The organism is Yoonia vestfoldensis SKA53 (genome assembly GCF_000152785.1).
GTDB classification, from domain to species: domain Bacteria; phylum Pseudomonadota; class Alphaproteobacteria; order Rhodobacterales; family Rhodobacteraceae; genus Yoonia; species Yoonia vestfoldensis_A.
Window position 1 is genome coordinate 1419154 of sequence record NZ_CH672414.1, and the last position, 227873, is coordinate 1647026.

The window sequence follows — 227873 nt, forward strand, 5'->3', positions numbered from 1 at the left end:
GCCGCCGATCTCGATCATTTCGCGGTCGTCCATACCGGTGGCCACGACGCCGCCATAGAATGTCTTGATCCGTTCGGCGGTGGTGGCTGGTATCTGCAACCCCATCGAGATGTCGGATGTGACGTTGTCACCGCCCATGCGCACCGAATCCGCATAGATCATGTGCTTTTTCATAAAGACCGAAATTCCCGCAGACCCGCCACCCAGATCGACACAGGCGGCGCCCAGTTCCTGTTCGTCTTCGACCAGCGTGGACATGCCCGACACATAGGCCGAGGATGCCAGCCCCGCGAGTTCCAGATCGCAGCGTTTGATGCAGTAAAAGATATTCTGAACCGCGGCGGCATCGACCGTCAGCATATGCATGTCGGTGGTCAGCTTGTTGCCGATCTGCCCGCGCGGATCAGCCAGCCCCGAGCGGTTATCAAGCGCAAAGTTCACCGGCTGGGCATGCAGCACTTCGCGGCCGGTGCCGTAATCAGGCACATCGCAATTGGCCATGACCTGGCTGATATCCTGTTCGGTCACGGTGCCGCCGGACACGTCCAGTTCACCCGCCAGACCGTAGGACCGTGGACGCGCACCGGACAGGCAGGCGATGACGTGATCGACACGCACATTGGCCATTTTCTGCGCCGCCTGCACCGCTGTGCGGATCGCGCGTTCAGTTTCCTGCATCGCATCGACTTCGCCGTAACGGACACCGCGCGAGCGTGTCGTCGCAGCCCCGATCACCCGGAACTGTGATTGTCCCGCCATCGACCCCACGCCATCGACCGAACGGACCCGTTCCGGCCCATCGAACCGCAGCACAAGGCAGGCGATCTTGGATGTGCCGACATCCAGCACCGCCACAACCCCGCGCTGCATCGCGGCCTTGCGCATTTGCCGCATCGCCCTTTGACTGTCGTAAAGATCGCCCATCAATTGCCCGTCCCAGTTGGTGTTGTCACGCGGCGCAAAGCGGCCGCTGCATCTTCGTTCATGCGCAGGGTGGGACGGTCGGCATTGCGCATATCCACAATGGTCACATCCCGTTCGAGCATGTCCTGCGCCAGATCAAGCGCGATCACGCGGTCAAAAGCCGCCACCGGCCCGTCGCTTGGCAGCAATATCCGCTGGTTGCGATCCAGCACGATATCCCAGCGCCGTTCGCCCATCCACACCAGCCCGCGCACACGGTCGCGCAGCGGCCCAGCGCGGGCGTAAAGATCAAGCGCCTCTTGAATATGTCTTTCGGCCCCGTTGCCCGCGATCAGCGGCAGATCGGGCCGGTTGCCACGTGATACCAATGTGCCCGATTGCACGCCTTCGGTATCAATCAGGCGCAGCACAGGCCCATCGCGCCACAAAGCCACCGGATCACGCGGCGTCACCGCGACCTGCAATACCCCCCCCGGCCCGACCCGCACGCTGGCAGAGCGCACGGCGTCCAACGATTCGATCCGGGCGCGGATCGCCAATAGGTCCAGATCGAACGAGGATTGCGGATAATCCTTTGGCAAAATCGCTGTGATCGCGGGCAGGATCACATCATCTGCGCCGGTCACGGTCACCGATTGCACCATGAATTGCGGGCGTTCCTGAAAACCGCGGACCGCCTGTGCAATCTGCGCCTCCAGCATGGCGCGGTTCTCGGGCTTGGCAAACCATGCCCCCGCGATAATCGAGACCAGCAGCACCGGCAGCCCGATCCGCATCGCGGCGCGCACACCCGGTGTCAGCATCAGCCGCTGATAGCGATAGCCCCATTTCGTGGGGGCAGGATCATGCGGCACATCAGCCATGGCACGGCGGCGGATCAGCGATCGCATGATGCATCCTCGACCAGCCAGCGGCACAATTGGGGAAAGCTGATCCCGACCTTGGCCGCCTGTTCAGGGGCCAAGGATGTGGGCGTCATGCCGGGCTGCGTGTTGGTTTCCAGCAGGATCAACCCGTCAAGGCCCCGGCTTTCGTCCCAGCGAAAATCGGTGCGGCTGATCCCGCGACAGCCCAAGGCGCGATGCGCACGCAGGGCATAATCCATGCAGGCGTCGAAAATCTGCGCCGGAATCTCCGCTGGCACCACATGGCGCGACCCGCCGGGGGCGTATTTGGCGTGATAATCGTACCAGCCATCGGTGATGATATCAGTGACGGTCAGCGCGCGGTCGCCCATCACGGTCGTCGTCAATTCGCGCCCCGGTGCATAGGTTTCCACCATCACCCGCGCGGGCATGTCAGCCGACAATTGCGGCGGTCCATTGGCGGCATCCTGCACGATATAGATCCCAACGCTGGAGCCTTCGTTATAGGGTTTGACCACATAGGGCGGCGGCATGACGTGGCGCGCGCGCACGTCATCGGCATCGGCCAGAATGCTGTCCACAACCGGCAGACCGACCGCGCGGTAGATATCCTTGGTGCGTTCCTTGTCGAGCGTCAGGGCGGATGCCAGTATCCCCGAATGGGTATAGGGAATGCGCAACCATTCCAGCAGGCCTTGCACAGCGCCATCTTCGCCCCAGCGACCATGCAGCGCGTTGAACACGGCATCGGGTGCGATCTGGGTCAAACGCGTGGCAAGGTCGGGGCCGGCGTCGACCTCGATCACGTCACATTCTGCTGCCCGCAAAGCCGCTGCACATTCGCGGCCCGTGCTGAGCGATACCTCGCGCTCAGCCGATGGACCGCCCATCAGAACAACAACTTTCGGGTTTGCCCTGCTCGACATACCCACCGCCTTTTGTGCGGGCCGTTTGCGGCCCGTCATTGGTTTTGCCCCTTTGGGGGCGCCGGTCTTTGCGACCATTAATCCGCGTGCCGCAAACCGACCCGCATAATTTCCCATTCTAGCGTGATCCCTTGGGAATCGTAAACCTTTTTCCGCACCAGCTCGCCCAGATCTTCCAGATCGGCGGCACTTGCCCCACCCGCATTGGTCAGAAAGTTGGGGTGTTTGACGTTCATCACCGCCCCGCCCAGCGTGGCACCGCGCAGACCGGCGGCGTCGATCACGGCCCAAGCCTTCAGTTCATGGGTATCATCGGCGCGACCTGTCGAGGAAAACCCCGCCGGATTGCGAAAGGTCGATCCCGCCGTGCGGTCCTTGGTCGGCTGGGTCGCGTCACGTTTGGCCAGTTGATCGTCCATCCGCGCGGCAAGCGTTGCAGGGTCGCCTGCGGGGGGCGCAAAGGTTGCGGCCAAAATGATCGCGCCTTCAGGCAAGCTGCTGTGGCGATAGCCCAGATGCAGGTCCGCAGCCGGCAGATCGTGCAGGGTACCATCGCGCAGAACCACGCGGACCGATGTCAGCACATCCGCCACATAAGACCCGTAGCAGCCCGCATTCATCCGCACAGCACCGCCAATACTGCCGGGGATGGTGCGCAGGAATGTCAGATCAAGCCCCGCATCCGCCGCGCGGCGCGCGACATGACCGTCCAGCGCCGCAGCCCCCGCCGTGACCATACCGCCGTCGATGGTGATACTATTGAACCCCCGCCCCAGCCGCACAACAACGCCCGGTATCCCGCCATCACGCACGATCAGGTTGCTGCCAACCCCCATCGGGAACACCGGCACCGATGGGTCGAGTGCCGCCAGAAACGCCGCCAGATCTTCTGCATCGGCGGGCTGGAACAACATTTCGGCCAGACCGCCGACGCGCATCCATGTCAGATCGGCCAGCGGCCGCTCCGCCGTCAATGTGCCGCGCACGGGGGGAAGGTTCTGTATCATCGGGTCCATCCTTGTCTGGGGTCTTTTGCGCAAGACCGGCCCAAGATGTAAAGATCAACGAGACCTGCGGTCATCGCGGTTGCGCAACAGCTTGCCCAAAAGCGCGCCCGCCCCGCCGCCCAGGCCCGCAGGCACAACCGCCAACAGCAAGATTGCCATCGCCTGCACGGGGTGGATCCCAAAGGGTTTGGCCGTGGCATAAAGCAAGATCACAGCAACCGCGCCCAACACCGCCAAAACCGACAGGACCGGCCCGAATTTCCCCGCCCGCGCCAACCGGACCTGCACGACAAAAGGCACCAAGGCGCAAAATGTCATGCCCGCGATGATCCACAAACCACCCATCAGCGCATCCGCTTTGCCAACACAAGCGCGCAGGTGGCGATCTGGCGGCAGGTCATGGATCAGCCTTGCAGCCTTGCGGGCAAGCCATTGGCCCAGGTGCTGATCGTGCCTGCGCCAAGACAGACGACCATGTCGCCCGGTTTGGCCTGTTCACGGACCAGACGTTCCAGATCATCCTCGGAATTGACGATGCGCGCGTGGCGGTGGCCATGCCGGATCAGGCCCGCGACCAGATCGGCGTGGCTGGCACCGGCAATCGGGTCTTCGCCTGCGGCATACACCTCGGAAATGCCGACAACATCGGCATCGTTGAAACAGGCGCAGAATTCGTCGAAATGATGCGACAACCGGCTGAACCGGTGTGGTTGATGCACCGCGATCACGCGGCCCGTGGTGGCCTGCCGCGCGGCGCGCAGCACAGCGGCGATTTCCACCGGATGATGGCCGTAATCGTCGATGATCGTGACACCGTTCACTTCGGCAACCTTTGTGAAGCGCCGGTTCACGCCGCCAAAACCGGCCAAGGCGGCGCGGATTTCATCCTTTTTCAGCCCCAGATGCCGCGCCACGGCAACAGCGGCCAGCGCATTGGACACGTTGTGATCGCCGGGCATCGGTAGGCTGCACCCTGCGATCACCTGATCCTCGGATTGCAGGGCGATGTCGAAATGCGCCACACCGGCCTTGTAGGTCAGGTTGATCGCGCGCACATCGGCCTGCGCGTTGAAACCAAATGTCACGACACGGCGGTCGGTGATGCGGCCGACCAGCGCCTGCACTTCGGGGTGGTCGGTGCAACAGACGGCCAATCCGTAAAACGGGATGTTGGAGACGAAATCGTAGAACCCTTTGCGCAGGTTTTCGATTGTTCCCCAATGTTCCATATGTTCGGGGTCGATATTGGTGACGATGGCAATCGTTGCAGGCAGGCGGTTGAAGGTGCCGTCACTTTCGTCGGCTTCAACCACCATCCATTCGCCCTGCCCCATCCGCGCGTTGGACCCGTAAGCATGGATGATCCCGCCATTGATCACTGTGGGGTCAATGCCGCCTTCGTCCAGCAGGGCCGCAACCATCGTGGTCGTCGTCGTCTTGCCATGCGTGCCGGCCACGGCCACATTGGATTTCAGGCGCATCAATTCGGCCAGCATGTCCGCGCGGCGCACCACCGGCAGACCCGTGGCGCGCGCAGCGTCAAGTTCGGGATTACCCGGCTTGATCGCAGAGGAGATCACGACAACCTCGGCCCCTGCCAGATTTTCGGCGCGCTGGCCTTCAAAGATCACCGCCCCCAGTGATTTGAGCCGGTCGGTGATCTTGGTCGCCTTCAGGTCGGAGCCTTGCACACGGTAGCCGTGGTTCAGCAACACCTCGGCGATGCCGGACATGCCGATGCCGCCGATGCCGACGAAATGGATCGGCCCCACATCGAGGGGCAGTTTCGTTGCTGCATTCATCACGGGGGTTCCATCCATCATTTCTTGCGCGCCTCTGCCAGATTTTCAACCAATTGCACAAGCCGGTCGGTGGCGTCCGGCACGCTGCAGGCCACCGCTTTGCGCGCCATATCGGCGGCCATCGCGTCATCCGACAACAGGTTTTGCAGCGCCATCGTCAGGTTGGGCGCATTGAACTGGCCTTCTGTCATCAACAATGCAGCCCCTGCATCGACCAGTTGCTGCGCATTGGCGGTTTGTTCATCGCGCAAAGCAGCCGCAAACGGCACCCAGATCGCGGGCCGCCCGATCACGCTGACATCAGCGACAGTCGATGCGCCCGAGCGCGAGATGACCAATTGCGCCTCGCTCATCCGGGCAGGGATATCGGTGAAAAAGGTCTGCACATCGGCGGAAATGCCCGCCTCGGCATAGAAGGTCGCGACGCGGTCCATATCCTCGGCCCTTGCCTGATGGCTGACGCGGATATTGGCGCGCAGAGGGTCGGGCAAGGCGGCGATCGCGGCAGGCACGACATCGGACATGATCCGCGCGCCTTGCGACCCACCCAGCACCAACAGCGCCATCGGGTAATCCCCCGGCGGGATGTAAGGCGCGCCCGCGCGGTCCAGCACCGATGCGCGGACCGGATTGCCAGTGTGGATGCCGGTCAAACCCGCAGGCAGCACGGTCGGCCAAGTGCCGCAGGCCACCTGATCCACCCGCTGCGCGAACAATTGATTGACGCGCCCCAGGACGCCGTTTTGTTCATGGATCATGCGCGGCACGCGCAAGGCCCAGGCGGCGGTCATCGCCGGAATGGCGGGATAGCCACCAAAACCCACGACAACCGCAGGCCGGTCGCGCAACATCCGCCACTTCGCCGCCACGATGCCAGCGGCAATGCGAAACGGCACCGCGAGTTTTTGCGCCAGACCACCACGGGCGAAAGTCGCACTGCCGACGGTGCTGACCTCGACGGCATCGGGAAAGCCGCTCGTGTACCGCGCGCCGCGCGCATCGGTGGACAGTTTCACGCGCCAGCCGCGCGCCAGCATCGCCTCGGCCAGCGCCTGCGCGGGGAACATATGCCCGCCGGTGCCACCGGCCGCGATGATCAGCAAAGGCGCTTTCATCGGTTGGCCCGGCGCATCAGGATATCGCCAATCTCGCCTTGCGGGCGCGACCGGGTGAAGGCCAGCAACATGCCAATTGCGATGCCACCCGCAATCAGCGACGATCCGCCATAAGACACGAAAGGCAGGGTCATCCCCTTGGCCGGCAACAGCCGCACGGCGACGCCCATGTTGATCATCGCCTGCGCGCCAAAGATACAGGCAAGCCCTGTTCCCGCCAGCCGGATGAACGGATCGCGTTCTTTCATCAGGCGCAACAGCGACCCCACGACGATGGTGGCATAAAGCGCGATGATCACCATGACACAGACCAGCCCGTATTCCTCGGCGGCGACAGCGATGATGAAATCGGTATGCGCATCGGGCAGTGACCATTTCACCTGCCCCTCGCCCACGCCGACGCCGAAAAAGCCCCCTTCGCGGATCGCATTGGTGGCAAAGCCCAGCTGCGTCGTCGGGTCAACGTCAGGCGACAGGAACCCGTCAATCCGGCGGGCGAAATGTTCGGAATTGGCATAAAACAGCGTGCCGGCAAAAAACACCGCTACGGCCAATACGATCAGCAGGGTCATCGGCGCGCCTGCCACGAAATACATCACACCCCATGCGAACATGATCAATGCGGCCTGTCCGAAATCAGGCTGGAACGCCAGCAGCAGGGCGACCATCATTGTCAGGACAAAGGAATAAAGCTTGCCGGGTGGCCCACCCAACTGGGTCGAGGCGGCCAACAGCCACGCGGTCATCACGATAAAGCCGGGCTTGAGAAACTCCGACGGCTGCACCGATGCGAACCCCAGCGAATACCAGCGCGTCGCCCCTTTGCCGAAATCGGTGCCAAAGACCGGCAGCAACAAAAGCGACACAAACGCCCCAAACAACCCCAAGACTGCAAGGCGGCGGACCATCACAGGTGACATCATCGACACGGCGATCATCACGGCAATGGCCGTCCCGCCGAACACCGTCTGACGCATCACATAGTGAAAAGGCTCCAGCCCGTTCTTGGCGGCCAACGGCGGGGATGCGGCAAAGCCAAGCAAAAGCCCGATCCCGAACAGGACCAGCACACAGGACAAGGTCCATTTATCAATCGTCCGCCACCAACGTGGAAGAACCGCGTCCCCGGATTGCACCGGAACCGCACCATAGACCATTTCCGTCATGGATCACCGCCAATTTGCCTCGATCGCCCGTTGTCCGGGTCTGTCGGCATCATAGACCGCATTTGCGTGCGATTCCACTGGAAAACTGCGCTCTTGCACCCGACCGCGATCCGCGCGACATCGCTGTGCATGAAAGTGCAGACATTGATCATTGGTGCCGGTGCCGCAGGCATGATGTGCGCGGCCCACGCAGGGCCGGGCGTGCTGGTCGTGGACCATGCGCGCGCGGCGGGCGAAAAGATCCGCATCTCGGGGGGTGGGCGGTGCAATTTCACCAATCTGCATACAGCAGCAGATAATTTCATCAGCCAGAACAGGCATTTCGCGAAATCCGCGCTGGGGCGCTATACGCAATGGGATTTCATCGCGCTGGTCGATGCGCATCGCATCCCATGGCACGAAAAGACGCTGGGGCAGTTGTTCTGCGATACATCGGCCAAGGATGTCATTGCGATGTTGCGCGCGGAAATGGTGCGCGCGCGCGCAGAGCTGTGGCTTGACACGCAGCTGGGCGAGATTGGCCATGACGGGACCGATTTCACCGTGACGTTGACCCGCAACGGGCGCGATCAGGCCGTGACGGCCCGCAATCTGGTGGTGGCCAGCGGCGGCAAGTCGATCCCTAAAATGGGCGCGACCGGCCTTGGCTATCAGATCGCGGCCCGTTTTGGGCTGCCGCTGGTGACGCCGCGCCCCGGATTGGTCCCGCTCACCTTTTCGGATGAACGGTTCAAGCCGCTGGCAGGCGTGGCGACACCCGCACGGGTCACAGCGGGCGGAGCCGGTTTTGACGAGGCGCTGTTGTTCACCCATCGCGGGCTGTCGGGACCTGCGGTGCTGCAAGCGTCGTCTTACTGGGACGAAGGCGATCCGATCAGCGTGAACCTGACCCCCGGCACCGATCTGCTGGGCGCCTTGCAAGGCCACCGGCACAGCGATCCGCGCAAGGCACTGACCACGATCTTGTCGCTGTATCTACCGGCGCGGCTGGTCGATTATCTGGCCGAAGGGCTGACCTTGACGGGGACAATGGCCGACCAAAGCGATGCGCGGCTTGCCACCATCTGCGCAGCGCTTGCGGATTGGCAGGTCACACCGTCAGGGTCCGAAGGGTACCGGACCGCAGAAGTGACGCTGGGCGGTGTCGATACAGACGCCCTGTCATCGCAGACCATGGCGGCCAAGGCTGTGCCCGGCCTTTATTTCATCGGTGAATGTGTCGATGTCACCGGATGGTTGGGCGGGTATAATTTTCAATGGGCCTGGTCATCTGGATGGGCCGCAGGTCAGGCGATCCGGCAGGGGCAAGGCGGGTCCTGACCCACCCTACGCCGCCTGCGCATTGCCCATCAATCAGACTGACCCGCCACCGCGGCGCCGACGCAGGTGATGAAATCCGCGCCGCGCTGTTCGAAATTGTCATATTGATCGAACGACGCCGCCGCGGGTGCCAGCAGGACAACATCGCCCGGTTCAGCCTCTGCCGCGGCAAGCGCGACAGCGCGGGCCATGGTGGTGCAGACCTCTGTCGGGACGCCGGGCAATTGGCGGGCGAAATCCGCCGCCTCGCGCCCGATGACATAGGCTTTGGCGACCTGCGCCAGATGCGGCAGCAGCCCGTCCAGCCCGCCCTCTTTCTGCAGACCGCCGCATATCCAGCGGATACGCGCAAAGGCCTGCAGCGCCTTGGCCGCGCTGTCCACATTGGTGGCCTTGCTGTCGTTGACGAACCGCACACCGCCGCGGTCCGCGACCAGCTGGCTACGGTGCGGCAGGCCGGGGTAGGATTGCATCGCCGCCTCGATCGCGCGCGGGCCAAGCCCCAATGTGCGGCAGACCGCATAGGCCGCGCAGGCGTTCTGGTGGTTATGCGCGCCGGGCAATCCGGCAATGGCACGCAGGTCAATGGACCCGACCTGCCGGCCATGCCGGTATTCCGACAAAAACCCCTTGCGCGCGAAAACAGACCATGCAGCCTCGGTCAGCTTCTGCCCCGAGGACACCAGCACAACGCGGTCGTCGCCTACCCCTTGGGCCAGCTGGTTGGCCAGATAGCGGCCTTCGTTTTCATCGACACCGATCACCGCGCGGTCCGGCCCGCCTTCGGCAAACAGCCGCCGTTTGGCCGCGAAATAGCCACCGTGTCCTGCATGCCGGTCCAGATGGTCGGGCGACAGGTTGGTCAGCACGGCCACATCGGGCGTCAGCGCACGCGCCAGATCAGTCTGGTAAGAGGACAGTTCCAGCACCACAACCTCGCCATCGCGGGCAGGCGCGATATCCAGCACGCCGCGCCCGATATTGCCCGCCAGCTGCGCAGGTCGCCCGCTTTCGGCCAATATGTGGTGGATCAGCGCAGAGGTAGTGGATTTCCCGTTCGATCCGGTCACGGCCACGACGCGGGGGGTCGTCTCGAACCCGTCCCAATCGTCGGTGGCAAAAGACCGAAAAAACAGCCCGATGTCATTGTCTACCGGCACGCCTGCGGCCCAAGCAGCGGCAATAGCGGGGTGTGGCGCAGGATAAAGATGCGCAATGCCCGGGCTGACGATCAGCGCCGCGACACCGTCATAGGACACCGCTTTGGTCAGGTCGCGCAGCGCATAGCCTGCGGTTTGCGCCAGATCACGCCCTGCTTGCCCGTCATCCCAAACCACGACATGCGCACCGCCCGCCTGCAAGGCCTGCGCCGCGGCACGCCCCGACAGGCCCATGCCCAGCACCGCGACGATCGCTCCGTCATATCCGCGCACCGGGATCATCGGCTCACCGGACCTTCAGCGTGGCAAGACCGACCATCGCAAGGATCAGCGCGATGATCCAGAACCGGATCACGATCTGCGGTTCCGACCAGCCTTGCTTTTCATAATGATGATGGATCGGGGCCATCAAGAACACCCGCTTGCCGGTGCGCTTGTAATACAGCACTTGGATAATGACCGAGAGCGCCTCGACCACGAACAGGCCACCGACGATGGACAGCACGATTTCATGCTTGGTCGCCACCGCAATCGCACCCAGCGCGCCACCCAGCGCCAATGATCCGGTATCGCCCATGAAGACGGCAGCAGGCGGCGCGTTATACCACAAAAACCCCAAACCGCCGCCGATCAACCCCATGGTCAAGATCAGCAATTCACCCGTATCTGGCACATAATGCACATCCAGATATTGCGTGAAATCAACGCGACCGACAGCATAGGCGATAACCCCGAAAGTGCCTGCCGCGATCATCACCGGCATGATCGCCAGACCGTCCAGACCGTCAGTTAGGTTGACCGCATTGGCCGACCCCACGATCACGATCACCGCGAAAGGCACGAACAGGATGCCAAGGTTGATCAGCGTGTCCTTGAAGATCGGCACAGCCAATCGGTTGGTCAGATCGTCGGGATGGTATTGCGCCGCCCAATAGGCCGCAATCGCCGCGATGGTGATGCCCAGCAGGATACGCACCTTGCCCGACACGCCCGATGTCGTCTGTTTGGACACTTTGGCGTAATCATCGGCAAAACCGATAGCGGCAAAGGACAGCGTCACAAACAGCACCATCCAGACGAACGGATTATCGAGCCGCGCCCAGAGCAGCGTGGAAAAAGTCAGCGCCCCCACGATCAGCAAACCGCCCATCGTCGGCGTGCCGGCCTTGGCGAAATGCCCCTCAGGGCCGTCGCTACGGATCGGCTGGCCCTTGCCCTGTTTGCGCCGCAACACGTTGATCAGCGGCCGCCCAAAGATGAACCCAAAGACCAACGCCGTCAAAAAGGCCCCACCGGCACGAAAGGTGATATAGCGAAACAGGTTAAAGACGTCGCCGCCATCCGAAAGTGCCGTCAGCCAGTAAAACATGAGTTGATCCTGTTATTCATCACCGCGGCGATGCCCGAGTTTGCGGATCGCGTCAACGACCAGCGATACCTTGCTGCCTTTTGATCCTTTGACCAGCACAACGTCGCCTGTGTCCACCAGCCGCGTGGCTTGCGCGGCAAGTTCAGCCGCGGTGGCCGCCCATTGCCCGCGTTTGCCCTGCGGCAAAGCCTCCCACAGATGGCGCATCAACGGCCCTGCGCAATGAATCAGGTCAAGCTGCTGCAGATGGGGGTTCTGCGCCATGGCAGCATGCATCGCGACCTCGTCCGTGCCCAGTTCCAGCATATCACCCAGAATGGCGATCTTGCGCCCCTTGACGATCCGCCCGACCCCGTCTTGCGGCTGGCCTGCGGCGATCACCTCCAGCGATGCGGCAAGCGATGTGGGATTGGCGTTGAACGCATCGTCCATCAGGTCAATCGTTTCGAATTCATTGGCCAGATCAAGCTGGATGATCTCACGCGTGCCACGCCCCGCAGGCGGCACCCAAAGTGCCAGATCAAGCGAAGCTGCGACAGGGTCCGCCCCAAGCGCGGCCACCACCGCCAGCACACCCACCGCGTTCAGCCCGAAATGCCGCCCCGGCACTGACAGTTTAAATAGGTAATCATGCCCGGGCGAGGTGGCACCGATCACCGTCACATCCCGCGAGATGCGCAGATCGCTGATCCGCCATGCGCCTGCGGTTTCACCAAACAGCACGATCTGCGCGCCGATATCGCCTGCGCGGTCCTGCAGGATCGCCGTTGTCGCAACATCGCCGTTCAGCACCGCGATCCCGCCCGGTTCCAGCCCGTCGACGATGGTGGCCTTTTCAGCCGCGATCCCCGCAAGGCTTTCGAACGACGCCAGATGCGCTGCTGCCACGGTCGTGACCATCGCCACATGCGGGCGGGCCATGCGCGACAAAGGCGCGATTTCGCCCGGATTGCTCATCCCGATCTCGATCACCGCGAAATCGGCATCGGCAGGCATCCGCGCCAGCGTCAGCGGCACGCCCCAGTGGTTGTTATAAGACGCCTCTGCGGCATGACATTTGCCTTGGCGGCTCAGCACGGTGCGCAGCATTTCCTTGGTCGATGTCTTGCCGACCGATCCGGTGATTGCCGCGATCCGCGCGGTGCTGCGCGCGCGCGCAGCGATGCCCAGCGCCTCCAGCCCTTTCAGCACGTCAGGGACGACCAACAGCGGCGCATCGGATGCGACACCGTCGGGGCGGTGGCTGACAAGTGCGGCAGCAGCCCCTTTTTCCAACGCCATGGCGACGAAATCATGCCCGTCGCGCACATCTTTCAGGGCCACGAACAGATCGCCCGGCTGCAAGGTCCGTGTGTCGATCGACACGCCTGTCGCGACCCAATCGCCTTGTGTAACACCTTGTGTCGCGGCGACGGCCTGATGGGCGGTCCATAGTGCGGTCATATCCGCCCCTCCAAGGCTGCGACGGCGACGCTGGCCTGTTCGACATCGTCAAACGGCATGATCGTATCCCCGATGATCTGCCCGCTTTCATGGCCCTTGCCCGCGATCAGCAGCGCGTCACCCGGTTGCAGCATGTCGATGCCGCGCAGGATCGCCTCGGCGCGGTCGGCGACCTCGGACAGGCTGTCACAACCCTGCGCACCGGCCAGAACGGCGGCACGGATGCTGGCGGGGTCTTCGGAACGGGGGTTGTCGTCGGTGACGATCACGCTGTCGGCAAATTCCGCCGCTGCAGCGCCCATCAGCGGGCGCTTGGTGCTGTCACGGTCGCCGCCTGCCCCGATGATCGCCACGATCCGGCCCATCACATGCGGGCGTAATGCCTTGAGCGCGGTTTCCACGGCATCAGGCGTATGAGCATAATCGACGAATACTGCCGCCCCGTTGGCGCGGGTCGCGGCCAGTTCCATCCGGCCTCGCACGGTGCCAAGTTGCGACAAGGCCGCGAATACGTCCAGCGGATCAGCCCCTGCGGCGATCACCAATCCGGCCGCCAGCAGTACGTTTTCCGCCTGAAACCCGCCGATCAGCGCAAGGCGTGCGTGATGCGGACGCCCCTGCCATGTGAACAGCAGATCCTGCCCTGTCGCATCGAACCGCTGGCCGGTCAGGCGCAGGCGGGCATCATCACTGCGGCCAACGCCGATCACCTCTTGCCCACGCTGGGTGCAGATCGCGGCAACGACCGGCCCCTTGGGATCGTCCAGATTGACGACGGCCACGCCATCCTCGGCCAGCACACGGGTGAAAAGGCCCATCTTGGCCGCGAAATACGACTCGAACGTGCCGTGATAATCCAGATGGTCCTGCGTGAAATTGGTAAAACCCGCCGCCGCCAGCACCACGCCATCAAGGCGGCGCTGGTCCAGCCCGTGCGATGATGCCTCCATCGCGACATGGGTTATCCCGTGGCCTGCGGCCTCGGCCAGCACGCGGTGCAGGGTGATCGGTTCGGGAGTTGTGTGTTTCAGCGGATAGGCCCAGGCACCCTCGACACCGGTGGTGCCAAGGTTGACGCCGGCCAGCCCCATCTCTTCCCAGATCTGGCGGCAAAAGCTGGACACCGATGTCTTGCCATTGGTTCCCGTCACCGCAACAACAATCCCCGGATGCGCCCCGAACCACAGCGAGGCCGTCTGCGCCAGCGTCTGGCGCGGGTCTTCGGCGACGATCACTGCGGCGTCGCTGGCGGCCAGTACATCCGCGGCGATCCGCGCACCGGCAGCATCGGTCAGCACAGCAGCAGCGCCCATGCGCAGCGCATATTGGATGAATTCCGCGCCATGGACCTTTGCCCCCGGCAAGGCGGCGAACAGGCTGCCCTTGATCACATCGCGGCTGTCCACGGCCAGGGATGTGATGGTCGCATCGCGGCCCTGCGCTGCCGTCAGTCCCAGCGCGGTCAATGTCGTCATCACAGGCCCTCTTAGTTCGCGGTCAGTACTATACTGTCAGGGTCGCCCATGTCCATCTGCGGGCGCAGGCCCAGCAAAGGCGCTGTCCGGCGGATGATTTCAGCAGCGACAGGCACAGCGGTCCAGCCTGCGGTGCGGCGCGGCTCGGTGCCGGATGTTTCCACCGGTTCATCCAGCGTGGTGATCAGCACATATTGCGGGTCACTGGCCGGAAACACCGATGCAAAAGTCGCGATGACCTTGTCGTCGTAATAGCCACCACCCGCCGCGCGCGGCTTGTCCGCAGTGCCGGTCTTGCCGCCAACGGCATAGCCTGCGACATCGCCCATAGAGGCTGTGCCCTCGGTCACTGTTGCGCGCAGCATATCGACGACCGATTGGCTGACCGCGGCGCTGATAACGCGCGGGCCGGGTTGCGGGTCTGGATTGCGCAGCAGGGTCGGTGCGACCTTGGTGCCGCCGTTGACCATCGCTGCATAAGCCGCCGCCAGATGCAAAGGCGACGACGACAGGCCGTGGCCGTAGGAAATCGTCATCGTCGAAATCTCGGACCAATTGCTGGGCAACAAGGGAGCGCCGGTCGGCGCTTCGATCAATTCAACAGGTGTTGCCTGCAAAAGCCCAAGCTGGCCAAGGAAATCACGCTGTCTTTCTGCGCCAATCTGCATCGCGATCCGCGCCGTGCCAACATTGGAGGATTTCACGATCACCTTGGTCACGCTGTTCTGCGCCCCGTAGTTGCGGAAATCGCGGATCCGGAAACGCCCCCAAGTCAGCGGGCTGGTGGTATCGACCATCGTGTCGGCGTCTACCAGTCCCAGTTCCATCGCCTGAGCGACGGCAAAGATCTTGAACACCGATCCCAGCTCGTAAACCCCCTGCACCGCGCGGTTGAACAAAGGGCTGTCGGACTGATCGCCGGTGATGGCAACCTGCGGACGGCTGTTGGGGTCGAAATCGGGCAAGGAGGCCATGGCGATAATCTCGCCCGAATGGATATTCATCAAGACAGCTGTGGCACCCTTGGCATTCATCAGCGCCATGCCGCCCGCCAGCACCCGTTCAGTGGCGGCCTGAATCGACAGGTCGATGGATAATTGCAGCGGCGCGCCTTCATTGGCGGGGTCGCGCAGGAAAGGGTCAAACTGGCGCTCGACGCCGGCCACGCCGATCACTTCGGCGCTGGACACGCCTTCGCGGCCATAGCGCGTGCCGCCCAGAATATGCGCGGCCAGCGATCCGTTGGGGTAAAGGCGCATTTCGCGCGGGCCAAACAGCAGACCGGGGCTACCGATGTCATGTACGGCCTGCATCTGTTCGGGGCTCATCTGGCGGCGCAGCCACAAAAAGCGCCGTTCGCCGGTGAAATCAGTCAGCAGCCTGTCGGCATCCATTTCCGGAAAGATCGCCGCCAGCTGCGCCGCTGTGCGCGCGGGGTCGACCATCTGGCGCGGATGCGCATAAAGCGAGAATGTATCAAGGTTTGTGGCCAGCAACCGCCCGTTGCGGTCCACGATATCGGCGCGCTGGCCGATGATCGGGTTGCCTTCGGCGGCCGCGCGCGGCTCTTCTGGGACCGACGAGGCGAGCGTGCCCATCCGCCCGCCGATGACCACAAAGGCGCAAAAGAACATCAGCCCCAGCAAAAGCAACCGGCCTTCGGCACGGCTGCGCGCCTTGTCCTGTGTGGCGGCATGGCGGCGGGCGCGGTTTTCGGCCTCGATCATATCAGGGTTTTCGCCCGTCTCGCGGGCTTTGAGGATACGGGCCAGGGGCCGCAGCGGCGTGCGCATCACAATGGGTCCTCGCCTAGGTCAAGCGTGTCATTGGAGATTTCAATCGGGTCGGTGATCGGCTGGATCGGCGGGATCGGATAGATGATCTGGTCCACATGTCCAAACGCCTCTGGCTGCAAAGACAACAGGCCCAGCCGGTCGAAATTAAGATCCGCCAGATCCGCCAGCCGGTCGGGCCGGTTCAGATAGGCCCATTCCGCGCGCAGCATCTGCAACCGGTCATGCGCAGCACCAATTTCGGTATAAAGCCCGCGCACCTCGCGCACGGCTGCCTGCGTGGTATAGTTTTCCTGATAGGCCCAAAACCCCGAAGCAATGACCGCCAATGCCGCAAACACATAAAGAAAACCCCGCATCAGCGGCCCCCCTTCTTGCGCATCATCGGCATGCCCAGATCCGCCGGATCAAGGCTTTGCGCCGGCGCATCAGTGCGGATCGCCACCCGTAGCTTGGCCGAGCGTGACCGTGGATTTTCGGCCAGTTCCTGTTCGTCCGGCCCGATCGCCTTGCGTTTGTCGATGCGAAAGGCGGGGGTCACCTGCGTGGTTTCCGGCGCATAGCGGTTGGCATTGGCGTTGTTGCCCGAACGCGCCTGCAAGAACCGCTTGGCCATCCGGTCCTCGACCGAATGAAAGGTCACGACGGCCAGTTGCCCGCCCGGTTTCAGCGCGCGTTCGGCGGCCATCAGCCCCATCGCCAATTCACCATATTCATTGTTCACCGCGATCCGCAGCGCCTGAAAGGTGCGGGTGGCGGGATGCGACTGGTTGGGCTTGGCGCGCGGCAGGCAGCTTTCGACGATTTTCGCCAGCTGGCCCGTGGTCGTCAGCGGACGGGCAGCGACAATCGCCTTGGCGATGCGGCGCGACGCGCGTTCTTCACCGTACAGATAGATGATATCGGCCAGTTCGGCCTCCTCTGCGTCATTGCACAGATCAGCCGCCGACAGGCCCGATTGCGACATGCGCATATCCAGCGGCCCGTCACGCATGAACGAAAAGCCGCGTTCGGCCAGATCAAGCTGCATCGAACTGACGCCAAGGTCCAGCACCACGCCATCCAGATCCTGCGCATAGGTATCAAGCTGGGAAAACACGCCTTCCTGCATCACGATGCGGTCGCCATAATCAGCAACCCAACCGGCGGCCATCTGGAACGCCAGCGGATCACGGTCCACCGCGATCACCTTGTGCGCGCCTGCGGCCAGCAGCGCACGGGTATAGCCGCCATTGCCGAATGTACCATCCAGCCAGACCCCCGTCACGGGGCCGACAGCGGCAATCAAAGGCCGGATCAGGACAGGTATATGCGGAGTTTGATCTGCGGCAGCGGACATTTCGGGCCTATCCGTCCAGCAGGATCAGCGGATCATAGCCTTCGGGCTTGTCCGCAAGATAGGCTGTCAGCGTGCTGGACACGTCACTGTCATAGCGGTCGGCCTTCCAGATCTCGAAATGGTCGCCAAGGCCGCTGAAGGTCAATTCACCATCGGTGATGCCCAGTTTCTGGCGCTGCTTGATCGGCATGACAGTGCGCCCATCCTTGTCCACGTCCAGCTTGATCGACTGGCCGATAATCAGGCGCGACAGGATCTGCTTGCGCTCGGACCCGCGCGGCAAAGCGTTGATCTGGTCCACAACCTTGCCAAATTCGGCAACGCTATAGCCCTGAAGCTGATTTTTAAGATGATCACCATAAAGCAGATACATGCGCGGGGTGCGGTCGGGGGTCCATTCGGGGTCACCGGATTCCAGCACGCGACGAAAGTCAGCCGGGATCGACATGCGCCCCTTGCTGTCCACCTTTTGGGTGTGTTCGCCCGTGAAATTCAGTTCCAACGCCCTCTGCCTCACCTTGTCCGTCCGGAACGCGCTTCCGGATGTGAAAACGGCGGATTGTGCTGCTGCCACTGCACAATCCGCCGCCCTCGTCCCATCTCTGGGAAAGTCCGACTGCGCGTGCCACCTGGGGGGATGTCTGCTCGCTCACGCGCCGGATCGTTTTTGAAGTGATGCCGAAGCCTGTATGAAACCTGCTTTTGCCGGTTGGGGTTCTTGATTTGCCCCTTTGAAGTCGTGTCCGTCATCACCGTGCAACACTTCTGCCATCGCGCGAAGCTGTGATCAAGGATTTTTTGGGATTTCATGGAACTTGATGGGCAAACCGTCATCATCCATGGGAATCATTTCGCCGCGTTTTGGACCAATTATGCGCAGATGTTGCGGACGGCGCGAAATGGCACACTATATAAAGCAGTGTCAGGTGTTTTGCGCATGATGCAAAGAAACCGCAGTTCTGCCACCTTTGGCATCAGTTTTGCAGATCATTGCTCGCCTTCATTCACGCAAACCTCATGAAAATGATTCGGATGCGTGATTGATTCCATGAATTCCCGACAACGCGTCAGCTCAGGCGTTTGTACATCACATGCGCCGCCACAAACCCCTGTTCGGGGTGCTGGAACGCGTCGGGAATGGTGCCAATGGTGGCAAAGCCAAGCCGGTGCCACAACTGGACAGCGCCCTGATTGCTGGCGAGCACGAAATTGAACTGCATCGCAAGATAGCCCATAGCGCGCGCCTGATCCTGGCTATGCAGGCACATCTGCGCGGCCAGCCCCTGCCCGCGCGCCGCAGGGGCCACGATATAGCCGCAGTTGCAGATATGCGCACCACCGCCCGGCTGGTTGGTGCGGATATAATAGGTGCCGACCACAACACCATCCAGCACCCCCACATAGGTCGCGGCGGGCTGTTGCATCCAATAGGCGAAAGCGGCGTCCCTGCTGATCGCAGGATCAACGGCATAGGTCGTGCCTGCGCGAAACACATCACGCAGGATCGGCCAAAGCGCGTCGAAATCCGCCGCAACCGCCCGCCGGATCGTGATCACGCCATGCCGCCCGCGATCAGGCGGCGCGCGATGGTGGCATAAGCCTCGGCCATGGGTGACGATCCTGCCGCAATCGGCGTGCCGGCATCGCCCGCCAGCCGCGTATCAAGGTCAATGGGTAAGGCGCCCAGAAACGGCACACCGATCTTGTCAGCCTCGGCCGCCACGCCGCCATGGCCAAAAATATGCGCCTCATGACCACAGCTGGGGCAAATATAGGTGGACATATTTTCGATCAGGCCCAGAATCGGCGTGTTCAGCGTGTTGAACATATCCAGCGCCTTGCGCGCATCCAGCAGCGCCACATCTTGCGGCGTGCTGACCACGATTGCGCCGGTCAGTTCGGTTTTCTGGCACAGCGTCAGCTGCACATCACCGGTGCCCGGCGGCAGATCGACCAGCAACACGTCAAGTTCGCCCCAGGCCACCTGCCCCAGCATTTGCTGGAGCGCGCCCATCAGCATCGGGCCGCGCCAGACGACCGCCTTGTCGGGGTCCATCATCAAGCCGATGGACATCATCGTGACACCATGCGCCTGCAGCGGGATGATCGTCTTGCCATCAGGGCTGCCGGGGCGTTTGTTCACGCCCATCATACGCGGCTGGCTGGGGCCATAGATATCGGCATCCAGCAGACCGACCCGCCGCCCCTGCCGCGCCAGCGCCACGGCAAGGTTGGACGACACGGTGGATTTGCCGACCCCGCCCTTGCCGGACCCGATCGCAAGAATGCGGTCCACACCGCTGACCTTGGCGGGGCCGGCCTGCGGGGTCGGATGGCGGCCGATCTTGAGCGACGGTGGTTCAGCAGGTTTCGGCGCGGGGCCATGGGCCGTCAATATGGCGGCGACGCTGTCAACACCGGGCAAGGCCAGCACGACCTGTTCAGCCGCACGGCGCACACCGTCCAAACGCGTGGCGGCGGCGGGCGTTTCAGCTTCGATCACGAAACTGACCTTGCCTGCGTCGATCGTCAGCGCGCGGACCATGTCACGCCCCACGATATCACCGCCATCGGGCAGCGTGATCCGGGCCAGGGCGGTCATGATGTTTTCTTGGGTTACGGCCATATCGACGGCTCCTTTTCAAATGCGCCTGTTTTTCCGTCAACTTCTGGCACGTTTTGAGCAAGACGCAAGGGCGCAGCCCCACCTGCCTAATTTTGCAACACTCAGATGACATTAGGTCAGCATAACTTATGCATTTTCTGCATAGCAGCATTGACCGATCAGCCATTGTGCAGGTGCAGCATTATCTTACATGATGGACACAAGCGAACGGCGAGCCTGCCGCGACCAGTACAACGAAATGAGTAGTGACATGACAACCTTTAACATCACGCTTCCGACAAGCATCCCATTTTCGGATCGTCTGGCCAGCCTGCGCGCCACGCTGTCCGACAAGATGGCCAAGCGCAAAGTGTTTCAGACCACGCTGAACGAATTGCAGTCCCTGTCCAACCGCGATCTCGCGGACCTGGGCCTGTCGCGCTCTGCGCTGCGGGGCATCGCATTCGAAGCCGCTTACGGCAAGTAATTCAAGAATCGGATCTGCTGCCTCCTCCCTGAAAAGGCAGATCTGACAGACCCCCGCGCTCTACCTCCTCCCGGAGCCAGGGGTCATGATTAAGGCGGCGGCGCCCACCTCCTCCCGGGTGCCGCCGCTTTATGACACAGGTTTCGGAACCGCCCACCTCCTCCCGGGCTGGGACCGATTTTACCGCCGACGGCGCCCACCTCCTCCCGGGCAAAGTTGGCGAGGACGCGCCTTGCTTCTTCTCCTCCCGAGACGCAAGGAGGCGCTGATAAAAGAGAACGGTCATGCCCACTTCCTCCCGGGCATGGCGGTTTTTTTATGCGCGGTTGCAAGGGGCGCTGCCCCCACCCCGGATTAATTCCGGGGTCCCCCCGGAGTATTTTTGGAAATAAGAAGTCGGCGGATCAGGCCCGCGTATCCTTGGGTGATCCCATGACCATATAGCTGGTGATCGCGCGCACATGCGGCACAGTGCCAAGGATATCGGTGTGAAACGCCTTGTAGGCGGGCAGATTTGCGACCTCGACCCGCAGCATGTATTCGAACGCGCCTGCTACGTTGTGACATTCCGTCACCTGATCCGCGCCTTGCATTGCTGCCTCAAAACCCATTTGCGCGGCCTTGGTATGTTCCGACAGCCCCACAGCGACATAGACCACATAGGCCCGGCCCGTCTGAGCAGGATCAAGCCGCGCGCGATAGCCTTTGATGACCCCGCTGCGTTCCAGTTCCTGCACGCGGCGCAGGCAGGCCGAAGGCGACAGCCCGACCTGGTCGGCGAGCTGCAAATTACTGATCCGGCCATCGCGGGACAGAGTGTGCAATATATCGGCGTTAATCTTGTCTATAGTCGTCATATATTGCATTCATAACCTAAGACGACGCAACTTGGCAATTACATTGCGCGATTTACCCACTATTGTTGCGTGATGAGTTATGACATCCTGATCGCCCTTGTGGGCTTTGCCTTTGCCTCGTCTGTCACACCGGGGCCGAATAATGTGATGCTGATGGCATCGGGGGCCAATTACGGGTTGCGGCGGACATTGCCGCATATGCTGGGCATATCGGCCGGTCATGCATTTATGGTGTTCATGGTCGGTGTCGTTCTTTTGGGCGTTTTCCTGACCTATCCTGCATTGAATATCGTGCTGAAAGTCGTCAGCGCCGCCTACATGCTGTGGCTGGCATGGAAAATCGCCAATGCGGTGCCGCCAGAGGCGAAAAAGGTCACGGGCAAGCCGTTTACCTTTTTGCAGGCGGCCGCGTTCCAATGGGTCAACCCAAAGGCCTGGTTCATGGCAATCACCGCGATCAGCGCCTATGCGCCGCAGGACCGCGGGCTGGTCGTGGGGTCGCTGATGGTGGCGGGGGTTTTCGCCACAACCAACCTGCCCGCCGTCACGATCTGGGCCTGGATCGGGGTACAGCTGCGCCGCTGGCTGGGCACGGCGCGCCGGTTGCGCATGTTCAACATCACCATGGCATTGCTGTTGGTGGCGTCATTATGGCCGATGCTTGTGGGTTAGAACGGCACGTCATCGGCGGCATCCGCGCTGACGATGAACCGCGCGACGACATGTTTGGTCCCGGCCTTGTCAAAGGCGATTTCGAGCTTGTCGCCCTCAATCCCCAGCACGTTCCCATAGCCGAATTTCTGGTGGAACACGCGATCATCCACGCTGAAGGCGGAGATCGCAGTCACGTCGATCGTCATGTTGCGCGCCTCGGACGGGACGCCCAAACCGCGCTGTTGGCTGCGGGTCTGCAGCCGCCGCCAGCCTGGCGAATTATAGACATCGGCGTCATGCGCCTTTTGGTGCAGGTCCGACCCCGCAGCCCCCATGATCGCAGGGGACGCACTGGCCGCCATCCCCGCCGCCCCGAACCCGCCGCCATAAAGGCCCGGCGGCGTCAGCACCGCGACATCGCGGCTGGGCAATTCATCGATAAACCGCGACGGCATCTGCGATTGCCACTGGCCGTAAACGCGGCGGTTGGCAGCAAAGGAAATGGTGCAAAGCTCTTCGGCGCGCGTGATGCCGACATAGGCAAGGCGGCGTTCCTCCTCCAGCCCTTTCAGCCCGCTTTCATCCATCGAGCGTTGCGAGGGGAACAGCCCATCCTCCCAGCCTGGCAGGAACACAGAAGGGAATTCCAGCCCCTTTGCCGCGTGCAGGGTCATGATGCTGACCTTTTCGCCCGCTTCCTCGGTCTCGTTATCCATGATCAGGCTGACATGTTCCAAAAACCCTTGCAGATTCTCGAAATTCTCTAGCGCTTTGACCAGTTCCTTGAGGTTTTCGAGCCGCCCGGGTGCCTCGGGCGTTTTGTCGTTCTGCCAGAAACCTGTATAGCCGCTCTCGTCCAGAATAATCTCGGCCAGCGCGACATGGGTATCCGCCTCGGCGCGGAGCTGTGCGTGCCAGCGGTCCAGCCCTGCGACCAGTTCTGTCAGCTCTTTCAACCCCTTGCCACCCAGCAGCCGCCCTTGGCAGACCAGCCGCGCGCCTTCAACCAGCGACACGCGATTGGCACGCGCGGTGCGCTGGATCGTCTGGATCGCCTTGTCGCCCAAGCCCCGCTTGGGCGTGTTCACGATCCGCTCAAACGCCAGATCATCGGCGGGCGATACGGCCAGCCGGAAATAGGCCATCGCATCGCGGATTTCCATCCGCTCATAGAATCGCGGCCCGCCGATCACGCGGTAGGGCAGACCGATGGTCAGAAAGCGGTCCTCGAACGCGCGCATCTGGTGGCTGGCACGCACAAGGATCGCCATACTGTCCAGTCCCAAGGGCGCCATGCCACGGGTGCCGCGTTGGCTCGCCTCGATTTCTTCACCAATCCAGCGCGCCTCTTCCTCGCCGTCCCAATGGCCAATCAGGCGGACCTTTTCACCTTCCTCGACAGAGGTGAACAAGGTCTTGCCCAACCGGCCCTTGTTGGCGGCAATCACGCCTGACGCAGCAGCAAGGATATGCGGGGTAGACCGGTAGTTTTCTTCCAACCGCACCACATGGGCGCCCGGAAAATCCGCCTCGAACCGCAGGATATTGCCGACCTCGGCGCCGCGCCAGCCATAGATCGACTGGTCATCATCGCCCACGCAGCAGATATTCTTGTGCCCCGCCGCCAGCAGGCGCAGCCATAGATACTGGGCGACATTGGTATCTTGATATTCGTCCACCAGAATATAGCGAAACCGCGTTTGGTACTGGCGCAGCACATCGGGGTGTTTTTGGAAGATCGTGACCATATGCAAAAGGATATCGCCGAAATCGACAGCATTCAGGTCGATCAGACGGCGCTGGTAGGCGGCGTAAAGATCCACACCTTTGCCGTCAAAGGCCCCGCTTTCGGCGACAGGCACCTTGTCGGGCGTCAGCGCCTTGTTTTTCCAGCCATCGATGATCCCCGCCAGCATCCGCGGCGGCCAGCGTTTTTCGTCGATATCGGATGCCACGACCAATTGCTTGAGCAACCGCAACTGGTCATCGGTATCAAGGATCGTGAAACTCGATTGCAGCCCCACCAGTTCGGCATGACGACGCAGCAGTTTGGCGCTGACCGAATGAAACGTCCCCAACCATGGCAGACCTTCCACCGCCTCGCCCATCAACGCAGCGATGCGGTGCTTCATTTCGCGCGCGGCTTTGTTGGTAAATGTGACTGCCAACACCTCTTGCGGGCGCGCGGACCGTGTGGCCAGCACATGCGCGATCCGGCTGGTCAGCGCCTTGGTCTTGCCGGTCCCCGCCCCCGCCAGCATCAAGACCGGCCCGTCCAGCGTTTCCACCGCCTGCCGTTGCGCAGGGTTCAGCCCGTCCAGATAGGGCATCGCAGGCCGCGCCATCGCGCGCTGGCTCAACGGAACGGCGGCCGCCTCAAAGGCATCATCTTCGGAATAATCACTCATTCCCCAGACATAGCGCCATCACCGCGCCATGAAAAGCCTTGTTCTACTTCCGTTCCATCCCATCTTCCGAGCAAAAATATCCCCGCCGGAGGCATCGCAGCCATTGCAAATGGCGCGAAATCCACCCTAACGTCGCGGCATGAACGCCCACGCAAAATACCCCGCGATATCCGACCTGAAAACCCGTGCGCGGGGCCGTATCCCGCATTTCGTCTGGGAATATCTTGACAGCGCGACAGGGGTCGAGGCCACGCAAAGGCGCAACCGTACCGCGCTAGATCAGGTGCTGTTGAACCCGTCGATCCTGCATGGCGAATTCGCGCCCGATCTGTCCACCACCCTGCTGGGGCGCGACCATCCGCTGCCGATCGGGATTGCGCCCTTGGGCATGTCGGGGCTGATCTGGCCAGGGGCAGAACAGATGCTGGCGCGCATGGCCGCGCGCGAAAACATCCCTTATACTTTGTCCACCGTGGCCAGCCAGCTGCCAGAGGATGTCGGCCCGCATGCAGGCGATCAGGGCTGGTTCCAGCTTTATCCACCGCGCGATCCGGTGATCCGCGACGATATCTTGAACCGCGCAAAGAGTGCGGGGTTTCACACCCTGGTGCTGACGGTCGATGTGCCCGTCGCCTCGCGGCGCGAACGCCAAACCCGCGGCGGGCTGACGCAGCCGCCGAAACTGACGCCACGGCTGGCGTTACAGGCGGCGCGCTGTCCGGCTTGGCTGCTGGGCATCAGGCAGACCGGCATGCCGCGCCTACGGCTGATGGAAAGCTATAGTCAGGTCAAAGGCTCGCTGCCCTCCAACCAGCACATCGGCTACCTTTTGCGCACCTCGCCGGATTGGGATTATTTCAAGGCCCTGCGCGATGCATGGGATGGCCCTTTGGTGGTCAAGGGCGTGGGCCGCGCCGATGATGCCGCCCGCCTGACCGACGAAGGGGCGGATGCAATCTGGGTCAGCACCCATGCAGGCCGGCAGTTCGACGGCGGTCCCGCCAGTATCGAAACCCTGCCCGCGATCCGTGCTGCCACCCCGCTGCCGGTGATTTTCGATAGCGGCATAGAAGGCGGGCTGGACGTTTTGCGCGCGCTGGCCTTGGGGGCGGATTTCGTGATGCTGGGCCGCGCCTTTCATTATGGCCTTGCCGCGATGGGCGAGGCGGGGGCGGCTCATGTGCTGGATATCCTGCGACAGGACATGATTTCCAACATGGGCCAGCTGGGCGCGCGCAGCCTCAAAGACCTGCCCGCCTGCCTGCGCCAAACCCCTTAACCATCTGGACGTCTCCAGATTTGCCGCTTACCAATGCTGCAACTGCGAAGGGGACGACAATGACCGAATTCAAGAAAATCCTGATTGCTAACCGTGGCGAAATCGCGATCCGCATCATGCGCGCCGCCAACGAGATGGGCAAGAAAACCGTCGCCGTCTTTGCCGAAGAAGATAAACTCGGCCTGCACCGTTTCAAAGCGGACGAGGCTTACCGGATCGGCGAAGGCATGGGGCCGGTCGCGGCCTATCTGTCGATTGACGAAATCATCCGCGTCGCGAAGATGTCCGGCGCGGATGCGATCCACCCCGGATACGGGCTTTTGTCGGAAAACCCCGATTTCGTCGATGCCTGCACATCACACGGGATCACTTTTATCGGCCCCAAAGCGCAAACCATGCGCCAGTTGGGTGACAAGGCCAGCGCGCGCCGTGTGGCGATAGAGGCTGGCGTGCCGGTCATCCCCGCGACAGAAGTGCTGGGCGATGACATGGACCTGATCCGCAAACAGGCGGCCGAGGTGGGCTATCCCCTGATGCTCAAGGCGTCATGGGGCGGTGGCGGGCGCGGGATGCGCCCGATCATGAATGAAAAGGAACTCGAAGAAAAAGTCCGCGAAGGCCGGCGCGAGGCTGAAGCCGCATTCGGCAATGGCGAAGGCTATCTCGAAAAGATGATCATGCGCGCCCGCCATGTCGAGGTGCAGATCCTGGGCGACAGCCATGGCCAGATCTACCATCTGTGGGAACGCGATTGTTCGGTCCAGCGGCGCAATCAAAAGGTGGTGGAACGCGCCCCTGCCCCGTATCTTTCCGAGGTGCAGCGCGAACATATTTGTAATCTGGGCAAGAAAATCTGCGCCCATGTGAATTACGAATGTGCAGGCACGGTCGAATTTCTGATGGATATGGACAGCGGGGATTTCTTTTTCATTGAGGTGAACCCGCGTGTGCAGGTCGAACATACCGTCACCGAAGAAGTCACCGGCATTGACATCGTGCGCGCGCAAATCCTGATTGCCGAGGGCAAATCGCTGGTCGAGGCGACAGGCTGTGCTTCGCAATATGATGTCAAACTTGACGGTCATGCCCTGCAATGCCGCGTAACGACCGAAGACCCGCAAAACAATTTCATCCCCGATTACGGGCGCATCCAGATGTATCGCAGCGCCACGGGGCCGGGCATCCGGCTCGATGGTGGCACGGCCTATTCCGGCGCTGTGATCACGCGCTATTACGACAGTTTGCTAACCAAGGTCACCGCCCGCGCCCCCACGCCTGAAATGGCGATTGCGCGGATGGACCGCGCCTTGCGCGAATTTCGTATCAGGGGGGTATCGACCAATATCGCCTTTGTCGAAAACCTGCTGAAACATCCGACCTTTCTGAACAACGAATATCATACCAAATTCATTGACGAGACGCCGGACCTGTTCAATTTCACCAAGCGCCGCGACCGCGCGACCAAAATCCTGACCTATATCGCGGATATCACCGTCAACGGGCATCCCGAAACCGCAGGTCGTGCGCGCCCCGCCGCAGATATCCGCCTGCCGCGCCCGCCAGTGAAACCCACGAGCAACCTGACACCAGGCACCCGCAACATCCTTGACACCCAAGGGCCAATTGCTGTGGCGCAATGGATGCGCGACCAAAAACAGGTGCTGATCACCGACACGACAATGCGCGACGGGCATCAATCCTTGCTGGCCACGCGGATGCGGTCGATCGACATGATCAACGCCGCCCCCGCCTATGCCGCGAAAATGCACGGCTTGTTCAGCGTTGAATGCTGGGGCGGGGCGACATTTGATGTGGCTTACCGGTTCTTGCAGGAATGTCCGTGGCAGCGGCTGCGCGATATCCGCGCTGCCATGCCCAATATCATGACGCAGATGTTGCTGCGCGCCTCCAACGGCGTGGGCTATACCAATTACCCTGACAATGTCGTGCAAAGCTTTGTCGCGCAGGCGGCGATTTCGGGTGTTGATGTGTTTCGCGTCTTCGACAGCCTGAACTGGGTCGAAAACATGCGCGTCGCGATGGATGCGGTGATCGACGCGAACAAGGTCTGCGAAGGCACGATCTGTTATACCGGCGATTTGCTGGACCCTGCGCGCAGCAAATACGACCTGAAATATTATGTCGCCATGGCAAAGGATCTGGAATCGGCCGGCGCCCATGTGCTGGGGCTGAAGGATATGGCGGGGCTGCTCAAACCCGCCGCGGCCAGCATTCTGATCAAGGCGCTGAAGGACGAGATCGGCCTGCCAGTGCATTTCCACACGCATGACACATCGGGTGCGGCGATTGCCACGGTGCTGGCAGCCGCAGCCGCAGGTGTGGATTGCATCGATGCGGCGATGGATTCCTTTTCGGGCAACACATCGCAACCCACACTGGGCTCGATTGTCGAGGCTTTGCGCGGCACCGACCGCGACACCGGCCTTGATATCGCGGCGATCCGCGAGATCAGCAATTATTTCGAACAGGTCCGCGCACATTACACGGCCTTCGAATCGGGGCTGCAGGCCCCCGCGTCAGAAGTTTACCTGCACGAGATGCCCGGCGGACAGTTTACCAACCTCAAGGCGCAGGCGCGGTCCTTGGGGCTGGAAGACCGCTGGCACGAGGTGGCGCAAACCTATGCCGATGTGAACCAGATGTTCGGCGATATCGTCAAGGTCACGCCATCCTCCAAGGTCGTCGGCGATATGGCACTGATGATGGTCAGCCAGAACCTGACCCGCGCGCAGGTCGAGGACCCGAAAGTCGATGTCTCTTTTCCCGACAGCGTGATCGACATGATGCGCGGCAATCTGGGCCAACCGCCAGGTGGCTGGCCTATGGCGTTGCAGAAAAAGATCCTCAAAGGCGAGGCAGCACAGACCGACCGTCCGGGCAAGGCGCTCGCCCCCGTTGATCTTGCCAAGACCAAGGCGGATTTGCAGGTGAAATTCGAGGATGTGATCATCGATGACGAGGATCTGAACGGATACCTGATGTATCCCAAAGTGTTCATGGATTACACCGCGCGCCACGAAATCTATGGCCCCGTGCGCACCCTTCCGACGCGGACCTTCTTTTACGGGATGGAACCGGGCGAGGAAATCGCCGCCGAAATCGACCCCGGCAAGACCCTCGAAATCCGCATGCAGGCCGTGGCCGACATGAACGAGGATGGCGAGGTCAAGGTGTTCTTCGAACTCAACGGCCAGCCCCGCACGATCAGGGTGATGAACCGTCTTGCCGCCGCCGACAAGGTCCAGCGCCCCAAGGCAGAACTGGGCAACACGGGCCATATCGGCGCCCCGATGCCCGGTGTCGTGGCCAGCGTGGCGGCAGTGGCGGGCAAACAGGTCAAGGCAGGCGATCTGTTGCTGACGATCGAGGCGATGAAGATGGAAACCGGCATCCATGCGGAACGTGACGCCGTGGTCAAGGCCGTGCATGTCCAGCCCGGCAGCCAGATCGACGCCAAGGATCTGCTGGTCGAGCTGGAATAATCTGCCCAAAGGGGCGCAACACCCACTTGCGCCCCGCCCTTGCACTTCTCTTTTCCAAAAATACTCCCGCCGGAGGCCCCCCTGACCAGCTGGCACCCCGCCAAGGCTGTCTGCCGTAGGGCGGGGTTCACCCCGCCACCCCTGTCGCTACCCCAAACACCACAAAAAACACGAGGCTCTGCAATTTTGGCCTTGCGGACCACGCCAAGTATTTGTAATCCACGCCTCACCAACGGATGCGGGCGTAGCTCAGGGGTAGAGCATAACCTTGCCAAGGTTAGGGTCGAGAGTTCGAATCTCTTCGCCCGCTCCAATTGGTTCACTGGCCCAGAGGGCCACTTGCAAAGGCCGCCTTTCAGGGCGGCCTTTTGCGTTACAGATCAGGCAAATGCCTTGATGGCGCCGTCGCGCGGCGGCATCGCTGGGGCATTGAGCACCGGATGCGGGCGCACATCGGCGTAATCGCCCCAGCTGCGCCGCCCATCTGCCACGCTGTCATGTGCAGCGGGCGCGGCAGAAGCGGCGTCATCTTCTGCGCCCCAACAGGCTGCATCATCCTGCGCGATCAGGTCGAGGTCTTCTTCACCCTCGCCCATATCCGCAGCATCGGCAGCAAGCTGACGATCAATACGGCGGGCCACCTCTGCCGCGTTGGCGACGGCAGACAAAAAGATCTGGCTAACCAGCGCCGTCTCTGTCTGCGTGCCGATCAGCGCGTACAGACTGGGGATCAGCCCATAAAGATCATCCATCACCTCACGCCCCTCATCGGTCATGATGATGGTGCTGACATAGGGATTGCGCCGTTCGGCGGACAGGGCCAACGTATGGGTCAGCTGCGTGCCGACCCGCTGATCCATGACCATAAGGTCGATCATTTCGGCATGGATCATTGCCTGGGCAAGGTCGCGGCTGGTCACGCACAGGGTCTGGAACCCATTGCTGGCCAGAATATGGGCTGTTTGCACCGCATCGGCGGCGTCGGCGCGCAAGATCATTGCTTTCATCGGATTCTCCTAACAAGGCTTCATCCCCTCCTGAATGACAGCAAATGCTTAAAACTTGCTGAAAAGCGCTGGCAGGCGCCCTGCGGACTTGGCGGTCGGAGCGGATGCCCTTATAGACAGGGCCAGCACGGCCAAGGGACAGCAGCACATGCGCACAGCCACCATCACCCGCAAGACCGCGGAAACCGACATCACGGTGACCATTAATCTGGATGGTAGCGGCATCTATGACAATGCCACTGGCGTCGGTTTCTTCGACCATATGCTGGATCAATTGGCGCGCCATGCGCTGATCGACATGACAATCCGCGCCAGCGGCGATCTGCATATCGACGATCACCACACGGTCGAGGATGTGGGCATCGCACTTGGCCAGGCGCTGACGCAGGCTCTGGGCGACAAGCGTGGCATCCGGCGTTACGGGTCCTGCCATCTGGCGATGGATGATGCACAGGTGCGCGCAGCGCTCGATCTGTCGGGGCGGCCCTATCTGATCTGCAACCTTGATCTGCCGTTTGGCAAGATCGGCACGTTTGACACAGAACTGGTGCGCGAATTCTTTCAGGCTTTGTCGACGCATGGCGGCATCACGCTGCATATCGACCGGCTGCACGGGTTCAACGCGCATCACATCACCGAAGCCGCATTCAAGGCGGTCGCGCGCGCTTTGCGTGACGCGGTGGAAACCGACCCGCGCAAGGGTGATGCGATCCCTTCTACCAAGGGCAGCTTATGACGACGGCACTCGTCGATTACGACAGCGGCAATCTGCATTCGGCGCAAAAGGCGTTCGAACGGATGGCGGCAGAGGTCGGTGCAGGCCCGATCATCGTCACCGGCGACCCTGATGTCGTGGCCCGCGCCGACCGGATCGTGCTGCCCGGTGACGGGGCCTTTCCGCATTGCCGCAGCCAGCTTTATGCACAATCCGGTCTGGCCGAGGCAATTACCGAGGCGGTGACCCGCCGCGCGGTGCCATTCTTTGGCATCTGCGTGGGAATGCAGATGCTTGCAACCACGGGCCATGAACATGCCGACACCCCAGGTTTTGGCTGGATCGCGGGCGATATCCGCCAGATCACTCCCGCCGATCCCGCGCTAAAAGTACCGCATATGGGCTGGAACGATCTGGTGATCGATACTCCCCATCCGGTGCTGGACGGGATTGCCACTGGCGAACATGCCTATTTCGTCCATTCCTATGCGATGCAGGTCAGCAACCCGGCAGAACGGCTGGCCCATGTCGAATACGGCGGCGATGTCACCGCCATCATCGGGCGCGACAATATCATCGGCACCCAGTTCCACCCCGAGAAAAGCCAGCATGCAGGCCTGCGCATGATCGCCAATTTCCTGAGCTGGAGACCGTAAGCTTGACCATGTGTCACTGGTCCAGACGCGCGATGCTGTTTGGCACAGGTGCTGCACTTGCCGCTTGCGCGCGCGGCGGCACGGAAACGGCAAGCATGGCCGATACCAGCAACATCCCGCTGCATCCCAATGAAACACCTGCATTGCGCGCCCTGATCAACCGATATGCCGATATTCACGAGATCCCCGTGACCTTGCTGCACCGCGTGATCATCCGTGAAAGCACGCATAACCCCGCCGCGCGCAACGGGCCTTATTACGGGTTGATGCAAATCCTGCCCGCCACAGCGCGCAGCATGGGGTTTCGCGGGCAGCCTAACGATTTGCTAGATGCGGAAACAAATCTGAAATTCGCAGGCCGCTATTTGCGCGGCGCATGGCTGTTATCAGACGGAGACGAGCAGACCGCCATACGCTGGTATGCCCGCGGCTATTATTACGAGGCCAAGCGTCGTGGAATGCTGGTGGAAACAGGGCTGCGCCCCGGCCCCACCAGCAGCTAGGCAGGCCTATTCCACCCGCACCCAGTTCTGGCTGGAACATAGCAAGCCGCCCGCCACGCAGCCACGCAGGCGCAAAGCATCGCCATCAACATCCATTTTGCCCAGATAAATCCGGTCATTGGACGGGCGCCAGACCTGCCCTTGATAGCTGGCAGCCCCCGTTGGCACCATGTCGATCACCAATTGCCGGCCCAGGTTTTCAGATTGATATTCACCATCGGCATTAAACGTGCGCGCAATGATGCCGCAAACAGCCGCGCCACAAGGCGCGATTGTGATATAGGCGAAAGCGCCGTCATCGACCTCGGTTTGCCAAGTGCCGATCGCGGCATCCTGCGCGCTGACAGCACCGGCCATGGCAAAGGCCGCGGCGGCGGCAAGGATCAGTTGTTTCATATAGATCTCCTCCCTGAAGATAGGGCAGTTTGATCCGGACCGATTTGCGCAATCAAGTCTGACGTTGGGTCGGGGCTGCTGCGTTGCATTCCCGCGCACGCCATGCATAACGGGCGCGAACATGCGAAAGGTTGCGCCGATGATCCTTTACCCCGCCATCGACCTCAAGGACGGACAGGCCGTGCGGCTGGTGCATGGTGACATGAACCAGACCACCGTGTTCAACGACGACCCTGCCGCACAGGCTCGCGCCTTTGTGGATGCAGGCTGCACATGGCTGCATCTGGTCGACCTGAACGGCGCTTTTGCCGGCACACCGGTGAATGCAGCCCCGGTCGAGGCGATTTTGAAAGCCTGCCCCGTGCCTGCGCAACTGGGCGGCGGCATCCGCGATATGGCAACCATCGAGGCCTGGCTCGACAAGGGCCTCGCGCGGGTGATTCTTGGCACGGTCGCGGTTGAAAACCCCGATCTGGTGCGGCAGGCTGCGCGCGCCTTTCCCGGTCAGGTCGCAGTGGGCCTTGATGCGCGGGGCGGACGCGTCGCCACCCGTGGCTGGGCCGAGGAAACCGATGTCATGGTCACCGATCTGGCCCGCAGCTTTGAAGATGCAGGGATCGCCGCGATCATCTATACCGACATCCTGCGCGACGGCGCGATGAAAGGGCCGAATATCGCGGCCACCGCTGATCTGGCCCGCGCGGTCAGCATCCCGGTCATCGCCTCTGGCGGGGTGTCGTCGCTGGCGGATCTGACCGCGCTGCGCGACACCGGCGTGATCGCGGGTGCCATTTCGGGCCGCGCACTTTATGACGGGGCACTTGATCTGGCACAGGCGCTGCGCATGCTTGCCGAACCCCGCAGCCGGGCCTAAACAGGGCCATGCTCAAGGTCCGCATCATCCCCTGCCTCGACGTCGCCGAAGGGCGCACTGTGAAAGGCGTCAACTTCGTCGATCTGGTCGATGCAGGCGATCCCGTCGCACAGGCAATGGCCTATAACGCGGCAGGCGCGGATGAGTTGGTGTTTCTCGACATCAAGGCAACCCACGAAAACCGTGGCACGATGTTCGATCTGGCCACCCGCACGGCGGAACAATGTTTCATGCCACTGACCATCGGTGGCGGCGTACGCACGCATCACGATGTACGCGACCTGTTGCTGGCGGGGGCCGATAAGGTCAGTTTCAATTCGGCCGCGGTGGCCAACCCCGATGTGGTGGCCGAGGCCGCGATGCGCTTTGGCTCGCAATGTATCGTCGTCGCCATCGACGCCAAAACCGTAGCCTCCGGCAAATGGGAAATCTTTACCCATGGCGGCAGGCGCGCCACCGGCATTGATGCGGTGGAATTTGCCCGCACCGTCGTGGAAAAAGGCGCGGGAGAAATCCTTTTGACCTCGATGGACCGCGATGGGACCAAGGCGGGATTCAACCTGCCGCTGACCCGCGCCATATCAGATGCCGTCGATGTGCCGGTCATCGCCTCGGGTGGGGTCGGCACGCTGGATCACCTTGTCGAAGGGGTGACCATTGGCGGTGCATCCGCCGTGCTGGCCGCTTCGATCTTTCATTTCGGCACCTTCACCATCGCGCAGGCCAAGGCGCATATGGCCGCAGCCGGCATCGCGGTGCGGCCATGACGCTGGATGATCTCGCCGCCCTGATTGCCGCGCGCAAGAATGCCGATCCCGCCAGCAGCTGGACCGCACAATTGCTGGCCAAAGGCCCCGAAAAATGCGCCGAGAAATTCGGTGAAGAAGCCATCGAGGCCATCATCGAAGCCGTCAAAGGCGACCGTGAAAAGCTGACGTCAGAGGCAGCGGATGTGCTTTACCATCTTCTGGTCATGCTGACCGCGCGCGATGTCACATTGGCCGAAGTTGTAGCCGAGCTCGCCCGCCGCCAAGGCACATCAGGTATCGCCGAAAAATCCACCCGCCCTTCCTGATCCACAATTTCTTATTTCCAAAAATACTCATACGCAGGGGTCGCCCCCTGTCAGAGCTTGGAAGAAATAATCCCCGTCGCAAACCCGCCCATGCGCAATTCACCAAACAGGCGCTGGTATTCGATCTTGGGGCAGCGATCCTGCACCACCGTCACACCGCGGGCTTCAGCCTTGGCCGCCGCTTCTGGATGGGTCACACCGATCTGCATCCAGATCGTTTGCAAATCAGGCCAGCGCGCCAGTGCTTCATCGACCAGCGCAGGCACAGCATCGGGTTTGCGAAAAATATCGACCATATCCACATCATGCGGGATATCGACCAAGCTGGCATAAACAGTCTCGCCAAACAGGGTCTGCCCGGCCAGCCCAGGATTGACCGGGATCACGCGAAAGCCCTTTAGGCCGAGATAGCGCGCGACAAAATAGCTCGGGCGCACCGGATTGGCCGACACGCCCACCACGGCGATGGTGCGGCTGCGTTTGAGAATCCTGCGCAGGCTGTCGTCATTGATGATCATGCGGTCACCCTAACCCAAGGTCTGAGAAGAAAAAAGCGCCCAAGGAAACCTTGGGCGCCAGTTATGGAACGAGGGACAGTGCGTTTGGCGCAACCGGTTCCAAAGGCCGCGCCATACTCCACAGATGGTAAGCCATCCCGACAACAAAAGGTTCCCTCAGCAAGACGTGATGAATGCGTGATGGTGTCACTTTCAGTCGAAGACGTCTTCGATGATGTCCCAGATTTCCGAAAACACCTTGCGACCAAAGCTTTTGCCCTTACGCCGCTTTTGCGGTCGGGCGACCTGCTGACGTTCAGGATGGGGCGGGGTATAGGGGCGCTTTTGTGGTTGGGGCGCGGGTGCCTTGGTGGCAGGGAGCATCTTCATCACATGCAGCGGCGCACCACAATTGCTGCAACTCAACTCATGCCGGTTTTGGCCGCGCAACACCAGCGCCGCCCGTGTGCCACAATAGCAGCAGGTCGCGATCTTTGTCCCAGCCATCTGTCACCCCGTCGTCAGCCTCTGGCTGCATATAAGGCGACGGCGGCCGCATTTGAAACGTTGAGCGAGCCGAAATCGGCACTTGCGTCGATGCGGACCAGTATGTCGCAGGTCTCGCGGGTTTTGTCGCGCAGGCCCGGCCCTTCAGCCCCCATGACCAACGCCACGGCGCGGTCGCGCTTGCCTTCGACGGCTTCTTCGATGGTTGTCTCGGCCTCGCCGTCCAGCCCCAGCACCAGATAGCCCATCTGCTGCAATTCCACGATCGAATCGGCCAGATTGCGCACCCGCAGGTAAGGCTGGCGTTCCAGCGCGCCGCTGGCGGTCTTTGCCAGCGCGCCGGTTTCGGGGGCTGCATGGCGCTGCATCGCCACAACGGCGCGCGCGCCGAAGACTTCGGCCGATCGCAGAATCGCACCCACGTTATGGGGGTCGGTCACGCGGTCCAGCAGCACGATGCGCGGCGGCATCGGGCCTTCGCGCAAGGCGACATCCTGCAAACTGCCCCAATCAAGCGGTTTGACCTCCAGCGCGGCCCCCTGATGCACCGATTGCGGATCAAGCGGTGCCGCAAATTTGCGCGGATCGCTGATTTCAGGCTCGATCCCGCCGGTTGCCACCGCATCGCCCAAACGTTCCAGCGCATTGCGCGTCACGATCAGGCGCAGTTTTTCGCGCGCGGGGTTTTCCAGCGCATCACGCACGGCATGCAGGCCGAACAACCAGACGGTTTCCTGCGACGCCACGCGCTTGGCCTGTTCCTTGGCAATCACCCATGTCGGCTTTTTCATTCTGGCACCTGTCCTAGCTTTGACACGCCGATACGCGACATTGCCCGCGCTGTGAAGAGGCCGACGAAAACCCGCGACTTTTGCGGTTGACGGCAATCGGGGCCGCAGGTAATCACCCCCGCAGTGGGCGACAGGCCGCAAGGTGTGGCAGGGGACTGTAACTCCCTCGCGGAGACGCACGCCAGGTTCGATTCCTGGGTCGCCCACCACTCTCCCACTTTTTCCTATTGTGACTGCAGCGCGTTTTCTCTTACGAAAAACCCGGTAAAAAGTGACAGGATTTCGCCCCATGCCGCAGCCGTTCAATATCATGATCGTGGGTCAGGGCGGACGGCTGCAATACGAGGCATTGGTCTTTGTGGCCAGCCTGCGCGCCCATGCGCCGGGGTTTGCAGGGCGGATGATCGTGGCGGAACCGCAGCCGGGGCCGCTGTGGCAAGATGATCCGCGCATGACCCCCGAGATCACGGCGGCGCTGGTGGCATTGGAAGCAGAGGTGGTCCCTTTCACCGCGCAGCATTTCGGGCAAGCCTATCCGCATGGCAACAAGATCGAAGGCTTGCAGGCCCTGCCTGCGGGCGCGCCATTCGTGTTTTTCGACAGCGACACGCTCATCACCGGCGATATCAGCACGGTACCGTTCGATTTCACGCGCCCTGCCGCTTCGATGAACCGGACGGGAACTTGGCCGGTCGAGGACCTGTATTGGCCGGGCTATACCGCAATCTGGCAATCGCTTTATGACAAATTCGGTCTCGATTTCGCCTCTTCACTGGACCTGTCGCAGCCGGATGAATTTTGGGAACGCTATCTTTATTTCAACGCGGGCTGGTTTTACGGGGCCGACCCCGCGCAATTCGGCGCGCTGTTCACCAAATACGCCGTGGCGATCCGCGATGCGCCGCCGCCCGAACTGGTGATCCAGCCGCTTGATCCCTGGCTTGATCAGGTGGCCTTGCCGCTGGTCATCCATGCCTTGAAAGGCGGCAGGCCGGATGCGGCGCTGGCAGGGCTGGACGGTGATCTGACCTGTCATTACCGTCTGCTGCCCCTGCTTTACGCGCGCGGCAGCGATGCCCAGATCGCGGCACTGGAACAGGTCTGCGCGCCCAACAAGATCAAGAAACACCTGCGCCAGCACCCGCCGTTCAAGCGGATGGTCTATCAAGGCCAAGGGCAAAAGGTGCGCGCATTGTTCGACAGGGCCAACCTGCCCCGCCATGAACGCGCAATCCGCAACCAGATCAGGGCGGCAGGATATTGGATGCGCTAGGCTGATCGCCAGCTGTTTTACATCACCGGTCATGGCCATTGCGGCCACAATGTCAGGCGGGTGCAATCACCCAAGCATCACGTGTTTGAGGCGACTGCCCCGCCGCTCAGGCTGCGAAAACACCGCTTTCAGCGGCGAAACCCTTGATCTCGATCGGGTTGCCAGAGGGGTCGCGAAAGAACATCGTCCATTGTTCGCCCGGCTCGCCCTTGAACCGCACCGAAGGGGCAAGGATGAAATCGGTCTGCCGGTCTTCCAGCCGGCCGGCAAGCTGGGTCCAGTCATCCAGCGGCAGCACCACGCCGAAATGCGGCATCGGCACCATGTGATCACCCACTTTTCCGGTCGGCGCATTGGCAAATGGTTCGCCCAGATGCAGGCTCAACTGATGGCCGAAAAAGTCGAAATCGACCCAGGTGTCGGTAGAGCGGCCTTCAATGGCCCCCAGCGCGCCAGTATAGAATGCGCGCGCCTCGTCCAGATCAGTGACGTGATAGGCGAAATGAAATGGTACGGGCATGGGCGGCTCCTTGGGTTCTGCACCCTCGATTTACACATTCTGTACTGCGAAGTCCAAGCCCGAAGTGTCCTGTTGCCGCACAAGTCTTTTCGCGCGGCGCGCTGTTGTTTGCCCACCGTTTTGGCCCTACACCTTTTCCAGTCCATTCACAGGGAGAGAGATGATGACAGACGCCCCCAGCTACGGTTTCGATACATTGCAAGTTCACGCAGGCGCGCGCCCTGATCCCGCGACAGGCGCACGGCAGGTGCCGATCTACCAGACCACCGCCTATGTGTTCCGCGACGCCGAACACGCCGCCGCACTCTTTAACCTGCAAGAGGTCGGATACATCTATTCGCGCCTGACCAACCCCACGGTCGCGGCCTTGCAAGAACGGATCGCCACGCTCGAAGGTGGCGTCGGGGGTGTGTGCTGTTCGTCGGGTCACGCCGCCCAGATCATGGCGCTGTTTCCGCTGATGCAGCCGGGGCGCAATATCGTGGCGTCGAGCCGTCTTTATGGTGGCACGGTCACGCAGTTCAGCCAGACCATCAAACGCTTTGGCTGGTCGGCCAAATTTGTCGATTTCGATGACCACGCCGCTGTCGCCGCCGCCATCGACGATGACACCCGCGCCGTGTTCTGCGAAGCGATTGCCAACCCCGGCGGGCATATCACCGATCTGGACGCGATTTCCGCGATCTCTGATGCGGCGGGCATTCCGCTGATCGTCGACAACACAACGGCAACGCCATATCTGTGCCGCCCTATCGAACATGGCGCGACGCTGGTCGTGCATTCGACGACGAAATACCTGACCGGCAACGGCACCGTCACCGGCGGCTGCATTGTGGACAGTGGCAAATTCGACTGGCGCGCCAATGACAAGTTTCCGTCTCTGTCGCAGCCCGAACCCGCCTATCACGGGCTGACATTCGCGGAAACCTTTGGCCCGCTCGCGTTCACCTTTCACGGCATTGCTATCGGGTTGCGCGATCTGGGCATGACGATGAACCCGCAAGCCGCGCATTACACGCTGATGGGAATCGAAACGCTGTCGCTGCGGATGGACCGGCATGTGCAGAACGCACAGACCATCGCCAAATGGCTGCAGGATGATCCGCGCATTGATTATGTCACCTATGCGGGGCTGGACAGTTCACCCTATGCGCATCTGGTGCCCAAGATCTGCCCCAAAGGCGCGGGTGCCTTGTTCACCATCGCCGTCAAGGGTGGCTATGACGCCTGCGTCAAACTGGTCGATAGCCTAGAGATATTCAGCCATGTGGCTAACCTTGGTGACACACGCTCGCTGGTGATCCATTCAGCCAGCACAACGCACCGGCAGTTGACGCCAGAGCAGCAAAAGGCCGCAGGGGCCGGGCCGAACATCGTGCGCTTGTCCATCGGGATCGAGGATGCCCGCGACCTGATTGCCGATCTGGATCAGGCGCTGGCCAAGGCTGTCGGCTAGGCCTGTCGCAACAGTATCAGCCCGCCCTTGCCCTTGGCTTGGGCGGGTTTTTGCTTTAGGATTTCGGGATCTGCGCAAAGGCGTTCAGATGCGGCCTTCAACCTGCTAGACGCGGTATATGACACCCGATTTCGCCCTTTCGCTTTCGCTTGCAGGCATTGATCTGCTGCAACGTACCGACACTGGATGGCGTCGTGTTGGGACGGCATCGCTGTTGTCGCAAGATATCGCGGCGGACCTTGCCGATCTGCGCAGCAAAGGACAGGCGCTGGCACCTGACGGATTTTGCACCAAGCTTGTGATCCCGATGGAGCAGGTCAAATACCTCGCGCTGGATGGAATCCAGACCACATTGGCCGACATCACGCAGGCGCTGGATGGAACAACGCCTTATGCGCTAGATGCATTGGCGATTGATTTCGAACGCAGCAACGGGCGCACCCATATTGCCGCCGTCGCCCAAGACACCCTGCGCGAGGCAGAAGATTTCGCTGCGGCGCATGGCTTCAACCCCGTCGCCTTTGTCGCGGTGCCGGACCCTGACACTTTTGCGCAGGAAATCTTTTTTGGTCCCACCACGATGGCCGCCCGCAATCTTGGCCCCGGTGTTACCGTGACGCGCGACAGCCTGCCGGTCAGGTTGATCGGCACGCGGATCAAGGCGTATATGCTGGAGCCGCACACAGCTGTCATTCCCTCTGCCGCAGCGTCTGAGCCAGCCCAAGTGACGCCGCTTGACCAGATCATCACCGAATACTACCCCCAGCACAGACCCGCAGCTGTGGTGCCTGCACTGCCGCGCGTGGTCCTGTCTGACGCAGTGCCTGCCGCACCGGACCATCTGGACCGGATCATCGGCGCATATCATGCCCCCACAACCCAGACCGAAGTCCCGATGATCGCCGTGCCTGCGCCCGGATCGACGCGGGCTGTGGTGCTAGGCGGGGTCATGGCGACAGTGTCAACGGCTGCTTTGCGATGGCCCGCCTATCGGGTGTCGGGCGCGATTGCTGCCAGCCTTGCCGCCTTGGGCGTGATCTGGTGGCTGCAATCCGGCCCCATGCCGGTTGACGCCGTGCCGGTTGACGTACCCGTCACTGTCGCCGCACAATCCCAAAGCGGCCCCACAGCGGTGCAGCTCGACATCGCGATCGCGCCACCGGATCAGCAGGCTTTGGCACAAAGGCTGCCCGAAGCCGACACCGCATTTGCCACCAGCCCGCCACCTTTGCCTTTGACGCCAGATGCGGCTGACAGCCCCGGCGGCGCGCCGCAACCTCCACCTGCGCGGGTCATGGCAACAACGCACGTCCTGAGCGCGGATCAGGCGCAAGCCGCCTATGCCGCGACAGGCGTCTGGCAGCGGCCACCGCGTTTTGTCGATCAGCCCTCTGCCACCACGACCCAAGACGTCACTTTGCCAGCCATCGCGGCCGCCCCGATCCCTGTGGCCGCGCCGCGCTTGGCTGATATTGAAACGCTGACGACCGATCTTGCCTTTGTGCCACCAGCGATCCCGCCTGCGGCCGGTACAATCTTCGACATTGACGAAGACGGCTTTGTGCGCGCGACCCCCGAAGGTACGCTGACGCCCGAAGGTGTCGTCGTTTACGCAGGGCTACCGAACGTGCCATTCCGCGTGCGGCCGACCCTGCCCCCCAACACGGACGCCGCATTGGTCGATACCAGCGTCGCAGACATTCTGGCTGATATTGTCGTGATCCCTGGCCCGCCGCCGGTTGTGCCGCCCGTGCGCCCTGCGGCTGTCGAAGACAGGACAGCGGGCGGGGTATCCTTGGCGGGGTTGCAACCGGGTGCCACCGGACAGGATGCAATCGGCGATCTGGCACCGCCCCCCGGTGCGATCCGCCCACGGGTGCGCCCCGCCTTGCCTGCGTCCGCTACGGTGGCCAGCGAGATTGAGGCCGTTCTTGGCGGTATCGCGCTGGCAACGCCGAACCCGAGCGCCACCGCATCGGCCTTAGCGGTGACACGTTCACTGCGTCCGACCAGCCGGCCCAACAATTTCGACCGCGTCGTCGCCGCGGCCCGCAGCCGCCAACAACCCGCGGCAGCGCCATCGCTCGGCGCAATCGCGGCAGCGCCTGCGGCACCGGTACAGACAGCAGCCCCCCCAGCCCCACAGAATTACGAACCCGTACCAGGCGGCGTTGCCCGTGCCGCCACGCAGGATAGCGCGATCCGCCTGCGCGACATCAACCTGATCGGCGTCTATGGGCAACCCAGTGCGCGACGCGCGCTCGTACGGCTCAGCAACGGACAATTTGTCCGCGTGCAGGTCGGCAGTGACCTTGACGGCGGACAAGTGACCGCCATCGGTGAAAACGCGCTGAACTATGTCAAGCGCGGCACCACCTATGCGTTGCAGATCCCGCAAGGTTGAATAGCGTCAGAACCTGCTTTTGTTTTGACGCCTTTAAACGCCGGTCAGGCGTCGCTGACACCGGCCTCGGCGAAAGTGGCCATGCCGGAATGGCAGGCGATCGCCCCTTGCAGGATGGTGATGGCAAGCGCCGCGCCCGAGCCTTCGCCCAGCCGCAGACCCAGCGACAAAAGCGGCTGTTTGCCCAAGGCATCCAGCAGGGTCTGATGCGCGCCTTCGAGGCTCAGATGACCTGCGACGGTATGATCCAGACCGGCGGGATGCAGTTTGTGCAGAACGCCCGCCGCCGCCGAACAGATGAAACCGTCCAAGATAACCGGAATCCGGTGCGCCCGTGCTGCGGCCATCGCACCGGCCATTGCCGCAATCTCGCGCCCGCCAAGACAACGCAACGCCTCCAGCGGGTCAGCCACATCATGCAGGGCCAGCCCCGCATCCACAGCCGCCACCTTGCGCGCAAGGCCCGCATCATCGACGCCGGTGCCGCGCCCGGCCCAATCAGCGCCCGTGCCACCGAATAATGCCGCAGCAAGGGCTGCCGCCGATGTGGTGTTGCCGATCCCCATTTCGCCGGTGACCAGCAGGTCGGCAGCGGGATCAACCGCGCTCCAACCGGTTTGCAAGGCGCTGACCAGTTCGGCTTCGGTCATCGCGGGAGCCTGGGTGAAATCGGCCGTGGGTGTCTCAAGCGACAGTGCATGCACATCCATCCGCGCGCCTGCCGCCTTGGACAATTGATTGATCGCCGCACCACCATGGTCGAAATTGGCGACCATTTGCGCTGTGACCTCGGGCGGAAAGGCCGACACACCCTGCGCACAAATGCCGTGATTGCCGGCAAAGATGATAACCTGCGGCGCGGTGATCGCGGGGCGCGGATTGCCGCGCCAGCCGGCGTACCAGATTGCCAGATCCTCCAACCGGCCCAAGGCGCCTTGCGGTTTGGTCAACTGTCCGTTGCGGTCGGTCGCACCGGCGATTGCACTGGCGTCAGGGGCGGTCAGATCGGCGAAGATCGCGCGGAAATCGGCAAGGGTGGTGAAAGGGGCTGTCATCAGGTCCTCGTTGCGTAACATGTCCTGACTGTCTAACGATCACGTCACAGATGAAAAGAGCCGCAAGGGGCAAACAATTGACCAATCCCGACAATCGCCTTTTTGCCGCCATCGACCTGCCTGCCGCATTGGGCCTTTTGACGCGGCTGCCGGTGCCGGTGGATGGTGCGGCAGCGACCGCGCGGGGCGCTGCGGCGGTCTGGGCCTATCCACTGGCGGGCATGATCGTGGGTGGGATGCAGGCGCTGGCGATGGCGGTGCTGCTCTGGCTCGGCGTACCGGCTGCGATCACGGCGGCGCTGGTGCTGGCGCTGGCGGTCAGCGTGACGGGTGCGATGCACGAGGATGGTCTGGCCGACAGCGTCGATGGTCTATGGGGCGGCTGGGACAAGGCGCGCCGGCTGGCGATTATGAAGGACAGCCATATCGGCACCTATGGCGTGATCGCGCTGGTCCTGACGCTGGTACTGCGCTGGACGGCGCTGGGCATGATCGCGGGCGCGGGGGGCTTTGCGCTGGTGCTGGTCACCGTCGCAGCACTCAGCCGTGCGGCGATGGTGGGCGTCATGGCCACCCTGCCCCATGCCCGCGATGGCGGGCTGAGCCGCGCCGTCGGGCGACCTGCACCGCGTGTGGCTTGGGTCGCTATCGGGATCGGCGCGGGGCTGGCATTGGTGACGGGGTATCTGGGGCTGGTGATTGTGGCGGCAACCGTTGCCGTGCTCTGGGCGATGATCGCGCGGGCCAAGATCGGCGGACAGACAGGTGATATTCTGGGTGGCGCGCAGCAATTTGTCGAGGTCGCCTTGCTGATCGCAGTCGTCTCGGCGCTGGATTAATCCGGCAGCAGGCCACAACGCAGCGCTATGGCGAAACTATCGGTGCCATCATGCCGCCCGATGTCCGTCTGCTGCAGGCGCCCATCGTGTAACCGCGTGGCGATGATCCGTGACCAATCGGCATTCGCGGTGATAATGTCAGGCCCTGGCCCGCAATCGCGGATACCACCGGCAATGTCGGTCTGTCCGATCCGGTGATTGGTCAGCCCGGCGGAACGGGCGATTTCGCGCAAGGACCACGCATCACCCGCCTGACTGATCCGCACCACGACCAGTTCGCGTGCCAGATGCGGGCGGTCGATATAGGCGATTTCGATCGCGCCGTCGCCGTCCAGATCGGCAGCACCCGCCACGGCCAGCCAACGAAACCGCGTGCCAATATGGGGCGCCGCGACAAGCGGCTGCAACGCACCGTCGCGCAGCCCCCAGACCGCCAGTTGCGCGCCAAACGTCTCGTGGCTTTGCACCACGATCACCTCTGCCGCGCCATCGCCGTTCAGATCAACCACGCGGGGGCTGGTATATTCGAAAACCATCGGCGCGGGCCAGCGCGTGGCCAGTTGCCTGCCATCCGCCAATGTGACCTCGAGCGTGTCATGTTCACTGGGCGCGCCAAGCACGCCATGCGGATAGCGGTCGGTCGGGCCGGTCAGCCGCGCATCCGTGATCGTCTGTGCCTGCGCCAAGGCCGGAAAAACCGCCAAGGCCAGCAGGCACAGCCGCATCAGATCTGCTTTTCAGGCATCTGCACCCGCAGACCGTCCAGCGCATCGCTCACCTTGAGCTGGCAGGTCAGGCGCGATTTGACCGGGTCGGGCTGATAGGCGAAATCGAGCATGTCGTCTTCCATCGCGTCTTTGGCGGGCAGTTTGGCCACCCACGCGTCATCGACATAGACATGGCAGGTCGAACAGGCACAGGCGCCGCCGCAATCAGCCTCGATCCCCGGAATACCGTTGTCGCGTGCGCCTTCCATGACTGTCAGGCCATTGGCCACATCGACCACATGTTCCTTGCCGCCATGTTCGACATAAGTGATTTTCGCCATTGTCTTGGGTCCTTTGTAGAATTGATGCGTCGCGCTATTCCTAAATGACCCATTGGGCCGGTGCCAGCGCAAATCCGCCACATGGACAAAGGGCGGCCCATCAGGACCGCCCTTTGCCGCAAGCGATAAGGCCGGTTATTCCTGATCCAGCACCAGCGCCACGAAACGTGGATCGCCCCCGCGCCGCACCAGCATCAGGATCGACGTGCGCCCTGCTTCGGTCGCAAGGTCGATCTGTGCGCGCAGCTCGTCCATCGTGCCGACCGGCTGGCGCGAGGCTTCGGTGATCACATCACCTTCGATCAACCCCTTGGAGGCGGCATCCGAGTCAGGTGCAATGGCGGTGATGACAAGACCCTGATCGACGTTCAGCGAAAATTGTTCCACCAGTTCAGGGCTGACAGGTTCCAGCGTCAGACCCAGCAAAGTGTCGGGTTCGGCGGCAGGCGCCTCTGGTGCGGCGGCGGGAAACGCCACGGCCTCAGATGTTTCGCGCCGGCCAAGCACCACAATCAGCTGTTCCGTTTCGCCATCGCGCAGCACCTGCACGGGGACTTCTTTGCCCACGGGCGAATTGCCGACGATGCGTACTAATTCACGGGTATCCGCGATCTCGACCCCGTCAAAGATCAAGATAACGTCGCCCGACAGCATGCCGGATTCTTCTGCGGGTCCGGCAGGAACATCCGTCACCAGCGCGCCGCGCGCATTGTCCAGCCCGTCGATCGCCGACACCATGTCAGGTGTCACATCCTGAATCCGCACACCCAACCAACCACGGCGGGTTTCGCCGAATTCGATCAGCTGATCGACGACATTCACCACAACGTCGGACGACATGGCAAAACCGATCCCGATAGACCCGCCCGTGGGCGACAGGATCGCCGTGTTCACGCCGATGACCTGACCGTCCATGTTGAACAATGGACCACCCGAATTGCCACGGTTGATCGCCGCATCGGTCTGGATGTAATCGTCATAGGTGCCAGACAGCGCGCGATTGCGCGCAGACACGATCCCGACAGAAACCGAAAAGCCCTGCCCCAGCGGGTTGCCCATCGCCATCACCCAGTCACCGACGCGCGCGCCTTCGGCATTGCTGTCGCCAAAGGCCACGAACGGCAGGTCGGATGCGTCTACTTTCAGGACGGCGATATCGGTGTTGGGGTCAGTGCCGATCAATTCGGCTGGCAATTCGACACCGGAATAGAATTCGATCAGGATCTCATCCGCGCCTTCGATGACGTGGTTATTGGTCACGATGAACCCGTCTGCCGAAATCACAAAGCCCGATCCCAGAGCAGACGACCGCTGCGGCCCACCGCGCGGACCGTTGTTGAAGAAATCCTCGAAAGGTGATCCGTCGGGGACGATACCGCGCGGCATGGTGCGTTCGGCGATCGTTGTGCTGGTCGTGATATTCACCACCGAGGGGCTGACCAGTTCGGCCAGATCGGCAAAGCTGGGCGGGCGGTCCTGCGCAGAAGCGGCCACGGCCTGCATGACAAGGAATGACACTGCCAGCAGGATCGCGCTGGCGCATGCGATCAGGATGCGGCGCATCTGAGAAAGGTCTTTTTGGATAGCGACTGCCTTGGCGTTCACGGGTCATCTCCTCAAGGATGGGCGGGACCATTGTCCTGCAATAATTCTAAGATCAAGTTAGAGCATCCATGAAGCAGTACAATCCCCCTCACCGGCAAGTGATGCAATGCAAAAGGCCGGCCACAAGGGCCGGCCTTTGCGATACTGCACGGGTGCAGCGGATCAGCGCAGGGCTGCTTCATCCTCGACCGGTGGCAGGTTCTGCACGGCAGCCCCCGTGTCGCCATTGCCGGTAGAGCGCAGCGATTCCGCCCCTTGGGCCGACCGCAGGTAATTGAAGAACTCGCTTTCCGGCGACATCACCATCATCGTGTTCCCACCCTGCAAGGCCCGCTGATAGGCGGTCATCGACCGGTAGAATTCAAAGAATTCCGGGTCAGCGCCAAAGGCTGTTGCAAAGATTTCGTTGCGCAGCGCGTCGGCCTCACCCTGAATGACCTGGGCTTCGCGTTCGGCTTCGGACACCAGTTCGATCACGGTTCGGTCGGCCTGTGCCTGAATCCGCTGGGCGGCTTCACGGCCACGGGCGATTTCATCGGCAGCTTCACGTTCGCGTTCGGCCTTCATCCGCTCGTAGGTGGCGTTGAGGTTGGCCTCGGGCAGGTCGGTCCGTTTCAGGCGCACGTCCAGCACCTGAAGACCCAAGGCTTGCGCTTGCGTGATGGCACCATTGCGGATGCGCAGCATCAATGCAGCCCGGTCGATCGACAAGATGTCATTTGACGACACCGAACCCAGGACTTCGCGGGTTTCAGCGCGCAGGATACTGTCCAGACGCTGCGACGCCGCCGCAAGCCCACCGACACCGACAGCGCGGCGGAATTGTTCCACATCCGCGATACGGAACCGTGCAAAGGCATCTACGACCAGACGACGATCATCCGCAGGCGTGACTTCGATCGGGTCCAGATCGCGGCTCAGGATCCGGTCGTCGTATTTCACGACTTCCTGAATCAGCGGGATCTTGAAACCAAGACCGGGTTCTTCCTTGACGCTGACAATCTGGCCGAACTGGAGGACCAGCGCCTTTTCGCGTTCGTCCACGATGAACACCGACGACATTGCGACGCCGATGATGACCACCAATGCGGGAATGAGAAGTGCTGTTTTCCGCATCAGTTGTTACCTCCTGTCGCAGCGGGCGTGCGCCGCATTTCGTTCAGCGGCAGATAAGGCACGACGCCTTGGCTGCCGGCAGCGTTTTCATCCATCATGATGATATCGACATCGCTCAGAACACCTTCGAGTGTTTCCAGATAGATCCGCTTGCGCGTCACATCGGGCGCCTGAACATATTCTGCCAGAATGGCCGAGAACCGGCTGGCTTCACCCAAAGCTTCGTTCACGACACGGGCGCGGTACCCTTCGGCCTGTTCCAGAACCTGTGCCGACTGACCGCGCGCTTCGGCGACGACGCGGTTGGCATAGGCGTCAGCCACGTTCTGCAGACGGTCGCGTTCCTGACGGGCATCCTGCACCTGCCGGAATGCGGCGATCACCGGCTCGGGTGGGTCGGCCTTGTCAAAGTTGACGCGGATCACGTTCACGCCTGAATCAAAACTATCGAGCGACGCTTGAATGGCTTCGCGCAGGCTGTCTGCAATCGCGCCACGGTCACGGTTCAGAATTGGCGCCAGTTCGGATTGCGAAATGATTTCGCGCATCGCAGATTCCGACACCGCCGCAATCGTCTGGGGCGGATCAGTCAGACTGAACAGGTAAAGCTGCGGATCAATGATGTTCCACACGATCTGGAAATCAATGTCGACGATGTTTTCGTCGCCAGTCAGCATCAGGCCGGGATCACGGCGGGTGGCACTTGCGCCCACGTCAATCGTCCGCTCTGTCGACACAGCCAGCACCTCGCGGGTGACAACGGGCCAAGGCGCAAAGTTCAAGCCGGGTTCACCCGTCTTGTAATAGCTGCCCAGGAACAATTCGACAGACCGTTCTTCGGGCCGGACCGTATAGAAAGAGGCAAAAAGCCACAACGCCACGAGCGCCAGAATACCAAGCCCCACGGTGCCGCGTGTCAGTTGCGGTCCTTGACCGCCACTTTCGCCGCCTGGCCCACGCGATCCGCCACGGCCGCCGCCCATCAGGACGCGCAGCTGTTCGCGGCCCTTGTTCACCAATTCATCAATTTCGGGGATGTTGGGACCGTCATTGCCGGGTCTGCGCCCACCGCCACGATTGCGGTCGTCGTCGCCGTTCCCGCCCTTGTTGCCGCCACCGCCCCACGGGCCTCCAGAATTTCCTGCCATCGTTTCCCTATTCTTCCTTTCAACTCGCCCCGCGCGCGGGGTTCTTGTTCGACATGTGTGTCCTGACGGCGCAAATTCAAGCGCGGCGGACAGGGTCCTTCATGGTGACCAGTTCTTCGGCCATGGTCGGATGAACCGCGACCGTGCGGTCAAAGTCCTCTTTTGTGGCACCCATCTTGATCGCAATCGCGGCCAGCTGGATCATTTCGCCCGCGTGATCTGCGACGATATGACAGCCCAGCACCTTACGGGTGGCGCAGCTGACGACCAGCTTCATCATGACACGGTCCGTGCGCCCCGCAAAGGCATGGTTCATCGGCTTGAACGAGGTGCAATAAATCTCGACCGGTTCGATGTCGCGGGCTGCTTCTTCGGTCAGGCCGATGGTGCCCATTTCGGGTTGGGTAAAGATCGCCGAAGGGATCAGATCGTGATCCGGCTTCGTCGGATTGCCCTTGAACACGGTTTCGACGAAAGCCATGGCTTCGCGGATCGCCACTGGCGTCAGCTGCACGCGGTCGGTCACGTCACCAATCGCATAGATCGACGGCACGCCGGTCTGGCTGTAGTCATCGACCACGATTTCGCCGCGCCGCCCGATCTGCACGCCGGCCGCTGCCAGCCCGATATTTTCGGTATTGGGCGCGCGGCCGGTGGCGAACATGACCTGATCAAAAATCGCCTCCTGACCGTTGGTGGCCTTGACCCAGATCCCCTTGGCCGGTTCGCCGGACGGCGCCGAGACAGGCTTGCCCTGTTCGATAGGCGCGGACATGCCGTTGTCTTGCAGGTCGTCGGCGGTGGCGGCGCGCATTTCGACGATATTGGTGCCCAGATGCAGGTTCACGCCTTTTTCGCGCATCCCTTCGGCGACCAGACCGCGGGCTTCGTCGTCAAAGCCACGCAGGATCTGCGCACCGCGATAGAATTGCGTCACCTTCACGCCCAGCCCGTTCAGGATGCCCGCAAATTCCGACGCGATATAGCCGCCGCCGACGATCAGGATCGATTTTGGCAATTCATCGAGCAGGAAAATCTCGTTCGAGGTGATCCCCAACCCGGCCCCCGGAATGTCGGGGACAACAGGGCGGCCGCCGGTGGCGATCAGGATATGTTTTGCCGTCACTGTCCGGCCGGTGGACAAAACCACGGTATGTGCATCGGTGACACTGGCGCGCGCATCGCAGATTTCGACGCCGGAATTGTCCAGCAGCTTGCGATAGATCCCTTCAAGCCGGTCAAGTTCCTTGTGCAGATGGCGACGGAAACGCGGCCAGTCGAACGGGCCATCGGTCACATCCCAGCCATAGGCGCGGGCGTCGTCGAACATTTCGGAATAGCCGGATGCAAAGACCATCAGCTTTTTGGGCACGCAGCCGCGGATGACACAGGTGCCGCCCATGCGGAATTCCTCGGCCAGCGCCACTTTGGCACCGGTGGCCGCCGCCACACGCGCAGCCCGCACCCCGCCCGAGCCGCCGCCGATGACGAAAAGATCATAGTCAAAGTTCATATCTGGTCCTTGGGTCGGTGCAGGCGATTATTTCGCAAGGTCTGCGAACAGATTGTCATCGTCCTGCAGATCGAATTGCACAACATCATTTATGTCGTTGGTGATGTCACGGATTTCAACCTTGCCAGTGCCGTGGCCCACGATCACGACATCACAAATGTCGATAAACAAACCGTTTTCCACCACACCGGGGATCTGGTTCAGCATCATCGCCAGTTGGCGCGGATTGCCGATGCTTTTGAGATGCAGATCAAGGATGAAATTGCCTTCATCCGTGACATAGGGCGCATCGCCCTGCATCCGCTGGATCACGTCACGGCCCAGCACATCGACACCGACCAGCAGCTCCTCGATCAAACCGCGCGTGATCTGCATCCCGAAGGGCAGCACCTCGACCGGCAAGGGAAAGGCCCCCAGCGTCGCCACCGTCTTGGAGGCATCGGCAATCACGATCATCCGGTCGCTGGCGGTCGCCACGATCTTTTCGCGCAGATGCGCGCCACCGCCGCCTTTGATCAGGTTCAGATTGGCGTCATATTCATCGGTCCCGTCGATCGTCAGGTCGAGCCATTTGGCCTGATCCAGGGTAATGATCTCGATCCCCGCAGCGCGCGCCAATTCGGCAGTGCGGTTGGATGTCGGCACGCCCTTGATCTGCAATCCGTGATCGCGCACCATCTCGCCGAGACATTGCACCAGCCATGCTGCGGTAGAGCCGGTCCCCAGACCCACCTTCATGCCCGATTGCACATAATGTGTCGCCTGTTTGGCGGCAACGAATTTGGCCGTATCCATGGGGAACAAGTCGATGGTCATGCGCAGCTCTCCGATTTTGTTGCGCTGCTTATAGGCAGTTTGCCCACAAGGTGCGAGACCACAAATGCCGCACTGACGCAACCCGCAGGGCGGCTGTCGCTTTTGAGGGATGGCCTGCACGGCAAAGCAGGTAGCAAGATCAGGCACCAGTAAGGACGCACCCATGTTCCTGTCCGTCTTCGATATGTTCAAGGTCGGTATCGGCCCGTCATCATCCCATACAATCGGCCCGATGGTTGCCGCGGCACGGTTTCTGGACCATCTGCGCGCCTTGCCGTTCAGCGTCGCGGGGCTACGCGCATCCTTGCATGGATCGCTGGCTTTTACCGGCATCGGCCATGCGACGGATCGCGCGGTGATCCTTGGGCTGGCGGGCATGCGCGCGGATGATTACGACGCAACCCGGGCCGAGGCCGAGCTTGCCCGCATCAAGGCCGACCGCACCATCGCGCCCGACGGTCTGGGCCTGCTGCGGTTCGATCCGTCAGCCGATCTGCGGTTCGATTACGGCCCTGCCCTGCCCGGCCATGCCAACGGGTTAGTCCTGTCAGGCACCGATGCTCAAGGCGACGTGATCACGCAGGTGACCTATTATTCCATCGGCGGCGGTTTTGTTCTGACGGCTGATGAACTGGCCGCAGGGCGCGCTGCCGACACCGGCCCCGCCGTCCCCTATCCGTTCCGCACCGCCGCCGAGATGTTGCAGATGGCCAGCGCCAGCGGGCAAAGCATCGCCGCGATGAAACGCGCCAACGAGTTGACGCGCATGTCCGCCGCCGATCTGGACCGGGGGCTGGCGCGGATCTGGCAGGTGATGAATGCCTGTATCGACCGGGGGCTGGCGACAGATGGCATATTGCCCGGCGGGCTGTTCGTGCGCAGACGCGCCAAGGGGATATATACCGCGCTCATGGCCGAACGCGGGCTGAACATGACCGCGCCCCATACGATCAACGATTACATGTCCACCTATGCCATGGCCGTGAACGAGGAAAACGCCGCCGGTGGGCAGGTCGTGACCGCGCCCACCAACGGCGCTGCCGGTGTTGTCCCTGCGACGATCCGCTATTGGCTGGACCATGTGCCGGGGGCAGCGTCATCCCGCGTGGGGGATTTTCTGCTGACGGCAGCGGCAGTGGGCGGGTTGATCAAGACGAATGCCTCGATCTCGGGCGCGGAATGCGGTTGTCAGGCGGAGGTGGGCAGCGCCGCTGCAATGGCCGCCGCAGGGCTGGCCGCCGTGCTGGGCGGCACGCCCGAACAAGTGGAAAATGCCGCCGAAATCGCGCTTGAACACCATCTTGGGATGACCTGCGATCCGGTCAAGGGGCTGGTGCAGGTGCCCTGCATCGAACGCAACGGGCTGGGCGCGATCAAGGCGGTGTCGGCGGCGTCACTGGCGCTGCGCGGCGATGGCCAGCATCTCGTCGCACTTGATGTCGCGATCGAGACGATGCGTCAGACCGGCGCCGACATGTCCGAGAAATACAAGGAAACGGCGCTGGGTGGGCTGGCCGTGAATGTCCCCAATTGCTAGGCAATCGGGGAGCGCTCCGCGCGGGGATATTGGGGCTCGGAAGATGATGCGTTTCGTGTTCGGCTGATTGTCTTCGCTTTGCGGTCGCGTGACATCACCCAGCGCGCATGCCGCTTGTTATGGCCGCAGCCAAACAGGCCAGCGGCAGCGTGACCAAAAGCGGCCCTTGCGCCGTGATCTGAACGCCCCCCTCCGCCGCCATGTTGGACGCGCTGTTGCGCCCCACCGGATGCAGCGCCCAATCGGTGAACGGCCAAGCCACGCCCGCCGCCGATGCGCGCACATCCCCCAGCGGCATCAGCGACACGCGCGTGCCTGCGGGCAGGTCCAGCATGCTTTTGCCCTGTGGCGCCAGATAGGACACGTCGTCCGCATCCACCAGAAACACGCGCCTGTCGGGCATCCGCGCCATCACGTTGAGCACCGACAGCGCATGGTCCATCCGTCCGCCGGTAAAGCCCAGCGCGATCACAAAGGGTGCGGTCACGCGGGTCAGCGCCTTTTCAAAATCGGTCGTGTCCTGTTCGGGGATATGCCAAAGGCAATCTGCAAAGGCGGCGCGGGCCTGCGTTGAGACACTGTCCAGATCGCCGATCACCGCGATCGGGGCAATCCCGCCTGCCAGCAGATGATCTGCCCCGCCATCGACGCCGACAAAGCCTGCGACATAAGGCGAAACTACGGCAAAGACCGCATCTGCCACCGGCGCGCCGCCGACGAGGCTGATCGCGCTGCTGCTGGAAACAATACTTGGATGCATCATGTTATTTGCCCCAATTCACAAACATTCCCCAAAACGGTCACATTATCCGCCTGAATGACGGACCAGTTTAAGCGTGGCAACCTTTCTGCCCGATTCCGTCAGATTGCGGCAGACCAACCACGAAAGACAGCAGCCATGACCGATCAGACACAGATCCTTGATGTGACCTATGGCATGTTCTCCTGCCGCCTTGAAGGTTTCGACGATAGCGTTGCGACGATGAAGCAGATCGTCAGCTATTTCCACGATCTTGCCGGCCATGAGGCGTTTGTGGGCGACGCTCTGCTGGCACCGGACATGGATGAAGTGTCGCGGGTGGCGGGGGTGTCATCGGGCGGCGATATCGAGGCCGCGATGGCAGGCGGCAAGTTGCGCTTGCGCCTGCGCGACACGCCGGCACAATCCGCCGATGAAGACGCGGCAGATGCAGCATTCGACCAAGAGAGCGTTGCCGCCAAGCTGGACCGGATCCGCAGCGTCGTTGGCCGCGGCCATGTGACTGAAACCACCAATCGCCCCACTGCCGAGCAAGCCGAAGAAGACGGCGTTGCGCCGCAAAGCGGGGTTAACCCGCTGGCCCAACGCCTTGCGGCCCTGGCCAAGCGCAATGCCGAACGCGCCGCGACCCAAGCGGGTGCCCTCCCCCACCTGCAGGACGCGCCCGAAATCATGGATGACGCCAACAGCGCAGATGTTGTCACCGCCTTGCCGTCGGAAAACCAGACATCTGACGAAAGTCTGCATCTGGCCAATCTGGTCGCAGATGACGGGCTTGACCTGCACGCCGAGGTCGCTGAAATCGAACGCGTGATCGAGGATCGCAAGAAGCGGCACGCCTTGTCAGACAACGCCGATGATGCGATCAGCCGGATCCTGTCGCATACCGATGCCGCGCTGAACCAGCCCGAACACCGCCGCCAGCAAGACGCTTTTGCGCAGCTCAAGGCGGCCGTGGCCGCCACCGAGGCCGCACGCCAGCTGGGCGACGATGGCGCCCCTCAGCACCGCCCGAGCGAAGTATACCGCGACGATCTGGATGAATTCGAGACTGTGGAAGACACTGACGATGCGGATATGGTTGCTGATGCCGTCAATCCCAATCCCGACGCGATCAGCGCACCGCGCAGCCCGGCAACCCTGCGCCTTGTCGCGTCCCAGCGCGCGGACATACCCGCCGAACCGGCATCGCAACGCCTGCGCCAGATTGCGGCAAAAGCAACGGATTCGGGGCAGCGCCTGATCAGCTTTGCCGAATTCGCCGCCGATTATGCCGCGACCAGCCTTGAAGACCTGATCGAAGCGGCTGCTGCCTATATCACCTTTTTGCTGGGCGAAGACGATTTCTCGCGGCCACAGGTGATGAAACTGGTTCAAAGCCTGACCCAGACCGAGATTTCACGCGAAGACGGATTGCGCTGTTTCGGGCGACTGTTGCGCCAGAACCGGATTATCAAGTTGGACAACGGCCGTTTTCAGGTGACGGATGGCACAAGGTTCCGCCCCGATGACATGACAGCGCGCGGATGACAAAAGCAAAAGGCGGGGCTGCCCCCGCCTGTTTCATTTATGGTCTGGCGCGTCGGGGTCGGCTTGGCCGATCCCCTTGAACACCCATTTCAGCGGGAACACCCAGGCGATCCCCAGCACGACATAGATCAGCAATTCAATCGCGATGGGAAACCGGCTTGCTTCGGACATGATGGTAACGGCCAACACGATATAGGCGGGCAGGCCCACGACCAGCACGAACAGGGACAGGCGTTTGCGGTTCTTGTAGGTCATGATCCTCAATCAGCGAAAGGGTCGGTCACAAGGATCGTATCCTCGCGCTCTGGTGAGGTAGAAACTAGGGCGACGGGGCAATCGATCAACTCTTCGATCCGGCGGACGTATTTGATCGCCTGTGCGGGCAGATCTGCCCAGGACCGCGCGCCCATGGTGGATTGCGACCAACCTTCGATTTCCTCGTAGATCGGGGTGCAGCGCGCCTGTTGATCGGCAGCGGTGGGCAGATAATCCAACCGCACGCCATCCAGATCATAGCCGACACAGATTTTCAGCACCTCGAACCCGTCCAGCACATCCAGTTTGGTCAGCGCGATACCGTTGATCCCCGATGTGGCACAGGTCTGGCGCAGCAAGCAGGCATCAAACCAGCCGCAGCGGCGTTTGCGCCCTGTCACGGTGCCAAATTCATGGCCGCGCTGGCCAAGGCGTTCGCCATCGGCGTCGTGCAATTCGGTCGGGAACGGCCCTTCGCCGACGCGGGTGGTATAGGCTTTGACAATGCCCAGCACGAAATCAATCGCGCCCGGCCCCATGCCGACGCCTGTCGCCGCCTGCCCTGCGATGACATTGGATGATGTGACATAGGGATAGGTGCCAAAGTCGATATCGAGCAACGCGCCCTGCGCGCCTTCGAACAAGATACGCTTGCCCGCCTTGCGCTGTTCGTTCAGCACCTTCCAGACAGGGGCGGCATAGGCCAGCACCTGCGGCGCGATGGCGCGCAAATCGGCAAGGATTGCCGCGCGGTCGATCGGGTCCAGCCCCAGACCACGGCGTAACGCATCATGATGCGCCAAAGCGCGGTCCAGCCGCAGTTCCAGCGTGGCATCATCGGCCAGATCGGCCACGCGGATCACGCGGCGGCCAACCTTGTCCTCGTAACACGGGCCAATGCCACGGCCCGTTGTGCCGATTTTCGCCATGCCCACATTCGCTTCGCGCGCGCGATCCAATTCGCCGTGGAACGGCAGGATCAGCGGGGTATTTTCCGCCACCATCAATGTGTCCGGCGTGATCGTTACACCCTGGTCGCGCAGAATGCCGATTTCCTTGATCAGATGCCAAGGGTCCAGCACGACGCCATTGCCGATCACGCTGAGCTTGCCGCCCCGCACAATACCCGACGGCAACAGTGACAGTTTATAGACCTTGCCATCAATGACCAGCGTATGGCCCGCATTATGCCCGCCCTGAAAGCGCGCGATCACATCGGCCCGCTCGGACAGCCAGTCCACGATCTTGCCTTTGCCTTCATCGCCCCACTGGGCACCGACGACCACCACATTTGCCATAAAACTGTCCTTTGCTGACCCGATGCCCCCTATAGCGATGCGCGCGCAGGCGCGAAACCGGAAAGTTGCGCCCTGCCGGTTGCAGCGCCCGCCCGCATCATCGCGCGAAAAGACAACAGGGGTTGCGGGAGGCGCTGTCTGCTTTTAGATACGCGCCAGTGCGCAAGCCCTGAAAGGCAAGAAATGGAAAACGTCGTCCTTATCATCCACCTGATCCTGGCGCTCAGCCTGATCGGCACCGTTCTGTTGCAGCGGTCCGAAGGCGGTGGGCTGGGTATGGGCGGCGGTGGCGGCACGGCGAACAGCCGCCCCCCTGCATCTGCGATCAGCAAGTTCACATGGATGCTGGCGGCGGCATTCATCGCCACCTCGATCACGCTGACGCTGATTGCGGCGGGCAATACGGCGGGATTGTCGGTTGCCGACCGTGTCGGCGGGATCAACCTGAACCAGAATGACGTGACGGTGCCGGACCTTGGCGATAGCCTGTTGCCCCCCTCTGCTGCCGAAGAGCCTTTGCTGCCTGCGGGCGACTGACCACAACTGATTGCCGATCTGCAACGGTCGGCAACATGATCTTGCGTCACGAGGTTGCGCAGCAGCGCCGAATCCACTATGGGTCAAATCCCGTGATGATGCGATTTTAACGGGTCGCTTTCCCACTTATTTTAGACTTTTCACGGGGGCTGCCGCCTATGGCACGTTATATTTTCATCACCGGTGGCGTTGTGTCTTCTTTGGGCAAGGGGCTGGCCTCTGCGGCCCTTGGGGCCTTGTTGCAGGCACGCGGCTTTTCTGTCCGGCTGCGCAAGCTTGACCCTTACCTGAACGTCGATCCGGGCACGATGTCACCGTTTGAACATGGCGAGGTTTTCGTCACCGATGATGGGGCCGAAACCGATCTGGACCTTGGGCATTACGAACGCTTTACCGGCGTGCCTGCCCGGCAAACGGATTCGGTTAGTTCCGGGCGCATCTATTCCACCGTGTTGGAAAAGGAACGGCGCGGCGATTATCTGGGCAAGACCATTCAGGTCGTCCCGCATGTCACCAACGAGATCAAGGAATTCCTGAAAATCGGCGAAGACGAGGTCGATTTCATGCTGTGCGAAATCGGCGGCACCGTCGGCGATATCGAGGGCCTGCCGTTTTTCGAGGCGATCCGCCAGTTCGCGCATGACAAGAAACGCGGGCAATGCATTTTCATGCATCTGACCCTGCTGCCTTATCTGGCCGCCAGTGGTGAATTGAAAACCAAGCCGACCCAGCACAGCGTCAAGGAATTGCAATCTATCGGGATCGCGCCCGATATCCTTGTCTGCCGGTCGGAACACCCGATCCCAGAAAAAGAACGCGAAAAGATCGCCCTGTTCTGCAACGTGCGCAAAGAGGCGGTTGTTGCAGCCTATGATCTGAAATCCATCTACGAGGCCCCATTGGCCTATCACGAACAGGGGCTGGATCAGGCGGTGCTGGATGCCTTCGATATCTCGCCTGCGCCCGCGCCGAACCTTGCGATGTGGCATGATGTCTATGACCGCATCCACAACCCCGAAGGCCATGTGAAAATAGCCATCGTCGGCAAATATACCCAGCTGGAAGACGCCTATAAATCCATCGCCGAGGCGCTGACCCATGGCGGCATGGCCAACCGGGTGAAGGTCAAGATCGAATGGGTCGATGCGGAACTGTTCGACCGCGAAGATGCCGCCCCCTATCTGGAAGGTTATCACGCCATTCTGGTCCCCGGCGGCTTTGGCGAACGCGGCACCGAGGGCAAGATCAAGGCCGCGCAATTCGCCCGCGAAAAGAAGGTCCCCTATCTGGGCATCTGTCTGGGCATGCAGATGGCCGTGATCGAGGCAGCGCGCAATGTCGCGGGACTGGCCAAGGCAGGGTCAGAAGAATTCGACCACGAGGCCGGTGGCAAACGGTTTGAGCCTGTGGTCTATCACCTCAAGGAATGGGTGCAGGGCAACCACACCGTCGCGCGCAAGGCCGATGACGACAAGGGCGGCACCATGCGGCTGGGGGCCTATACCGCCAGCCTCAAGCCCGGATCAAAGGTTGCAGATGTCTATGGCAGCACCACGATCGAGGAACGGCATCGGCACCGTTATGAGGTGGACACCAAATACCGCGAGACGCTGGAAAGCGCGGGCCTGCTGTTTTCGGGCATGTCGCCCGATGGCAAGCTGCCCGAGATCGTGGAATGGCAGGACCACCCCTGGTTCATCGGTGTACAGTTCCACCCCGAGCTGAAATCAAAACCCTTTGCCCCGCACCCGCTGTTCGCCGATTTCGTGCGCGCCGCGGTCGAGATGTCGCGGCTGGTCTGACAACGCTGGTGGGTGGGGCTGAAATATTTGTGACAATATTTCAGCCCCCCTCTTAGAACCCGAAGCTGAAGCGCCGCGTGACCATCAGGCTGACACTGGTCTGATCCTTGCTTTGCACGACGGGGCTGTCGGCGGCGTCGCCTTGCAGCTGGTCATAACGCAGGATGCCAAGCACGCCCCAATCGGGTGTCACCTGATACATGACCTCGGCCGCGATGCCGGCGCTGATCACCCCTGCACCTGCATCATAGGCGTCAAAGGCGCTGGCCGTTGCCTCGGCTGCGGTGACGCCGAAATAGGTCTGCGCGTAATCATCGCTGCCCCATAAGAGGCGCGGGCCACCGCGCAGGGACCACGCGTCGTCAGCCCTGTAGACAAGGTCACCACCGAGCTCGGCCACAAAGGCCGCATGTCCACCAAGGCCGTAACGCAATGCGCTAAACACTTGGTATTGCGGGGCAATAAACGTCACTTCGCCGCCAACCTCTAGCGTCGGATCAATATCGCTCAGACCTGTCAGTGCGGCATGGTCACTGGCCGTCCGCGCCCGGACAAACCGCAGCGACCCACCAAGATCAAGGCTGTAAAGCCCGCTCTCACCCAGCGCGATGTCCCCTGCTAAAGTTTCAGCAAACTTCAACCGTCCAGTTACGCCAGTCTCGTTGCTGTCCGCACCGAAATAGGCCGGGGCAGACCTTGCGCCCAAGCCGATAAAAACGTCCGTGCCGTCATTCGTCTGGGCCAGCCCGGACACCGGGAACCCCAGCGCCAAAATCATCAAACAACGCATAACTTTCCTTTCATCCGTCTGGCGCCACCAAATCGCGTCCGGCGCCCAGAGGCAAGTGACTTGGCACCACGGCCGCACAAGGGTAGGCACGCATCAGCCCAATCAAAGGTTTCAGATCATGCTGTCCTATCAACACGGCTATCATGCCGGCAATCTTGCGGATGTCCATAAACATGCGCTGCTGGCGTGGATGCTGGCCTATCTGACGCAAAAGGACAAACCCCTGTCCTATCTGGAAACCCATGCCGGACGCGGGCTTTATGATCTGACCGATGCCGCAGCCCTCAAGACCGGCGAGGCCGCCAAGGGGATCGCTGTTGCCGCCGACTGGTTTGCGCCAGATCATCCGTACAGGACGGTACTGGGACGTATCCGCGCGACATATGGCGCAAACGCCTATCCGGGGTCACCGCTGGTGGCCGCAGAGATGCTGCGCCCGGTTGACAGCATCCATCTGGCCGAATTGCACCCGCAGGAATATGCAGCGCTGGCCACCAATATGGCCCCCTATGGCGGCGTGTTCCGCCAACGCGACGGGTTCGAGATGGCGCTATCGCTCTGCCCGCCCGATCCGCGCCGGGGGCTGATGCTGGTCGATCCCAGTTTCGAGGTCAAAACGGATTACGACACGATCCCGCCCCTGCTGGCCAAGGTGCATCGCAAATGGGGCGTGGGGGTTCTGGTGCTGTGGTATCCGATCCTGACCGATGGCCCGCACCGCCCGATGCTGCGCACCCTACAGGAGGCTTTCCCCGAGGGATTTCGCCACGAAGTCGGCTTTCCCCCCGCCCGTGAAGGGCACCGGATGACAGGCTCTGGCCTGTTCGTGGTGAACCCGCCTTACGGGTTGCAGGACGAAGGCGCGCGCCTGTCAGCGATGTTCCAACAGCAGCTCATGCAGAATTGATGTTTGTTCCGGCGCGAAAACCCACTATGTCGGGCATATGTTTGCAGACCTGATCCGGCGCATGACCGCCCCCGCCCCACAGCCCCTGTCCGACCCCGATGCGCGCTTGGCGCTTGGCGCGCTTTTGGTGCGCATCGCGCGCACGGATGGCCGCTATGATCCATCCGAGAAGGCGCAGATCGACCAGACCCTGATGTCCCGCTATGATCTGGACGAGGCCGAGGCCGCAACCCTGCGCGCCGATTGCGAGCGACTGGAATCAGAGGCCCCCGACACCGTCCGTTTCACCCGCGCGATCAAGGATGCCGTGGCCTATGAACAGCGCCTGTCGGTGATCGAGGCATTGTGGCGTGTTGTCTTGGCCGATGGCCTGCGCGATGTCCATGAAGACAGCATGATGCGGATGACCGTGTCCTTGCTGGGGATCACCGATCAGGACAGCAATGCGGCACGGCTTCGCGTCACGCCGTCGTGATCGCCAGCCTGCCGATGTATCTGCGCCCCGCCAACACGGCGGCGCATTGTGCCCTTTGGGCCTTGATCCGCGACGGTTTGCGCAACCGCGACCTGCCCGCGCCTGATGCGTTGGACGAAGATATCGACTATCAAGCCAGCTGGGCGCATCCTGATCTGGTGCTAGGCCAGATCTGCAATCTGCCCTATCGCGCGCAGTTCCGTGACCGCGTGACGCTGGTTGCAGCGATGGATTACGATCTGCCGGGCTGTGCGCCGGGCTATTACAATTCGGTTTTCATTGTGAACCGCGACAGCCACCTGTCCGATTTGCGCCATTTGCGCGGCAGGCGGATGGCCGCCAGCGCCCTGTTGTCGCAATCAGGCTATGGCGCAGCCCAGCAATGGGGGGCGGATCAGGGGTTTGTGTTTGCCAGCCCTTTGATCACTGGCAGCCATGCCGCCAGCATCAAGGCAGTGGCGACAGGAGCCGCCGATTTTGCCAGTATCGACGCACAGACATGGTGGATGGCGCAGCAGGACGATCCGCTGACCGGACAGGTCAGGGTGATCGGCACCACCCCCGCCAGCCCCTGCATGACGCTGATCACGCGCAAAGAACAAAACCCCGCGCCCTACCTTGCTGCCGTCACTGACGCCATTGCCGCCTTGCCCGAAACACACCGCCAGATGCTGGGGTTGCGCGGCGTTGTGGCGCTGCCGCCTGCGGCCTATGACATCGCTTTGCCGCCCGATCCTTAGGCATCTGCCTCGTGACGTGTGGTTAACCGTTACCAAACCGTTGCAAACGCCGCGAAAAGCGGGCCTAATCGGCGCGGAGTGAAGCAAACGAGCCTGCCAGAAAAGAAGCCTGAGCGTGACCAACAGCGTCCCTGTGATCGAAATTCGTGACCTGCATAAATCCTATGGGTCGCTCGAAGTGTTGAAGGGCGTCGATATTACCGCGCCCGCAGGCCATGTCGTGTCGCTGATCGGATCGTCAGGATCGGGCAAATCCACCTTGCTACGCTGCGCAAACCTGCTGGAAGATAGCCAGCAAGGCGATGTGATCTTTTGTGGTGAGGCTGTGACCTGGAAAGGCACCGGATTGAACCGCCGTCCAGGCGATCACGCGCAGATGATCCGCATCCGCACCAATCTGTCTATGGTGTTCCAGCAGTTCAATCTCTGGGCGCATATGACGATTCTGCAAAACGTGATGGAAGCCCCTGTCACCGTTCTCAAACGCCCCAAGGCCGAGGTCGAGGGCGCGGCGCGCGCCTATCTGGACAAGGTCGGCATCGGCGACAAATGCGATGCCTATCCCGCGCAGCTGTCAGGTGGTCAGCAGCAACGCGCGGCGATTGCACGCGCGCTTTGCATGGAACCCAAGGCGCTGTTGTTCGACGAACCGACCAGCGCGCTGGACCCCGAACTGGAACAAGAGGTGATCCGCGTGATCAAGGATCTGGCCGCCGAGGGCCGCACCATGATCATCGTCACGCATGACATGCGCCTTGCCGCCGATGTCAGCGACCATGTCGTGTTTCTGCATCAGGGCCGCATCGAAGAACAAGGCGCGCCTGACGCGCTTTTTGCCAATCCGACAACGGAAAGACTGCGCGGATTTCTATCCGCAACAGTCGCTTAATCATCAACGGGAGAAGTATGATGAACAAACTGATCGTGACAAGTGTAGCTGCCGCGCTTTTGGGCAGTGCCGCGATGGCGCAAGACGTGGTGCGCCTTGGCACCGAGGGCGCCTATCCTCCGTACAACTTCATCAACGACGCCGGTGAAGTCGACGGGTTCGAGCGGGAACTGGGCGACGAGCTGTGCGCGCGCGCCGAACTGACCTGCACATGGGTCACCAACGACTGGGACAGCATCATCCCAAACCTTGTGTCCGGCAACTATGACGCGATCATCGCCGGCATGTCGATCACCGAGGAACGCAAGGAAGTCATCGACTTTTCAGACCCTTACACACAGCCAGACCCATCCGCGTTTCTGGCCATGGGCGATGTTGATTTTGCGAACGCCGTGATCGCGGCGCAATCCGGCACCATTCAGGCCAGCTATGTCACCGGCATGGCGGGTGCGACATTGCTGGAATTCGCGACACCGGATGAAACCATCTCGGCCGTGCGCAATGGCGAGGCGGATGCCGTTCTGGCCGACAAGGCATTTCTGGAACCGATCGATTCCGAAGGCGGCGATCTGTCCTTTGTCGGTGACGATGTGCTGATCGGTGGTGGCATCGGTCTGGGCGTGCGCCAGTCAGATACCGAGCTGCGCGACACATTCAGCGCCGCGATCCAGTCGATGAAGGATGACGGCAGCCTGAACGCGCTGATCACCAAGTGGCTGCCAGGTTCGGCCACGTTCTAATCGCAAGGCGCCCCGGCCATCGTGCCGGGGCCTCACCCTCAGATAGTGCGGTCCCGCCATTTTCAGCTTTTGCACAGACCCTGCGACATTGGAGACATTCCAATGGTTTGCCTGCTACCTGACAACAGGCAAGCATATGCAGATCTATTCTGCTGTCGGGACGGTGCTTTTGCTACTGGCGCTGACAGCACCTGCGGCGCTGGCCTTTGGCTTTGCCGGTGCGGCCGCCGCGCGCAGTGCCGTGGCTCCGTTGCGCTGGATCGGCAACACCTATATCGCCGTCGTGCGCGGCGTGCCGGATATCGCGTTTTTCCTGTTCTTCGTGATCGCGCTGGATCAGGCGCTCGAATACGTCCGGCACCGGGTCAAATGCCCCGACTGGGAACAGGCTGTCTGGCAAGGCAATGATTTTGTGGTCTGTCAGGCCGCGAAACTGCCTTTGGGCAATGCGGCGCAATGGGTGCATGACACCTATGCCTTTGCGGTTGCGGCATTTACCTTTGCCATAGTGTTCGGCGCTTTCGCCGCCAATGTCCTGTTCGGGGCGATGCGCGCCGTGCCGCGCGGCCAGTTGGAAACCGCCGAAGCCTATGGCATGAGCCAGCGCCAGACCTTCTGGCGGGTGCTGGTGCCGCAGATGTGGGTCTATGCGCTGCCCGGCCTGTCGAACCTGTGGATGGTGCTGATCAAGGCCACGCCGCTGTTGTTCCTGCTGGGGATTCAGGACATCGTCTATTGGGCGCGCGAATTGGGCGGTGCGGCACAGCCCCGCTTCACCGATTACCCGCATCCTGACTGGCGGCAATGGTATTTCCTTGCGCTGCTGGTGTTTTATCTATGCTTCACGAAAGTGTCCGAGATCGTGCTGGACCGGATCATGGCGCGGCTGACATTCGGGCAGGCCACAGCCGCAGGCGAAGCCCAGCGCAAGGCCGCGACATGAGCTGTTGGGAAACAATCCTCGATTACGCCCTGCGCAGTCAGGGGCTAGGCGAGCGGCTGTTGCCGCAGCGTGATTTCACGCTGTGCCAGCAATTCACGCTGATCGGGTCGGGCATGATCTGGAATATCTATTTCGGTCTGGTCGCCCTTTGCACGGGGTTCGTTCTTGCGACCGCTGTCGCGCTTGGCAAGGCATCGCGCAACAGGGTGATCCACAAGGCATCGGCTTGGTTCATCTTTTTGTTCCGTGGCTCGCCTTTGTTCATCCAGTTCTTTTTTGCCTATTTCCTGTTTCTCAGCCTCAAGAATGTGTCGCCGTTCTTTGACCCGTTCACATCTGCTTGGGCCGGCGCGCTGGTCGTGTTGTTTCTGAACACCGCCGCCTATTCGGGCGAGATTTTTTATGGCGCGCTGCAATCTATCCCAAAAGGCGACCTCGAGGCTGCCGACGCCTACGGCCTGTCGGGCTGGGCGCGGTTCCGGCGGATCACCTTTCCCACGATGCTGCGCCTTGGCTGGCCCGCCTATACGAACGAGGCGATATTTTTGTTCCACGCCACGACGCTGGTGTTCTTTTCAGGCTTTCCCGCGATCCAGCAAAAAGGTGATGCGCTGTACTACGCGCGCTATTTCGCGGACAAGACGTTCAACCCTTTTATCCCCTATCCGATACTTGCGGGCTACTTCATCGCGCTGACTTTGGTCGTCATCGGCGTTTTCGGGCTGGTCAACGGCCGGTTGAACCGCCATCTTCCGCAAAACATGCGCGCAAAGCTGCGTTTCAAACCACAGGTAATCAGATGAGCTGGATCGACGACCGCCCCGAGGTCCGCAACGTGCGTTGCGGAGCCGCAGACCTGAACGGTCAGGCAAGGGGCAAGCGGGTGCCGCGCAAATTTGCGGCCAAGCTGGAAGAAGAAGGCACGCGGTTCCCGTTTTCCATCCTCAACCTTGATATCTGGGGCGAGGATGTCGAGGACAGCCCGCTGGTGTTCGAAGCGGGCGATCCCGATGGTGTGCTGATGCCGACCGAACGTGGCTATGTCCCGATGCCATGGCTGAACAGCCCATCCGCGCTGCTGCCGATGTGGATGTTCCACGAAGACGGCACGCCCTTTGCCGGTGATCCACGACAGGCCTTGGCGCGGGTAGTAGAGAAATACCATACGCGCGGGCTGACGCCTGTGGTCGCCACGGAAATGGAATTCTATCTGGTCGATGATAGCGGCGATGGTATCCGCCAGCCCCGGTCGCCGCGATCAGGCAAGCGCCGTCCGGGTGCGGAAATCCTGTCTTTGCGTGCGCTGGATGCGTTCGATATGTTTTTCAACGACCTCTATGACGCTTGCGACGCGATGAACATTCCCGCCGAAGCCGCGATTTCCGAGGTCGGCATGGGCCAGTTCGAGATCAACCTCGAACATGTCTCCGATGCGCTGAAGGCGGCAGATGATGCGTGGCTGTTCAAGATGCTGGTGCGCGGTCTGGCGCGCAACCACGGGATGGCGGCCAGTTTCATGGCCAAACCTTACGAAGAATACGCAGGCTCTGGGCTGCACACGCATTTTTCGGTCGTGGACGCCGAAGGCAACAACCTGATGGCCAATGACACGTTCGAAGGTACGCGGCTGTTGCACAATACGATTGCGGGTTGCCTGAAAGGCATTCCAGATCTGGCGCTGATCTTTGCGCCGCACGGCAATTCCTATGAACGGCTGGTGCCGGAAAGCCATGCCCCCACGGGGGTTTGCTGGGCCTATGACAACCGTACCGCATCTGTGCGGGTGCCGGGCGGTAGCTTCAAGGCGCGCCGCGTTGAACACCGCGTGGCGGGCGGCGATGTGAACCCATATCTGTTCCTTGCCGCTGTGCTTGGGTCGGCCCTGATCGGGATCGAGGATGATCTGACACCGCCACCGCCGATTTCGGGCAATGCCTATGAGCAAGAGATGTTGCAGATCCCCGACACTTGGGCCGCCGCGATCGATGCCTTCGAGAACAGCCGGATCGCACGGCGCATTTTCGACGACACGCTGGTGGACAATTTTGTCATGACCAAGCGGCAAGAGCTGCATTATTTCGCAGAACTCAGCGAAGAACAGCAGTTAGAGCTGTACCTCGATACGGTTTGACGCGTCCCCGCTTGCGGGCATACCTGCGGCAGGGTAGTTTGGCGTTGAAACCCAACACATGGTGAAAACATGAAAATCGGCATCCTGCAAACAGGGCACGCGCCGGACGAATTGCGCCCGACCACTGGTGATTTCAGCGATTTGTTCCAAGGTCTGCTGGGCGGTCACGGGTTTGAATTCACCGTCTACAACGTCGTGGACATGGACTTTCCGGCGGCAATCACCGATTGCGACGGCTGGCTGATTACCGGGTCCAAACATGGCGCCTATGAGGATCACCCGTTCATTCCCCCGCTAGAGGCGATGATCCGCGACATCTATGCCGCTGATATTCCGCTGGTCGGGGTCTGCTTTGGGCACCAGATCATCGCGCAGGCGCTGGGTGGTACGGTCACAAAATTCGATGGCGGCTGGTCGGTGGGGCGACAACGCTATCAGATCAATGGCGCTGACTTTGCGCTGAACGCATGGCATCAGGATCAGGTCGTGGTCCGGCCGAAGGATGCCACAGTCGTCGGCAGCAACGATTTTTGCGCCAATGCCGCACTGGTCTATGGCAACCGGATTTTTACCGTGCAGCCGCATCCCGAATTCGACAAACAGGTCATAGACGGGCTGGTTACTTATCGCGGCCCCGGCAATGTCCCCGATGCGCAGCTCGCACAGGTGCGCAACGATCTGGACAAACCCGTCGATAATGGCCGGCTTGCCACCCAGATCGCGCGATTTTTCAAGGAAAGAGAACTGGCATGAGCTGGACAACGAAAATCCCCGCCGCCGCCACCGCCTATCTTGAAGCCAACCGGCTGGACGAGGTGGAATGCGTGATTGCCGACCTGCCCGGCATTGCCCGCGGCAAGGCTGTGCCTGCGGGCAAATGGGAAAAACAGACGCATTTCCACCTGCCCAATTCGATCTTTTTCCAGACCATCACCGGTGACTGGGGCGAAGCATCCGGCCCTGACGGATTTCTGGAACCCGACATGATCCTGAAACCAGATCTGTCCACAGCGACCGCCGCCCCTTGGGCTGCGGATGGCACCTTGCAGGTGATCCACGACGCCTATGACCAGAAAGGCAAGCCTGTCGCCTTTTCGCCGCGCAACGTGCTGCGCCGTGTGGTCGATCTGTACAAGGCCGAAGGCTGGACCCCTGTTGTCGCGCCAGAAATGGAATTCTATCTGGTCGGGCGCAACATCGACCCCGCCAAGGCGATTGAACCGATGATGGGCCGCACCGGACGCCCTGCCGCCGGACGGCAGGCCTATTCGATGACGGCGGTGGACGATTACGGCCCTGTCATCGACGACATCTATGAATATGCCGAAATCCAGGGGTTCGAGATTGACGGCATCGCGCAGGAAGGCGGCGCTGGCCAGCTGGAAATCAACCTGCGCCACGGCGACCCGATCAAGCTGGCGGATGAGGTGTTTTTCTTCAAACGCCTGATCCGCGAGGCTGCGCTGAAACACGATTGTTTTGCCACCTTCATGGCCAAACCCATCGAAGGTGAACCGGGATCGGCGATGCATGTGCATCATTCGGTTATTGATGCGAAAGGGCGCAATATCTTTACCGGACCGGGCGGCGGGGAAACCGATGCGTTTTTCCATTTTATCGGCGGGTTGCAGGAACATATGCCCAGCGCCATCGCGGTGATCGCGCCCTATGTGAACAGCTATCGCCGCTATGTGCGGGATTCCGCCGCCCCCGTGAACCTTGAATGGGGCCGCGACAACCGCACCACGGGTATCCGTATCCCGATTTCGGACCCCGCCGCGCGGCGCATTGAAAACCGCCTGCCGGGCATGGATTGCAACCCCTATCTGTGCATCGCCGCGTCGCTTGCCTGCGGCTATCTGGGGCTAAAGAACGAAATCCGGCCCGATAAACGCTGGGTCGGTGAAGCCTACGAATCTGAATCCGAGATTGCGGGGTCTTTGTCGGATGCTTTGGACCTGTTCGACGAGGCCAAGGAATTGCGCGCCGTTCTGGGCGAGGATTTCGCGCGGGTCTATTCCATCGTCAAGCGGCTGGAATACAAGGAATTCCTGCAGGTGATCAGCCCGTGGGAACGCGAACATCTGTTGTTGAACGTATGAACCCGCTGTACCGCAACGACCGCCCCGGCCAGATGCCGAAAAGCTGGTATGTCGCAAGCACCGACCTGCCACCCGAACGCCCTGCCCTGTTCGGTGAAACCGTGGCTGATGTCTGCGTAATCGGTGCGGGCTATACCGGCTTGTCGGCGGCATGGCATCTGGCGCAAAAGGGGCTGGATGTCGTTGTGCTGGATGCGCATCGCGCGGGGTTTGGCGCGTCCGGGCGCAACGGCGGGCAGGTTGGCACCGGCTATAACGCGAGCCAACAAAGCCTTGCACGCAAACTGGGTGCGGGCAATGCCACAGCCCTTTGGGCGCTGGCCGAAGAGGCCAAGGCCGATGTGCGCCGGATTTGCGCAGACCACATCCCCGAGGCGCAATACAAGCCCGGCGTCGCGCATGGCTATTATTCCGCTACCGAAGCACGCGATTACGACGCCGATGCCGATTATCTGGCGCAAAGCTATGGCTATGACCAGATCGAGAAACTGCACCCCGATGCGATGCGCGATCTGGTGAAATCGCCGCTATATCAGGGTGGATTGCTTGATATGGGGGCCGGCCATCTGCACCCTTTGCGCTATGCCTTGGGGCTGGCGCGGCTGGCCGAGGCGGCCGGCGCGCGGATCTATGACCGCTCCGAAGTCACCGGCCTTGCCATGGGCGATCCGGCGGTGGTGCAGACCGGCCAAGGCCGCGTGCGCGCGCGCCATGTCATCATGGCGGGCAATGGCTATATGCCCAATATCAACCGCGCGGTGGCGGCCAAGGTGATGCCGATCAATTCGTTCATCTGCGCGACCGAACCTTTGGGCGACCGCGCGCGCGATGTGCTGGCGCGTGATATCGCGGTGGCGGACAGCAAGTTCGTGGTGAATTACTATCGCATGTCCGAGGATAACCGGTTCCTGTTCGGCGGGCGCGAAAGCTATTCCATCGGCTTTCCGCGCGACATCAGCACGGCGCTGATCCAGCGGATGACGACCCTGTTTCCGCAGCTTGACGGCGTGAAGGTCGATTATGTTTGGGGCGGGACGCTGGGTATCACCATGACCCGCCTGCCCGCGATCCAGCGGGTGGCCCCCAATGTGCTGTCAGGCGCGGGATTTTCGGGGCATGGCGTGGCGCTGTCGGGGCTTGCGGGCAAGATCATGGCCGAGGCTGTGGCAGGCCAAGCAGGCCGTTTCGATACGCTTGCGGGGCTGAATGTCCCCAGCTTTCCGGGTGGTCGCGCGTTGCGGGCGCCGCTGCTGACGCTGGCAATGACATGGTACGCGCTGCGCGACCGGCTGGGGGTCTGACCCCTATTTGCCCATCTTGGCCAGCTTTTCCTGCAACGCGGCCAGCTGTGTCTTGATGTCGTCCAGATCATCGCCATCCTTGGCAGGCGCGGTGTTGCCACCAACCAGACCGCCCGTCATCGCCTTGAAAAAAGCCGCCTGCTGGGCGCGCATCGCGTCAAAGCCCGGCATCGCGGTCATCGGATTGGCCTTGGTCATGTTTTCCATCGCCTTGGACTGGCCATCGCGCAGCATCTCGAAACTGGCGGCCAGGAATTGCGGCACGACCGATGCGGCCTGTGTGGTATAGCTGCGCACCAGATCGGTCAGCACATCGACGGGCAGCACGCTTTCGCCGCGGCTTTCGTGTTCTGCGATGATCTGCAGAAGATATTGCCGTGTCAGGTCGTCGCCGGATTTCAGATCGACGATCTGCACCTCGCGGCCTTCACGGATGAACAGCGCGATGTCTTCCAGCGTGACGTAATCGCTGGTTTCCGTGTTATAGAGACGCCGGCTTGCGTAGCGCTTGATAAGCAGTGGTTTATTGGTGTCAGCCAAGACGCGCCCTCCCCTTGGACATGTTGCATTAAAAATAAGCCTAGGCTGCGTCCACAAGAAAGGAAAGCGTTACCTCGAACGAAAAACGGCCCGCGTGATGCGGGCCGTTTTCGGAACAATCCCCAAGGGAGAGGTGGGGTCGTTCGTAATACTTATTTCGCTGCGGTCGCTTTTTTCGCAGCGGCGGTGACTTCGTTCGTCGCTTTCTTGGCAGCGGCGGTCATTTCTTCGGACATGTCCTTGCCAGCGGCCAGAACCAGTTCCATCGTCTGTGTCTGCACCTTTTTCGCGATTTCGGCGAAAGCGGCCATATGCTCGGCTGCGGATTCAGCAGACGCCGATGCGAAATCGGTCATTGCCTTGGCGTAGTCGGTAGGTTCGGTTTTGGCGGATGCCATCGACTGCAGCTTGGTCAGCGTGTCCTGTGCCCATTTTGCGGACAATTCGGTCGACTTGTGCGCCGCATCAATCGCGACAGACGACATTTTCTCGGCCAGAGCAGTCTGGTTCTTGAATGTGTCTTCCATTGCCTTGGTATCGACGGGGAACGCGCCCATCATGTCTTTGAACACGCCGGTGAAATCTTGGGTCTTAGCCATTGGAGTAATCCTTTGTATCTGCGGATCAGCATCCGCTGTTTTCGTATGACACCAATATGCATGCTGCAGTGCAGCATTTCAAGTATTTTTTCTGCGCTGCAGCATGAATTTTTTGTAAAGCGGAAAAGTGCTTTGTTCAGGCTTACTTAGCGGAAACATACGTGCCGGGTGCAGGGGCCAGAACCGGGTGATCGGCCCCCCCCGGCGTGCGGGCAGGCACCGATTTGCCCGATTTTGGCGCCAACCACGCATCCCAGCGCGGCCACCATGACCCGTCATGGCGCACTGCGGACAGGCGCCAATCATCCGCCGTCAATCCCAGTTCGGGGTTGGTGTAATGGCCGTATTTGTTCTTGCTGGGGGGGTTGATGATGCCCGCGATATGACCGGATTCCGACAGGATAAAGGTCTTGTCCTTCGACCCCATCTTTTGCACGCCAGCGTAACTGCTTTTCCACGCGGCAATGTGATCCGTCTCGCAGGCAATCGCGCAGAGCGGGACGGTCACGTCTTTGAGATGAACCATGGTGCCACAAATCTCGAAACCGTCGGTGGCGAAACGGTCGCCCTGACACAGGCCGCGCAGATATTCGACCGACATTTTCGCGGGCAGATTGGTCCCATCGCCGTTCCAGAACAGCAGATCAAAGGCGGGGGGGGCCTTGCCCAGCATATAGCTTTTGATCGCGGGGCCATAGATCAGGTCGTTGGAGCGCAGATAGGAAAAGGTCCGCGACATGAAAAAGGAATCAAGGATGCCGTTCTGCGCCACTTCCGCCTCGATCCCGTCAACGAAATCATCGTCAAGGAACACGCCCACCTCGCCCCGGTCGGAAAAATCGGTCAGCGTGGTGAACAGGGTCGCGGTGTTGACCGACGTATCCTTTCGCTGTTTCATCAGCGCCAGCGTCAGCGAAAGCGTCGTCCCCGCGATGCAATAGCCCACGGCGTTGATCTTTTTGACGCCACAGATTTTCTTGGCCTCGGCGATAGCGGTCAGATATCCGTCCTCGACGTAATCGGACATTGATGTGTCGGCATAGGACGCATCGGGGTTGACCCAGGACACGACGAACACGGTATAGCCCTGATCGACAGCCCATTTGATCAGGCTGTTTTGTGGTTTCAGGTCAAGAATATAGAATTTGTTGATCCATGGCGGAAAGATCAGCAGCGGGATTTCATGGACCGTTTCGGTGCTGGGCGCATATTGGATCAGCTCGAACAGGTGGTTGCGAAACACGACGGACCCCGGCGTGGTCGCCAGATTTTCACCCAGTTTGAACGCCTTTTTATCAGCCAAGGTAACGACCAGATCACCATCATTCGCCTCAAGGTCGGCGATCATGTTTTCAAGCCCCGCGACAAGGCTTTCGCCTTCGGTCTCGGCGGCCAGCGCCAGCGCCTCGGGGTTGGTGGGCAGGAAATTGGTGGGGCTGATCATATCGACCATCTGCTGGCTGAAATAGCGCAGGCGCTTTTTTTCATCCGCGTCCAGGTTGTCGATGTCTTCGACCGCCTGTTGCACGGCGGCGGCATTCATCAGGTATTGCTGCTTGATAAAGTTGAAATAGGGGTTGGTGTCCCAAAGCTCGTGGCTGAAACGGCGATCCTTGGGGGTTTCATCGGTCGGCGGGGTCAGCTTGCCTTGGGCCAACAGATGCTGGGCCTCGACATAATGTTTCACCGACTTGCCCCAGAATGACAGCTGATGTTCGATCAGCTTGGCGGGGTTCTGCATCATCTCGGCCATATAGGCGCTGGCCGCCTTGACATAAAGTTCCTGGCTTGGCCCCTGCAAGGATGGCGCGACCTTGCGCGACTGCCCCATCACCTTGAGCAGACGCTGGGTCAATTCTTCGACACGGGCAAGGTTGGCTTCCAGTTTGGCAACACCGGCGCCCGTTTCAGTGACCGGGTCTAAATCGTTTGTTGTCATATTCATCCACCTATGCGTATGCTGCAACTGCAGCATATGTGCCTGTCCGATCGGAGCTTTCTATGAAGTATATGATGACCTATGACCTGATGGAAAGCACGCGCAATACCTATCAGTGGCTGGGGGCCAGCGCACGCGCATACGCATCCTATCCGATGATGTCATGGGGCACAAACCCGGGCATGGACTGGCTCAAGGCGTGGGGTGAGGTCACGGAACGGACATTTGCGCGGATGGTGGTCAAACCCGACTGGAACATCCCGGCGATTTCCGATGACAAGGGCAAGGACCACCCGGTCGTTATCAAACGTGTGCTGGAACGCCCGTTTGGCGATTTGATCCATTTCACCACACCCGGTCGCAAGGCCAGCAAACGGCGCGTGCTGGTTGTTGCTCCGATGTCGGGCCATTACGCGACCTTGCTGCGCAAGACCGTGATCAGCCTTTTGCCTGATGCAGATGTTTATATAACCGATTGGCACAATGCGCGCGACATCCCCGTCAGCGCGGGCAAGTTCGATGTCGAGGATTACACGCTTTATCTGGTCGATTTCCTGCGCGAGCTTGGCCCCGACACCCATGTGATCGCCGTGTGCCAGCCTGTGCCTTTGGCGCTGGCCGCCACCGCCTATCTGGCCGCCGAGGACCCCAAGGCGCAGCCAAGATCATTGACGCTGATCGGTGGTCCTGTCGATCCCGATGCGAACCCGACCGAAGTCACCGATTTTGGCCGGTCCGTCACCATGGGCCAACTGGAACAGACGATGATCCAACGCGTTGGTTTCAAATATGCGGGCGTTGGCCGGACGGTTTATCCCGGCCTGTTGCAGCTGGCGTCTTTCATCTCGATGAACATGGAAACGCATACTGACGCGTTCCGCGACCAGATCATCAAGTCCGCCAAGGGCGAAGCCACTGAACACGACAAGCATAACATGTTTTATGACGAATATCTGGCGGTCATGGACATGACGGCAGAATTTTACCTGTCCACGGTGGAACGCATCTTCAAGAACCGCGAAATCGCGCTGAACAGCTTTACCGTCAATGGCAAACTGGTTGACCTTGGCAAGATCACGACCGTTGCGGTCAATATTGTCGAAGGCGAAAATGATGATATTTCCGCCCCCGGCCAGTGCCTTGCCGCATTGCCCCTGCTGACCGGCCTGCCCGATAGCAAGAAAGCCGCGCATCTGGAGCCGGGCGCCGGACATTACGGGATTTTCGCAGGGCGCAGCTGGCGGCAGAATATCCGCCCCCTGGTGCTGGCTTTCATCGACGCCAATTCAGGCGATACGGCGAAACCCGCCAATAAAAACGCCGCCGCCTAATCTAGAGCCGCAGCATCAGCGGCGCTGTCATCCAGCGCCGCAGCGCCGCCGTCACCTGATCCGGCGCTTCGAGCGTAGGCATGTATCCGGCATCCTCAATCACCTCTAGCGTGGCATAGGGGATCAGTTCGGCCATGAATTGCTGCCGCTTGACCGGATATTGCCCATCATGCTGCCCGCAGATCACCATCGCGGGCTGTTTGATCTGGCTGAGCGTCGATTGCTGGTCCTTGCGCCGCTGCATCGCGCGCGACTGGCTGACATAGACGGCAGGGCCCAGCGCCTCGGCCATCTGGCGCAGATGCCGGACCAATGCGACGCGGTCGGTCGTGGGGGCCATCCATGTTGAATTGATTTCGTGCTGCACAACCTCGTGCCAGCGCCCGCCGCCTTTGGCCGCAATGATATGGGGTTCGCGCGCGGCGGCGGTCTCTGGCGTTTCGGCCTGCGCGCTGGTGGCGATCAGCGCGATCCGCGTCACACGCTGCGGCGCACGGCGCAGGAGTTCAAGCGCAACCATCCCGCCCATCCCCATCCCCGCCAGCGCGAATTTCGCAGGCGCCCAAGTCAGGATCTGGGAGGCGATTTCTTCCATCCGTTCACCTTGGGTCGTGGGGGCGAACATCACCGCGTGATCCTTGGCCAGATCCAGCATCTGCGGCCCGAAAACCCCCAGATCGCACAGCATCGGGGGGACAAGGACGATCGGATCATGCGGCATTGTGGCTATCTGTGGTTGTTTTTGCTGGGCCCTTTTGGCCTGCCTGCCCCCGCATCACAAGTGGCATCGGCGCAGGATCGCTGTCAGCGCTCAGCCCGCGCGATCACATCTGTGATACTGTCCGCGATCAAGGCAAGGCAGGCGTCGTCGGAAAACCGGTGATCAGCCCCGTCCACCAGCGTCAGCCGCATGTCAGGCCCCTGCGCGTGATCCAGCAGGCGCTGCGCCACGGCCATATCCACATCCTTGTCCGCTGTCCCTTGCAGGAACCGCACGGGGAACGGCAGCTGCAGTGGCGCGCGCAGGACCAGATAGTCGCGCCCGTCCTCGATCAGGCGGCGGGTGATGATATAGGGGTCGCCATACTCTGACGGCAATGCGATCTGTCCGTCCGTCATCAGCGCGGCGCGCTGCGCCTCGGTTGCGCCCGCCCACATGCTGTCTTCGGTGAAATCGGGCGCGGCGGCGATGGTGACAAGACCCGCCACACGGTCAGGCTGGCTGCGCGCCAAAAGCAGGGAAATCCAGCCCCCCATGCTGGAGCCGACCAGCACCACAGGCCCCGCGACCAGCCCGATGGCGGCCTGCGCATCGTGATACCAATCGCCAATCGCCCCGTCGGTGAATGCACCGCTGCTGTCGCCGTGGCCGGAATAGTCGAAGCGCAAAAACGCCCTGCCCTGCCGGCGCGCCCAGTCTTCCAGAAACACAGCCTTGGTGCCGCCCATGTCGGATTTGAACCCGCCAAGGAATACCACCGCCGGCGCGCTGCCATCCGTCAGATGATAGGCAATCTTGCGCCCCGCGGGCGTGATCAGATAATCGGGCATGGCGGGGCCTTTCAGGTCATGGCACCGCGACTGGCGGGCTGTCAGCCGCCGACATAGACCGCTTTGCGCGGACGGTAAAAGATTTTCTGATCATGCAACCGGCCCAGCAATTCCTCGCCCGTGCGCTGGTCTTGTTCGATCACGCGGATCGATTCCAGATGGGCGGGGTTTTCCTCGGTCAGGGCAAGGCGCATCCGTGACAATTCCCGTCCGCGCGCGCGCAGAGCCTCTTCGATCAGATCGACATCGGCGATGCTCAGATCGAATGTGCGGTTGTAGCTTGGCATGATCCACCCCTTTGCGCGTGTTTCGTATCGGAAACTGATGTCGGTTTTACTGCGCAAGGCGTCGCAGTCAACGTATATCTGTGCATACAAATCATGCAGCGGATTCAATCGGCTTGACGATCCGGCGATGCGGCGGCATCTAGGCCGCATACATAACCCGCAACCGGGCGTTCCGTGGGCGCCAAACCGACGAGGAGCTTGCCGATGGCACAGATTTCCCTGACATTTCCCGATGGCAACAGCCGCCAGTATGACGCAGGCGTAACCGCCGGTGACGTTGCCAGCGACATTTCCCCATCGCTGCGCAAAAAGGCGATTTCCGCCACCGTGAACGGCGCGCATTGGGACCTGCAATGGCCCATTCAAGCAGACGCGCAGATCGCCATCAACACGATGAAAGACGAAGCGCCTGCATTGGAACTCGTCCGCCACGATCTGGCCCATATCATGGCGCGTGCCGTGCAAGAGATTTGGCCGGATACACAGGTCACCATCGGCCCCGTGATCAAGGACGGCTGGTATTACGATTTCGACCGCAAGGAACCTTTCACCCCCGAAGACCTTGGCTTGATCGAGAAAAAGATGAAGGAGATCATCAACAAACGCGATGATGTCCGTACCGAGATCTGGGACCGCGCCCGCGCCGTGCAATATTACACTGACCGGGGCGAGCCTTATAAGGTCGAACTGATCGACAGCATCCCCGGCAATGAACCGTTGCGCATGTATTGGCATGGCGACTGGCAGGATCTGTGCCGTGGCCCGCATTTGCAGAACACCGGCCAGGTGCCAGCGGATGCCTTCAAGCTGATGAGCATCGCCGGTGCCTATTGGCGCGGCGACAGCACCCGCCCGATGCTGCAACGCATCTATGGGACGGCCTTTACCAATAAAGACGCGCTGAAAGACCACCTGCACCGTCTGGAAGAAGCCGCCAAACGCGACCACCGCAAGCTGGGCCGCGAAATGAACCTGTTCCACATGCAAGAAGAAGCCCCCGGTCAGGTGTTCTGGCACCCCGATGGCTGGACGATCTATACCGAACTGCAAGATTACATGCGCCGCCGCCAACGCGCGGGCGGCTATGTCGAGGTGAACACACCCCAGGTCGTGGACCGTAAGCTGTGGGAAAAATCCGGCCATTGGGACAAGTATCAGGAAAACATGTTCATCGTCGAAGTGGACGAAGAACACGCCCGCGAAAAAGCGGTCAATGCGCTGAAACCAATGAATTGCCCCTGCCATGTGCAGATTTTCAACCAAGGTCTGAAATCCTACCGCGACCTGCCGTTGCGGATGGCCGAATTCGGGTCTTGCGCGCGCTATGAACCATCGGGTGCTTTGCATGGCATCATGCGGGTACGTGGTTTCACACAGGATGACGGGCATATTTTCTGCCGCGAAGACCAGATCGAACCGGAAACAGCCCGTTTTATCGCGTTTTTGTCGCGGGTCTATGCCGATCTGGGTTTCAACGACTGGACCATCAAACTGTCCACCCGCCCCGAACAGCGGATCGGGTCGGACGCTACATGGGATATGATGGAAAAGGCGTTGGGCGATGCCTGCCGCGCGGCCGGTTACGATTTCGAACTGCTGGAAGGCGAAGGCGCGTTTTACGGCCCGAAACTCGAATTCACCCTGACCGATGCGATTGGCCGGAACTGGCAATGCGGCACCTTACAGGTGGATGCCAACCTGCCCGAACGGCTGGATGCGGAATATATCGGGACAGATGGCGAAAAGCACCGGCCCGTCATGCTGCACCGCGCGACCTTGGGCAGTTTTGAGCGTTTCATCGGTATCCTGATCGAAGAACATGCCGGCAAGCTGCCGTTCTGGCTTGCCCCGCGTCAGGTGGTTGTGGCGACGATTGTGTCGGACGCCGATGATTACGCGCGCGACCTGGTGGCGGCCCTGACCGCCGCCGGTGTCCGGGCCGAGGCTGACACCCGCAACGAAAAGATCAATTACAAGGTGCGCGAACATTCCGTCGGCAAGGTGCCAGTGATCCTGGCCGTCGGCGCGCGCGAGGTCGAGGAACGCACCGCAACAGCACGTCAGCTGGGCGAAACCCAGACCCGCGTGGTGACGATGGACGAGATCGTGGCGGAACTGAAACAGCGCGCCACGCCGCCTGATCTGGTCTAATCAGGCGCGCAAGTACTTCGCTTGCACGTCCGGTTTCCAGCCGATGGTCCAGCCATCGTCGGTTGCGATCACCGGACGTTTCATCAGCGTGGGATATGCAGCCAGCAAGGCGGCTGTATCTTGCGCGCGGGCATCCTCGGACAGGCCGCGCCATGTGGTCGAGGCGCGATTGACGGCAGAATCGCCAAAGGCCGCGACGATGGCCTGAATGTCATCGGCATCCAGCCCGTCCGCGCGCACATCAATCACCTGCGGTGTGATGCCTTGCGCATGCAGCGCGGCCAGCGCCTTGCGGCAGGTATCGCAGGATTTCAGTCCGAGGAACCGCATTATCAACTCCTGTTTGGCTGCGACGTCGTGTCAATTGCGTTTTTTATAAAACACCGGAGTCTTGGGATTACAAGGCAAAGGGAAGACCGCTTGTCGCGGAGCCCGGGTGCTGGCGACAAAAGGAGAGGACGACATGCCAAGCGGCACAGTGAAATGGTTCAACACGACCAAGGGGTTCGGCTTTATCGCCCCTGACGATGGCGGCAACGACATCTTTGTTCATATCTCGGCGGTGGAACAATCGGGGATGACGGGGTTGGCGGACAACCAGAAGATCACCTTTGATCTGGTCGAAGGGCGCGACGGGCGCAAGATGGCCGGTAATCTGGCCAAGGCGGATTAACCCAGCCAGACCGCCTGTGCGGCAGCGTCCCAGCCCAAGGTCCAGCGGCTGCCGTCTGTGATGACGGGGCGGGCCATCAGGGCGGGCTGCGCGTCAAGCTGCGCATCGGTTTCCGATTCTCGCAGCCAAGCGTTAAGGTTGCGATAGGCCTGCGATTTGCGGTCGATCAGATTGTCGCCGAATTCCGCAATCAGCGGCGCCCATTCATCAGCGCTCAATGGGTCGGCGCGGATGTCGCGCAAGGTCACGCCCAGATCGTCAAGCGCGCGCAGCGCCGCCTTGCAATCCGAACAGGTGGGCAGGCCGTAAAGGATCATCGCGCTTCCAGTTTGTTAACCATGCCGCGCGATATTGCGCCGCATGTCCTGTTATCGCCGCCCCCGCCTGCCCGGTGCAACATTGTTCTTCACCGTCGCTCTGGCGGACCGCACGAGCGACCTGCTGGTGCGCGAGGTCGCTGCGCTGCGGTGGGCAGTGATGCGCACGCGGGCGGAACGGCCGTTTCGTGTGGACGCTTGGGTCGTGCTGCCGGATCACATGCATTGCATCTGGACCCTGCCTGCAGCGGACACAGATTACTCCATGCGGATTGGCCACACACATCCTTCCGGTAGGGTGCGCAGCGCGGCGCACCCTACCCAATCACTCCCATAAACTCCCGCCATTCGCCCTTGCTCATGCCTGACGTCTCCTGCGTCACCTCTTCCCCTTTCAGCATACGTTTCACGCAGTCAATCGCCTTGCCGGAGAGTGTGGCCCCGCCCATCCGGTAATCCTCGAAGGCGCCATAGGCGGCGGGTACCCAATCGGCGACGACCTTGCAGATTTCTTCGGCATAGACGCGGATCTCGTATTGCGCGTGGCTGTCGGCGCGCAGGCGCAGGAAGTGGAACAGGTTGTGCAGATCAACTTTCCAGTACCATTGGGTATAGATATTGGCGGGCAGGTTCATCCGCGCCAGTTCGCGCGCCAGCCCCTGCTGGCCCTCGTCGCTGATCATCTCGGCGTAATGGTCGTAACAGCGCGCGGCGTCGTCTTTCAGATAGGCCAGCACGCGCGCGGCCTCATCCCCTGACAAGGCCTCACCGCGACCCTGGTTGTTGATCACCGATTGCGCAGCCAGATGTTCCGGCGCGGGGATATAGAATTCGCGGTCAAGGATCGAATAGCGCGCGGAATATTCGTTCACGTTGGCTGTCCGGTGCCGGATCCATTGCCGCGCGACAAAGACGGGCAGTTTGACATGTAGCTTGATCTCGCACATCTCGAACGGGGTCGAATGCCAGTGCCGCATCAGATAGCGGATCAGACCTTCGTCATTCTGCACCGATTTGGTGCCGCGGCCATAGCTGACCCGCGCCGCCTGACAGATCGCGGCGTCATCGCCCATATAATCGATCACACGGATGAACCCGTGGTCCAGCACGTCATAGGCATTGTAAAGATGCGCCTCCATCCCCGGGGCTGTCGCGCGCAGGGTCGGTTGCGGTTGGGCGCGCAAAGTATCGATTTCGGCCTGCTGGTCGGGGGTGATGGGCATTGCGGTCTCCGGTCTGGGGGATGAGTCTGCCCGCAGTATAGGCAAAGCCATGTGGTGGCAAAACCTCTTGCGGCGTGAAAACGACGCAGACGGCACTGGAGGCGTGTTGACAGACCCGAAGCAGGGCAAGATATCCTATCCAAGGATAGAGTTTTTTAGACGTTAGATAGTATGAGTATAATGTTTTACGCGGCGGCCCTTGCGGTCGCACCTGCCGGTGTCCGGAACGGTTGCGAAAGATGATGCATCTGTGGTTGCGCCACGGGCAGGCGTTATCCGAGCCAGTGGTGACTTTCATCGCACGGAAACTGACGGGCCTTGTGCTGGCGGTTTGCGTGACCGGATCGGCGATCAGCGCGCAAACTTCGATCGATCTGTCCCTGCAGGAGGCCCGCGATCTTGCCAGACAGGCGCTTTTCGCGGGCGACAGCGCCTTGGCGCTCGATCTTGCGCGTGCGGTGCTGTCGCAGGAGCCCGATGACCGCGCGGCATGGATCCTTGTTGCCGCCGCCGCCCCGCAGCAAGGCGACACCGCCACTGGCCGCAGGGCGGGTGCGCGGGCCTTTGCCCTGTCACAGAGCGATGAACACCGCTATGAGGCCGCGCGCCTGACAGCATTGGCCGCCGCCGAAGAAGAGAGGTTCATCCTTGCGACCTATTGGCTGCGCCGTGCGCTGATCGTGGCCCCCAATGACGCAGAACGCGCCCAGACCAGGGCCGATGGCAGCGTTATCCGCCGCCTGAACCCGTGGTCCTTTGATCTATCGGCATCGCTGGTGCCGTCTTCTAACGTGAACGGCGGGGCTGCGGGCGGTGTCGCCGCTGCACCGGGCACGCCGACGGGCTCGCTGTCAGATGACGCACAGGCGCTGGCGGGGTGGCGCGGTGCGCTAGGTCTTGGGGCGACTTACCGGCTGCAGGAAAGCCCGACCAGCCGCATCCTGATCGGGACCCAATATCAAGGCGCGCGTATCCGGATCACCGAGGCTGTCAATGTGCCGGACGAGGCGCTGGCAACCGATAAAATCACCTTCAACCTGCGCCATGACCGCGCCTTGGGCATCGGCAGCATCGGGGCGCAGCTGTCCTATGCGATGGTCGATTACCGCGATCTGGACAATGTGACATTGCAAACCGAGGTGCAGAAATTCGATGTCTGGCAGTTCGATATCGACCGGCGGCTGCCGCTTGGCGACAGGTCCGACATCAGCGTCATGGCAGGGCGCAGCTGGACATCCTATGATCAGGCCCTGATCAGCGATGTGGTGCGCACCACCTTTGGTGCCGCCTATGGTTACGGGTTGCAAAACCGAGACCAGATCAATGCCAGCATCAGCTATGCCGATGCCGCAGGCGGCAATGCGAATTACACATCCACCGAATGGACGGCGCAGATCAGCTATACCCGGGCAGACCCGATTGGCCCAGTGTCGCTCAGCATCAGCGGCGGGGCGTCAAAGGCCGATTTTCCCGACTACAGCATCGGCCCTTTCACTGTCGCGGGTGGTCGCCAAGACACCACTTTGTTTTATGGCGCCACGATCGGTTTTCCCGCTGTCAGCTATGCCGGGTTCACCCCGGTTCTGAATATCACCGGCAGTAATACCGACAGCAATGTCACTCGTTTCACCCGCGACAGCCTGTCAGCGGGCATCACGATCCAGTCAGAGTTTTGATTTGCGGTTCCTGCCACAAGACGCATCCTGGGCAGGATGATGCCGGTCGCAAGCAAGTTGAACCTATATCTGCCGACTTGGTGTCCAATGAAACGTCATCAGACTGCAAAGCGCAATATAGCGATATCAAACCATAAAGATGGTGCTGTGAGAGAGGATTGAACTCTCGACCTCACCCTTACCAAGGGTGTGCTCTGCCACTGAGCTACCACAGCATCCGTGAGGCGGGGGATTACCGACATTCGCCTGCGCGTGCAAGCCCTCTCTGGACGGTTTTTGCGGGTCTTGCTAACAGGGTGCCATGGACAGCAAAGACAGCAAGCCACAGCCTGCCAAACCCGCCGCAACGCGCGAAGAAAGGTTGAAAGCCGCGCTTAAGGCCAATATGGCCAAGCGCAAGGCACAGGCGCGCGCCCGCGACGCGGGTGCAGACAAACAAAAGAAAGACTAGGCAGCATGGATTCCATTTTGGTCAAGGGCGGTGCGGCACTCAACGGCAAGATCCAGATCGCCGGTGCCAAGAACGCGGCGCTGGCGCTGATGCCCGCGACCCTGCTGTCAGAGGAGCCGCTGACCCTGACCAACGCGCCGCGCCTGTCGGATATCAAAACGATGACAGCACTGCTGCAATCCTTGGGCGTCGAGGTCACGTCGATGCAGAACGGCAAGGTGCAGGTGCTGTCGTCGCATGCCATGACCTCGACCCGCGCGGATTATGAAATCGTGCGCAAGATGCGCGCGTCCAACCTTGTGCTTGGTCCGCTGTTGGCCCGGCATCATCAGGCCATTGTCTCCTTGCCGGGCGGTTGCGCGATTGGCGCGCGGCCGATGGATATTCATGTCACAGCACTTGAAACCATGGGGGCCACGATCGAGTTGAAGGACGGCTATCTGCATGCGACCGCCAAGGGCGGGCTGAAAGGCGCGCGGGTCGCACTGCGGTTTGCCAGCGTGGGCGCCACCGAAAACGTGCTGATGGCCGCCACATTGGCCAAAGGCACGACGATCATCGAAAACGCCGCGCGCGAGCCGGAAATCGTCGATCTCGCCCAATGCCTGCGCCGCATGGGTGCGCAGATCGAGGGTGAAGGCACCAGCACGATCACTATTCAGGGCGTGGACCGGCTGGGCGCTGCGACCCATCCTGTCGTGACCGACCGGATCGAACTTGGCACCTATATGCTGGCCCCTGTTTTTGCAGGCGGCGCGGTGGAATGTCTGGGTGGACGGATGGATCTGGTCGCGTCTTTCGCCGAAAAACTGGCCGAGGCCGGTGTGGATGTCTCGGAAACTCCTGACGGGATCTTGGTGAAACGCAACGGCAGCCGCGCAAAGGCTGTCAATGTCACGACGGCCGTGTTCCCCGGCTTTCCGACGGATCTGCAGGCGCAGATGATGGCGATGCTTTGCACGGCGCAGGGGACATCGGTGCTGGAAGAAAAGATTTTCGAGAACCGTTTCATGCACGCCCCCGAACTGATCCGCATGGGGGCCAAGATCGACGTGCAGGGCGGGACCGCCACAGTGCAGGGTGTGGACCGCCTGAAAGGCGCGCCTGTCATGGCGACCGATCTGCGCGCCTCGGTGTCGCTGATCCTTGCGGGGCTGGCGGCAGAAGGTGAGACGCTGGTCAGTCGCGTCTATCACCTTGATCGCGGATACGAACATGTCGAGGAAAAGCTGCGCGCCGTCGGGGCCAATATCGAACGGGTGTCAGCATGACGCAGGACGCCAGTTTCCGCGACGGGGCGGACAAGCCTTTGCGCCTGCGCGCGATGGATGCCGATGATCTGGCAGTGATCGCCGCGATCACGCAGGATGCTGTGTTTCCGGTGTCGGAAATGCGCTGGGACCGCAAGGCGCGCCGCTTTGCCCTGTTGATCAACCGCTTTCGCTGGGAAAACGGGCGTCAGCAGCCCGAACGCGTGCAATCGGTGCTGGCGTTCGAGGATGTGATGGCCGTGCAAAGCCAGGGCATCGACAAGGCCGACAGCGATCTTGTCTGTTCGCTGTTGTCGATCAGTTTTGTGCCGACAGCCGATGGCGCGGGACGGGTCGAACTGATGCTTGCGGGTGATGGCGCGATTGCCTTGAATGTCGAGGCATTGGAAGCCGTGCTGCGCGATGTGACCCAACCCTATGCAGCACCGTCAGGCAAGGCACCCACGCATCCCGACTGATACCCTGACTGATACCATTGAAGCGGCGCACCGTCCCCGCTATGTCCCCTGTCACGAAGGAGACATCAATGCCGCAGTTCCTGTCCACGACCGACCCTGATTTCGAGGCCCGCTTTATCGCCCTTTTGGGCGCGAAACGCGAAGACAGCCCGGATGTGGATCATATCGTGGCCGAAATTATCGCCGATGTGCGCGCGCGCGGCGATCAGGCGGTCATTGACCTGACCTCGCGCTTTGACCGGCTTGACCTGACGCCGGACACGTTGCGCTTTACCCCCGCAGAAATCGCCGCCGAATGCGCGCTGGTGTCCGACGAGGACCGTGCCGCGCTGGAACTCGCCGCCGCGCGCATCCGCGCCTATCATAGCCGCCAGATGCCTGACGATGCCAGCTGGACCGATGACACAGGCGCCACGCTCGGCTGGCGCTGGACGCCGGTGTCGGCGGCGGGGCTTTATGTGCCGGGCGGGCTGGCCAGCTATCCGTCTTCGGTGCTGATGAACGCTATTCCGGCCAAGGTCGCGGGGGTTGCGCGCTTGGCCATCGTGGTGCCGACGCCGGACGGTGTGACCAATCCTTTGGTCCTGATGGCGGCACAGATCGCGGGGGTGGACGAAATCTATCGCATCGGCGGCGCGCAGGCGATTGCAGCACTGGCCTATGGCACCCAGACCATCCCGCCCGTGGACAAGATCACAGGGCCGGGCAATGCCTTTGTCGCGGCGGCCAAACGGCGGGTGTTCGGCAAGGTGGGGATCGACATGATCGCAGGGCCGTCGGAGATACTTGTCATCGCGGATCGTGACAATGACCCCGACTGGATCGCGCTTGATCTGTTGTCACAGGCCGAACATGACGAAAGCGCGCAATCGCTGTTGATCACCGATGATGCCGATTTCGGGCGCGCGGTGGCTGCGGCGGTCGATGCCCGGCTGCAAACGCTGGAACGGCGCGCCATTGCGGGGGCCAGCTGGCGCGATTTTGGCGCAATCATCACGGTCGCGGATATGGACGAGGCGGTGGCGCTGTCCGACCGGATCGCACCCGAACATCTGGAACTTTGCACGGCGGATGCCGATGCGCTGGCAGGCCGGATCACCCATGCGGGGGCGATCTTTATTGGCAGTTGGACACCAGAGGCAATCGGCGATTACATAGGCGGGCCAAACCATGTTTTGCCGACCGCGCGGTCGGCCCGTTTTTCGAGTGGATTATCCGTGATGGACTTTATCAAACGCACCACCCTGTCGCGCATGACGCCTGGCGCACTGGCCGCCATCGGCCCATCCGCCGAACGGCTGGCCAAATCCGAAAGCCTGCAAGCCCATGGGCTGAGCGTGCGCGCGCGGCTTGATCGGCTGAACCGGGGGAGCTGAGATGACGCGCATCGTCAATATCATCCTTGATGACAGCGGATTGCCCGCACCCACGCCCGAGATTGACCAGGAACGCAAGGTCGCGATGTTCGACCTGTTGGAAGACAACAGTTTCGCCATGCCCCCGCGCGACGACCGCGCCGTGCCGGAAGGGCCGTTCAAGCTCGGCCTGTCGATCCGTGAAAAGCGGCTGGTGTTCGATATCCAACTGGAGGACGGAACACCTGCGGGCGCGTTTCATCTATCGCTTGGGCCGTTCCGGCAGGTGGTGAAGGATTATTTCCAGATCTGCGCCAGCTATTTTGATGCGGTGAAAACACTCCCCCCCAGCCAGATCGAAACCATCGACATGGCCCGCCGTGGCATCCACAACGAAGGCGCGCGGGTATTGCAGGAACGGCTCGAAGGTAAGGCCGTGGTCGATAACGACACCGCCCGCCGCCTGTTCACGCTGATCTGTGTGCTGCATTTTGGGGGCTGATGTGGGCGATACCGGCACCTATGCCCGCCTGCCCCAATCGGTGTTGTTTTGCTGCGACCATAATTCCGTTCGGTCCCCGATGGCCGAAGGGATCATGAAGAAACTTTACGGCAAACGCTGTTATGTCCAATCCGTCGGCGTCAAGAACGATATGGAAATAGACGGTTTTGCCATCACGGTCTGTGCCGAAATCGGAGTCGAAGTATCGCGCCACCGGTCGCGGTCATTCGATGAGATGGAACAATGGGGCGATGACCTGTCGTCGTTCGATCTGGTGCTGGCGCTGTCGCCCGCCAGCCAGCGCCGCGCATTGGATCTGACGCAGTTCTTTCATCTTGATGTCGAATACTGGCCGATCATTGACCCCACAGGCATGGGTGACAGCCGCGAGGCGCGTCTGGCGTTGTACCGGCAAGCTCGCGACCAGATTCATGACCGGTTGGTCGCCCGCTTTGGTCCTGCGACGGATGATCCGTCCGCATGACACGCGATCCATTCGCAGCACATGCATATTTACCCTTGAAAAACGAACCGGACAGGCGCATTTAGCAGCGGTTCGCAAAGAGCGGACGAGATATACAGGAGATCACATGGCCAAGGAAGAACTGCTCGAATTCCCAGGTGTCGTGAAAGAACTTCTGCCGAACGCGACATTTCGGGTCGAGCTGGAAAACGGCCATGAGATCATCGCGCATACGGCAGGCAAGATGCGCAAGAACCGCATCCGCGTTCTGGCAGGCGACAAGGTGCAGGTCGAAATGACCCCCTATGACCTGACAAAGGGTCGGATCAATTATCGTTTCAAGTAAGGCGATACCGATGGTTCGCCCTTTGCGGACAGGCGTTTTGCGCCGCGCGACATGACCACCCTGCCCCCCGATACCGGATTGAAACTGATCCTCGGCTCTGGCTCGCCCCGGCGGCTGGAGCTTTTGGCGCAGCTTGGTGTCGTGCCGGACGCTGTGCGCCCGCCCGACATCGACGAAGACGTGCGCCGCGCCGAATTGCCGCGCGATTATGTCAAACGGATCGCCATGGAAAAGCTGGCCGCGATGGTGGCCGATGACGATACCGTTGTGCTATGCGCCGATACGACCGTCGCACTTGGGCGGCGGATCATGGGCAAACCACGTGATGCAGGCGAGGCGGCGGAGTTTCTTTATGCGCTGTCGGGCCGGCGGCACAAGGTCATCACTGCTGTGGCCGTCAAGCGCGGTACGCGGACATGGCTGCGCGATGTACAAAGCACGGTCGCGTTCAAACAATTATCCGATGCCGAAGTGAACGCCTACCTGGCCAGCGGTGACTGGCAGGGCAAGGCGGGCGGCTATGCGATCCAGGGGCCTGCAGGGGCGTTTATCCCGTGGATCAACGGGTCTTATACCGGCATCGTGGGCCTGCCGCTGACCGAAACCGCCGGACTGCTGACCGCCGCCGGCTATTCATTATACAAGGACGCGTTATGAAGGGTCGTAGCATCATCCTCGATCATGTGAACGGGCTTGAAGCCGCGGCATATCTTGTCGATGGCAAGCTTGACGATCTGCTGATCGACCAGACCGACGCCCCGCGCCCCGGTGCGATCTATCGCGCGATCTGCGACCGGCCGATCAAGGGGCAAGGCGGCATGATGCTGCGCCTGCCCGACGGCGACACCGCCTTTCTGCGCGCAGGCAAGGGGCTGCGGCAGGGTCAGGCGCTGCTGGTGCAGGTCACAGGCTATGCCGAAGGCAGCAAGGCCGTCCCTGTGACCGACCGCGTGCTATTCAAAAGCCGCTATGCGATCGTGACACCGGGTAAGCCGGGGCTGAACATCTCGCGCCAGATCGTCGACGAGGACATCCGCGATAATCTGCTGGCTATCGCGCATGCCGCGCATGAGGGAGAGCACGGGCTGATCCTGCGGTCATCTTGCGAAACAGCCGATCCGACCGAGATCGCCGAGGATATCACAGCGATGCTGGACCTTGCCGATGCGGTGCTGGCCGATGCAGACGGTGACAGCCCAGAGGCGCTGACCGAAGGCGACAGCCCGCATGTGCTGGCCTGGCGCGACTGGACCGGCGCAAGCGAGATCGTGACCGTACCGGGCAGCTTTGCCAGCCACGGGGTGCTGGAACAGATCGCGGCATTGGGTCAGGCGCTGGTGCCGCTGGGCGAAGGGCAGATGTATGTCGAACCCACCCGCGCGCTGGTCGCCGTGGATGTGAACACAGGCAGCGACACGACCCCTGCAGCGGCGCTGAAGGCCAACCTCGCCGCTGCCCGCGCCTTACCGCGCGCGCTGCGGCTCCGGGGTTTGGGTGGACAGATCAGCGTGGATTTCGTGTCAATGTCCAAGACGCACCGCAAACAGGTTGAACAATCTTTGCGCGCCGCCTTTAAGAACGACCCTGTCGAGACATCGCTGGTCGGCTGGACGCCCATGGGCCTGTTCGAACTGCAGCGCAAACGCGAACGGCTGCCGTTGCCCGCGGACCTGCTGAGGCGGCTGTGATGGCCTGCCCGATCTGTAACCGGCCCACCGACAAGGCCTATCGCCCGTTTTGTTCGCGCCGCTGCGCCGATGTCGATCTGGGTAAATGGCTGACTGGCAGCTACGCAATACCCGCCGGCCGGGACGACGCCGAGGACGATGATCCCGACCTGGCCGAAGACGGTGACGGGAAACTGCATTAAGCCCGCCTTTCCCTCTGGACACCCGCGCAGGCCACGTCTAAAAGCGCGCTACCCGACGGATATTCCGTCCCGGTGCCCGGGTAGCTCAGGGGTAGAGCAGTGGATTGAAAATCCTCGTGTCGGTGGTTCGATTCCGCCCCTGGGCACCATTTAAACCAACAATAACAACGCTGTAAGTATCGCACATTTTGACGAAATGTGTTGCACACTCATCGCACAGTTTTGTGCTGCGTTTGTGGGTTCGAACACTGTGTTGAACACAGTGTTTGCGAGTCGCGGGTTTGAACACTGTGTTGGCAACATAATGTTTGGGGCACAGTTTTGCGGATTACTAATTTTGCGGCAGTTTTATTGATCAGTGTCCAAACTGTATAGTAGCAGGCTAATGTGGCTTATCTTCCTGTCTTCATTCGAAATCTCCTAGTTAATATTGCCGAGAAAATTCTATTCATTCAGCCTCTTATATCCAGGGGGGACTACCGAAACTACGCGAGTGTATTCCCCGCTGTTACACACTTTTCGTTTCAGTGATACACTCAAGTAAGGGGGGGCCCGAACATGCGCCGAAACAGCTTCCCGATAACCGTCCCAGTAAAGACCTGTTTGACGGCATTGGAATACCCCCCGCCGAACAGTTTGCGTATCAGTGCTCGGCGGGTTTCCGGCGTATGTATGAATTTCAAGCTTGTGTAGGTCGGATTATCCCAGGGAAAATGGCGCAAGGTTTTCGCAGCAACGAGTCCAACGCCTTCAATGTCAATCTGGGCGATATTATCAAGCCCACTGTATGATACACGGCACCCATTGAGGCTCAGGTCACATACCCGGACAATTGCAGAGCCGTCACCATGAAGAACCGTATCTTCATCCGCATCAAATCTTTCCTCGCTGCGCTTTCGCGGTGCATCGAAACACATTAGAAGCGCCAACAGCAGCGTAATGATGTTCAATCCTGCCCAGAAGAGCGCCACCGGGAAGAATTGTACTGCCTCAAGGATATCAGTTTCTGGGAATAAATTAACAATGACACCCAAAACAGTCAAAACAATAAAGATAAGTATAAAGAAGAACGTCAGCGCATCAAAACCTTCAGTGTTGTTTAAGTTGCCTTTGGGCGTGACCCGAAAAGGAACACCAAAGGGCTTGATGATGCTGCTCAGGACTGTCGGCAAGAGACGGAAGGTTGCGAACCAACTTTGGGCAGTGGAAAGCACCGGCATATAATGATAGGGCAGCATCCAGCGCATAAAAAGGTAATATGTCAAGAAGACTGGGAATTGATAAAAAATAAGTTCTTCGATACTGGTGAAATGCAGCGGCATCAGACCAGTCCACAGCACGACTATAGGGATTATCATGATCACAAATCGTGATGGATATTGGATCAGCCAACTCCAAGGAAAAAATAAGAGGCGATTTAGCAGTGGAATACCGGGGCCCAACGGCCCGTCGGGCAGGAAAATCGACTGAATCCCTCCCCGGCACCAGCGGGCGCGCTGGACAAAAAAGCCCTCAAGGCTTTCCGCTGCAAGCCCCATGCTCAAACGTTCATTCAAATAGCGGGTCTTGTAACCCGCGCGCGACAGCTTAAGGGTTGTTAACAGATCCTCGGTAATCGATTCTGTTGGATATTGGTCGCCAGCGGCTCTCAGCGCGGCGCGGCGGGTCACCGAACAAGAGCCACAACAAAAGGCGACACCCCATGCATCCCGACATTCGGCCATCTTGTCGAAGAACAGACGCTGTTCATCAGGCCAATCCTTCGTCAGGTCCAGATTGAATTGGATAGGATCCTGATTAAAGAAATGCTGCGGTGTTTGAACAATGCCAACCTCGGGATCATCGAACAAGCCAATGGTCCGTTTTAGAAAATTCCGATGCGGCACGAAGTCCGCGTCAAAAATGGCAATAAAATCTCCCTCGGCATAAAGCAGGGCATTGTTGAGATTTCCGGCTTTTGCATGACTATTGTCGGGCCGCGTCAGGTAGCGCGCACCTTCTGTTTCACACATGCCGCACAGCCAGTCGCGTTTGCCGTCGTCCAGAACCCAAACCGTTAAATTGGGATAATCAATGCCAGCAGCGCCAACGATGGTTTTTTCCAGCACCTCAGGCGGTTCGTTATATGTCGGAATGAACACATCAACCGGTGGGTAAACACCGCGCGCAATTAGCGCCGCCTCACCCGCATCAGCCTCTTCGTGACGCGGCTTATAGCGCGACATAATCAGGAAAAAGACAACCGCTTCAATGTAGATTGCGACTTCGACTATGAAAACGAACCATATCCAAATGAATTCTATCCCGAACTGTTCGTCATAAGGCAAGACTGTCGAATTCAAGCGCCAATAAACATAGCGCAAACCAAGCAAGACGCAAACAATGGCCACACTTGACCGCGCCCATGTTTTTTTGACCGGGAGCAACGGCGCGACCAACAGATACAATCCCAGAATGAGGATGATCGGCGCAAAAGCAGAAAGGTCGAAGTTCAAAATGGAGCCCTCAGAACATGTCCCTCAGAAAGGACATTGTTTGCTTTGGAAACTCGACCGAAACTTGCCGCCCAATGTAACATGCATTTTCGCGCAATTGTGGAAGCTCACTGATATCAATCGCAATTCGGGCCACGATTTCCGAGGCCTCGACATCAATGAGCACTGCAGCTTGTGTCCGATCCAGAGCAAGCATCGACGCGCCACCATATACATTCGAGACAATGCCATCGAATTGCATGCTTGATCCCACCAGTCTGACCGACACCTGCATTCCAGGCATCACCGTATTCACGCTGCGGTTGGAAACCGCCGCATCTACGAAAAGCGTTTCACAATCTGCGATTACTATCAGCTCGTTTTCGGACGGCACAGCCGCACCGGGATAAATGTAGCTTCGCCATAATACGCCTGGCATTGGCGACCTGACCTCAAAACGTTCGGTGCGGGCTAGTTGTTCTTGTTCAATAAGAATCTCACGATCAATTTCAGCAATGCGCGTTCTGTCCTCGCTCAGACGCGCGGCAATATCGGCAAGCAGAATTCGGATTTCGTCTGCCCGCTGCATTGAATAAGGAACATCGTTTCGACCAATGCCGACAAATGTTCCAGCGCGTAACCCGGCTTGATCTGCCTCAAGCACCCTGACCTGCGCCGCTATAGACGATATTTCCGCCTCAAGCCCTTGCACCTGGAAGGTCAAATCCTCGACTTCAACATCTCTTGCGTAACCATTATCATTCAATTGCTGCTGTCTGGACAGGTTACTGCGCACAGAGGACAGAGCGGCCTGACGCGCGGCGCGATCTGCTTCAAGCCTCGCGATCTCGTGTTCGATACGATCACTCGTAAAGCGCTGGTATTGATAAACGTTCACGCCCAATTGCGTCATGAGCTGTTGCAGATCCTCGGCCTGTACAGTAAACGCATCTATTCTTTGCGCTAAAGTTCGACGCTCGGTAAGAAGCTCATTTAGGAAGCTACGATTTTGGTTTTCATTAGCGACGGTGAACAAAAGTTCATCCCGCTCAATCCAGCGTCCTGCCTCCTGCGGCGCCCCATGAACGAACCCATTGATAGGGGACGTCATTGGGAGAACCGTTGTATTGATGACGCTGCGACTACTGGTCACGCTCAACACAAACGGAATTAACGCATAAACGCCCACTGCAATCAAACAAACACTAAGGGTTACGCGAACCGGGCGCCTGTTCCACACAACTGACTTTTTTTCTGTCATCTATGACTAAATGTTCCGACTAAATCATCTTATTTCAAGAGGTTAACATAAAAAATAGCATCCGACCCTGTGCGCGTCAAACTGATTTAATCTTGGAAGTAATGAGTGCAAGATGGTCGGAGCAATATTCACAAAAAACTTTAAACGCGACACCGCCGTTAAAGTCGCAGATTGGGGCTATCTAGTTCGCGAATTTGTCGCGCGCTTGGGAGCGGGGGGGCAGCACCAAATCGATTTACAGATGGCAAAAGCAGTTTTCGCAACCAGCAACGGTGATCAAGCAAGCCCACGCCTTGGCTGATGCGATCCGACGTTTGAAGCGGGACCAGCACTAGCACGGAGGAACTGGTCTTGTCACGGTTTGGTGCCGCTCCTTTGATCACGTAATGTGCAGCAAAGGAGAACAGCTATGGGCACAGGAAGAACAGACGAATTTCGCAAAGATGCGGTGCGGATCGCGTTGACCAGCGGGCTTTCGCGGCGTCAGGATTCGGATGATCTGGGGGTCGGCTTATCGACCTTGAACAAGTGGGTGAACGCGCACCGCGACACGGATGTGGTCTCAGCCGAGGATCGCGAGTTGGCGCGGGAGAATGAACGGCTTCGGCGTGAGATCCGCATCCTCAAGGAGGAGAGGGACATCCTAAAAAAAGCCACCCAGTTCTTCGTGAGCCAAAAGCCGTGAGGTTCAGGTTCGTAGAAGAACAGTGCGGGGCCTTCCCAATCGACCGGTTGTGCCGGGTGATGAATGTCAGCCCACGTGGCCTACGGGCGTTCCGCAGCCGCCCAGCCAGCCGCAGGCAGCGCATGGATATGGTGGTTCTGGCCCACATCAAGGAATAGTCGCGCCTGAGCCTGGGCAGCTATGGCCGCCCACGAATGACCGAAGAGTTGAAGGAGGTCGGTGTCGATGTTGGGCATCGCAGGGTTGGAAGGCTGATGCGTGAGAACGGGATTGTCGTTGAAAGAACGAGAAAATTCAAAGCGACGACGGACAGCAACCACATGTTCAATATCGCGCCGAACCTGCTGGATCGTGACTTCACGGCGGATCGGCCCAACCAGAAATGGGCGGGCGATATCAGCTATGTCTGGACCCGGGAGGGGTGGCTGTATCTCGCTGTCATCCTAGATCTGCATTCCCGGCGCGTCATCGGCTGGGCGGTCAGTGACCGCATGAAGCGCGACCTGGCGATCCGGGCGCTAAAAATGGCCATCGCTCTGCGATCACCGCCCAAGGGCTGCATCTTCCACAGTGATCGCGGCAGCCAATACTGTTCGCATGACTACCAGAAAATCCTGCGCGAGCGTGGGTTCAAAGTGTCGATGAGCGGCAAGGGTAACTGCTATGACAACGCCGCAGTCGAGACCTTCTTCAAAACTATCAAGGCCGAGCTGATCTGGCGACGCCATTGGGAAACCCGCCGACAGGCTGAGACGGCCATCTTCCAATACATCAACGGCTTCTGTAACCCGCGCCGTCGGCACTCAGCATTGGGAGGCAAAAGCCCCTTGGCATTCGAACGCCAAGTGGCCTAAACGAGCACCGGGGGCGGCACAAATACGTGACAAGACCACCCTAACCCTACGTGAACTAAATGCGTATAAAAATTAACACTCAATCGATGACACGAATTTTTGCCAATTGCCAAATGCTCAGGGCAAAGAATGTTTCAGTCTGCAAATCCTTGTTTTGATCGAATGGGAACATAACCCAATACGGACCCTTATCTCGAACGCTCATGGTCTTCCCATTCTGCAAGCGCGCAACAATCGGCCAGTCTGGCGTGATGCGATCCGCGGCAAGCCGGATGCTATAGTCGTTCAAAGCGATCATCTCGAACTCACGCCCAATTGCCCCAGCCTGCTCTAGAACTGACCAAAGCGTTGGTCCCTCATATGTCATTGGAGTTTTAGTCCAAGGGGTATCTGTTATGATCTCAACCTGCTCCATAGCCTGAAGTTGATCATCCGTCATTATAATCTGACCAGCCGAGTTATCGAATATGATAGTCAATTCCATCGCCGAAATGGCCCCGGAAGGCAAAGTGCCCCCCAACAACACTAACGAAACAAACCCGATCAGGTATTTTTTTAGTGGCATGTCGTTAATTCTCTTTTCATCAATATACATCGAGCTAGTCATTTAAGCCAAAAGTTACCCGCTGAACGTAGGTATATTCAAGTAAAATAAAAGAAGACCAGGGAAGCTTTGTGAATCGCCCCGGCTTCACCGGAGACATTTAGCTTTATTTCACGCGACCATATTGAGCACGTCTCGCTGTGCCTAGAAGTACTCTTCGGCGTCTCATGGCGGGATGTTTCTGATGGGGCCCAGCAGGCGCCTGTTGTTGAACGAATAGACCCAGCCGAGGAGAGCAATTTCCAGATCCAGCATATGGCGCCACAGGCCTTGGCGATGGACCGAATCGGTTTGGTAGAGACCATTAATCGTTTCAGCAAGAGCATTTTCAAACGAGTCCCTAACGCTGCCGATCGATTGTTCGATGCCAGCTTCGGCCAGGCGCTCGGTATAGCGAATGGACAAGTATTGCCCGCCGCGGTCCGAATAATGGAACAAGCCGCCCTTCTGCACAGGCTTCCGATCATGCGGGGCCTGCTCGCGGGCATCGAGAACAAAGTCAGTTTTGGCCGACCGTGATACCCACCATCCGACGCTGCGATCAGCAAACGTATCGATTACGAGGGCCACGTCGAAACATACGTAAAATCGTTGACCCAGAGAAGGTTCGGGGTTGGTGCTCGGGACACGCGGTTCACCTTGTCACGCGGACAAGGCGCTGACGTGTCAGGGTCGGATGTTTTGACCACCATGCCGCGCACAGCCCCACGGATCCAGATCTGTTTCATCAGGCGCTCCACGGTGCAACGCGCGAGCGTGAGGCCCTTCCGCCTCAACTGATGCCAATCCTTACGCACACCGTAGAACTGATAACTCTCATCCCAGACACGCTTGATCTTGGGACGCAGCTCCGTGTCGCGCTAATGCCGGGCCGAAGCTCTGGATGGATCAGCAAAGCACGCTAATCGGTGGTAATAAGTTGACGGCACGATCGGCAGCACCCTGCAGATCAACTCGACACCGTAAGCAGCCCTTTGACGTCGATGAAGCCGATCATGGCTTGAGCGGGCGGTCGAGTTCCGCCTGCGCAAAACAAGCTAACCCCTTGCGAAGAATTTCATTCGTCTGGCGCAGCTTACGGTTTTCCCGTTCCAGCATCTTGATGCGATTACGCTCTTCGGTTGTCACCCCGTCGCGCATGGCGCTGTCGTTCTCGGCCTGCTTGACCCATCCGCTCAAGGTCTGAGGAATACAGCCTATCTTGAGCGCAATGGCCGCAATCGCGCCCACCTGCGTTTCGTATGAGCCTTGATGCTTGAACACAATTCGGACCGCACGTGCGCGGATCTCAGGTGAGTGGCGATTTGCCATATCACTTTTCGTAATAACCATCATCCTGACTTAAGTTGACGGTCTCCGACAAACTTGTAGCGATCCAGGTGGTGCAGCTCGAGCTGTGCCCCTCGTAATTGAGTTCTAAGATCAGTGATGAAAAAAAACCGCATGTTCACTTACGCATTGAAGAAAATATTGACGAGATTTATTCAGACATTAGTCTTATCGCTCATCAACCAAAGCGAAATTGGACAGTCGATAGGCCATCAAGATAGCAATGAGACAGTCGGACGGCCTCAGCCCGCTAGACGTGCTAAGACCATCCGTACACGTTGCAAAGTCCAGGCGCCGCAGACTGACAAAAACGCTTTTACATCGCCGGAGCTTCGTATTGATCTATCAAAGATACTGCTGTAACATATCTCAAATCAAGCAAAACGATTAATCGCTTTTTCCTATGAAAGTGAAGTAAAGTTGAAGCACTTCCATGACCGGATTGCACCACCGAAAGTGACCAGCACGCAAACGTTGTGGCGAAATTTTTCTGAGCGACTTATCGGGATCGTCGTATTTGTAATCGGGCTTGCTTTGATCACAAGCTTCGCTTTACGTATAGGCTATGTTAAACAGCAAGTGGAAACATTAGTCAGCGCTGATCGTGACCAAGGGTTGTGGACAGCTACACAAATCCAAGTTGAATTATTAGAATTTGAGAAGTTGACCCATGTGGCCAAATCTTCACCTGACACATTTGAAAATGAGGTCCGAACTGATTTTGATATTTTGTACTCGCGCCTAAGCCAAGTTTTAGAGCCAAATATCGCGATAGTTTTTTATGAAGAAGGCGTGTCATCGATTCCAACCGAAATCATAGATATTCGTGACCAGATGGCGGCAATAATCGATCTTAATGATAATCTTAATGTGCAAGAACTCGAAAAACTTGCAAGCTTCGCTTCAAATGCGAATCATTTATGGAAGTCATCTATTGGGCTGGTACTACAGGAAAACCGCGAATATAAAGTATTAGTACGGCAGCAAATGGTCGAGACGTTGAAGTCAGTCCAGTCACAACTCTGGATGGCGGTCGCGATCTCCGCCGCTTTACAGTTATTGGTCATTTTAATTCTGATTTTACGCGTAAAATATCAAAAAGCACGCAATCATAACCTTAAAGATTCTCTAACAGGCTGCGCCTCGCGAGCAGGATTACAATATGCTCTTAAAAACAGCTTCAACAGAACCAAAAGTGGATTCAGCGTTGCTGTCGTTGATGTAAACAATCTCAAAATGGTTAATGATAAGTTCGGGCACAAAGCAGGAGATCTTGTCATTCAAAGCGTGGGGAGCGCTCTTAACAAAGTAAGTCGAGGAATTGACTGCACGGCACGAATTGGAGGCGATGAATTTGTTCTTTTACTGGATGCTTCGGTCGAACAATCTGAACTTATCTTGGAGCGTGCTCGAGAGCACTTGGAAAAACTTAGCAACACAGAGAATTTCAAAAAGCTGGAGATGCAGATAAGCTTTGGCGTTGCATATTGCCCTCAGCCCTCCCAATTCAATGATGCTATGTCTTTGGCCGACGAGCGTATGTATCGTCAGAAAAACGCTGAAAGAAAGAACAAACATTCTGTGATTAGACTGCCACCTGACAACAACATTGTAGGTGTTTGATCCCATGGTTTGATGGTGCGATCCTTTCTCAGAAATGGAAGGAACCATTATGGGACAAGTTCGTCGTGGGAGCGCCACGACCACACACGTTGTCACAGCTGCAATATATCTATCGCAAACTTCGCTCGCGCAGCTGAGCAGGGAATTGGGCATCGACCCCAAGACTGTTGCGAAGTGGCGCAAGCGTTCGACCGTGGAAGATCTGAAGACCGGTCTGAAAAAGCCGCGCTCAACCGCTCTCATAGAAGCGGAGGAGGCAATGATCGTTGCATTCAGGCGGCATACGCCGCTGCCGATGGGTGATTGCCTCTTAGCTCTCCAACCGTCGATTCCGCATCTGTCACAGACTGCTCTGCATCGGTGCCTTCAACGGCATGGCATCTCACGCTTACCGGATGTCGAGGGCGACAAGCCTAGGGTACGTGTATATGTCGATTTTGATGAGAAATACTTCAACATATACGTTTTAAAATGCATTCGAGGTTTCTAATCTTTGGACAAAGACAAGTTGATGTGTTAATGTTTAATAGCATAACGCTATAACTTTAATATTGGTTTTTCTTAAAAAATCTCCTTATGAAACTAAATATGTTGATACCTGTAAAAGATCCTTTCTTAACAGACGTGGAAAACCTAGATGAGAGTTTGCAAGCTGCAGCTGCGTCTTTCCGAAAGCTGCTGGATTTTGATATTTCTTATATATCCCGCTTTGATAATAATCATCAGGTTATAGTGGCGGTTGAGTATTCCGATTCTGGCGCTGATATTCCTATTAATAAAGGAAGTGTAGGCAATCTTGAGCAAACTTATTGCAAACGCGTTGCTGACAACAAACTACCAAGGTTTGTTCGCAATGCAAAAGAAGAACCTCTTGTTGCAGATATCCCAGACATAGCGAAACTTTCTATTGGAACATTAATCAGTGTTCCAATCACTCTGCGCGACGGAACATTATACGGTTCGATTTGTGGTTTCTCTAGAACAATTAGGAATGACATCTCAGAGCGTGACGTTAGATTTGTTGAGCTCTTGGCAGAATTTGCTTCACGCGTTCTGGAAAGCAGCATTACCAAGTCAACTAATTTACGCAAACGTCATGATTTTATCATGAAAATCATCAGTGACCGATCGTTTCAGAATGTATATCAGTCAATTGTTGATTTAACCACTGGCAAGAATGTCGGACTCGAGGCCCTTACGCGTTTCGAAGACGTGTTATTCGTGTCACCTGACAGTGTTTTCCGCGAAGCGGAACGTTGTGGACTTAAGTCCGAGCTTGAAATCGCTGTGCTTCATGAGCCAATTAAGCGCACGCACGAAATGTCTGGTGATTGTTATGTCTCAATAAATGTCTCACCAGTAACTGTAGCGACAAAGGCTTTCAAAGATCTGGTTGCGACAGCTGCTACTGATCATCTTGTCATAGAGCTCAATGAGGCTGACACCGTAGATAGCTACTTTGCACTAAACGATCATCTTAATAGAATCCGTGAGCTAGGTATTTCTTTGGCTATTGATGATGTTGGTTCAGGCTATGCCAATTTTCGCCATATTCTGGAACTGTCACCAGAAATTTTGAAGCTTGACATTAGTCTAATTCGTGACATCGATACAAATCGTAAAAAACAAGCGCTTGCAGCAGCCATTACTGCCTATGCTGATGAATTCGGTTCGAAGATAATCGCCGAGGGTGTCGAGACCGAAGCAGAATTACAAATTCTGCGAAAACTCGGCATTAGCCTAATCCAAGGTTATCTTTTGTCAAAACCAGCTCCTTGGTGACTGCGCTCGTCGTCATCATAATCGTGGGTCTCATCGGCGGCTGCACCGCGTCGATAGGGTGTTCGATCAAGATCTTTCGCTGGTTGCCGCTTGCAGAGGCGATCAAGGCACAACTAAAGATCATTAGCTCGCCCCATGCAGTTGTTAATGCAAAGCTTGGCGGACAAAAGTTCAGCGATGACGTCATGTCTTCGGTCATTGCATTTTTTACTTTGTTTATCTTGTCCTTCGGCCTGTTGACTATCGCGTTGGGGCAAACCAGTCTGTCGCTCAAAACATCCATCACAGCTACGTGGACCCCGATTGCAAATGTCGGCCCTGCATTCGCCCCAGAAATTGGCCCGACCGGTGCATTCGATGCCTTCCCGACACCGGCAAAATGGTTGCTAACATTTGGCATGCTCTTGGGCTGCCTTGAGATTTTATTAGTTTTTGTGTGACTGACACCCAAATTTTGACGCTCGTAGGCAAAGATGGCGATGCGCGAAACAGTGATACCATAATTTTAGCTATTCTAGCACCACGATGATGCACCCAGCCAAATCTGCAAATAAGCCCAGACTTTCAGGCTGACAACACCAACACAAAACCGTAGTGTGCGATAACGCTGGAGGTACAGTACGATGGTCGCACTCAAACCTGATACGCACGTGCTGCTGGACGGCGCTGTTAAGGCCTACAAGCGCGGCAACAGCAGGCTCTGGCAGGCGACGTTCAAGATCGACCAGCACTGGGTGCGCATCAGCACTGGCAAGCAGGATCTTGAAGAAGCCAAGATAGCGGCGCGTGACGAGTACTTGGAGTACAGGTTTCGTTCAAAACACGATTTGCCCGTTGTGACCAAACGCTTTGAAGATGTGGCGCGGCTGGCCATTGTGGATATGCAGCGGCAACTGGATGCGGGCGCAGGGCGCAAGGTGTTCAAGGATTACATCACAGCGCTGCACCGCTATTTCATCCCGTTCTTTGGCAAGACCTTCATCACCAGCATCGACCACGACAGGATTCAGGCGTTTAATGCGTGGCGGGTCACGGTGATTGGCCATGAACCAAAAGCAAGTACGCTGAACACGCACAACTCGGCCATGAACAGGGTCTATGCCGAAGCAGTGTCGCGCGGCTTTGTCATGCAGGCCAAGGTGCCGATCTTGGCCAACAATGGTGAGGGCGCACAGCGCAGGCCAGACTTTAGTTTGGCCGATTATCGCACCATGATCCGCAAACTGCCCTATTGGATTGAACAGGGCAAAGGCGGCAAGTCACGCGATATGCGCGAGCTGCTGCGCGACTATGTGCTGATCGTTGCCAACACCGGCATGCGGCCTGGAACAGAGGATCAAAACCTGCGCTGGAAACATGTGACTGTGTTCACAGAAAATCAGTTGGACTATGTGGAATTCTACCTCGCTGGCAAAACCAAGCCTCGTGAAGCCATCGGTCGGTCGGGCACCATCGACTATCTGCGGCGCATCCACGCTCGAACAGACGCCATCAAGCACATACCCTTTGAAATAATGCTCAAGCAGAAGTTGGACCTGCCAGTGTTCTGTCTGCCTGACGGATCAGTCACTGAGCACCTGCGTCAGACCTTCAAAGCATTTTTGACTGCATCTGACTTGTTGACCTGCCCCAAAACCGGCGAGAACCGCGTGCTGTACAGTCTGCGGCACACCTATGCCACGTTCGCGCTCGTAAATGATGGAATGGAAATCCACGCACTAGCCAAGCAGATGGGCACATCCATCGGCATGATCGAACAGCACTACAGCCACCTCACACCGCGTATGAAGAAGGACATGTTCACAGGGCGGCGGTTTGTGCCAGAAAGCGAATATCGTGCGCTGGGTCAGGTGGACGGCGATGAATGATGATGGTGTGGCACAAGGCTAATCAATGTCGTCGACTGGTCTTCGTGAGTGTAGTGTAGGGCAAACCAAACAACGAACGCGGAGGGCGCGAAGCGGTCATTCGCAGCGGTCAGCGATAAAGCCTCATATGCGGGACTGTGCGGTCTTTCAGCCACCGGCTCTCAGTGTCCGTTTAGCTTTGTCTGGGCACTGGATTTTGCCGTGTTCTTGAAGAAACATCCTCCTAGGTACATCATGAGTGATGAGGAACGAAGCAATGGATCAGGAAAAATTTGCGAAGGTCGAAATCACCAATGCAGACGAACTCTGGGAGTGGTTTGCCAAAAATCATGCTCAAGACGAAAGTATCTGGTTGGTAACTTGGAAGGCCGTAAATAGGGATAAATACACGACCCGCGACCAAGTACTCGATGCTCTCATTGCTTACGGCTGGATCGACGGACGGCGTCTTAAACTTGATGATGACCGCACAATGCAGCTTCTCTCGAAACGAAAACAACAGGCGTGGGCTGCGTCCTATCAAATAAGAGCTCGCAAGCTCATCGAAGATGGTCGAATGACTGAACACGGGCTTGCTGCAATCGAAGAAGCCAAGGCTTCGGGGAAATGGGACGAGATGGCGCACGTCGACGCGCTTCAAGAGCCTGAGGATCTGATTACCGAGATCAGGGCATGGCGTGCGAATGAATGGTGGAGCACCGCCGCGCAATCTTATAAGCGCAACGTATTACGTTGGATTGCAGGTGCCAAGAAACCCGAGACGCGTGCCAAGCGTGTTACGATCGTTGCGGAACATGCTGGGCGGGGTGAGAAAGTACCACAGTACTAGTCGTTCAAAAAATGCATCGCTTTTCGACAACCAGACATTCTCTTCAATGTGACCAAAGTGCAAGGTGAGCTCGAAGAAGACATTCGCCGCGCGGTCCTTGCGGATCCGCTATGACCTAATTGCGATTAAAGCAGTTCAACAGCCTGACTGAGCTGATCAGAATTTACGTCGATGTATCGTTGCGTTGTCGAAATGTGCGCATGCCCCGCGAGTGCTGCGAGTAACCGCACCCCTACCCCTTTGTTGGCCAAGCGTGTGATATAGGTCCTGCGACCACTGTGACTGCTGGCATCTTTGAGCCCACAAGCTTTGTAGATGTCCAAGAACAGCTGGCACATTGTGTTTGCGCTGAAATGCCCGCCCTTCTGGCTCGCAAACAGCGCCTGCTGCGGGTCCATCAGTTTGATCGTGTCCCCATAGTCCACGAGCGCGCGCCGCAAGCGCTGGTTCAAATACACCGTCCGTGTTTGCCCACCCTTGCTTTGTGCTGCTGACAGGATGAACTGTTCGCGCACGGCGCCCGTTTCATCAAATACGTTGCCCACAGTCAGCGCTGCGATTTCCTTAGCGCGCAGACCTGCATAGAAGCTGACCATGATGATTGTCCTGTCGCGAACCGGATGACGCCTGCTGCCTGTATAGTGTAATACTCGGCGCAGCTGCGCTTCGTTTAATGTCTGTGCTTGCCGCATCCAAAATCCCCCAAAACCTAATGCTTTTCTTGCTTTGACTATAAAGTCTGAGGTTTCGGTTCGTCGACCGATTTCCAGCCAGTGTCTTTCTCCATTCTTTTCAATTGGTTAAGCAATAATCTCATAGAATATGTATTACGTGAGGTTTTCAGCTGTGTCGCGCAGCGCAGGATAAACTGTACGGTCATTGCAGCTTTAATAGCTGCAACCGCACGCATGACAAAAATACACGATGATACCTGCATAATCTGTGAGAAAGTCGATAATTCCCTATCCTTTCGGACGGGTCTTTATGTTTACAGATTGAGTATTGTAGATTTAACACATACTAGCCAGTCAACACTGACAATAAGAGGTTTTAAATGTCTGACTTTAATCTGGACAGCATGTCGCTCGCTGAACTCAAGCAAATGCATAAAGAAATCACCAAAGCAATTTCGACATTTGATGATCGGCACAAAGCTGAAGCCCGCGCCCAAGTTGAAGCGTTGGCAAAAGAATTCGGCTTTTCCCTTGCTGAGCTGATTGGCAAAAATAAAAAATCAAGCCGCACGTACATTGCCCCAAAATATCAGCACCCTGAGAATTCAAGCCTCACGTGGTCTGGTCGCGGGCGCAAGCCACAGTGGTTTCATGAAGCACTGGCATCAGGCAAGACACCTGAAGATTTGGCTGTTGCTGGAGCAGCAAACTAAAATTGTTTTGGCCACATGCCTATAAACAGCACCGATATTCATATCAAATCGGTCGGCTCTACCGGGTTGGTCGATGCGCTCATTGTACCTTTAGAAGCATGATAGACTGGCGCGGAATCGAGCAATATCCGCGCTTGTTCTGTCAATCCATACCTTTCAACATATTCCAATAACGCAGCTTCCAGTAGAATGATTAGCTGTTCTTGCTGGCCCACGCTCATGGCTTCCCTCCAATAACTTACTTCACATTGTGCCCAGGTGATTAAGATAGTGTTAACAGGAGAGAAACACTGAAGGGGTTATTGATAAAACAGGCTTGCGACGGAAATATAGAACTACTGTGATTAGCAGATGCTTTGTTGGGGCAATTAATGGAATGAAGATGATAAACCGCCGTATCGCCTCTGTCCTATTTTCCGCAGCACTGCTGGGTGGGGTTCTTGCGCCCGCTTTGGCAGAGCAGCCCATTGAAGGTCGTGCGATGATCGAGGATTTCACAATGCAGCCAGAAACGCGGTGGCGCTTTTTTACCGATCAAGTGATGGGCGGCATCTCAACTGGAAGCGTCGCATTTGCGCAAGAAAATGGACAGACATTTGCCCGCATGACTGGCCGGGTCAGCACAGCCAACAATGGCGGGTTTATCCAGATGCGACTGGATCTCACCACCCCGCCCCCTGACAGTGCAACAGGCGTTCGTATCGTTGTGCGCGGCAACAGCCAGGACTATTTCGTCCATCTGCGCACCGCTGGAACCTTGCTGCCGTGGCAGTATTATCAGGCAAAATTTAGCGTCACAGAAACCTGGAGTGAAGTGCGCTTGCCATTGGCTGCCTTCACAGCGTCTGGTGCGTTTTTGCGCGGTGTGCCACGCGTGAGTAGTCTGGCATCACTGGCTGTTGTTGCATACGGTCGCGACCACGATGCTTTGATCGACGTTCAACAAATAGAGTTTTACTGACCAGTGCTTAACTAAAAGCGGTGATAGCCGCCGGTGTTGAATTTAGACTGTGACGACGACCAATTCCATTTAGCGTCAGTCATGCGTTACTGCTGACTTTTGAGTTTCCCCCAAAAAAACTCCCCCTGCCCATAACAACAGAGGGAGTTAGCATTTACCATCCGAATGCTCTGGGGGCTGTAGGCATCCTCAGGTAACATCATGCTAGTTACGAGGTCTATGTGCTCCAAATGAGGATAAGATAATGATCATTCTCTTTCGACGTATTCGCAGCCGTGCAGGCAACCTTAGCCTTTAATATTCCTCGGCAAGCATAATGGTCAGCACTCGCGCTGTGATAGCTGTATCGGTGGGATCGGGCGAATGCATTGAGAAGTCCAGATCGTAGTAGCTGAACTGCCAGAACACATCGGTACCAGCACGGGTGATCTTGCCGAAGTCATGCTCCGCATATGGGTCGTTGTCTGCTGTGAATGCGTCAAATGATTGCACAGCGGCCAAGATTTCCGCTGTGACAACTTCGCCAAGTGACTGAATGCCCTGTGTGACGACCACACGACAATCCATGAAGCTTTGCCGTGCTAGATCATTAAGTGCTGCTATTTTCGCCGCGTCATCCATCGGCGTTGGCTCGTGCAGCACCTGGCTTGACCGTTGGTTGCCGCAATGCTGTCTTGGCCAATACCGCATCCAACTCACCTGCAGCAGCTGCTGAGGTCAATGCCTCTAGAACTACTGTCACGTCCTTGAGCGCGTTCACGAACAAAGCATTGTTTTTCCCGTCTGCTGCGATCACACGCGCCCCGTAACGGCATTGCACATACCAACCGCCATCTTGAGCAAAGAACCACGGCTTCACACGTCGCTGTGTTTTAACCAAGACACGTTCGCCCTGATCGTTGATCATCCATTTGCTGCGCAGCTTGATGTGGTCTTTCCCCTCTAAAGCAGCTGCTAAGACCAAAGCCTGCTCCTCAAGTGCAGCAATAACCTTGTCACGACGCGCAATCACTGGATCACGTAGTATGCTCTTTGACACTGTTTTGAATGTCAATTTTGCCAGATGCGTCATAGTATAAGTACTCCCTTGTTATACACCTATAACGCGAACATAAAGTCAGCGATTGAAGTGGACGACCGGAAAGACGGGATCATCTGGCAGAAAGATTTGATCAGCCAAAGGCACGGTGTAAACCGAAGCAACGCTCACAAAAAAAGCGTCTAACGGTATAACCCGCTGACGCTGTGTTGTGGCGCATCGCCCATGTATAAATACTTAGCCCTTATGATAACTCTTATCTCACTTGATGCTGTGTCTTGCATTCGACGTTGTTTAACAACTTGAGCACCTCTTAACTTAATATACTGTTTTTATGTATTTTTCGTCTTTCAATTGATGTTTTTCATCTGTTGTCTTTGACTTGATGTTGTTTGAACATTTGCTCGTGAACAAGGATGTGCCAAGAAATTCATCTACGACACCATCCTGTTTGAGTTATCTGATATGTTGCAGTGCGCAGGGGCCTAGCCACGCTACGCTACGAGGTTTCCGTCGTCTGCCGCATACGCTGCCTGTTGTGCCTGTAATTCTTCATATGCTTGCCTAAGCCAGATTGGGCTGGCTGCCCTTTCAATGCGCTGTCGCTGAGCGTCATGTTCGTATTTAGCCATTTCAGCAAAAGTCGTGCGCTCCCAGCTGATCTCGTCCAACCAGGTGGCGCTGCCCATGCGCCAGTATTCGCGCGTGCAATAATCCACCGCGTCGCATCTGCTGATCACCGGTGTGATCCAGTTTTTGGCCAAAGGCGCTGCTTGCACGTGATGCTGTGCCCAGATCGCGTTGAGCGCCATGCAGGCCTGCTCCGGATCTGCGATAGGCGATTGCAACAAAAAGTGGATGTGGAAGTTTTCTGTGTCTGATCCTTCATGCGCAAAGCACCAACGCGGCACACGCACACCCTGTCGCTCAGCCGCGTGGCCAAAGAACACACGGTCCACTTTATTCCAGTATGAGCACAGCAATTTATGCGCTGTGGTTCTGCCGATGCTCCTGCCGTTTACAAACTTGAGCGTGCCAAATACGTCCCACTGTTGCTCCAGCAGATTGGCCATCAAAGTTGTGCGTTCCTGTCTGCGCTGCGCGAATGTCATGCACGATCCTCCTCGTGTATTTATCAACGAGAACGAAGATGCTTGGTATTTTTGAATTGTCGTCTAGAGTTTTCAACTCACACTTTTGGAATTCTGACTGCAAACAAAGTCATAATAACGCATCAGCCTAATCCGATCTATTGAACACATGTCTAAGTATTTCTGCGCACAGGTAGTTTTGGCTTTGACAGTTTTCACAGTAGAATTATCCGCAAGCATACCTTGAAACTGTGTGCGTTCGGCTGTTTTGATGCTTTTTAATAGCTTGTGCAAAACTTGAGCTGAGCCATATTTTGCGACCAAACTCTCATGAAGTGTCAAACGGATTGTTGCGTCCGCTGTCAGTAAGCCGAAGTGCGTTGGAAACCCTTCAATCATCATAAGCGTCGTCAGCTTGTTGAATTGCTTATGGTCCTCTTCAAATCTCACATGACTGTCATCATATTCGGCGCTAATCGCCTCACTCTGTGGCTCCGAGTCCAAGGACTTAATCAAAGCTTTCTTGAGATCAAACCCATCTGAAAAACGCAGAAACCAAAACAGGAGCGCATCTTGCGATGTCATGTTCCAAAACGGTTCAGATCGTTTTAATTGCCGCAAAAAGAAATTGAGTACTTTTACACCTAAGGTTTTTTGCATATGTTCATCTTCAGGACGGTGCCTTAGATAGTTCTCGATCAACATCATTTCTGGGTTAACCCAAAGACGATGCACGCCGCATTCCGTTAAGATGCCATGCAATGCATCGATTTCTGAGGGCGCACTTGGGCAACCAGCTTTTTCTAATGGTGCAATTATGTGATCCTTCATGTCGCGGCCCCAATATAATCATCCAAATAACGGAGCTGCTCATGTGGAGGCATTTTGCGCCAATCAGCTAGAAAAGCTGAGCGCTCCTCTGCTGAAAGGTTTTCGAAGATTTTTCGCTGGACGGCTTCAGAGAGAGTGTCCTCAACATCATCAAGCAGGCTAAAAAATGGATTTTGGGGTTCGTAGCTATCGGAAAGCTCTGCAATGACCCTGCGTTTAGTTATCAAGTGGCGCACATCGGCGTCTATGACCCGTGACAGACCTTTCAGTTCTAGCATCAGTGTTCTCTTATCCATGATCTTTCTCCAACATGGTGCAGACTTGGGTTTGTTCGGCTTGGGTGAGCGTAGGCCAGCGTGCGGCAAAGGCGCGGGCTTGGCCCTCTGAGAGCACTGTTTCAGCCAGCGCAACAAAGTCACTCTGAGCCACTTTTCTCGACTGTGCTGCAGCTATGACCTCACGCAGCCCGTAAAGTTCAAACAGCTTGAATTCGATGTGCATGTCTTTGATGTAACCAGTCATAGCGTACCTCCTACTGCATGAGACGAGCTTGTCGCAGAGCGGTGCAGTTGGCTGCCCCCTGCCCCATGAAAGTGACGGGCCGTGTCAACTTGCTCTTCGAGGTAATCGATGAAGTCACGCGCATCGCCCGTAAAGTTCTGCATCAATTGCTGAACGTCGTTGTGGCTGACAGTTGCACCCTCAGCAGTCAGGATCGCATGGGCACGCGGCACCCAGTTTGCGTTGCTGGGCTTTTTGACTTCCACACAGCGCATACGGCTCTGCAGGGCTGGCTTGATTTTCTTGATGTAGTTGGTGCTGGCCAACAACTGCACACTTTTATGCTGTTCAACAAAGGTGCGGGTCTTGCCAGGCAACTTGTCTTCAAACTCGTCAATTTCATCGATCACGATGATGGCGGGCGTGCCACGGGGCCACATTTGTATTTGAGCCATATTGAGAATTTTGTTGAAGATGGCTTTGTCATATTCAGCCCCGTTTAGCGTAAAATCTTCAATCTCTAAGCCAGCCTGCGCAAACTGGGTTTGTGCGATGAGCCTCAGGGCTTCGGATTTGCCAGTGCCAGGTGCCCCATAAAGCAACAACGGCTTTGTTGGGCGACGATAGGCATAGCGGTCGATGATGGCAGCCACAGTGGGATCGGCAAAGACCAAATCCTGCACAGACCGCGGCCTGTGACGTTCAACGAATGTCATGGAATGTCCTTTCGGAATGCGTGATGAGAAACTGCGAGGCTGGTCACGCCCCGCAGTTATAGTTGCGTCACTCAGCTGGTACAGCGAGGCCGTTGATGTGCAGTTTTGGCGACATGGATGCAAAGAGCTTGGGTGCGAAGCTTCGGACATCCTCAGTACGACGCTTAGCCACATCAGCGACTTGCAGGCCTTTCTGGTCATCCTGCGCTTTTTGGTCGAGGTACTTGCCGGATGCGACCAGCACTGTGTCGATCACCTTGGCGTCGTTGTTGCCAAACAGCAGATCACCCGTACCATCAGGATTGCAGCGGATCAGTCCCACCACGTAATCCTCGTCATATTCGCTGTTGGGTTGAATGAATTCTGGCAAGTTGAAGCTGGCCACAGGGATACGCGCCATGTTGAGGCCCATGACTGCGATTTGCTTATAATCATCCGCAGTCATCGTCTTGCCGTCTTTGACCTTGGATGTACGACGCACTTCTTCCACACCACCGCATTGCTGAATGTAGCTGGCCAAACTTTGCTCTGCAGGCTTGAGGTCATAGGCAATAGTCAGCAGTCGTGCAAAAGCCTGTTCGCGATTGCCCTCTTTGCCAAACACGTAACGGATCACTTTTATACCCAAGCTCGTGCTCGTCCGGGGTTTCATATTACGATCCGTAAGCAATGAATTCAGAGAACGGCGCTTGGCCGTGTCTTCCTTCATTTGTTTATAAATTTCAAAGCAACGCTCAAGAATTGCGTAAAGCTCATCATTGGATGATTTCAGTGTTCCTTCTTCCCAGACAGCACGCGCGGCTGAGATTTGATCAAGCGTCTGTTCTAATTGAACTTTGTAATTGGTGTCAGACATAGGCTGTCCTTTCTGTTGAGCAGAAATAGGCCATCAAGGAGAAGACCTCACACAGTCGAGAATCAACTATGCAATTTCAAGATTGTGCAAAAGCAAGCTCCATGTCTTAACTAACGAACATGTCGGAACTCGTTGAGTCAGGTGGCTTACGCCACAAAAGCAGGTCACGTTCCGCGCCGACCTTCAGACACGCTGCGCCTCAATTCCACTCCACCGCCAGCGCGCAAAAAGGACCAACCCCGCCATATCGCGGCGCACCGGCATGGAAATGTTCAGTCTATTACTATTGGTGGCTCTATCTGCGGCATAGCCAAGACTATCGCAAAACCTGTGCGAATAGTGGTGTTGGTTCCTGCGCAAAGCTATTTCGGGACTTTGGCAATATTTACGGTCAAACGTTTCGGTCGTGGTGGACAAACCATGATCATCTGTTCACCGAACCATCAGCAGTAGCATTTGCCAGTGATAACCATTGTTTTGGCGCTGGTGCCGAAATTGTGCAGGTACAGATTGACGTATCCTTGGGCGCAGAGGCCGTGGAACGCAGTTTGAAAGAACTGCACATGCAGTTGCTGTTTCCAGAGCGGGTAGCCCTTCACCGATCAGCAGCCGTCTATCCCGTCGCACGCCGCCCTGTGCTGGTAAATCTGCATCGCCACATTGCCGTGTACAAATGGCGTCGGCGTTATCCCGAAATGAAGGACGAAGAGATCGCTGATCGCGTCGGCCTTCATGCCGCCGAGCAAGCCAATGGCATCTCACGCAGCTACATGCAGCGGCTGGGTCATTCAACGGGGGACATTGATATCGAACTGAGGCGCGCCAAACGCAAGGCCGTGCAACATGACCTGCGCTGCGCGCGCGAACTGATCGACGGGGTCAGCAGGGGTGAGTTTCCAGTACGCACCAGTGGACGAACTGCATGTAAGGTTAATAATCCCTGAGCATATCAGAATTGCTATATATTCTACCTTAAGCATATTAACCAAACAGTCAAATATCAGTGTTTACTGCACGTATTTCAGACGCTTGCGCATCGATCTTTAATGAACTGCCTAAAAAAGTTTACTGGTTTAAACACAGTAAATGCGTTTACTGTGTTTTTTTAAAGTAAACCACTTCGCTGTGCTAAACCTGTCAACGCATTTGCTGTGTTTAAACCCTATGACTGAACCACAGCCGGTCAAAGCAGGCATTGCCAGTATGTCGTGGTGATCGTGTCGTCCACCAACACATTCGCCACGCCTGCTTGCGCTTGCGGTGCTGACCTACACGCGTGTTGGGTTCGCAGTTCTCTGATCCATCCAGTGCTTGCACGTAGCGCACAGACGCATGTTGAGGCCGTGGCTGGGTATCGGCTTTCGCCTGTGCCTTAATGCTAACGCCGGTTAGTTGGGTTGAGCAACCAAATATCTGCTAAATAGTTATGAACATGAGATATTTAGGAGATACGATGAGCGTAAAACTACTTGAACACATACGAAGTGAACTAATTAGTTCAGGAGCTGCGTCCAACACACCAGAGTTCTGCCGATCTTGGCTGGGGCGCAGTGAGGGGTACATCCGCACGCTGCGCAATCATGGGACTGGACCCAGCATAGAGACGCTCACAATCTGTGCGCACAAGCTTGGACATTATGCGCAGCGACTGCGTGCCAGCGGTCTGTCTGAACATGCTGCCATGGCTGCGCAGTTTGATCGTCTCAAGACGCTTTGTGATGATGCGATTGCGCGTCACGCTGAGGCTGTATGGCGCGCGCCTGACCGGATGGCAGTATGAGCTACTTGTGCAAAACGGCGTGCAGCGCGATTTGCCCCGAAATCCCTTTTGCCGGTAAAAATCCTGCGCTGCGGAATTTTCAGGTGAAGTACTTACAGTTTCGAGGTGGTCTTTTCGCAACACTATCCAGCGCCACCGGAAGGCTATAATGCGCATTGCGGAAATCACTGTGGTACCACTGCGTTTGCCCTCTCGTGGGAATACACAGTCGATGTCAAAGCAGGAACAACACCTGCATCCCGACAATAAAGCCCGCAGGCGACGCAAGTCAAAGCCCCTGCCCTTCAACGAACCCAAGCCCGACAACCTCAGCTAAACGCAGTATGGGGTCACACACGCGCTGTGCGCCGGCTACAGCACGGAGTCGATGCAGGACGCGCTCAGTGTAGCAGTGCGCCCCCGTTGACGCTGTACATGGGAAAATACGCAGCAACTGCACGGTAATGCCCAAACCCTTTGCACCTGCTGTGATGGTTGACGGAGTGGATGACAAGCCTAGTGCAAATACCGTAAAGAATCTACGTGTACCTAGAGAAAAGGGAATGTGCGAGGATCAATCGTAGTCGGTCTCAAACTCAATCGCGGCGTTGCGCAGAGCAGCAGAGAGCGTCGTTAGTACATCAACAGTTTGGATTGCATCCTCAAGTTGCATACGAAAATAGCGAGCATCAACCTGTGCCGTTTTGATAAGCAAAACGAACCGTCTGCGCTGTAGACCGCAGTCATAAACAATCTCATAGCCACCTTCCCGTCCCGTACGAAGGCCTAAGAAATGTTGCCCATCTTGGCTGTGGAGTGTGATCATTTGCTTCGATCCGCTTAAATACGACTGCGGCAAACTTTTGTCAGCACCCTCAAACTGTGTTGATCGTGCTGCTCGGAACCTGTGTTTGATCTTGAATGCGCAGTCATGCGAAAGACAGCAGTTAGAACATTAACGCTTCTTATTGACCAACGACTATGCGCACTCTTCAAAGAAGCAATATGTATTCTCACGATGATCATAGCACAAATGGCTTAAAAAATTTAATCTGATGACTTCAGCGTTCTCACGATAAAATACTGATAGTTTCCAGTAGCGAATTTTTTCGTACCCTTAACACCTCAATGCAATCAATAAAAATACCCAAATATTTGGGTATTTTTAACCACCCAGATTTTTTGTAACCGTTGATGAGTAAGCGCTTCGCCGCACGCCTATGATCCGGAGCAGCAAAGCCTAATGAAAAATTCGCTATGAAGAGTGAAGAAGAATGGAAGTCGCGTGTCCTCCAAAGATCAACAAAAACCACGACCCGATTTGCATACTATAAACGTCGTATCATGTAGGTCGTCTGCTGCGCAAAAAGGGACCATTTCTGGTATTATTGACATTACTGGCTTGCGTCGTGGTGCATTTGCGGAGGCCATGACGAGTGCATCAAAAGGCGATCGCATTCTCTATCATGTTGGTGAACATTGCGCTGGGGCCCACCGGGCAGATGCGCGGGCGGCTTTTGAAGGTGGAAGCGTACTATTAACGATGCGCAAGCGTGACCAGTTTGTCTTTGAATATATCGCGATCCCTGTCGCGCCCAAACCAGCATAAGGTCGGTGACGATCTTGTCCTTAAATGCCCATCGCAATTTGGGCTGGCGGCCAGCTCAAGCCTATGGGTTTGCACGCAACCTCAGCTTGGTACCGATTACAGCTGATGAATTGCCACGACTGGCAAAGGATATGACTGTGGCATTTCGCAAGCAGGGCAACCAGTGGCAGGCCGTCACACTTTTAGGGCCGATGCCAGGGCTTAATCTGCAAGTGCAGGCGGATGGATGCTGGAGCGGACGCTTTGTGCCAGGGGTGCTTCTCAGCTATCCGTTCCAGTTAAGCCCGGATTGCACGACGCTTGCTTTTTGGCCAGATTATACGCCAGAGATAGCCGGCATTAAAGGAGTAGAGCCGCTTTTCGTGGATGGGCAGCTTTCCACGGTGCTTGCAGCAGCGCTCGCCTTCTTGCAAGTCCAGCAACAGGCAATGAACCGACTTGGCCTTGTTTTGTCATGGTTGGCGCAACGTAATCTGTTGCAGGCGTGGCAAATTCCCGAGGTGGTCGAAACACCACATTTAGCACGATATACCGGACTTTTTGCCGTGGACCGCAACCGCTTGGAAGCATTAGACGAAGCGGATTGGTTTGCGCTACACCGCATCATGCCAGTCTCGACCGTTTTGACGGTAGTAAATGCGCATTTATCAAGCCTGGACCATGCAAGGGTCTTCAATCTTCACAGCAGTGACATGGGACTAGCGTCAGTTAGACACATCAATCCCGATATGAGACCAAGAGACGGTGAGCTATGACGACCAAAGACAACCTTGTGTTCTCTGTATTATGACATTGACGCTAAATTCTAAAAATGTGCCTTGGTCACAAGTTCCCTAGTATTTTGCGCTCCAATGTGGGCGAGTTTTTTTGCATGCCTGAATTGCATTTCGAGCGTATACCGGATCAGCGCAGATCTCCCAGGGACCTCTAATTATGCGATTTTGTGAAAGCTCACCCGTCCAAATCCCCGTGGGCCTGTTCAGACTAATGATCAATCTGCCAGGCAAAATCTACCTTACCTGGGCCGATGCAGCGTTTTTGGAAATTATCGAACACCCTTGCGTGCCGGTGGTAGGAGAGCTTGGTGATCTTGTGCATCCAGATAATCGTGCTAGTTTTGATGATGCACTGCAAAGCGCGGCGCAAATTCATGCGGCAACCGTTTGGCAGGGGCGCATGCATACCAAAAGCGCAATCAAATCCGTACGCATTAGTTTGACACCGCCCGACACGGATGATCCTGAACAGCCATGGACCGGCGTTTTGCAGGACCTATCCGATGTCATGGATCTGCAATCAAGATTCGAAAGTGTGCTGGATGCCGCCCAAGCCTATACTTGGCGTCGCGATATGCGCAGTGGCCAGTCGCAATTCGGCATACGTTGGGCCCAGTTCGCGAAACACGAAGACGGCAGAACCTCTATGTCGAGCGACGATTGGCTGGCCAGACTGCATCCTGATGATGTGCCTGCTGTTCGCGCCGCGGTTCAGGCGCTCGAACGCGGCGATCTGGATCACCACACTCTACTGTATCGCCGCAAGCTGGAGGATGGCAACTGGGTCTGGCTGCGCGTGCATGCCGGGGTCAGCGAAAGAGACGGGGAAGGCATACCCACGGCCTTGTCGGGTGTCAGTTTCGATATCACATCCGAAATCGAACAGCAGCAGCGCTCTGACTTGCTCAACCAAGAATTGCGCAACGAGCTATCCGATACCCAAGCAGCACTTGAGCGCACAGCCTATGAGATTACCGAAAATATCCCCGTTGGTACCTATACGATGGTGCTGATGCCAGGTGATGATCTGGCGCAATTCCGGTTCATGAGCAGGAGGTTTCTGGAAATTACGGGGCTTGACGAAGAACTAGCCCGCGCTGACCCACTGATCGGTTTCACTTGTGTTCATCCGGACGATTATGACGTCTGGGTGCAAAAGAATACCCATGCATTCGTCAATAGAGCACCGTTTCGTGAAGAAACACGGCTTCTTGTCCAGGGACAAATCCGTTGGGTCCTGGCTGAATCCATTCCACGCCTGAGAGATGACGGCGCATGGGTATGGGAAGGGGTCATTCAGGACATCACAAGCCAGAAAATCAGCGAACAGGCCATGCGTCGCGCAAATAAGAAACTCTTGAAGTTCGCAGATACAAAGGCCCGATTAGCAGAGCGTGAAAGTCTTTTGCAGGATATTCACGACGGTTTCGGCAACCAGTTGGCGATTGGCAAAATCAGGCTCCGCGATAGTGCGGGCTCGACGGATCAAGCGGTCAAGATCATTGATGATTGCCTCGACGATCTGCGGCTGCTGTTTGATAGCCTCGATGCCGAGGGGGAAACTCTTTGGACGGTTCTTGCAAGTCTACTTGAACGGACGGTGTCCCGCACAAGGTCGCTGCCGGTCACGCTTGATTGGCAGATCGATGCCGCCCGCCGGATCAAACTACCGGCACGCGTGATGTTGCAGGCCGCGCGGATCGTGCAAGAGGGCCTGGCCAATGCCTTGAGGCATGCCGATGCGCAATCAATCTCTCTGATTGTGCGGGTCGAAAGGGGCCAACGCCTGATCATTCTCAAAGATGATGGCTGTGGGTTCGAGGTCGACCAGACATCTACCGGAAGAGGGTTAAACAACATGCGTGCAAGGGCTGAAGAACAGGGTTGGCAGCTAACGATCTCCAGCGACAGCACCGGCTGCTGCGTGACGCTAGATATGGGTTAGGATAGCTCCCCCCAGAGGCGGCTGACCCTAGCGTCGCGGGTTGATCCCAAATTTCTGAGCCTCTAAAACAGCTTGGCTTTTGGAGTTTATTCCCAGCTTTCTAAATAGCGCCCTGCTATATGAATGGACCGTCGAAAGCTGAAGACCCATTTCGTTGGCACATTTTGCATAGCTAAGCCCTTCTGAAATACGCTCAAGCAGTTCGATCTCTCTTTTTGTGAGCTTTTCATCCGGGTCATGGGTAGGGTACTTGATCTCTAGAAGGTCAGATATGATATCTGCCGTAAGTGCGGGGCTGATCGGACTTCTTCCTGCAAGGGTGTGTTTAATGTTGATGGTCAGCTCTGTTGGCGTCGCATCCTTCAAAACATATCCATTAGCCCCGGCACGCAAAGCGCTGATCAGTGATTTTCTGGACATATGTGTGGTCACGACCAAGATCGGCGCTTTGGGAAAACGCGCGCGAATTCTTTCAATCACTACATTTCCGCTAATGTCTGGCAGACCAAGGTCCACTAGCGCAACGTCCAGAAGTCCGAAAATTTTGATATAAAATCAATAGCATCTTGCCCATGGCTAAACACTTGAACCCCCCAAAGATGCTCAACCTGTTCGAGCGCTTTTTCAAGGCTCTGTTGGAACTCAAATTCGTCTTCAACAACTAGCGCACGACATTGTGACAATTTGACGGACATTAGCACATTGGCCATTCTACAAGTGAGGTTCGCATGGTTTTTGCTCTTATCCCCCTGCAACACTTTATTGTCTTTGTAGCACGGCAACTTACTATAACAGGAAAAAAAGCACACACAAGAAGAACGTGATGATCGATGTTGGGTCAATCTGTCAACAGGCTCCTCAAACCTGAGCGCCGCTTTGAAGCACTAAAGAGCCGTTCTACTGCTATGTCTCTTGTCAAGAGGCCTCTTTTTCCAATCACGAACCACTGCATTCATAGCCAAATAGTGCAGAAAAACATCAGTGTTTCTGAAGGGTAGATTTGTCTTTAATAGGATCAGGCCCTATCGCAACTTCATGAACAGCTGGCATCGTACAGTGCGTGTAACAGCCGTGTTGATGCCGACCTACCCATGGCCGCAGCACGTGTAGCAATCAGCACGGGTTGCTGCGCTACGCGGCGTTTTTGGGCGTAACCATGCAGATTACCGCAAAAAATGCTTGCAGATGTTCATTGCTCAAAAGGCTGGCAGGCATAGTTTAAGTTGCTCACCCTATAAAATCGAAGGGGTTTGATTGGGCAAGATTCCAAGAGGCAATTTTTAGGTAAGACCTGCCGACCCGTAAGAGGGCTTAAGAAGTGTTGCCCATTTGGGGTCGGCAGCGCGTATAGTTCTGCTGCTGTCATAGGGCACCACAGCAGCAAAGCCTTGTTACCTTTGTAGCATTCACTATTTCTACATCGTTATCCATTGGAAAAAATTTGGAGCTCCAATGGAATATCAGCGTTCAACTCGTAGGCTAGATCCTTTAAACCCCAAATATTCTTTACAAAAACAGAAAGTTATTAACGGGTCAGTCGTGATGGCTACAGCGCTGGGGCTTGGCGCTTGCCGCAGCTCAGAAGGTTCGACGGAGGGTACAACTACAACGGTAAGTGGCTTTGCTATCAAAGGGCCGCTTGATGATTTTCGCGTGTTCATCGATGGCAACTTGAATGGCATCTATGATGCGGGTGAGGCCGTTGCCATTTCTGACACCGACGGTGCCTTCAGCCTGCAAGCGCCTGCAGGTCAAACGCTGCATGGCGAGGTTACCTCGACAACTATAGATGCAGCATCAGGGCGTGTTATTGCGGGTCACTTTGCGGCAGCACCGGCTGGGGCGACAATCATGTCGCCAATGACCACTGTTCTTGCTCAGACCACGTTGTCCGAGACCGAACTACGTCAGGCCTTGGGGCTGTCAGTCGACCTGTTGAGCTACAATCCGTTTGATGCAGCTAATATCAGCACTACAGCTGCTCGGGATGCCGAACATGTGGCCCAGCAACTTGCCAATATCACCCGCGCAATAACCGGCCTTGGTCAGGGCGCAGGACTTGACGCACGTCCAGCTTTTGACATCGCATCTGGAGCTTTAAACACGGTGCTTGTGCAGCACGTGACCCAAAACCCCAACATTGAGATGGATATGTGGGGAGATATGACCATTGGGGCGGTTATGTCCGCGTACCGAGCGGGTCTTGAAGCGGCAGGCCACTCCACTACTGTTCTTGACGCGCTGCAGGCAGAGATAGACAGCGCCATCGACATCGTAAACCAGCGTATCCTTGCGGTTGGCAGCCTGACCTCGACAGAAGCGCGGGCGGTCTTTGGGCTACCATCAGACCTCTATGATCAGATAAAGGATGCAGCGACAGCAATCGCAAATGGCGAAGCCAACCCCGGCCTGTCCCTCGACACATGGGCAGGTTTGGAACAGCAACTGGCCGAGAACGGCTTTGTGCCGCCACCGCCCGGACCGCCTGCTCCGCCTGCGCCTGTAGGCGCAGCACCGGTGTTCACCGTGAACAATCCGACCGACACATTCACCGTTCAATCCGACATCGATGCGACGCTAGAGGTGACCGGCGGCGGCGTTCTGGCGAACCTAGTGGGTGGCAACGCCTTTACCTTGGTCCAGCAGGGCGCCGTGACCACCGGCACCCTCTTCGCCCGCGCAAACGGCCAGACCAGCGCCGTCTCGGCGCAAACCTTCACCCTCGGCACGGCCGGCAACGTTACGATCGATACCACCGGTGCCAGCAACCGCGTTGACTTCATCCTCGGCGGGGATGGCAACGACAACATTTTGGCAGGATCAGGGAACGATCACATCATAGGTGGAGCTGGAAACGACACTCTTGATGGGGGTGCGGGTGTGGATCGGATACATGCGGGCGATGGCGACGATATCATTCTCGGCGACAATGATGATGTAAGTCTCGATGGTGGTAACGGAACCGATACTTTGCGCCTGTTCGCTAGCTTCACTTCAAACCGCGATATTTCTCAAATGACTTCCATCGAAGTCATCACACTAATGGCGGATAGCTTAACCCTAGACATGAGAGGGGTATTTGAGGCTGAAACGCTGAACGGATTTGCTACGGGTGCCAGCACGATCATCGGTGGGAATGCAAATGAGACCATCACAGGTGGTATGGGCAATGACAACTTAGACGGAGGTAATGGCGACAACATTTTGGATGGAGCCGGCGGTAACGACACATTAACCGGTCAACTTGGTCACGATACGTTTCGGATCACGGCAGGGACCGATACTGTCAACAGGTTCATGGGATCTGATGTTGTTGTGGTATCGGCCGGGGCAACTGCGATCGTGAATGTTGCACAGGAATTTACCGCAACGAATGCGTCACGAAACAATGGCGGTGCAGCTGCAAATGCCAGATTCAACGTCGACACGCTGAATGTCGACTTTGCGAACTTCTCAGCAATGACTGTGGTAGATGCCGTAACCGAAGGCATCGACATAAGGGGTGCAGCTGCTGTCGGAGGGCTTGGTACATCCATAATTACCGGCACGAACGGAAACGATACGATCGAAGGCTTTTCGACTGTTAACGCAGGTGCGGGGGATGATACCGTAACCGGAGCTGCTGGAAACAGCACAATTACCGGTGGCGCAGGGGCGGATACGCTGGCTGGTGGTGGTGGTAACGACACCTTCGTGTTCGGTGCCACGGACTCGGCATCAGTTCCAGGCGCTGGAACTACAGATGCCACCGGTTCTGACCGGATTACTGATTGGAACGCTGGTGATCTCATCCGGGTAACTGGGCAGGTTGCCAGCGGTTTTAATGTCGGAACTCACGTACTTGTTGGCCTCGTCGACCCATTTACTCCGGGTGCCAACGGAGCCGTAATTTTCGCGCAAAACTTTGTTAATACCACATACCTGGTCGCAATGGATGGAAATCTAGCTGACGGCGACGGGTTTGATATCGCCGTCGATGTAACAAACGCCGATACTACTGCAGCATTCACAAATGCAGCAGCGGCACGGGCCGCTACTCAGTTCGATGTGACCCTTGCGGACGGCGGTGCTACCGTGGTGCTTGGAGCAAATGCGGATACCTTAGTAGGCGGAAATGGCGCAGACAACATCACTGGCGGTGGCGGCGCCGATACGCTGACTGGTGGCGCAGGCGCAGATACGATTACCGGCGGGGCAGGTGCGGATACCTTGATTGGTAGTGCTGGCGACGACATCTTTCTTATTGGTGCTGCAGGAAAAGGAGAAGGCTCTCATCACGAGTTAGGCGAAATCATCGATGGCGGTGAGGGTAACGATACGGTCCGCTTTGTTTCTACCAAGCCTAACGATACTTTGCAGCTCACAGCTGATGTCAAAGTAGAAACCGTCGCGATTAGCGACGCCCACGGCAGCACAGTAGGCACCTCGAATTCCAATATCGATGCGAGCAACATGATTAATACAGAACATGTCATCTTGATCGGAAACAATGGTGCCAATCAACTTACAGGTAACGCTGGAAACAATACGATTATTGGAGGTGGCGGTAACGATTTAATCCGCGGTGGTCCTGGTGATGATAATCTTTCGGGAGGTGCTGGTAGTGAAGATTTCATTTTTAATTTGAGCGATACTGGTGTGAACAGAATTACAGACTTTCAAGTGTCCGTGGATGACATAATTCTAGAGGTCACCGGGTTAAGTGATCGTGATGGCGTCGCTGTTGCCGCTGATACCATTAACAACTTAAGCTTTGACTCAATTGATAATATCGATTTTGGGACAGCTAATCTTGGGAGCGGCGATGTAATTGTCGAGGTACTAACCGACAGCCGTTTTGGATTTTCTTCAGGATTGGCAATCAATTTAGACTTTGCGACTTCCACCCCTAACGAAATCGTAACCGCGGTCGAAGCAGTATTTGCAGGTAACAATTGGGGGGGGGACGGCCAGGCAGCCTACATCGAAAGCGCGAATTCCGAAGACCTCCTGTTTATTATGTATGAGGCGGCAGGCGAGGGAGATACGCAAGATGCGGTACTTATTCGCGCAACGGGTGACGGGGTTGCAGATAGTTTTGACGGAGAGTTATCGCTTAACGGCATATTGTTGAACGTCGCCGCCAACAGTCTGTCCGCAGTTGATTTCACGAACGTATTTGCTATCGAATTTGGCTAGCATTTAGATCAAACGATAGGCCTGAACCCTTAGTGCTAGAATGATTCAATTTCCGACCTAACGGGGCTGATGAAGTGGCGCACAAAATGCCCGTATTGTCGACCAATAGGATGCGGATGGCGGGCCGGCCAAAACGGGCCGGTACCTAGACATCAATGAACAGCAAAAGGCGCTGCATAGACAAAACCTTCATGGAACAGCCTTGCCACAACCTAAAATATGCATGCGCCTATCTGAACGTTTGCGAAACGGGATTTTTACAAACACCAAAGCCCTGACACAGCACATCCCGCAATCTTTGTAAGTGACGTTTTCTTCTGTTTACGATAATTAATTGTGCAAGTTCATCGCTTTAGACACCACCGCTAGCTGGTAATTCGCATCGGCAAGTTCAACCGATAGCCGTAGCCACGCATAGTTTCCAAGGTGCTCTTGGCACAGCCGAGTGAGGCGAGTTTCTTGCGGAGCCGGACAATCCGCACGTCAATGGCCTTGCGTGAGCCCTGGTCTAGATCCAGATTTAGTACTTCAGCCATTTCAAACCGCTCTAAGCCTCGCGCGCCAGCGATCGATAGGCGATACAAGATAGCCAATTCGCTGCCAGATATGGGACAGCTTGCTTGATCAAAATGCATTACCTGCGTAACCCGATTAACTGATAAGCCAATGTGTTCTGCATTCAGTCCCGCATGACGCTGCGTAAGGCGACGGACAGTCGACAACAGCACAGCTGGATTGGTAGGCTTGGTAAGATAAATGTCAGCACCAAGCTCGTAGCCCTTAACTATGTCTCCATCCCAATCACGCGCAGACAAAATAATAATTGCTGCTCCTGGGTCACTTGCTCGTATAGATTTCACTAATGAATAGCCGTCCATTTCTGGAAGATTTAAGTCAATAATAAAAAGGCCAACTGTCGTATTAGTCTCTAAATAACTCTCTGCATCCTCACACTGCACAACCGTATAGCCATTTTGTTCGAGGAAAAGTGCGGTATAATTTCGTAGGTCTTCATTATCTTCTATTAAAGCAATAGTAGTCATTGGTACCTCGTGTGGTGAAGATATTAATTAAGGACAAACGATTGCTACAAATGCTACATACCACTTGAAAACGATAGGCGCATTACAAACTCGTCATCGCTCTTCAATATCTTTAGCTCTGCACCGAAAGCATGAGTTAAATATTTTGCAAGGTATAAACCAAGACCTGTACCTGGCTGATTGGCGTTAGTTGTGTCTCGATAGTATTTTTCGAAAAGACGGTCTGGTTCTAGGATTGGGCGGCTCAATGCATTTTTTATCAAAACGTCAATACTATCCGATAACTTCTCAATGGTAATCGAAACCTGTGTTTTAGGTTTTTTATATTTTTCTCCATTCCCAACAAGATTACTTAAAACAATATATAGTCCATTCCAATCAGCATTTACTTTTATGTCCATACACTCAATATTTGCAGAGCTATCGACCGACTTCAGTACATTTTTGATCAAGCTACATAAATCTATCTCTGTTGTCTCCAGCACAAAAGCGCCGCGCTCGATGTGCTCTACACGACTAATTTGGTTTAAAACTGTACTGATGCTGTCTGTAGATTTCTGAAGTATCTTCTGATCAATCCGTCCGACAGCTTCAGCCATCTGCAAGGTAGCCAATGGCGTTTTAATTTCATGAGCTAACGTTTCCAGCAAGCGCTTCATTTCAGATCGCTTTTCTTGCTCAAGTAGCGACAGCTCAATGAAATGCTGGGCACGCAGCTCTAATTCTGTATTTGCTCGATAGGTGCGTTGCTGATGTTTTAACATGGCGTATGCAATAAAACCACCAGGAACCAGAGCATAATTCATAAACATTATATCTGAAATACGCAAGTAATTACTGTTTTCGAAATATGAAAGAATAAACAGCAAAATTAGAGGAATAGCCTGCAAAATAAAGTATGCGCCAACAGCAGTACGTGACAGCTGGATCTTTGATGTGTCGATTTTATTTTGCCGAGGCAAAACTACCATCATTGCGCCTAAAAGAAGAGTTAGGAGTGCTGAGATATTATTGACAATGAGCGCAAGTGATACTTCTCCTGAAATAAAAAAAACAGTTTTCGCAAGAGCACTCAGAAGAACCATAATTAAGAATGCCTTGATGGCCGTTTTGCAATAAATCGTACGTAACAATGCAAAATCAAATAATTGGGCAACTGTAATATAGGCGAGCCCAGTAACGTTGTGTATTAGGTCCTGCGGTGGCAGACTTTCTAGACTAGTCAAAAATCTCCACATTCCAGAGTGGACAAATAATGCCCCCGAAAACATTGCCAATCTGAGTATAAATGTTAAAAGCAAAAGTTGTGGACTGCTTACCACTGCGCTTGTCGCCCATGCAAAATACAGCAATGTTATTCCGAAAGATAAAGAAAACCAAAACACAGAAGTTATTGCCAAATGTCGCGCTTCATTAAAGCCAACAATCTTAAAAGATGGATAAATTACGTTTTTTGACGCAATTTCGATATAGATAGGTGCATCCAACTGATAACTTGTTAGTGTGACTGAATACCCTTCGGGTATCATACTTATCGGCGATGTTTCCCGATCTCCTGCGTTTAGAATTTTTTCATATCCATGAACACTGTTTGCAAACACCTGTATATTGTCGATGTGGACTGGGGTGATGATCAAATGCTGACCATCAACTACATTATCTGTTTGTGCATTGATGCGAAACCAAACTGGCTTATCTTTAAATCCTAAGTTTTTTCCAAGGTCGAATTTTGAGAAGGTGACGTTCTTCTGACTTACAATTTCTTCAATCTCATAATCACCGATAACGTAGTTGATCTCAATGTGCGCTGTCTCGGCTACAGCCATAACTGTCGAGAATAGCACAATTAGAGTACCAACGAAGCTTAAGATTAAGTGCTTTAGAAGAACAGTTACTGGCATCAGGGTTTACTCTCACAGAGGGTCCGCAATGTTGATAATACCCTGCTACGGCGGTATTTGCAAAGTTGCCTAACATTGTGTTTGCGACTATGTTTGAAACACTGTGTTTAACACAGCGTTTGTGGTTATGGTGAAATTGAACAGCATCGCACATTATATAGCACACCGTGATTTCGTGCCGATTAACCTTTTAATATCAATGACTTACAGCTAACACAAGTCTTGAAAATCCTCGTGTCGGTGGTTCGATTCCGCCCCTGGGCACCATTTTAACAAATATATAAAATGGCTGAGCTTTCGTACAGTTTCACGAAACGTGCTGCACACTCATCGCATAGTTTTGTCGCGCATTTGTGGGCCGAATTACTGCGTTGAACACAGTGTTTGTGAGTCGCGGGTTTTGACGCAATGCTTTGGATACAGATAACAAACACCCTGTTTGTGACACGGGTCTTTAAAACAGTTTGCGGAATGGCGTCAGACGTCCAGTCGGGCAGATTACATATGCACTGCCGGCGCCCGAAAGCTCGTCGTTATCGGGCAAGCCTTATACAAATCTCCACAAAATTTTGCCAGCCCCGCCGCGCGGACAATACAATTGCTAGATTTATGACGTTAACGCAGCGCATTCAGTCTGCACTTATATCCCAAGCGAAGGTTTCTTCCCTGACGCCCAATCAGTTTTTCACAATATGTCGCAAAAGAAAAATACCCCACCACGTCTCTAATGTGGTGGGGTATTCACGTTTTTGAACAAGATTGGGTAACCCCAATGGATAAGCAAGGATTTATCGCAAACCGCGACGGGTCAATAAATCTAAAGATATATGCAGTGCAAGTAAAATAAATAAAAGGATCAAATACGTCAGTTCTGTTGTAGGGATACAGAACATGTCAGCAAAAAATTACCGTGTTTATTAGGAAGCGCGCTTTCTGATACGGAGCACACTGAGCGTGCCACGATCAAAACTGTTTGATCTCGAATTCAATGATGCCCTAGTGACATCTCGTATCACAGCGGTGTTGTATTTGATCGACTTATATTCATCGCCGAAAACAACATCAGTTCATTAAGGCCATCGAAGCTAAAACGCTTTTCACCAAATGATCCCGTTTGCATCAATAGAGACTACTTTTCGTTCTATTCTACACAACAGGATACTTCGCTTAAATCGCCAGGTATTGCGCCCGTAGATCACTGTTTTCGAGAACTTCAGCAGCAGATCCATCAAAAACGACTGACCCTGTATCAAGAATTACTGCACGATCAGCCAGCTTGAGAGCGGCGACGGCATTTTGTTCGACGATCACGGTTGTAATGCCTTGATCGCGGATGACGCCTAAAGTCTTTGCGATCTCCTGAACAATGACCGGTGCCAGTCCTTCATAAGGCTCATCCAGCAAAAGAACCTTGATATCGCGCGCGAGTGCCCGCGCGATTGCCAGCATCTGCTGCTCGCCCCCAGACAGCGTTACACCTTCCTGCTTGCGACGTTCACCAAGGCGCGGGAATAGGTCATAAATACGGTCCAGCGACCACCCTTTTGGCGGAGCGATCTGAGCGAGCTGCAAGTTCTCTTCCACGGTCAAGCCAGCGATAATACGACGATCTTCTGGAACAAGTGCAATCCCTGCTGCGGCAGCTTGGTGGCTTTTCATTTCATGCAGGGGTTTGTGATCAAGCCAAATCTCTCCATGTCGCAATTCGGGATTACCAAGCCGCGCTATTGTTCGAAGCGTGGATGTTTTACCTGCGCCATTCCGGCCAAGAAGAGCAAGAATTTCGCCTTCATGGATACTAAAACTTATGTTTTGGACGATATAACTTTCGCCGTAATACGCCTCGACCTCCCACAAACTTAGAAAGGCTGGGCTTGTCGCGGCATTGTTAGCGTGCTTGTTGAAAGGTGCGTTCATGTAATCCTCCGGAAAGGGGTTCGTCTTGTGACGTATCCCTTATACTTGTGCCTCACCAAGATAGGCTTCACGCACCTTCGGGTGCCCTTTGATATTGTCTGGCGTGTCCTCAACGAGGGGCGTGCCTTGTGCAAGCACTGTAATCCGCTCTGCGAGGGAGAATACGACGTTCATATCATGTTCAATAATGGCCATCGTAATACTGCGTTTTTCACGAATCTCTTTCAGCAACGCGATTGTGTTTTGAGTGTCAGCACGTGCCATTCCGGCGGTTGGTTCATCCAAGAGCAGCAAGCGGGGGTTTTGTACCAAGCACATCGCCATTTCGAGGCGTCGCTTGTCGCCGCGGGACAGGCTCGATGCAATCATGTGTCGCTTTTCTAACATGTTTACATCTGCAAGTATTTCTTCAGCCTGTTGTTGAATTGCTTTCTCGGCAAAAATACTTTCGTAGGCGTGCATCCTGAAGGCGCCATCGCGCTTCGCAAAGCAAGGGATCATCACGTTTTCAAACACGCTCAGATCGCCAAAAATCTCGGGCGTCTGAAACACGCGACTGATGCCCATCTGATTGATTTCATGCGGCTGGCGACCCAGTATTGATTGTCCGTCAAACGTGACAGAACCGCTATCTGGAATGAGCTTTCCAACCAAGACGTTCAAAAGTGTCGACTTTCCCGCACCGTTCGGACCGATGATTGCGTGGGTAGTATTTTCCGCGATGCTAAGATTCACGTCATCTAGCGCCTTCAAGCCACCGAACCGCTTGTTTACGCCTTTGATCTCAAGGATGCCCATGTTCAGATTTCCTTATTCGGCCGGTTTTGTTGTGCTGTCTTTTGCGACAACATTTTTCTTGCGACGAAGCCAGCTACCAATCTTCTGTCCACCTTGGATAAGGCCTCCGGGCAAAAAGATTACGACCAACATAAACATTATGCCCAGCGTCAGATGCCACCCCTTGCCAATAAAGGGATAGACAACCGCAACCATAAAATCCTGCAGTCCATCCGGCAAAAAGGCAAACCAACCTTGCAGGATTGACTCGTTGATTTTGGAAATGATGTTCTCGAAGTACTTGATAAAGCCCGCGCCGAGAACTGGCCCAAGCAGCGTCCCCGCACCACCAAGTATCACCATGATTACGATTTCGCCTGATGCGGTCCAAAACATGCGTTCTGGGCCAACCTGAGTATCCATTGCCACAAGAAGGCCGCCCGCCAAACCGGCATACATGCCGGAGATTACAAACGCAGCGAGTGTATAAGGCTTTGGCGACAGACCAGCGTAATTCATGCGTTGCTGGTTCGACTTGACCGCGCGCAGCATCATGCCGAAGGGCGACCGGAAAATCCTGATTGCGAAGTAGAAGGAAATCAACATCACGACGGCAGCCACATAATAGCCGAGGTTAAACGTGAACTGCCACCCAGCTAATTCAAGCTGATAGCTAGAGCCCATACCATATCCAAACAGGTTTGCCCGTCCGATTTCGCCGGCCTCAAGCGCCTTATCAAGCAAAGGCGTATCCGTTGATTTGATCTGCAAGCCAGTCTCACCACCGGTGATTGGTGTTAGTACAGAATAGGCCAGCGAATAAGACATCTGCGCGAATGCAAGAGTAAGGATCGAAAAGTAGATTCCTGAACGGCGCAGTGAAATGTATCCAACGACAAGCGAGAACACGCCCGCCACGATGACCGCAAAAATGATCGACGGGATGATGTTCATCGTGACCAGTTTCATCGACCAGATCGCTGCGTAAGAACCCACACCCAAGAATGCCGCATGCCCGAAGGACAAATAGCCAGTCAATCCGAAGAGGATGTTAAACCCAATCGCAAGGATGCCGAAGATAACAAATCTCTGCATCAGGTCCGGATAGCCCGCATTAAACTGCGACATGGCCGAACCTTCGGGGAAAGGGTTCAAAATGACTGGGGCAAGCAATGCAAGCGCAGCGACGAGCAAAAGTAATTTTCCATCTTTCGATTCCAGACCAAACATCTGATTATTCCTCCATAACACCCTTGCGGCCCATCAATCCCCGTGGACGGGTCAGCAGAATGATGATGGCAACAAGGTAAATGATGATTTGGTTGATGCCTGGAAAGCTCTGAACGATCATCGGCATTGACGCAAAACTTTCTAGGATGCCGAGTAGGAATCCAGCGGCTACCGCACCAGGGAGAGAACCCATTCCCCCGACAACAACAACAACGAAGCTGAGGACAAGAAAGTCCATGCCCATGTGATAGTTGGGCGCGACGATTGGTGCGTACATTACCCCTGCGATACCAGCGACCGCGGCCGCCAATCCGAACATGAACGTAAAGCGCTTGTCGATATCGATACCAAGAAGTCCGACTGTTTCGCGGTCGGCCATACCGGCTCTGACCACCATGCCAAAGGTCGTGAATTGCAGAAAGGCAAACACACCGGCGATAATGACCACGGAAAAGAAGAAATAAATCATGCGCCAGTACGGATACATGATCGTCACCGGATCAAACCCCAGCCAGATACCAAAATCGAGGCTGCCGTTGAACGCTGGCGGTGCTGGCGTCTGGATCGGGTTGGCTCCGAAGAAATACTTGATGATTTCCTGAAGCACGATCGCAAGGCCAAAGGTTACAAGAATCTGGTCCGCATGGGGACGTTTATAAAAATGCTTGATCAAACCACGCTCGATAATCAGCCCGATAGTGATCATGACTGGTATCGCGAACAGAATTGACAAAGGAACCGACCACTGGATAATCGACGCCGCCAGATCAGGACCAAGCCAATCCTGGATATATGGTACCTGTACTTTGAGCGGGTTGCCCAAAAAGTCAGTGCGCGTTTCGTCAATTACTTCATGGCTGAACGACAGCAACCGAGAGAAGGTCACGGCGCAGAACGAGCCAAGCATAAACAGCGCTCCATGAGCGAAGTTTACCACGCCCAGAGTGCCGAATATCAGCGTCAGTCCAAGCGCGATAAGCGCATAGGCCGAGCCTTTGTCTAATCCGTTGAGTACTTGTACAATGATCTGGTCCATAGATCAGGTGCCTCGCATGGTGAATAGGCTGGGCTTTTCGACAAAGATCAGGACGCGCGCAGTCAGCCCGCACGCGTCCCCTTTGTTTTTTTAAGCGCCGTTGTTACAGTTTCCGAGCGCACCGCCCGCGAACTGTGGATGCTCCGGATCGTAGGTGACTTGGTCGACAGGTGTCACCTCGACGATCTCGACCAGGTCGAACTCGTTTTCTGGGTTTTCCTTGCCGCGCACGACAATAACGTCCTTGAAGCACTGATGATCGGCAGACCGGTACAGTGTTGGGCCGTTGCCCATGCCGTCGAACTCAAAATCGGCAAGTGCTTCGTCGACTGCGCATGGCGCAAAGCTTCCGGCCCGTGTGACCGCATCAGCGTACAGCAGCGTCTGGACGTAGCAGGTATGGGCGGCCTGCGACGGTGGGAAGCCATATTTGGCACCAAACGATTGTACGAAAGCATTCGTACCGCTGTACTTTGATCCGAGCTGGTCTTCGAGCTTCCAATCCCAGTTCTGCGAACCCAGAATCCCGGCAATGTTTGCACCGGCACCGCGCGCCATCAGCTCTGAGTACAACGGAACAACAATCTCAAAGTTCTTGCCGTTGGCTTGTGCATCGCGCAGACCGAATTGTACGGCATTGGTCAACGAGTTGACCATGTTTCCGCCGTAATGGTTCAGAACGAGAATATCTGCACCGGAGTTCAAAACAGGCGCGATATACGATGAAAAGTCAGTCTGCGTCAGCGGCGTCAACACCGTGTTAACAGTTTCCCAACCCATCGCTTCGGTAGAAGACCGAATTGCCTCTTCAGTCGTATAGCCCCAGTTGTAGTCGGCAGTCAGGTGATATGCCTTGCGATCTTTACCGTATTGAGCGGCTAGGATTGGTGCCAGTGCAGCACCCGACATATATGAGTTAAAGAAGTGACGGAAACCGTTGGCCTTGCGATCCTTGCCAGTCGTATCGTTCGCATGGGTCAAGCCCGCCATGAACACGATGCCAACCTCTTGGCACAGCGCCTGAACGGCAACAGCTGTCCCCGACGACGAACCGCCGGTGATCATGATTGCGCCGTCTTTCTGGATCATCGACTGCGCAGTCGCGCGTGCAACGTCAGACTTGGTTTGGTCGTCGCCAGAAACGTATCTTACTTCCCGACCAAGTATGCCTGTTCCGTCCAGAGCTTTGGACGAAAACGTGTTGAGCATCCCGCCGTCGCCTTGGCCATTAAGATGCTCGACCGCAAGCTGAAGCGCGCGAAGCTCATCGGCTCCTTCGTCAGCATAAGCACCCGTTAGCGGCACCGAAAAACCAAGAGTTACATGGTTTGGGCCAGGCGCATTTGTGAAACCTGCTTCCTGCGCACGCAGGTACGTCGGCAACGCGAGCCCAGCACTGGCGAGAAAACCAGTCTTGAGAACGCCACGACGCGAAAATCGCGAATTGGACATTATTATCCTCCCTGTTGATCAACGCCGGTCGAGCCTCCTCGCTCTTGCGGCATACGCTCCTTAACGCTCGTCCAAGGTCATGATAATTACGCAATCTGGCAATAGATTAATTCACGAAAGATGATTGGTGAAAAAATAATTAACAAAATAAGTTTATGTCGTGTTAATTATTTTACAAATTTGCAGACAACCTATTGAATTATATATGAATACAATCTTTGCGTTACCTCCGATTTAGCGGCCGCTATAACCAGGCAATCCGGCATGAATGGCTGGACCAATACAGCTTCGAAAGCATCGCGGTGGCTCAGGATCAAGCCACGCAATGGCTGTCGATTTACAACAGCGCCGCCCCAACATGTGCAGCGGCGGCATCATACCTGCCATGAGACTGAAAATGGCGGCGTACGCTTTACAGGTGTACTCTTTCAAAAATGAGGCGATTACCATCACAGTCGCACTTCAATCTCAGACATCAGCCGGTTGGCTTCTTCTTTTGGTCATGTGGCGTATTTGTGCGGCTATCAAAGGCATCATCCCGCCCGGTACGATCTGTTGCAACACCGATCAAAGGCCCTAGATCTATGTTACGAATGGAGGGCTCGGACGCATCCCAAATGCACTGGCCCTCGCAGCCCATACCCCATGCTCAGAGGAGCATACGATGCATATCAAAGCCGCAAAAAAGCTGTTTATCCTTAGCAAACGCATATGCGTGGGCATCATGGTCGCTTTTCTGGTCGTTACGGGCAGTGCCAGCATGGCACTTGACCGCGATACGCCGTTTGAATCGATCTACGGTGGCACATTAACTTTGTCGCAATGGGAGGGTCAGCCGGTGCTTGTTGTTAATACCGCGTCTTTATGCGCCTTCACCGATCAATATCGCGACCTGCAGGCGCTTTATGACCGCTATCGTGACGCAGGTCTGGTAGTTCTGGCGGTGCCATCGGACGATTTCAATCAAGAACTGGCCAGCAACGCAGAAGTGAAAGAGTTTTGTGAGCTGATCTATGGTCTGGATATGCCCATGACCATAATTACCAGCGTCAAAGGACGCGATGCCCATCCTTTTTATCAGTCGCTGCGCAAGGAGACAGGTTTCACGCCGCGCTGGAATTTCAACAAGGTATTACTTGATGGTGAAGGCAATGTTGTTGACACCTTCCCATCGCAAATAAATCCCTTGTCAGATGAGATTACAATGCAGATTGATCGTGTTCTGGCTGATTTATCTGGATAAAGTCAGCACCTACCGGCAGACGGAATTTTGCGGCCTTTATGGTTTTCGCGCGATGAAACGAAGCAAGCTAGCAAAACATGATGTGTTTGATCGCATCAATGCCGCCATTAGACGACCGCAATCACTATAAAATTTGCAAGCGATATAGCTTCATTCATTTCGCAGGCAGTTCGACCGTAATTTTAATTGATGAATACCACGCTGCAAGACTGCGAATTTCTTCATCGGTCAGCGTTTCAGCAATAATGCTCATCTGCTCGTTTTCACGGCGGCCGTCACGAAAGTCCTGCATTTGTTTAATCAAGTAAAACTCGGTTTGACCGGCAAGGTTCGGATTGTTTGGCGCTGTGCCGATGCCATTTGCGCCGTGACATACTGCGCAGCCACGAGACAAATCACGGCCGGTTGCCGCATCAGCCACTGCCTGATCGGCCAGAGCCAGAAAAACGAGTGTGCCGCAAAGAGCTGCCGAGTAGGGAAATCGCATTTTTGTGTCCTGTTAAATTAGTGAGGTGTACGGGACACCAATGATTGGTGCCCCGTATCGTGGCAGTGCTTTTTAGTTGCTGGCTGCGCCGTCACCTACGTAGGCAATCCGCCAAATTGCACCGGCAAAGTCGTCCGACACCAGCATGGAACCATCGGGCAAAAAGGCGATGTCCATTGGGCGGCCTCTGTATTCACCGGTTTCTTCATTCAACCAGCCATCGGCAAAGACCTCGGTGCCCGCGGCATTGCCGTCTGCATCAAGGCGCGTGAACATGACCGTGGCACCCACCGGATCGGTGCGGTTCCACGAACCGTGCTGCGCAGAGAAAATCCCACCGTGATATGCTTCAGGGAATGAAGACCCTTTGTAGAAGCTCATTCCAAGATCCGCAGCATGAGCCTGCATTTCGACCTGCGGTTCGACAAACTCGACACCCTCTGGCCGCGCGACATTGCGGTAATCGGGGATCTCATAGCGCGCATTTGTCCAAGGGAAGCCAAAGTGCTGACCTGCTTCGGTCTGGCGGTTCAGTTCACCGGGAGGAATATCGTCCCCCAAACCGTCAACCTGGTTGTCAGTCCACCACAAGTCGCCGTTTGCAGGGTTGAAATCATGGCCAACCGAATTGCGGACGCCCCTTGTGAAAACCTCGCGGCCAGTGCCGTCGGTCTTGATCCGGATGATACCACCGATCCCGATCTCATCATACAGCGCTAACTTTTCGACAGGCTGAACATTGTGCGGCTGCCCAAGCGAGATGTAGAGCATACCATCCGGCCCAACACGGCAAACACGGGCGGTGTGGTTAAAGCTTTCCTCCTCAACCGGGATCAGTTCACCTTGTGCTACAACTGTCGACACAGCGACATCGGGACCTTCAAAGAAGAACTCGGCAGCAGGGAATTGGAGAACGCGGTTACGTTCAGCAATGTAGAGAAATCCATCAGGCGAAAAGCAAGGCCCGTTTGGAATATCAAAAGCAATTGATGGCGCAAAGTCCATGACCTGATCTGCAACCCGGTTACGGTCACGGTCCACCACCGACCAAACCTTGTCTTTCCGGGTGCCAACAAACACCACGGTTCCTTGAGGCGCCACGGCCATGGACCGCGCGTCAGGCACAACCGCGTAAAGGCTGGCTTCAAATCCGTCGGGCACGTTCACAAAAGGAACAATTTCGTTCAAGGATGCAGCCGTCGCACCACCCTGTTCGATCATTGTAAAGGCTGACGCGGTGCGCTGCATATTTTGCAGAGTACCCAGATTGTCTTCCTGAGCAGAAGCAGGAATAGCTATTGCAGTTGTCAGCAATAATGCAGCAAAACTTTTCGTATTCATTGATCTCTCTCCCTTTTTTTTCGAAATACGGTGACATCGATGGGGTGCAGAAACACGCATGCTGATTGCTCACAACAGCAATGCATTTTTCATTGAAATCGATTCATGCATTGAAATTGCGTTTCATCCTGAGCATGCCGGGCCCTCCAACCCAAACATGTCCAAATGCATGTCTCTGCACCAATTAGGAGTAAGCTCTGTCAACTCTAGAATCGAACAGGCCCCCTATCGGTAATAAAACCTCACCAATTGCTCAAAGATCAACATATATTTTGAATTTGGTCATTTTTCTTGACCAGAGCTTCGGTAACGCATCCCTGAAAAGGCTGCGGTTCCAGTGTCGCAAAACGCAACAACATGCATCTAGATATATGATTGAACGTCATTTTTTTGCCCATCAGATAGGCAGATCAAGACACAAAATTCATTCGGATGCGGAAAAAAGAATTTGATTATCGTGATCGACAGATGGGCCATGCGATGCCCGTCATTTCCTAGATAGCTGCTTCGTTCAATCAGTGCAGCCCTGCGGCATTGCGTGTCAGGTATGTGCGTCGCGCCATCCATGCGCGTTTCAACTGCTGAAAAACGCATCCTGCGATGGCATTATCGTACAATTGCCGCACCGGTGCTGGCTTGCCGCTCTATCGGTCACGGCGGCACCGGCATAAGACCTGCGCTGACATACCAGTCAGGCGACACGATGTTGGCAACCTCATTGCGTAGATTATCGGTCAGCTTGCGCCTTGCGGTTGGATAACCTGCGCATTGCAAAACGTTTCTGATCTGAAATTAGCAAATATTTCGGTCGTCTCTTTCAGTTCTGGTTTTGATCTTATTCACTGAAAATGGCGGACGTTCTGCGTCCAATTGACAATAAGCTCTCGCGCCTCTTGCGACATCTGAACAGCATTCGGTGGCGGCATTGCATGGCTTACACCGGATTGGAGATATATCTTCTCCGCATGGCGGGCCACATCCTGAGGCGTTTCCAAAAATACGCCTTTGGGTGCCCAACGCATGTTCCCCCACACTGGCTCGCGTGCATGACACATGGAGCAATTGCCGATAACGGCGTTGTAAGCCTCGTCAAAACCGGCGGCCGAGGCAAATCGTTCTTCTTGGGCAGACATTGGCCTTGCCTCTGCATCTTCCCAGCTTTCGTCAATTTTGTAGGTCGATAGCCACGCGATGAGAACCATCAGGATGATTGTTATTGCCCATGTCCAGTGCGGCCCTTTGCCGGTCTTGTGCATGGTGTTGAAGTAATGCCGGATTGTGACCCCAGTCAGAAAAATGAGGCTGGCGATGATCCAGGCATAATGGGTCCCAAACGCAAGCGGGTAATGGTTTGACAGCATCAGGAACACGACCGGAAGGGTCAGGTAATTGTTGTGGGTCGATCGGAGTTTCGCGATTTTTCCATACTTCGCATCCGGCACGCGGCCCGCTTTGAGGTCAGCAACCACGATCCGCTGGTTTGGCATGATCTGGAAAAACACATTGGCTGTCATGATGGTCGCGGTAAAAGCGCCAAGATGTAACAGGGCTGCACGCCCAGTGAATAACTGATTATACCCCCATGACATAAGGACAAGCAGCGCAAACAGAACGAGCATCAATGAGGTTGGTCTGTCACCCAATCTTGACTTGCACATCTGGTCGTAAGCTATCCAGCCAATTGCCAATGAACCGCCCGAAATCAGAATGCCTTGCCACAATGAAAGATTGGCCTTGGTTGGGTCGAGCAGGTACAATTCGCCACCAACCCAATAGATGATCATCAGCAGACCTGCGCCTGATAGCCACGTCGTGTAGCTTTGCCATTTGTGCCAGGTCAAATGTGCAGGCAATTGGGACGGTGCAACCGAATATTTGATGGTGTGATAAAACCCGCCGCCGTGCACTTCCCATTCTTCGCCATACGCGCCGTCCGGCAAATCAGGACTTGGGCGGAGCATCAAATCGAGTGCGATAAAATAGAACGACGCCCCTATCCATGCCATCGCTGTGATGACGTGCAACCAGCGCACAGAAAAGCTAATCCAGTCCCACAAGATCAAAAAATCGTACACGCTGCGTCTCCTGCAATTATAGCATGAAGCACGCTAGCCAGATCTGGTTTATTCTGGTATTCCCAGTTAATAGTAAGCAGTATCAAAAAAAACAGAACAATGTCCTACCTTGATAACATCCGCACTTTTGTCCGTGTTTATGAGTTAGGCAGTATGTCCGCCGCGGGACGAGACTTGCGCTTATCCCCTGCAGTGACGTCGTCACGTATTTCCCAATTGGAAGAGCATCTTGGCGTACGCTTGTTTCAACGGACAACACGGAATCTGACGCCAACAGAGCAGGGCCAGTCGTTTTATCGCGGCGCGACCGAAATTCTGGAAGCTGTCGAAACCGCTGAGGCAAAAATTGTCAATCTTACCGAAAATCTGAAGGGCTCGCTTTATGTCGCTGCGCCTTTGGGAGTGGGCCGGCGCTTGATCGCGCCGCAGGTGCCAATTTTTCTGAAAGATTACCCCGGCGTTAGCCTGCGACTTCGCCTATCTGACCGAAAGGTTGACCTGACGACGGAAGGGCTCGATTTGGCCTTTTTCCTTGGACAGCCCGTAGACAGCAATCTGCGGATTCGCAAAATTGCTGATGTGCGGCGGATCTTATGCGCATCGCCAGAGTATATTGCACAGCGCGGGATGCCTGAAAATGGCGACGACCTTGTCTCAGGCAGGCATGAATGTCTAAATCTGCGGTTTCCTGGCGCAAAAGAGTTTCAATGGCTATTGTCCACCCCCACCGGGCCACGGCGGTTTCGCGTGTCCGGCAGGTACGAGTCGGATGACGGTGACGTCCTGACAGATTGGGCGATTGCCGGAAACGGGGTTGCAATGAAACCAGTCTTTGAAATTGCAGAGCATTTACAAGCCGGAACCTTAGTGGCGGTTGCCCAACAAAATCCGCCCGAACCCACCCAGATGGCCTGTCTGTTTACACATCGCAGGATGCAGGATCCGAAAACACGCTTGTTTATGGAATTTATGATCGGCAGAATCGCGACGTCGATCAAGGCAACAGACCAGCTATATCTGGCAACCTAACTTCCGCGATAAGTGGAATACCCATAGGGCGACAGCAAAAGTGGCACGTGGTAGTGCGAATCTTCGGACATGCCAAAGCGGATTGGAACCGCGTCTAGGAACCGGGGCGCTTCGGGTGCAACGCCAGTGGCGTCAAGATATGCGCCCACGTGAAATACCAGTTCGTATATGCCCGTTGCAAAGTCAGGCGCCGGCAAGATTTGCGCGTCAGTGCGACCATCGTCATTTGTAAAAAGCGTATTGATCAAACTGCGTGTGTTCGCATCCAGGCGGAATAGTTCGATTTTCAAACCCCGTGCTGGGCGCCCAAGTGCGGTATCAAGGACATGGGTGCTAAGATATCCTGCCATCTGGCTGTCTCCTTTGGCGGCTGCTGATAATTTGTATGCTGATTAGCGTCACGAACGCAAAGCGCATCAGCAAGACAGTCCTTTTTGCTTTTTTTGAAAATAAAATTTTATTTTATGACTTAGGAATAAGGCATCGATAAGGATTATCCGATGACCCGCTATCCAAGAGACTTGACTGGCTACGGCAACGATTTACCCACCGCGCACTGGCCCGGAGGCGCAAAGATTGCGGTGCAGGTTGTGCTGAACTATGAAGAAGGTAGCGAAAACAATATCTTACATGGTGATGACGCATCCGAAGCATTTCTATCAGAGATGACGGGCGCCACACCGTGGCCACGGCAACGCCACTGGAACATGGAATCAATCTATGAATATGGCAGCCGCGCAGGTTTCTGGCGCGTCCATAGCTTGCTCAGGCACCTGCCAATCACGGTTTACGGCGTCGCAACAGCGCTCGCGCGCGCGCCGCAACAGCTCGCTGCGATGCAACAGGCTGGTTGGGAAATCGCAAGCCACGGATTGAAATGGGTTGAGCACAAAGACATGAGTGTCGATGACGAGCGCCTGCAAATCCGCGAAGCGATCCGCCTGCACACCGAAGTAACAGGTCAGCCGCCGCGCGGATGGTACACAGGCCGATGTTCCATGAACACCGTCGCGCTTGCCGCTGAGGAAGGGGATTTCCTCTATATCGCGGATAGTTATGCTGATGATCTGCCGTACTGGATTTCGACAGGCGGAAAAGACCAGCTGATTGTGCCTTATACGATGGATTGCAACGATATGCGTTTCGCAATTCAAGCGGGTTTCACAAATGGAGATCAGTTTGAAAGCTACCTAAAAGACAGTTTCGACATGCTATATGCCGAAGGGCAGACAGGTCAGGCAAAGATGATGTCCATTGGCCTGCATTGTCGGATCATCGGCAGGCCAGGTCGGGCGATGGCTTTGAAGCGGGCGCTTGACTACTTCAAACAACATGACGGCGTTTGGTTCGCCACGCGTGCGCAAATTGCTGATCACTGGATAAAACACCATCCTCCCAAGCGGCACCTGCAACCATCGGCAATGGACAGACAGGTCTTTGTAACAGCTTTTGGCGATGTTTTTGAACATAGTCCGTGGATTGCAGACAAGGCCTATGATCTTGAACTCGGGCCGACGCATGACAACGCTTTGGGCGTTCACAGCGCACTTGCGCGGGTTTTTCGGTCTGCCGGCGAAAAGCAACGTCTTGATGTGTTGATGGCGCACCCTGATCTGGCCGGAAAACTGGCAGCAGCGGGGTCTCTGACCCCTGATAGCACGGCTGAACAGGCTGGGGCCGGGCTTGACATGCTGACCGATGCAGAACGGGCGACTTTCACCACATTAAACGAAACCTATATGTCAAAGTTCGGCTTTCCTTTCATCATTGCCGTGCGTGATAATTCCAAGGCTTCAATCATGGCAGCCTTCCAGCGTCGGATCGACAATGACCGCGCCACTGAATTTCAAGAAGCCTGCCGTCAGGTTGAACGCATCGCCCTTCTGCGCTTGCAACAAAAGTTCGCTCAATGACGGACATCATTTACATTCAACCGTTAACGGCCGCTTCTTTCGCCCCGTTTGGCGATGTCATTGAGGCAAGTGGCCATCCTGACAGAATGATCAATGCCGGGATGTGCAGACGCTTTGATGATTGCGCACAGCTTTCCTTTGCCGATGGCAGGGCGGGTATCAGCGTTTTTGATGCCAAGGTGCGCAAATTGCCCATGACGCTAGACTTGATGGAACGGCATCCAGATGGAAGCCAGGCTTTCTTGCCTATGACCCAGAACCCTTTTCTCGTGGTCGTGGCGCCTGATGAGGATGGCATACCCGGTCGACCAGTCGCATTCGAGACGCAACCCGGACAAGGGGTAAACTATCACCGGAATGTCTGGCACGGGGTGCTTGCGCCGTTGTACGAGCCTGGGCTTTTCGCTGTCGTCGACCGTGTCGGAGCAGGCGCCAACCTCGAGGAACATAGGTTCGCGCATGATATCACAATCATGAAGTGATGATGAAAACGTCGGCGGAGGAGCCGACAGATTGAATTTAGGGGAGGAAACTAAAACAATGTCAAATTCATCCATTGGAACGCCAGAGCAGCTGCGCGATCCGAATTACATGCCACCGCTCACCAAAGCGATCCCGCTTGGCATCCAACATGTCTTGGCGATGTTTGTCGCCAATGTCACACCCGCCATTATCGTCTGCGGTGCTGCTGGGTTCGGCTTTGGGTCCAACAGCCCAGATTTTCCGCAAATGATCTACATGATCCAGATGTGCATGTTCGTTGCGGGCGTGGCCACTTTGTTTCAGACAATTGGCATAGGCCCCGTCGGTGCGCGGTTGCCCATTGTACAAGGGACGTCTTTTGCCTTCATCCCGATCATGGTTCCGCTCGTCGCAGGAAAAGGCGTTGACGCAATCGCCGTTCTGATGGGCGGTATTCTTGTTGGCGGATTGTTTCATGCAGTGCTTGGTCTGTTCATTGGCAGGTTAAGGTTTGCCTTGCCACCGTTGGTCACTGGCCTGGTTGTGACCATGATTGGTCTCGCGCTGGTCAGAGTTGGGATCCAATATGCGGCAGGTGGCGTTCCGGCAATCGGTACGCCTGCTTATGGATCCGGCATTAGCTGGCTGATGGCGGCGACGGTCATCTTCGTGACGTTGGGACTTAAGTTCTTTGCCCGTGGCATGCTATCGGTCTCTGCGGTCTTGCTCGGCCTCTTGGCCGGATATGCATTGGCCTTCGCATTGGGCCAGGTAAACCTTGGCAATATCGGGCGTGCAGCCAATTTTGCCTTCCCAAATCCTTTGCATTTCGGTCTGGAATTTACGTTCGCATCAATCATCGGTTTCTGTGCAATGGCATTCGTGTCGGCGGTTGAAACAGTGGGCGATGTTTCAGGAATTACAAAGGGCGGCGCAGGCCGTGAAGCGACGGATAAAGAGATCCAAGGCGCAACCTATGCAGACGGGCTTGGGACCGCCGTGTCAGGATTGTTTGGCGCTCTCCCCAACACCTCGTTCAGCCAGAATGTCGGCTTGATCGCTATGACAGGCGTGATGAGCCGCGGCGTTGTCACAATCGGTGCGATCTTTTTGATTGCATGCGGGTTGTTGCCAAAAGTTGGTGCGGTCATCTCGTCGATCCCAATTCAGGTTCTGGGCGGTGGCGTGATTGTCATGTTCGGGATGGTGACCGCCGCTGGCATATCGATGCTTTCGGATGTGCATTGGAACCGGCGCAATATGGTTATCTTTGCAGTCGCGATTTCATTGGGCCTTGGCTTGCAGCTAGAGCCGGGCGCTTTGCAACATCTGCCTGAGACGGTATTGGTCCTTGCGACCTCGGGCATTCTGCCTGCTGCAGTGATCGCCATTTTCCTGAACCTTGTGCTGCCACAAACACTCGCAAACGAAGCGACCGAAGAAGTCTCTGGTGGTATGGCCGGCAAAGGCACGGGATCGCTCAAGCAGGAGTGATCCGGCACCTTTCGCAAAAACGGCGTCAGCCAAGATAAGCAAAAGCGGCGTGTCCAAACACGCCGCTTTTCTATTCCAAGGCTGCATTTGACGCGCATCACAACAAGCCAACATCAAACGCAACACCACAATCCGAAAAAATCTCGCTATCACCTAAATCGTCGCGTCCCAACTCTGTCTTCCGACAAAATCGCCGCCGAACGTCACAAAGTCATATGGCGGTTCACATCCTTGTAAAGCAGATAGCGGAACTGACCCGGCCCACCTGCATAACAGGCCTGAGGACAGAACGCGCGCAACCACATGTAATCGCCTGCCTCGACCTCGACCCAGTCACTGTTCAAACGATACACCGCCTTGCCCTCCAAGACATAAAGCCCGTGCTCCATGACATGTGTCTCAAGGAAAGGAATGACAGCGCCCGGTTCAAATGTCACGATCGTGACGTGCATATCGTGGCGCATGTCCGACGGGTCAACAAACCGCGTTGTCGCCCATTTTCCATCTGTCCCGGCCATTGGCGTTGGCACAATGTCGTTCTCGTTCAATATCAGCACATCTGGCGCATCAAGGCCGCTGACCGCCTCGTAGGCTTTTCTGATCCAATGGAACCGAAGGGTTTGCGGGTGCTGATTGTGCAGACGCCATTTGCGGCCAGCAGGTAGATACGCATAGCCACCGGGCGTTAATTCGTAGATTGCGCCATTTACCTCGAGCGTCGCAGTCCCCTCGACCACGAACAGCACAGTTTCGGCGCGCGGGTCAGTCTCTGGGTTATCTGAACCGCCTCCGTGTTGCACTTCCATGATGTACTGAGAAAACGTTTCCGCGAACCCGCTAAGGGGTCTTGAAAGCACCCACAGACGGGTTTGCGACCAGAATGGCAGAAAGCTCGTTACGATGTCGCGCATCGTCCCCTTGGGGATCACAGCATAGGCGTTTGTGAAAACGGCGCGATCTGTCAGCAGTTGATCCTGCCCAGGTTGACCACCTTGGGGCGCGTAGTATGTTGAAGTCATAATTTTTCCTGAAGGTAAGCGGATAGTGCTGAAATTATGCGCCCCGCCACCATCGTAGACCATATACAAAGACGGGACAGGACTGTTCGTACTGATTTGAAAATGCAACAATATACTTCCTAAATCGCAGGGCTTGCGTCGTTGAATCCGTGGGATATTGCGACGCTGATCGGTTATTCGATGCCGGTTTTCTGTCCCTGCCAGACTTGTGACACGACAACGACCAAACACGGACCGAGCAATTCGACGCCTTGTTCAAATTCAGTCAACAACCGATCAAATGGTGTAGACGCGATCGAGAGATAACAAAGTCTGGAAAGTATGACCAAAGAAGGGCCACCACATGGTTGAACGGGTCGAGATCGCAGTGATCGGCGCAGGCATTATCGGGCTTGGTTGTGCATTCAGACTTGCCCAGGCCGGGCATGAGGTGGCCCTTGTGGACCCGCAAGACCCCGGATCGGGTGCCTCTTACGGCAATGCAGGCACAATCGCCGATTACGCCGTGATGCCGGTAGGAAGCCCTGCTGTCCTGCGTGACCTGCCGCGCCTGCTGTTTGATCGCAGCTCGCCACTGGCGATCAGACACGCGGCCATCCTTTCATTGGCGCCTTGGCTGTTGCGGTTCGTCCGGCAAAGTCTGCCTGCCGCGACCGCAAGAAACGCAGCAGCGATCGCACAGCTTGTCATGGATGCCGCAGCTATGTGGCAAGACCTGGCCACCGAGATTGGCGCAGTGGATATTTTGCAGAAACGCGGCGCACTTTATGTCTACGACACCCCAAACGCATTTCGTGCCGCCACACAGGATATGATCCAACGCCGCGCCCTGGGTGTCAGCGTCGATCTTGTCGCGGCCCATGAGATGGCCAGCCTTGAACCCGGCCTGCCGGCCATGCATGGCGGCGCGTTCTTTCCCAAAGCCGTGTTCCTGTCTGATCCGAGCGCCATGGTCCGTCAACTGGCCCGCGCTGTAACCGCACTCGGCGTTGTGCATCAGCGCAGCAGCATCGCGCGGCTGGAGCCACAATCCGACGGAATAAGGCTGACCGGAACCGGCCCTGCCCTTCTCGCCTCGCGCGTGGTGATTGCAGCAGGCGCACATTCCAAAAATTTGGCGCGGATGGCCGGAGACACTGTCCCACTTGAAACGGAACGCGGCTATCACCTTGAATGGGACATGTCCGCACCACGATTGTCTCGGCCCTGCTGTCCAACGGCACGCGGGTTCTACCTCTGCCCGATGGCAGGGCGTCTGCGGGTCGCAGGGACTGTCGAACTGGGCGGACTGACCGCGCCACCCTCGCCCCACCGCATTAAGCTGTTGGAACAGGGCGCACAGGCGATCTTTCCGGATTTGGGCGCACCCAATCGCAGCTGGATGGGGTTTCGCCCGTCGATCCCGGATTCAGTGCCCGTGATCGGAACGGGGCGCGATAGTCGGGTAATCCATGCCTATGGTCATGGCCATATCGGTCTGACGCTTGCGCCTATCACCGCCCAGATGGTCACGGCCTTGGTTCAGGGCGCCCCCCCAGACGCCCGCATTGCGCCCTGCCGACCGGACCGTTTTTAGGCTGTGCATTATCCAATGTGCTGGTCTGAGGTGAAACGCTGATTTGGTTCAGTGCCACCAAACATCTTTTACAAGCGATCTTCGACAAAATGTCCAATTCAGATTGCACGCGCATGCGATCACTCTCATGCGTCACCAAAACTACCGTTTCGCAAGGCGCTGAGAAATACGACAAATGCGTTTTGGTCTGTTTTGGTTATTCTGATTGGCAGATGTGCTTTGCTTTCGGATTTTATGCCGACATGCTAATCACTAAGCCAACAAAGATATTCACGGATAGAAAGCAGATGGAGACCTGCGAATGATTTTAAAAACCACGGCCTTGGCATTCTTGTTGTTAACCCCGGTCATGGCGAACGCTGAACCTGACTTGGACTGCCGGATCAGACTTGAGTTTTCTTCCAATGACACAGGCGCAGTTGCCGATTATATCCTGACATTGCAAATCAAGAATACGCTTGGCCGCGCGATAAGTGGTGTGTCAGTAAACTACTTCGACACTGCGCTAAATCAGCTCGGCAACACTGCATTGGCCTGCCCTGGCGTTTTCGGTGAGGGCATACCGCCAAGCAGCCACGGTGAATGTTGGGCGCAGCTGCAAAAAGTAGACGGCAATCTGCTTGAGAAGTTTGGCACGGAAATGTGGACAGCCATCGTCAACACGCAATTGACCCAGCTGGAAAGCATCCGGAAATGCAAAGTACTGGGCTTCGCCTACTAACGCCGCGATGCTCAAAGCAGCCCCACAGCCTCACTGAGGTGATCCTATTTTTCAATGATCTCTCGTTTTGCAGTCAAACTGCGCGGATGCACCGCTGGCGGGCGTTGTGGGTTATCGCCGCACTGAATATACGTTTGTCCTTTAGTTATTCATTTCGGTTCGCAACCATGATGGCCGTGATGTATAATCTAAGTGGCACAATTGATATTTTGTTTTTTCCAGATAAGAATGTTGGCGCGCTGACCCTCTGTATCCATTGGTATTGCTTTATGCCAACATGATCATAATCGGTGTTTTGGGGGCGATGCGTTTCCTTCATTAGCCAAGGAAAGCGCGTTTAATTCAGGTCAGGACACTGCCACCCCTACCTTCGCATGATACGTCGAAGACCCGTTATTGCGGAAGGCATCAACCGGATCACTCCGCCACAACAGAATGAAAAATCATGGTCTGGGTCGATCAGTATCACAACCACTAGCCATTCAGGCACAGCTGATTGATCCCGACCAAAGACGCAAAAACAAAATCACATTCTCGGATTGCGTCTGACAGCGGGCCTTTGGCGGCGTCACAATCATATTGGGGGCCCCCGAAAGGGCCCCGCAAAGCAGCGCGAAGAGACACTCAGTTTAAGTCGACCGACCAGAAGAACGTTTCGCCAGAACTATCATCGACGCCATCGTTATCGGTTGATACCCAAGCGGTGCCGTCTGCAAAGATTGCCAATCCTTCGACCTTGTCCACGATGTAGCCATTGTAGGTCGCCAGATCAGGGATCAGGTCGCGGACCACCTCTTTGGTAACGACGGGCAGCGTGCCACCCAAGGCGGCGGGAACCAACTCGTTCACAGCAACGCGGGTGATCTGTTTGACTGCCGCCTGCGCACCAATCTGGTTGTCGCGTTCGATCAGGTAGACATAATCACCGTGCGCGGTGATTTCAGACAGCCCGATCCAGCCGTTTTCGGTATCATCTACCGGATAGGTGACCGCGCCCCATTCTTCGGTTTCAAGGTTGTAAGACACCAGTTTTGCGTCGTTACCCATATCATCCTTCCAATTACGCTGAAGCGCGATCCACAGCGTGTTGCCGACTTGTGTAATACCTTCGGCACCAAAACGTGTTTCAACGGCCAAAAGTTCGGCAGGAAATGCAATTTCCTTCTCGATCTCACCATCAGCGTTCACATGATAAAGCCCATGCGGGATCATCCGGTCCGTGCGCCCTTCTGAGGCCAGCCAAAACCCACCTTCGCCATCAGTTGTGATGCCTTCGATGTCCAGTTTCTGTGCCGGGACACCACCGCGTGTAATATCCAGTGCTGCGGTGATCCGTGCCGGTACCTGCGTCGTGTCGATTGTGAAAATCTGTGGCTGAAAGCCATAAAAGCTGTCGTTCACCGCATAAACGATGCCATTTTCGCCAGCGACCATACCCGAAATCGCACCCCAGCCGATCAGTTCATCCGCACCGGCAGACGTCAGCGTCGGATAGGCAGCTGGTGCCGCCTGATATTCGAAAATCATGACATGCGACCGCGCGCCACCGTCTTCGACCAAATCGAGTTCATTCGCTGTGACCAGCAAATTACGCGCATGTATCGCAACCGCCCCTTCAGGCGAGATCCCCGAAGGCAGCAATTGTGTCAACACCGGGTTTGCGGGGTCGGTCATGTCATAAACACCGACAAGTGACGCGCGCTCTGCTAGCAGGAACATAAAAGGTGTGTCGCCGAATGTCGCGATTTCCATGCCTTCAGGCTCGACACCTTTTGCGTCCGACCTTTTGTCGGGATAGTGGCCAGCCGCGACCGCAGCATATTCGAACGATATGCCACTGTCGTAAACCAGCGTGCCATCTTTGTGGAACACTGTGAAACCGCGTGTGCCGCCGTCCATGTCGCCTTCGTTGGCGATGGCGATGTGGTTGTCATCGATCCACTGCACAGCATCGGGTTCGCGCGGCACATCTTGCACGCTTTGTGTAAATATCAGGGCAGCGCGTTCGTCAGTCGCGTCGATCCCTTCAAGATCAACTGTGCCTGCGCTGAAATGGTTCAGCAGCGTGCCATCAGCGGCGACGATGGCGATATGGTTGTTTTCCTGCAAGGTTACAGCAACCTCGCCAAGAGCGTTGATATCGGTGAATTCCGGTTCTGGATCGGCCGCGCCGATCTCGGCCAGGCCGGTCAGGTCGGTCCGGCGCAAAGTTGCGCAATCCAGCGTGCCATCGACCACATCAATCATGGTCAGAAAGCCCGCTGGCATCTGGCCAACGCGGCCATCGCCGGCGTCTTCGTCACGTTCATTTTCGATCGCAACCGCGATAAAGCTGCCGTCCTTGGCTGCGGCTGTGCTGTCAGGCTGGCCACCCAGATCGCATTCAGCGATAATCGCACCGGTCGCAAGATCCACGGCCTTGAGCACGCCAGACGGCGCAGTATAGCTTTCCGAGGTGTTCACGCCAACATAGGCTGTATTGCCAATAACCGACACCGCCGTCGGCTCGCCGCCCATGTCGATATTGCCTTTGGGCTGGGGATTGGCGGGGTCGGCAATGTCGATCAAGCCGATCACGCCTAATGGGCTATCAGAATAGACAATAGTCATGCCATCGTCAGAGGCCGAAATAATCTCGGACGAACTTTCCGCCATGTTGTCGGCATTGTTCAGCATCGTCGCAAAAGAAGCGATACGATTGAACGCCATATCTTGTGCGCTTGCTGTGCCAGCAGCCAATGCAAGGGCAGATGTGATCAATGAAAGCCTTCTAGACATCTTTATTTTCCTACCTAACAAGTAAATACCACTCAAATTACCTGATTTATGTGAACCCACCGCAACAGGCGGATCACCAATTTATGACGCAGACCATTTCGGCGCGGCGTCTGCGGCAAAAGACTGCTGGCCGTCAAAGCAGTCTTACAGCCTGACCGAGGTGATCAAGCGTCATGGTGGCACGCCGCCCAGTGAAGATGATTGATATGGATCCGGTGTTGAACAATTGCCTGGTGGATTGCACAATCCAATCCTTGCCAGGCTGATTGAAGGTCCGCATCACGCAACGATGTGCAAACACGGTTTGTGCTGGGGTTTCGTTTGCGAATACACTCTGGTGTCTTCACGATTGTTGCGCGCAAACAAATGTTGCGGCAATCACCGCACTTTTCCGTCACGCGGCTCAACGCGATGATGTCAGATCAAACGGATCAAAACAGCCGCGTCAGCAGCTTTTCGTTTCATTGTTCTGTTCTGCAAGGGTCTTTGCGTGTTCGCGCAGCATGTATTTTTGTATCTTGCCGGTAGATGTGCGGGGAATTTCCATGAAAACAACCATGCTTGGCACCTTGTAGGGCGCAAGCCAATCCTTGCACCAGGCCCGCAATGTGGCGGCATCCACGTCGGCCCCTGTCGATAGCTCTACAAAGGCGCAGGGCGTTTCACCCCATTTTTCATGCGGCATCGCAACCACGGCGGCGGTCTTGACCGCAGGATGGCGATAAAGAGCTTCTTCCACCTCGATCGAAGAAATGTTTTCACCGCCTGAAATGATGATGTCCTTGGAGCGGTCCTTGAGCTGGATATAGCCATCGGGATACCGCACACCAAGATCACCGGAGTGAAACCAGCCGCCTGCAAAGGCTTGCTGCGTGGCTTTCGGATTGCGGAAATATCCCTTCATCACAACATTGCCGCGAAACATCACCTCACCCATAGTCTCGCCATCCCGAGGGACAGGCAGCATCGTCTCAGGGTCCAGCACGTCAAGACCTTCGAGCGGCAGATAGCGCACCCCTTGGCGCGACTTTAGCGTGGCTTGTTCCGCAAGCGGCAGATCGGACCATTCATGGTGCCAGTCGTTCACCACGGCTGGCCCATAGGTTTCTGTCAGCCCATACAGATGCGTCACATCAAAGCCCGCAGTTTTCATATCCGCCAACAGCTTTTCTGGCGGAGGCGCCGCCGCGGTAAAGAACTGCACCTGATGGTCAAATGTCCGTTTTTCCGCCTGATGGGCAGAAATAATCAAAGACATGACAATGGGGGCGCCACACAGATGTGTGACCCCCTCGTCGGCAAGCGCTGCCCAGATCGGTTCCGGCCGGACTTGACGCAGACAAACATGGGTGCCGACGATCGCTGACAGGGTCCACGGAAAGCACCACCCGTTGCAGTGGAACATAGGCAGGGTCCATAGATAGACCGCATGTTTCGCCATTGACGTGGTCAACGCATTGCCCTGCGCCAGCAAATACGCGCCACGGTGATGCGACACGACGCCCTTGGGATCGCCCGTTGTGCCTGATGTATAGTTGATGGCAATCGCGTCCCATTCATCAAGCGGCATCAGCCAATCGAAATCGGGGTCACCAGTCGATAGGAAGGCGTTGTAATCCTGCGCCTCTGTCGCTGTCGCTGGTCCCGGAAATTCAGGGTCGTCGTATTGGATCACGCGTGGTGTCACATTGGCCAGCGCCAAGGCTTTTTCAATCAACGGCATAAACTCGCGATCGACGATCACCACCTTGGACATGGCATGGTCAAGCTGGAACGCGATCACTGACGCATCAAGGCGTGTGTTAACAGAATGTAGAACTCCGCCCGACATCGGCACGCCGTAATGGCATTCGAGCATCGCCGGTGTGTTGGCCAGCATTGCAGACACGGTATCGCCACGCCCGATTCCATTTTGCGCCAAAGCGGATGCCAACTGACGCGACCGCATGTAAAATTCTGCATAATTGCGCCGCAAAGCGCCATGCACGATCGCAATGTGGTTAGGGAAGACGGACGCAGCCCGGTCTAAAAATGTCAGCGGCGTAAGCGGAATATGGTTCGCCGGATTACGGTCCAGATCAATGTTGTAAGGGTTTGTGGTCATAAATCAGGCGTCCTGCCATTCAGGCTTACGTTTTTCGATAAAGGCGCTGATGCCTTCATGTGCATCTTGGGCCAGCATGTTCTCAACCATCACACCAGACGCGTAATCATACGCATCGCCCAGCGTCATTTCACGCTGTGCATAATAGGCGCGCTTGCCGGTTGCGAGCGTCATGCTCGACTTTGACGCAATTTTGAGTGCGATTTGCATCGTCGCATCATGCAATGCATCGGGTACCACCACGCGATTGACAAGGCCGATTTCCGCCGCCCGCGTGGCTGACACCATATCACCCGTCAACAACATCTCCATCGCATGTTTGCTGGCAACAGACCGCGACAGGGCGACCATCGGGGTCGAACAAAACAGACCAATATGCACCCCCGGCGTGCTGAATTGCGCCGTGTCTGCAGCGATGGCCAAATCACAACTTGCCACCAGCTGGCATCCTGCCGCCGTGGCCACGCCTCTCACTTCGGCAATCACGGGTTTGGAACAGGTCACAATGCCTTGCATGACGCTGGCACACAGGGACATGACATGTGCAAAATAGGTTTTGCCACCGTCATCGCTTGCACGACCGGCTGTCATTTCTTTCAGATCATGGCCGGCACAAAACGCAGGGCCTGTGGCGGCCAGCACAATGACACGAACCGCTGGGTCAGCACTGGCTTGTTCGAACGCCACGCGTAATGTGGTCAACATCGCCTCGGACAAAGCATTTCGACGGCCCTGATCGTTCAAGGTCAGACGCAAAATACCATGCGCGTCTAAATCGGCCAGCAGGATATCAGATGTTAACATGACGCTCATCCTTTTGGGATTTCAATGAATGTTGATTTCGACACTGTCAGCCAATGTATTGGCGATAAAACAGTAGCGATGCGCCCGGCCTTGCATCTGGGCCAAGTCCTCTGCGCTGACGGTAAAGCCGGTGTCAAACCGCACCACAGGGTTGAGGTCGATCCGCACCACGGACATCTGCCCTTTGGCGTTCTTGCCAAGATGTGCTTCGGCGTAATCGTGATAGCTTGCGACAGGCCAGTCTAGTTTTGCCGCCAGCGCCAAAAACGTCATCATGTGACAACTTGACAGCGCCGAGGCGAGGGCTTGTTCAGGGTTGGTATTTGCGGGATCGCCGCCCCAATCAGGGGCCGCGTCCACCGGAAGATCAAAGCGGCTGTTATATTGAACCGTGTGTTCGTTCGAATACACACCGGTGCGCAATACGGGACCCGCGCGGTGCCAATGCAACGTTATCGCAAGATGTGACATTTCGATGTTCTTTCTGACGATGCCTTATGCTGCTGCGATCTGTTTTTTGGGGTCGTAGAATGGACGCTCGCAGATCGTTGCAATGGTAGGCCCGGAATGAGTGACGACTTCGACCACCGCCCCAATATTTGCGTGTTCCGCTGACACCATCGCCAAAGCGATATTCTGCTTCAGACGTGGGGAATAAACGGCCGATGTAACCTTGCCGATAGTGTCGCCCCCAAGGTTGATTGCCCAAAAAGTCGTATTGGGGCCGGCAAGGGGATCACCATCAATAATCAGGCCAATCTGTTTGCGGCTGACGCCTTCGTCCTTGATGCGCCGCAGAGCAGCTTTGCCGATGAAGTCAGCCTCCATGTCAAGATTGACCAGCCGATCAAAGCCCAGCTCGAACGGATTGGTCGTCATGTCAGCGTCAGCGTGATACGACAGCATTCCACCTTCGATCCGACGAATGGACGACGTGTGGCCGGGCTTAAGCCCGAATTCCATACCTGCGGCCATGATGGTTTCCCACAAAAGATCGCCCTTGGCGCCATCACGCAGGTAGATTTCATAACCCAACTCGCTCGACCAACCGGTCCGGGAAACGACCAGTGGAATACCGTTCAATTCAACCTCGCGCAGCCAATAATAGCGCAGGTCCAGAATGTCTTCGCCGAACAAGGCTTTCATGATTTCACCCGACTTTGGGCCTTGCAGTTGAAGCGGCGAAACGTCTGGTTCGCGGATGGTAACATTCAGCCCAGAGTGAATGGCAACCCCTTGTGCCCACAATAGGATGTCGCTGTCAGCGAGTGAAATCCAGAAATGGTTTTCCGCAAGGCGCAGCAGGATCGGGTCATTCAGGATGCCGCCGTCAGCGTTTGTGATCAGGATGTATTTACACTGGCCCACCGCCATCTTGGACAAGTCACGACAAGTCAGCATCTGGGTGAATTGCGCCGCATCCGGACCGGTGATTTCGACCTGACGCTCGACAGCGACATCACACAGAATTGCGTCGTTCACGAGGTTCCAAAAATTCTGCTCCGCGTCCCCGAAATCGCGGGGGATATACATGTGGTTATAGACCGAAAAGCCTTTGGCGCCCCAACGCAACGTTGCATCGAAATAGGGTGACTTGCGGATCTGTGTGCCGAAACCGAAATCGTCTGCTTGCATGTGGAACATCCTCCCTTTTTGTTCATGATCCCCCGACCACAAACGACCAAAATTCTGACGTGATCTTGTCTGAGACGCCCAATAAAAGTGGTCTGAAAACTTCGAATGCGCAGTCTGGGCGGGCCGTTTTTACATGCCAAACAGGTCCGATCGGACCGAAACGCCTATTTGATGTTCCCAGCGGCCAGTTTTGCAATGTTTGGCATACCGGATTTCACCTGCCGCGTCGCAAAATAGGTCATGTAGCGGTCAATGCCGAGATCTTCGGCAAGAAACTCTTCCATAAGACTTTGAAATGCCGACAGACTTGGGCTGATTACTTCCATGATGTAATCGACACCGCCGCCCGTGGCGATGCAATCAATTATCTCATCGCGACTGTTTATGAACGCCTCAAAGCGGTCAAAGTCGGCTTTCCTGTGGCGACTGAGCGAAACAGTGACGATCACCTTTGCGAAATCAGCCAGCTGTCCCAGCGCAATGTCGGCATGATAGCCGCGGATGTATCCCGCCGCCTTCAACCGACTTAGCCGCGCCAAGCAGGGCGTCGCCGAAAGGCAGCAAATCTCGGCCAACCGAGCCTTGCTCAATTGTCCGTGTTTTTGAAGCGCACCGAGAATGCGGATGTCTGCTGCATCAAGTGCAAGTCGTTTCATTTCAGGTGTCCATACGTTCTCGGGAAAGGGCGGATTGCGTCTCTTGCGCTATCGTAACCTTGACCATGTGGATAAAAGGCCCGCTTTACGACAAATATCAACGCTTTAACGCCCAACAGCCCAGCGTCACTGAAAAATCAATATGATCCGCCGGATCCTGGGGGCAAACGCGCGCATGCGCAGCGCGCCCCTTGATGCTCTGCGAAAGGGCGATGGTATTATTGCGCGCTCAGACCATCGTGATAACTTGTATCGAGAAACTCATCGATGATTACACTCATGAGTTCCGTCTTGGATCCGACCCCGATCTTGCGGAAAATAGATGTCGACTGTGCCTTGATGGTCCCTTGTGCGGTATTCCGAGCGGCAGCAATGTCGGCGACGCTAAGACCGCGAATGATCAGCAAAGTGACATCACGTTCCGCCGCAGTCAGGCTCCATTCTTTGAATTTGTCGCGCAACACTTCGTCGAAGTTACCACGCAGCATGTGGATCGTTTCCTTGCTGGATTCTGCCTCTACTTGCAGAAGGCGCAAATACTGCCGGAGCGTGATCACCGCATATCCCAGCCCAAGTACCGCCACGGTTTCAAATATCAGGTGAACCAATTCTGCCGATGCATAAGACATGCCCGCCTGAAGATGCATGGCAACATCGGCAACCACATCAAACCCAAAGAAGGCCATGCAGGACAGAAGAACTGCCATTCCCAGAAAAACCGCCCGCCGTCTTGCAGCGCGGCGGCCTGATATCGGCGATCTGGGCAACGTGTCCACTTTTTGGCCTTTTCTGCTTTGTATGACTTTAGTTTATGTTGGCAAAACAGCCCCAATGCAAGCCTGCGTCCAATAGGAACTTACCCGGTCTTCGATCACCTTAGCTCCATCGCCAAGCCCGGGTCGGCAGATAGCAGACGGCTCGGAGCGGACAATGAAGCCAACATCCGACGTAAAGGGATCGAAAATGACAAAACTGAAAATGACCTCCGCCCTGTTCTCATTCGCAATGATGGCAAGCCCAGCGCTTGCACAAGACTTTGTGGATGCCAAAATCCAAGAATTGTTTGCCCAAGGCTATACACATTTCGAGGTGTCGCGCGGCTTTCTACGCACTGAAATTGAAGCCTATGGACCGAGTTTCAGCAAGCTGGAAGTCAGGCTGTCCAACGCTGACGGTTCTGTTGTCAGCCAACGATCTGAAACTGAAAGCCAGGCCGAATATGAAGACAATATTCGCGAGATTGCCCGGCAGAACAGCAATGTCAGGGAAGATCGCGACGACAACGATGATAATAATCGTGATGATGACCGCGGCGACGACCAGAATGACGACCGCTATGATGGCCGCGATGACGATCGGAATGACGGCGGGAATGATGATCGTGACGATGATCGGAATGACGGTTATGATAATGATCGGAATGACGATCATGATGATGACCGGAATGACGATCATGACGATGACCGGAATGACGATCATGACGATGACCGGAATGACGATCATGACGATGATCGGAATGACGATCGTGACGATGATTGATTTCTAAACGACCAACGCTTTCCGGTAGCCAAAAACCTTACGGAAGGTGATCGTGGCGAACCGATCCGCGCGGTCATCGCTGCCTGAATGGCTTGCTTCGTATTTGTCAGAGACCATCACATCAATGAAAAACGTTGGTCTCTGACAGAATACAAATTCCCAAATCACCCGTCACCTGCGATCCGTGCGTAACATGCACGGGGTTTTCACACATCAGGCCGATTGTGAAACGCAGGCGGCAGGCGCGATCATGGCCATCGCGACAGCCACGCTTAATCCGGATGTAACGGCCCGTTCGATAAAATCGGGCTGCTTCAGATCAGTGGCCAAGACAATGACCGCACCTGTGAAAATACCGGACGTCTCAGGTCCGAAACTTGTTATGTGGGGCAAAGCCGGATGGCGTGGCGTCACGGGGATTGCGGACCCAAACAGTGCGATGCGGGTGCAAACCCGCCCCGTTGATCGCGGGGACCGCCATATGCCTTGCGCGTTGCAACAAGCGTGTGTCAGCGGCAGGCAAACTGGGGTGAAACCCGCCATTGCTTGCGACGGCATCATCCCAAGCGCGCTTGCGCGCAGCGAGAATGTCCGGGTCATTCAATGGCGTGCAGTTGATCTGATTAATATTGAGATCAACCAGAATTTCATCGCCATTCTCGACAAAAGCAATCGGTCCGCCGAGCGCGGCTTCAGGCCCCACATGGCCGATCACCAGACCAATCGAACCGCCAGAAAACCGTGCATCCGTCATCAGTGCGACAACAATACCGCGCTCGCGGCACAATGTTGTAATGCGTGCAGTCGGATCCAGCATTTCAGGCATCCCCGGTGCGCCGCTTGGGCCTTCATATCGGACAATGATCATGTCGTTGTCCTGCAACACCTCGGGGGTCTGGTCCAACAGATCCAACAGGGATTGCTGACCGTCAAACACACGAGCCTTGCCGCGGAACAGGTTGTTTTCCAGTCCACCTTCGACGCCAGCCAGCTTCAGGATAGCTGAAAAGTCAGGTGACAGGTTACCGCCAAGCATCCGTAGACCACCTGTCGGCTTGAAAGGTGCTTTTACGGAATAAATAACATCGCCATCGGCCTGTTTTGCGCCAAGACGGGCGACCTGTTCAGCCAATGTTTCGCCTGTACAGGTCATTGTTTCGCCGTTCAGCAGACCCGCTTCTAGCAATTCGCGCACGATAACCTGCACACCGCCGACCTGATCAATATCGACCATGGAATATTTGCCATAAGGCCGTGCATTGGTCAGGACCGGAACAACATGTTGCGACAGGTGATTAAACTCCTCCGGCGTCATGATGTCTTTCCAAAATTCGGCAAAGCCTGCGGCGCGGGCAATCTCTGGCGCGTGCAACAGCGCGTTCGTTGACCCGCCGATCGCCATCGCGACAATCGTTGCATTGCGCAAGGAATCTCGTCCAACGATATCGCGGGGCCTCAGATCCGTTTCGATCATCTTGGCAAGCAATGTGACCAGTTCATCAGGGAACTCTGTCAACCGGCGTGCATCATCGGACGGTGGTGCCACCATGTGCAAAGGCTGCATCCCAAGCACACCAATAAACGTTTGCATGGTGTTGTATGTGAACATACCGCCACAGCTGCCAAAGCCTGGGCACGCATGACAGGCGATGTGATGGCGATATTCAGGGTCTGGATGCCCTGCTGCCTGGAAAGCGGTAACGATATCCAGCTTTTCACCGGTTTTGGGATCAACACCGGGATGAATTGGACCATCAGACATGATGATCGACGGCAGGTTATGTTCAAGCATCGCTGCAAGCGTGCCGACAGGTGGTTTATCGCATGCAACAACCGCAATGGTGCCTGCCAGTCCGGTCGCGCTGAAATGTTCGCACAAAGCGTCTTGGGTGACTTCACGTCCGATCAGCGAGTAGCGCATTTCCGGTGTGCCATTGCGCATGCCATCTGATGTCGCGATGGTGAATTCTGGCTGAACCAACCTGAACCGGAGCTGATCTGGCCCCGTTCCGATCCGTGACCGAAAGGCTTCGTGGATCGCCTCGACCTTGGCCGCAACCCCCAGATAGCATTGGCTATCGCCTTTGGTCCCAACGACGCCTACCGAAGGCTCATGAATAAGAGCCGGATCAGTGCCGATCTCTTTGGCAAGGCCAAGTGTTTGGGTGGATCGCCCGGGGTGACGATCAATCAGAACTGCGTTTGGGTTGGTCAATGCGGCCTCTTTCCAGTTTTTTTGCTGAGGCATTCAACCGTCAGCGCACAATAAGTGAATCAAAGTATAATTTATTTAAACGTAAAGCTTGAAACTGACCACCACCATCAAGTTCTGCTGCGGCATGATGCCCGCTGGCTTTGCACGGCGGTCGGCATTGATGCTGCTGCTTGCTCATTGAATGCTCCGAACCTGAGATTGCCAAAGGCGTGTCGAACGGCGACCAATACCCCTGTGCTGCCAAAGTCTTTTCAATCGCTTGACCTTTGCGATGCAAAGCCGCCGATCCAGCGGCCTTGGGAAACATGCCGCATGTTCCGTTGCGCATCGGCTTCATCCTGAAATCACCAGCTCTGCCAATGCAATCCAAAGTGGGATCAACAGGATCGCGGTGGGTGTGCCCAGTGCGGTCGATGTGCCGACATAAGCAGAGGAATTTGCTTCTGGTAGGGCTGCACGCAGTGTTGGTGGCCCCGATATATCAGAGCTTGATGACGCCATGACGGCAAGAAGCACAACACCACCTGCAGAAAACCCTGTTAGATGATGAGCGGCCATCCCGACCCCAAAACCGATGAACCCATGGATCAAAGGTGCGGTCAGACCGTAAAAAACATAAACATGGGCAACCTTGCGCAACGCGGACAGGCGGCTCCATGCCTCCATTCCCATGATCATCATCAGGATCGACAACAGCCCCCGGAACAGGGGTTCGTAGAAACTGTGATAGACCACATCAGGCCGCGCCAGAAACCCGATGGCCAGCCCCGCAAGCATTGCCGAAATCGCAGGGCTGCGGCAGGTATCCACAAGGATGTGACGTACCAGCGACCCCTGCTCTACGGCCACCCCGCCTTGGCCCGCGTGCAGCGCCAATGCGCCACCGCCCTGCACCGCCAGACCGCTGTTGCGCGCTGCTGCCAGACGCGCCAGCAGGATCGCCGTCACCAGTGCCGCTATGTCCATGAACGGGTAAAGCGCGCCGATATACGCCTCATATTCCTGGCCGCTGTCATCCAGCATCACCATGCCCGCCGCAAGCGTCGATGCCGATACCGCCCCGAACAACCCCGCCGTTGCAAGACCGTCAACCTGCGACACCCCACGCAACCGCGCCAGTGTCAAACCGCCCAGCCAGACGATCAGCACCCCGACAACGACCGCCCCCAAAGCAGGCACGATCAGCGTCATCGGTTCGGCCTCGCGGATCGCGATCCCCGCGCCCAGCCCAACCTTCAACAAAAGCAGGATCACGATGAACTGATACACGGGCGCGGGTATTTCAAACTTGCTGCCAAGCGCTGCCAGCACCATCCCTGCGATCAGAAAGGACAGGGTCGGTTTTTGTAATTGTTCCAGAAAGCTGCTGATGATCGTCCAGATAACATCCATGGCGGAATCTCCTTTGTGGCGCTTGGGGCAGAGCTAAAGCCAGAGGATTTGAAATAAAAATATATCTTTGCTATGTATTCATTCTATAATACAGAATGATAAACCGCCTGAACTATCACCACCTGCGCTATTTTCACGAGGTCGCCCGCGAAGGTCACCTCGGGCAGGCTGCCGACCGTCTGAATATCGCGCAATCCGCGCTTTCGGTGCAGATCAAGCAACTTGAGGAACGGCTGGGCTTTGACCTGTTCGATAGGGTCGGCCGCAAACTGGTGCTGACAGAGGCCGGGCGCATCGCACTTGACCATGCCGAACGGATTTTCTCGACCGGCGATGAATTGCTGGCCGCCCTCGCGCAAAGTGGCCCCAGTGATCCACCGTTGCGGATCGGTGCGCTCTCGACCTTGTCGCGCAATTTCCAGCTGCAATTCCTTGCCCCTTTGCTAAAGCCAGGTGCCTGCGCATTTTCGCTCAAATCGGGCAGCTTGCGGCCTTTGCTGGCCGATTTGGAAAACCTTGCGCTTGATGTCGTACTGACAACGCAGGTTCCGCCCACGGGCGAAGGTCTGGTGCTGGCCGCGCAAAAGATTGCTGAACAACCTGTTCGCCTGCATGGTCGGCCAGATCACCTGCACCATGCCAGCCTTGCCGATCTTCTGGCCCAAGAACCGCTAATCCTGCCGACAGAGGATGTGATCCGCACAGGATTTGAAAATCTGGTCACAGCCCTTGGTGTGCAGCCGCGCATCGTTGCCCATGTCGATGATATGGCGATGGTGCGGCTGCTGGCCCGCGCAGGTTTGGGTCTTGCTATCGCCCCCACCGTGGTCGTGGCTGATGAGCTGGCCAGCGGGATGTTGGCCACCGCCCCATTTGATCTTGGCATAACAGAGCCATTTTTCGCCGTCACATTGCCGCGCAAGTTTCCGCACCCCGCGCTGGCCGGACTGTTGCGTGGCCTGGCTGGCGTGGCCTAGGCGTGATGGCTGGCACCGCTGTCAGCGACGCGTGATGCTGACGTGGCTGCTGGTCGTGACGACACTCATCCGCGTTTCGCGAATGCCATCACCAATCGCACTTCCGACTGGACGCATGTGAAACGACATCCTAAGCGTAATGCATGACCGACACTTCCTTATCAACGCCATCCACGGACCGCATCCTTGCCGGTGTCGCCCTCATGTTGGGGTTTTGCGTGACGGCGCCATTATTGGATGTCGCGGCAAAGCTGGCAGCAGATAGCGTCCCGGTCGGACAAATCACCGCTGCGCGCTTTATCGGGCAATGCGCGCTGATGGCGCCGTTTGTCTGGATCATGGGGCTATCGTTGCGGGTTGCACACGGCCTATGGCTTGCGCTGGTGTTTCGCGCGGTGCTTTTGCTGGTCTCGACCTTTTGCTTCATCGCTGCCATCAGCGTGATGCCGCTGGCCGATGCGCTGGCGATCGTGTTCGTGGCACCTTTCATCGTACTGCTGGTTGGGAAATATTATTTTGGCGAAGACGTCGGGCCGCGCCGTGTCTGGGCCGCATTGGTCGGATTTATCGGCGTCTTGCTGGTCATTCAGCCAAGCTTTGCGGCATTTGGAGCGGTGGCCTTGTTTCCCCTCGGCACGGCCGTGGGATTTGCGTTCTATATCCTTGTGACGCGCGGACTGTCACGCCGGATGCATCCTGTGACGTTGCAATTCCACACTGGCCTGATCGCCAGCCTGATGTGCCTGCCGGTGATGGTGCTGGCCCAAGGAACAGGATCGTCACTGCTTGATCCGGTCTGGCCCGAAGGGATTGCATGGCTTTGGCTATTCGGGGTCGGATTCTTTGCGACGATCAGCCATATCATGATGACCTATGCGCTGTCATTGGCACCGTCGGCCACGCTCGCCCCTTTACAATATCTGGAACTGCCGGTCGCCACTTTGCTGGGCTATCTGGTGTTCAGCGATTTCCCCAATGCTCTGACGCTGACCGGCATCACGATCATCATCGGCGCGGGCCTCTATATGATCCATCGTGAAAGGGTCACCGCCAGCCAATTGGTAAGCGCCCGCGCAGCACCACCAATCTGACAAGGCACTGGTCTATTTGGGGCAAGGCAGGTTGTGGCGATGGGTGATGGGCGCTGTGCATGCTGAACAGCCACATCAACAGGCAGGCGCCAATCCGTTGACCCTGCGGAAATATCACGACCTACGCGCCGGTCAAACGGAACTGGTCTGGTGATGGTGTTGCAAGTAGTCCAACATCGTTTCTGCCGACGACACTGACATCGGCACGCCGGGTGGATTGTCACGCAGCCCCGGCTCGGCGAATAGTTTTTTGATGTCACCATTTTCGACCAGCATAGAATAGCGCCAGCTGCGCATGCCCATGCCTTGCGCAGACCGATCCACCAGCATGCCCATCTTGCGTGTGAACTCTCCATTGCCATCGGGCAGCATGAACACGCGCTGGATATTCTGCGATTTGGCCCATTGGAACATGACGAAAGCATCGTTGACGGCCATGCAGACGACGCTGTCCACGCCTTGTGCCACGAATGCATCATAGAGCCGCTCATACCCTGGCAGGTGGCTTTCCGAACAGGCTGGCGTAAAGGCACCGGGCAAGGCAAAGACCACAACACGTTTTCCTGCGAACACATCGCTGGTCGAAAGCTGTTTCCATTCAAACGGATTGTCGCCCGCAAGATCGGGGTTGCGCACACGCGTATGAAATACGGCATCTGGCACTGATTGTGGGGTCATTTTGTATTGCTCCGCATCACGTCATTTGCGCTGATTGATACCGTTGTTAAACAAATAGACAACCCCGCCGCTGCGCCATCTTCGGCCAAGACCGGGTTTGGCCCTGCGCGGTTCGGCCAGCTTTTTTTATCGCGCAAGACGCGGCCAAGAAAATGGCCCTTGGCGACTGGACGGATCGTGTGCCTCAGGATCACAGCGTCAAAACAGAGCTTCCGGTTGTTGTGCGCGCCTCCATCTCGCGATGCGCCTGCGCGACGTTTTCAAATGCGAAATCTTGCCCGATGTGGATTTTGACTTTGCCGCTCTCGACCATGTCGAACAGATGCGATGCCATCGACTGACATTTCTCACGTTCCGCGATATGCACGAAAATCGTCGGCCGGGTCAGTTGCAGACAGCCCTTGGCCCCCAGAATACCCAGGTCGAACGGCGGCACCTTGCCCGAGGCATTGCCATAGCTGATCATCATGCCAACCGGCCGCAGACAATCCAACGATCCCTCAAAGGTCGACTTGCCGATTGAATCCATGACAGCGTCAACGCCGCGCCCGTCGGTGATGTCGCGCACACGGGCAACGAAATCCTCTGTCTCGTAATTGATGACATCTGATGCGCCATATTCGCGGGCCAGTGCGCATTTTTCATCGCTGCCAGCGGTGCCGATCAGCCTGATCCCAAGCGCGCGCGCCCATTGGCAGGCGATCAGGCCGACACCCCCTGCCGCGGCGTGAAACAGGACAGTATCGCCCGCCTTCAGCGGCACGGTGCGGTGGAACAAATATTCAACCGTCAGCCCTTGTAACATCATCGCCGCGCCGGTGCGAAAATCGATACTGTCGGGCAAACGGCACACTTGTGCGGCTTTCATCACCCGCACATCGCAATAGGCACCCGGCGGGGCCGCAGCATAGGCCACGCGATCGCCCGTTGCCAGATGCGTGACGTCAGCGCCAACAGCCTCGACCACGCCGGCCCCTTCCATCCCAAGGGCGTGCGGCAGCGCAAGTGGATACACACCGGACCGCTGGTAGATATCGATAAAGTTCAAACCGCAGGCATGATGCCTGATGCGCACCTCGCCTGGTCCCGGATCGCCCACCGGACGTTCGACGATCTTCATCACCTCGGGGCCGCCGGGTGCATCAAAGATGACGGTTCTTGTGGTATTCATAACGCAGCCTCTTTGAATTTGGTTTCATATTGTTTGCGCAGCGCAGCCTTCTGGACCTTGCCCATGTTGTTGCGCGGAAGTTCAGCCACGACGATATAGGCTTTGGGTTGCTTGTATCGCGCCAATTTATTTTGCAGCGCGTTTTCGATCTCAGCAATGTCAGGTGCCTGACCGGTGGCAACGAGCACCGCAACAACCGCTTCGCCGAAATCCGCATGCGGCAGGCCGATCACGGCGCTTTCCAGCACCTGGGGCATGTCGTCCAGCACCAGCTCGACTTCTTTGGGATAAATGTTGTAGCCGCCCGAAATGATCAAGTCCTTGGCGCGCCCGACGATGTTGACATAGCCCTTGTCGTCGATCAGCCCAAGATCGCCTGTCATGAAGAACCCGTCAGACCGGAATTCGGCGGCGGTTTTTTCGGGCATCTGCCAATACCCCTGAAAGACATTGGGGCCGCGGACTTCGATCATGCCAGTCTCGCCCTGTGGCAAGGCTGCGCCCGTTTCGGGATCGGCAATGCGCAATTCCACCCCCGCAAGGGGCAGGCCCACGGTCCCTGCCCGCCGTTCGCCATCATAGGGGTTCGAGGTCAGCATGTTCGTTTCGGTCATGCCATACCGTTCAAGAATACGGTGGCCCGTCCGCTTTTCGAATTGCACGTGGGTTTCTGCCAAAAGCGGGGCAGAGCCAGAGATGAACAGCCGCATATGCGCGGTCAGACTGGCCGTGAAACGCGGATCATCCAGCAGCCGCGTATAGAATGTCGGCACGCCCATCATTGTCGTGGCCTGCGGCATCAGCCGGATCATGTCATCCATATTCAGGCCGGGCAGAAAGATCATCGCCCCCCCCGACATCAGCGACACATTGGTGGCCACAAACAATCCATGGGTATGAAAGATCGGCAAGGCATGCAGCAGCACATCCTTGTCGGTAAACTGCCATTCACGGGTCAGCACCTGTGCATTCGACAAAAGATTGCCATGGGTCAGCATCGCGCCCTTGGATCGCCCCGTGGTGCCAGAGGTATATAAAAACGCCGCCAGATCATCGACACCGCGTGCAACAGGTGTGAAATCGGCACTTTGCGCCGCGACCAGATCGGCAAAGCTGCCGGACCCATCAGCGTTCAGAACCATCAGTTGTGCATCATGGGCCTGCGCCACAGGTGTCAACGCCCCGGCACGGCGGCCATCGGCCACCAACATCTTGGGCATCGCATTGCCGACGAAATAGTCGATCTCGGCCGGTGGATACGCCGTGTTCAGGGGCAGAAAAACCACCCCCGCCGCGACCGCCCCGCCATAGATCGCCAGCGCCATAGGCGATTTTTCGATCTGGACAGCAATACGGTCTCCGGGCTGCAATCCGCAGGCCACCAATGCATTGGCAACGCGGTGGACCATATACAAGAATTCACCGCCGCTGATCTGTGCGCCATCAGGCAAGATCAAGAAGGGGCGCGAGCGCCCGGCCTGTGAGGCAAAGAATACGTCATATAGCAGGTTGCTCATCGGTCTTTTCGTCCTTTTACTTCTGGTCCTTTGCCGCGACGGCCAGCGCTTTTACACCGCGTGCCGCTGCGATGGTGTTCTTGCTCGCGAATGCCTCGTGGTTTCGTTCGACATTTGCGGGATCGTAAAGGTAATTCACCATGGCACCGCAGGATTGGTTTTGACCCTTGCTGGACAGATCGGCAGCGGCATGGATTTCATGCAATTCCGCCCCGTTGCCCAGATGAAACCGCGCCACGGGATCAAGCGGCTGTCCATCGGCGGCCTTTGCTTGCAACAAATAGCGCGCCGCGACACGCCGCAGCGCCTCGGCATCGGAGGCTACGTCTGGCAAAAGCTGCACGCTATCATGTTGGGTATCCATCCAGCGGCACAGGCCGGGGATCGGTGACAGGGTGACAAAGGTTTTCAGGCCCGGTTCTTCGCGGCCAAGCACATCCACCACCTGTTTGATCAGTGAATTGCCAAATGAAATCCCCCGCAGTCCCGCCTGACAATTTGAAATAGAATAGAACACGGCGGTATTGACGTCGGACGGGGTCAAGGCGTCGCGGTCTTCGGCCAGCAAGGGGCCGATGGCGCCCGGTATCCCTTGGGTCAGCGCCACTTCGACAAAGATCAGCGGATCATCCGGCATGGACGGATGGAAAAAGGCAAAACAGCGCCGGTCCGGTGGCTCCAGCCTGCGGCGCAGATCGTCCCAGCTGTGGATCTCGTGGACAGCTTCATAGGCGATGATCTTTTCAAGGATATTCGCCGGGCTTTCCCAGCCGATCCTGCGCAGCACCAGAAAACCACGGTTGAACCATGACGCAAACAGGTGCTGGAAATCCAGATCGACACGCGCCAGATCCGGCTGTGCCTTGATCGCCTCCATCAGATCGACCCGCATTGCCACCAGATCGGCTGTGCCGCGTGGTGCCTGGTTGAGCCTGCGCAACAACTCCTGGCGCGGCGGTTCGGCCACATCCAGCAAGGCGGCCATGGTACCGGCGTCGCCCTTGTCGGCATAGGCTTGGGCCGCAGCGATCACGGCAGCAGGGTCAAGGTCCATATCATCCGCCAGAAACCGGAAGAATGCAGCCTTTTCTTCCATGCTGGCCTGACGGTAGCGCATCAGCACCTCGACCGCGCATTTCATCCCCGATACTTCACCCTGCCCCGACAGCAGCGCCCAACACAATGTGGTCAGTGGTTTGCCACTGGCCGTCACATCAGCCGCCGCCCGCCGTTCGAACAGGGTGCCCAGCAGATCCCCCAATGCCCAGCTGCCAAGACCCCAAGAGCGTGCCATCAGACCGGCCCCATCACCAGGTCAGGCAGCCAGGTCACAATTCCCGGGAAAAAGCACAAGATCACAATCGCCAGCACCATGCACCCGACATAGGGCAGCGATCCCATCAGGATTTTCTTCAATGGAATATCCGGCGCAATCGAATTGATAACATAAAGGTTCAGACCCACCGGCGGTGATATCAGCCCGATCTCCATGTTGATGGTCAGGATCACGGCGAACCAATAAGGATCGAAATCAGCGGCAAGGATGATCGGCAGCAAAATGGGTGCCGCCATCAAGATCACGGCAACCGGCGGCAAAAAGAAACCGGCAACCAACAAGAACAGGTTCACGATCCCCATCAAAACCCAACGGTTTACATCCAGATCGGAAATCCATGCTGCGATAGACTGGGTGATATAAAGCGATGACAACATATAGCTGAACACACCCGCGGCCCCGATGATGAACAGGATCATCACGGATTCCCGCGTGCTGTCGCTCAGGATGGTCCACAGCTTCTTGGGCGACCACAGCTTGTAGATGACCATCGCAATCACCAGACAAAGCAGCGCGCCAACCGCCGCCGTTTCAGACGGTGTCGCGATCCCACCATACATCGCATAAAGCACGCCGATGATGATGATGATAAACGGAATGACGCGCGGCAGGATCTCCAGCTTTTGCTTGAGCGTATAGCTGCGCTGCGCCAGCACCTCGGGAGAGCCAAAGCGCCATGTGTGGAAAATTGACCACGCCATGAACAGCGCGACCAGCATCAGCCCCGGCACCACACCGGCAAGAAAAAGTCGCCCGATGGATGTTTCAGTTGCGATGCCATAGACGATCATCGTCACGGATGGCGGGATCAAGATACCCAGCGTTCCGCCTGCCGCGATTGACCCGGCCGCCACCTCGTCGGGGTAGCCGCGCTTGCGCATCTCGGGGATGCCCATTTTTCCGATCGCCGCGCAGGTCGCGGGGCTGGACCCGGACATCGCCGAGAACAAAGCACAAGCACCCAGGTTCGACATCACCAACCCGCCCGGCACGCGCGTCAGCCAGCGTTCAAGCGCCTCGTAAAGATCGGCACCTGCACGGGTCGACGAAATTGCAGCGCCCATGATGATGAACATCGGAATAGACAAAAGCGCAAAGGAGTTCAGCTTGCCGAAAAATATCTCGGGCATCAATTCCAGCGATCGCATCCCGTCAAAGACAAGCAGGAACCCCGCCGACACGATCAACAGCCCCGAGGCGACAGACACGCCCGAGAACAACACGACAATCGTCATGACAGCGACCAAAAGGCCTAGCGACAGCGGGTCCATTAATTGTCCTCCAGACCAAAGGGGCGATCAACACCCAGCACAAGTGCTGCGAAATCCGCCAGCAATTGCAAAAGATAAATGCCAAAGCCCAGCGGCAGCGCGAGATAGGGTATCCAAAGCGGCGGTGCCCAGACAGTTTCAGACCGCCACCCGCGTTCCCAGGCAAAATGCCAGTTTTCTATCGAGAAAAACAAAATGACACCGACCACGGACATGGTCATCAACAAGACGAAACCCGCCAGATATTTGCGCGCCCGGCCCTTGACCAAGATCGGTATCAGGTCAACGTTGACGTGTCCGCGCAGGCTCTGGACATAGGGCAGCCCCAAAAGGGTAGCACCGACCATCAGATAGATCACAGCTTCGGTCTGCCAGATCGTGGAGCTTTCCAACACGAAACGGATAAAGATCATCTGACAGGTGATCAGGACAGAGGCGAGGATCATCAGCGCCGAAATCCAGCCGCAGACCGTCGATAATTTGTGGATCAGGCGCAAAATTGTATAGTCACCCGTGTTAATGGCACGGGTATTGGGCATGGTTGCCATGGCACAGGCTCCGGTGCTTGGGGTTTGAAGGGTGTGGGTAGGCCGACCGGCATTGCGGTTGGCCCACCCGTTAGCCTTGGGGTTGCGAGATCACTCGACCGCCAGCGCCATATCAAGCAGCGCCTGCCCGTTTGGCACATTGTCGACGAAGGACTTGTAAGAACTGGTTTTAGCCAGTTCCAGCCAGGCGTTGAAATCATCCTGTGTCATTTGCGCAATCTCGACACCGGCAGCTTCGAATACGGCGACGGATGCCGCATCTTCGGCCTTGGCTTCGGCAAGATAGAATGCCTCGGCCCGCGCCGCCGCTTCTGTCAGCGCTGCTTTTTGCGCGTCATTCAACCCGTCAAAGGTCGACTTGTTCATCAGGACAGGCTGGTACATGAACCACAACGCGACATCGCCGGCGGGGGTATAACAGCTGACCTGCTCTTGCAGACGGAACGATGCAAAAGACGACGACGACGTATTCACAGCCTGCAGAACGCCTGTCTGCATCGCATTGTAAATCTCGGACGATGCCATCGACGAAATCGACGCGCCCGCGGCAGCCAGCATCTCCTCGAATGACTTGCCCGCAGCGCGGGTGCTGAGGCCGTTGACATGTTCGGGGCGGGTAATGCATGCGCCGGTACTGGCAAAGCCACCAGCAAGATAGCCATGCACCAGAACCATGATGTCATCTTCGGCAAGCAGGTTTTCAATCTCTGCCATAAAGGGGCTTTCGTTCAGCCGCGCCGCATGGTCGTGATTTTTTACCATGCCCGGCATCAGGGTCAGGTTGTATTCGCCACGCTGGCCGCCGGAATATGACAGCGGATAAACGATCATGTCCACCTGACCGCGCGACAGAGGGTTGTACTGCTCGCGCGCTTTCAACAACGATTCGGACGGAAAAATCCTGATGTCCAGATCAACGCCGGCAGCGGCGACATCGGTCGCAATCATTTCAGCTACTTTGTGGCGTACATCGCCAACGGACCATTGATGCGACAGGCGTAGTTCCACGGCGCTAGCTGCAGAAATGCCCATCCCGAAAACGGCGATTGCCGCAGCAGCGGCATACGTTCGAATTGTCATTATATCCTCCCAGATAACTGCGCTGCGGGCTTTTTAACCGCAACAGCCACAATGCTGCGCGGCTATGCATTCAATGTCAAACGTTTTGTATACAAAAACTCATTGCCCAGACTCTGATCTAAGGATACCTATGGCGGCATGAACACCCGATTGGCCGACCACGTCCGCGAAGCGCTGGAACAGATGATCGTGACAGGCGATTTCGCCGATGGCGAACGCCTTGATGAAATCCGTCTGGCAGAACGATTTAACGTGTCGCGCACCCCGCTGCGCGAAGCGTTCCAGGCGCTGGCCGCGTCAGGGCTGGTGCAATTATTACCGCGCCGCGGCGCTTTTGTGCGCCACCCTGCCTTTCACGAAATCATCGAGATGTTCGAAGTGATGGCAGAATTGGAAGCCGTCTGTGGACGCCTCGCCGCGCGCCGCGTCACGCCACAGACGCTCGAACAGATCAAGGCCACCGTGATCGCCTGCGAATGCGCCGCCCATGCAGGTGACAGCGACGGATACTACCGCGAGAATGAACATTTTCATCAGTTGGTTTACATCGCCTCGGGCAACGATTTCCTGGCGAACGAAGCGCAGCGTCTGCACAAGCGCCTGCAACCCTTCCGGCGGATGCAATTGCGGGTGCGCGGCCGCATGATACAGTCGCTTTCCGAACACCGCCTGATTTTGACAGCATTGGAAACCGGCGACAGCACAACCGCAGAAGCAGGGCTTCGCGAACATGTCGCCGTGCAGGGCAGCAAGTTCAATGACCTGATGGCAAGCTATAAACGATCAAACTTGCGCGCGCATTCTCAGCTTGTCAGCATGCGAGAGTAGTTGCCCGATCATTCCTGCCATCTGCGCAAAAACTGACTGACCGACGGCTCGTCCGTCGTGAATGATGTCTTGTCCAGCCTGATCATTGACTTACTGCTAAAGAATGTACCCCGCCGGCCGTTTCTAGCTGAACAACCAAGTCGTTCAGTTTTGTTCGCGCGTGAGGTCCAACATGCTACCCGTACAACTGCGACTGCTGCAGATACTTGAAAAGACCAAAGACGGCGATCGCCTCAGCAGGCAATGTGACATGCTGATCGTGACAATGGTCATTTTGAATATCTCGGCTGTGATCCTCGAAAGCTTTTCGGCGCTGTATGAGGCGTACAGCGCCTGGTTTCATGGATTTGAAATATTCAGCATTGCGTTCTTCAGTATTGAATATCTACTCCGCCTTTGGGCCAACGGGGCGCGGTATCCTGACAGCCCCTCACGCGGGCGGCGCGAATATGCATTCAGCTTTTATGGGCTGGTTGATCTGCTCGCGATCCTGCCGTTTTACCTGCAACTATTGATGCCCGGGCTAGACCTGCGCATCTTGCGGGTCCTGCGTCTTTTGCGGCTCTTGAAACTATCGCATTATTCCTCTGCGGTAGAGGATCTGATGCAGGCCATCTATGACGAACGACGCGCCTTCGGGGCGGTCGGATACATTCTGGCCATCGTCATCATCGCGAGCTCGGCGCTCATGTATTATGCGGAAGGGGATGCACAGCCTGATAAGCTGTCATCCATTCCTGCCGCGATGTACTGGTCCGTGATTTCATTGACCACCGTCGGCTATGGCGATGTGTCGCCTGTAACCGCTGCGGGCAAGGTCATTTCGATGCTGACCGCATTCATGGGTGTCGCCACCGTCGCGCTTTTTACCGGGATTATGGCAAGCTCGTTCAACAAGCAGCTGGTGCGCAGGAAAGTCATCTTTGAACAAGAACTGCGCAAAGCTTTTGCAGATGGCGTGGTTACGGAACACGAGGAAGTGCTGCTGCAAGCGCTCAAAACGCGGTTTGATTTGACGGATGAACTCACCTCATCCCTGCGCGAACGGATCAAATCCGAAACAGACCGCACAAAGGCCAACATCGACTGAGCCGGGTTTGGGCAGGTCTTAGACACCGAATTGCAGACCGATAAAACCCGACAGCACATCCTGGCCCGTGATGTTGCCATCATTCCGGCTGTACATCATGCCAAGGCTCAGATCGCCAGACCTGAACACAGGAACGCGGTATTCAAAGCCAAGGTCGCGTTGACGCGCAGCCGGCGCAAGACCGATGTCATAGCTCGCAAAGCCAATCTCGTTGCCCGACATCTGGACCGGCAGATCCAGCCTTGCCGAACCGTGGGTGATCGCGATCGGCTGACGGACGAAAACAGACAGCACGTCGCCCTTGGCACCGACATCGGCCCGCGCGACCGACATGCCAACACGGTCATAGACAAGCGTGCTGATAGCGCCCAAGACCCCAGCCCCTTGCCCCGCAGCCACCCCGATTTCGGCACTAAGCCGCAGCGCGGTATCCACCGCAAGCGGGGTAGCGACATCCAGATGCAGCGCATGTGTGACAGATCTGATGTTGCCCACGCCAGGCGGCGCGCCGATGCCCAGGATCGACCCGTCGGCCTGCATTATCATGACACCGACCTGGGCCTGCGCCTGTCCCAAATCAAAGCTCTGATGCAGCGCAACTCCAGCCATCGCGTCCCCGATCAGGACCGCAGCGCCAAAATCACCACCGGGTGCTGTCAACGCCACGGCGTCGCCCCCCAACAGATCGACGCCGCTTGCGTCTTGCCAGCCGGTCCCGTCGCGCGCCCATGTGTCCCCGCCCCGGATCGCCGCGTGCATTTTCAGGCGGCCCGCACCCATGTCGCTGCGCAATCCCGCCATCAATGCCGACGCGGCAGGGTCTGCACGGATCGCAGCCGCCGCAAGAACCGAGCCAGCAACCATGAAGCTGCCGTGCATCTGGTCTGTCGTCAGGATGTTCACAGCCGCCAGCGATTGCGCCAGACTGTCGCCGACAGCAGAACCCGCCATGATCGCAGCACTGCCGAGATCAATGCTGCCGCCATCCACCAGCGGCACCACCGCCTGCCCGATCGGCAACAAGGCCGCCCTAAGGTCAAGAAACCCATGCCCGAATTCCGCGTTATATCCATGCGTGATACCGGGCGCAAAAGTGACCACGCCATCATGGGCAAAGAACCCGTTGTCAGCGGTGACCAGCAGCCGGTCGCGCAATTGCGCGGCGGTCAGGTCGGGGAACGCCTCGGCCAACAGCGCGATAGATCCGGCGACCTGTGGCGCGGCAAAGGACGCACCCACACCGATGGCATAGCCGCTATCGTGCCATTGCGTGGCAACCTTGATCTGGCCGTTCGCCGCCATGCAGAACCGCGCTGTTTCAAGACAGGCCGTCGAGATGCGCACAGCACTGGTAACGCCATCGTCGTTGAAGCTGGGGATTGCATTGATGACACTGATCCAGCTGCTTTCAAGATCAGCCGCGCCCAGCGGAAGGGCCGCCATCAGGCTTGCGCTATCAGCATGGTAATCGTTTTGCAGCGCAAAGACGATGACACCGTCAGCCGCAAATGTCCGCAGGCCGCTGATATAGGTTTGCGTGTTGCGCACGAATGCTCCGACATCGGTGTTTTGGACGGTTGCGTCTCTGATGCCCCATGAATTATTCGAGGCAATCGCACCGATACTGGCTGCATCACGCATATGGTTGCCAAGCGCGTGCCAGTTCAGGGGGGCGTTGTAATTCAGATGCCCCTGGTGCAGATCCGCCCCCGGCGCGAACCCAATCATGCCACCGTTCTGCCCGTTGCCCACCAGGACAGAGGCGACCGCCGTACCATGGAATTCACCCCCAGTCGGGGGCTGGCCTGAACTATAGATCGTCTTTGCTTCAAATTGATCATGCGACAACCGCACGCCGCTGTCGATCAGCGACACAATCTGCCCTGCTCCGGTCAGCCCAGTGGACAGCGCATAGTCAAGCCGCGCCGCAGCAAGCGGGGTCGCTGTGACCAGTGCACCGAACCCACCATAGACAGGGTGATCCCTGACGCTGAGGTTGAAACGGAACGTATTCGCAACGTAGCCCGGCAGCGCACGGATGGCGCCCAGCGCGGCTTGATCGAACTCTGTCACGAAATAGCGGTTCCACGGAAACGGATCCCCGCCCACCGTCGGGCCGATATCATCGAACGGGCGACTGACAGGCGGGGTGATCGTGACCCCCAGATGATTGTCGGCTGACCTGTCTTCTGGATTGCAGGCCGCAAAGACCAGCAGCGACACAACGCAAAGCGCCTTTTTCATGTTCCTGAACCCCCGTTCCACCACGCGAAGATCAAAGGGCCAGAATGTTAAGTTTCGCCTTCGCGCGTTTAACTTTTCGTTTAAAATTGTTAATTAATAATGGCTTAAGATTTCATCAGGGCGAGCCTTGCCTTGATGGATAACGCAGACGATGCCCCGCCAGCCCGCGAATGACGCATGCATCCAAAGCCCGCAGGCCAGCCAAGGCGCATGTGAATTGGGTGTTAAAAACAGTTGCGAACGCTTCTCATTTGCATATAAATATTCTTATCAAGGGACGAATCAAAGGCAACCCAATGTCCACCCAAAGCGTGAAAGCACGGATTTGCGGCGCTGCTGCTGCAATGGCGATCATGACGCCGGCCTTTGCGCAGGACGCACCGCTGAACGTCCTGACCACCGTGACCATGATCGCGGATGTCGCGGCGAATGTGGCGGGCGATTGTGCCACGGTCACATCGCTATTGGGTGCCGGCAGTGACCCGCATCTGTACCGCCCGACGGCGGCGGATGTGCAAAAGCTGTCTGGTGCCGACCTGATCCTTTATGTCGATCCCGCGCTCGAAGCGCGGCTGGCCGAGGTCTTGGCAGGTTTCACCAACCGCACACCGACCATCGGCCTTGCACGCGCGAGCTTTGACGACAGCACCTTGCTAGGCGGTGCCGAGGATGCCACACAGATCGACCCGCATCTGTGGATGGATGTCAGCCTTTGGGCGCAAATCGCCCCCGTGATTGCAGATGCCATCGCTGCCCAGCGCCCTGATTGCGCGGATGATCTGACCGCCAATGTCGCCAATTACACGGCCCAGCTGGACGCGCTGCACATGTGGGTAACACAGGCGATCACCTCGATCCCCCAGGATCAGCGCCTGTTGGTCACCGCGCATGACGCCTTTGAATATTTCGCCTCCGGCTATGGCATCACGGCGTCCGAGGCCATCGAAGGCATCAGCACCGAATCCGAGGCCAGCATCGGCGATATCCGCGATGTCGCGGCCTTTGTCGCGGCCAGCGGCGTGCCCGCGGTCTTTGTCGAAACGACGATCAGCCCCCGCACCATCGAGGCGCTGGTGGCAGAGGTTCAAAGCCAGGGGCATGATGTGGTCATCGGTGGCGCGTTGTTTTCGGATGCCATGGGTGATGACGCAACCCCCGAAGGCACCTATATCGGCATGATCCGCGCCAATACGGTGACCGTGACCGAAGCGCTCGGTGGCACATTACCGGATTGGCCAGAGGCGTTGGACGGCTGGGCGCGCGACTGGAGTATCGAGTGAGCGCGCCACAGCGCCACCCACAGAAAAGAGGCGATGATGCGTGACGATACCCTGCACGAGCCTGAACAGGCGCTGCATGTCGAGGATCTGACGGTCACCTACGGCGCGAACCCGGTGTTGTGGGATATCGACCTTGATATCCCCCCCGGGGTAATGTGCGCCATCGTCGGCCCGAACGGCGCGGGCAAATCCACGCTGATCAAGACAGCCTTGGGCCTTGTGCGCCCCGTCGCGGGGCATGTGCGGTTTCTGGGACGGCCCATCGGGCAGATGCGCGGGCAGATCGGCTATGTCCCGCAGCGCCACAGCGTCGATTGGGATTTCCCGACAACCGCGCGCGATGTGGTGGAAATGGGCCTTTACCGCGATCTGGGCTGGCTGCGCCGACCGGGCAAGGCTGAACATGCCCGCGCCTTGGCCGCCTTGGCCGAGGTCGGGATGCAGGATTACGCCGATCGTCAGATCAGCCAATTGTCGGGCGGCCAGCAACAACGCGTCTTTATCGCCCGCGCCTTGGTACAGGACGCCCCCATCCTGATCCTTGACGAACCAATGGCAGGGGTCGATGCCAGCACCGAGGCCATCATCATCGCCTTGCTGAAAAAGCTGCGCGATGCAGGCCGCACGGTGATTGTGGTGCATCACGACCTGACGACGGTGCAAAGCTATTTTGACTGGTTGGTCATGTTGAACGTGCGCATCATCGCGCAGGGCCCCGTCGCGCAGACCTATTCGGCCGACAACCTGCGCGCGGCCTATGGCCGCCATCTGGCAATGATCGCTGTTCCAGCCGCAGAGGCCGCATCTTGACGGCCATCATCGACCTTTTGTCCAGCGATATTGTCCAGACCGTGCTGATCGGCGCGGCGCTGCTGGGCGCGATTTCGGGGATGCTGGGGGCCTTTGCCGTGCTGCGCCGCCAAAGCCTGCTGGGTGACGCGCTCAGCCATGCTGCCCTGCCGGGGGTCTGCCTTGGCTTTTTGATCGCAGGAGGGCGTGATCTGGGCAGCGTCATGGCGGGGGCATTTGGCACAGGGGCGCTCGCTGCACTGATCATGATGCTGATCGTGCGGCGCACGACGTTGAAAACCGACGCCGCGCTTGGCATCGTGCTGAGCGTGTTTTTCGCTGTGGGCATCGTGCTGTTGACCGTGATCCAGACGCAGGGCGGATCGGGCAGCCTGGGTCTGATGACCTTTCTGTTCGGGCAGGCAGCGGCGATCTTGCGCAGCGATCTGTGGGTCATGGGCGGGATCGGTCTGGCCGCAATATTGCTGGTGCTGGCCTTCTGGAAGGAATTCAAGCTGGTCAGTTTCGATACAGCCTTTGCCCGCGCCCAAGGCTTTCCGGTGACCGCGTTAGAGGCAGTGCTGACCGTCATGGTCGCCCTTGCCATCGTGGTGGGCTTGCAGCTGGTCGGGGTGGTACTGATGGTGGCCTTGCTGATCGCACCAGCGGCGGCGGCGCGGCAATGGACCAAGTCGCTGGGCGGGATGGTTGTGGTTTCGGCGGCTATCGGGGCCGCATCAGGTGCGGGCGGCGCGCTGGTCAGTGCCACGACACGCGGGCTGGCCACCGGACCTGTCGTCGTGCTGATCGCCACAGGGATCGTGATGGTGTCATTACTGATCGCCCCCGGACGCGGGCTGATCTGGCAGGCCGCTGCCACCCAGCGCGCGCGTGCGCGGATCAGCGACGGGCGGGTGCTGGCCACCTTGCAAGGCTTTGCGCAGATGCATGACGATGCGGGCTATCCATCCGAGCGCGGCATGTTGCAGATCGCCTTGGGTGCGAAACCGCCCGCCGCAACGCTGGCATCGCTGGAAAGCCGCGGGTTGATCCGGTCGGTCATGCATCCGCCCGAAACCACGCCACATTGGGAATTGACCAAAGCAGGCCATACCGAGGCGGCCGCCTTATCGGGCGAGCCTGAAACAAGGCAGCATACCAAATGATCACCGCCTTTTTTCAGTCTATCCCGCTGATGATCGTGCTGACAGGCGTGCTGACGGGCATTTCGGCGGCACTGTTGGGGTCGTTCCTGATCCTGCGCGGCAATGCGATGCTAACCGATGCGATCAGCCATTCTATCGTTTTCGGGATCATCGTCGTGTGGTTGCTGACAGGGCATACATCGGGGCCGGTGCAGGTGCTGGGGGCGGCGATTACCGGTGTCCTGACGGTGGTGCTATCGGAACTTTTGGCGCGATCAAGGCTGGTCAAAATGGACGCAGCCATCGGGCTGGTGTTTCCCGCGCTCTTTGCCGCCGGTGTGATCCTGATCTCGATCAACGCGCGCAACGTGCATTTGGATGTGGACAGCGTGCTGTTGGGCGAGATCGGGTTTGTCTGGCTGAACACCGTGGCCCTGTTCGGGGTCGATGTGCCGGTCGCGGTGGCGACGCTGGGCGCTGTGCTGGTGGTCAACCTCGTCTTCGTGCTGGTGTTGTGGAAGGAACTCAAGCTCGCGACCTTCGACGCAGGGTTGGCCGCCGCCTTGGGGTTTCTGCCGGGCGTGCTGCATTACGCGATCCTGACCCTGACCAGCGTGACGGCGGTCGCGGCCTTCGACGCGGTCGGCGCGATCCTGTTCATCGCCTTCGTCGTGGTCCCGCCTGCAACAGCCTATCTGCTGACCCGCAGGCTGTGGTTGATGGTCGTGCTGGCGGTGGGCTTTTCGGTGGCAGCCTGTATCAGCGGGTATTTTCTGGCGTTGCACTGGAATGTATCCATCGGCGGGATGATGGCCAGCATGACGGGCGTCTGGTTTACGCTGGCGCTGCTGTTCGCACCGGCGCAGGGGCTGGTCGCGCAGGCGCTGCGCGCAAGGACCGACCGGCTGGACCATGATTGCCGCGCCTTGGTGGCGCATCTATTCACCCACCAAGATACCCCCGCCATGGCCGAGGAAAACACCCTGCGTGCGCTGGTCAGTCACCTGCGCTGGACCGCGCCGCGCGCCCGCGCCGCTGTGCTGCGCGCGCATGACCGCGACCTGATCGAACGCCGCGATGGCCTGTTGTGCCTGCGCCCCAAAGGCACAGCCGAGGTCGAGGCGATCTTTGGGCGCAGCAACGCCTAACCCTGATTGACGACCCTTTGGGTCTGCACGCCCAGCCCGTCGATACCAAGACGCATGGTTTCACCACCCGCCAGATAGCGTTGTGGCTTTTGCCCCATACCCACCCCCGGCGGTGTGCCTGTCGAGATGATGTCGCCCGGTTGCAGGCTCATGAACTGCGAACAATAGGCCACCAGATGCGGCACCTTGAAAACCATCGTCGCGGTGCTGCCGTCCTGATAGCGGTTGCCATCCACCTCTAACCAGAGGCGCAAGTTATCATGATCAGCAATCTCGTCACGCGTCACCAGCCATGGGCCAATTGGGCCGAAAGTGTCACAGCCTTTGCCCTTGTCCCACGTGCCTGCGCGTTCAATCTGGTATGCGCGTTCCGACACGTCATTGATCACGCAGAACCCCGCGACATGGGCCATGGCATCGGATTCTTCGATATAGGCGCCACCCTGCCCGATCACGATGCCCAGTTCGACTTCCCAATCGGTCTTGACCGATCCGCGCGGGATCAGGATATCGTCGTCAGGACCAATGATGGCCGACGTCCATTTGTTGAAAATCACCGGTTCTGGTGGCACGGCAAGGCCGCTTTCAGCAGCATGATCGGCATAATTCAGCCCGATACACACGAATTTGCCGACCTGCCCGACACAGGGGCCAAGCCGCAGGTCATGCTGCGGGGTGCCTTCGACAATCGGCAGGCTGTCGATATCAAGCGCCTGCAACCGCGCGATATTGTCGGGCAGCAAACCAGCTGCAGCAATGTCAGCCACATGGGCGGACAGGTCGCGCACCCGGCCTTGCGCATCCAGACATCCGGGTTTTTCCTGACCGCGCTGGCCGTAACGCAATAATTTCATCTGTTTGTCTTCTTTCCCGGTCTATGGGGCGCAGCCACGATCTGCGCTGAAAGTTGCACAATGACCGGCCCCGAGTTTGCGGGTCATGTGATATGCGACTGGGCATGAAAGTAAATGGCTGCGGCGCTCATCCCAGAAATCTGGATCGTGCGGCATTGTATTGTGCGGCCTGCCGTTGTGGGCCAAACCGGTGTCCAATGCTGCGGTGATGAACACATCAGCTATTTTTAGCAACAGGTTGCCGCTCGGTAAGCCGCAGATCACCGGCGAGTTCGCGCACGGCAACCTGCGCAGCACCGGTGCTTTGCTTGATCAATGCGACCAGATCGACAAGCGCCGCAGGATCGCTTGTTTTGTGCAAGCGCAACGTTTCGCAGTGGTTTCCCGCATGCTGCAACCCCAGCGTCATGGCCGCCCCATTGAGCATATGCAGCGCCTCGTCCAGACGATTGGGGGCAGGACGGTCGGCACCCGCTTTGACCATCCGGGCAACCGCCTCGGCATCCTTGCAAAGCTGGTCCAGCAAATCGCACAACAGATCAGGGCCCAGTTCATCCAGCACCAAGTGCAATTGTGCCATGTCCAACATCGTATCGGACATGGGGGCTGTCGGTTTTTCGATGACCGGTTTGGGCAAGGTCATGCAGCCACGCAGCATAGATCCCAATTTGTCGCGGGTCACGGGCTTGGCCACGAAATCGGTCATGCCGGCGTCCAGACAGCGCTGCCGGTCCTCGGCATAGGCATTAGCGGTCAGGCCGATGATCGGCAGATCAATGCCAAGGGCGCGGATCGCGCGGGTCGCTGCCAGACCGTCCATCACCGGCATCTGCAAATCCATCAACACGATGTCAAAGGCAGCCAGCTGCACAAGATCAAGCGCGATGCTGCCGTCATTGGCAGTAACGACCCGCGCGCCGAAACTTTGAAGCAACGCCGCGGCCACCTCGCGGTTGATGGCGTTATCCTCGACCAGCAGCACCCGGATATCGCGGGGCACATCCGGCTGGACCGGGATGGCGCGCACTGCCACAGGCGCCGCCGGTCCCAGGACCGTGACCGGCAGTTCAACCCAGAACACGCTGCCCCGGCCTATCGCGCTTTCGACGCCGATCCGCCCCCCCATACCGGTGACGACCCGCCGACAGATCGCAAGCCCCAGCCCAGTCCCGCCAAACGGGCGCGATTCCGATCCTTCAATCTGGCTGAAATCGCGGAACAGCTTGCTGTGATCTTCGGACGCAATGCCGATACCGCTGTCTTGTACCTCAATGCGCAAACCGTCCTGCGCCAAAAGCATCCCACGCACGCTAACGCTACCCGCGGGCGTGAACTTGATCGCATTGGACACAAGGTTCAAAAGGATCTGCCGCAGGCGGATTTCATCGGTCATGATTGTTATGGCGGGCAGATCAATATCGAACGAAAGACCGGCATCCGCAATGCGCGCTTGAAACACATCATGGACAAGACCAGCCACATCAGGCAGCGAGACAGGCGCATTATTGAAGGTGACGCCGTTGGCATCAAGATTCGAATAATCAAGAATATCGTTGATGATATCGAGCAAAACATGACCTGACCGCCAGATTGTGAGAACGCGGCGCGATTGCGCAGGGTCCAGATCTTCCGTCCGCAAAAGATCGGCTGCCCCGATGATGCCGTTCAGCGGGGTGCGGATTTCATGGCTCATCGTGGCCAAAAACATCGATTTGGCCGCACTTGCAGCCTCGGCGGCGGCGGCACTGCGCGAATTTCGGACCGAAAGCTCGCGCAATTGTTTCTGGGTCTGGGAAATAATGCGCAGATCAAGAAATTGCAGCAGGATTGTGCAGATGAAAACCAGCGCTGCAACCCCCGCTGCCACGGCAAGCCGCTGGTACAAGGCAAATGCCTGCTGCCTGCTTGCAACACGGGCCTCGTTCAGCGTCGCATTGGTCGCGATAACAAGATCGTTGCTGGTCGTATTGACCTTTTGAGCCTCGGCAAGGATGAGCGGCAAGGCGTCTTCGACTGCCGTCCGGTCACCAGCAATCGTATCAATCATCTGCGCCAGTTCATATATTTCCTGACTGACGGCGGCCTCTATGATCCGCAATTCGCTGGAGGATTGAAAAGAATCCGAAAAAACACCCCGATCAAGCAAGGCTATCCGGCTATACAACAGGTCAAAGCCGAGCAAGACCGCGTCAATCGCATCGGGCGTCGGGTTGTTCTGCGCCTCCAGCACGAGCTGGGTCAGCCGCGACGCTTGGCGGTTAGTCTGGAAAACCGCCCACATCGCATCTTCGCGCACGCTTTGCAGCATGACCTGCCGGCGATCCTGTAAACTGGCGAAAAGATAGGCTGTCGCTGCGATCATTGCCAGACCCAGCACCATCAATGCGAAAGTAACCCAGCGAACGGACACGGTCCAACCCAATATCTTGGGATAGACCACCTTAGTCCCCGACGTCAATCTTTGCGATCTGCCAGACAGATCGGCCAAAATAAACCTCGTCGAACAGGTCGGGGTTGTCATCAAAAGGGTAAATCAAAAATAACGGGCCTTTGTCACGCACCGACATCAAATGCCCATCCAGATGGGTTGCAAGCACGACATTCAGATCGCGCAGGTCGCTGGCCGGAACGGTGGCGGCGTAATCGTTCAGCGCGACGACGCGCAATGTCGCACCCTGCGCGCCCACCGCATCCAAAAGTGCGGCACCCAGCGGGCCACTGAAATCATGGGTACCCTCGAACCAAGGGGTCGCGGTTGTAATGCTGCCCTGCTGCAAATCTTGTAGCATCGCACGGTCAAATCGCGCCACGCCATTCCCGTTGGTATGGGCGATATTTCCCGAAACCGTCAGGATCACGTCACCTTGCGGGGCCGGCAATTCAGCCGCCTGTAACAAAGAGGCGGACATGGACAGGACAAAAAACAGCAGATATTTCATCTCGTTCCCCTGTTTTGTAGCATTTCAAGCAACGTGGGTGGTGACAGCAGGGTCTGTATAATACTTTTTTATTTCGGTTAAGCCCGCAGTGAAGGCGAGCACGCAGCGCGGATCAAAGTGACGCCCTGACTGGCGAAGGATTTCGGCGTAGGCTTTCTCGAAAGACCAAGCTTCCTTATAAGGCCGTTCTGAAAAAAGTGCATCAAAAACATCTGCAACTGCCGTAATTCGGGCAGGCAGCGGAATATCCGTGCCGGCAAGACCCTTTCCATAGCCGCTGCCATCCCATTTTTCGTGATGATACAGCGCGATGTCATAGGCCATGCGGATCAGGTCGCTGTCACCGTCTTTGAGGATTTCCGCCCCGATTTCGATGTGACGTTGGATTTCCAGCCGTTCGTCATCGGTCAGGGCTGCGGGCTTGTTCAACACAGCGTCGCTGATGCCGATCTTGCCGGTATCATGCAGCGGTGCCGCCAGATAGATCGTCCTGCAAAAGGCCTTACTTTGCCCCAATGTGCGGGCGATGATTTCGGCCACAGCCGCCACGCGAGAGATATGTTGCTGGGTCGTTCCGTCACGCAATTCGATGGCGCGCGCCAGTCGCCAGATCAGTTCTTCCTCGCGTTCGGCCAGTTTGCGGGTGGCCTGCCGCACCTCGGCATCAAGGTGCAAGGCCCGATCCATCAGCGCCAACTGAGCCTTGCGCAATGACAAAAGGTTTTGGGCGCGCACGCGCAATTCATCAGGGTCAAAGGGTTTATTCAGAAAATCCGTCGCCCCCGAACGCACAGCCGACAGGCGCAATTCGCGGTCATGATCAGCCGTCAGCATGATGACGGGAATGAACTGGTAATCGGCCAGGGCGCGCAGATGCGTGATACAGGTGATCCCGTCCATGTCTGGCATGCGATAATCGACAAGCACCAGATCGAACATCACGTCACGGCACCGCGCCAGTGCCGATATCGCGTCAGAGAAACATTCGACCTCGTATTCCTCGGAACGGGACAGAACGGCGCGGATCACACTCCGGCTGATCGGTTCGTCGTCGACAATACATACACGCATTGTTTTGATGGCCCCTCACTTTTCACTGCGTTTCCTGCCGGGTCCCCGCAAGAGACAAGGATAGCGGTCGAATATTCGTCACCAGTTCTTAATTATACGTAAACTCATGTTTCAGGTCCGTCGAAAAGACGACGGGCCGCCGCACAACACCATATCGTTCATTCTTGCGGCGCGCGCAAAATTTCCCATATGGACATGATGCCATGGAATAATCCGGCAAGGTGCAAAATGGGCTATTTAAAAACAGCGATATTGATGGCGGCGATGACCGCGCTTTTCATGGGGATCGGCTATCTGCTGGGCGGTGCCGGCGGCGCTGTGATCGCGCTGTTCGTCGCGGCGGCGATGAATGTCGTGACCTGGTGGAACTCCGACAAGCTGGTCTTGCGGATGCATGGCGCCGAACCCGTCACGCGCGGCGACCCGATGGGCCTGCATGCGATGACCGCCGAACTGGCGCGCAATGCGGGCCTGCCAGAACCCAAGCTTTACCTGATCGACACTCCACAGCCGAATGCCTTTGCAACAGGGCGCAATCCGGCCAATGCGGCCGTGGCGGTGACGACCGGTCTTTTGCGTGACCTGACCCGCGAGGAATTGGCAGGGGTGATCGCGCATGAGCTGGCGCATATCCGCAACCACGACACCGCGATCATGACCGTGACCGCCACCTTTGCCGGTGCAATCTCGATGCTGGCGAATTTCGCGCTGTTCTTTGGCGGATCGCGCGAACGGATGGGGCTGATCGGCACGCTGGCGCTGATGTTTCTCGCACCCTTTGCCGCCACCATTGTGCAGATGGCGATCAGCCGGACCCGCGAATATGCCGCCGACAAGGCCGGGGCCGAGATTTGCGGCAACCCGCTGTGGTTAGCCGCGGCGCTGGAAAAGATCGCTGTCGGGGCGGCACGGATCGACAATCATGCCGCAGAGCGAAACCCTGCCACCGCGCATCTGTTCATCATCAACCCGCTGCATGCCCACAAGCATGACAATCTGTTCGCAACCCACCCCGCAACGCAGAACCGCATCGCCGCCCTGCGCGCCATGGCGCGTCAAGACCGGCCAGCACCAGCAGCACAGCCCGTCCGCAGGGGTGTTCCCTCAACACGCAGGCGCAGCGGGCCTTGGGGCTGATCAGGCCATCGTCGTGCCCTGCTGGCCTGCGACCGTGACAGCGGTGTGCCAGCCACGACAGGCATCTGCCAGTCTGGGGGGCAGCGGCGCATCGGTATAAAACCCGTCCATCTGCGCCAGCGAGCCGATCCTTGCAGGCGCACGGCGCGCAAATTTGGAATGATCGGCCACAAGAAAGCTGCGCCGTGCCTGCCGCAGGATCGCTTGGCTAACCCCGACTTCCTGAATGTCATAATCGAGCATGTCGCCATCTTCATCCAGCGCCGAACAGCTGATGATCGCCAGATCGAACTTGAACTGCCCAATCGCCTGCGTTGTCACAGTACCGACCAGCCCCGCATCGGTGCGCCGCAACAGGCCACCGACCACGATGATTTCGCAATGGGGATTGTCGATCAGGATATTGGCGACGTTCAGATTATTGGTCAGCACCATGATATCGCGGTGTTTCAGCAAGGCCCGCGCCACAGCCTCGGTGGTGGTGCCGATGTTCAGAAACAGCGAACAGCCATTGGGAATATCGCGCGCGCAGGCCAGGGCAATCGCAGCCTTGCCCACCTCGTTCAAATCGCGGCGGTCCTGATAGCCGATATTGGCTACGGTGGACGGCAGGATCGCGCCGCCATGCACGCGCTGCAACTTGCCCTGATCGGCCAGATCGGCCAGATCGCGCCGGATCGTTTGCATCGTAACCGCAAAATGCGCGGCCAGATCTTCAACCACGACACGTCCGTCACGGCGGGCCATGACCTGAATATCGCGTAAACGTTCGGCCTGTGACATGAAACGGACCTTTCCGGGGTTGGGTGTATCAATCTGCGCGGGCGGATCGAATCGCACGCCTTGCAGCCCATGTTCGTTTTAGCCGGCTTTCTGCACCACCGCGAACAGGAAATAGGGAACAAATGCGGAATTTAGGTGCTAAAAATGTTCGTTTTTAGAAAAACGAGCATTTTTTATCTTTAAAACGAAAGAACTTGCGCATCGGCTTTGGCGGCGTTTAGGTTTGCGACAGCTGTATACACGCCGCATGCCAAAGGGGGTCGCATGGCACAATCCGCGCAAAAATCCGCCACGATCCATGATCTTCTGGTGATCGGCGGCGGCATTAACGGCTGCGGCATCGCGCGCGACGCGGCCGGGCGCAGCCTGTCTGTCGTGCTGGCCGAAAAAGGCGATCTGGCGGGGGCTACATCTTCCGCCTCGACCAAGCTGTTTCATGGCGGGCTGCGCTATCTGGAATATTTCGAATTCCGGCTGGTCCGCGAGGCGCTGATCGAACGCGAAACGCTGCTGCGCGCGATGCCGCATATTTCATGGCCGATGCGGTTCGTGCTGCCCTATCACAAGGACATGCGCTTCGACAGCGACACGCCGACATCGCGGCTGTTGGGCCTGATACTGCCATGGATGAAAGGGCGCAGACCCGCTTGGCTGATCCGGCTGGGGCTGTTTTTGTATGACAATCTTGGCGGCCGCAAGATCCTGCCCGGCACGACGACGATCAGCCTGACAGACACGCCCGAGGGCGCGCCGCTGGATGACCGTTTCGCCAAGGCCTATGAATATTCCGACGCATGGGTCGAGGATTCGCGCCTTGTCGTGCTGAACGCCCGTGATGCCGCCGCGCGCGGTGCCACGATCATGACCCACGCCGAGGTGGTTTCCGCCCAAGCGACCAACGGCATCTGGCAGGTCACGGTCAGGACGGCGCAGGGTGACCAGGTCATCGCCGCGCGGATGCTGGTCAATGCCTCTGGTCCTTGGGCGGGCGATGTGATCCATGGCACGCTGCGGCTGAACAGCCGCGAAAACGTGCGTCTTGTGCGCGGTAGCCATATCGTGACGCGCAAGCTCTTCGATCATGACAAATGCTATTTCTTTCAAGGCACCGACGGGCGGATCATCTTTGCGATCCCCTATGAGCAGGATTTCACCCTGATCGGCACCACGGACGCTGACCATGACGATTCGGCACGCGCGCCTGTTTGTACCGACGCAGAACGCGATTACCTGTGCGATTTCGCCAGCCAGTATTTCAAACGCCCCGTGACCAAGGACGATATTGTCTGGACCTATTCGGGCGTCCGCCCGCTTTATGATGACGGGGCCAGTTCGGCCACCGCCGCGACCCGCGATTACACGCTCAAGGTTGACACATCAGCAGGTGCGCCGGTGCTGAACATCTTTGGCGGCAAGATCACGACCTACCGGCGGCTGGCGGAATCCGCGCTGGACAAGATCGGCGCAACCCTGCCCTTGTCGCGGGGCAACTGGACGGCGGGCGTACCCTTGCCAGGCGGTGATTTTCCATATGACGGGGTCGAGGCGCTGATCGCAGACCTGCGGCGCGGCTATCCGTTCCTGACCGATGGCTGGGCGCGCCGGCTGGTGCGCGCCTATGGCACCGAAGCGCGCGACGTGCTGGGCAAGGCTGCGAATACGACTGATCTGGGCCGCGATTTCGGCGCGACCCTGACCGAGGCCGAGGTTCGCTGGCTGATAACGCAAGAATATGCCCAGAGCGCCGAAGATGTGCTGTGGCGCCGGTCGAAACTGGGCCTGCGGTTAAATCAAAATCAGGTGGCGGTTCTGGAAGAGTGGATCGCCAGCCATTCAATTGAAATGATGCGCGCTGCAGAATAACGCCGGCGCATTCTGGGTGGAAATAACATGTCGCTAGTCTTGGACAGCGTCAGCAAGGTCGTTGATGGGCAGAACCATATCTACCCGACAGACCTGAGACTGCAACGCGGCACGCTGATGCGCCTGATGGCGGGGCTTGATGTGCCAGCAACAGGGCGCGTCATCTGGGAAGGCCGTGATCTGACAGGCATGCGAGTGCAGGACCGCAAGCCGCTGGACGGAATACGCCAAATGCCGGGGCGCGCTTTACGCCCCCGCTCCCCGTGGCAAAGCGGCCCACTGGCTGCTTTGCCACAATCATGACAAGCTGCCAAGCAAGCAGAGGACCGACTCAATGGGATATATTCTGGCACTCGATCAGGGCACCACATCCAGCCGTGGAATCGTATTCGGCCCCGATATGCGGATCGTGGCGACAGCGCAGGAAGAATTCCCGCAGCATTATCCGGCCTCCGGCTGGGTCGAACATGACCCCTCCGACCTGTGGGCCTCGACCGCGGCAACCGCACGGGCGGCCATCGAAAAGGCAGGTCTGAAAGCCAAGGATATCGCCGCCATCGGCATCACCAACCAGCGCGAAACCACGCTGGTCTGGGACCGCAAGACCGGCAAACCGATCCATAACGCAATTGTCTGGCAGGACCGCCGCACTGCCGATTTCTGCGCCAAATTGCGCGCGGACGGGCATGAAGACATGATTACCCGCCGCACCGGCCTGCTGGTCGATCCCTATTTTTCCGCAACCAAGCTGAAATACATTCTTGATGTCGTGGACGGCGCGCGTGACCGCGCCCGCAAGGGTGAACTGGCCTTCGGGACCGTAGACAGCTGGCTGATCTGGAACCTGACCGGCGGGCGCAGCCATGTGACCGATGCCACCAATGCCGCACGCACGATGCTTTATGACATCCACAAAGGAAGGTGGAGCCAGACAATCTGCGACCTGTTCGACATCCCGCAGGCCATGCTGCCGCAGGTTCACGATTGTGCCGCCAATTTCGGACATACCCGCGCCGATCTGTTCGGCCATGAAATCCCGATCCTTGGCGTTGCAGGCGACCAGCAGGCCGCGACCATCGGACAGGCCTGTTTCCAGCCCGGCATGGTAAAATCCACCTATGGCACCGGCTGTTTCGTGGTGCTGAACACCGGCGATACGCCTGTCGCCTCGACCAATAAACTGTTGACCACCATTGCCTATCAGTTGGACGGCAAGCCCACGTATGCGCTGGAAGGGTCGATCTTTATCGCGGGGGCTGTCGTGCAATGGTTGCGCGACGGGATCAAGGTGATCCGCGCCGCCCCCGAAACCCAAGGGCTGGCCGAAACTGCCGATCCGTCGCAGGACCTGATCCTTGTGCCTGCTTTCGTGGGCCTTGGCGCGCCTTACTGGGCGCCGCAGGCACGCGGCGCGATCTTTGGCATGACCCGCAATTCGGGGCCTGCGGAATTTGCCCGCGCGGCACTGGAATCCGTCGGCTACCAGACCCGCGATCTGCTCGAGGCGATGCAGGCCGACTGGACCCGCGATGCCGCCGAGCCGTCCTTGCGCGTCGATGGCGGCATGGCCGCGAATGACTACGCGATGCAGTTTCTGTCCGACATCATAGGTGCGCCGGTGGACCGTCCGCAGGTGCTGGAAACAACGGCGCTGGGGGCGGCATGGCTGGCAGGCATGCGCGCGGGCGTCTGGCCGGATATGGACGCCTTTGCCAAGGTCTGGGCCGTTGACCGCCAGTTTACCCCCCAGATGGACGCAGGGGACCGTGACACGCGCTATGCCCGCTGGGGCCGTGCGGTCAACGCCGTGCTGGCGGTGTGATGATCGCGCCTTTCGGCTTTGCCACCGCTGGCACGATCCGGTTCGGCCGTGGGGTGCTGGCCGAGGCTGCGCCCTTTGCCGCCACCTTTGCGCGCGTGCTGCTGGTGCGGTCTGCCTCGGTCATGGCAGCGGACGGGCTGGCGCGTGACCTGCGCCAGACCTGTGCCGTGCTGGACCTGATCGTCAAAGGCGAACCCGACCTGCCCGCAATCACCGCACATCTGGCGACCACCCGTCCGTTCGCGCCTGATCTGATCATCGCCATCGGCGGCGGTGCGGTGATCGACTATGGCAAGGCGCTGGCCGCGCTGATCCCCGCCTCGCACGGCGCGCTGCGCTATCTGGAGGTGGTGGGCGACGGCAAACCGCTGGATGCCGCCCCCCTGCCCCTGATCGCAATCCCAACGACCGCTGGCACCGGCACCGAAGTCACCCGCAACACGGTGATCGGCGTGCCAGAGGCCGGGCGCAAGGTATCCTTGCGCGATCCACGGCTTTATCCGACGCTGGCGCTGGTCGATCCCGACCTGTGCCTGTCCTGCCCCAAGGGTGTCGTGCTGGCATCAGGTCTGGATGCGATCACGCAGGTCATCGAACCCTTCATCAGCGCGCGCGCCAATCCGGTCACCGATGCTGTGTGCCGTGACGCAATCCCGCGCGGGTTGGCGGCGTTGCACCGGATCATGGATCATGATGACGCCCGCGCATGGGATGCTATGGCGCTGACCAGCCTATGCGGCGGGATCGCGCTGGCCAATGCGGGGCTGGGGGCGGTGCATGGCTTTGCCGGTGTGATCGGCGGGCGGACGGGTGCGGCGCATGGCGCGATCTGTGGCACATTGCTGGTGCCGGTGCTGCAGGCCAATCTGGCCGCAACGCAGGCCGATGCGGCGGCGCGGATCACATGGGTCATCGACCGGATCACGGATGAATTCGGCAGCCTGTCCGATTTCGATCACTGGACCCGCGACCACGGCCTGCCACGGCTGGCCGCACTTGGTCTGCCCCCCGAAACCCACGCGGCAGTGGCGCGCGAGGCGAAAGACGCATCCTCCTACAAGGCCAATCCGGTTGATCTGGACATGGCGGCCTTGCTGGACATCCTTGCACGCGGATAGGCCTGGCGCGGCAGGGTCGCCGTTGGGCCGATGATCCCGCGCTTAACTGCCGCGATAGGTTGAAAAGCCGAAAGGCGAAACCAGCAGCGGGACATGGTAATGCGATGCAGGATCATTGATGCCGAACCGAATCGGGATGTCGTCCAAAAACCGCGGATCATCGCTGCGGCCAAAATAATCGCCCGCTTGAAACACGAGTTCATACCGCCCGACGGCAAAATCCGCGGCGGGCAGGATCGGGCTGTCGGTGCGCCCATCGCCATTGGTAACCATCGTTGCCAGATGCACCCGCGCATCGCCGTCCAGACGGTACAGATCAACCTTGATCCCCGCTGCAGGCACGCCGCCTGCGGTATCCAGCACATGGGTTGTCAGAAATCCGGCCATAGTTTTCCTCGGCTTACCTAAAGTTGCGCACAAATAGGGGCAGTCATGCCATTCGTTACGCCATAAGATCAATTATCCAGCCGGTCCGCGCCTTGCTGTCGCACCCTGCTGACATAACCCAATACCTTGCTATATGAGGTGCACATCCAGCTTAAAGGTGAAATCAAATGATGGAAACACTCCTTTTATCCCGCATCCAGTTTGCGGCGAATATATCGTTCCATATCCTGTTTCCCACGATCACCATCGCGCTGGGCTGGGTGCTGCTGTTCTTCAAGATCCGTTATAGCCAGACTGGCCAAGAACGTTGGATGGAAGCGTATCGTTTCTGGGTCAAGATTTTTGCGCTGTCCTTTGCCATGGGCGTTGTGTCGGGCATCACCATGTCGTTCCAGTTCGGGACCAACTGGCCCGGCTTTATGGAAAAGGTCGGCAATATCGCGGGACCATTGCTGGCATACGAGATCATGACGGCCTTTTTCCTCGAGGCTGTTTTCCTTGGAATCATGCTGTTCGGCTTTCGCCGTGTGCCAAACTGGGTTCATACAGGGGCCACATTTCTGGTGGCCTTCGGGACGCTGATGTCCACCTTCTGGATCATCGTGCTGAATTCGTGGATGCATACGCCTCAAGGGTTCGAGATGCGCGACGGTGTCGCCCATGCCACGGACTGGTTTGCGATCATCTTCAACCCCTCGATGCCTTACCGCTTTGCCCATATGGTGCTGGCCAGCTTCCTGACCGTCAGCTTTCTGATCGCCGGTGTCAGTGCTTTTCGCTGGTTGATCGGCGGGCGCACCGAAGGCGTGCGCGTGGCCTTGAAAACCGCCGTATTCACTGCCGCGCTACTGATGCCGGTGCAGATCTTTGTCGGCGACATGCACGGGCTGAACACCAAGGAATTCCAGCCTGCCAAGGTTGCCGCGATGGAAGGGCATTGGGAAACCAGCGGCAACGTGCCCCTGATCCTGTTCGCCCTGCCCGACCAAGAGGCGCGCGAAAACCGGTTCGAGATCGGGATTCCGAACCTTGCATCCTTTATCCTGACCCATGAATGGGATGGGGTGGTGAAGGGCTTGAACGATTTCGTCGCCGAGGATGGCACTGTGCTGCATCCGCGCGTGGCCCCTGTGTTCTGGTCGTTCCGCGTGATGATCGGCACCGGCGTGGCGATGCTGCTGCTCAGCTGGGTTGCGTCTTTCATGATGCTGCGCCGCAAGCGTGGGGTCGAGGGCCTGCCAAAGCCACTGCTTTATGCGCTGGTCGGTATGAGCTTTAGCGGCTGGATCGCGACCCTTGCGGGCTGGTACACGACCGAGATCGGCCGCCAGCCGTGGCTGGTCCAAGGCGTGATGACAACGGCAGAGGCGGTGGCCGATGTGCCTGCACCGATGGTCCTGTCCACGCTCATCTCTTACCTGATCGTCTATGGCTTGCTACTGACCGCCTATATCTACGTCATCTTCTATCTGGCGCGGAAAATGTCGCGCGGCGAAGATATCGGCACCAGCATCGCGCCCGCGCCTGCGGCGGCCCCCAATGCCATTCCGGCGGAGTAGACAAGATGAACACATTTGGTGATCCGACGATCTGGCTGCCGTTCGTCTTTGCTGGGCTGATGGGCCTGTCCATCCTGATCTATGTCGTGCTGGACGGGTTCGATCTTGGCGTTGGGGTCTTGTTCCCCTTTGCCGATGATGCCGAAAAGGACCGCATGATCGCCACGATCGGGCCGTTCTGGGATGCGAATGAAACATGGCTGGTGCTGGCAGTCGGGTTGCTGCTGGTGGCCTTTCCGGCAGCGCATGGGACGATTCTGACGGCGCTGTATCTGCCTGTCGCGATCATGCTGGTGGGGTTGATCCTGCGCGGCGTTGCCTTCGAATTCCGCGCCAAGGCCCCGGCCCCGCACAAGCATCTGTGGAACAACGCGTTTTTTGCGGGCTCGCTCATGACCTCGCTGTCGCAGGGGTTCATGCTGGGGATGTATATCATGGGGCTGGAATGGACGCTGGTGCATGCGGCCTTTAGCCTGCTGACGGCGGTGTTTCTAACCGTGGGTTACAGTTTCATCGGAGCGACATGGGTAATCCACAAGACCGATGCAGGCTTGCAACGCAAGGCTGTAGGCTGGGCCAAGGGCGGAATCTGGGGGCTGGTGCTGGGGATCGCACTTGTGTCGATGGCAACACCGCTGGTTAGCACGCGGATCTTTGAGAAATGGTTCAGCTGGCCCGAAGCATTGCTGCTGTCGCCCCTGCCAATCCTTTCAGCGCTGCTCGTATTCGGGTTGTGGTCGATGCTGCGCCGGATGCCGTTCATGAACGACCGGCTGTCGTGGTTGCCGTTCGCGGCCGCATCGATGCTCTGGGTGATGGCATTTGTCGGGATGGCCTACAGCTTTTATCCCTATGTGGTTCCGGAAAAGCTGACGATCTACGAAGCCGCGAGCGCACCCGAAAGCCTGTTCATCATCCTGATCGGCACGCTGTTCGTGCTGCCCACGATCCTGGCCTACACGGTGCTGGCCTATACCGTGTTCCGTGGCAAGGCGACAGAACTGCGCTATGACTGATGTAAGGTGGATCATGATCCACCCGACGGGGGGTGAAATCGGGCAGAATCGGTTTGACACCCCCCCGCCCTTTGCGTAATCGGACGCACAAGGTAAGGCGCGGTAGCTCAGTTGGTTAGAGCGATCGACTCATAATCGATAGGTCGGGAGTTCAAGTCTCCCCCACGCCACCATATCCCTTTCTCCTGTATCAAAACCGGATTAGCCTGCAGCCAAGTTTGCACGAAAGGCCGCGCCCCATGTCCGTCATTGACCAGATCACCGCTGCCATCGGCGCGGACCGTATCCTGACCGGCAAGGACGCCGCCCCCTACGGCAAGGACTGGACGGGCGCCTATACCTCGACGCCGCTGGCCGTGTTGCGCCCCATGTCCACCGCCGAAGTCGCAGCCATCATGCGCATCGCCCATGCCACACGCACACCCGTTGTCCCCTGTTCCGGCCGCACCGGGCTGACAGGGGCCACGATGGCCGACAGCGCGCTGATGCTGTCGGTCGAACGGCTCAACCAGATCACCGAGATCAACGCAACAGGGCGCACCGCCACCGTAGGCGCAGGTGTGATCTTGTCCAACTTGCACGATGCCACGGCCAGGCATGACCTGATCTTTCCGCTGACATTGGGCGCACGTGGGTCGGCCATGATCGGCGGCTTGCTGTCCACCAATGCCGGCGGGTCCAATGTCGTACGCTATGGCAGCACACGGGGCCTGTGTCTGGGGCTAGAGGTCGTGATGGCCGACGGGCGGGTGATGAATCTGATGAGCGCACTGCACAAGGACAATTCCGGCCTTGATCTGCGCAACCTGGTAATCGGGGCTGAAGGCACGCTGGGCATCATCACCGCCGCCGTGCTAAAACTGCTGCCCAAGCCACAGGCCTATGCCACAGCGATGGTCGCGCTTCCCTCGCTGACCGATGCGCTGCAGCTGCTGCACCGCCTGCAGGACGCGACAGGCGGCGGTGTCGAGGCGTTCGAATACATGCCGCGCAGCTATATGGCCAAGCACCGGCAGATGTTCCCCGACATGCCCCCGCCCTTTGCGCGTGACCATGACGTCAACATCATGATCGAGGTTGCAGCCACCACGCCGCGTGACGCGCAGCCCGGCCCTGACGGGCAACTGCCTGTCGTCACCCTGCTGGAAGATATGCTGGGCCAGATGCTGGACGACGGTACCTTGATCGACGCGGTCATCGCGCAGAATGAAACCCAGCGCCGCGCGATCTGGAAACGCCGCGAGGATGCGGGTGATGTGGCCTTTTTCGGCGGGCATTTCGTGAATACCGACATCGCGCTGCCGCTGGACAAGGTGGCAGCATTCGAGGCCGCATTGACGCCCCGCCTGCGCGCTATTGATCCGGATGTGGAAGAAGTCATGGTCGCCCATCTGGGCGACGGCAATATCCACCACACCAGCTATGTCAGCCGCAACGATCCCGATGCGATGGCAGCACTGGTCGAGGCGGTCGAGGATGTGGTGCAGGAATTGGGCGGATCATTCAGCGCTGAACACGGCATTGGCGTGTCAAAGCTCGAAACGATGAAACGGCGCAAGGACCCCGTGGCGCTGGACGCGATGCGCGCGATCAAGGCCGCCCTTGATCCGCATAATATCCTGAACCCCGGCAAGGTCATCCCGCCGGCATGAACATCGCGCCGAAAAGCGCGCGCCCAAAGCCTTGCATGACATCGGTCTTGGCGTCGCAACAATGCCGCCCCGCAGATTCGATCACATTACATGTGGTCGAAAAACCCCGGCCCCGCCTTTTCCAGAAGCTTGACCGCCATTTCGCGGCCCATGTCCGCGCCATCGGCAATCGCGCCGATCATATCATCGGCCAGAACCTGCGATCCGTCGGTGCGCAGGATTTCGCCGCGCAAGCGCAGGGTGCCGCCATCAAGGTCGGCCAACCCGCCAATCGGCGTCTGACATGATCCGTCCAGATGCGCCAGAAAGCTGCGTTCAGCGGCCAGGCGCTGGCCGGTCGGGCCGTGGTGGATCGCCTCCAGCATGGCCGCAGCACGGCTGTCATCGGCGCGCCGTTCGATCCCGATAGCCCCTTGGGCGATGGCGGGCAGCATATCTTCGGGCGCGATGGCCGTGCGCGGCACGTCAGTCATATTCAACCGGTTCAGCCCGGCCATAGCCAGAAATGTTGCCTCGGCCACGCCATTGCCCAGCTTCATCAGGCGGGTCTGCACATTGCCACGAAATTCCACGACATTCAGGTCAGGCCGGCGCACCAACAATTGTGACCGACGCCGCAAGGACGACGTGCCAACCGTGGCACCGTGTTCCAGATCATCCAATCCCCTTGCCGTCAGCGACACGAAGGCATCGCGCACATCTTCGCGCGGCAAATAGGTATCGAGCAGCAAGCCACTGGGTTGTTCGACCGGCATGTCCTTCATCGAATGGACTGCAATGTCGATGGAACCGTCAAGCAGCGCATCTTCGATCTCGCGGGTGAACAGGCCCTTGCCGCCGATGTCTTTCAGCGCGCGGTCCTGAATGGCATCGCCCATGACCTTGATCACGACGATGGCAAAGGCATCCTGCGGCAGATCGAATGCCGCCATCAGCCTTGCGCGCGTCTCATGCGCCTGCGCAAGCGCAAGCGGCGATCCACGGGTTCCGATATTGAAAGGCGAAGCGGGTGTGGGCAAAGTAATGTTCATGGCGCGATTGTTAGACGTGTCAATCTGGCCTGACAACTGTCTTGACAACATGTTCCGCAATTGGGACCACAGGCTGGTGAAAAAAGGACAGATTATGGCGCAGAAAAAGACCATCCTTCGGGCCCTTGCGGGCGAAACGCTTCCAACGCCCCCCATCTGGATGATGCGGCAGGCGGGGCGCTACCTGCCGGAATATCGCGCGACGCGCGAACAGGCGGGGGATTTCCTCAAGCTCTGCTACAATCCCGAGCTTGCTGCCGAAGTCACGTTGCAACCGATCCGGCGTTATGGGTTCGACGCGGCGATCCTGTTTGCCGATATCCTGCTGTTGCCACAGGCTTTGGGGGCAGATCTGTGGTTCGTCACCGGCGAAGGCCCGCGCTTGTCCACCATCACCACACCCGAGGAATTGGGCCGCCTGAAACCGGTCGAGGATATCCACGAAACGCTGAACCCGGTCTATGAGACGGTCAAGATCCTGTCGCAGGAACTGCCCAAAGAGACGACTTTGATCGGTTTCGCCGGCGCGCCATGGACCGTTGCAACCTATATGATCGCCGGTCAGGGCACGCCGGACCAAGGTCCAGCGCACGCGCTGAAAGCTGCCAATCGCCCGCTGTTCGAAGGCATCATGCACCGGCTGACCGAAGGCACCATCGCCTATCTTTCCAAACAGATCGAGGCGGGGGCAGAATGTGTCAAACTGTTCGACAGTTGGGCAGGATCGCTCCAAGGCGACGATTTTACTGAATTTTCGATCAAGCCGATGCAGCGGATCACCGCAGCACTCAAAGAAAAGCACCCCGGTATCCCCGTCATCGCCTTTCCGCGCGGCGCGGGCACGAAATACGCGGGCGTGCATGCCGCGACAGGGGCCGATTGTGTTGCCGTTGATGACGGTGTCGACGCGGCCTGGGTCGCGGACCACGTCCAGAAGGATGGCTGCGTGCAGGGTAACCTCGCGTCATCGCATATGGTGACGGGCGGTCAGGGGCTGGTCGATGAAACCCGCCGTATCTGTGATGCGCTGTCGGGTGGCGCGCATATCTTCAACCTTGGCCACGGCATCACGCCAGAGGCGGACCCCGCCAATGTGCAACTCATGATCGATACGGTGCGGGGCGGCTAAGGCCCCCACTTCTTTTTTCCAAAAATACTCCGGGGTGAACCCCGGACATAGTCCGGGGGAGGGGCAGCGCCCCTTTTGCGGCTTTGCCGCAATCGCTCCGCGCGGGGATATTTAAGCGCGGAAGATGGGGGCGGCACCTGTGAGGTGCCGCTTGCGTCTCATACCCATTTCGCCAGCGGCGGCAGGCTCATCAACACCGCATTCGCGTCATGCCCTGTGGTCAGGCCGAATTTGGTGCCGCGATCATAGACGAGGTTATATTCTGCATAAAGGCCGCGGTGGATCAGCTGGGTATCCTTGTCGGCATCCGTCCACGGCGTCTCGCGGCGCGTTTCCACCAATGGTACATAGGCCGGCAGAAAGGCGCGGCCGATGTCTTGGGTCAGGGTAAAATCTGCGTCCCAATCGCCGGTGCAGTAATCATCCATGAAAATGCCGCCTACGCCCCGCGCGCGGTTGCGGTGGGGGATATAGAAATATTCATCCGCCCAAGCCTTCAGCTTTGGGTAATGATCCAGCCCGTGCGGGTCCAGATGCGCCTTTTGCGTAGCGTGGAAATGGGCGGTATCTTCGGCATATTCGATGCAAGGGTTCAAATCGGACCCGCCGCCGAACCACCAGGCATGCGGGGTCCAGAACATCCGCGTGTTCATATGCACCGCAGGCGCATGCGGGTTTTGCATATGCGCCACCAGCGAGATGCCCGAGGCCCAGAACCGCGGATCATCCGCCATGCCCGGCACGCCGCGTGCGGCCATCGCGCGCTGTGCGCCATCGCCCAACTGGCCATAGACGGTCGAGATATTCACGCCCACCTTTTCGAACACGCGCCCGCCGCGCATCACCGACATCAGACCGCCGCCTGCATCCGACCCGTCATCGGAATGGCGGCTGGTCTCCGTCACCTCGAATCGACCGGCAGGGGTGTCGGCTGTGTGGCTGTCCTCCAACGCTTCGAAGGCGGCGACAATATCGTCACGCAATGCGCGAAACCATGCCGATGCTTTAGCTTTTTGTGTTGCGAATTCTTCTGCCATGTATCGGCTTAGCCCCTGATATTGAATAACGATGCGTGATACTCTTGGACTACCATACCGGACATCATCCGATGTTCCAGACCAAAACCGGAGAAGACGATGCGCCCTACCCTCATGATCCTGCCATTTTTGGTATTGGCCGCCTGCGCCACGCCGCGCGAACACTGCATCAGTCAGGCGACCCGCGATCTGCGTGTGCTAAACAGTCTGATCGCGGAAACCCAAGGCAATCTGGCCCGCGGCTATGCGATCGAGGAACAGCAGGAAATCAGGACAATACGCCAGACCTGTCGCGGCGAAAACAGCGACGGTACGACATTTCGCTATAGCTGTGACGAGACCGAAACATTCACGACCAACCGCCCTGTGGCCATTGATCTCAACGTCGAAGGTGCCAAGCTCAGTTCACTGATCGAACGGCGCAACCAGCAGCAAACGACGTCGGATCAGGTGGTACTGCAATGCATCGTGGCGCATCCTGAATGATCAATGCGCAGACACGCAGGCCGGGTCAATCAGGGTCCGGCCACCGTCGACGGTAATGATCTGACCGGTCACGAAACCAGCAGCGTCTGACGCCAAATATTGCACAGCGTCCGACACTTCGTCCGGGCTAGCGATCCGGTGCAGCGGCGTGTTTTCCAAGATTGCATCGCGCATTTCGTCATCGTCCTTGAGCGACCCTTTCAGGCTCGCGCTCATCACGCTGCCGAATGCCACTGCATTGACGCGAATCCCGTGTTGGGCAAAGGCCACGGCAAGAGAGCGGGTCAATTGGTCCAGCGCAGCCGAACTGACCGAATAAGCCAGAAGGTCAGCATGGGTGCGCCGTGACGCGATAGACGAGATGTTCACGATCGACCCGATCGTCGTTCCGCCACCTGTCCCTGCTTGTTTGATCATCCGGCGTGCCACTGCCTGGCTGACGCGCATCGCCGTCAGCATGTTTTGCTGCAACAATTCATCCATCGACGTATCGTCAGGATCCAGCGGGTCGGTTGTCATCACCTGGCGCGACGCATTGACAAGAATATCAACCCGTTCGAAGGCGTCGATGGTCGCGGACAACAGATTGGTGATCGTCAGTTTCTTGCGCAGATCACCCGCAAAAAGCCTGATATTCTTGGCTTTTTCAGCCTCTTCGCCCATCTGAGCGCGCAATGTTTTTTCGTCCATATCGGCAAAAACGACATTGGCACCGCCTTCGGCAAAATGCCGCGCGATGGCAAGGCCGACGCCATTGGCGGCCCCCGTGACAATCGCGGTTTTACCGCTGATGGAAAATGACATGGGGGGGCTCCCTTGCGCGGTCAGCGCGTCGGTTTGGTGGCGTGGAACAGTTTGAAGGCGTTGTTGCCGCCGATTATGTCGACATTGCGGAAATTTTCCGACATGGCCTGTTCATAGGGCAGATGGCGGTTTGCAACCATCCAGAGCTTGCCATGCGGTGCCAACAGGCGGGACGCCGCTTGGATGAAGGCACGCCCAAGACCAGCGTCAGCGGCCCGCCCGACATGAAACGGCGGGTTCATGACGATACCGTCATAGGCTTTGTCGGGGGTGAACCGCAGCGCATCGGCCCAATGGAAACGGGCGCGCGGATCGGTCACGTTCAGCCGCGCGCACTGCAGCGACAGCGCCTCGGCCTCGATCAGGTCCAGCGATGCGACACTGTCGCGTGCCAGCACCGCCTGCGCCAGATAGCCCCAGCCCGCGCCCAGATCGGCCATACGCGCCGGCAATTTCGGCGGTAGTGCCTGGGCCAGCAGGGCAGAGCCGGCATCGACCGCACCGTCGGAAAACACGCCTGCGGCGGTGAAAAACCCATGTGGTCCCTGCACCGGCCCCGTCGCCGCCCAATCGGCAAACGCGGTGGTTGCAGGAAACCAGAACAGCCTGCCATGCCCCTTGGTGATTGACGCGATGTCACCCAAGCGTTTCCGGCACGCCTTGAACAAGCTGTCCACGCCATCGGTGCGCTGGCCATCAACAACGACGAGACTGGCCGTGGCGCAAGCCTGCGCGATCATCGCCTGCGCCTGCGCTTTGGCACGCGGGACAACAACGATCGCGGTCTCACATGGCGCAAGGTCTTGCGTGACGGTATGGCCCGCAATCTGCCAATCGGCCACATCAGGGTAATAGCTGTGCATGACGCTGACCGCATCGCGCGGCAGGTCCGAGATGTCAAAGCTGGCGGGCGGGCGCATCAGGCCAACATGGCCAGCGCCCAAGACCAAAAGGCCGTCTTGGATGGCGGTGCTAAGGCGGGACTGTGGCATATCTGTTACGAATAACGCGCAGGCGCTATTCTTTCTCCATCGTGCATTGCAGCGGGTGTTGATGACGCTGGGCGAAATCCATCACCTGCGCCACCTTGGTCTCGGCAATCTCGTGGCTGAAAACGCCGACGACGGCAACGCCTTTCTTGTGGACGGTCAGCATCAGTTCAAAGGCTTGGGCATGCGACAGGCCAAAGAACCGTTCCAGCACATGCACGACAAATTCCATCGGCGTAAAATCGTCATTCAGGATCAGTACCTTGTACATCGGCGGGCGTTTTGTCTTTGGCTTTGTCTCAAGCGCAACACCGAGGTTGCCGCCATCACGGTCCTCTTTGTCAGCCATCATGTGAAACTGTTCGCGCATCAAATGTCCTGTCATAGCCGTACATATAAACCATGCCCGCCCAGAGAAAAGGGGATCATGCGAGAAAGGGAAAACCCGCCAATCGCGGATATAGCGGGTTGACGGTGCGCTTATACCACATCTGCCATATCCACCCGATGAACGCCCCGAAAGTGTTTGAATTTAGGGTGTTTTCCGGCAAGCAAACTTGTGCTAGCGTTTTCGAATAATAATAAGGCCACCGGAAAAATCCGGGGCCAGAGGCAGCAAGAGGCAAACGACATGGCACGTCGTCCGGGACAGTTAGCCCATTACGGGCTGTATTTCTGCGTTCTGATTTTCATTCTGATCGCCGCTCCGATCCGCGGGGTTGCCGCCCCCTATGCGGCGTTGGTCATGGATGCGCGCACCGGCGAGGTGCTGCACGCCCGCAATGCCGATACCCGCCTGCACCCCGCCTCACTCACCAAGATGATGACGCTTTATGTCGCGTTTCAGGCAATCGAACGCGGTGAAATCTCGCTTGATACCGAAGTGACCGTGACATCCCATGCCGCAAACGAACCGCCGTCCAAGCTGGGGCTGCGCGCCGGTCAGCGCATTCGCCTGCGCTATCTGATCCGGGCGGCTGCTGTGCGATCCGCCAATGATGCGGCCACGGCCATCGGGATCGCGATTTCGGGGTCAGAAGAAGCCTTTGCCACGCGGATGAACCAGACCGCAGCCGCGATGGGCATGTCCAACACCACTTTCCGCAATGCGCATGGGCTGACACAATCGGGCCATTTATCCACGGCGCGCGACATGTCGGTTCTTGGGCGGCATGTGATCTATGATTTCCCGCAATATTATAATCTGTTTTCACGCAGGACGGCTGATGCCGGCGTTGCGACCGTGCAGCACACCAATCGCCGCTGGCTCGATTCCTATCCGGGCGGTGACGGGATCAAGACCGGCTTTACCAATGCGTCCGGTTTCAGCCTTGTCGCCTCTGCGCAGCGCGGGGACCAACGGATCATCGCGACTGTCTTTGGCGGCACATCCACCGCAGCGCGCAATGCGAGGATCAGCGAATTGATGGATATGGGGTTCAGCACGGCCCCCCGCAGCGCCAATGTAAACCGCCCGACACCGCCCGGCGCGATGGCCGAGGCCCCTGCGGACGGGTCCGTTGCCGCAGGCGACAGCCTGCGCGGCAGCGCGGGCAAGGTCATCCGCGTGAACGGGCTTGTGACACGCAGCTATCGCCCGGTTGGTCGCCCCGTGACGGCGCAGCCTGAACCTGAGATGTTGTTGTCAGCCACCGCTGACACAGAGGTCGTCGTGGCCGCCGCAGCCGATGCCACGCCGCAGGTCGATGTGGCCGCAAACGTCGATCAGGATATCATCAACGCCGTGCTGGCAGATGCCGTCAACGCAGCCTTGATGGATGTATTGGCCGAACAAGCACCTGCGCAGGTCGCCGAGGCCACCCCCGCAGTCATGCCACAGGCCCGTCCAGAACCACCGGCAGAGATGCAGATGGCGGCAATGGCAACGGTTGCGCCACCTGCCGAAAGCTTTGCGCCGGGTGAGCCAGAGGTTGTGACCCGTGTTTCTACATCGGGCGGGCGCCATTGGGGTGTGAACGTCGGTCGCTATCCCAGCCGGTTCGATGCGGAACGTGTGCTGCTCCAGGTCGCCTTGAACGAGATGAATACGCTCGACGGGGCCTTGCGCCGTGTCGTGCAACGGTCAGGCGGGTTTGATGCCAATTTCATGGGGCTGAACCGCGAAGCCGCTGATCTGGCCTGCCGCCGCTTGCAGGCGCGCGGCACCACCTGTTTCATGATCGGCGCCGACGGGTAGATCGCGGCGCGGCTGAAAAACTTTCTAGCCTCCGGCGGGAGTATTTTTGGAAATAAGAAGTTGGGGTCAGGCCGGAATGGCGCGCCCTTCAAAGGCGGCGGCCATCAACTGACGTGTGTAAGGGTGGTTGGGCGCGTCAAAGATGGCATTTGCTTCGCCCGCTTCGACGACGTCGCCCTGTTTCATCACCATCACCTTGTGCGACAGGGCGCGCACGACTTTGAGGTCATGGCTGATAAACAGATAGGCCAGCCGGTGTTTTTGCTGCAAGTCCCGCAGCAGCTGCACGATCTGGACCTGTACCGTCATATCGAGAGCGGATGTCGGTTCGTCCAGTACCAAAAGGCGGGGCCGCAGGATCATCGCGCGCGCGATGGCGATCCGCTGGCGCTGTCCGCCCGAGAATTCGTGCGGATAGCGGTCCATCATCGCGGGGTCGAGACCGACCTCGGCCATAATCTCGGCCACCATGTCGCGCCGGTTGCGCCCGGGATCGACCCCGTGGACGCCCAGACCTTCGGCGATGATCTGTTCGACCGTCATGCGCGGGCTGAGCGAGCCATAGGGGTCCTGGAACACGATCTGCATGTCGCTGCGCAAAGGCCGCATCTGGCGCTGGGTGAGGGTGTGGATGTCGCGCCCCATGAAGCTGATCCGCCCTTCCGACCGGATCAGCCGCATCACGGCCAGCGCAAGGGTTGTCTTGCCCGACCCGCTTTCGCCGACGATGCCCAGTGTTTCGCCTTCGCGCAAGCTGAGCGTGGCGCTGTTGACGGCCTTGATATGCCCCACAGTGCGTTTCAGCAGCCCCGCCGTGATCGGGAACCAGATCCGCGCGGCGTCGGTTTCCAGCACGGTGGCGGCATCGGCCGGCACAGGTGCAGGAAGGCCCGTCGACGAGGCCGCCAGCAGCGTTTGCGTATAAGGATGCTGCGGATTGGCAAAGATGTCGGCGGTCGGTCCCTGTTCGACGATTTCGCCGTTCTGCATCACGCAGACACGGTCGGCGATCTTGCGCACGATGGTCAGGTCATGGGTAATGAACAGCATCGACATACCGTCACGCTGTTTGAGATCGGCCAGCAGGTCGAGGATCTGCGCCTGGATGGTCACGTCGAGCGCGGTTGTCGGTTCATCCGCGATCAAAAGGTCCGGCCCGTTTGCCAGCGCCATGGCGATCATCACGCGCTGGCGTTGCCCGCCTGACAGTTGATGCGGATAGGCACCCAGACGGGTTTCGGGGTCGCGGATGCCGACACGGTTGAGCAGTTCGATGATCCGGTCGCGCACGCCATGGCCGCGCTGGCCCTGATGCAGCTCGATGCTTTCAGCCAACTGCTTTTCGAGCGTGTGCAGCGGGTTCAGCGATGTCATCGGTTCTTGAAAGATGAAGCTGATGTCATTGCCGCGCACCTTGCGCAGGGCCGGTTCGCTCGCGCCGACCATCTCGACGCCGTTATAGGTGATCGAGCCGGCCATGACCGCGCTGTCGCCAAGCAATTGCACCGTCGACAGGGCGGTCACCGATTTTCCAGAGCCGCTTTCACCGACGATCGCCAATGTTTCGCCACGCCCGATCTGGAACGACACGCCGCGCACCGCATGGGTCGTGGTGCCATCCTGCCGGAAAGCGACGCGCAGATCGCGGACATCAAGGATAGGCTGGGTCATTTCACGGGGGCCTTTTGCGCGACGGCAAGGTCTTGCGCGGTTACGACCGGAACGGACCCGTCGGCGATGAAGGTCTTGCGCGGGTCGAACGCGTCGCGGATGCCCTCGAAGATAAACACCAAAAGCGACAGCATGATCGCGAAGGTAAAGAAGGCGGTAAAGCCAAGCCATGGCGCTTGCAGGTTCTGTTTGGCCTGCAGGGTCAATTCGCCCAGCGACGGGGCCGAAGACGGCAGCCCGAAGCCGAGAAAGTCGAGCGAGGCCAGCGTGCCGATGGCCCCTGTCACCAAGAAGGGCAGCATCGTCACCGTCGCCACCATCGCATTGGGCAGCATGTGGCGGAACATGATCGTGCGGTCCGGCACGCCCAGCGCCTTGGCTGCGCGGACATATTCAAGGTTGCGCGCGCGCAGAAATTCTGCACGCACCACGCCGACCAGCGCGGGCCAGCCGAATAGCACCGTCAGAAAGACCAAGAGCCAGAAACTGCGCCCCAGAATGGCAAAGACGATAATGATGACGTAAAGCGACGGTGTCCCTGTCCAGATTTCGATGAACCGCTGGAATGCCAGATCGGTCCAGCCGCCGAAATAGCCCTGCACCGCACCCGCTGTGATCCCGATGATTGAAGCAGAGATTGTGACCATCAGCGCAAAAATGATCGACAGCCGGAACCCGTAGATCACCCGCGCCGTCACATCGCGTTTGGTGTCATCGGTCCCCAGCCAGTTCAGCGCAGAGGGCGGAGCAGGCGCAACGCCTGGCCGGTCAACGATGGTATTGTAGGAATACGGGATCACCGGCCAGATCATCCAACCGCGCTGGAACCCCTCGCCCAGATCCTCGCCTGCATCCACGGCGGCGATCAGCCCGTCAGGGTCGTCGAAACAGGATTCCATGCCGCCGGTCTTGATCAGGCATTGCACCTCGACATCCTGATAGCGGGCCTGGGTGGGGAAATCGCCGCCGAAATCGCGTTCGGAATAAAAGCTGACAATCGGCATCCGCCAGTCGCCTTGATAGCTGACAAGGATAGGTTTGTCGTTGGCGATCAGTTCCGCAAACAGCGACAGACCGAACAGCACGCCAAAGATGATCAGCGACCAGACCGCACGGCGGTTACGCTTGAAATTGCGCCAGCGGCGCTGGTTGAGAGGGGACAGGCGCATCATGTGTTGCGCGCCTCGAAATCAATGCGGGGGTCGATGAAGACATAGGTGATATCGGTGATGATACCCACCACCAGCCCGATCAACGAGAAGGCGAAGAGCGTGCCAAAGACCACCGGATAATCACGCGCCACGGCCGCTTCGAACCCCAGCCGCCCCAAACCGTCAAGAGAGAACAGCGTTTCGATGATCAGCGATCCGCCAAAGAACACGCCGATGAAAAGCGCCGGAAAGCCCGAGATCACGATCAGCATGGCGTTGCGGAAGACGTGGCCGTACAGCACGCGGGATTCCGACAACCCCTTGGCCTTGGCGGTGATAACGTATTGTTTCTTGATCTCGTCCAGAAAGCTGTTCTTGGTCAACAGCGTCAGCGTGGCAAAGGCCGAAATCGTGGATGCCAGCACAGGTAGCGTGATGTGCCAAAGGTAATCGAGGATCTTGCCGATCAACGACAGATCCGCGAAATTGGATGAGGTCAGCCCCCGCAGCGGGAAGATGCGGTAATAGGACCCCCCTGCAAACAGCACGATCAGCAGGATCGCGAACAGGAAACCGGGGATCGCATAGCCGATGATGATGGCGCCACTGGTCCATGTGTCAAATGGGGTGCCGTCGCGCACGGCCTTTTTGATACCCAGCGGGATCGAGATCAGGTAGGCGATCAGCGTGGACCACAGGCCAAGTGTGATCGACACCGGCATCTTTTCCATCACCAGATCGAACACGCTGATCGACCGGAAATAGCTGTCGCCAAAATCGAACCGCATGTAGTTCCACATCATATTGAGGAACCGCTCTAACGGCGGCTTGTCAAAACCGAATTCGCGTTCCAGCTGCGCGATGAATTCGGGCGGCAGACCGCGTGCGCCAACATATTCGCTGCCGTTGTCAGCGCCGAAATCGGCATCACCCCCCCCGCCGGAAAAGGATTCGAACACATCGCCGCGCCCTTCGAGATTGGCAAGGATCTGTTCAATCGGGCCGCCCGGCACGAATTGCACCAGCGCAAAGTTGATGATCATGATCCCAAGCAAGGTCGGAATGACCAACAACAGCCGTCGAAGGATATAGGCGCCCATAACTTACCGCAACGCGCCGGCGGCGATCAAGGCATCGGCCTTGCCTTGATTGAACCACCAGTAATCCAGATAGCCGAGGCCAAATTCCGGCAGGTTTTCGGGGTATTCATACATGTCGAAATAGGCGACCCAGTTTGCGCCAAGATACCATGTCGGCACCATGAAATAGTCTTGCCGCATCACGCGGTCGATGGCGCGGACGCCTGCGGCCATTTCTTCGTAATCATCGGCACCTGTCACGAACTTTGCCAGCGCATCAACAGCAGCCGAACAGAAACCCGCAGGGTTGAACACGTCGTCACGGTCTTCGCAGCCATATTTCTGTTCGATGCCAGTGCCTTCCTGCAACCCGCTGCTGTAGGCGCCAAAGATCATGTCGTAATCGTTTGATTGCGTGCGCGCTTGATATTGGGGCGGATCGACACGGTTATAGGTGGCATTCACGCCCAGCCGTTGCAGGTTTTCGATATAGGGTGTGATGATCCGGTCAAACGATTGGCGCGTTTCCAGAAATTCAATGTCAAGCGTCCGCCCATCCGCATCGCGCAACATGCCGTCATTGCCCGGCGTAAAGCCCGCCTGTTCCATCAGATCAAGCGCGCGGCGCAGGTTGTCGCGGTCAAGCGGGCGATCACCGCTGGTATGCGGCATAAAGGCGTCTTCGGTGAAAATCGCCTCTGGCAGCATGGCACGCACGGTGTCCAGCATTTCCAGCTCGCGCCCTGCGGGCTGGCCAGCGGCGCGCAGGCGGTCGTTTTCCCAAAAACTGCTGCGTTGCTGGAACAGACCATATTGCAGGTTATCATTGGTCCACGTGAAATTATACATCAACCCCAGCGCCAGCCGGACATTGCGGTCCTGCAGTTTTTCACGCCGCAGGTTGAACACAAAACCTGTTGCCGCAGGCAAGGTGCCATCGGCCAACGTGTCGCGCACGACCCAGCCTTGGTCGATGGCGGGGAAATCATAAGATGTCGCCCAGTTGATCGAGGAATTTTCGCGCCGGAAGGTGAATTCACCCGCCTTGAACGCCTCGAACGCGGCGGAACTGTCGGCGAAATATTCCACACGGATGGTGTCGAAATTGGCGCGCCCGATGTTGATCGGATGGGTTTGCCCCCAGTAATCGGGGTTGCGGCGATAGATGATCTGGCGGCCCGGATCGACGCTGTCGACCATATAGGGGCCGGTACCGGGCGCTGTGTTGAGCCGGCTTTCATCCAGCCGCGCGCCGCTTTCCTCGAACCAGTCTTGCGGCATGACGATCGTATTGGCCATCTGGCTGACGCGGCCACGGCGCGGCGATTCCGGATTGAAGGTGAATTTGACAGTGTAGTCGTCCAGCGCCTCGGCCCCTGTCACCAGCTGGGTGATGCCCGCGCGAAACGACGGCGTGCCCTGTTCGGCGAACAGGTTATGGGTAAAGACCACATCCTGCGATGTCATCGGCGTGCCATCCGAAAAGGTCACGTCATCGCGCAGGTTGAAGATGACCCAAGCCTGATCGGCAGGATATTCCAACGTTGTACAAAGCAGGCAGTAATACGACCCGACCTCGTCATCTGTACTGTCCATCATGCGTTCATACATGACAGAGGACAATGACCCCGGCGTGCCCGACAATGTGGCAAACGGGTTCATACTGTCGAATGACCCGTCGGCGGAAATGCTGATCTCTCCGCCTTTGGGCGCAGCGGGGTTCACATAATCCAGATGCGGAAAATCGGAGGGATATTTCAGGTCACCATATTCGTTGAACCCGTGCGACACGATGATGTTGGACGCGGTCTGCGCGCGCGCGTCATGTGCCGCCAAAAGCGCAATCGCAGCGATCGACCCAACGGCCCAAAGACGCATATGCAGTGCCTGGTCGGGCTGCGGCTGTGCCATGACACGAACCTTGGGGCGATAAGACATCATAAACTCCAGTTTCGACAAGCCGTATGGTTAAATAACGCTACGGCGCGGATCGGCAAAGATTCAAGTTGAGAATGCGTGATCATTCCGTGTTCATGTGCATATACCAATAAAAAAGGCCGCCCGGTAGCGGGCGGCCTTTGGTCACATGCCTGGCCGATTAATTGAACGTGGCCAGATAGGCGATCAGGTTGGCGCGGTCTTCGATCGCGCGCATCCCGTTATACCCCATCGTCGTGCCGGCAGCATAGCCGCGGGGGTTTTCCAGAAAACCGTTCAGATTTTCGGGGGTCCAGACATCGGCAGCTGCGATCAGCGCACCTGAATAGGAGAAGTTATCATAAAATTGCACCGGGCGGCCCACAACACCATAGAGCGCGGGACCTGTGCCATGCACGCCGGGTTCCAGCACATGGCAGGCACGGCAGTTGCGCCACAGCGTCTCGCCGTCAGCCGCGCTGGCGGAGGCCATGATCACGGCGAAATCAACCTCTTCCACGGCCTCATCCTCGGTGGACGCTGTCTCTTCCACGGGGATGATATAGGCCTGTTCGCCGTATTCATGCCCGCCGCCGAAATAGATCGACGATGCAAGCCAGGCACCCAGCAGGTAAACAAGCAAAGTCGCGCACAGCGCGCCTACGGCTTTGGTGATTGTCATTGTGTCGAACATGTCGCGGTCCATTCAGAGATAAAAGTCAGCAGACATGTATCCGCTTCCCCCCTGCCGTTGCAAGGTATAGTGGCGCGACGAAATGCCCATTTTTGGCCTTTGCTGTCCGGGGGGACACAATCATGTCACGCAACATCGCCTTTCAGGGGGAATTGGGGGCTTACGGCCACGAAGCCTGCGCCACTGCACGCCCCGATCACACGCCCCTGCCCTGCGCCACATTCGAGGATGCCATCGCCGCCGTGCGCAATGGCGATGCCGATCTGGGGATGATCGCAGTCGAAAATTCGACCTATGGCCGCGTGGCGGATGTTCATTCGCTGCTGCCCGAGAGCGGGCTGCATATTGTCGATGAAACCTTTGTGCGGGTGCATATCAACCTGCTGGCCAAACCGGGGGCAAACCTGTCCGACATCGACACCGCTGTCGGCCATCCTGTGATCCTGCCGCAATGCGCGGGATTTCTGCGCAAGCACGGCATTGCGGGCCGCACCAGCACCGACAATGCCCGTGCCGCACGCGAAGTGGCGCAGGGGTCAGACCTGACCACAGCGGCGCTTGCGTCGGAACTTGCCGCGCAGATCTATGGCCTGCAGGTGCTCGCCCGCCATATCGAGGATCATGACCGCAACACCACGCGGTTCCTGATCATGGCCCGCGCGCCTGACCAGACACGGCGCGGCGATTTCGGCATGGTCACCAGTTTCGTCTTCCGTGTGCGCAACATTCCGGCCGCGCTTTACAAGGCGATGGGCGGCTTTGCGACCAATGGCGTCAACATGACCAAGCTGGAAAGCTATATGGTCGGTGGCCAGTTCACCGCGACACAATTCTATGCCGAAATCGAAGGCCATCCCGAGGATCGCAATGTCCAGCTTGCGCTGGAGGAGTTGCGCTATTTCACCGATCATCTGCTGGTGATGGGCGTCTATCCCGCCGCGGCACGCCGCCATGAGGCCGCAGCCAACGCGGGCCTTTGATAGTCATCAAAGGGCGATACAGGTCACATCGGCGATCGCGGCATGGATATTGGCCCGCATGTCAAGGCGCATCTGCGCTACCATCATAGCTGCGGTCGGCCAGCCAGTTTTCGATCAGGAAATGCGCGATGGCGCCTTTGCGCGCGGGCTTGATTGTCGGGTGCAATCCCGCAAAGGACAGCGCCATATCCTCGCGGCTGATCCACAACGCGTCTTCGATCTCGGTCCGGTCAATGCTCAGGTCGGTGCCCAGCGCATCGCCCGCACAACCAAACATCAAAGACGCTGGAAACGGCCAAGGCTGGCTTGCCAGATAGCGCACGGCACCGACATGGATCCCCGCCTCTTCGCGCACTTCGCGGCGCACGGCGGCTTCGATCGTTTCGCCAGGTTCGACAAAACCGGCCAGCAACGAATACATCCCCTCGGGCCAGCCGGGGGACCGGCCCACCAGCACGGCGTTGCCATGGGTAATCAGCATGATGACGACAGGGTCGGTGCGCGGGAAATGATGCGCGCCGCAGGCCGGACAATCGCGCTGCCAGCCGGACATGGCGATCACGCTTTGCGCGCCGCAGCGGGCGCAGAACCCGTGCATGTCGTGCCATCCCAGCACCGCCTTGGCGGTCGCGGCCAGTTCGGCGTCGCGCGGGGTCAATCGCGTCATGATCGCGCGCAATTCGAAAAAACCGGCACCTGCGGGCATCGCCGGATGCTTTTGCTCTGACGGGTCAAGAAAGGTGTCCAGATGCGTGATGTCAAGATCAGGCGGCGTCCAGCCCGATAGATCAGCCGCAAAGACCGGCCCCGCATCATCGCGCCCCAGCAAGATCAGGTCCGGCGCGGTATCGGCCATCACCGGATGATCCAGCGGCACCTGCACCAGCGTGTCATCAATGACCATCGGCTTGCCACGCCACAGCAGGATCGCGCGCGCCCCCGCTTGCCCCGCAACAGCCGGATCCGCCCGCAAATGCGCCGCACGGTCCAGCGCAGAGCCACCAAAAGTCACTGTTTCAGATAACATCATCTGATCGAAATGACACGGGTCGGGGCAGAGTTCAAACTTTTCTGACAACATGCTGTAGCCATGGCAAAATTTCACCCTATGGTTGCGTTATGGTAAGGACGGGGTTCATGGGGGCAACGAACGGGCGCGGTGCCTGTCAGGCGACATTGCGCATTCTGGCGACGACGGATCTGCATATGCAGATACTGCCCTATGACTACTTTGCCGACCGCGCCGAACAGATCGGAGGGCTGGTTCATCTGGCTGATCAGATCACCGCCTTGCGCGCCGACCAATCGGCCCTGACACTGCTTTTCGACAACGGCGATTTCCTGCAAGGCAATCCGCTGGCCGATACATTGGCGCAGGCCGGGTCGGCCAAGACCCCACACCCAATGATTGCGGCCTTTGCTGCGCTGCACTACGATGCCATCAATCTTGGTAATCATGAATTCAACTACGGGCTGCCCTTTCTGCGGCAGGTCCTGCAGGATGCATCGTGCCCGGTGGTCTGCGCCAATGTCGATTGGCGCGATCAGGCGCAGATCGCGCAGCCCTTTGTGATCCTTGACCGCGTGATCCGCTGTGAGGATGGCCACGATCATCCCCTGCGGATCGGCGTCGTCGGGTTCTTGCCGCCGCAGATCACCAAATGGGACAAGGTCAAGCTGGCCGATGCGATCGCCACTTGCGACATCGTCGAGGCCGCGCACCGCATCGTACCGCAGATCAAGGCCGCAGGGGCGGATATCATCGTCGCCCTGTGCCATGCGGGGATCGACACCGCAGACCACCGGCCCGGAATGGAAAATGCCGCCGTGCCGCTGGCGGCTGTGCCGGGCATTGATGCGATTCTGACCGGCCACACGCATGAGATATTTCCCGACGCCACGCGTCCTGCCACCCCTTATGTCGATCCGGTCGCAGGGCGGATTCATGGCAAACCGGCGGTTGGCGCAGGCTTTTACGGTCAATCGTTGGGGGAAATCACGCTCAGGCTGCGCCGCGCCGCGGATGGCTGGCATGTCACCAACCACACAAGCGCGGTCCTGCCCGCCGCACCCAAAGTGCCAGACAGCGCAATCAGCGCAAGGATCAAGGCAGGCGTGCAGCCCGCCCATAGCGCCACATTGCGCCAAGTCAGGCAGCCGATCGCGCGCACCTTGGTGCCGATCCATAGCTATTTTGCACGCATCAGTCCCGACTTGCCCAGCCATATCCTTGGTCAGGCGCTGATCGCGCATGCCGCCTCGGTGCTGCCGGCCAATAGCCTTCCGATCATCGCAGCGGTATCGCCGGTTCGCGCCGGAGGTTTGGGCGGGCCGTCCTGCTACGTCGCCATTCCGCCGGGGCCGATCATGCGCCGAGACGTCTGCGCGATCTATCCCTATGCCGACACGCCAGTGATTGCGCGCCGCACCGGCGCCGAATTGCGCGCTTGGCTGGAACAGGCCGTGTCGGGCTATCATCAGATTATCCCGGGCAGGGCCGACCAAGCTTTGCTGAACCCCGATTTCGCAGGATATGTCTTTGATGCCTTCCATGGGCTGACCTATACGATCGACCTAACACAGCCGCCTCGGCATGACGCGGCAGGCCGCATCAGCGCACCAGCGGCGGCGAGAATCATCGACCTGGAGCACAACGGCACACCGGTCCGGCCAGAGCAATGTTTTGCGGTTGTCGCCAACAGCTATCGCAGCTTTGGCGGCGGCGGTTTCCCCCCGATCCCCATGCACGATATACTGGCCATGTCCCGCCAGCCGGTCCGCGACATCCTGACAGCGAGAGTCCAGTGCCAAGGTGTCGTGACGGCGCCAATCAAGGCGCCTTGGCGCTTTGCGCCGATCCCGGACACTTTTGTCGATTTCATCTCGGCCCCCGATGGCCGGCACCACATGACCGACCGCATCTGCAACGCCGGGACGCAGGCTGACGGTTTCACCCGCTACCGCTTGGCGCTCTGAGACCTTGCGCTTGGCTGCTCGCTGTCCTATGTGGTGGGTCGAGAGGTTGGCGCGGGCGAGTGCCTCGCCAACCTGGTCAGGTCCGGAAGGAAGCAGCCATAACGAGCCCCACTTGGGTCGTTGTCCAACCTCTCACCCTTTGCCAGCCAATTGATGTGAATGCGGCGAAAGCCCATGTTGTCAGCCGACGGCGGTGTCCGCCAGGCGCATGGCCTGACGGGTGCAATATTGCCGTGTCCGGCAAACCGGACAGCGCAAAACCCACGTCAATGATCTGGATTTATTGGAGGCGAGTAGCGGAATCGAACCGCTCTACACGGATTTGCAATCCGCTGCATAACCTACCTGCCCACTCGCCTCATGGGGTGTTTCCCTAAGGATCACGGGACTTGCCGTCAAGCGGATAACGCGGTGGACCTCATCAATCTGTCACAATCACCCCTGTCTGGCCACGCGCGATCGCCAATGCCGGTTTCCTTTCCGCAGCAGCGGCGATAACCTGCGGCATATGGCCCGTCAGGGCCGCCAAACATCCTTGCGACGGAAACTTCATGTCCCGCTACATCCTTTTCGTGACAGGCACCCGCGCCGATTTCGGCAAGCTGGAACCGCTGGCCGTGGCCGCGCGTGATGCCGGTTTCACGGTGGCGTTTTTTGTGACCGGCATGCATATGCTGCAAAGCTACGGGCTGACCAAGCTCGAGGTACACCGGATGGCGGGTGTCACAGTGCATGAATTTCTCAACCAGCGCCCCGGTGATCCACAGGACATGATCCTTGCGAAAACAGTGATAGGGTTTTCCGATTTCGTGCAGGAACATCGCCCCGATCTGGTGGTGATCCATGGTGACCGGGTCGAAGCGCTGGCCACCGCGTTGGTCTGTGCCACCAATTACATCCGCTGCGCCCATGTCGAAGGCGGCGAGGTCAGCGGCACCATCGACGAAATCTACCGTCACTGCAATTCCAAGCTAGCCAGCCATCATTTCGTGTCCTCGGACGATGCCGCACGACGGGTGATGTCGCTGGGCGAACAGGCCAGCCACATCCACGCCATCGGCTCGCCCGAGCTGGATTTCCATGCAGGCCCGTCTGGTGTCACGATTGCGCAGGTCAAAGACCGCTATGCGCTGCCCTTTGCCGATTACGGCATTTGCGTGTTCCACCCTGTCACATCAGAGGCCGCCAGCATGGGCGCGCAGGCAAGCGCGCTATTCGCCGCACTGGTGGCATCGGGGCGCAATTTTGTGGTGATCGCCCCCAATAACGACCCCGGATCAGCGGCGATCTTTGCCGCAATCGACGCCCTGCCCAAGGACAGGTTCCGCGTGCTGCCCTCCATGCGGTTTGCCCATTTCAGTGAATTGATGAAAAACGCCGCCGTCATGGTCGGCAATTCCTCTGCGGGCGTGCGAGAAGCCCCTTTTCTGGGGCTGGCGTCGCTCGATATCGGCACACGCCAGACCAACCGCGCGAAATCGCCGTCGGTGTTCTTTGCCGATGCAGGCGATTCTACGGCCATCGCCCGGTTTGTGACAGCGCAGTGGGGCAAGTCCTATCCGCGCCATGACGCCTTTGGCGGCGGGTCGGCGGCGGGCCGTTTCGCAGCGGTACTGGCAGAGCCCGACTTCTGGACCGGATCGCTGCAAAAGACATTCCATGACCACGATGCCTAAGGCCAGTCTGGCCCTGCGCGCCTATCTTGCGGCCAGTCACCTGATCCCGCTTGTGGCAGGCCCGGTGCTGGCCCGCAGACGCAAACGCGGCAAGGAACACCCGACACGCTGGGTCGAAAAGCAAGGGCGCGGGCTGGCCGCGCGCCCTGCTGGTCGCCTCGTCTGGATCAATGCCGTGGGCTTGGGCGAGATCTTGTCGCTGCGTGGTCTGATCGCGCGGATGGCGGCGGCAGCGCCTGACCTGCATTTCCTTGTCACATCAACCACCGCAGCCTCTGCGCGGGTGTTTGGCGCACAGATGCCGCCTCGCACGATCCACCAGTTTTTGCCGCTAGATGCACCCACTTATCGGCAGCAGTTTTTGCACCATTTCCGGCCTGACCTGTGCATCTGGGCTGAACAGGATCTATGGCCGGGGCTGGTGCATGATGCGGATAGGCGCGGGATTGCGCAGGCGATGGTCGCAGCGCGAATGAACGCGGATTCTTTTGCGCGCCATGGCAAGGCTGCGGGGCTGTACCGCGACCTTTATGCGCGTATGGCGCTGGTGACGGCGCAGGACGCAGGCAGCGCCGCCCATCTGACGCAGCTGGGGGCCACGGCACGGGTCAGCGGGTCGTTGAAACCGGCCGCGCCGCCGCTGGATTGTGACCCGTCCGCCTTGCGCGATCTGCAGGCCGCCGTCGGGACCCGTTTCGTCTGGGCCACTGCCCCGTCCCATCCGGCTGATGAGGCGGCGGCATTGGCCGCGCATAACCTGCTGCGCGCGCAAATCCCCGATGCCTTGCTGATCATCGCGCCGCGCCATCCCGACAGGCGGGATGCGATTGTGGCCGCTTGCCCTGCCCCACCACCGATGAAATCCCAAGCTGCATTGCCCGGCCCCGCTGATCCGGTCTGGCTTTGCGATACTTTGGGCGATCTGGGGCTGGTCTATCGCGTGGCCCGCGCCGTGCTGATCGGTGGCACGTTTGATGCGACCGAAGGGCATAACCCGTGGGAGGCGGCGCAACTGGGCTGCGCCGTGCTGCACGGCCCGAATGTTGACAATTTCACCGCAGATTTCGCAGCCCTTGGTGCAGGCGGGGCCATTGCGGTGCATGATCCTGCCACCATTGCCCGCGCGTTACACGGTGATTTGGCAACAGTGGCAGGCAAGGCAAAGGCCATAGCACAGGACGCAGGTGACGCGACCGATCTGCTGGTCCGCGACCTGCTGGCCTTGGTGAAAGCGCGCCATGACTGACCGTTTTCCCCCCTTGCGTCTGCGGATCGCATTGCTGGCTTACGGGCTGGCCTGGTGGTTTATGCTGCCCGTTGTGATAATCTATTTGCGTGTGCGCGCCCGCAAGGATGCCGATTATGGCGCGCATCTCGCCGAACGCTTTGGCCTTGTGCGCGCCCGTTTGCGCAATCCCGTCTGGGTCCATGCGGTGTCATTGGGCGAAATGCGCTCTGCCACGCCCTTGATCCGCGCGCTGCTGGCGCAGGGCGAATGCGTGCTGACCACCCATTTTACCCCCGCCGGACGGCGCGAGGCTGTGCGCGAATTTGCGACCGAGATTGCGGCGGGCCGTGTGCAGGTCGCGTGGGTGCCGTTCGACATGGGGTTGGCCTATGCGGCCTTTCTGCGCCGCTTTGCGCCGAAATACGGGCTGGTGATGGAGATCGAGATCTGGCCGCGCATGATCATGGCGGCACGCGCGCGCGGCGTGCCATTGTTCATGTGCAACGCGCAATATCCGCAGAAAAGCTTTGACAAGGATATGGCAGGCTGGGGGTTGCGCGCGGCGCTGACAGGCGGTTTCGCGGGTGGGTTCGTGAAATCAGCCTTGCAGGCAGAACGGTTCGTTGCCGCAGGCTTGCGCAACATTCATGTCACCGGCGAGATGCGCTTTGACCAGCCGATCCCGCAAGCACAGCTGGAGGCCGCAGCCCGCTTGCGCGATAGGCTGGTGGCTGGCCGCCCCGCCTTTACCCTGACAAGCGTCGTTGAAGGCGAAGACGCGGTCTATATCGACATGATCCGGCGCGTGCCGGATGCGTTTTTTGTCTATGTGCCGCGTGCGCCGGAACGTTTTGACGCAGTCGCGGCGATGCTGGAGGGCGCAGGGTTGCGCTTTGCGCGCCGGTCCGAGGTGCTGGATGCCGCCCTTGGCGCGCGTGACTTGCCGCAGATCGACGTCTTGTTGGGCGACAGCATGGGCGAGATGTATTTCTACCTTGCGCTGTGTGACCGCGCCATCGTCGGTGGCGGGTTTGTGACCAAAGGCGCGCATAACATCATCGAACCGCTGGCGCTGCGCAAACCCGTGATCGTCGGCCCGCATATCTGGACCATCGCCTATCCCGCGCAAGAGGCGATTGCGGCAGGCGTCTGCCACCATGTGATGACCGAGGCCGAACTGCTGGAAGCGGTCCAAGCACCCATGGTCGTGACCGACGACCAGATCGCGGGCTTTTATGCGGATCACGCAGGTGCTGTGGACCGGACACTCGCCGCCCTACCGCGGGCCTTGGCGGGTCTGCCTGCGCCTGTTGGCGCAGTTGAGGCCTCCGGCGGGGATATTTAGGCTCCAACGATGCGGGGTTTGAGTTGGGCCACGCCGGAACGCACCGCGTCGTGGATCATGCCGTGGCGCGGGGCGTCGCGCAGCGTGGTCATCCAGTGATCTTGCGGCTGCAGGCGTTTGGGCGCACCGTCCCAGCGCAGCGCGCGCAGCACGCCTGTAGCCTGATCCGGCAAATGGTCAGGGATTTCGTGGTCGTTCAGCACGGCCCAGACCCCTGTCCAGAGCCGCCCGACGGACCAAGGGTTATAGCCGCCCCCGCCCAGCACCAGATAGCGCGGGGCGATGTCGCGTAGGGCCGCGACCACCGCCCAATGGGCGTTGTTGGACAGGCACAGCCGCGATTGCGGGTCTTCAAGCACCGCATCGGCCCCGCATTGCAGCACGATGGCATCAGGCCGAAAGGCCGTGACAGCGGGCAGGATCAGCTCGTGCAGGATCAGTGCCATGTCGTCGTCATGCAGCCCCGCAGGCACCGGCAGGTTGAACACCTGCCCCGCCCCCTGATCGGTGATCGCCCCGGTGCGCGGCCAGCGGTTCGCCTCGTGCGTCGATATCAGCAGCGTGTCGGGGTCTTGCGCAAAGGCATGCTCGACCCCGTCGGGGTGATGCGCGTCGATATCCACATAAGCGACGCGCTGCGCTCCGTTGCGCCGCAGCGACTGGATCGCCAGCACAGGATCGTTGAGATAGCAAAACCCGTTCGCCCGGTCAGGCAGGCCATGATGGGTGCCGCCTGCGGGCGAATAGATGATGCCACCGTTTTTGAGCAACTCGCCCGCCAGCAGCGACCCACCCGCCGCCGTGGCCGGACGGCGGAACATTTCCGAAAAGACCGGATTGGACGGTGTGCCAAGGCCATGGCGGGCGCGCACCGCGTCGCTGACGGTTTGGGCGGCTTCTGCCGCTTGCAGGGCAGCCAGGTAGGCCGCGGTATGATAACCTGTCAGCGCAGCGGTTTTCGCGCGCGGGCTGGTGATGAATTGCGCGGGCGGCAGCCATCCCAGCGCGCGCGACAGGTCCATCACCGTGGATACCCGCGGCACCCGCAACGGATGCCACGGCCCATAGGTCGAGCCGCGATAGATTTCAGCGCCGATAAATTGCGGCAGGGGGCTTGTTCGTGCTGACAGGGCGGTCATAACGTCATTCATCGCCGGGATGTAACCCGGATTAAGATCGGAACCATGGCCAATTTACCCGCGCAACAGATTCCATTGAAATTCGCGACCGGGCGCAAGACCGATATTCGCGCGCAATTCGCAGCACTGTGCTGGCGGGTCAACATTGATCGAGTCGAAATCTGTCTGGTCACCAGCCGCACTCGCGGTCGCTGGATCCTGCCCAAGGGCTGGCCGATGCACAAACAGACACCGGCCGCCGCCGCCGCGATGGAAGCCTATGAAGAGGCCGGGCTGCGTGGCGAGGCGCTGGATATATGTCTGGGAATTTATAGCTATATCAAGCCCTTGGGCAATGTGAACGCGCCGATCGTGGCAATGGTCTATCCGGTCCATGTTCAGCAGGTCCTGAGCGAGTGGCCCGAAAAACACCAGCGCAAGCGCAAATGGTTCAGCCCCGAAAAGGCCGCTAAAAAGCTCGAAGAACCGGCGCTGAAAAAGATCGTGGCGACCTTTGATCCGGCCGTGTTGCGCTGACTTGCAAGGGTGGGCAAAAAGCCTAACTGTTCCACATGCAACAACGCCGGCAGCCATGATCCGATTCCATCTCAAATGCGACCAGAACCACCAGTTCGAAAGTTGGTTCCAATCGGGTGCTGCCTTTGACAAGCTGGTCGCGGGCAAGCATGTGTCCTGCACCGTCTGCGGCTCGAGCGTCGTGACGAAATCGGTGATGGCTCCGGCAATCGCCACGACCGCGGCACCGGTCGAAAACCAGATGGCCGCCCTACGCAAGAAAATCGAAAGCAGCGCCGATTATGTCGGCACCGCCTTTGCCAAAGAAGCGCGCGATATGCATGACGGGCTGACGCCGGACCGCCCGATCTATGGCGAGGCCAATCTGGCCGAGGCGCGCAAGCTGGCCGAGGATGGTATCCCCGTGATGCCATTGCCATTCATTCCCGCCAAGAAAGTGAACTGATGCATGTTCTGATCACGGGTGCCAATCGCGGCATCGGCAAGGCCATGGTCGACCGTTACGCTGCGCAGGGTGCGCAGGTCACCGGCACCGCGCGTGTCGCAGGCGCGCGATTGCACAGGATGGATGTGACCGACCCCGCAACGGTCAATGCGCTGGCTGACACGATGGCGGATCAGGCGCTTGATCTGCTGGTCTGCAATGCGGGTGTTTATGCCGACAAGGGCCAATCACTCGATCAGGGCTATCCGGCAGATATGTGGGCGGATGGCTTTGCCACCAATGTCACCGGCGTATTCCTGACCGTACAGGCGTTTCTGCCGCATCTGCGCCGCGCGCAGACCGGCAAGATCGCGATTATTTCCTCGCAGATGGCATCGCATACACGCGCACCGGGCGGCAGCTATATCTACCGCGCAAGCAAGGCTGCGGCGCTGAACCTTGGCCGGAATTTGGCCAGCGATCTGGCAGCAGAAGGGATCAGTGTTGGCATCTATCATCCGGGCTGGGTGCGCACCGATATGGGCGGGTCCACAGCCGAGATCAGCGTGGATGAAAGTGCCACTGGCCTGATCGCGCGGTTCGCCGCCCTTGGCCCTGCGACATCGGGCTGTTTCGAGACATGGGACGGGCGCGTGCATCCTTACTAAGCATTTGCGCTTTGCGCGGCGCACCAGTAAACGGGCGCGGATCAACGCCGCTTGTTTGCAAGGATGACCGATGCCGACGCTTGTGATGAAATTTGGGGGCACCTCGGTGGCCAATCTTGACCGGATCGCGCGCGCGGCCAAACGCGTCGCTGTCGAGGTCGCCAATGGCTATGACGTCATCGTCATCGTGTCGGCCATGTCGGGCAAGACCAACGAGCTGGTGGGCTGGGTGTCCGAGACATCGCCGCTATATGATGCGCACGAATATGATGCGATCGTGTCCTCGGGTGAGAATGTGACGGCTGGGCTGATGGCGCTGCGGTTGCAGGAAATGGATATTCCTGCGCGCAGCTGGCAAGGCTGGCAGGTGCCAGTTCTGACCACCGATGCCCATGCTTCTGCGCGGATCGAGGAAATTCCGACCAAGAACATCACCGCCAAATTCGGCGAAGGGATGAAGGTTGCCGTAGTTGCCGGTTTCCAGGGCGTCAGTGCCGCAGGCCGGATCACCACGCTTGGGCGTGGCGGGTCGGACACCACGGCTGTCGCCTTTGCGGCCGCTTTTGGCGCAGAACGCTGCGATATTTATACCGATGTGGACGGGGTCTATACAACCGATCCGCGGATCACGTCGAAGGCCCGCAAGCTTGACAAGATTTCGTTCGAGGAAATGCTCGAACTGGCCTCGCTCGGGGCCAAGGTGCTGCAAACGCGATCCGTCGAACTGGCTATGCGGTATAAAGTGCGCCTGCGGGTGCTGTCATCATTTGAAGAACCATCGGACAGCGCCGGAACGCTGGTCTGCGATGAGGAGGAAATCATGGAATCCAATGTTGTGGCCGGTGTCGCCTATTCCCGCGACGAGGCGAAAATGACCCTGATCTCGGTCGCGGACCGCCCTGGCATCGCCGCTGCGATCTTTGGCCCGCTGTCGGATGCAGGCGTGAACGTGGATATGATCGTGCAGAACATATCCGAAGAAGGCCGCACAGACATGACCTTTTCCTGCCCCAAGGATCAGGTGCTGCGCGCTGAAAAGGCGATGAACGATGCCAAGACGTCAGGCGCGATCAATTTTCATGATCTGGTCGCCGATGAAGGTGTCGCCAAGGTCAGCGTCGTCGGTATCGGGATGCGCAGCCATACCGGCGTTGCGGCCAAGATGTTCAAGGTGCTTTCTGCTGAAGGAATCAACATCAAGGTCATCACAACCTCCGAGATCAAGATTTCTGTGCTGATCGACAGGAAATACATGGAACTTGCCGTGCAGGCCCTGCATGATGCGTTCGAATTGGACAAGGCTGGCTGATCCTGTCGGATCGGTCCGCTGATATCGGGGGACCCATGCCGGAACGGTTGGAAAGCGAGAGCCGCAAGCTGCTGGGCCGCCTGCGCGAGGCTTTGGCCAGCGACAGCGAAGGCCAGGCACGGCTGAACCGTGTCGTGGACCTGATCGCCTCGTCCATGCAGGCCGAGGTCTGTTCGATCTACCTGTTTCGCGATGCCGACACGCTGGAGCTTTGCGCCACCCAGGGGCTTGAACAAGAATCGGTCCACCAGACACGGATGCGCCTTGGCGAAGGTCTGGTCGGGCGCACCGCCAAAACCGGCAATATCGTCAATATCGCCAATGCCCCCGCCGAAAAGGGGTTCCGCTACATGCCGGAAACCGGCGAGGAACGGTACTCGTCGTTTTGTGGCGTCCCGATCCAGCGGTTGGGCGATGTGTTGGGCGTGCTGGTGGTGCAGACGAAAACCGAACGGGTGATGACCCCCGACGAGGTTTATGCCCTTGAAATCGTGGCCATGGTCATCGCCGAGATGACCGAACTGGGCGCTTTCGTCGGCGAAGGCGCGGCCTTGTCGGCGCTGCACCAGAAACCGGTATTGTTGCGCGGGTCGATCGCGCAGGAAGGCACCAGCGCGGGCCGCGTCTATTTGCACGAACCGCGCGTTGTCGTCACCAACCCGATTTCAGACGACCCCGAAAAGGAAAAGACCCGCCTGATCGAGGCGGTCGAGACCCTGCGCAAATCCGTCGACAACATGATGGTTGGCGCGCGGTCGGTCGATCCCGAACAGGTGCAGGTTCTCGAAGCGTACCGGATGTTCGCCAATTCCAGCAGCTGGATTCGCCGGATGCAGGACGATGTGCAAAGCGGGCTGTCCGCAGAGGCCGCCGTCGAAAAGGAACAATCCCTGGCGCGCGCGCGGCTGTCACGCTCGCCCGATCCATATCTGCGCGAACGGCTGCATGATCTGGACGATCTGTCCAACCGCCTGCTGCGCATCCTGACCGGCCAAGGCGAAGACCGCAGCGACATGCCCGACGATCCGATCCTTGTGGCGCGCAATATCGGGCCGGGTGAATTGCTGGAATACGGCAAGAAACTGCGCGGCATCGTGCTGGAAGAAGGCAGCGTCGGCAGCCATGCCACCATCGTTGCACGCGCCTGGGCCATTCCGCTGGTCATCAATGCCAAGGGTGTCACGCGCGAGGCGCTCAACGGCGACATCATCCTTGTCGATGGCGATCAGGGGATCGCGCATCTGCGGCCTGACGACACAGTCCAGGCGGCGTTCCGCGACAAGATCGAAATGCAGGCGCGCGCGCAGGAACGCTATGCCTCGATCCGCGATCTGCCAGCGGAAACGAAATGCGGCACGCGCATGTCCTTGCAAATGAACGCGGGGCTGATCGCGGATTTGCCATCGCTGGCGGGGTCGGGCGCTGAAGGTGTGGGGCTGTTCCGTACCGAATTGCAGTTCCTGATCCGCAACCAGATGCCGCAACGTGGCGAATTATCGGCGCTTTACGACCGCGTGCTGAACGCGGCGGGCGGGCGGCGGGTGGCGTTTCGCACGCTCGACATCGGGTCGGACAAGGTGCTGCCCTACATGAAGGCGAACGATGAACCCAACCCTGCGATGGGCTGGCGCGCGATCCGTGTGGGGCTGGACAAACCCGGCGTGCTGCGGATGCAGTTGCAGGCTTTATTGCGCGGGGCGGCGGGGCGACCTTTGACGGTGATGTTCCCCTTCATCACGCAGCTGACCGAATTCCGCGCCGCCAAGGCCGAGATGGACAAGGCGCTCGACCGCGAAGTCCGACTGGGCCATCCCGTTCCGGCCAAGATCGAGGTGGGCGCGATGCTGGAAACACCATCGCTCGCCTTTGCACCCGACGTGTTTTTCCAAGAGGCCGATTTCATCAGCATCGGTGGCAATGATCTCAAACAATTTTTCTTTGCCGCCGACCGCGAAAACGAACTGGTACGGCGGCGATACGACACGCTCGACGTGAGTTTCCTGTCGTTTCTGGAACATGTGATCAAACGCTGCGATGCAGCGGGAACCCCGCTGTCGTTCTGCGGCGAAGATGCCGGCCGTCCGGTCGAAGCCCTGTGTTTCGCCGCCCTTGGCCTGCGCACATTGTCGATGCGCCCCGCCTCGGTCGGGCCGGTTAAGCATCTGTTGCGCCGCGTCGATCTGAACGAGGTCAGGGCCGTGATGGATACGGCCATTGCAAATGGCGATCAATCGGTGCGGCGCGCCGTGTCCGACTGGCTGGTCTATCAGGTCTGAGGCAGGCGCGGTGCGGCAAGCTGGCGGTGGAATTCATCCAGCACCGCCACATCGCCATGTTCGCGTACCAATTGGCGCAGGCCAAAATGCACATGCGCAAGGGCGACATAATAATCCACAAAGGCGTAATTTGTTCCCGCGCCTGCCACGGCGCCCAGCACTGGCACGGTCTGCGCCGCCAGCTTTTGTGACAGCACAGCCGCGAATTTCGGCGCGACACGGCTGATCAGCGTATTCACAGCGGCACCCGACAGGCTAAGCCGCGCACCGATAAAGGCGGTATCGACCCCGTCATCGGCGCTGCCCGGCCCGCCTGATCCGAACACGGCCAGACATTCCATGCGGGTTTCATCCGACGCGGGGTCCTCCCCATATTCGGTGGCGACATGCAGCACCGCGCGAAAGATCAGCGTGGTGGCGATCGGCAATTCCGCAAGCGCCGTGGGCAAACCGCCAAAGCCGCCAATCGCACCTGACAAAGTGCCGATGATCCGGTGGCTCTGATCCGACCCAAAGCGCTGGCCTACGCCACTGCGCGACTGTGCGGCGATATCGTAACTGCGGCGCAGGGCATTGCGCGTCACCTCGTTCAACTGGTCGCGCAGGGGTTTGGGCAGCATTTTCAGCCCATCCTCGACCTGACCGCCGACGAAATTGATCGCTTTCATCAAAACGCCATTGGCCTTGCGCTGGCGCAGTGCCAAGGCCGCGATCCGCGCGCGCGTGCTATCATCCAGCGCAGGTGGCACTAGCAAGGGACTGGCAGATGGGATCACGGTCTTGTCTGTCATGCCCAACAGATGGGGTCAGCGTGGCAAAATGCAATCATCGGCCTTGCGCACCGGCCCATGGATGCCAGCCCAGCTGTCAGAAGCCAGCGACAGCCCCAACACCCGTTCCGGATTGGTGGGCGGCGGCATGATGACACCGGTCAGTTGCTGAAACCCGAACCGACTGTAATAGGGCAGGTCCCCCACCAGCAGGATGCGCGACCAGCCCGCTTTGCGCGCCACTTGCGTAACACGGTAGATCAGCCGCCCCGCGATCCCTTCGCCTTGCCGCGTCGGATGCACGGCCACAGGCCCCAGCAGGACGACCGGCGTCTCGCCGACATAACAGGGCCAGCAGCGGATCACCCCTGCCAGCACAGCGTCCGGATCACGCGCGGTCCAGCACAGATCGGCGATAGGCGACACATCCTCGCGCAGACGATAGGACGACAGCGCGCTGCGGCCCGGCGAAAAACACAGATCATAGAGCGCCTCGGCCTCCCAATAATCTGCACCAGTCTCGATGGCCAATGTGATGGATGGAATCTGCATGCGTCTTTCATCTGGCCAAGGCTGTGCGGTCACGCTACCCCTTGGCGGATCGCAGGAAAAGGTCTTGACCATGTTTTACGCCCCGAAAGACGGCCATAATCTGCCGCATAACCCTTTCAACGCCATCGTCTCGCCGCGGCCCATCGGCTGGATCGCGACGCGCGGGGCGGACGGGCAGGACAACCTTGCCCCCTATTCGTTTTTCAACGCCGTCGCCTATGAACCGCCACAGGTGATGTTCGCCTCGACCAGCGCCAAACCCGACCGTGACGGCACAAAGGACAGCGCGGCCAATATCCGCGAAACGGGGGTATTCGCTGTCAATATCGTGGAATACGCGATGCGCGACGCGATGAACCAGACATCAGGGCCGTGGGACCGCGCCACGGATGAATTCGCACTGGCCGGCATCACCAAGGCTGAATGTGAAACGATTGCCTGCGCGCGGGTCGCCAATGCACCCGCCACGCTGGAATGCAAGCTTACCCAGATCGTCACCCTGCCCGGTGCCGCCAATTTCGCGGTCTTTGGCGAGGTGATTGGCGTGCACATCCGCGACAATTGCCTTGTCGACGGTCTGTTCGATGTGACAACTTTCCACCCGCTGTCGCGGCTGGGCTATCGCGATTACACAGCCGTGCGCGATGTGTTCAGCCTGACCCGCCCGGGAGAGAAAGCATGACACAGACCATCCTGGGCATTATCGGCGGGTCAGGCATTTACGACATGGACGGATTGCAAGACCCATCATGGGTCAGCGTCGACAGCCCGTGGGGCGCGCCTTCGGACGCGGTGCTGACAGGGCAGATGGAAGGTGTGAAGATGGCCTTTCTTCCCCGCCACGGGCGCGGCCATGTGCATTCACCCACGACAGTACCATACCGCGCGAATATCGACGCGCTCAAAAGGCTGGGGGTGACCGACATTATCAGCATCAGCGCCTGCGGGTCGTTCCGCGAAGAGATGGCGCCGGGCGATTTTGTGATCGTGGACCAGTTTATCGACCGAACCTTCGCGCGCGAAAAATCGTTTTTCGGCACCGGCTGCGTGGCGCATGTCAGCCTAGCGCATCCGACCTGCCCGCGCGTCTCAACCGCTTGCGCCACGGCGGCACAGGCTGCAGGGATCACCGTGCATCGCGGCGGCACGTATCTGGCGATGGAAGGACCGCAGTTTTCGTCGGTCGCGGAAAGCAAGCTCTACCGCAGCTGGGGCTGCGACGTGATCGGCATGACCAATATGCCAGAGGCGAAACTCGCCCGCGAGGCGGAAATCTGCTATGCCTCGGTGGCGATGATCACCGATTATGACAGCTGGCACCCCGACCATGGGGCTGTCGACATCACCGCGATCATCGCAACCTTGAAAGGCAACGGCAGCAAGGCGCATGACCTGATCGCGCGGCTGCCTGCCTTGCTGGGCGCAGACCGTTCTCCCTGCCCGCATGGCTGCGACCGCGCGCTTGATCATGCGATCATGACCGCCCCCGACAAACGTGACCCCGCCCTTCTGGCGCGGCTCGATGCGATCACCACCCGTGTCTTTGCGAAAGAAACCAGATGAAAACCGTCCGCGACTATATCCGCACCATTCCCGATTTCCCGCATGAGGGGATCATGTTCCGCGATGTAACCACGCTGTTCGGCGACGCGCGCGGCTTTCGCATGGCGATTGACCAATTGCTGCACCCCTATGCAGGCACACCCATCGACAAGGTCGTGGGGCTAGAAGCGCGTGGTTTCATCCTTGGCGGTGCGATCGCGCATCAGATGTCGGTCGGCTTCGTGCCGATCCGCAAGAAAGGCAAATTGCCCGGGAAGACGGTGGAACAGGCCTATCAGCTCGAATACGGCGAGGCGGTGATGGAACTGCACGACGATGCGCTGCAACCGGGTGAAAAGGTGTTGCTGGTCGATGACCTGCTTGCGACCGGTGGCACCGCCGAGGCCGGTATCCGCCTGATCGAACGACTGGGTGCGCAGGTCACCGGCTGTGCCTTCGTCATCGACCTGCCTGAATTGGGTGGCGCGCGCAGGTTGCAGAACCTCGGGATGCAGGTGCATAGCCTGTGCGCCTTCGAAGGACTTTAATGCGCTCCGCGCGGGGAGTATTTGTGGAAAAAAGAAGTTGTTAAGGAAGATGCGGTATGACGGTTCCACGGTACAGGCTGGAGAGCCGATGACCGTGAAATGAGAAGTCGCCTGATCCCGGACCCCAGAAAGGTCGGCCTGTAGCGGGCAACGGGGTCGGGCGCATCTTTCGTACTTCTTATTTCCCCAAAATACTCCTGCCAGAGGCGCGGCCCCACCGGACCTATCCTTGGGGCAGGATCACGCCGGGGTTCATGATGCCCTGGGGGTCGAGCGCGTCTTTGATCGCGCGCAGCATCGCAAGTTTTGCTGCATCACCGTAAAGCTGTAGATCATCCACCTTGGCCCGTCCGATTCCGTGTTCAGCACTGACCGATCCGTCCAGCGCAGCCACCAGATCATGAATCGTCTGTTGTATGGCGGGACGTAAGGCGTCGTAGTCCATGCGCATCCGACCCTTGGCCGGAAAGACATTGTAATGCAGGTTGCCGTCGCCCAGATGGCCAAAACAGTTGATACGCATATCGCTCAGGGCTTGCACGGCGGCCGACGCCTGCGCAATGAATGCCGGCACCGCGCTCAGCGGCAGGGCGATGTCATGCGAGACAATAGACCCGATCCGGCGGTTCGCCTCGGGAATATTCTCGCGGATGGCCCACAGCGCCTGCCGCTGGGCCGCCGATTGCGCGATCACCCCGTCAAGGACAAGCCCCGCGTCAAACGCATCCGTGAACAGCCGTTCAAGTGCGGCATCAGGATCGCCACTGGCGGGCAGACCAAGATCGATCAGCACGCTCCATTCGGGGATTGCGTCGAGTGGCTGGCGCACGTCCGGCCCCACTTCGGCCAGAAAGTCGAACCCTTGCCGGTGCATCAGCTCGAATGCCGACAGACCATCGCCGATCTGTGCGCCTGCCAGCGCGAGCAGGTCAAGCGCCGCCTGCGGCGATGGCACCGCCAACAATGCTGCACCCAGATGCACGGGGCGCGGCACCAGCCGCAGGGCAGCGGCGGTGATGATCCCCAGCGTTCCTTCGGCCCCGATCATCAGGTTGCGCAGGTCATAGCCGGTGTTGTCCTTGCGCAGCCGCGTCAGCCCGTGCCAGATCGTACCATCGGGGCGCACGACCTCAAGGCCCAGACACAGCGCGCGCGCATTGCCGTAGCGCAGCACGTTAACCCCGCCTGCATTGGTAGCCAGCAAACCGCCGATCCGTGCCGATCCTTCGGAGGCGAGCGAAAGCGGGAACAGCCGGTCCAGGTCTTCGGCGGCCTGTTGCACATGGGCAAGGATCACACCCGCCTCGCAGACCAGCACGTTTTCGGAGGGATAGACCGCGCGTATCTTGTTGAGCCTCTCCAGCGACAAAACCACCGGCGCCGGACCATCTGGCATGACCTGCCCGCCGACAAGGCCGGTGCCGCCGCTATAGGGCACAATCGCCACGCGCGCCTGCGCACAGGCCGCGACCACAGCGGCGACAGCGGCGGTATCGGCGGGCGCCACGACCAGCCCGTGCCCCTGCCAGCGCCCGCGTGGTTCGTTGAAATAGGCAGCGCTGTCCGGACGGAAGGCGGCGGCATCCAGAAGCCCGCGCAAAAGGTCTTCAAATTCCGGTGTCACCGCATTCAGCATCTAACCCACATCCGTCTTGCCGCGCCTGTCGTGGCGCAGGTTGGCGTATAGCACATGGTTGCGCCAGCGTCCGTTGATCTGCAAATAGCTTTGCGCGACACCTTCGTATTTATAGCCGCATTGTTCGAGCAGCCTTCGGGACGGGGTGTTTTCCGGCAGGCATCCGGCCTCGATCCGGCTGAGGTCCAGCACGGTGAAGGCGTGGTGGACGACAGCCTGCACCGCCTCGCGCATATAGCCTTGCCGCGCGAAAGGCGCGCCGATCCAATAGCCGGTGATCCCCGATTGCGCAGGGCCACGTTTGATATGGTCCAATGTAATTGCCCCTAAAAGCGCATCATCGGACCGGCGGAACAGGAACAGGGGCAAGGCCGAGCCTTGGGCGATAGACCGTTGCGCCCAATAGACACGATTGGTGAACCCCCTGCGCGACAGATGGTCAGAGGCCCAGCTTGGCTCCCACGGGGTGAGGAAATCCGCGCTAGCCTGCCGCAGGGCGGCCCAGGGGCGGAAATCCGTGTGCATGGGCGCGCGCAGGGTCAGTCGTTCGGTTTCGATCCTAACCTTGCGCTTGATGCCCAGCATTACGCGGCAAGCCGTGCTTTCAGCGCATCCAACGTCGGGGCCTGATCGGCCGGGCCGTAAAGCGCCAAAGCTGTGCCAACCTGCCCCGCCATTTGTGCGGCAAAGGTTTTCACGTCGCCGGTGGTCACATCATCGATATGGGCGATGGTTTCCTCGATCCCCGGAATCCGGTCCCAGATCGACAACAAACGCGCCAGCCGTTCGGCACGGTTCGAGGGGCTTTCAAGACCCATCAGCATTCCGGCCTTCATCTGCGCGCGGGCGCGGGCCACCTCGGCGTCAGACATGTCGTCGGCGGCGCGCTTCATTTCGTCAATCGTCAGATGTGCGAGTTCGGCGATCTGCTCGGCGCTCGTGCCGGCATAGATCGTGGTCATGCCGGTGTCCTCATAGGCGCCGGCCTGCGCAAAGATCGTGTAGCATAGCCCACGGTTTTCGCGGATTTCCTGAAACAGCCGCGAGGACATGCCGCCGCCCAAGGCGGTCGCATAGATCTGCGCAGTATAGATCGCGGGGTCGCGATAGGTCGGCCCTTCGAGGGCAAGCGCGAAGTGCACCTGTTCCAGCGCCTTGGTCGCGCGCCGTTCGCCGCCGATGAATTTTGCAGGCTGCAACAGGCCCGCCGCACGCTCGACCCGTGGTAGATGGCCGAAAAGAGCCTCTGCCTGCCGGACGATCGCGTCGTGATCAACGGCACCGGCGGCGGCCAAAATCATCTGGTTCGGCCCATAATGTTCTGCAACGAAGCGGTCCAGATCGCCCTTGGCAAAGGTGCTGACGCGCGCGGCCTCACCCAGAATGGACCGGCCAAGGGGTTGGTCAGGATAGGCTTCTTCCTGCAACCAGTCAAAGATGATGTCGTCGGGGGTATCCAGCGTCTGACCGATTTCCTGCAGGATCACGCCGCGTTCAACCTCGATTTCCGCATCTTCGAACAGCGGGTTCAACAGGATATCGGCGATGATATCAAGGCCGAGGGCCACGTCATCTTCCAGCACGCGGGCGTAATAGGCTGTCATCTCGCGGCTGGTATAGGCGTTGATATAGCCGCCCACATCCTCGATCTGTTCAGCGATCTGCAGGGCAGTGCGCGATTTGGTGCCTTTGAAGGCCATATGTTCCAGAAAATGCGCGATACCGTTCTGTTCGATCCGTTCGTGCCGCCCGCCCGCCAGCACCCAGATACCGATGCTGGTGGATTTCAGGCCGGGCATCTGTTCGGTGACGATGCGCAATCCGTTGGACAGGGTGTGTTGCTGGATGGTCAAGATATGATCCGTTCCTTGATGACGGCTTGCAGCGCCGCCAAATCTGCTGCGACAGGTGTGACCCGTTCGGGGCGGTCGTACAAGTCCGCCATCCGCGCGGGTAGCGGGGCCGATATGCCTGATGCCGCCTTGACCGCGTCGGGGAATTTGGCGGGATGGGCGGTGGCAAGGGTCACCATCGGGACGCTGCCCAGATGCGCCTGCGCCACATGCGCGCCCACGGCCGTATGCGGGCACAACAGTTCGCCATGCTGCGCAAGGTAGGTTTTGATCGTGGTGCTGGTGTCTTCTTCTGACGCGCGGCCCGATTTGAACGCAGCCGTCAGCATGTCATAGGCCCCTTGCGAGATTTTGAAACCGCCGGATTTCAGATCTTCCATCTGGCTGGCAACCGCTGCCCCGTCTTGCCCATAAGCATAGAACAGCGCGCGTTCAAAGTTGGAACTGACCTGAATATCCATCGACGGGCTGATTGTCGGCGTCACACCTTGCTTGGTGTAGGCCCCTGTCAGAAGGGTCCGGTGCAAAATATCGTTACGGTTGGTCGCCACCACCAGATCGGCAATCGGCAGACCCATCTGTTTGGCGATGAAACCTGCGAAAATGTCACCAAAATTGCCGGTCGGTACAGTGAAACTGACAGGGCGGTGCGGCGCGCCAAGGCTGACAGCGGCGGTGAAATAATACACCACCTGCGCCAGCACGCGGCCCCAGTTGATCGAATTGACCCCCGCCAAACGCACATCATCGCGGAAAGCGAAATCATTGAACATATCTTTGACCAGCGCCTGACAATCGTCGAAATCGCCCGCCACAGCCAGTGCATGGACATTCGCCTCGGTGGGTGTGGTCATCTGGCGGCGCTGCACTTCGGATACGCGGCCATGGGGGTAAAGGATAAAGACATCAACCGCCTTGAGCCCGCGAAACGCCTCGATCGCCGCCGATCCGGTGTCGCCGGACGTTGCGCCCACGATCGTCACACGGTCGCCCGAACGGGACAGCGC

At 58.1% G+C, this 227873-nt stretch carries 215 protein-coding genes, 6 tRNA genes, 1 other RNA gene, 6 pseudogenes and 1 other annotated feature (1 of these 229 running past the window's edge); of the genes and pseudogenes, 107 read left to right on the forward strand and 121 right to left on the reverse strand.

The window, feature by feature from the left end; all coding sequences use genetic code 11:
- The 8 genes from ftsA to ftsW all read right to left on the reverse strand — a co-directional run.
- Window positions 1-924 (reverse strand): cell division protein FtsA (gene ftsA, locus SKA53_RS06985; protein ID WP_007205397.1); only part of this gene is annotated, 924 nt, incomplete at its 3' end.
- Entirely contained in the window at window positions 924-1814 is an 891-nt protein-coding gene (locus tag SKA53_RS06990; RefSeq protein WP_007205398.1) for a cell division protein FtsQ/DivIB, read from the reverse strand. The genes SKA53_RS06990 and ftsA, both read right to left, overlap by 1 nt.
- Window positions 1802-2716, reverse strand: coding sequence for a D-alanine--D-alanine ligase (locus SKA53_RS06995; RefSeq protein WP_081440153.1), 915 nt, complete (start codon window positions 2714-2716; stop codon window positions 1802-1804). The genes SKA53_RS06990 and SKA53_RS06995 overlap by 13 nt, the downstream gene beginning before the upstream one ends.
- A gap of 77 nt (window positions 2717-2793) precedes the next feature.
- Window positions 2794-3723: a UDP-N-acetylmuramate dehydrogenase gene (murB, locus tag SKA53_RS07000; RefSeq protein ID WP_040483191.1), complete on the reverse strand. Its 930-nt coding sequence runs from the start codon at window positions 3721-3723 to the stop codon at window positions 2794-2796.
- Window positions 3724-3777: 54 nt separating this feature from the next.
- Entirely contained in the window at window positions 3778-4068 is a 291-nt protein-coding gene (locus SKA53_RS07005; RefSeq protein WP_007205401.1) for a hypothetical protein, read from the reverse strand.
- A 59-nt stretch (window positions 4069-4127) separates the two neighbouring features.
- Window positions 4128-5525 (reverse strand): UDP-N-acetylmuramate--L-alanine ligase, encoded by a 1398-nt coding sequence (gene murC / locus SKA53_RS07010; RefSeq protein WP_207327963.1) that lies wholly within the window; start codon window positions 5523-5525, stop codon window positions 4128-4130.
- Between the two features lie 17 nt (window positions 5526-5542).
- Window positions 5543-6640: a UDP-N-acetylglucosamine--N-acetylmuramyl-(pentapeptide) pyrophosphoryl-undecaprenol N-acetylglucosamine transferase gene (locus SKA53_RS07015; protein WP_007205403.1), complete on the reverse strand. Its 1098-nt coding sequence runs from the start codon at window positions 6638-6640 to the stop codon at window positions 5543-5545.
- Window positions 6637-7806 carry a putative lipid II flippase FtsW gene (gene ftsW / locus SKA53_RS07020; protein ID WP_007205404.1) on the reverse strand — a complete coding sequence of 390 codons (1170 nt, stop codon included), beginning with the start codon at window positions 7804-7806 and terminating at the stop codon, window positions 6637-6639. Before ftsW ends, SKA53_RS07015 begins: the two co-directional genes overlap by 4 nt.
- Before the next feature lie 129 nt (window positions 7807-7935).
- Here ftsW and SKA53_RS07025 point away from each other — a divergent pair, with 129 nt between their 5' ends.
- Window positions 7936-9126: an NAD(P)/FAD-dependent oxidoreductase gene (locus SKA53_RS07025; RefSeq protein WP_040483192.1), complete on the forward strand. Its 1191-nt coding sequence runs from the start codon at window positions 7936-7938 to the stop codon at window positions 9124-9126.
- A 29-nt stretch (window positions 9127-9155) separates the two neighbouring features.
- Here SKA53_RS07025 and murD read toward each other — a convergent pair whose 3' ends face one another.
- The 8 genes from murD to SKA53_RS07065 are packed head-to-tail and all read right to left on the reverse strand — an operon-like array spanning window position 9156 to window position 18207.
- Entirely contained in the window at window positions 9156-10568 is a 1413-nt protein-coding gene (murD, locus tag SKA53_RS07030) for a UDP-N-acetylmuramoyl-L-alanine--D-glutamate ligase (RefSeq protein ID WP_007205406.1), read from the reverse strand.
- 4 nt (window positions 10569-10572) lie between these two features.
- Window positions 10573-11655 (reverse strand): phospho-N-acetylmuramoyl-pentapeptide-transferase, encoded by a 1083-nt coding sequence (mraY, locus tag SKA53_RS07035; protein ID WP_007205407.1) that lies wholly within the window; start codon window positions 11653-11655, stop codon window positions 10573-10575.
- A gap of 12 nt (window positions 11656-11667) precedes the next feature.
- On the reverse strand, window positions 11668-13098 hold the full coding sequence (locus SKA53_RS07040; protein ID WP_007205408.1) for a UDP-N-acetylmuramoyl-tripeptide--D-alanyl-D-alanine ligase: 1431 nt from the start codon (window positions 13096-13098) through the stop codon (window positions 11668-11670).
- Window positions 13095-14573 (reverse strand): UDP-N-acetylmuramoyl-L-alanyl-D-glutamate--2,6-diaminopimelate ligase, encoded by a 1479-nt coding sequence (locus SKA53_RS07045; RefSeq protein WP_007205409.1) that lies wholly within the window; start codon window positions 14571-14573, stop codon window positions 13095-13097. The genes SKA53_RS07040 and SKA53_RS07045 overlap by 4 nt, the downstream gene beginning before the upstream one ends.
- Before the next feature lie 11 nt (window positions 14574-14584).
- Window positions 14585-16366, reverse strand: a complete 1782-nt coding sequence (locus SKA53_RS07050; RefSeq protein WP_007205410.1) for a peptidoglycan D,D-transpeptidase FtsI family protein — start codon at window positions 16364-16366, stop codon at window positions 14585-14587.
- Window positions 16366-16725: a cell division protein FtsL gene (ftsL, locus tag SKA53_RS07055; protein WP_007205411.1), complete on the reverse strand. Its 360-nt coding sequence runs from the start codon at window positions 16723-16725 to the stop codon at window positions 16366-16368. The genes SKA53_RS07050 and ftsL overlap by 1 nt, the downstream gene beginning before the upstream one ends.
- Window positions 16725-17705, reverse strand: coding sequence for a 16S rRNA (cytosine(1402)-N(4))-methyltransferase RsmH (gene rsmH, locus SKA53_RS07060; protein WP_007205412.1), 981 nt, complete (start codon window positions 17703-17705; stop codon window positions 16725-16727). Before rsmH ends, ftsL begins: the two co-directional genes overlap by 1 nt.
- Before the next feature lie 7 nt (window positions 17706-17712).
- Complete coding sequence (locus SKA53_RS07065) at window positions 17713-18207, reverse strand: division/cell wall cluster transcriptional repressor MraZ (protein WP_007205413.1); 495 nt, start codon at window positions 18205-18207, stop codon at window positions 17713-17715.
- A gap of 306 nt (window positions 18208-18513) precedes the next feature.
- Here SKA53_RS07065 and SKA53_RS15540 point away from each other — a divergent pair, with 306 nt between their 5' ends.
- On the forward strand, window positions 18514-18726 hold the full coding sequence (locus SKA53_RS15540; RefSeq protein WP_007205414.1) for a hypothetical protein: 213 nt from the start codon (window positions 18514-18516) through the stop codon (window positions 18724-18726).
- Window positions 18727-18772: 46 nt separating this feature from the next.
- Here the strand turns inward: SKA53_RS15540 and SKA53_RS07075 are convergent, their stop codons facing one another.
- Both SKA53_RS07075 and SKA53_RS07080 read right to left on the reverse strand, forming a co-directional pair.
- Entirely contained in the window at window positions 18773-19261 is a 489-nt protein-coding gene (locus SKA53_RS07075; RefSeq protein ID WP_007205415.1) for a GNAT family N-acetyltransferase, read from the reverse strand.
- A complete protein-coding gene (locus tag SKA53_RS07080; RefSeq protein ID WP_007205416.1) occupies window positions 19258-20331 on the reverse strand; it encodes an Mrp/NBP35 family ATP-binding protein in 1074 nt (357 codons plus the stop codon). The genes SKA53_RS07075 and SKA53_RS07080 overlap by 4 nt, the downstream gene beginning before the upstream one ends.
- A gap of 250 nt (window positions 20332-20581) precedes the next feature.
- Between SKA53_RS07080 and SKA53_RS07085 the strand changes: the two genes are divergently transcribed.
- A complete protein-coding gene (locus tag SKA53_RS07085) occupies window positions 20582-20797 on the forward strand; it encodes a DUF1127 domain-containing protein (protein ID WP_007205417.1) in 216 nt (71 codons plus the stop codon).
- A gap of 404 nt (window positions 20798-21201) precedes the next feature.
- On the opposite strand, the gene SKA53_RS07090 is transcribed toward SKA53_RS07085, so the two are convergent.
- Window positions 21202-21654: an Lrp/AsnC family transcriptional regulator gene (locus SKA53_RS07090; RefSeq protein ID WP_040483193.1), complete on the reverse strand. Its 453-nt coding sequence runs from the start codon at window positions 21652-21654 to the stop codon at window positions 21202-21204.
- 72 nt (window positions 21655-21726) lie between these two features.
- On the opposite strand from SKA53_RS07090, the gene SKA53_RS07095 reads away from it, so the two are divergent.
- Window positions 21727-22326 carry a LysE family translocator gene (locus tag SKA53_RS07095; RefSeq protein WP_007205419.1) on the forward strand — a complete coding sequence of 200 codons (600 nt, stop codon included), beginning with the start codon at window positions 21727-21729 and terminating at the stop codon, window positions 22324-22326.
- On the opposite strand, the gene SKA53_RS07100 is transcribed toward SKA53_RS07095, so the two are convergent.
- Entirely contained in the window at window positions 22323-24716 is a 2394-nt protein-coding gene (locus SKA53_RS07100) for an ATP-dependent helicase (protein WP_007205420.1), read from the reverse strand. The two genes, SKA53_RS07095 and SKA53_RS07100, sit on opposite strands and share 4 nt — an antisense overlap.
- Before the next feature lie 139 nt (window positions 24717-24855).
- Between SKA53_RS07100 and SKA53_RS07105 the strand changes: the two genes are divergently transcribed.
- From SKA53_RS07105 to SKA53_RS07115, 3 genes are all read left to right on the forward strand, one after another.
- Complete coding sequence (locus tag SKA53_RS07105; RefSeq protein ID WP_007205421.1) at window positions 24856-25995, forward strand: alpha-hydroxy acid oxidase; 1140 nt, start codon at window positions 24856-24858, stop codon at window positions 25993-25995.
- Between the two features lie 59 nt (window positions 25996-26054).
- On the forward strand, window positions 26055-29498 hold the full coding sequence (gene pyc / locus SKA53_RS07110; RefSeq protein WP_007205422.1) for a pyruvate carboxylase: 3444 nt from the start codon (window positions 26055-26057) through the stop codon (window positions 29496-29498).
- Between the two features lie 238 nt (window positions 29499-29736).
- Window positions 29737-29811 (forward strand) — tRNA-Gly (locus SKA53_RS07115).
- Between the two features lie 67 nt (window positions 29812-29878).
- On the opposite strand, the gene SKA53_RS07120 is transcribed toward SKA53_RS07115, so the two are convergent.
- Window positions 29879-30505, reverse strand: coding sequence for a hypothetical protein (locus tag SKA53_RS07120; RefSeq protein WP_007205423.1), 627 nt, complete (start codon window positions 30503-30505; stop codon window positions 29879-29881).
- Window positions 30506-30653: 148 nt separating this feature from the next.
- Here SKA53_RS07120 and hisB point away from each other — a divergent pair, with 148 nt between their 5' ends.
- The 3 genes from hisB to SKA53_RS07135 are packed head-to-tail and all read left to right on the forward strand — an operon-like array spanning window position 30654 to window position 32379.
- Window positions 30654-31241, forward strand: coding sequence for an imidazoleglycerol-phosphate dehydratase HisB (gene hisB, locus SKA53_RS07125; protein ID WP_007205424.1), 588 nt, complete (start codon window positions 30654-30656; stop codon window positions 31239-31241).
- A complete protein-coding gene (gene hisH, locus SKA53_RS07130; RefSeq protein WP_007205425.1) occupies window positions 31238-31876 on the forward strand; it encodes an imidazole glycerol phosphate synthase subunit HisH in 639 nt (212 codons plus the stop codon). The genes hisB and hisH overlap by 4 nt, the downstream gene beginning before the upstream one ends.
- An 8-nt stretch (window positions 31877-31884) precedes the next feature.
- Window positions 31885-32379, forward strand: coding sequence for a lytic transglycosylase domain-containing protein (locus SKA53_RS07135; protein ID WP_242601282.1), 495 nt, complete (start codon window positions 31885-31887; stop codon window positions 32377-32379).
- Between the two features lie 6 nt (window positions 32380-32385).
- Here SKA53_RS07135 and SKA53_RS07140 read toward each other — a convergent pair whose 3' ends face one another.
- Window positions 32386-32775, reverse strand: coding sequence for a DUF2147 domain-containing protein (locus tag SKA53_RS07140; RefSeq protein ID WP_007205427.1), 390 nt, complete (start codon window positions 32773-32775; stop codon window positions 32386-32388).
- A gap of 139 nt (window positions 32776-32914) precedes the next feature.
- Here SKA53_RS07140 and hisA point away from each other — a divergent pair, with 139 nt between their 5' ends.
- Genes hisA through SKA53_RS07155 form a run of 3 tightly spaced genes read left to right on the forward strand, consistent with a single transcriptional unit; the run spans window position 32915 to window position 34724 of the window.
- Window positions 32915-33649, forward strand: a complete 735-nt coding sequence (hisA, locus tag SKA53_RS07145) for a 1-(5-phosphoribosyl)-5-[(5-phosphoribosylamino)methylideneamino]imidazole-4-carboxamide isomerase (protein ID WP_040482831.1) — start codon at window positions 32915-32917, stop codon at window positions 33647-33649.
- Between the two features lie 8 nt (window positions 33650-33657).
- Window positions 33658-34416, forward strand: a complete 759-nt coding sequence (gene hisF, locus SKA53_RS07150; RefSeq protein ID WP_007205429.1) for an imidazole glycerol phosphate synthase subunit HisF — start codon at window positions 33658-33660, stop codon at window positions 34414-34416.
- Window positions 34413-34724, forward strand: a complete 312-nt coding sequence (locus SKA53_RS07155; protein WP_007205430.1) for a phosphoribosyl-ATP diphosphatase — start codon at window positions 34413-34415, stop codon at window positions 34722-34724. Before hisF ends, SKA53_RS07155 begins: the two co-directional genes overlap by 4 nt.
- Window positions 34725-34774: 50 nt before the next feature.
- On the opposite strand, the gene SKA53_RS07160 is transcribed toward SKA53_RS07155, so the two are convergent.
- From SKA53_RS07160 to rlmB, 3 genes are all read right to left on the reverse strand, one after another.
- Window positions 34775-35242: a CoA-binding protein gene (locus SKA53_RS07160; protein ID WP_007205431.1), complete on the reverse strand. Its 468-nt coding sequence runs from the start codon at window positions 35240-35242 to the stop codon at window positions 34775-34777.
- A 192-nt stretch (window positions 35243-35434) separates the two neighbouring features.
- A complete protein-coding gene (locus SKA53_RS07165; protein WP_007205432.1) occupies window positions 35435-35728 on the reverse strand; it encodes a hypothetical protein in 294 nt (97 codons plus the stop codon).
- Window positions 35729-35742: 14 nt separating this feature from the next.
- Window positions 35743-36519, reverse strand: coding sequence for a 23S rRNA (guanosine(2251)-2'-O)-methyltransferase RlmB (gene rlmB / locus SKA53_RS07170; RefSeq protein ID WP_007205433.1), 777 nt, complete (start codon window positions 36517-36519; stop codon window positions 35743-35745).
- A 125-nt stretch (window positions 36520-36644) separates the two neighbouring features.
- Between rlmB and SKA53_RS15545 the strand changes: the two genes are divergently transcribed.
- Window positions 36645-36728, forward strand: a tRNA-Tyr gene (locus SKA53_RS15545).
- 80 nt (window positions 36729-36808) lie between these two features.
- Window positions 36809-37792, forward strand: coding sequence for a hypothetical protein (locus tag SKA53_RS07175; RefSeq protein ID WP_007205434.1), 984 nt, complete (start codon window positions 36809-36811; stop codon window positions 37790-37792).
- A gap of 106 nt (window positions 37793-37898) precedes the next feature.
- On the opposite strand, the gene SKA53_RS07180 is transcribed toward SKA53_RS07175, so the two are convergent.
- On the reverse strand, window positions 37899-38312 hold the full coding sequence (locus SKA53_RS07180; RefSeq protein ID WP_007205435.1) for a VOC family protein: 414 nt from the start codon (window positions 38310-38312) through the stop codon (window positions 37899-37901).
- A gap of 163 nt (window positions 38313-38475) precedes the next feature.
- Between SKA53_RS07180 and SKA53_RS07185 the strand changes: the two genes are divergently transcribed.
- Window positions 38476-39768 (forward strand): O-acetylhomoserine aminocarboxypropyltransferase/cysteine synthase family protein, encoded by a 1293-nt coding sequence (locus tag SKA53_RS07185; protein ID WP_040483195.1) that lies wholly within the window; start codon window positions 38476-38478, stop codon window positions 39766-39768.
- A 118-nt stretch (window positions 39769-39886) separates the two neighbouring features.
- A complete protein-coding gene (locus SKA53_RS07190; RefSeq protein ID WP_007205437.1) occupies window positions 39887-42172 on the forward strand; it encodes a hypothetical protein in 2286 nt (761 codons plus the stop codon).
- Window positions 42173-42216: 44 nt separating this feature from the next.
- Here the strand turns inward: SKA53_RS07190 and cobT are convergent, their stop codons facing one another.
- Window positions 42217-43227, reverse strand: coding sequence for a nicotinate-nucleotide--dimethylbenzimidazole phosphoribosyltransferase (cobT, locus tag SKA53_RS07195; protein ID WP_040482832.1), 1011 nt, complete (start codon window positions 43225-43227; stop codon window positions 42217-42219).
- 50 nt (window positions 43228-43277) lie between these two features.
- On the opposite strand from cobT, the gene SKA53_RS07200 reads away from it, so the two are divergent.
- Window positions 43278-44066 carry an adenosylcobinamide-GDP ribazoletransferase gene (locus tag SKA53_RS07200; protein WP_007205439.1) on the forward strand — a complete coding sequence of 263 codons (789 nt, stop codon included), beginning with the start codon at window positions 43278-43280 and terminating at the stop codon, window positions 44064-44066.
- On the opposite strand, the gene SKA53_RS07205 is transcribed toward SKA53_RS07200, so the two are convergent.
- From SKA53_RS07205 to rpiA, 7 genes are all read right to left on the reverse strand, one after another.
- Window positions 44063-44791: an FG-GAP repeat domain-containing protein gene (locus SKA53_RS07205; protein WP_007205440.1), complete on the reverse strand. Its 729-nt coding sequence runs from the start codon at window positions 44789-44791 to the stop codon at window positions 44063-44065. The genes SKA53_RS07200 and SKA53_RS07205 overlap by 4 nt on opposite strands.
- Window positions 44791-45114, reverse strand: coding sequence for a 2Fe-2S iron-sulfur cluster-binding protein (locus SKA53_RS07210; protein ID WP_007205441.1), 324 nt, complete (start codon window positions 45112-45114; stop codon window positions 44791-44793). The genes SKA53_RS07205 and SKA53_RS07210 overlap by 1 nt, the downstream gene beginning before the upstream one ends.
- Window positions 45115-45249: 135 nt before the next feature.
- Window positions 45250-46677 (reverse strand): Do family serine endopeptidase, encoded by a 1428-nt coding sequence (locus SKA53_RS07215; RefSeq protein ID WP_007205442.1) that lies wholly within the window; start codon window positions 46675-46677, stop codon window positions 45250-45252.
- A 204-nt stretch (window positions 46678-46881) separates the two neighbouring features.
- Window positions 46882-47835 (reverse strand): protease modulator HflC, encoded by a 954-nt coding sequence (hflC, locus tag SKA53_RS07220; RefSeq protein ID WP_007205443.1) that lies wholly within the window; start codon window positions 47833-47835, stop codon window positions 46882-46884.
- Entirely contained in the window at window positions 47835-48983 is a 1149-nt protein-coding gene (hflK, locus tag SKA53_RS07225) for an FtsH protease activity modulator HflK (RefSeq protein ID WP_007205444.1), read from the reverse strand. The genes hflC and hflK overlap by 1 nt, the downstream gene beginning before the upstream one ends.
- Window positions 48984-49059: 76 nt before the next feature.
- Entirely contained in the window at window positions 49060-50496 is a 1437-nt protein-coding gene (locus SKA53_RS07230) for an FAD-dependent oxidoreductase (RefSeq protein ID WP_007205445.1), read from the reverse strand.
- Between the two features lie 27 nt (window positions 50497-50523).
- The gene (gene rpiA / locus SKA53_RS07235; protein WP_007205446.1) at window positions 50524-51312 is read right to left on the reverse strand and encodes a ribose-5-phosphate isomerase RpiA; all 789 of its coding nucleotides are present in this window, start codon (window positions 51310-51312) and stop codon (window positions 50524-50526) included.
- 163 nt (window positions 51313-51475) lie between these two features.
- On the opposite strand from rpiA, the gene SKA53_RS07240 reads away from it, so the two are divergent.
- Entirely contained in the window at window positions 51476-52849 is a 1374-nt protein-coding gene (locus tag SKA53_RS07240) for an L-serine ammonia-lyase (protein ID WP_007205447.1), read from the forward strand.
- Window positions 52850-52943: 94 nt separating this feature from the next.
- On the opposite strand, the gene SKA53_RS07245 is transcribed toward SKA53_RS07240, so the two are convergent.
- Entirely contained in the window at window positions 52944-53612 is a 669-nt protein-coding gene (locus tag SKA53_RS07245; RefSeq protein ID WP_007205448.1) for a thiamine diphosphokinase, read from the reverse strand.
- A gap of 135 nt (window positions 53613-53747) precedes the next feature.
- On the opposite strand from SKA53_RS07245, the gene SKA53_RS07250 reads away from it, so the two are divergent.
- Window positions 53748-55139 carry a hypothetical protein gene (locus SKA53_RS07250; protein WP_007205449.1) on the forward strand — a complete coding sequence of 464 codons (1392 nt, stop codon included), beginning with the start codon at window positions 53748-53750 and terminating at the stop codon, window positions 55137-55139.
- A 33-nt stretch (window positions 55140-55172) separates the two neighbouring features.
- Here the strand turns inward: SKA53_RS07250 and SKA53_RS07255 are convergent, their stop codons facing one another.
- A complete protein-coding gene (locus tag SKA53_RS07255) occupies window positions 55173-55394 on the reverse strand; it encodes a DUF2842 domain-containing protein (protein ID WP_007205450.1) in 222 nt (73 codons plus the stop codon).
- A gap of 5 nt (window positions 55395-55399) precedes the next feature.
- A complete protein-coding gene (locus SKA53_RS07260) occupies window positions 55400-56692 on the reverse strand; it encodes an adenylosuccinate synthase (RefSeq protein ID WP_007205451.1) in 1293 nt (430 codons plus the stop codon).
- A gap of 183 nt (window positions 56693-56875) precedes the next feature.
- Here SKA53_RS07260 and secG point away from each other — a divergent pair, with 183 nt between their 5' ends.
- On the forward strand, window positions 56876-57229 hold the full coding sequence (secG, locus tag SKA53_RS07265) for a preprotein translocase subunit SecG (protein ID WP_007205452.1): 354 nt from the start codon (window positions 56876-56878) through the stop codon (window positions 57227-57229).
- Between the two features lie 158 nt (window positions 57230-57387).
- On the forward strand, window positions 57388-59031 hold the full coding sequence (locus SKA53_RS07270; protein ID WP_007205453.1) for a CTP synthase: 1644 nt from the start codon (window positions 57388-57390) through the stop codon (window positions 59029-59031).
- A 52-nt stretch (window positions 59032-59083) separates the two neighbouring features.
- Here the strand turns inward: SKA53_RS07270 and SKA53_RS07275 are convergent, their stop codons facing one another.
- Window positions 59084-59821, reverse strand: coding sequence for a MipA/OmpV family protein (locus SKA53_RS07275; protein WP_007205454.1), 738 nt, complete (start codon window positions 59819-59821; stop codon window positions 59084-59086).
- A gap of 118 nt (window positions 59822-59939) precedes the next feature.
- Here SKA53_RS07275 and SKA53_RS07280 point away from each other — a divergent pair, with 118 nt between their 5' ends.
- The 11 genes from SKA53_RS07280 to SKA53_RS07330 all read left to right on the forward strand — a co-directional run bounded on the left by SKA53_RS07280 (window position 59940) and on the right by SKA53_RS07330 (window position 70049).
- Entirely contained in the window at window positions 59940-60728 is a 789-nt protein-coding gene (locus SKA53_RS07280; protein ID WP_007205455.1) for a 23S rRNA (adenine(2030)-N(6))-methyltransferase RlmJ, read from the forward strand.
- 37 nt (window positions 60729-60765) lie between these two features.
- On the forward strand, window positions 60766-61203 hold the full coding sequence (locus tag SKA53_RS07285) for a TerB family tellurite resistance protein (protein ID WP_007205456.1): 438 nt from the start codon (window positions 60766-60768) through the stop codon (window positions 61201-61203).
- A gap of 14 nt (window positions 61204-61217) precedes the next feature.
- Window positions 61218-61943: a phosphate/phosphite/phosphonate ABC transporter substrate-binding protein gene (locus tag SKA53_RS07290; protein WP_007205457.1), complete on the forward strand. Its 726-nt coding sequence runs from the start codon at window positions 61218-61220 to the stop codon at window positions 61941-61943.
- Between the two features lie 115 nt (window positions 61944-62058).
- A complete protein-coding gene (locus SKA53_RS07295) occupies window positions 62059-62832 on the forward strand; it encodes an ABC transporter ATP-binding protein (protein WP_007205458.1) in 774 nt (257 codons plus the stop codon).
- A 17-nt stretch (window positions 62833-62849) separates the two neighbouring features.
- Window positions 62850-63572, forward strand: coding sequence for a transporter substrate-binding domain-containing protein (locus SKA53_RS07300; RefSeq protein ID WP_007205459.1), 723 nt, complete (start codon window positions 62850-62852; stop codon window positions 63570-63572).
- 58 nt (window positions 63573-63630) lie between these two features.
- Window positions 63631-64515, forward strand: a complete 885-nt coding sequence (locus SKA53_RS07305) for an ABC transporter permease (RefSeq protein WP_040482834.1) — start codon at window positions 63631-63633, stop codon at window positions 64513-64515.
- Window positions 64512-65318, forward strand: coding sequence for an ABC transporter permease (locus SKA53_RS07310; protein WP_007205461.1), 807 nt, complete (start codon window positions 64512-64514; stop codon window positions 65316-65318). The genes SKA53_RS07305 and SKA53_RS07310 overlap by 4 nt, the downstream gene beginning before the upstream one ends.
- Window positions 65315-66646 carry a glutamine synthetase family protein gene (locus tag SKA53_RS07315; protein ID WP_007205462.1) on the forward strand — a complete coding sequence of 444 codons (1332 nt, stop codon included), beginning with the start codon at window positions 65315-65317 and terminating at the stop codon, window positions 66644-66646. Before SKA53_RS07310 ends, SKA53_RS07315 begins: the two co-directional genes overlap by 4 nt.
- Before the next feature lie 69 nt (window positions 66647-66715).
- Complete coding sequence (locus SKA53_RS07320) at window positions 66716-67399, forward strand: type 1 glutamine amidotransferase (RefSeq protein ID WP_007205463.1); 684 nt, start codon at window positions 66716-66718, stop codon at window positions 67397-67399.
- Window positions 67396-68748 (forward strand): glutamine synthetase family protein, encoded by a 1353-nt coding sequence (locus SKA53_RS07325; RefSeq protein WP_007205464.1) that lies wholly within the window; start codon window positions 67396-67398, stop codon window positions 68746-68748. The genes SKA53_RS07320 and SKA53_RS07325 overlap by 4 nt, the downstream gene beginning before the upstream one ends.
- A complete protein-coding gene (locus tag SKA53_RS07330) occupies window positions 68745-70049 on the forward strand; it encodes an NAD(P)/FAD-dependent oxidoreductase (RefSeq protein WP_007205465.1) in 1305 nt (434 codons plus the stop codon). Before SKA53_RS07325 ends, SKA53_RS07330 begins: the two co-directional genes overlap by 4 nt.
- Before the next feature lie 3 nt (window positions 70050-70052).
- Here the strand turns inward: SKA53_RS07330 and phaR are convergent, their stop codons facing one another.
- The 3 genes from phaR to SKA53_RS07345 all read right to left on the reverse strand — a co-directional run bounded on the left by phaR (window position 70053) and on the right by SKA53_RS07345 (window position 73127).
- Complete coding sequence (phaR, locus tag SKA53_RS07335; protein ID WP_007205466.1) at window positions 70053-70589, reverse strand: polyhydroxyalkanoate synthesis repressor PhaR; 537 nt, start codon at window positions 70587-70589, stop codon at window positions 70053-70055.
- A gap of 152 nt (window positions 70590-70741) precedes the next feature.
- Complete coding sequence (locus tag SKA53_RS07340; protein WP_007205467.1) at window positions 70742-71188, reverse strand: phasin family protein; 447 nt, start codon at window positions 71186-71188, stop codon at window positions 70742-70744.
- Between the two features lie 142 nt (window positions 71189-71330).
- The gene (locus tag SKA53_RS07345; protein ID WP_040483196.1) at window positions 71331-73127 is read right to left on the reverse strand and encodes a PHA/PHB synthase family protein; all 1797 of its coding nucleotides are present in this window, start codon (window positions 73125-73127) and stop codon (window positions 71331-71333) included.
- A 62-nt stretch (window positions 73128-73189) separates the two neighbouring features.
- Between SKA53_RS07345 and phaZ the strand changes: the two genes are divergently transcribed.
- The gene (gene phaZ, locus SKA53_RS07350; RefSeq protein ID WP_007205469.1) at window positions 73190-74458 is read left to right on the forward strand and encodes a polyhydroxyalkanoate depolymerase; all 1269 of its coding nucleotides are present in this window, start codon (window positions 73190-73192) and stop codon (window positions 74456-74458) included.
- 1 nt (window position 74459) lies between these two features.
- Here the strand turns inward: phaZ and SKA53_RS07355 are convergent, their stop codons facing one another.
- The 3 genes from SKA53_RS07355 to SKA53_RS07365 form a co-directional block, all read right to left on the reverse strand.
- A complete protein-coding gene (locus tag SKA53_RS07355) occupies window positions 74460-75179 on the reverse strand; it encodes an alpha/beta fold hydrolase (RefSeq protein ID WP_007205470.1) in 720 nt (239 codons plus the stop codon).
- A gap of 83 nt (window positions 75180-75262) precedes the next feature.
- A complete protein-coding gene (locus SKA53_RS07360) occupies window positions 75263-76009 on the reverse strand; it encodes an alpha/beta hydrolase (RefSeq protein ID WP_007205471.1) in 747 nt (248 codons plus the stop codon).
- 41 nt (window positions 76010-76050) lie between these two features.
- Window positions 76051-76296, reverse strand: coding sequence for a hypothetical protein (locus SKA53_RS07365; RefSeq protein ID WP_040482835.1), 246 nt, complete (start codon window positions 76294-76296; stop codon window positions 76051-76053).
- Between the two features lie 204 nt (window positions 76297-76500).
- Here SKA53_RS07365 and thrS point away from each other — a divergent pair, with 204 nt between their 5' ends.
- Window positions 76501-78447 carry a threonine--tRNA ligase gene (gene thrS, locus SKA53_RS07370; protein WP_007205473.1) on the forward strand — a complete coding sequence of 649 codons (1947 nt, stop codon included), beginning with the start codon at window positions 76501-76503 and terminating at the stop codon, window positions 78445-78447.
- Here the strand turns inward: thrS and SKA53_RS07375 are convergent, their stop codons facing one another.
- Entirely contained in the window at window positions 78448-78777 is a 330-nt protein-coding gene (locus tag SKA53_RS07375; protein ID WP_007205474.1) for an arsenate reductase family protein, read from the reverse strand. It abuts the gene before it with no gap.
- 133 nt (window positions 78778-78910) lie between these two features.
- Here SKA53_RS07375 and SKA53_RS07380 point away from each other — a divergent pair, with 133 nt between their 5' ends.
- Window positions 78911-79120, forward strand: a complete 210-nt coding sequence (locus SKA53_RS07380; RefSeq protein WP_007205475.1) for a cold-shock protein — start codon at window positions 78911-78913, stop codon at window positions 79118-79120.
- On the opposite strand, the gene SKA53_RS07385 is transcribed toward SKA53_RS07380, so the two are convergent.
- Complete coding sequence (locus SKA53_RS07385) at window positions 79117-79437, reverse strand: arsenate reductase family protein (protein ID WP_007205476.1); 321 nt, start codon at window positions 79435-79437, stop codon at window positions 79117-79119. The two genes, SKA53_RS07380 and SKA53_RS07385, sit on opposite strands and share 4 nt — an antisense overlap.
- Window positions 79438-79480: 43 nt before the next feature.
- Between SKA53_RS07385 and SKA53_RS15825 the strand changes: the two genes are divergently transcribed.
- Window positions 79481-79774, forward strand: a complete 294-nt coding sequence (locus tag SKA53_RS15825; protein WP_007205477.1) for an REP-associated tyrosine transposase — start codon at window positions 79481-79483, stop codon at window positions 79772-79774.
- On the opposite strand, the gene thyX is transcribed toward SKA53_RS15825, so the two are convergent.
- Window positions 79755-80660, reverse strand: a complete 906-nt coding sequence (thyX, locus tag SKA53_RS07390) for an FAD-dependent thymidylate synthase (RefSeq protein ID WP_007205478.1) — start codon at window positions 80658-80660, stop codon at window positions 79755-79757. The two genes, SKA53_RS15825 and thyX, sit on opposite strands and share 20 nt — an antisense overlap.
- 239 nt (window positions 80661-80899) lie before the next feature.
- On the opposite strand from thyX, the gene SKA53_RS07395 reads away from it, so the two are divergent.
- Window positions 80900-82336 (forward strand): hypothetical protein, encoded by a 1437-nt coding sequence (locus SKA53_RS07395; RefSeq protein WP_007205479.1) that lies wholly within the window; start codon window positions 80900-80902, stop codon window positions 82334-82336.
- A gap of 140 nt (window positions 82337-82476) precedes the next feature.
- Here SKA53_RS07395 and SKA53_RS07400 read toward each other — a convergent pair.
- A tRNA-Thr gene (locus tag SKA53_RS07400) sits at window positions 82477-82551 on the reverse strand.
- Between the two features lie 86 nt (window positions 82552-82637).
- On the opposite strand from SKA53_RS07400, the gene SKA53_RS15550 reads away from it, so the two are divergent.
- From SKA53_RS15550 to SKA53_RS07450, 11 genes are all read left to right on the forward strand, one after another.
- Complete coding sequence (locus SKA53_RS15550; RefSeq protein ID WP_007205480.1) at window positions 82638-82787, forward strand: hypothetical protein; 150 nt, start codon at window positions 82638-82640, stop codon at window positions 82785-82787.
- A 5-nt stretch (window positions 82788-82792) separates the two neighbouring features.
- A complete protein-coding gene (murA, locus tag SKA53_RS07405) occupies window positions 82793-84058 on the forward strand; it encodes a UDP-N-acetylglucosamine 1-carboxyvinyltransferase (protein WP_007205481.1) in 1266 nt (421 codons plus the stop codon).
- On the forward strand, window positions 84055-84516 hold the full coding sequence (locus SKA53_RS07410) for a DUF2948 family protein (protein WP_007205482.1): 462 nt from the start codon (window positions 84055-84057) through the stop codon (window positions 84514-84516). Before murA ends, SKA53_RS07410 begins: the two co-directional genes overlap by 4 nt.
- 68 nt (window positions 84517-84584) lie before the next feature.
- Window positions 84585-85892: a histidinol dehydrogenase gene (gene hisD / locus SKA53_RS07415; protein ID WP_007205483.1), complete on the forward strand. Its 1308-nt coding sequence runs from the start codon at window positions 84585-84587 to the stop codon at window positions 85890-85892.
- A 1-nt stretch (window position 85893) separates the two neighbouring features.
- Window positions 85894-86373: a UPF0262 family protein gene (locus SKA53_RS07420; RefSeq protein WP_007205484.1), complete on the forward strand. Its 480-nt coding sequence runs from the start codon at window positions 85894-85896 to the stop codon at window positions 86371-86373.
- 1 nt (window position 86374) lies between these two features.
- Complete coding sequence (locus SKA53_RS07425) at window positions 86375-86857, forward strand: low molecular weight phosphatase family protein (RefSeq protein WP_040483198.1); 483 nt, start codon at window positions 86375-86377, stop codon at window positions 86855-86857.
- Between the two features lie 106 nt (window positions 86858-86963).
- Window positions 86964-87182, forward strand: coding sequence for a translation initiation factor IF-1 (gene infA / locus SKA53_RS07430; RefSeq protein WP_007205486.1), 219 nt, complete (start codon window positions 86964-86966; stop codon window positions 87180-87182).
- 51 nt (window positions 87183-87233) lie between these two features.
- Complete coding sequence (locus SKA53_RS07435; RefSeq protein WP_007205487.1) at window positions 87234-87839, forward strand: Maf family protein; 606 nt, start codon at window positions 87234-87236, stop codon at window positions 87837-87839.
- The gene (locus SKA53_RS07440) at window positions 87836-88870 is read left to right on the forward strand and encodes a ribonuclease E/G (RefSeq protein WP_007205488.1); all 1035 of its coding nucleotides are present in this window, start codon (window positions 87836-87838) and stop codon (window positions 88868-88870) included. The genes SKA53_RS07435 and SKA53_RS07440 overlap by 4 nt, the downstream gene beginning before the upstream one ends.
- A complete protein-coding gene (locus tag SKA53_RS07445; protein WP_007205489.1) occupies window positions 88870-89052 on the forward strand; it encodes a DNA gyrase inhibitor YacG in 183 nt (60 codons plus the stop codon). The genes SKA53_RS07440 and SKA53_RS07445 overlap by 1 nt, the downstream gene beginning before the upstream one ends.
- A gap of 74 nt (window positions 89053-89126) precedes the next feature.
- A tRNA-Phe gene (locus tag SKA53_RS07450) sits at window positions 89127-89201 on the forward strand.
- A gap of 387 nt (window positions 89202-89588) precedes the next feature.
- On the opposite strand, the gene SKA53_RS07455 is transcribed toward SKA53_RS07450, so the two are convergent.
- Both SKA53_RS07455 and SKA53_RS07460 read right to left on the reverse strand, forming a co-directional pair.
- Complete coding sequence (locus tag SKA53_RS07455; protein ID WP_007205490.1) at window positions 89589-91547, reverse strand: glycosyltransferase; 1959 nt, start codon at window positions 91545-91547, stop codon at window positions 89589-89591.
- A gap of 10 nt (window positions 91548-91557) precedes the next feature.
- Complete coding sequence (locus tag SKA53_RS07460) at window positions 91558-92787, reverse strand: HlyD family efflux transporter periplasmic adaptor subunit (protein ID WP_040482837.1); 1230 nt, start codon at window positions 92785-92787, stop codon at window positions 91558-91560.
- Window positions 92788-93196: 409 nt separating this feature from the next.
- Between SKA53_RS07460 and SKA53_RS15210 the strand changes: the two are divergent.
- Window positions 93197-94326, forward strand: a pseudogene (locus tag SKA53_RS15210) (IS3-like element ISLve1 family transposase).
- A gap of 79 nt (window positions 94327-94405) precedes the next feature.
- On the opposite strand, the gene SKA53_RS07475 reads toward SKA53_RS15210, so the two are convergent.
- Window positions 94406-94921 (reverse strand): hypothetical protein, encoded by a 516-nt coding sequence (locus tag SKA53_RS07475; protein ID WP_050752678.1) that lies wholly within the window; start codon window positions 94919-94921, stop codon window positions 94406-94408.
- A gap of 174 nt (window positions 94922-95095) precedes the next feature.
- Window positions 95096-96262 (reverse strand): annotated as a pseudogene (locus tag SKA53_RS15215) (IS3 family transposase).
- Window positions 95854-95969, reverse strand: a sequence feature (AL1L pseudoknot). It overlaps the preceding pseudogene by 116 nt.
- A 453-nt stretch (window positions 96263-96715) precedes the next feature.
- Here SKA53_RS15215 and SKA53_RS07495 point away from each other — a divergent pair.
- The 6 genes and pseudogenes from SKA53_RS07495 (at window position 96716) to SKA53_RS07520 (ending at window position 102361) form a co-directional block, all read left to right on the forward strand.
- The gene (locus tag SKA53_RS07495) at window positions 96716-97882 is read left to right on the forward strand and encodes a GGDEF domain-containing protein (protein WP_165474488.1); all 1167 of its coding nucleotides are present in this window, start codon (window positions 96716-96718) and stop codon (window positions 97880-97882) included.
- A 49-nt stretch (window positions 97883-97931) separates the two neighbouring features.
- Window positions 97932-98342: pseudogene (locus SKA53_RS07500) on the forward strand (IS481 family transposase); the annotation flags it as partial.
- Between the two features lie 116 nt (window positions 98343-98458).
- The gene (locus SKA53_RS15220; RefSeq protein ID WP_081440124.1) at window positions 98459-99664 is read left to right on the forward strand and encodes a sensor domain-containing phosphodiesterase; all 1206 of its coding nucleotides are present in this window, start codon (window positions 98459-98461) and stop codon (window positions 99662-99664) included.
- Window positions 99661-100104, forward strand: a complete 444-nt coding sequence (locus SKA53_RS07510) for a potassium transporter TrkG (protein ID WP_007205500.1) — start codon at window positions 99661-99663, stop codon at window positions 100102-100104. Before SKA53_RS15220 ends, SKA53_RS07510 begins: the two co-directional genes overlap by 4 nt.
- 183 nt (window positions 100105-100287) lie before the next feature.
- Complete coding sequence (locus SKA53_RS07515) at window positions 100288-101532, forward strand: hypothetical protein (protein WP_007205501.1); 1245 nt, start codon at window positions 100288-100290, stop codon at window positions 101530-101532.
- Between the two features lie 256 nt (window positions 101533-101788).
- On the forward strand, window positions 101789-102361 hold the full coding sequence (locus tag SKA53_RS07520) for a YdeI/OmpD-associated family protein (RefSeq protein ID WP_040483203.1): 573 nt from the start codon (window positions 101789-101791) through the stop codon (window positions 102359-102361).
- A 125-nt stretch (window positions 102362-102486) separates the two neighbouring features.
- Here SKA53_RS07520 and SKA53_RS07525 read toward each other — a convergent pair whose 3' ends face one another.
- Window positions 102487-103053, reverse strand: coding sequence for a tyrosine-type recombinase/integrase (locus SKA53_RS07525; RefSeq protein WP_040482842.1), 567 nt, complete (start codon window positions 103051-103053; stop codon window positions 102487-102489).
- 362 nt (window positions 103054-103415) lie between these two features.
- Here SKA53_RS07525 and SKA53_RS07530 point away from each other — a divergent pair, with 362 nt between their 5' ends.
- Window positions 103416-103748, forward strand: coding sequence for an H-NS family nucleoid-associated regulatory protein (locus tag SKA53_RS07530; protein ID WP_007205504.1), 333 nt, complete (start codon window positions 103416-103418; stop codon window positions 103746-103748).
- A 38-nt stretch (window positions 103749-103786) separates the two neighbouring features.
- Here the strand turns inward: SKA53_RS07530 and SKA53_RS15415 are convergent, their stop codons facing one another.
- Window positions 103787-103969 carry a hypothetical protein gene (locus tag SKA53_RS15415; RefSeq protein ID WP_131494584.1) on the reverse strand — a complete coding sequence of 61 codons (183 nt, stop codon included), beginning with the start codon at window positions 103967-103969 and terminating at the stop codon, window positions 103787-103789.
- A gap of 161 nt (window positions 103970-104130) precedes the next feature.
- Here SKA53_RS15415 and SKA53_RS07535 point away from each other — a divergent pair, with 161 nt between their 5' ends.
- The gene (locus SKA53_RS07535; protein WP_110549014.1) at window positions 104131-104709 is read left to right on the forward strand and encodes a CIA30 family protein; all 579 of its coding nucleotides are present in this window, start codon (window positions 104131-104133) and stop codon (window positions 104707-104709) included.
- 294 nt (window positions 104710-105003) lie between these two features.
- On the opposite strand, the gene SKA53_RS07540 is transcribed toward SKA53_RS07535, so the two are convergent.
- From SKA53_RS07540 to SKA53_RS15560, 8 genes are all read right to left on the reverse strand, one after another.
- Window positions 105004-105330: a DUF3768 domain-containing protein gene (locus SKA53_RS07540; protein ID WP_040482843.1), complete on the reverse strand. Its 327-nt coding sequence runs from the start codon at window positions 105328-105330 to the stop codon at window positions 105004-105006.
- Window positions 105323-105781 carry a hypothetical protein gene (locus tag SKA53_RS15555; protein WP_007205507.1) on the reverse strand — a complete coding sequence of 153 codons (459 nt, stop codon included), beginning with the start codon at window positions 105779-105781 and terminating at the stop codon, window positions 105323-105325. The genes SKA53_RS07540 and SKA53_RS15555 overlap by 8 nt, the downstream gene beginning before the upstream one ends.
- A 461-nt stretch (window positions 105782-106242) precedes the next feature.
- Window positions 106243-106860 (reverse strand): hypothetical protein, encoded by a 618-nt coding sequence (locus SKA53_RS07550; protein WP_007205509.1) that lies wholly within the window; start codon window positions 106858-106860, stop codon window positions 106243-106245.
- A 72-nt stretch (window positions 106861-106932) separates the two neighbouring features.
- Window positions 106933-107670, reverse strand: a complete 738-nt coding sequence (locus SKA53_RS07555) for a hypothetical protein (RefSeq protein WP_131494585.1) — start codon at window positions 107668-107670, stop codon at window positions 106933-106935.
- Entirely contained in the window at window positions 107667-107966 is a 300-nt protein-coding gene (locus tag SKA53_RS07560) for a hypothetical protein (protein WP_007205511.1), read from the reverse strand. Before SKA53_RS07560 ends, SKA53_RS07555 begins: the two co-directional genes overlap by 4 nt.
- A complete protein-coding gene (locus SKA53_RS07565; RefSeq protein WP_007205512.1) occupies window positions 107959-108192 on the reverse strand; it encodes a hypothetical protein in 234 nt (77 codons plus the stop codon). The genes SKA53_RS07560 and SKA53_RS07565 overlap by 8 nt, the downstream gene beginning before the upstream one ends.
- Window positions 108189-108887: an ATP-binding protein gene (locus SKA53_RS07570; protein WP_007205513.1), complete on the reverse strand. Its 699-nt coding sequence runs from the start codon at window positions 108885-108887 to the stop codon at window positions 108189-108191. Before SKA53_RS07570 ends, SKA53_RS07565 begins: the two co-directional genes overlap by 4 nt.
- A gap of 67 nt (window positions 108888-108954) precedes the next feature.
- The gene (locus SKA53_RS15560) at window positions 108955-109743 is read right to left on the reverse strand and encodes a hypothetical protein (RefSeq protein ID WP_007205514.1); all 789 of its coding nucleotides are present in this window, start codon (window positions 109741-109743) and stop codon (window positions 108955-108957) included.
- Between the two features lie 119 nt (window positions 109744-109862).
- Between SKA53_RS15560 and SKA53_RS15420 the strand changes: the two genes are divergently transcribed.
- A complete protein-coding gene (locus SKA53_RS15420) occupies window positions 109863-110687 on the forward strand; it encodes a hypothetical protein (RefSeq protein WP_131494586.1) in 825 nt (274 codons plus the stop codon).
- Between the two features lie 509 nt (window positions 110688-111196).
- The gene (locus SKA53_RS15830; protein WP_431607683.1) at window positions 111197-111523 is read left to right on the forward strand and encodes a DUF6626 family protein; all 327 of its coding nucleotides are present in this window, start codon (window positions 111197-111199) and stop codon (window positions 111521-111523) included.
- A gap of 553 nt (window positions 111524-112076) precedes the next feature.
- Here SKA53_RS15830 and SKA53_RS07590 read toward each other — a convergent pair.
- A complete protein-coding gene (locus SKA53_RS07590; protein WP_007205517.1) occupies window positions 112077-112328 on the reverse strand; it encodes a hypothetical protein in 252 nt (83 codons plus the stop codon).
- A gap of 459 nt (window positions 112329-112787) precedes the next feature.
- Here SKA53_RS07590 and SKA53_RS15425 point away from each other — a divergent pair, with 459 nt between their 5' ends.
- The 3 genes from SKA53_RS15425 to SKA53_RS07600 all read left to right on the forward strand — a co-directional run bounded on the left by SKA53_RS15425 (window position 112788) and on the right by SKA53_RS07600 (window position 115832).
- On the forward strand, window positions 112788-113111 hold the full coding sequence (locus SKA53_RS15425; RefSeq protein ID WP_131494587.1) for a hypothetical protein: 324 nt from the start codon (window positions 112788-112790) through the stop codon (window positions 113109-113111).
- 5 nt (window positions 113112-113116) lie between these two features.
- A complete protein-coding gene (locus SKA53_RS07595; protein ID WP_165474490.1) occupies window positions 113117-113866 on the forward strand; it encodes a SapC family protein in 750 nt (249 codons plus the stop codon).
- A 232-nt stretch (window positions 113867-114098) separates the two neighbouring features.
- Window positions 114099-115832: a PAS domain-containing sensor histidine kinase gene (locus tag SKA53_RS07600; protein ID WP_007205521.1), complete on the forward strand. Its 1734-nt coding sequence runs from the start codon at window positions 114099-114101 to the stop codon at window positions 115830-115832.
- A 27-nt stretch (window positions 115833-115859) separates the two neighbouring features.
- Here the strand turns inward: SKA53_RS07600 and SKA53_RS07605 are convergent, their stop codons facing one another.
- Window positions 115860-116348 (reverse strand): LuxR C-terminal-related transcriptional regulator, encoded by a 489-nt coding sequence (locus tag SKA53_RS07605; RefSeq protein ID WP_081440128.1) that lies wholly within the window; start codon window positions 116346-116348, stop codon window positions 115860-115862.
- Complete coding sequence (locus SKA53_RS15565; RefSeq protein WP_165474491.1) at window positions 116348-116527, reverse strand: hypothetical protein; 180 nt, start codon at window positions 116525-116527, stop codon at window positions 116348-116350. Before SKA53_RS15565 ends, SKA53_RS07605 begins: the two co-directional genes overlap by 1 nt.
- Window positions 116528-117284: 757 nt before the next feature.
- Here SKA53_RS15565 and SKA53_RS07615 point away from each other — a divergent pair.
- Window positions 117285-121010: a beta strand repeat-containing protein gene (locus SKA53_RS07615; protein WP_110549017.1), complete on the forward strand. Its 3726-nt coding sequence runs from the start codon at window positions 117285-117287 to the stop codon at window positions 121008-121010.
- 365 nt (window positions 121011-121375) lie between these two features.
- Here SKA53_RS07615 and SKA53_RS07620 read toward each other — a convergent pair whose 3' ends face one another.
- From SKA53_RS07620 to SKA53_RS07650, 8 genes and pseudogenes are all read right to left on the reverse strand, one after another.
- Entirely contained in the window at window positions 121376-122053 is a 678-nt protein-coding gene (locus SKA53_RS07620) for a response regulator transcription factor (RefSeq protein ID WP_007205526.1), read from the reverse strand.
- Window positions 122054-122106: 53 nt separating this feature from the next.
- Entirely contained in the window at window positions 122107-123879 is a 1773-nt protein-coding gene (locus SKA53_RS07625; RefSeq protein ID WP_040482847.1) for an ATP-binding protein, read from the reverse strand.
- 1242 nt (window positions 123880-125121) lie between these two features.
- Window positions 125122-125871: an ABC transporter ATP-binding protein gene (locus SKA53_RS07630; protein ID WP_040482848.1), complete on the reverse strand. Its 750-nt coding sequence runs from the start codon at window positions 125869-125871 to the stop codon at window positions 125122-125124.
- A gap of 39 nt (window positions 125872-125910) precedes the next feature.
- Window positions 125911-126135, reverse strand: coding sequence for a hypothetical protein (locus SKA53_RS15835; protein WP_431607688.1), 225 nt, complete (start codon window positions 126133-126135; stop codon window positions 125911-125913).
- Between the two features lie 15 nt (window positions 126136-126150).
- Window positions 126151-126669 (reverse strand): annotated as a pseudogene (locus SKA53_RS07635) (ABC transporter ATP-binding protein); the annotation flags it as partial.
- Between the two features lie 12 nt (window positions 126670-126681).
- Window positions 126682-127878 (reverse strand): branched-chain amino acid ABC transporter permease, encoded by a 1197-nt coding sequence (locus SKA53_RS07640; protein WP_007205531.1) that lies wholly within the window; start codon window positions 127876-127878, stop codon window positions 126682-126684.
- Between the two features lie 4 nt (window positions 127879-127882).
- Window positions 127883-128914 carry a branched-chain amino acid ABC transporter permease gene (locus SKA53_RS07645; protein ID WP_007205532.1) on the reverse strand — a complete coding sequence of 344 codons (1032 nt, stop codon included), beginning with the start codon at window positions 128912-128914 and terminating at the stop codon, window positions 127883-127885.
- A gap of 90 nt (window positions 128915-129004) precedes the next feature.
- Window positions 129005-130366: a substrate-binding protein gene (locus SKA53_RS07650; protein WP_040482849.1), complete on the reverse strand. Its 1362-nt coding sequence runs from the start codon at window positions 130364-130366 to the stop codon at window positions 129005-129007.
- A gap of 242 nt (window positions 130367-130608) precedes the next feature.
- Here SKA53_RS07650 and SKA53_RS15340 point away from each other — a divergent pair.
- Together SKA53_RS15340 and SKA53_RS07660 are read left to right on the forward strand one after the other, a co-directional pair.
- Window positions 130609-130772: pseudogene (locus SKA53_RS15340) on the forward strand (integrase core domain-containing protein); the annotation flags it as partial.
- Between the two features lie 258 nt (window positions 130773-131030).
- Window positions 131031-131609 (forward strand): glutathione peroxidase, encoded by a 579-nt coding sequence (locus SKA53_RS07660; protein WP_007205535.1) that lies wholly within the window; start codon window positions 131031-131033, stop codon window positions 131607-131609.
- Between the two features lie 154 nt (window positions 131610-131763).
- On the opposite strand, the gene SKA53_RS07665 is transcribed toward SKA53_RS07660, so the two are convergent.
- The 3 genes from SKA53_RS07665 to SKA53_RS07675 form a co-directional block, all read right to left on the reverse strand.
- The gene (locus SKA53_RS07665; RefSeq protein WP_007205536.1) at window positions 131764-132096 is read right to left on the reverse strand and encodes a c-type cytochrome; all 333 of its coding nucleotides are present in this window, start codon (window positions 132094-132096) and stop codon (window positions 131764-131766) included.
- 72 nt (window positions 132097-132168) lie between these two features.
- Complete coding sequence (locus SKA53_RS07670) at window positions 132169-133437, reverse strand: PQQ-dependent sugar dehydrogenase (protein WP_040482851.1); 1269 nt, start codon at window positions 133435-133437, stop codon at window positions 132169-132171.
- 839 nt (window positions 133438-134276) lie between these two features.
- The gene (locus SKA53_RS07675; protein ID WP_040482852.1) at window positions 134277-135512 is read right to left on the reverse strand and encodes a urate hydroxylase PuuD; all 1236 of its coding nucleotides are present in this window, start codon (window positions 135510-135512) and stop codon (window positions 134277-134279) included.
- A 99-nt stretch (window positions 135513-135611) separates the two neighbouring features.
- Here SKA53_RS07675 and SKA53_RS07680 point away from each other — a divergent pair, with 99 nt between their 5' ends.
- Window positions 135612-136541 carry a LysR family transcriptional regulator gene (locus tag SKA53_RS07680; protein WP_040482853.1) on the forward strand — a complete coding sequence of 310 codons (930 nt, stop codon included), beginning with the start codon at window positions 135612-135614 and terminating at the stop codon, window positions 136539-136541.
- Here the strand turns inward: SKA53_RS07680 and uraH (SKA53_RS07685) are convergent.
- The gene (gene uraH / locus SKA53_RS07685; protein WP_007205541.1) at window positions 136538-136891 is read right to left on the reverse strand and encodes a hydroxyisourate hydrolase; all 354 of its coding nucleotides are present in this window, start codon (window positions 136889-136891) and stop codon (window positions 136538-136540) included. The two genes, SKA53_RS07680 and uraH (SKA53_RS07685), sit on opposite strands and share 4 nt — an antisense overlap.
- A gap of 150 nt (window positions 136892-137041) precedes the next feature.
- Between uraH (SKA53_RS07685) and puuE the strand changes: the two genes are divergently transcribed.
- From puuE to SKA53_RS07700, 3 genes are read left to right on the forward strand one after another with little or no spacing between them, the layout of a single operon-like run.
- Complete coding sequence (gene puuE / locus SKA53_RS07690) at window positions 137042-138454, forward strand: allantoinase PuuE (protein ID WP_007205542.1); 1413 nt, start codon at window positions 137042-137044, stop codon at window positions 138452-138454.
- Window positions 138451-138936 (forward strand): ureidoglycolate lyase, encoded by a 486-nt coding sequence (locus SKA53_RS07695; protein WP_007205543.1) that lies wholly within the window; start codon window positions 138451-138453, stop codon window positions 138934-138936. Before puuE ends, SKA53_RS07695 begins: the two co-directional genes overlap by 4 nt.
- 58 nt (window positions 138937-138994) lie before the next feature.
- A complete protein-coding gene (locus SKA53_RS07700) occupies window positions 138995-140410 on the forward strand; it encodes a uracil-xanthine permease family protein (protein ID WP_040482854.1) in 1416 nt (471 codons plus the stop codon).
- Between the two features lie 203 nt (window positions 140411-140613).
- Here SKA53_RS07700 and SKA53_RS07705 read toward each other — a convergent pair whose 3' ends face one another.
- Window positions 140614-141429 (reverse strand): bifunctional allantoicase/(S)-ureidoglycine aminohydrolase, encoded by an 816-nt coding sequence (locus SKA53_RS07705; RefSeq protein ID WP_007205545.1) that lies wholly within the window; start codon window positions 141427-141429, stop codon window positions 140614-140616.
- 343 nt (window positions 141430-141772) lie between these two features.
- On the opposite strand from SKA53_RS07705, the gene SKA53_RS07710 reads away from it, so the two are divergent.
- Window positions 141773-143005 carry an NAD(P)/FAD-dependent oxidoreductase gene (locus SKA53_RS07710; RefSeq protein WP_007205546.1) on the forward strand — a complete coding sequence of 411 codons (1233 nt, stop codon included), beginning with the start codon at window positions 141773-141775 and terminating at the stop codon, window positions 143003-143005.
- Between the two features lie 301 nt (window positions 143006-143306).
- A complete protein-coding gene (locus tag SKA53_RS07715; RefSeq protein ID WP_007205548.1) occupies window positions 143307-143726 on the forward strand; it encodes a hypothetical protein in 420 nt (139 codons plus the stop codon).
- 624 nt (window positions 143727-144350) lie between these two features.
- Here the strand turns inward: SKA53_RS07715 and SKA53_RS07720 are convergent.
- The 7 genes from SKA53_RS07720 to SKA53_RS07750 form a co-directional block, all read right to left on the reverse strand.
- The gene (locus tag SKA53_RS07720) at window positions 144351-146504 is read right to left on the reverse strand and encodes an esterase-like activity of phytase family protein (protein WP_040482855.1); all 2154 of its coding nucleotides are present in this window, start codon (window positions 146502-146504) and stop codon (window positions 144351-144353) included.
- Window positions 146505-146949: 445 nt separating this feature from the next.
- Complete coding sequence (locus SKA53_RS07725) at window positions 146950-148608, reverse strand: acyl-CoA synthetase (protein ID WP_007205552.1); 1659 nt, start codon at window positions 148606-148608, stop codon at window positions 146950-146952.
- A gap of 3 nt (window positions 148609-148611) precedes the next feature.
- Window positions 148612-149412 carry an enoyl-CoA hydratase gene (locus SKA53_RS07730; RefSeq protein WP_040483205.1) on the reverse strand — a complete coding sequence of 267 codons (801 nt, stop codon included), beginning with the start codon at window positions 149410-149412 and terminating at the stop codon, window positions 148612-148614.
- Window positions 149413-149433: 21 nt separating this feature from the next.
- Window positions 149434-149883, reverse strand: a complete 450-nt coding sequence (locus tag SKA53_RS07735; protein ID WP_040482856.1) for an OsmC family protein — start codon at window positions 149881-149883, stop codon at window positions 149434-149436.
- A 24-nt stretch (window positions 149884-149907) separates the two neighbouring features.
- Window positions 149908-151047: a glycine cleavage T C-terminal barrel domain-containing protein gene (locus SKA53_RS07740; protein ID WP_007205555.1), complete on the reverse strand. Its 1140-nt coding sequence runs from the start codon at window positions 151045-151047 to the stop codon at window positions 149908-149910.
- A 164-nt stretch (window positions 151048-151211) separates the two neighbouring features.
- Window positions 151212-151703, reverse strand: a complete 492-nt coding sequence (locus SKA53_RS07745) for an Lrp/AsnC family transcriptional regulator (protein WP_040482857.1) — start codon at window positions 151701-151703, stop codon at window positions 151212-151214.
- A gap of 218 nt (window positions 151704-151921) precedes the next feature.
- A complete protein-coding gene (locus SKA53_RS07750) occupies window positions 151922-152410 on the reverse strand; it encodes a helix-turn-helix transcriptional regulator (protein WP_050752680.1) in 489 nt (162 codons plus the stop codon).
- Between the two features lie 256 nt (window positions 152411-152666).
- Here SKA53_RS07750 and SKA53_RS15040 point away from each other — a divergent pair, with 256 nt between their 5' ends.
- Window positions 152667-153242, forward strand: coding sequence for a hypothetical protein (locus tag SKA53_RS15040; protein ID WP_050752682.1), 576 nt, complete (start codon window positions 152667-152669; stop codon window positions 153240-153242).
- Window positions 153243-153606: 364 nt separating this feature from the next.
- Here the strand turns inward: SKA53_RS15040 and SKA53_RS07760 are convergent, their stop codons facing one another.
- The 3 genes from SKA53_RS07760 to SKA53_RS07765 are packed head-to-tail and all read right to left on the reverse strand — an operon-like array spanning window position 153607 to window position 156849.
- On the reverse strand, window positions 153607-155457 hold the full coding sequence (locus SKA53_RS07760) for a dihydroxy-acid dehydratase (protein ID WP_040482858.1): 1851 nt from the start codon (window positions 155455-155457) through the stop codon (window positions 153607-153609).
- Window positions 155458-155497: 40 nt separating this feature from the next.
- A complete protein-coding gene (locus SKA53_RS15430) occupies window positions 155498-155785 on the reverse strand; it encodes a hypothetical protein (protein WP_131494590.1) in 288 nt (95 codons plus the stop codon).
- A 5-nt stretch (window positions 155786-155790) separates the two neighbouring features.
- On the reverse strand, window positions 155791-156849 hold the full coding sequence (locus tag SKA53_RS07765) for a sodium-dependent bicarbonate transport family permease (RefSeq protein WP_007205561.1): 1059 nt from the start codon (window positions 156847-156849) through the stop codon (window positions 155791-155793).
- Window positions 156850-156944: 95 nt separating this feature from the next.
- Between SKA53_RS07765 and SKA53_RS07770 the strand changes: the two genes are divergently transcribed.
- On the forward strand, window positions 156945-157826 hold the full coding sequence (locus tag SKA53_RS07770) for a LysR family transcriptional regulator (RefSeq protein WP_007205562.1): 882 nt from the start codon (window positions 156945-156947) through the stop codon (window positions 157824-157826).
- A gap of 143 nt (window positions 157827-157969) precedes the next feature.
- The gene (locus tag SKA53_RS07775) at window positions 157970-158917 is read left to right on the forward strand and encodes a DMT family transporter (protein ID WP_040482859.1); all 948 of its coding nucleotides are present in this window, start codon (window positions 157970-157972) and stop codon (window positions 158915-158917) included.
- Window positions 158918-159049: 132 nt separating this feature from the next.
- Here SKA53_RS07775 and SKA53_RS07780 read toward each other — a convergent pair whose 3' ends face one another.
- From SKA53_RS07780 to dctP, 7 genes are all read right to left on the reverse strand, one after another.
- The gene (locus tag SKA53_RS07780; RefSeq protein WP_007205564.1) at window positions 159050-159595 is read right to left on the reverse strand and encodes a peroxiredoxin; all 546 of its coding nucleotides are present in this window, start codon (window positions 159593-159595) and stop codon (window positions 159050-159052) included.
- Window positions 159596-159785: 190 nt separating this feature from the next.
- Window positions 159786-160766 (reverse strand): quinone oxidoreductase family protein, encoded by a 981-nt coding sequence (locus tag SKA53_RS07785; RefSeq protein WP_007205566.1) that lies wholly within the window; start codon window positions 160764-160766, stop codon window positions 159786-159788.
- A complete protein-coding gene (locus tag SKA53_RS07790; protein ID WP_007205567.1) occupies window positions 160763-162283 on the reverse strand; it encodes a malonate--CoA ligase in 1521 nt (506 codons plus the stop codon). The genes SKA53_RS07785 and SKA53_RS07790 overlap by 4 nt, the downstream gene beginning before the upstream one ends.
- 16 nt (window positions 162284-162299) lie before the next feature.
- Complete coding sequence (locus tag SKA53_RS07795; RefSeq protein WP_007205568.1) at window positions 162300-163577, reverse strand: malonyl-CoA decarboxylase; 1278 nt, start codon at window positions 163575-163577, stop codon at window positions 162300-162302.
- A complete protein-coding gene (locus SKA53_RS07800; RefSeq protein ID WP_007205569.1) occupies window positions 163577-164890 on the reverse strand; it encodes a TRAP transporter large permease in 1314 nt (437 codons plus the stop codon). Before SKA53_RS07800 ends, SKA53_RS07795 begins: the two co-directional genes overlap by 1 nt.
- Window positions 164890-165438 carry a TRAP transporter small permease subunit gene (locus SKA53_RS07805; protein WP_007205570.1) on the reverse strand — a complete coding sequence of 183 codons (549 nt, stop codon included), beginning with the start codon at window positions 165436-165438 and terminating at the stop codon, window positions 164890-164892. Before SKA53_RS07805 ends, SKA53_RS07800 begins: the two co-directional genes overlap by 1 nt.
- 90 nt (window positions 165439-165528) lie before the next feature.
- Window positions 165529-166518, reverse strand: a complete 990-nt coding sequence (gene dctP / locus SKA53_RS07810) for a TRAP transporter substrate-binding protein DctP (RefSeq protein ID WP_040482860.1) — start codon at window positions 166516-166518, stop codon at window positions 165529-165531.
- A 138-nt stretch (window positions 166519-166656) separates the two neighbouring features.
- Here dctP and SKA53_RS07815 point away from each other — a divergent pair, with 138 nt between their 5' ends.
- Window positions 166657-167346, forward strand: a complete 690-nt coding sequence (locus tag SKA53_RS07815) for a GntR family transcriptional regulator (RefSeq protein ID WP_007205572.1) — start codon at window positions 166657-166659, stop codon at window positions 167344-167346.
- Between the two features lie 250 nt (window positions 167347-167596).
- Entirely contained in the window at window positions 167597-168436 is an 840-nt protein-coding gene (locus SKA53_RS07820) for an ion transporter (RefSeq protein WP_242601248.1), read from the forward strand.
- Window positions 168437-168454: 18 nt separating this feature from the next.
- Here SKA53_RS07820 and SKA53_RS07825 read toward each other — a convergent pair whose 3' ends face one another.
- Window positions 168455-170680, reverse strand: a complete 2226-nt coding sequence (locus SKA53_RS07825; protein WP_007205574.1) for a S8 family peptidase — start codon at window positions 170678-170680, stop codon at window positions 168455-168457.
- Window positions 170681-170976: 296 nt separating this feature from the next.
- Here SKA53_RS07825 and SKA53_RS07830 point away from each other — a divergent pair, with 296 nt between their 5' ends.
- The 4 genes from SKA53_RS07830 to SKA53_RS07845 are packed head-to-tail and all read left to right on the forward strand — an operon-like array spanning window position 170977 to window position 175042.
- Window positions 170977-171960: a metal ABC transporter solute-binding protein, Zn/Mn family gene (locus SKA53_RS07830; RefSeq protein WP_007205575.1), complete on the forward strand. Its 984-nt coding sequence runs from the start codon at window positions 170977-170979 to the stop codon at window positions 171958-171960.
- Between the two features lie 33 nt (window positions 171961-171993).
- Window positions 171994-172770: a metal ABC transporter ATP-binding protein gene (locus SKA53_RS07835; protein ID WP_007205576.1), complete on the forward strand. Its 777-nt coding sequence runs from the start codon at window positions 171994-171996 to the stop codon at window positions 172768-172770.
- Entirely contained in the window at window positions 172767-173915 is a 1149-nt protein-coding gene (locus SKA53_RS07840; RefSeq protein ID WP_007205577.1) for a metal ABC transporter permease, read from the forward strand. The genes SKA53_RS07835 and SKA53_RS07840 overlap by 4 nt, the downstream gene beginning before the upstream one ends.
- The gene (locus tag SKA53_RS07845; RefSeq protein ID WP_007205578.1) at window positions 173912-175042 is read left to right on the forward strand and encodes a metal ABC transporter permease; all 1131 of its coding nucleotides are present in this window, start codon (window positions 173912-173914) and stop codon (window positions 175040-175042) included. The genes SKA53_RS07840 and SKA53_RS07845 overlap by 4 nt, the downstream gene beginning before the upstream one ends.
- Here SKA53_RS07845 and SKA53_RS07850 read toward each other — a convergent pair.
- The 4 genes from SKA53_RS07850 to SKA53_RS07865 all read right to left on the reverse strand — a co-directional run bounded on the left by SKA53_RS07850 (window position 175039) and on the right by SKA53_RS07865 (window position 179906).
- Entirely contained in the window at window positions 175039-175896 is an 858-nt protein-coding gene (locus tag SKA53_RS07850; protein WP_007205579.1) for a fumarylacetoacetate hydrolase family protein, read from the reverse strand. The two genes, SKA53_RS07845 and SKA53_RS07850, sit on opposite strands and share 4 nt — an antisense overlap.
- Before the next feature lie 217 nt (window positions 175897-176113).
- Window positions 176114-178306 (reverse strand): hybrid sensor histidine kinase/response regulator, encoded by a 2193-nt coding sequence (locus tag SKA53_RS07855; RefSeq protein WP_242601249.1) that lies wholly within the window; start codon window positions 178304-178306, stop codon window positions 176114-176116.
- 31 nt (window positions 178307-178337) lie between these two features.
- Window positions 178338-178835, reverse strand: a complete 498-nt coding sequence (locus tag SKA53_RS07860; protein WP_007205582.1) for a hypothetical protein — start codon at window positions 178833-178835, stop codon at window positions 178338-178340.
- Window positions 178836-178859: 24 nt separating this feature from the next.
- Entirely contained in the window at window positions 178860-179906 is a 1047-nt protein-coding gene (locus tag SKA53_RS07865) for an HD-GYP domain-containing protein (protein ID WP_007205583.1), read from the reverse strand.
- Between the two features lie 228 nt (window positions 179907-180134).
- Between SKA53_RS07865 and htpX the strand changes: the two genes are divergently transcribed.
- Window positions 180135-181043, forward strand: a complete 909-nt coding sequence (gene htpX, locus SKA53_RS07870; protein ID WP_007205584.1) for a zinc metalloprotease HtpX — start codon at window positions 180135-180137, stop codon at window positions 181041-181043.
- Here htpX and SKA53_RS07875 read toward each other — a convergent pair whose 3' ends face one another.
- Window positions 181044-181826, reverse strand: a complete 783-nt coding sequence (locus tag SKA53_RS07875; RefSeq protein ID WP_040482862.1) for a DeoR/GlpR family DNA-binding transcription regulator — start codon at window positions 181824-181826, stop codon at window positions 181044-181046.
- Between the two features lie 264 nt (window positions 181827-182090).
- On the opposite strand from SKA53_RS07875, the gene glpD reads away from it, so the two are divergent.
- From glpD to SKA53_RS07895, 4 genes and pseudogenes are all read left to right on the forward strand, one after another.
- On the forward strand, window positions 182091-183689 hold the full coding sequence (gene glpD, locus SKA53_RS07880; RefSeq protein WP_007205586.1) for a glycerol-3-phosphate dehydrogenase: 1599 nt from the start codon (window positions 182091-182093) through the stop codon (window positions 183687-183689).
- Between the two features lie 27 nt (window positions 183690-183716).
- Window positions 183717-183899, forward strand: a pseudogene (locus SKA53_RS15225) (ABC transporter ATP-binding protein); the annotation flags it as partial.
- A 124-nt stretch (window positions 183900-184023) separates the two neighbouring features.
- Window positions 184024-185511: a glycerol kinase GlpK gene (gene glpK / locus SKA53_RS07890; RefSeq protein ID WP_007205588.1), complete on the forward strand. Its 1488-nt coding sequence runs from the start codon at window positions 184024-184026 to the stop codon at window positions 185509-185511.
- Window positions 185511-186629 carry an iron-containing alcohol dehydrogenase gene (locus SKA53_RS07895; protein ID WP_007205589.1) on the forward strand — a complete coding sequence of 373 codons (1119 nt, stop codon included), beginning with the start codon at window positions 185511-185513 and terminating at the stop codon, window positions 186627-186629. Before glpK ends, SKA53_RS07895 begins: the two co-directional genes overlap by 1 nt.
- A 42-nt stretch (window positions 186630-186671) precedes the next feature.
- Here SKA53_RS07895 and uraH (SKA53_RS07900) read toward each other — a convergent pair whose 3' ends face one another.
- Complete coding sequence (gene uraH / locus SKA53_RS07900; RefSeq protein ID WP_007205590.1) at window positions 186672-187016, reverse strand: hydroxyisourate hydrolase; 345 nt, start codon at window positions 187014-187016, stop codon at window positions 186672-186674.
- Window positions 187017-187183: 167 nt separating this feature from the next.
- On the opposite strand from uraH (SKA53_RS07900), the gene SKA53_RS07905 reads away from it, so the two are divergent.
- The 4 genes from SKA53_RS07905 (at window position 187184) to SKA53_RS07920 (ending at window position 191243) form a co-directional block, all read left to right on the forward strand.
- A complete protein-coding gene (locus SKA53_RS07905) occupies window positions 187184-188575 on the forward strand; it encodes a cytochrome ubiquinol oxidase subunit I (protein WP_007205591.1) in 1392 nt (463 codons plus the stop codon).
- A 5-nt stretch (window positions 188576-188580) separates the two neighbouring features.
- Window positions 188581-189591 carry a cytochrome d ubiquinol oxidase subunit II gene (locus SKA53_RS07910; protein WP_007205592.1) on the forward strand — a complete coding sequence of 337 codons (1011 nt, stop codon included), beginning with the start codon at window positions 188581-188583 and terminating at the stop codon, window positions 189589-189591.
- A gap of 96 nt (window positions 189592-189687) precedes the next feature.
- Window positions 189688-189764 (forward strand) — tRNA-Met (locus SKA53_RS07915).
- A 66-nt stretch (window positions 189765-189830) separates the two neighbouring features.
- Entirely contained in the window at window positions 189831-191243 is a 1413-nt protein-coding gene (locus SKA53_RS07920; protein ID WP_007205593.1) for an FAD-binding oxidoreductase, read from the forward strand.
- 86 nt (window positions 191244-191329) lie between these two features.
- Here the strand turns inward: SKA53_RS07920 and hemC are convergent, their stop codons facing one another.
- Window positions 191330-192274 (reverse strand): hydroxymethylbilane synthase, encoded by a 945-nt coding sequence (gene hemC, locus SKA53_RS07925; protein ID WP_007205595.1) that lies wholly within the window; start codon window positions 192272-192274, stop codon window positions 191330-191332.
- Window positions 192275-192368: 94 nt separating this feature from the next.
- Here hemC and hemE point away from each other — a divergent pair, with 94 nt between their 5' ends.
- Window positions 192369-193403 (forward strand): uroporphyrinogen decarboxylase, encoded by a 1035-nt coding sequence (gene hemE, locus SKA53_RS07930; protein ID WP_040483213.1) that lies wholly within the window; start codon window positions 192369-192371, stop codon window positions 193401-193403.
- Window positions 193404-193561: 158 nt separating this feature from the next.
- Here the strand turns inward: hemE and hemF are convergent, their stop codons facing one another.
- On the reverse strand, window positions 193562-194440 hold the full coding sequence (hemF, locus tag SKA53_RS07935) for an oxygen-dependent coproporphyrinogen oxidase (protein ID WP_007205597.1): 879 nt from the start codon (window positions 194438-194440) through the stop codon (window positions 193562-193564).
- A 99-nt stretch (window positions 194441-194539) separates the two neighbouring features.
- On the opposite strand from hemF, the gene SKA53_RS07940 reads away from it, so the two are divergent.
- Window positions 194540-194926: a hypothetical protein gene (locus tag SKA53_RS07940; RefSeq protein ID WP_040482863.1), complete on the forward strand. Its 387-nt coding sequence runs from the start codon at window positions 194540-194542 to the stop codon at window positions 194924-194926.
- Here SKA53_RS07940 and SKA53_RS07945 read toward each other — a convergent pair whose 3' ends face one another.
- From SKA53_RS07945 to clpS, 3 genes are read right to left on the reverse strand one after another with little or no spacing between them, the layout of a single operon-like run.
- The gene (locus tag SKA53_RS07945) at window positions 194927-195730 is read right to left on the reverse strand and encodes an SDR family NAD(P)-dependent oxidoreductase (protein ID WP_007205599.1); all 804 of its coding nucleotides are present in this window, start codon (window positions 195728-195730) and stop codon (window positions 194927-194929) included.
- Window positions 195731-195750: 20 nt separating this feature from the next.
- Window positions 195751-196722, reverse strand: coding sequence for a class I SAM-dependent methyltransferase (locus SKA53_RS07950; RefSeq protein ID WP_007205600.1), 972 nt, complete (start codon window positions 196720-196722; stop codon window positions 195751-195753).
- A 25-nt stretch (window positions 196723-196747) separates the two neighbouring features.
- The gene (gene clpS, locus SKA53_RS07955) at window positions 196748-197071 is read right to left on the reverse strand and encodes an ATP-dependent Clp protease adapter ClpS (protein ID WP_242601250.1); all 324 of its coding nucleotides are present in this window, start codon (window positions 197069-197071) and stop codon (window positions 196748-196750) included.
- Window positions 197072-197350: 279 nt separating this feature from the next.
- Between clpS and SKA53_RS07960 the strand changes: the two genes are divergently transcribed.
- Window positions 197351-198916, forward strand: a complete 1566-nt coding sequence (locus tag SKA53_RS07960) for a D-alanyl-D-alanine carboxypeptidase family protein (protein WP_007205602.1) — start codon at window positions 197351-197353, stop codon at window positions 198914-198916.
- Between the two features lie 66 nt (window positions 198917-198982).
- On the opposite strand, the gene SKA53_RS07965 is transcribed toward SKA53_RS07960, so the two are convergent.
- From SKA53_RS07965 to SKA53_RS07985, 5 genes are all read right to left on the reverse strand, one after another.
- Window positions 198983-200587 carry an ABC transporter ATP-binding protein gene (locus SKA53_RS07965; RefSeq protein WP_007205603.1) on the reverse strand — a complete coding sequence of 535 codons (1605 nt, stop codon included), beginning with the start codon at window positions 200585-200587 and terminating at the stop codon, window positions 198983-198985.
- Window positions 200584-201759, reverse strand: a complete 1176-nt coding sequence (locus SKA53_RS07970; RefSeq protein WP_007205604.1) for an ABC transporter permease — start codon at window positions 201757-201759, stop codon at window positions 200584-200586. Before SKA53_RS07970 ends, SKA53_RS07965 begins: the two co-directional genes overlap by 4 nt.
- Window positions 201756-202838, reverse strand: a complete 1083-nt coding sequence (locus SKA53_RS07975) for a microcin C ABC transporter permease YejB (RefSeq protein WP_007205605.1) — start codon at window positions 202836-202838, stop codon at window positions 201756-201758. The genes SKA53_RS07970 and SKA53_RS07975 overlap by 4 nt, the downstream gene beginning before the upstream one ends.
- Before the next feature lie 3 nt (window positions 202839-202841).
- A complete protein-coding gene (locus SKA53_RS07980; RefSeq protein ID WP_242601251.1) occupies window positions 202842-204728 on the reverse strand; it encodes an extracellular solute-binding protein in 1887 nt (628 codons plus the stop codon).
- 187 nt (window positions 204729-204915) lie between these two features.
- A complete protein-coding gene (locus tag SKA53_RS07985) occupies window positions 204916-205428 on the reverse strand; it encodes a c-type cytochrome (RefSeq protein ID WP_040483214.1) in 513 nt (170 codons plus the stop codon).
- 122 nt (window positions 205429-205550) lie between these two features.
- Here SKA53_RS07985 and SKA53_RS07990 point away from each other — a divergent pair, with 122 nt between their 5' ends.
- A complete protein-coding gene (locus SKA53_RS07990) occupies window positions 205551-206408 on the forward strand; it encodes a prephenate dehydratase (RefSeq protein ID WP_007205608.1) in 858 nt (285 codons plus the stop codon).
- Between the two features lie 61 nt (window positions 206409-206469).
- Here SKA53_RS07990 and nudC read toward each other — a convergent pair whose 3' ends face one another.
- Window positions 206470-207438 carry an NAD(+) diphosphatase gene (gene nudC, locus SKA53_RS07995; RefSeq protein ID WP_040483215.1) on the reverse strand — a complete coding sequence of 323 codons (969 nt, stop codon included), beginning with the start codon at window positions 207436-207438 and terminating at the stop codon, window positions 206470-206472.
- Between the two features lie 107 nt (window positions 207439-207545).
- Here nudC and SKA53_RS08000 point away from each other — a divergent pair, with 107 nt between their 5' ends.
- Both SKA53_RS08000 and ffs read left to right on the forward strand, forming a co-directional pair.
- On the forward strand, window positions 207546-209384 hold the full coding sequence (locus SKA53_RS08000; protein WP_007205611.1) for a bifunctional 2',3'-cyclic-nucleotide 2'-phosphodiesterase/3'-nucleotidase: 1839 nt from the start codon (window positions 207546-207548) through the stop codon (window positions 209382-209384).
- Window positions 209385-209424: 40 nt separating this feature from the next.
- An RNA gene (ffs, locus tag SKA53_RS15230) (signal recognition particle sRNA small type) lies at window positions 209425-209521 on the forward strand.
- 147 nt (window positions 209522-209668) lie between these two features.
- Here the strand turns inward: ffs and SKA53_RS08005 are convergent.
- A tRNA-Cys gene (locus SKA53_RS08005) sits at window positions 209669-209742 on the reverse strand.
- A gap of 193 nt (window positions 209743-209935) precedes the next feature.
- On the opposite strand from SKA53_RS08005, the gene neuC reads away from it, so the two are divergent.
- The 3 genes from neuC to SKA53_RS08020 are packed head-to-tail and all read left to right on the forward strand — an operon-like array spanning window position 209936 to window position 213633.
- Complete coding sequence (neuC, locus tag SKA53_RS08010) at window positions 209936-211060, forward strand: UDP-N-acetylglucosamine 2-epimerase (protein ID WP_007205613.1); 1125 nt, start codon at window positions 209936-209938, stop codon at window positions 211058-211060.
- Window positions 211044-212306 (forward strand): 3-deoxy-D-manno-octulosonic acid transferase, encoded by a 1263-nt coding sequence (locus SKA53_RS08015; protein ID WP_007205614.1) that lies wholly within the window; start codon window positions 211044-211046, stop codon window positions 212304-212306. The genes neuC and SKA53_RS08015 overlap by 17 nt, the downstream gene beginning before the upstream one ends.
- Complete coding sequence (locus SKA53_RS08020) at window positions 212299-213633, forward strand: 3-deoxy-D-manno-octulosonic acid transferase (protein WP_007205615.1); 1335 nt, start codon at window positions 212299-212301, stop codon at window positions 213631-213633. Before SKA53_RS08015 ends, SKA53_RS08020 begins: the two co-directional genes overlap by 8 nt.
- Here SKA53_RS08020 and SKA53_RS08025 read toward each other — a convergent pair.
- Window positions 213630-214784: an acetoin utilization protein AcuC gene (locus tag SKA53_RS08025; protein WP_007205616.1), complete on the reverse strand. Its 1155-nt coding sequence runs from the start codon at window positions 214782-214784 to the stop codon at window positions 213630-213632. The two genes, SKA53_RS08020 and SKA53_RS08025, sit on opposite strands and share 4 nt — an antisense overlap.
- 33 nt (window positions 214785-214817) lie before the next feature.
- On the opposite strand from SKA53_RS08025, the gene SKA53_RS08030 reads away from it, so the two are divergent.
- The 5 genes from SKA53_RS08030 (at window position 214818) to ptsP (ending at window position 219965) form a co-directional block, all read left to right on the forward strand.
- A complete protein-coding gene (locus SKA53_RS08030; RefSeq protein WP_007205617.1) occupies window positions 214818-215288 on the forward strand; it encodes an NUDIX hydrolase in 471 nt (156 codons plus the stop codon).
- Window positions 215289-215343: 55 nt separating this feature from the next.
- A complete protein-coding gene (locus SKA53_RS08035; RefSeq protein WP_007205618.1) occupies window positions 215344-215733 on the forward strand; it encodes a DUF1178 family protein in 390 nt (129 codons plus the stop codon).
- Window positions 215733-216380: an SDR family NAD(P)-dependent oxidoreductase gene (locus tag SKA53_RS08040; protein ID WP_007205619.1), complete on the forward strand. Its 648-nt coding sequence runs from the start codon at window positions 215733-215735 to the stop codon at window positions 216378-216380. The genes SKA53_RS08035 and SKA53_RS08040 overlap by 1 nt, the downstream gene beginning before the upstream one ends.
- Window positions 216381-216450: 70 nt before the next feature.
- A complete protein-coding gene (locus tag SKA53_RS08045) occupies window positions 216451-217689 on the forward strand; it encodes an aspartate kinase (protein ID WP_007205620.1) in 1239 nt (412 codons plus the stop codon).
- Between the two features lie 35 nt (window positions 217690-217724).
- Window positions 217725-219965, forward strand: coding sequence for a phosphoenolpyruvate--protein phosphotransferase (ptsP, locus tag SKA53_RS08050; RefSeq protein ID WP_007205621.1), 2241 nt, complete (start codon window positions 217725-217727; stop codon window positions 219963-219965).
- Here ptsP and SKA53_RS08055 read toward each other — a convergent pair.
- Together SKA53_RS08055 and SKA53_RS08060 are read right to left on the reverse strand one after the other, a co-directional pair.
- Window positions 219956-220756 carry an EcsC family protein gene (locus SKA53_RS08055; protein ID WP_007205622.1) on the reverse strand — a complete coding sequence of 267 codons (801 nt, stop codon included), beginning with the start codon at window positions 220754-220756 and terminating at the stop codon, window positions 219956-219958. The genes ptsP and SKA53_RS08055 overlap by 10 nt on opposite strands.
- A gap of 15 nt (window positions 220757-220771) precedes the next feature.
- Window positions 220772-221287 carry a GNAT family N-acetyltransferase gene (locus tag SKA53_RS08060; RefSeq protein ID WP_007205623.1) on the reverse strand — a complete coding sequence of 172 codons (516 nt, stop codon included), beginning with the start codon at window positions 221285-221287 and terminating at the stop codon, window positions 220772-220774.
- Between the two features lie 70 nt (window positions 221288-221357).
- On the opposite strand from SKA53_RS08060, the gene SKA53_RS08065 reads away from it, so the two are divergent.
- From SKA53_RS08065 to SKA53_RS08075, 3 genes are read left to right on the forward strand one after another with little or no spacing between them, the layout of a single operon-like run.
- The gene (locus SKA53_RS08065; RefSeq protein WP_040483219.1) at window positions 221358-221969 is read left to right on the forward strand and encodes a flavin reductase family protein; all 612 of its coding nucleotides are present in this window, start codon (window positions 221358-221360) and stop codon (window positions 221967-221969) included.
- A complete protein-coding gene (locus SKA53_RS08070; RefSeq protein ID WP_007205625.1) occupies window positions 221966-222850 on the forward strand; it encodes an S-methyl-5'-thioadenosine phosphorylase in 885 nt (294 codons plus the stop codon). Before SKA53_RS08065 ends, SKA53_RS08070 begins: the two co-directional genes overlap by 4 nt.
- Window positions 222847-223377 carry an adenine phosphoribosyltransferase gene (locus tag SKA53_RS08075; protein ID WP_007205626.1) on the forward strand — a complete coding sequence of 177 codons (531 nt, stop codon included), beginning with the start codon at window positions 222847-222849 and terminating at the stop codon, window positions 223375-223377. Before SKA53_RS08070 ends, SKA53_RS08075 begins: the two co-directional genes overlap by 4 nt.
- Before the next feature lie 223 nt (window positions 223378-223600).
- Here the strand turns inward: SKA53_RS08075 and SKA53_RS08080 are convergent, their stop codons facing one another.
- The 4 genes in view from SKA53_RS08080 to thrC are tightly spaced (each overlapping or abutting the next) and all read right to left on the reverse strand, a layout consistent with a single transcriptional unit that may run on beyond the window.
- Window positions 223601-225013, reverse strand: a complete 1413-nt coding sequence (locus SKA53_RS08080) for an FAD-binding oxidoreductase (protein ID WP_007205627.1) — start codon at window positions 225011-225013, stop codon at window positions 223601-223603.
- Complete coding sequence (locus SKA53_RS08085) at window positions 225014-225598, reverse strand: GNAT family N-acetyltransferase (protein WP_007205628.1); 585 nt, start codon at window positions 225596-225598, stop codon at window positions 225014-225016.
- A complete protein-coding gene (locus SKA53_RS08090; RefSeq protein WP_007205629.1) occupies window positions 225598-226866 on the reverse strand; it encodes a M16 family metallopeptidase in 1269 nt (422 codons plus the stop codon). Before SKA53_RS08090 ends, SKA53_RS08085 begins: the two co-directional genes overlap by 1 nt.
- Window positions 226863-227873 carry the 3' portion of a threonine synthase gene (thrC, locus tag SKA53_RS08095; RefSeq protein ID WP_007205630.1) on the reverse strand. The gene runs 375 nt beyond the window's last position, so 1011 of the gene's 1386 nt are visible here — the last part of the coding sequence; the start codon falls outside the window, past its right edge — the gene reads right to left on this strand; its stop codon occupies window positions 226863-226865. Before thrC ends, SKA53_RS08090 begins: the two co-directional genes overlap by 4 nt.

Excerpts from the sequence above, each read along its gene's own strand:
- SKA53_RS06990 (WP_007205398.1), bottom strand. The coding sequence starts at position 1,814 with ATGCGATCGCTGATCCGCCGCCGTGCCATGGCTGATGTGCCGCATGAT.
- SKA53_RS06995 (WP_081440153.1), bottom strand. The coding sequence starts at position 2,716 with ATGTCGAGCAGGGCAAACCCGAAAGTTGTTGTTCTGATGGGCGGTCCA.
- murB (WP_040483191.1), bottom strand. The coding sequence starts at position 3,723 with ATGATACAGAACCTTCCCCCCGTGCGCGGCACATTGACGGCGGAGCGG.
- SKA53_RS07005 (WP_007205401.1), bottom strand. The coding sequence starts at position 4,068 with ATGGGTGGTTTGTGGATCATCGCGGGCATGACATTTTGCGCCTTGGTG.
- murC (WP_207327963.1), bottom strand. The coding sequence starts at position 5,525 with ATGAATGCAGCAACGAAACTGCCCCTCGATGTGGGGCCGATCCATTTC.
- SKA53_RS07015 (WP_007205403.1), bottom strand. The coding sequence starts at position 6,640 with ATGAAAGCGCCTTTGCTGATCATCGCGGCCGGTGGCACCGGCGGGCAT.
- ftsW (WP_007205404.1), bottom strand. The coding sequence starts at position 7,806 with ATGACGGAAATGGTCTATGGTGCGGTTCCGGTGCAATCCGGGGACGCG.
- SKA53_RS07025 (WP_040483192.1), top strand. The coding sequence starts at position 7,936 with ATGAAAGTGCAGACATTGATCATTGGTGCCGGTGCCGCAGGCATGATG.
- murD (WP_007205406.1), bottom strand. The coding sequence starts at position 10,568 with ATGATCCCGGTGCGCGGATATGACGGAGCGATCGTCGCGGTGCTGGGC.
- mraY (WP_007205407.1), bottom strand. The coding sequence starts at position 11,655 with ATGTTTTACTGGCTGACGGCACTTTCGGATGGCGGCGACGTCTTTAAC.
- SKA53_RS07040 (WP_007205408.1), bottom strand. The coding sequence starts at position 13,098 with ATGACCGCACTATGGACCGCCCATCAGGCCGTCGCCGCGACACAAGGT.
- SKA53_RS07045 (WP_007205409.1), bottom strand. The coding sequence starts at position 14,573 with ATGACGACATTGACCGCGCTGGGACTGACGGCAGCGCAGGGCCGCGAT.
- SKA53_RS07050 (WP_007205410.1), bottom strand. The coding sequence starts at position 16,366 with ATGCGCACGCCGCTGCGGCCCCTGGCCCGTATCCTCAAAGCCCGCGAG.
- ftsL (WP_007205411.1), bottom strand. The coding sequence starts at position 16,725 with ATGCGGGGTTTTCTTTATGTGTTTGCGGCATTGGCGGTCATTGCTTCG.
- rsmH (WP_007205412.1), bottom strand. The coding sequence starts at position 17,705 with ATGTCCGCTGCCGCAGATCAAACTCCGCATATACCTGTCCTGATCCGG.
- SKA53_RS15540 (WP_007205414.1), top strand. The coding sequence starts at position 18,514 with ATGGAACTTGATGGGCAAACCGTCATCATCCATGGGAATCATTTCGCC.
- SKA53_RS07080 (WP_007205416.1), bottom strand. The coding sequence starts at position 20,331 with ATGGCCGTAACCCAAGAAAACATCATGACCGCCCTGGCCCGGATCACG.
- SKA53_RS07085 (WP_007205417.1), top strand. The coding sequence starts at position 20,582 with ATGACAACCTTTAACATCACGCTTCCGACAAGCATCCCATTTTCGGAT.
- SKA53_RS07090 (WP_040483193.1), bottom strand. The coding sequence starts at position 21,654 with ATGACGACTATAGACAAGATTAACGCCGATATATTGCACACTCTGTCC.
- SKA53_RS07095 (WP_007205419.1), top strand. The coding sequence starts at position 21,727 with ATGAGTTATGACATCCTGATCGCCCTTGTGGGCTTTGCCTTTGCCTCG.
- SKA53_RS07100 (WP_007205420.1), bottom strand. The coding sequence starts at position 24,716 with ATGAGTGATTATTCCGAAGATGATGCCTTTGAGGCGGCCGCCGTTCCG.
- SKA53_RS07105 (WP_007205421.1), top strand. The coding sequence starts at position 24,856 with ATGAACGCCCACGCAAAATACCCCGCGATATCCGACCTGAAAACCCGT.
- pyc (WP_007205422.1), top strand. The coding sequence starts at position 26,055 with ATGACCGAATTCAAGAAAATCCTGATTGCTAACCGTGGCGAAATCGCG.
- SKA53_RS07120 (WP_007205423.1), bottom strand. The coding sequence starts at position 30,505 with ATGAAAGCAATGATCTTGCGCGCCGACGCCGCCGATGCGGTGCAAACA.
- hisB (WP_007205424.1), top strand. The coding sequence starts at position 30,654 with ATGCGCACAGCCACCATCACCCGCAAGACCGCGGAAACCGACATCACG.
- hisH (WP_007205425.1), top strand. The coding sequence starts at position 31,238 with ATGACGACGGCACTCGTCGATTACGACAGCGGCAATCTGCATTCGGCG.
- SKA53_RS07135 (WP_242601282.1), top strand. The coding sequence starts at position 31,885 with ATGTGTCACTGGTCCAGACGCGCGATGCTGTTTGGCACAGGTGCTGCA.
- SKA53_RS07140 (WP_007205427.1), bottom strand. The coding sequence starts at position 32,775 with ATGAAACAACTGATCCTTGCCGCCGCCGCGGCCTTTGCCATGGCCGGT.
- hisA (WP_040482831.1), top strand. The coding sequence starts at position 32,915 with ATGATCCTTTACCCCGCCATCGACCTCAAGGACGGACAGGCCGTGCGG.
- hisF (WP_007205429.1), top strand. The coding sequence starts at position 33,658 with ATGCTCAAGGTCCGCATCATCCCCTGCCTCGACGTCGCCGAAGGGCGC.
- SKA53_RS07155 (WP_007205430.1), top strand. The coding sequence starts at position 34,413 with ATGACGCTGGATGATCTCGCCGCCCTGATTGCCGCGCGCAAGAATGCC.
- SKA53_RS07160 (WP_007205431.1), bottom strand. The coding sequence starts at position 35,242 with ATGATCATCAATGACGACAGCCTGCGCAGGATTCTCAAACGCAGCCGC.
- SKA53_RS07165 (WP_007205432.1), bottom strand. The coding sequence starts at position 35,728 with ATGGCTGGGACAAAGATCGCGACCTGCTGCTATTGTGGCACACGGGCG.
- rlmB (WP_007205433.1), bottom strand. The coding sequence starts at position 36,519 with ATGAAAAAGCCGACATGGGTGATTGCCAAGGAACAGGCCAAGCGCGTG.
- SKA53_RS07175 (WP_007205434.1), top strand. The coding sequence starts at position 36,809 with ATGCCGCAGCCGTTCAATATCATGATCGTGGGTCAGGGCGGACGGCTG.
- SKA53_RS07180 (WP_007205435.1), bottom strand. The coding sequence starts at position 38,312 with ATGCCCGTACCATTTCATTTCGCCTATCACGTCACTGATCTGGACGAG.
- SKA53_RS07185 (WP_040483195.1), top strand. The coding sequence starts at position 38,476 with ATGACAGACGCCCCCAGCTACGGTTTCGATACATTGCAAGTTCACGCA.
- SKA53_RS07190 (WP_007205437.1), top strand. The coding sequence starts at position 39,887 with ATGACACCCGATTTCGCCCTTTCGCTTTCGCTTGCAGGCATTGATCTG.
- cobT (WP_040482832.1), bottom strand. The coding sequence starts at position 43,227 with ATGACAGCCCCTTTCACCACCCTTGCCGATTTCCGCGCGATCTTCGCC.
- SKA53_RS07200 (WP_007205439.1), top strand. The coding sequence starts at position 43,278 with ATGAAAAGAGCCGCAAGGGGCAAACAATTGACCAATCCCGACAATCGC.
- SKA53_RS07205 (WP_007205440.1), bottom strand. The coding sequence starts at position 44,791 with ATGCGGCTGTGCCTGCTGGCCTTGGCGGTTTTTCCGGCCTTGGCGCAG.
- SKA53_RS07210 (WP_007205441.1), bottom strand. The coding sequence starts at position 45,114 with ATGGCGAAAATCACTTATGTCGAACATGGCGGCAAGGAACATGTGGTC.
- SKA53_RS07215 (WP_007205442.1), bottom strand. The coding sequence starts at position 46,677 with ATGCGCCGCATCCTGATCGCATGCGCCAGCGCGATCCTGCTGGCAGTG.
- hflC (WP_007205443.1), bottom strand. The coding sequence starts at position 47,835 with ATGCGGAAAACAGCACTTCTCATTCCCGCATTGGTGGTCATCATCGGC.
- hflK (WP_007205444.1), bottom strand. The coding sequence starts at position 48,983 with ATGGCAGGAAATTCTGGAGGCCCGTGGGGCGGTGGCGGCAACAAGGGC.
- SKA53_RS07230 (WP_007205445.1), bottom strand. The coding sequence starts at position 50,496 with ATGAACTTTGACTATGATCTTTTCGTCATCGGCGGCGGCTCGGGCGGG.
- rpiA (WP_007205446.1), bottom strand. The coding sequence starts at position 51,312 with ATGACCATCGACTTGTTCCCCATGGATACGGCCAAATTCGTTGCCGCC.
- SKA53_RS07240 (WP_007205447.1), top strand. The coding sequence starts at position 51,476 with ATGTTCCTGTCCGTCTTCGATATGTTCAAGGTCGGTATCGGCCCGTCA.
- SKA53_RS07245 (WP_007205448.1), bottom strand. The coding sequence starts at position 53,612 with ATGATGCATCCAAGTATTGTTTCCAGCAGCAGCGCGATCAGCCTCGTC.
- SKA53_RS07250 (WP_007205449.1), top strand. The coding sequence starts at position 53,748 with ATGACCGATCAGACACAGATCCTTGATGTGACCTATGGCATGTTCTCC.
- SKA53_RS07255 (WP_007205450.1), bottom strand. The coding sequence starts at position 55,394 with ATGACCTACAAGAACCGCAAACGCCTGTCCCTGTTCGTGCTGGTCGTG.
- SKA53_RS07260 (WP_007205451.1), bottom strand. The coding sequence starts at position 56,692 with ATGGCAAATGTGGTGGTCGTCGGTGCCCAGTGGGGCGATGAAGGCAAA.
- secG (WP_007205452.1), top strand. The coding sequence starts at position 56,876 with ATGGAAAACGTCGTCCTTATCATCCACCTGATCCTGGCGCTCAGCCTG.
- SKA53_RS07270 (WP_007205453.1), top strand. The coding sequence starts at position 57,388 with ATGGCACGTTATATTTTCATCACCGGTGGCGTTGTGTCTTCTTTGGGC.
- SKA53_RS07275 (WP_007205454.1), bottom strand. The coding sequence starts at position 59,821 with ATGCGTTGTTTGATGATTTTGGCGCTGGGGTTCCCGGTGTCCGGGCTG.
- SKA53_RS07280 (WP_007205455.1), top strand. The coding sequence starts at position 59,940 with ATGCTGTCCTATCAACACGGCTATCATGCCGGCAATCTTGCGGATGTC.
- SKA53_RS07285 (WP_007205456.1), top strand. The coding sequence starts at position 60,766 with ATGTTTGCAGACCTGATCCGGCGCATGACCGCCCCCGCCCCACAGCCC.
- SKA53_RS07290 (WP_007205457.1), top strand. The coding sequence starts at position 61,218 with ATGTATCTGCGCCCCGCCAACACGGCGGCGCATTGTGCCCTTTGGGCC.
- SKA53_RS07300 (WP_007205459.1), top strand. The coding sequence starts at position 62,850 with ATGATGAACAAACTGATCGTGACAAGTGTAGCTGCCGCGCTTTTGGGC.
- SKA53_RS07310 (WP_007205461.1), top strand. The coding sequence starts at position 64,512 with ATGAGCTGTTGGGAAACAATCCTCGATTACGCCCTGCGCAGTCAGGGG.
- SKA53_RS07315 (WP_007205462.1), top strand. The coding sequence starts at position 65,315 with ATGAGCTGGATCGACGACCGCCCCGAGGTCCGCAACGTGCGTTGCGGA.
- SKA53_RS07320 (WP_007205463.1), top strand. The coding sequence starts at position 66,716 with ATGAAAATCGGCATCCTGCAAACAGGGCACGCGCCGGACGAATTGCGC.
- SKA53_RS07325 (WP_007205464.1), top strand. The coding sequence starts at position 67,396 with ATGAGCTGGACAACGAAAATCCCCGCCGCCGCCACCGCCTATCTTGAA.
- SKA53_RS07330 (WP_007205465.1), top strand. The coding sequence starts at position 68,745 with ATGAACCCGCTGTACCGCAACGACCGCCCCGGCCAGATGCCGAAAAGC.
- SKA53_RS07340 (WP_007205467.1), bottom strand. The coding sequence starts at position 71,188 with ATGGCTAAGACCCAAGATTTCACCGGCGTGTTCAAAGACATGATGGGC.
- SKA53_RS07345 (WP_040483196.1), bottom strand. The coding sequence starts at position 73,127 with ATGACAACAAACGATTTAGACCCGGTCACTGAAACGGGCGCCGGTGTT.
- phaZ (WP_007205469.1), top strand. The coding sequence starts at position 73,190 with ATGAAGTATATGATGACCTATGACCTGATGGAAAGCACGCGCAATACC.
- SKA53_RS07355 (WP_007205470.1), bottom strand. The coding sequence starts at position 75,179 with ATGCCGCATGATCCGATCGTCCTTGTCCCCCCGATGCTGTGCGATCTG.
- SKA53_RS07360 (WP_007205471.1), bottom strand. The coding sequence starts at position 76,009 with ATGCCCGATTATCTGATCACGCCCGCGGGGCGCAAGATTGCCTATCAT.
- SKA53_RS07365 (WP_040482835.1), bottom strand. The coding sequence starts at position 76,296 with ATGCCAAGCTACAACCGCACATTCGATCTGAGCATCGCCGATGTCGAT.
- thrS (WP_007205473.1), top strand. The coding sequence starts at position 76,501 with ATGGCACAGATTTCCCTGACATTTCCCGATGGCAACAGCCGCCAGTAT.
- SKA53_RS07375 (WP_007205474.1), bottom strand. The coding sequence starts at position 78,777 with ATGCGGTTCCTCGGACTGAAATCCTGCGATACCTGCCGCAAGGCGCTG.
- SKA53_RS07380 (WP_007205475.1), top strand. The coding sequence starts at position 78,911 with ATGCCAAGCGGCACAGTGAAATGGTTCAACACGACCAAGGGGTTCGGC.
- SKA53_RS07385 (WP_007205476.1), bottom strand. The coding sequence starts at position 79,437 with ATGATCCTTTACGGCCTGCCCACCTGTTCGGATTGCAAGGCGGCGCTG.
- SKA53_RS15825 (WP_007205477.1), top strand. The coding sequence starts at position 79,481 with ATGTCCTGTTATCGCCGCCCCCGCCTGCCCGGTGCAACATTGTTCTTC.
- thyX (WP_007205478.1), bottom strand. The coding sequence starts at position 80,660 with ATGCCCATCACCCCCGACCAGCAGGCCGAAATCGATACTTTGCGCGCC.
- SKA53_RS07395 (WP_007205479.1), top strand. The coding sequence starts at position 80,900 with ATGATGCATCTGTGGTTGCGCCACGGGCAGGCGTTATCCGAGCCAGTG.
- SKA53_RS15550 (WP_007205480.1), top strand. The coding sequence starts at position 82,638 with ATGGACAGCAAAGACAGCAAGCCACAGCCTGCCAAACCCGCCGCAACG.
- murA (WP_007205481.1), top strand. The coding sequence starts at position 82,793 with ATGGATTCCATTTTGGTCAAGGGCGGTGCGGCACTCAACGGCAAGATC.
- SKA53_RS07410 (WP_007205482.1), top strand. The coding sequence starts at position 84,055 with ATGACGCAGGACGCCAGTTTCCGCGACGGGGCGGACAAGCCTTTGCGC.
- hisD (WP_007205483.1), top strand. The coding sequence starts at position 84,585 with ATGCCGCAGTTCCTGTCCACGACCGACCCTGATTTCGAGGCCCGCTTT.
- SKA53_RS07420 (WP_007205484.1), top strand. The coding sequence starts at position 85,894 with ATGACGCGCATCGTCAATATCATCCTTGATGACAGCGGATTGCCCGCA.
- infA (WP_007205486.1), top strand. The coding sequence starts at position 86,964 with ATGGCCAAGGAAGAACTGCTCGAATTCCCAGGTGTCGTGAAAGAACTT.
- SKA53_RS07435 (WP_007205487.1), top strand. The coding sequence starts at position 87,234 with ATGACCACCCTGCCCCCCGATACCGGATTGAAACTGATCCTCGGCTCT.
- SKA53_RS07440 (WP_007205488.1), top strand. The coding sequence starts at position 87,836 with ATGAAGGGTCGTAGCATCATCCTCGATCATGTGAACGGGCTTGAAGCC.
- SKA53_RS07445 (WP_007205489.1), top strand. The coding sequence starts at position 88,870 with ATGGCCTGCCCGATCTGTAACCGGCCCACCGACAAGGCCTATCGCCCG.
- SKA53_RS07460 (WP_040482837.1), bottom strand. The coding sequence starts at position 92,787 with ATGACAGAAAAAAAGTCAGTTGTGTGGAACAGGCGCCCGGTTCGCGTA.
- SKA53_RS07475 (WP_050752678.1), bottom strand. The coding sequence starts at position 94,921 with ATGTATATTGATGAAAAGAGAATTAACGACATGCCACTAAAAAAATAC.
- SKA53_RS15220 (WP_081440124.1), top strand. The coding sequence starts at position 98,459 with ATGAAACTAAATATGTTGATACCTGTAAAAGATCCTTTCTTAACAGAC.
- SKA53_RS07515 (WP_007205501.1), top strand. The coding sequence starts at position 100,288 with ATGGTCGCACTCAAACCTGATACGCACGTGCTGCTGGACGGCGCTGTT.
- SKA53_RS07520 (WP_040483203.1), top strand. The coding sequence starts at position 101,789 with ATGGATCAGGAAAAATTTGCGAAGGTCGAAATCACCAATGCAGACGAA.
- SKA53_RS07525 (WP_040482842.1), bottom strand. The coding sequence starts at position 103,053 with ATGCGGCAAGCACAGACATTAAACGAAGCGCAGCTGCGCCGAGTATTA.
- SKA53_RS07530 (WP_007205504.1), top strand. The coding sequence starts at position 103,416 with ATGTCTGACTTTAATCTGGACAGCATGTCGCTCGCTGAACTCAAGCAA.
- SKA53_RS15415 (WP_131494584.1), bottom strand. The coding sequence starts at position 103,969 with ATGAGCGTGGGCCAGCAAGAACAGCTAATCATTCTACTGGAAGCTGCG.
- SKA53_RS07535 (WP_110549014.1), top strand. The coding sequence starts at position 104,131 with ATGATAAACCGCCGTATCGCCTCTGTCCTATTTTCCGCAGCACTGCTG.
- SKA53_RS07540 (WP_040482843.1), bottom strand. The coding sequence starts at position 105,330 with ATGGATGACGCGGCGAAAATAGCAGCACTTAATGATCTAGCACGGCAA.
- SKA53_RS15555 (WP_007205507.1), bottom strand. The coding sequence starts at position 105,781 with ATGACGCATCTGGCAAAATTGACATTCAAAACAGTGTCAAAGAGCATA.
- SKA53_RS07550 (WP_007205509.1), bottom strand. The coding sequence starts at position 106,860 with ATGACATTCGCGCAGCGCAGACAGGAACGCACAACTTTGATGGCCAAT.
- SKA53_RS07555 (WP_131494585.1), bottom strand. The coding sequence starts at position 107,670 with ATGAAGGATCACATAATTGCACCATTAGAAAAAGCTGGTTGCCCAAGT.
- SKA53_RS07560 (WP_007205511.1), bottom strand. The coding sequence starts at position 107,966 with ATGGATAAGAGAACACTGATGCTAGAACTGAAAGGTCTGTCACGGGTC.
- SKA53_RS07565 (WP_007205512.1), bottom strand. The coding sequence starts at position 108,192 with ATGACTGGTTACATCAAAGACATGCACATCGAATTCAAGCTGTTTGAA.
- SKA53_RS07570 (WP_007205513.1), bottom strand. The coding sequence starts at position 108,887 with ATGACATTCGTTGAACGTCACAGGCCGCGGTCTGTGCAGGATTTGGTC.
- SKA53_RS15560 (WP_007205514.1), bottom strand. The coding sequence starts at position 109,743 with ATGTCTGACACCAATTACAAAGTTCAATTAGAACAGACGCTTGATCAA.
- SKA53_RS15420 (WP_131494586.1), top strand. The coding sequence starts at position 109,863 with ATGTCGGAACTCGTTGAGTCAGGTGGCTTACGCCACAAAAGCAGGTCA.
- SKA53_RS15830 (WP_431607683.1), top strand. The coding sequence starts at position 111,197 with ATGAGCGTAAAACTACTTGAACACATACGAAGTGAACTAATTAGTTCA.
- SKA53_RS07590 (WP_007205517.1), bottom strand. The coding sequence starts at position 112,328 with ATGATCACACTCCACAGCCAAGATGGGCAACATTTCTTAGGCCTTCGT.
- SKA53_RS07600 (WP_007205521.1), top strand. The coding sequence starts at position 114,099 with ATGATCAATCTGCCAGGCAAAATCTACCTTACCTGGGCCGATGCAGCG.
- SKA53_RS15565 (WP_165474491.1), bottom strand. The coding sequence starts at position 116,527 with ATGTCCGTCAAATTGTCACAATGTCGTGCGCTAGTTGTTGAAGACGAA.
- SKA53_RS07615 (WP_110549017.1), top strand. The coding sequence starts at position 117,285 with ATGGAATATCAGCGTTCAACTCGTAGGCTAGATCCTTTAAACCCCAAA.
- SKA53_RS07620 (WP_007205526.1), bottom strand. The coding sequence starts at position 122,053 with ATGACTACTATTGCTTTAATAGAAGATAATGAAGACCTACGAAATTAT.
- SKA53_RS07625 (WP_040482847.1), bottom strand. The coding sequence starts at position 123,879 with ATGGCTGTAGCCGAGACAGCGCACATTGAGATCAACTACGTTATCGGT.
- SKA53_RS07630 (WP_040482848.1), bottom strand. The coding sequence starts at position 125,871 with ATGAACGCACCTTTCAACAAGCACGCTAACAATGCCGCGACAAGCCCA.
- SKA53_RS15835 (WP_431607688.1), bottom strand. The coding sequence starts at position 126,135 with ATGGCACGTGCTGACACTCAAAACACAATCGCGTTGCTGAAAGAGATT.
- SKA53_RS07640 (WP_007205531.1), bottom strand. The coding sequence starts at position 127,878 with ATGTTTGGTCTGGAATCGAAAGATGGAAAATTACTTTTGCTCGTCGCT.
- SKA53_RS07645 (WP_007205532.1), bottom strand. The coding sequence starts at position 128,914 with ATGGACCAGATCATTGTACAAGTACTCAACGGATTAGACAAAGGCTCG.
- SKA53_RS07650 (WP_040482849.1), bottom strand. The coding sequence starts at position 130,366 with ATGTCCAATTCGCGATTTTCGCGTCGTGGCGTTCTCAAGACTGGTTTT.
- SKA53_RS07660 (WP_007205535.1), top strand. The coding sequence starts at position 131,031 with ATGCATATCAAAGCCGCAAAAAAGCTGTTTATCCTTAGCAAACGCATA.
- SKA53_RS07665 (WP_007205536.1), bottom strand. The coding sequence starts at position 132,096 with ATGCGATTTCCCTACTCGGCAGCTCTTTGCGGCACACTCGTTTTTCTG.
- SKA53_RS07670 (WP_040482851.1), bottom strand. The coding sequence starts at position 133,437 with ATGAATACGAAAAGTTTTGCTGCATTATTGCTGACAACTGCAATAGCT.
- SKA53_RS07680 (WP_040482853.1), top strand. The coding sequence starts at position 135,612 with ATGTCCTACCTTGATAACATCCGCACTTTTGTCCGTGTTTATGAGTTA.
- uraH (WP_007205541.1), bottom strand. The coding sequence starts at position 136,891 with ATGGCAGGATATCTTAGCACCCATGTCCTTGATACCGCACTTGGGCGC.
- puuE (WP_007205542.1), top strand. The coding sequence starts at position 137,042 with ATGACCCGCTATCCAAGAGACTTGACTGGCTACGGCAACGATTTACCC.
- SKA53_RS07695 (WP_007205543.1), top strand. The coding sequence starts at position 138,451 with ATGACGGACATCATTTACATTCAACCGTTAACGGCCGCTTCTTTCGCC.
- SKA53_RS07700 (WP_040482854.1), top strand. The coding sequence starts at position 138,995 with ATGTCAAATTCATCCATTGGAACGCCAGAGCAGCTGCGCGATCCGAAT.
- SKA53_RS07705 (WP_007205545.1), bottom strand. The coding sequence starts at position 141,429 with ATGACTTCAACATACTACGCGCCCCAAGGTGGTCAACCTGGGCAGGAT.
- SKA53_RS07710 (WP_007205546.1), top strand. The coding sequence starts at position 141,773 with ATGGTTGAACGGGTCGAGATCGCAGTGATCGGCGCAGGCATTATCGGG.
- SKA53_RS07715 (WP_007205548.1), top strand. The coding sequence starts at position 143,307 with ATGATTTTAAAAACCACGGCCTTGGCATTCTTGTTGTTAACCCCGGTC.
- SKA53_RS07720 (WP_040482855.1), bottom strand. The coding sequence starts at position 146,504 with ATGTCTAGAAGGCTTTCATTGATCACATCTGCCCTTGCATTGGCTGCT.
- SKA53_RS07725 (WP_007205552.1), bottom strand. The coding sequence starts at position 148,608 with ATGACCACAAACCCTTACAACATTGATCTGGACCGTAATCCGGCGAAC.
- SKA53_RS07730 (WP_040483205.1), bottom strand. The coding sequence starts at position 149,412 with ATGTTAACATCTGATATCCTGCTGGCCGATTTAGACGCGCATGGTATT.
- SKA53_RS07735 (WP_040482856.1), bottom strand. The coding sequence starts at position 149,883 with ATGTCACATCTTGCGATAACGTTGCATTGGCACCGCGCGGGTCCCGTA.
- SKA53_RS07740 (WP_007205555.1), bottom strand. The coding sequence starts at position 151,047 with ATGCAAGCAGACGATTTCGGTTTCGGCACACAGATCCGCAAGTCACCC.
- SKA53_RS07745 (WP_040482857.1), bottom strand. The coding sequence starts at position 151,703 with ATGAAACGACTTGCACTTGATGCAGCAGACATCCGCATTCTCGGTGCG.
- SKA53_RS07750 (WP_050752680.1), bottom strand. The coding sequence starts at position 152,410 with ATGGCAGTTCTTCTGTCCTGCATGGCCTTCTTTGGGTTTGATGTGGTT.
- SKA53_RS15040 (WP_050752682.1), top strand. The coding sequence starts at position 152,667 with ATGACAAAACTGAAAATGACCTCCGCCCTGTTCTCATTCGCAATGATG.
- SKA53_RS15430 (WP_131494590.1), bottom strand. The coding sequence starts at position 155,785 with ATGCGCAACGGAACATGCGGCATGTTTCCCAAGGCCGCTGGATCGGCG.
- SKA53_RS07765 (WP_007205561.1), bottom strand. The coding sequence starts at position 156,849 with ATGGATGTTATCTGGACGATCATCAGCAGCTTTCTGGAACAATTACAA.
- SKA53_RS07770 (WP_007205562.1), top strand. The coding sequence starts at position 156,945 with ATGATAAACCGCCTGAACTATCACCACCTGCGCTATTTTCACGAGGTC.
- SKA53_RS07775 (WP_040482859.1), top strand. The coding sequence starts at position 157,970 with ATGACCGACACTTCCTTATCAACGCCATCCACGGACCGCATCCTTGCC.
- SKA53_RS07780 (WP_007205564.1), bottom strand. The coding sequence starts at position 159,595 with ATGACCCCACAATCAGTGCCAGATGCCGTATTTCATACGCGTGTGCGC.
- SKA53_RS07785 (WP_007205566.1), bottom strand. The coding sequence starts at position 160,766 with ATGAATACCACAAGAACCGTCATCTTTGATGCACCCGGCGGCCCCGAG.
- SKA53_RS07790 (WP_007205567.1), bottom strand. The coding sequence starts at position 162,283 with ATGAGCAACCTGCTATATGACGTATTCTTTGCCTCACAGGCCGGGCGC.
- SKA53_RS07795 (WP_007205568.1), bottom strand. The coding sequence starts at position 163,577 with ATGGCACGCTCTTGGGGTCTTGGCAGCTGGGCATTGGGGGATCTGCTG.
- SKA53_RS07800 (WP_007205569.1), bottom strand. The coding sequence starts at position 164,890 with ATGGACCCGCTGTCGCTAGGCCTTTTGGTCGCTGTCATGACGATTGTC.
- SKA53_RS07805 (WP_007205570.1), bottom strand. The coding sequence starts at position 165,438 with ATGGCAACCATGCCCAATACCCGTGCCATTAACACGGGTGACTATACA.
- dctP (WP_040482860.1), bottom strand. The coding sequence starts at position 166,518 with ATGACAATTCGAACGTATGCCGCTGCTGCGGCAATCGCCGTTTTCGGG.
- SKA53_RS07815 (WP_007205572.1), top strand. The coding sequence starts at position 166,657 with ATGAACACCCGATTGGCCGACCACGTCCGCGAAGCGCTGGAACAGATG.
- SKA53_RS07820 (WP_242601248.1), top strand. The coding sequence starts at position 167,597 with ATGCTGATCGTGACAATGGTCATTTTGAATATCTCGGCTGTGATCCTC.
- SKA53_RS07825 (WP_007205574.1), bottom strand. The coding sequence starts at position 170,680 with ATGAAAAAGGCGCTTTGCGTTGTGTCGCTGCTGGTCTTTGCGGCCTGC.
- SKA53_RS07830 (WP_007205575.1), top strand. The coding sequence starts at position 170,977 with ATGTCCACCCAAAGCGTGAAAGCACGGATTTGCGGCGCTGCTGCTGCA.
- SKA53_RS07835 (WP_007205576.1), top strand. The coding sequence starts at position 171,994 with ATGATGCGTGACGATACCCTGCACGAGCCTGAACAGGCGCTGCATGTC.
- SKA53_RS07845 (WP_007205578.1), top strand. The coding sequence starts at position 173,912 with ATGATCACCGCCTTTTTTCAGTCTATCCCGCTGATGATCGTGCTGACA.
- SKA53_RS07850 (WP_007205579.1), bottom strand. The coding sequence starts at position 175,896 with ATGAAATTATTGCGTTACGGCCAGCGCGGTCAGGAAAAACCCGGATGT.
- SKA53_RS07860 (WP_007205582.1), bottom strand. The coding sequence starts at position 178,835 with ATGAAATATCTGCTGTTTTTTGTCCTGTCCATGTCCGCCTCTTTGTTA.
- SKA53_RS07865 (WP_007205583.1), bottom strand. The coding sequence starts at position 179,906 with ATGCGTGTATGTATTGTCGACGACGAACCGATCAGCCGGAGTGTGATC.
- htpX (WP_007205584.1), top strand. The coding sequence starts at position 180,135 with ATGGGCTATTTAAAAACAGCGATATTGATGGCGGCGATGACCGCGCTT.
- SKA53_RS07875 (WP_040482862.1), bottom strand. The coding sequence starts at position 181,826 with ATGTCACAGGCCGAACGTTTACGCGATATTCAGGTCATGGCCCGCCGT.
- glpD (WP_007205586.1), top strand. The coding sequence starts at position 182,091 with ATGGCACAATCCGCGCAAAAATCCGCCACGATCCATGATCTTCTGGTG.
- glpK (WP_007205588.1), top strand. The coding sequence starts at position 184,024 with ATGGGATATATTCTGGCACTCGATCAGGGCACCACATCCAGCCGTGGA.
- SKA53_RS07895 (WP_007205589.1), top strand. The coding sequence starts at position 185,511 with ATGATCGCGCCTTTCGGCTTTGCCACCGCTGGCACGATCCGGTTCGGC.
- uraH (WP_007205590.1), bottom strand. The coding sequence starts at position 187,016 with ATGGCCGGATTTCTGACAACCCATGTGCTGGATACCGCAGGCGGCGTG.
- SKA53_RS07905 (WP_007205591.1), top strand. The coding sequence starts at position 187,184 with ATGATGGAAACACTCCTTTTATCCCGCATCCAGTTTGCGGCGAATATA.
- SKA53_RS07910 (WP_007205592.1), top strand. The coding sequence starts at position 188,581 with ATGAACACATTTGGTGATCCGACGATCTGGCTGCCGTTCGTCTTTGCT.
- SKA53_RS07920 (WP_007205593.1), top strand. The coding sequence starts at position 189,831 with ATGTCCGTCATTGACCAGATCACCGCTGCCATCGGCGCGGACCGTATC.
- hemC (WP_007205595.1), bottom strand. The coding sequence starts at position 192,274 with ATGAACATTACTTTGCCCACACCCGCTTCGCCTTTCAATATCGGAACC.
- hemE (WP_040483213.1), top strand. The coding sequence starts at position 192,369 with ATGGCGCAGAAAAAGACCATCCTTCGGGCCCTTGCGGGCGAAACGCTT.
- hemF (WP_007205597.1), bottom strand. The coding sequence starts at position 194,440 with ATGGCAGAAGAATTCGCAACACAAAAAGCTAAAGCATCGGCATGGTTT.
- SKA53_RS07940 (WP_040482863.1), top strand. The coding sequence starts at position 194,540 with ATGCGCCCTACCCTCATGATCCTGCCATTTTTGGTATTGGCCGCCTGC.
- SKA53_RS07945 (WP_007205599.1), bottom strand. The coding sequence starts at position 195,730 with ATGTCATTTTCCATCAGCGGTAAAACCGCGATTGTCACGGGGGCCGCC.
- SKA53_RS07950 (WP_007205600.1), bottom strand. The coding sequence starts at position 196,722 with ATGCCACAGTCCCGCCTTAGCACCGCCATCCAAGACGGCCTTTTGGTC.
- clpS (WP_242601250.1), bottom strand. The coding sequence starts at position 197,071 with ATGATGGCTGACAAAGAGGACCGTGATGGCGGCAACCTCGGTGTTGCG.
- SKA53_RS07960 (WP_007205602.1), top strand. The coding sequence starts at position 197,351 with ATGGCACGTCGTCCGGGACAGTTAGCCCATTACGGGCTGTATTTCTGC.
- SKA53_RS07965 (WP_007205603.1), bottom strand. The coding sequence starts at position 200,587 with ATGACCCAGCCTATCCTTGATGTCCGCGATCTGCGCGTCGCTTTCCGG.
- SKA53_RS07970 (WP_007205604.1), bottom strand. The coding sequence starts at position 201,759 with ATGATGCGCCTGTCCCCTCTCAACCAGCGCCGCTGGCGCAATTTCAAG.
- SKA53_RS07975 (WP_007205605.1), bottom strand. The coding sequence starts at position 202,838 with ATGGGCGCCTATATCCTTCGACGGCTGTTGTTGGTCATTCCGACCTTG.
- SKA53_RS07980 (WP_242601251.1), bottom strand. The coding sequence starts at position 204,728 with ATGGCACAGCCGCAGCCCGACCAGGCACTGCATATGCGTCTTTGGGCC.
- SKA53_RS07985 (WP_040483214.1), bottom strand. The coding sequence starts at position 205,428 with ATGTTCGACACAATGACAATCACCAAAGCCGTAGGCGCGCTGTGCGCG.
- SKA53_RS07990 (WP_007205608.1), top strand. The coding sequence starts at position 205,551 with ATGTCACGCAACATCGCCTTTCAGGGGGAATTGGGGGCTTACGGCCAC.
- nudC (WP_040483215.1), bottom strand. The coding sequence starts at position 207,438 with ATGATGTTATCTGAAACAGTGACTTTTGGTGGCTCTGCGCTGGACCGT.
- SKA53_RS08000 (WP_007205611.1), top strand. The coding sequence starts at position 207,546 with ATGGGGGCAACGAACGGGCGCGGTGCCTGTCAGGCGACATTGCGCATT.
- neuC (WP_007205613.1), top strand. The coding sequence starts at position 209,936 with ATGTCCCGCTACATCCTTTTCGTGACAGGCACCCGCGCCGATTTCGGC.
- SKA53_RS08015 (WP_007205614.1), top strand. The coding sequence starts at position 211,044 with ATGACCACGATGCCTAAGGCCAGTCTGGCCCTGCGCGCCTATCTTGCG.
- SKA53_RS08020 (WP_007205615.1), top strand. The coding sequence starts at position 212,299 with ATGACTGACCGTTTTCCCCCCTTGCGTCTGCGGATCGCATTGCTGGCT.
- SKA53_RS08025 (WP_007205616.1), bottom strand. The coding sequence starts at position 214,784 with ATGAATGACGTTATGACCGCCCTGTCAGCACGAACAAGCCCCCTGCCG.
- SKA53_RS08030 (WP_007205617.1), top strand. The coding sequence starts at position 214,818 with ATGGCCAATTTACCCGCGCAACAGATTCCATTGAAATTCGCGACCGGG.
- SKA53_RS08035 (WP_007205618.1), top strand. The coding sequence starts at position 215,344 with ATGATCCGATTCCATCTCAAATGCGACCAGAACCACCAGTTCGAAAGT.
- SKA53_RS08040 (WP_007205619.1), top strand. The coding sequence starts at position 215,733 with ATGCATGTTCTGATCACGGGTGCCAATCGCGGCATCGGCAAGGCCATG.
- SKA53_RS08045 (WP_007205620.1), top strand. The coding sequence starts at position 216,451 with ATGCCGACGCTTGTGATGAAATTTGGGGGCACCTCGGTGGCCAATCTT.
- ptsP (WP_007205621.1), top strand. The coding sequence starts at position 217,725 with ATGCCGGAACGGTTGGAAAGCGAGAGCCGCAAGCTGCTGGGCCGCCTG.
- SKA53_RS08055 (WP_007205622.1), bottom strand. The coding sequence starts at position 220,756 with ATGACAGACAAGACCGTGATCCCATCTGCCAGTCCCTTGCTAGTGCCA.
- SKA53_RS08060 (WP_007205623.1), bottom strand. The coding sequence starts at position 221,287 with ATGCAGATTCCATCCATCACATTGGCCATCGAGACTGGTGCAGATTAT.
- SKA53_RS08065 (WP_040483219.1), top strand. The coding sequence starts at position 221,358 with ATGTTTTACGCCCCGAAAGACGGCCATAATCTGCCGCATAACCCTTTC.
- SKA53_RS08070 (WP_007205625.1), top strand. The coding sequence starts at position 221,966 with ATGACACAGACCATCCTGGGCATTATCGGCGGGTCAGGCATTTACGAC.
- SKA53_RS08075 (WP_007205626.1), top strand. The coding sequence starts at position 222,847 with ATGAAAACCGTCCGCGACTATATCCGCACCATTCCCGATTTCCCGCAT.
- SKA53_RS08080 (WP_007205627.1), bottom strand. The coding sequence starts at position 225,013 with ATGCTGAATGCGGTGACACCGGAATTTGAAGACCTTTTGCGCGGGCTT.
- SKA53_RS08085 (WP_007205628.1), bottom strand. The coding sequence starts at position 225,598 with ATGCTGGGCATCAAGCGCAAGGTTAGGATCGAAACCGAACGACTGACC.